The sequence below is a fragment of the Streptomyces sp. NPDC086835 genome (genome assembly GCF_044745705.1).
Classification (GTDB): domain Bacteria; phylum Actinomycetota; class Actinomycetes; order Streptomycetales; family Streptomycetaceae; genus Streptomyces.
Genome location: NZ_JBIVAU010000001.1, coordinates 1,074,204 through 1,304,108 on the forward strand (window position 1 = coordinate 1,074,204; position 229,905 = coordinate 1,304,108).

Annotated in this window: 192 protein-coding genes, 1 tRNA gene and 6 pseudogenes (1 of these 199 cut by a window edge); 133 read left to right on the forward strand and 66 right to left on the reverse strand. The window is 71.0% G+C overall.

What is annotated here, in order from left to right:
- From ACIPJI_RS04985 to ACIPJI_RS04995, 3 genes are all read right to left on the reverse strand, one after another.
- Positions 1-1,313, reverse strand: partial view of a DUF58 domain-containing protein gene (locus ACIPJI_RS04985; RefSeq protein WP_307705905.1) — the 5' portion only. The gene continues 46 nt to the left of window position 1, outside the view; 1,313 of the gene's 1,359 nt are visible here — the first part of the coding sequence; its start codon is at positions 1,311-1,313; its stop codon lies off the left edge, out of view.
- Positions 1,313-2,359, reverse strand: a complete 1,047-nt coding sequence (locus tag ACIPJI_RS04990) for a MoxR family ATPase (protein WP_307705904.1) — start codon at positions 2,357-2,359, stop codon at positions 1,313-1,315. Before ACIPJI_RS04990 ends, ACIPJI_RS04985 begins: the two co-directional genes overlap by 1 nt.
- Positions 2,360-2,559: 200 nt before the next feature.
- A complete protein-coding gene (locus ACIPJI_RS04995; protein WP_307705903.1) occupies positions 2,560-3,105 on the reverse strand; it encodes a carbonic anhydrase in 546 nt (181 codons plus the stop codon).
- A gap of 271 nt (positions 3,106-3,376) precedes the next feature.
- Between ACIPJI_RS04995 and rsmH the strand changes: the two genes are divergently transcribed.
- The 16 genes from rsmH (at position 3,377) to ACIPJI_RS05075 (ending at position 21,367) form a co-directional block, all read left to right on the forward strand.
- Positions 3,377-4,333, forward strand: coding sequence for a 16S rRNA (cytosine(1402)-N(4))-methyltransferase RsmH (gene rsmH, locus ACIPJI_RS05000; RefSeq protein ID WP_356623204.1), 957 nt, complete (start codon positions 3,377-3,379; stop codon positions 4,331-4,333).
- A gap of 55 nt (positions 4,334-4,388) precedes the next feature.
- Positions 4,389-4,973, forward strand: coding sequence for a septum formation initiator family protein (locus tag ACIPJI_RS05005; protein WP_402244508.1), 585 nt, complete (start codon positions 4,389-4,391; stop codon positions 4,971-4,973).
- A 4-nt stretch (positions 4,974-4,977) separates the two neighbouring features.
- Positions 4,978-6,957 (forward strand): penicillin-binding protein 2, encoded by a 1,980-nt coding sequence (locus ACIPJI_RS05010; protein ID WP_356623207.1) that lies wholly within the window; start codon positions 4,978-4,980, stop codon positions 6,955-6,957.
- A 13-nt stretch (positions 6,958-6,970) separates the two neighbouring features.
- Entirely contained in the window at positions 6,971-8,653 is a 1,683-nt protein-coding gene (locus ACIPJI_RS05015; RefSeq protein ID WP_402244510.1) for a UDP-N-acetylmuramoyl-L-alanyl-D-glutamate--2,6-diaminopimelate ligase, read from the forward strand.
- Positions 8,654-8,657: 4 nt separating this feature from the next.
- Positions 8,658-10,061 carry a UDP-N-acetylmuramoyl-tripeptide--D-alanyl-D-alanine ligase gene (gene murF / locus ACIPJI_RS05020; protein ID WP_356623209.1) on the forward strand — a complete coding sequence of 468 codons (1,404 nt, stop codon included), beginning with the start codon at positions 8,658-8,660 and terminating at the stop codon, positions 10,059-10,061.
- Positions 10,058-11,128 carry a phospho-N-acetylmuramoyl-pentapeptide-transferase gene (gene mraY / locus ACIPJI_RS05025; RefSeq protein ID WP_159692889.1) on the forward strand — a complete coding sequence of 357 codons (1,071 nt, stop codon included), beginning with the start codon at positions 10,058-10,060 and terminating at the stop codon, positions 11,126-11,128. The genes murF and mraY overlap by 4 nt, the downstream gene beginning before the upstream one ends.
- Positions 11,110-12,537 carry a UDP-N-acetylmuramoyl-L-alanine--D-glutamate ligase gene (gene murD / locus ACIPJI_RS05030; protein WP_402244513.1) on the forward strand — a complete coding sequence of 476 codons (1,428 nt, stop codon included), beginning with the start codon at positions 11,110-11,112 and terminating at the stop codon, positions 12,535-12,537. The genes mraY and murD overlap by 19 nt, the downstream gene beginning before the upstream one ends.
- A gap of 275 nt (positions 12,538-12,812) precedes the next feature.
- Complete coding sequence (gene ftsW / locus ACIPJI_RS05035; RefSeq protein WP_402244754.1) at positions 12,813-14,234, forward strand: putative lipid II flippase FtsW; 1,422 nt, start codon at positions 12,813-12,815, stop codon at positions 14,232-14,234.
- A 6-nt stretch (positions 14,235-14,240) separates the two neighbouring features.
- A complete protein-coding gene (gene murG / locus ACIPJI_RS05040; RefSeq protein ID WP_005318701.1) occupies positions 14,241-15,335 on the forward strand; it encodes an undecaprenyldiphospho-muramoylpentapeptide beta-N-acetylglucosaminyltransferase in 1,095 nt (364 codons plus the stop codon).
- Between the two features lie 13 nt (positions 15,336-15,348).
- Positions 15,349-16,164 (forward strand): cell division protein FtsQ/DivIB, encoded by an 816-nt coding sequence (locus tag ACIPJI_RS05045; RefSeq protein WP_402244515.1) that lies wholly within the window; start codon positions 15,349-15,351, stop codon positions 16,162-16,164.
- Positions 16,165-16,449: 285 nt separating this feature from the next.
- A complete protein-coding gene (ftsZ, locus tag ACIPJI_RS05050; protein WP_307705895.1) occupies positions 16,450-17,658 on the forward strand; it encodes a cell division protein FtsZ in 1,209 nt (402 codons plus the stop codon).
- The gene (gene pgeF / locus ACIPJI_RS05055) at positions 17,655-18,404 is read left to right on the forward strand and encodes a peptidoglycan editing factor PgeF (protein WP_356623214.1); all 750 of its coding nucleotides are present in this window, start codon (positions 17,655-17,657) and stop codon (positions 18,402-18,404) included. The genes ftsZ and pgeF overlap by 4 nt, the downstream gene beginning before the upstream one ends.
- Positions 18,401-19,120 (forward strand): YggS family pyridoxal phosphate-dependent enzyme, encoded by a 720-nt coding sequence (locus ACIPJI_RS05060; protein WP_364600414.1) that lies wholly within the window; start codon positions 18,401-18,403, stop codon positions 19,118-19,120. The genes pgeF and ACIPJI_RS05060 overlap by 4 nt, the downstream gene beginning before the upstream one ends.
- 124 nt (positions 19,121-19,244) lie before the next feature.
- Positions 19,245-19,850: a cell division protein SepF gene (locus ACIPJI_RS05065; RefSeq protein ID WP_159692903.1), complete on the forward strand. Its 606-nt coding sequence runs from the start codon at positions 19,245-19,247 to the stop codon at positions 19,848-19,850.
- Positions 19,851-19,920: 70 nt separating this feature from the next.
- Positions 19,921-20,217, forward strand: a complete 297-nt coding sequence (locus tag ACIPJI_RS05070; protein WP_005318710.1) for a YggT family protein — start codon at positions 19,921-19,923, stop codon at positions 20,215-20,217.
- 49 nt (positions 20,218-20,266) lie between these two features.
- Positions 20,267-21,367 carry a DivIVA domain-containing protein gene (locus ACIPJI_RS05075; RefSeq protein ID WP_307705892.1) on the forward strand — a complete coding sequence of 367 codons (1,101 nt, stop codon included), beginning with the start codon at positions 20,267-20,269 and terminating at the stop codon, positions 21,365-21,367.
- A 1,073-nt stretch (positions 21,368-22,440) separates the two neighbouring features.
- On the opposite strand, the gene ileS is transcribed toward ACIPJI_RS05075, so the two are convergent.
- A complete protein-coding gene (ileS, locus tag ACIPJI_RS05080; RefSeq protein ID WP_402244519.1) occupies positions 22,441-25,581 on the reverse strand; it encodes an isoleucine--tRNA ligase in 3,141 nt (1,046 codons plus the stop codon).
- A gap of 561 nt (positions 25,582-26,142) precedes the next feature.
- Here ileS and ACIPJI_RS05085 point away from each other — a divergent pair.
- From ACIPJI_RS05085 to ACIPJI_RS05100, 4 genes are read left to right on the forward strand one after another with little or no spacing between them, the layout of a single operon-like run.
- Positions 26,143-27,630, forward strand: a complete 1,488-nt coding sequence (locus tag ACIPJI_RS05085; protein WP_402244521.1) for a TraR/DksA family transcriptional regulator — start codon at positions 26,143-26,145, stop codon at positions 27,628-27,630.
- 60 nt (positions 27,631-27,690) lie between these two features.
- Complete coding sequence (lspA, locus tag ACIPJI_RS05090; protein WP_307705890.1) at positions 27,691-28,251, forward strand: signal peptidase II; 561 nt, start codon at positions 27,691-27,693, stop codon at positions 28,249-28,251.
- Between the two features lie 17 nt (positions 28,252-28,268).
- Positions 28,269-29,210, forward strand: coding sequence for an RluA family pseudouridine synthase (locus ACIPJI_RS05095; protein ID WP_159692909.1), 942 nt, complete (start codon positions 28,269-28,271; stop codon positions 29,208-29,210).
- Complete coding sequence (locus ACIPJI_RS05100) at positions 29,207-29,680, forward strand: GNAT family N-acetyltransferase (RefSeq protein ID WP_402244523.1); 474 nt, start codon at positions 29,207-29,209, stop codon at positions 29,678-29,680. Before ACIPJI_RS05095 ends, ACIPJI_RS05100 begins: the two co-directional genes overlap by 4 nt.
- A gap of 50 nt (positions 29,681-29,730) precedes the next feature.
- On the opposite strand, the gene ACIPJI_RS05105 is transcribed toward ACIPJI_RS05100, so the two are convergent.
- Entirely contained in the window at positions 29,731-30,885 is a 1,155-nt protein-coding gene (locus tag ACIPJI_RS05105) for a mechanosensitive ion channel family protein (protein WP_402244525.1), read from the reverse strand.
- 46 nt (positions 30,886-30,931) lie between these two features.
- Here ACIPJI_RS05105 and ACIPJI_RS05110 point away from each other — a divergent pair, with 46 nt between their 5' ends.
- Positions 30,932-31,501: a dienelactone hydrolase family protein gene (locus ACIPJI_RS05110; RefSeq protein WP_005318723.1), complete on the forward strand. Its 570-nt coding sequence runs from the start codon at positions 30,932-30,934 to the stop codon at positions 31,499-31,501.
- A gap of 74 nt (positions 31,502-31,575) precedes the next feature.
- On the opposite strand, the gene ACIPJI_RS05115 is transcribed toward ACIPJI_RS05110, so the two are convergent.
- From ACIPJI_RS05115 to ACIPJI_RS05135, 5 genes are all read right to left on the reverse strand, one after another.
- On the reverse strand, positions 31,576-32,574 hold the full coding sequence (locus ACIPJI_RS05115) for a zinc metalloprotease (protein ID WP_402244526.1): 999 nt from the start codon (positions 32,572-32,574) through the stop codon (positions 31,576-31,578).
- Between the two features lie 285 nt (positions 32,575-32,859).
- Positions 32,860-34,506, reverse strand: coding sequence for an alkaline phosphatase D family protein (locus ACIPJI_RS05120; RefSeq protein ID WP_402244528.1), 1,647 nt, complete (start codon positions 34,504-34,506; stop codon positions 32,860-32,862).
- Positions 34,507-34,632: 126 nt separating this feature from the next.
- The gene (locus ACIPJI_RS05125) at positions 34,633-35,448 is read right to left on the reverse strand and encodes a DsbA family protein (RefSeq protein WP_356624737.1); all 816 of its coding nucleotides are present in this window, start codon (positions 35,446-35,448) and stop codon (positions 34,633-34,635) included.
- 57 nt (positions 35,449-35,505) lie between these two features.
- Complete coding sequence (locus tag ACIPJI_RS05130) at positions 35,506-36,213, reverse strand: hypothetical protein (protein ID WP_356624735.1); 708 nt, start codon at positions 36,211-36,213, stop codon at positions 35,506-35,508.
- Between the two features lie 62 nt (positions 36,214-36,275).
- Entirely contained in the window at positions 36,276-37,601 is a 1,326-nt protein-coding gene (locus ACIPJI_RS05135) for a DUF2252 domain-containing protein (protein ID WP_402244530.1), read from the reverse strand.
- Between the two features lie 233 nt (positions 37,602-37,834).
- On the opposite strand from ACIPJI_RS05135, the gene dnaE reads away from it, so the two are divergent.
- Entirely contained in the window at positions 37,835-41,374 is a 3,540-nt protein-coding gene (gene dnaE, locus ACIPJI_RS05140; RefSeq protein WP_307705883.1) for a DNA polymerase III subunit alpha, read from the forward strand.
- 79 nt (positions 41,375-41,453) lie between these two features.
- On the opposite strand, the gene ACIPJI_RS05145 is transcribed toward dnaE, so the two are convergent.
- A complete protein-coding gene (locus ACIPJI_RS05145) occupies positions 41,454-41,627 on the reverse strand; it encodes a hypothetical protein (protein WP_182327616.1) in 174 nt (57 codons plus the stop codon).
- Positions 41,628-41,862: 235 nt separating this feature from the next.
- On the opposite strand from ACIPJI_RS05145, the gene ACIPJI_RS05150 reads away from it, so the two are divergent.
- Genes ACIPJI_RS05150 through ACIPJI_RS05165 form a run of 4 tightly spaced genes read left to right on the forward strand, consistent with a single transcriptional unit; the run spans position 41,863 to position 45,683 of the window.
- Positions 41,863-43,155, forward strand: coding sequence for an NYN domain-containing protein (locus ACIPJI_RS05150; protein WP_307705882.1), 1,293 nt, complete (start codon positions 41,863-41,865; stop codon positions 43,153-43,155).
- 29 nt (positions 43,156-43,184) lie between these two features.
- On the forward strand, positions 43,185-44,150 hold the full coding sequence (locus ACIPJI_RS05155) for an ABC transporter ATP-binding protein (RefSeq protein ID WP_356624748.1): 966 nt from the start codon (positions 43,185-43,187) through the stop codon (positions 44,148-44,150).
- Entirely contained in the window at positions 44,147-44,971 is an 825-nt protein-coding gene (locus tag ACIPJI_RS05160) for an ABC transporter permease (protein ID WP_356624732.1), read from the forward strand. Before ACIPJI_RS05155 ends, ACIPJI_RS05160 begins: the two co-directional genes overlap by 4 nt.
- A gap of 34 nt (positions 44,972-45,005) precedes the next feature.
- A complete protein-coding gene (locus ACIPJI_RS05165) occupies positions 45,006-45,683 on the forward strand; it encodes an ABC transporter permease (RefSeq protein WP_402244533.1) in 678 nt (225 codons plus the stop codon).
- Between the two features lie 276 nt (positions 45,684-45,959).
- Here ACIPJI_RS05165 and ybaK read toward each other — a convergent pair whose 3' ends face one another.
- The 4 genes from ybaK to ACIPJI_RS05185 form a co-directional block, all read right to left on the reverse strand.
- Positions 45,960-46,472, reverse strand: coding sequence for a Cys-tRNA(Pro) deacylase (ybaK, locus tag ACIPJI_RS05170; RefSeq protein WP_356624728.1), 513 nt, complete (start codon positions 46,470-46,472; stop codon positions 45,960-45,962).
- 16 nt (positions 46,473-46,488) lie between these two features.
- Positions 46,489-47,229 (reverse strand): LON peptidase substrate-binding domain-containing protein, encoded by a 741-nt coding sequence (locus ACIPJI_RS05175; protein ID WP_307705878.1) that lies wholly within the window; start codon positions 47,227-47,229, stop codon positions 46,489-46,491.
- A gap of 5 nt (positions 47,230-47,234) precedes the next feature.
- Positions 47,235-48,266, reverse strand: a complete 1,032-nt coding sequence (locus ACIPJI_RS05180) for a hypothetical protein (protein ID WP_402244535.1) — start codon at positions 48,264-48,266, stop codon at positions 47,235-47,237.
- Between the two features lie 103 nt (positions 48,267-48,369).
- A complete protein-coding gene (locus tag ACIPJI_RS05185) occupies positions 48,370-49,971 on the reverse strand; it encodes an oxidoreductase (RefSeq protein ID WP_356624725.1) in 1,602 nt (533 codons plus the stop codon).
- Between the two features lie 148 nt (positions 49,972-50,119).
- Between ACIPJI_RS05185 and hisD the strand changes: the two genes are divergently transcribed.
- From hisD to ACIPJI_RS05245, 12 genes are all read left to right on the forward strand, one after another.
- Complete coding sequence (gene hisD, locus ACIPJI_RS05190; RefSeq protein WP_402244537.1) at positions 50,120-51,442, forward strand: histidinol dehydrogenase; 1,323 nt, start codon at positions 50,120-50,122, stop codon at positions 51,440-51,442.
- Entirely contained in the window at positions 51,439-52,557 is a 1,119-nt protein-coding gene (locus ACIPJI_RS05195; protein WP_356624723.1) for a histidinol-phosphate transaminase, read from the forward strand. The genes hisD and ACIPJI_RS05195 overlap by 4 nt, the downstream gene beginning before the upstream one ends.
- Complete coding sequence (gene hisB / locus ACIPJI_RS05200) at positions 52,557-53,153, forward strand: imidazoleglycerol-phosphate dehydratase HisB (protein WP_005318751.1); 597 nt, start codon at positions 52,557-52,559, stop codon at positions 53,151-53,153. The genes ACIPJI_RS05195 and hisB overlap by 1 nt, the downstream gene beginning before the upstream one ends.
- Positions 53,150-53,317: a hypothetical protein gene (locus ACIPJI_RS05205; RefSeq protein WP_167306871.1), complete on the forward strand. Its 168-nt coding sequence runs from the start codon at positions 53,150-53,152 to the stop codon at positions 53,315-53,317. Before hisB ends, ACIPJI_RS05205 begins: the two co-directional genes overlap by 4 nt.
- Positions 53,314-53,964, forward strand: coding sequence for an imidazole glycerol phosphate synthase subunit HisH (hisH, locus tag ACIPJI_RS05210; protein WP_307705873.1), 651 nt, complete (start codon positions 53,314-53,316; stop codon positions 53,962-53,964). Before ACIPJI_RS05205 ends, hisH begins: the two co-directional genes overlap by 4 nt.
- Positions 53,964-54,689: a bifunctional 1-(5-phosphoribosyl)-5-((5-phosphoribosylamino)methylideneamino)imidazole-4-carboxamide isomerase/phosphoribosylanthranilate isomerase PriA gene (priA, locus tag ACIPJI_RS05215; RefSeq protein ID WP_005318757.1), complete on the forward strand. Its 726-nt coding sequence runs from the start codon at positions 53,964-53,966 to the stop codon at positions 54,687-54,689. Before hisH ends, priA begins: the two co-directional genes overlap by 1 nt.
- Complete coding sequence (locus tag ACIPJI_RS05220; RefSeq protein ID WP_356624722.1) at positions 54,686-55,120, forward strand: RidA family protein; 435 nt, start codon at positions 54,686-54,688, stop codon at positions 55,118-55,120. The genes priA and ACIPJI_RS05220 overlap by 4 nt, the downstream gene beginning before the upstream one ends.
- Positions 55,117-55,872 carry an imidazole glycerol phosphate synthase subunit HisF gene (gene hisF / locus ACIPJI_RS05225; RefSeq protein WP_307705871.1) on the forward strand — a complete coding sequence of 252 codons (756 nt, stop codon included), beginning with the start codon at positions 55,117-55,119 and terminating at the stop codon, positions 55,870-55,872. Before ACIPJI_RS05220 ends, hisF begins: the two co-directional genes overlap by 4 nt.
- A gap of 261 nt (positions 55,873-56,133) precedes the next feature.
- Positions 56,134-57,033, forward strand: a complete 900-nt coding sequence (locus tag ACIPJI_RS05230) for an alpha/beta hydrolase family protein (RefSeq protein WP_402244541.1) — start codon at positions 56,134-56,136, stop codon at positions 57,031-57,033.
- A gap of 208 nt (positions 57,034-57,241) precedes the next feature.
- The gene (locus tag ACIPJI_RS05235; protein ID WP_402244543.1) at positions 57,242-60,034 is read left to right on the forward strand and encodes an AAA family ATPase; all 2,793 of its coding nucleotides are present in this window, start codon (positions 57,242-57,244) and stop codon (positions 60,032-60,034) included.
- 157 nt (positions 60,035-60,191) lie between these two features.
- Positions 60,192-61,535, forward strand: coding sequence for a PucR family transcriptional regulator (locus ACIPJI_RS05240; RefSeq protein ID WP_402244545.1), 1,344 nt, complete (start codon positions 60,192-60,194; stop codon positions 61,533-61,535).
- Between the two features lie 111 nt (positions 61,536-61,646).
- Positions 61,647-63,284: a cation acetate symporter gene (locus tag ACIPJI_RS05245; RefSeq protein WP_402244547.1), complete on the forward strand. Its 1,638-nt coding sequence runs from the start codon at positions 61,647-61,649 to the stop codon at positions 63,282-63,284.
- Between the two features lie 20 nt (positions 63,285-63,304).
- Here the strand turns inward: ACIPJI_RS05245 and ACIPJI_RS05250 are convergent, their stop codons facing one another.
- A complete protein-coding gene (locus ACIPJI_RS05250) occupies positions 63,305-63,937 on the reverse strand; it encodes a TIGR03085 family metal-binding protein (protein ID WP_402244549.1) in 633 nt (210 codons plus the stop codon).
- Positions 63,938-64,012: 75 nt separating this feature from the next.
- On the opposite strand from ACIPJI_RS05250, the gene hisI reads away from it, so the two are divergent.
- The 11 genes and pseudogenes from hisI to lgt all read left to right on the forward strand — a co-directional run bounded on the left by hisI (position 64,013) and on the right by lgt (position 73,334).
- Complete coding sequence (gene hisI / locus ACIPJI_RS05255) at positions 64,013-64,384, forward strand: phosphoribosyl-AMP cyclohydrolase (RefSeq protein WP_307705865.1); 372 nt, start codon at positions 64,013-64,015, stop codon at positions 64,382-64,384.
- Positions 64,385-64,395: 11 nt separating this feature from the next.
- Entirely contained in the window at positions 64,396-65,898 is a 1,503-nt protein-coding gene (locus tag ACIPJI_RS05260) for an anthranilate synthase component I (RefSeq protein WP_402244551.1), read from the forward strand.
- Positions 65,898-66,545: a TIGR02234 family membrane protein gene (locus ACIPJI_RS05265; RefSeq protein WP_402244553.1), complete on the forward strand. Its 648-nt coding sequence runs from the start codon at positions 65,898-65,900 to the stop codon at positions 66,543-66,545. The genes ACIPJI_RS05260 and ACIPJI_RS05265 overlap by 1 nt, the downstream gene beginning before the upstream one ends.
- 103 nt (positions 66,546-66,648) lie before the next feature.
- Positions 66,649-66,909, forward strand: a complete 261-nt coding sequence (locus ACIPJI_RS05270) for an HGxxPAAW family protein (protein ID WP_356624711.1) — start codon at positions 66,649-66,651, stop codon at positions 66,907-66,909.
- An 83-nt stretch (positions 66,910-66,992) separates the two neighbouring features.
- Complete coding sequence (locus ACIPJI_RS05275) at positions 66,993-67,604, forward strand: DUF2752 domain-containing protein (RefSeq protein ID WP_402244554.1); 612 nt, start codon at positions 66,993-66,995, stop codon at positions 67,602-67,604.
- Positions 67,605-67,719: 115 nt separating this feature from the next.
- A complete protein-coding gene (trpC, locus tag ACIPJI_RS05280; protein ID WP_189472629.1) occupies positions 67,720-68,529 on the forward strand; it encodes an indole-3-glycerol phosphate synthase TrpC in 810 nt (269 codons plus the stop codon).
- Between the two features lie 100 nt (positions 68,530-68,629).
- Positions 68,630-68,791 (forward strand): annotated as a pseudogene (trpM, locus tag ACIPJI_RS05285) (tryptophan biosynthesis modulator TrpM); the annotation flags it as partial.
- Between the two features lie 348 nt (positions 68,792-69,139).
- Positions 69,140-70,432 (forward strand): tryptophan synthase subunit beta, encoded by a 1,293-nt coding sequence (gene trpB / locus ACIPJI_RS05290; protein WP_307705860.1) that lies wholly within the window; start codon positions 69,140-69,142, stop codon positions 70,430-70,432.
- On the forward strand, positions 70,429-71,244 hold the full coding sequence (gene trpA / locus ACIPJI_RS05295) for a tryptophan synthase subunit alpha (protein WP_402244556.1): 816 nt from the start codon (positions 70,429-70,431) through the stop codon (positions 71,242-71,244). Before trpB ends, trpA begins: the two co-directional genes overlap by 4 nt.
- Before the next feature lie 63 nt (positions 71,245-71,307).
- Entirely contained in the window at positions 71,308-72,168 is an 861-nt protein-coding gene (locus tag ACIPJI_RS05300) for a thioredoxin domain-containing protein (RefSeq protein ID WP_356624708.1), read from the forward strand.
- Positions 72,169-72,359: 191 nt separating this feature from the next.
- A complete protein-coding gene (gene lgt / locus ACIPJI_RS05305) occupies positions 72,360-73,334 on the forward strand; it encodes a prolipoprotein diacylglyceryl transferase (RefSeq protein ID WP_356624706.1) in 975 nt (324 codons plus the stop codon).
- A gap of 301 nt (positions 73,335-73,635) precedes the next feature.
- Here the strand turns inward: lgt and ACIPJI_RS05310 are convergent, their stop codons facing one another.
- From ACIPJI_RS05310 to ACIPJI_RS05340, 7 genes are all read right to left on the reverse strand, one after another.
- Positions 73,636-74,436: a CoA ester lyase gene (locus ACIPJI_RS05310; protein WP_307705856.1), complete on the reverse strand. Its 801-nt coding sequence runs from the start codon at positions 74,434-74,436 to the stop codon at positions 73,636-73,638.
- Complete coding sequence (locus ACIPJI_RS05315) at positions 74,433-75,716, reverse strand: CoA transferase (protein WP_356624338.1); 1,284 nt, start codon at positions 75,714-75,716, stop codon at positions 74,433-74,435. The genes ACIPJI_RS05310 and ACIPJI_RS05315 overlap by 4 nt, the downstream gene beginning before the upstream one ends.
- Entirely contained in the window at positions 75,713-76,600 is an 888-nt protein-coding gene (gene rbsK / locus ACIPJI_RS05320; RefSeq protein WP_356624336.1) for a ribokinase, read from the reverse strand. Before rbsK ends, ACIPJI_RS05315 begins: the two co-directional genes overlap by 4 nt.
- The gene (locus ACIPJI_RS05325; RefSeq protein WP_402244559.1) at positions 76,597-78,150 is read right to left on the reverse strand and encodes an ADP-ribosylglycohydrolase family protein; all 1,554 of its coding nucleotides are present in this window, start codon (positions 78,148-78,150) and stop codon (positions 76,597-76,599) included. Before ACIPJI_RS05325 ends, rbsK begins: the two co-directional genes overlap by 4 nt.
- Positions 78,147-79,346, reverse strand: a complete 1,200-nt coding sequence (locus ACIPJI_RS05330) for an ADP-ribosylglycohydrolase family protein (RefSeq protein WP_307705852.1) — start codon at positions 79,344-79,346, stop codon at positions 78,147-78,149. The genes ACIPJI_RS05325 and ACIPJI_RS05330 overlap by 4 nt, the downstream gene beginning before the upstream one ends.
- 57 nt (positions 79,347-79,403) lie before the next feature.
- Complete coding sequence (locus tag ACIPJI_RS05335; RefSeq protein WP_402244756.1) at positions 79,404-80,777, reverse strand: ADP-ribosylglycohydrolase family protein; 1,374 nt, start codon at positions 80,775-80,777, stop codon at positions 79,404-79,406.
- Positions 80,778-81,175: 398 nt separating this feature from the next.
- Positions 81,176-82,198 carry an ADP-ribosylglycohydrolase family protein gene (locus tag ACIPJI_RS05340; RefSeq protein ID WP_307705851.1) on the reverse strand — a complete coding sequence of 341 codons (1,023 nt, stop codon included), beginning with the start codon at positions 82,196-82,198 and terminating at the stop codon, positions 81,176-81,178.
- Between the two features lie 216 nt (positions 82,199-82,414).
- Here ACIPJI_RS05340 and ACIPJI_RS05345 point away from each other — a divergent pair, with 216 nt between their 5' ends.
- From ACIPJI_RS05345 to ACIPJI_RS05365, 5 genes are all read left to right on the forward strand, one after another.
- Positions 82,415-83,143: a VIT1/CCC1 transporter family protein gene (locus tag ACIPJI_RS05345; RefSeq protein ID WP_402244561.1), complete on the forward strand. Its 729-nt coding sequence runs from the start codon at positions 82,415-82,417 to the stop codon at positions 83,141-83,143.
- A gap of 408 nt (positions 83,144-83,551) precedes the next feature.
- Positions 83,552-88,138 carry a glutamate synthase large subunit gene (gltB, locus tag ACIPJI_RS05350; protein WP_356624331.1) on the forward strand — a complete coding sequence of 1,529 codons (4,587 nt, stop codon included), beginning with the start codon at positions 83,552-83,554 and terminating at the stop codon, positions 88,136-88,138.
- Entirely contained in the window at positions 88,131-89,591 is a 1,461-nt protein-coding gene (locus ACIPJI_RS05355) for a glutamate synthase subunit beta (protein WP_307705848.1), read from the forward strand. The genes gltB and ACIPJI_RS05355 overlap by 8 nt, the downstream gene beginning before the upstream one ends.
- Before the next feature lie 419 nt (positions 89,592-90,010).
- Positions 90,011-90,727: a VWA domain-containing protein gene (locus ACIPJI_RS05360; RefSeq protein WP_307705847.1), complete on the forward strand. Its 717-nt coding sequence runs from the start codon at positions 90,011-90,013 to the stop codon at positions 90,725-90,727.
- A 78-nt stretch (positions 90,728-90,805) separates the two neighbouring features.
- Complete coding sequence (locus ACIPJI_RS05365; RefSeq protein ID WP_356624327.1) at positions 90,806-91,279, forward strand: pyridoxamine 5'-phosphate oxidase family protein; 474 nt, start codon at positions 90,806-90,808, stop codon at positions 91,277-91,279.
- Positions 91,280-91,347: 68 nt separating this feature from the next.
- Here ACIPJI_RS05365 and ACIPJI_RS05370 read toward each other — a convergent pair.
- Positions 91,348-91,422: pseudogene (locus ACIPJI_RS05370) on the reverse strand (TetR family transcriptional regulator); the annotation flags it as partial.
- Position 91,423: 1 nt separating this feature from the next.
- On the opposite strand from ACIPJI_RS05370, the pseudogene ACIPJI_RS05375 reads away from it, so the two are divergent.
- The 3 genes and pseudogenes from ACIPJI_RS05375 to ACIPJI_RS05385 all read left to right on the forward strand — a co-directional run.
- Positions 91,424-91,810, forward strand: a pseudogene (locus ACIPJI_RS05375) (TetR family transcriptional regulator); the annotation flags it as partial.
- A gap of 463 nt (positions 91,811-92,273) precedes the next feature.
- Positions 92,274-92,477 carry a cold-shock protein gene (locus tag ACIPJI_RS05380; protein ID WP_005318814.1) on the forward strand — a complete coding sequence of 68 codons (204 nt, stop codon included), beginning with the start codon at positions 92,274-92,276 and terminating at the stop codon, positions 92,475-92,477.
- 102 nt (positions 92,478-92,579) lie between these two features.
- The gene (locus ACIPJI_RS05385) at positions 92,580-94,226 is read left to right on the forward strand and encodes a DEAD/DEAH box helicase (RefSeq protein WP_402244566.1); all 1,647 of its coding nucleotides are present in this window, start codon (positions 92,580-92,582) and stop codon (positions 94,224-94,226) included.
- A 92-nt stretch (positions 94,227-94,318) separates the two neighbouring features.
- On the opposite strand, the gene ACIPJI_RS05390 is transcribed toward ACIPJI_RS05385, so the two are convergent.
- Together ACIPJI_RS05390 and ACIPJI_RS05395 are read right to left on the reverse strand one after the other, a co-directional pair.
- Positions 94,319-95,464, reverse strand: coding sequence for an RNA polymerase sigma factor (locus ACIPJI_RS05390; protein ID WP_402244758.1), 1,146 nt, complete (start codon positions 95,462-95,464; stop codon positions 94,319-94,321).
- A gap of 8 nt (positions 95,465-95,472) precedes the next feature.
- Complete coding sequence (locus tag ACIPJI_RS05395) at positions 95,473-95,880, reverse strand: YciI family protein (RefSeq protein WP_307705844.1); 408 nt, start codon at positions 95,878-95,880, stop codon at positions 95,473-95,475.
- A 317-nt stretch (positions 95,881-96,197) separates the two neighbouring features.
- On the opposite strand from ACIPJI_RS05395, the gene ACIPJI_RS05400 reads away from it, so the two are divergent.
- Positions 96,198-96,590, forward strand: coding sequence for a ribonuclease (locus ACIPJI_RS05400; protein WP_356624323.1), 393 nt, complete (start codon positions 96,198-96,200; stop codon positions 96,588-96,590).
- A gap of 40 nt (positions 96,591-96,630) precedes the next feature.
- A complete protein-coding gene (locus ACIPJI_RS05405) occupies positions 96,631-97,017 on the forward strand; it encodes a barstar family protein (protein ID WP_402244568.1) in 387 nt (128 codons plus the stop codon).
- A 61-nt stretch (positions 97,018-97,078) separates the two neighbouring features.
- On the opposite strand, the gene ACIPJI_RS05410 is transcribed toward ACIPJI_RS05405, so the two are convergent.
- Together ACIPJI_RS05410 and ACIPJI_RS05415 are read right to left on the reverse strand one after the other, a co-directional pair.
- Positions 97,079-98,617: an ankyrin repeat domain-containing protein gene (locus tag ACIPJI_RS05410; protein WP_402244570.1), complete on the reverse strand. Its 1,539-nt coding sequence runs from the start codon at positions 98,615-98,617 to the stop codon at positions 97,079-97,081.
- Between the two features lie 23 nt (positions 98,618-98,640).
- Positions 98,641-99,534 (reverse strand): hypothetical protein, encoded by an 894-nt coding sequence (locus tag ACIPJI_RS05415; protein ID WP_307705840.1) that lies wholly within the window; start codon positions 99,532-99,534, stop codon positions 98,641-98,643.
- Between the two features lie 302 nt (positions 99,535-99,836).
- On the opposite strand from ACIPJI_RS05415, the gene ACIPJI_RS05420 reads away from it, so the two are divergent.
- Positions 99,837-100,604 carry a serine protease gene (locus ACIPJI_RS05420; RefSeq protein ID WP_356624316.1) on the forward strand — a complete coding sequence of 256 codons (768 nt, stop codon included), beginning with the start codon at positions 99,837-99,839 and terminating at the stop codon, positions 100,602-100,604.
- Positions 100,605-100,669: 65 nt separating this feature from the next.
- Here ACIPJI_RS05420 and ACIPJI_RS05425 read toward each other — a convergent pair whose 3' ends face one another.
- Positions 100,670-102,451, reverse strand: a complete 1,782-nt coding sequence (locus ACIPJI_RS05425) for a beta-galactosidase family protein (RefSeq protein ID WP_402244572.1) — start codon at positions 102,449-102,451, stop codon at positions 100,670-100,672.
- 114 nt (positions 102,452-102,565) lie between these two features.
- Between ACIPJI_RS05425 and ACIPJI_RS05430 the strand changes: the two genes are divergently transcribed.
- From ACIPJI_RS05430 to ACIPJI_RS05450, 5 genes are all read left to right on the forward strand, one after another.
- Positions 102,566-103,453 (forward strand): AraC family transcriptional regulator, encoded by an 888-nt coding sequence (locus ACIPJI_RS05430; RefSeq protein ID WP_356624312.1) that lies wholly within the window; start codon positions 102,566-102,568, stop codon positions 103,451-103,453.
- An 11-nt stretch (positions 103,454-103,464) separates the two neighbouring features.
- Positions 103,465-103,791, forward strand: coding sequence for a chorismate mutase (locus tag ACIPJI_RS05435; RefSeq protein WP_159693009.1), 327 nt, complete (start codon positions 103,465-103,467; stop codon positions 103,789-103,791).
- 127 nt (positions 103,792-103,918) lie between these two features.
- Positions 103,919-106,411, forward strand: a complete 2,493-nt coding sequence (gene pepN / locus ACIPJI_RS05440; protein WP_356624310.1) for an aminopeptidase N — start codon at positions 103,919-103,921, stop codon at positions 106,409-106,411.
- A 741-nt stretch (positions 106,412-107,152) separates the two neighbouring features.
- Positions 107,153-108,517, forward strand: coding sequence for a pyridoxal phosphate-dependent decarboxylase family protein (locus ACIPJI_RS05445; protein WP_402244574.1), 1,365 nt, complete (start codon positions 107,153-107,155; stop codon positions 108,515-108,517).
- Positions 108,514-109,929: a lysine N(6)-hydroxylase/L-ornithine N(5)-oxygenase family protein gene (locus ACIPJI_RS05450; protein ID WP_402244576.1), complete on the forward strand. Its 1,416-nt coding sequence runs from the start codon at positions 108,514-108,516 to the stop codon at positions 109,927-109,929. Before ACIPJI_RS05445 ends, ACIPJI_RS05450 begins: the two co-directional genes overlap by 4 nt.
- Before the next feature lie 19 nt (positions 109,930-109,948).
- Here ACIPJI_RS05450 and ACIPJI_RS05455 read toward each other — a convergent pair whose 3' ends face one another.
- The gene (locus ACIPJI_RS05455; RefSeq protein ID WP_356624305.1) at positions 109,949-111,760 is read right to left on the reverse strand and encodes a 5'-nucleotidase C-terminal domain-containing protein; all 1,812 of its coding nucleotides are present in this window, start codon (positions 111,758-111,760) and stop codon (positions 109,949-109,951) included.
- 178 nt (positions 111,761-111,938) lie between these two features.
- Between ACIPJI_RS05455 and ACIPJI_RS05460 the strand changes: the two genes are divergently transcribed.
- Both ACIPJI_RS05460 and pyk read left to right on the forward strand, forming a co-directional pair.
- Complete coding sequence (locus ACIPJI_RS05460) at positions 111,939-112,652, forward strand: SIMPL domain-containing protein (RefSeq protein WP_307705832.1); 714 nt, start codon at positions 111,939-111,941, stop codon at positions 112,650-112,652.
- A 134-nt stretch (positions 112,653-112,786) separates the two neighbouring features.
- Positions 112,787-114,211 carry a pyruvate kinase gene (pyk, locus tag ACIPJI_RS05465; RefSeq protein ID WP_402244578.1) on the forward strand — a complete coding sequence of 475 codons (1,425 nt, stop codon included), beginning with the start codon at positions 112,787-112,789 and terminating at the stop codon, positions 114,209-114,211.
- A 15-nt stretch (positions 114,212-114,226) separates the two neighbouring features.
- Here the strand turns inward: pyk and ACIPJI_RS05470 are convergent, their stop codons facing one another.
- A complete protein-coding gene (locus ACIPJI_RS05470; RefSeq protein ID WP_402244580.1) occupies positions 114,227-114,835 on the reverse strand; it encodes a helix-turn-helix domain-containing protein in 609 nt (202 codons plus the stop codon).
- Between the two features lie 87 nt (positions 114,836-114,922).
- Positions 114,923-115,005 (reverse strand) — tRNA-Leu (locus ACIPJI_RS05475).
- Between the two features lie 93 nt (positions 115,006-115,098).
- Between ACIPJI_RS05475 and ACIPJI_RS05480 the strand changes: the two genes are divergently transcribed.
- The 6 genes from ACIPJI_RS05480 to ACIPJI_RS05505 all read left to right on the forward strand — a co-directional run bounded on the left by ACIPJI_RS05480 (position 115,099) and on the right by ACIPJI_RS05505 (position 121,879).
- The gene (locus ACIPJI_RS05480; RefSeq protein ID WP_356624299.1) at positions 115,099-115,755 is read left to right on the forward strand and encodes a response regulator; all 657 of its coding nucleotides are present in this window, start codon (positions 115,099-115,101) and stop codon (positions 115,753-115,755) included.
- Positions 115,756-116,348: 593 nt separating this feature from the next.
- Positions 116,349-117,509: a branched-chain amino acid ABC transporter substrate-binding protein gene (locus ACIPJI_RS05485; RefSeq protein WP_307705828.1), complete on the forward strand. Its 1,161-nt coding sequence runs from the start codon at positions 116,349-116,351 to the stop codon at positions 117,507-117,509.
- Positions 117,510-117,700: 191 nt separating this feature from the next.
- Complete coding sequence (locus tag ACIPJI_RS05490; protein ID WP_307705827.1) at positions 117,701-118,624, forward strand: branched-chain amino acid ABC transporter permease; 924 nt, start codon at positions 117,701-117,703, stop codon at positions 118,622-118,624.
- On the forward strand, positions 118,621-120,006 hold the full coding sequence (locus ACIPJI_RS05495; RefSeq protein WP_402244583.1) for a branched-chain amino acid ABC transporter permease: 1,386 nt from the start codon (positions 118,621-118,623) through the stop codon (positions 120,004-120,006). Before ACIPJI_RS05490 ends, ACIPJI_RS05495 begins: the two co-directional genes overlap by 4 nt.
- Positions 120,006-121,115: an ATP-binding cassette domain-containing protein gene (locus ACIPJI_RS05500; RefSeq protein ID WP_402244585.1), complete on the forward strand. Its 1,110-nt coding sequence runs from the start codon at positions 120,006-120,008 to the stop codon at positions 121,113-121,115. The genes ACIPJI_RS05495 and ACIPJI_RS05500 overlap by 1 nt, the downstream gene beginning before the upstream one ends.
- A gap of 74 nt (positions 121,116-121,189) precedes the next feature.
- Positions 121,190-121,879 carry an ABC transporter ATP-binding protein gene (locus ACIPJI_RS05505; protein WP_307710323.1) on the forward strand — a complete coding sequence of 230 codons (690 nt, stop codon included), beginning with the start codon at positions 121,190-121,192 and terminating at the stop codon, positions 121,877-121,879.
- Positions 121,880-121,966: 87 nt separating this feature from the next.
- Here ACIPJI_RS05505 and ACIPJI_RS05510 read toward each other — a convergent pair whose 3' ends face one another.
- Positions 121,967-122,425, reverse strand: coding sequence for a hotdog fold thioesterase (locus tag ACIPJI_RS05510; protein WP_356624293.1), 459 nt, complete (start codon positions 122,423-122,425; stop codon positions 121,967-121,969).
- Between the two features lie 67 nt (positions 122,426-122,492).
- On the reverse strand, positions 122,493-124,772 hold the full coding sequence (locus ACIPJI_RS05515) for an FdhF/YdeP family oxidoreductase (protein ID WP_402244587.1): 2,280 nt from the start codon (positions 124,770-124,772) through the stop codon (positions 122,493-122,495).
- Positions 124,773-124,904: 132 nt separating this feature from the next.
- On the opposite strand from ACIPJI_RS05515, the gene polA reads away from it, so the two are divergent.
- Positions 124,905-127,613, forward strand: coding sequence for a DNA polymerase I (gene polA / locus ACIPJI_RS05520; RefSeq protein ID WP_402244588.1), 2,709 nt, complete (start codon positions 124,905-124,907; stop codon positions 127,611-127,613).
- 89 nt (positions 127,614-127,702) lie between these two features.
- Here the strand turns inward: polA and ACIPJI_RS05525 are convergent, their stop codons facing one another.
- Entirely contained in the window at positions 127,703-128,560 is an 858-nt protein-coding gene (locus ACIPJI_RS05525) for a DUF4184 family protein (RefSeq protein WP_402244590.1), read from the reverse strand.
- Positions 128,561-128,771: 211 nt separating this feature from the next.
- On the opposite strand from ACIPJI_RS05525, the gene ACIPJI_RS05530 reads away from it, so the two are divergent.
- The 3 genes from ACIPJI_RS05530 (at position 128,772) to ACIPJI_RS05540 (ending at position 131,741) form a co-directional block, all read left to right on the forward strand.
- Entirely contained in the window at positions 128,772-130,478 is a 1,707-nt protein-coding gene (locus tag ACIPJI_RS05530; protein ID WP_402244592.1) for a lytic transglycosylase, read from the forward strand.
- Between the two features lie 131 nt (positions 130,479-130,609).
- Positions 130,610-130,747 (forward strand): SPW_0924 family protein, encoded by a 138-nt coding sequence (locus ACIPJI_RS05535; RefSeq protein WP_159693035.1) that lies wholly within the window; start codon positions 130,610-130,612, stop codon positions 130,745-130,747.
- A gap of 7 nt (positions 130,748-130,754) precedes the next feature.
- Positions 130,755-131,741, forward strand: a complete 987-nt coding sequence (locus ACIPJI_RS05540) for a DUF3068 domain-containing protein (protein WP_356624284.1) — start codon at positions 130,755-130,757, stop codon at positions 131,739-131,741.
- 15 nt (positions 131,742-131,756) lie between these two features.
- Here the strand turns inward: ACIPJI_RS05540 and hrpB are convergent, their stop codons facing one another.
- Both hrpB and ACIPJI_RS05550 read right to left on the reverse strand, forming a co-directional pair.
- Positions 131,757-134,243, reverse strand: a complete 2,487-nt coding sequence (gene hrpB, locus ACIPJI_RS05545) for an ATP-dependent helicase HrpB (protein ID WP_402244594.1) — start codon at positions 134,241-134,243, stop codon at positions 131,757-131,759.
- Positions 134,244-134,418: 175 nt separating this feature from the next.
- Positions 134,419-135,222 carry a class I SAM-dependent methyltransferase gene (locus tag ACIPJI_RS05550; protein WP_402244596.1) on the reverse strand — a complete coding sequence of 268 codons (804 nt, stop codon included), beginning with the start codon at positions 135,220-135,222 and terminating at the stop codon, positions 134,419-134,421.
- A gap of 364 nt (positions 135,223-135,586) precedes the next feature.
- Between ACIPJI_RS05550 and rpsA the strand changes: the two genes are divergently transcribed.
- A complete protein-coding gene (gene rpsA, locus ACIPJI_RS05555) occupies positions 135,587-137,089 on the forward strand; it encodes a 30S ribosomal protein S1 (protein WP_005318902.1) in 1,503 nt (500 codons plus the stop codon).
- Between the two features lie 127 nt (positions 137,090-137,216).
- Here rpsA and ACIPJI_RS05560 read toward each other — a convergent pair whose 3' ends face one another.
- Positions 137,217-138,176 (reverse strand): right-handed parallel beta-helix repeat-containing protein, encoded by a 960-nt coding sequence (locus ACIPJI_RS05560; RefSeq protein WP_402244598.1) that lies wholly within the window; start codon positions 138,174-138,176, stop codon positions 137,217-137,219.
- A gap of 291 nt (positions 138,177-138,467) precedes the next feature.
- Here ACIPJI_RS05560 and ACIPJI_RS05565 point away from each other — a divergent pair, with 291 nt between their 5' ends.
- The 3 genes from ACIPJI_RS05565 (at position 138,468) to ACIPJI_RS05575 (ending at position 140,576) form a co-directional block, all read left to right on the forward strand.
- On the forward strand, positions 138,468-139,406 hold the full coding sequence (locus ACIPJI_RS05565; protein WP_307705816.1) for a PAC2 family protein: 939 nt from the start codon (positions 138,468-138,470) through the stop codon (positions 139,404-139,406).
- Between the two features lie 108 nt (positions 139,407-139,514).
- Positions 139,515-140,129, forward strand: coding sequence for a dephospho-CoA kinase (coaE, locus tag ACIPJI_RS05570; protein ID WP_402244600.1), 615 nt, complete (start codon positions 139,515-139,517; stop codon positions 140,127-140,129).
- An 81-nt stretch (positions 140,130-140,210) separates the two neighbouring features.
- A complete protein-coding gene (locus tag ACIPJI_RS05575) occupies positions 140,211-140,576 on the forward strand; it encodes a tetratricopeptide repeat protein (protein WP_159693049.1) in 366 nt (121 codons plus the stop codon).
- 37 nt (positions 140,577-140,613) lie between these two features.
- Here the strand turns inward: ACIPJI_RS05575 and ACIPJI_RS05580 are convergent, their stop codons facing one another.
- Positions 140,614-140,871, reverse strand: a complete 258-nt coding sequence (locus tag ACIPJI_RS05580) for a DUF6343 family protein (protein ID WP_307705813.1) — start codon at positions 140,869-140,871, stop codon at positions 140,614-140,616.
- Positions 140,872-141,052: 181 nt separating this feature from the next.
- Here ACIPJI_RS05580 and ACIPJI_RS05585 point away from each other — a divergent pair, with 181 nt between their 5' ends.
- The 4 genes from ACIPJI_RS05585 (at position 141,053) to ACIPJI_RS05600 (ending at position 147,251) form a co-directional block, all read left to right on the forward strand.
- Positions 141,053-141,523 carry a DoxX family protein gene (locus ACIPJI_RS05585; protein ID WP_402244602.1) on the forward strand — a complete coding sequence of 157 codons (471 nt, stop codon included), beginning with the start codon at positions 141,053-141,055 and terminating at the stop codon, positions 141,521-141,523.
- A 177-nt stretch (positions 141,524-141,700) separates the two neighbouring features.
- Positions 141,701-142,744: a slipin family protein gene (locus ACIPJI_RS05590; protein ID WP_402244604.1), complete on the forward strand. Its 1,044-nt coding sequence runs from the start codon at positions 141,701-141,703 to the stop codon at positions 142,742-142,744.
- A gap of 311 nt (positions 142,745-143,055) precedes the next feature.
- Complete coding sequence (locus tag ACIPJI_RS05595) at positions 143,056-145,971, forward strand: DEAD/DEAH box helicase (protein WP_402244760.1); 2,916 nt, start codon at positions 143,056-143,058, stop codon at positions 145,969-145,971.
- The gene (locus tag ACIPJI_RS05600; protein ID WP_402244606.1) at positions 145,968-147,251 is read left to right on the forward strand and encodes an SWIM zinc finger family protein; all 1,284 of its coding nucleotides are present in this window, start codon (positions 145,968-145,970) and stop codon (positions 147,249-147,251) included. The genes ACIPJI_RS05595 and ACIPJI_RS05600 overlap by 4 nt, the downstream gene beginning before the upstream one ends.
- A 95-nt stretch (positions 147,252-147,346) precedes the next feature.
- On the opposite strand, the pseudogene ACIPJI_RS05605 reads toward ACIPJI_RS05600, so the two are convergent.
- Positions 147,347-147,799, reverse strand: a pseudogene (locus ACIPJI_RS05605) (DUF3574 domain-containing protein).
- A gap of 347 nt (positions 147,800-148,146) precedes the next feature.
- Here ACIPJI_RS05605 and ACIPJI_RS05610 point away from each other — a divergent pair.
- A complete protein-coding gene (locus tag ACIPJI_RS05610; RefSeq protein ID WP_402244608.1) occupies positions 148,147-149,520 on the forward strand; it encodes an amidohydrolase in 1,374 nt (457 codons plus the stop codon).
- 97 nt (positions 149,521-149,617) lie between these two features.
- Here ACIPJI_RS05610 and ACIPJI_RS05615 read toward each other — a convergent pair whose 3' ends face one another.
- Positions 149,618-150,370 carry a DUF2293 domain-containing protein gene (locus ACIPJI_RS05615; RefSeq protein WP_402244610.1) on the reverse strand — a complete coding sequence of 251 codons (753 nt, stop codon included), beginning with the start codon at positions 150,368-150,370 and terminating at the stop codon, positions 149,618-149,620.
- 35 nt (positions 150,371-150,405) lie between these two features.
- Between ACIPJI_RS05615 and ACIPJI_RS05620 the strand changes: the two genes are divergently transcribed.
- On the forward strand, positions 150,406-151,374 hold the full coding sequence (locus ACIPJI_RS05620; RefSeq protein WP_402244611.1) for a D-2-hydroxyacid dehydrogenase family protein: 969 nt from the start codon (positions 150,406-150,408) through the stop codon (positions 151,372-151,374).
- Positions 151,375-151,413: 39 nt separating this feature from the next.
- Here ACIPJI_RS05620 and ACIPJI_RS05625 read toward each other — a convergent pair whose 3' ends face one another.
- On the reverse strand, positions 151,414-152,367 hold the full coding sequence (locus ACIPJI_RS05625; RefSeq protein WP_402244613.1) for an IS481 family transposase: 954 nt from the start codon (positions 152,365-152,367) through the stop codon (positions 151,414-151,416).
- Between the two features lie 121 nt (positions 152,368-152,488).
- Positions 152,489-152,947 carry a hypothetical protein gene (locus ACIPJI_RS05630; protein ID WP_356623971.1) on the reverse strand — a complete coding sequence of 153 codons (459 nt, stop codon included), beginning with the start codon at positions 152,945-152,947 and terminating at the stop codon, positions 152,489-152,491.
- Between the two features lie 189 nt (positions 152,948-153,136).
- Between ACIPJI_RS05630 and ACIPJI_RS05635 the strand changes: the two genes are divergently transcribed.
- Both ACIPJI_RS05635 and ACIPJI_RS05640 read left to right on the forward strand, forming a co-directional pair.
- The gene (locus ACIPJI_RS05635; RefSeq protein WP_307705805.1) at positions 153,137-153,619 is read left to right on the forward strand and encodes a cupin domain-containing protein; all 483 of its coding nucleotides are present in this window, start codon (positions 153,137-153,139) and stop codon (positions 153,617-153,619) included.
- A gap of 38 nt (positions 153,620-153,657) precedes the next feature.
- Complete coding sequence (locus ACIPJI_RS05640) at positions 153,658-154,296, forward strand: uridine kinase (RefSeq protein ID WP_402244616.1); 639 nt, start codon at positions 153,658-153,660, stop codon at positions 154,294-154,296.
- Between the two features lie 5 nt (positions 154,297-154,301).
- On the opposite strand, the gene ACIPJI_RS05645 is transcribed toward ACIPJI_RS05640, so the two are convergent.
- Together ACIPJI_RS05645 and ACIPJI_RS05650 are read right to left on the reverse strand one after the other, a co-directional pair.
- Entirely contained in the window at positions 154,302-155,183 is an 882-nt protein-coding gene (locus tag ACIPJI_RS05645) for a carbohydrate kinase family protein (protein WP_402244618.1), read from the reverse strand.
- The gene (locus ACIPJI_RS05650) at positions 155,180-156,091 is read right to left on the reverse strand and encodes a pseudouridine-5'-phosphate glycosidase (protein ID WP_402244620.1); all 912 of its coding nucleotides are present in this window, start codon (positions 156,089-156,091) and stop codon (positions 155,180-155,182) included. Before ACIPJI_RS05650 ends, ACIPJI_RS05645 begins: the two co-directional genes overlap by 4 nt.
- Before the next feature lie 263 nt (positions 156,092-156,354).
- Here ACIPJI_RS05650 and ACIPJI_RS05655 point away from each other — a divergent pair, with 263 nt between their 5' ends.
- Genes ACIPJI_RS05655 through ACIPJI_RS05665 form a run of 3 tightly spaced genes read left to right on the forward strand, consistent with a single transcriptional unit; the run spans position 156,355 to position 160,024 of the window.
- Complete coding sequence (locus ACIPJI_RS05655; RefSeq protein ID WP_356623974.1) at positions 156,355-157,704, forward strand: discoidin domain-containing protein; 1,350 nt, start codon at positions 156,355-156,357, stop codon at positions 157,702-157,704.
- 2 nt (positions 157,705-157,706) lie between these two features.
- The gene (locus tag ACIPJI_RS05660) at positions 157,707-158,987 is read left to right on the forward strand and encodes an MFS transporter (RefSeq protein WP_402244621.1); all 1,281 of its coding nucleotides are present in this window, start codon (positions 157,707-157,709) and stop codon (positions 158,985-158,987) included.
- Positions 158,984-160,024 carry a TolB family protein gene (locus ACIPJI_RS05665; protein WP_402244623.1) on the forward strand — a complete coding sequence of 347 codons (1,041 nt, stop codon included), beginning with the start codon at positions 158,984-158,986 and terminating at the stop codon, positions 160,022-160,024. Before ACIPJI_RS05660 ends, ACIPJI_RS05665 begins: the two co-directional genes overlap by 4 nt.
- A gap of 102 nt (positions 160,025-160,126) precedes the next feature.
- Here the strand turns inward: ACIPJI_RS05665 and ACIPJI_RS05670 are convergent, their stop codons facing one another.
- From ACIPJI_RS05670 to ACIPJI_RS05680, 3 genes are all read right to left on the reverse strand, one after another.
- Positions 160,127-161,401: an MFS transporter gene (locus tag ACIPJI_RS05670; protein ID WP_402244762.1), complete on the reverse strand. Its 1,275-nt coding sequence runs from the start codon at positions 161,399-161,401 to the stop codon at positions 160,127-160,129.
- A 108-nt stretch (positions 161,402-161,509) separates the two neighbouring features.
- Entirely contained in the window at positions 161,510-162,040 is a 531-nt protein-coding gene (locus ACIPJI_RS05675; RefSeq protein WP_356623979.1) for a methylated-DNA--[protein]-cysteine S-methyltransferase, read from the reverse strand.
- A gap of 81 nt (positions 162,041-162,121) precedes the next feature.
- Positions 162,122-163,003 carry a glycerophosphodiester phosphodiesterase gene (locus ACIPJI_RS05680; RefSeq protein ID WP_402244625.1) on the reverse strand — a complete coding sequence of 294 codons (882 nt, stop codon included), beginning with the start codon at positions 163,001-163,003 and terminating at the stop codon, positions 162,122-162,124.
- 292 nt (positions 163,004-163,295) lie between these two features.
- On the opposite strand from ACIPJI_RS05680, the gene ACIPJI_RS05685 reads away from it, so the two are divergent.
- The 6 genes from ACIPJI_RS05685 to ACIPJI_RS05710 all read left to right on the forward strand — a co-directional run bounded on the left by ACIPJI_RS05685 (position 163,296) and on the right by ACIPJI_RS05710 (position 171,155).
- Positions 163,296-164,162, forward strand: a complete 867-nt coding sequence (locus ACIPJI_RS05685; protein ID WP_307705797.1) for an MHYT domain-containing protein — start codon at positions 163,296-163,298, stop codon at positions 164,160-164,162.
- A gap of 60 nt (positions 164,163-164,222) precedes the next feature.
- Positions 164,223-166,343, forward strand: coding sequence for an excinuclease ABC subunit UvrB (uvrB, locus tag ACIPJI_RS05690; protein ID WP_402244627.1), 2,121 nt, complete (start codon positions 164,223-164,225; stop codon positions 166,341-166,343).
- Between the two features lie 154 nt (positions 166,344-166,497).
- A complete protein-coding gene (locus ACIPJI_RS05695; protein WP_005318943.1) occupies positions 166,498-167,076 on the forward strand; it encodes a TerD family protein in 579 nt (192 codons plus the stop codon).
- Positions 167,077-167,178: 102 nt separating this feature from the next.
- Positions 167,179-169,128, forward strand: coding sequence for a TerD family protein (locus ACIPJI_RS05700; protein WP_402244629.1), 1,950 nt, complete (start codon positions 167,179-167,181; stop codon positions 169,126-169,128).
- 245 nt (positions 169,129-169,373) lie between these two features.
- Complete coding sequence (locus ACIPJI_RS05705) at positions 169,374-170,363, forward strand: TerC/Alx family metal homeostasis membrane protein (RefSeq protein WP_307705794.1); 990 nt, start codon at positions 169,374-169,376, stop codon at positions 170,361-170,363.
- A 132-nt stretch (positions 170,364-170,495) separates the two neighbouring features.
- Positions 170,496-171,155, forward strand: a complete 660-nt coding sequence (locus ACIPJI_RS05710; RefSeq protein ID WP_402244631.1) for an alpha/beta hydrolase — start codon at positions 170,496-170,498, stop codon at positions 171,153-171,155.
- A gap of 76 nt (positions 171,156-171,231) precedes the next feature.
- On the opposite strand, the gene ACIPJI_RS05715 is transcribed toward ACIPJI_RS05710, so the two are convergent.
- Together ACIPJI_RS05715 and ACIPJI_RS05720 are read right to left on the reverse strand one after the other, a co-directional pair.
- Positions 171,232-171,888 carry an MBL fold metallo-hydrolase gene (locus tag ACIPJI_RS05715; protein WP_402244633.1) on the reverse strand — a complete coding sequence of 219 codons (657 nt, stop codon included), beginning with the start codon at positions 171,886-171,888 and terminating at the stop codon, positions 171,232-171,234.
- 10 nt (positions 171,889-171,898) lie between these two features.
- Positions 171,899-172,582, reverse strand: coding sequence for a maleylpyruvate isomerase family mycothiol-dependent enzyme (locus tag ACIPJI_RS05720; RefSeq protein WP_356623987.1), 684 nt, complete (start codon positions 172,580-172,582; stop codon positions 171,899-171,901).
- A gap of 195 nt (positions 172,583-172,777) precedes the next feature.
- Here ACIPJI_RS05720 and uvrA point away from each other — a divergent pair, with 195 nt between their 5' ends.
- Together uvrA and ACIPJI_RS05730 are read left to right on the forward strand one after the other, a co-directional pair.
- Complete coding sequence (uvrA, locus tag ACIPJI_RS05725; RefSeq protein WP_356623990.1) at positions 172,778-175,762, forward strand: excinuclease ABC subunit UvrA; 2,985 nt, start codon at positions 172,778-172,780, stop codon at positions 175,760-175,762.
- A gap of 340 nt (positions 175,763-176,102) precedes the next feature.
- Complete coding sequence (locus ACIPJI_RS05730) at positions 176,103-176,525, forward strand: Rieske (2Fe-2S) protein (RefSeq protein WP_356623992.1); 423 nt, start codon at positions 176,103-176,105, stop codon at positions 176,523-176,525.
- A 31-nt stretch (positions 176,526-176,556) separates the two neighbouring features.
- Here the strand turns inward: ACIPJI_RS05730 and ACIPJI_RS05735 are convergent, their stop codons facing one another.
- Complete coding sequence (locus tag ACIPJI_RS05735; protein ID WP_402244635.1) at positions 176,557-177,489, reverse strand: hypothetical protein; 933 nt, start codon at positions 177,487-177,489, stop codon at positions 176,557-176,559.
- Positions 177,490-177,707: 218 nt separating this feature from the next.
- Here ACIPJI_RS05735 and uvrC point away from each other — a divergent pair, with 218 nt between their 5' ends.
- The 13 genes from uvrC to ACIPJI_RS05800 all read left to right on the forward strand — a co-directional run bounded on the left by uvrC (position 177,708) and on the right by ACIPJI_RS05800 (position 193,802).
- Positions 177,708-179,693 (forward strand): excinuclease ABC subunit UvrC, encoded by a 1,986-nt coding sequence (uvrC, locus tag ACIPJI_RS05740; RefSeq protein ID WP_356623995.1) that lies wholly within the window; start codon positions 177,708-177,710, stop codon positions 179,691-179,693.
- Positions 179,690-180,631 (forward strand): RNase adapter RapZ, encoded by a 942-nt coding sequence (gene rapZ / locus ACIPJI_RS05745; protein WP_402244637.1) that lies wholly within the window; start codon positions 179,690-179,692, stop codon positions 180,629-180,631. Before uvrC ends, rapZ begins: the two co-directional genes overlap by 4 nt.
- Positions 180,628-181,662 carry a uridine diphosphate-N-acetylglucosamine-binding protein YvcK gene (yvcK, locus tag ACIPJI_RS05750; protein WP_307705787.1) on the forward strand — a complete coding sequence of 345 codons (1,035 nt, stop codon included), beginning with the start codon at positions 180,628-180,630 and terminating at the stop codon, positions 181,660-181,662. The genes rapZ and yvcK overlap by 4 nt, the downstream gene beginning before the upstream one ends.
- Positions 181,653-182,642, forward strand: coding sequence for a DNA-binding protein WhiA (whiA, locus tag ACIPJI_RS05755; protein WP_005318962.1), 990 nt, complete (start codon positions 181,653-181,655; stop codon positions 182,640-182,642). The genes yvcK and whiA overlap by 10 nt, the downstream gene beginning before the upstream one ends.
- A 187-nt stretch (positions 182,643-182,829) precedes the next feature.
- Positions 182,830-185,778: a M14 family zinc carboxypeptidase gene (locus tag ACIPJI_RS05760; RefSeq protein WP_402244639.1), complete on the forward strand. Its 2,949-nt coding sequence runs from the start codon at positions 182,830-182,832 to the stop codon at positions 185,776-185,778.
- A gap of 223 nt (positions 185,779-186,001) precedes the next feature.
- Positions 186,002-187,012 (forward strand): type I glyceraldehyde-3-phosphate dehydrogenase, encoded by a 1,011-nt coding sequence (gene gap / locus ACIPJI_RS05765; protein WP_307705785.1) that lies wholly within the window; start codon positions 186,002-186,004, stop codon positions 187,010-187,012.
- Positions 187,013-187,145: 133 nt separating this feature from the next.
- Positions 187,146-188,357, forward strand: a complete 1,212-nt coding sequence (locus ACIPJI_RS05770) for a phosphoglycerate kinase (protein WP_356624002.1) — start codon at positions 187,146-187,148, stop codon at positions 188,355-188,357.
- A 6-nt stretch (positions 188,358-188,363) separates the two neighbouring features.
- A complete protein-coding gene (gene tpiA, locus ACIPJI_RS05775) occupies positions 188,364-189,152 on the forward strand; it encodes a triose-phosphate isomerase (RefSeq protein ID WP_307705783.1) in 789 nt (262 codons plus the stop codon).
- 123 nt (positions 189,153-189,275) lie between these two features.
- Positions 189,276-189,506, forward strand: coding sequence for a preprotein translocase subunit SecG (secG, locus tag ACIPJI_RS05780; protein ID WP_005318972.1), 231 nt, complete (start codon positions 189,276-189,278; stop codon positions 189,504-189,506).
- A gap of 135 nt (positions 189,507-189,641) precedes the next feature.
- Positions 189,642-189,977: an RNA polymerase-binding protein RbpA gene (locus ACIPJI_RS05785; RefSeq protein WP_003957010.1), complete on the forward strand. Its 336-nt coding sequence runs from the start codon at positions 189,642-189,644 to the stop codon at positions 189,975-189,977.
- 168 nt (positions 189,978-190,145) lie between these two features.
- Positions 190,146-191,795, forward strand: coding sequence for a glucose-6-phosphate isomerase (gene pgi / locus ACIPJI_RS05790; protein ID WP_307710316.1), 1,650 nt, complete (start codon positions 190,146-190,148; stop codon positions 191,793-191,795).
- Positions 191,796-191,799: 4 nt separating this feature from the next.
- Positions 191,800-192,300 carry a PH domain-containing protein gene (locus ACIPJI_RS05795; protein ID WP_307705782.1) on the forward strand — a complete coding sequence of 167 codons (501 nt, stop codon included), beginning with the start codon at positions 191,800-191,802 and terminating at the stop codon, positions 192,298-192,300.
- Entirely contained in the window at positions 192,297-193,802 is a 1,506-nt protein-coding gene (locus tag ACIPJI_RS05800) for a PH domain-containing protein (RefSeq protein WP_356624004.1), read from the forward strand. The genes ACIPJI_RS05795 and ACIPJI_RS05800 overlap by 4 nt, the downstream gene beginning before the upstream one ends.
- A gap of 251 nt (positions 193,803-194,053) precedes the next feature.
- Here ACIPJI_RS05800 and pgl read toward each other — a convergent pair whose 3' ends face one another.
- The 5 genes from pgl to tkt are packed head-to-tail and all read right to left on the reverse strand — an operon-like array spanning position 194,054 to position 200,642.
- Positions 194,054-194,839: a 6-phosphogluconolactonase gene (gene pgl / locus ACIPJI_RS05805; RefSeq protein ID WP_356624006.1), complete on the reverse strand. Its 786-nt coding sequence runs from the start codon at positions 194,837-194,839 to the stop codon at positions 194,054-194,056.
- Entirely contained in the window at positions 194,836-195,867 is a 1,032-nt protein-coding gene (opcA, locus tag ACIPJI_RS05810) for a glucose-6-phosphate dehydrogenase assembly protein OpcA (RefSeq protein ID WP_356624008.1), read from the reverse strand. The genes pgl and opcA overlap by 4 nt, the downstream gene beginning before the upstream one ends.
- Positions 195,864-197,387, reverse strand: coding sequence for a glucose-6-phosphate dehydrogenase (zwf, locus tag ACIPJI_RS05815; protein WP_373465399.1), 1,524 nt, complete (start codon positions 197,385-197,387; stop codon positions 195,864-195,866). The genes opcA and zwf overlap by 4 nt, the downstream gene beginning before the upstream one ends.
- Positions 197,388-197,401: 14 nt before the next feature.
- Positions 197,402-198,520, reverse strand: a complete 1,119-nt coding sequence (tal, locus tag ACIPJI_RS05820) for a transaldolase (protein ID WP_005318992.1) — start codon at positions 198,518-198,520, stop codon at positions 197,402-197,404.
- 34 nt (positions 198,521-198,554) lie between these two features.
- A complete protein-coding gene (gene tkt, locus ACIPJI_RS05825; RefSeq protein ID WP_356624009.1) occupies positions 198,555-200,642 on the reverse strand; it encodes a transketolase in 2,088 nt (695 codons plus the stop codon).
- 340 nt (positions 200,643-200,982) lie between these two features.
- Between tkt and ACIPJI_RS05830 the strand changes: the two genes are divergently transcribed.
- The 3 genes from ACIPJI_RS05830 to ACIPJI_RS05840 all read left to right on the forward strand — a co-directional run bounded on the left by ACIPJI_RS05830 (position 200,983) and on the right by ACIPJI_RS05840 (position 203,530).
- Positions 200,983-201,936 carry a heme o synthase gene (locus tag ACIPJI_RS05830; protein ID WP_402244643.1) on the forward strand — a complete coding sequence of 318 codons (954 nt, stop codon included), beginning with the start codon at positions 200,983-200,985 and terminating at the stop codon, positions 201,934-201,936.
- Between the two features lie 82 nt (positions 201,937-202,018).
- Positions 202,019-202,375 carry a hypothetical protein gene (locus tag ACIPJI_RS05835; RefSeq protein WP_402244645.1) on the forward strand — a complete coding sequence of 119 codons (357 nt, stop codon included), beginning with the start codon at positions 202,019-202,021 and terminating at the stop codon, positions 202,373-202,375.
- A gap of 66 nt (positions 202,376-202,441) precedes the next feature.
- The gene (locus ACIPJI_RS05840) at positions 202,442-203,530 is read left to right on the forward strand and encodes an amidohydrolase family protein (RefSeq protein WP_402244648.1); all 1,089 of its coding nucleotides are present in this window, start codon (positions 202,442-202,444) and stop codon (positions 203,528-203,530) included.
- A 237-nt stretch (positions 203,531-203,767) separates the two neighbouring features.
- On the opposite strand, the gene ACIPJI_RS05845 is transcribed toward ACIPJI_RS05840, so the two are convergent.
- The 4 genes from ACIPJI_RS05845 to ACIPJI_RS05860 are packed head-to-tail and all read right to left on the reverse strand — an operon-like array spanning position 203,768 to position 207,692.
- Positions 203,768-204,760, reverse strand: coding sequence for a heme A synthase (locus ACIPJI_RS05845; protein WP_402244650.1), 993 nt, complete (start codon positions 204,758-204,760; stop codon positions 203,768-203,770).
- 4 nt (positions 204,761-204,764) lie between these two features.
- The gene (locus ACIPJI_RS05850; RefSeq protein ID WP_402244652.1) at positions 204,765-205,943 is read right to left on the reverse strand and encodes a hypothetical protein; all 1,179 of its coding nucleotides are present in this window, start codon (positions 205,941-205,943) and stop codon (positions 204,765-204,767) included.
- 58 nt (positions 205,944-206,001) lie between these two features.
- Positions 206,002-206,769, reverse strand: a complete 768-nt coding sequence (locus ACIPJI_RS05855) for an ABC transporter permease (protein WP_307705772.1) — start codon at positions 206,767-206,769, stop codon at positions 206,002-206,004.
- Positions 206,766-207,692 carry an ABC transporter ATP-binding protein gene (locus ACIPJI_RS05860; protein ID WP_356624015.1) on the reverse strand — a complete coding sequence of 309 codons (927 nt, stop codon included), beginning with the start codon at positions 207,690-207,692 and terminating at the stop codon, positions 206,766-206,768. Before ACIPJI_RS05860 ends, ACIPJI_RS05855 begins: the two co-directional genes overlap by 4 nt.
- Positions 207,693-207,908: 216 nt before the next feature.
- Between ACIPJI_RS05860 and ACIPJI_RS05865 the strand changes: the two genes are divergently transcribed.
- From ACIPJI_RS05865 to ACIPJI_RS05905, 9 genes are all read left to right on the forward strand, one after another.
- Positions 207,909-208,691 (forward strand): metalloregulator ArsR/SmtB family transcription factor, encoded by a 783-nt coding sequence (locus tag ACIPJI_RS05865; protein WP_356624016.1) that lies wholly within the window; start codon positions 207,909-207,911, stop codon positions 208,689-208,691.
- Positions 208,688-210,109, forward strand: coding sequence for a Fe-S cluster assembly protein SufB (gene sufB, locus ACIPJI_RS05870; protein ID WP_005319002.1), 1,422 nt, complete (start codon positions 208,688-208,690; stop codon positions 210,107-210,109). Before ACIPJI_RS05865 ends, sufB begins: the two co-directional genes overlap by 4 nt.
- Positions 210,110-210,171: 62 nt before the next feature.
- Positions 210,172-211,368 carry a Fe-S cluster assembly protein SufD gene (sufD, locus tag ACIPJI_RS05875; protein WP_307705769.1) on the forward strand — a complete coding sequence of 399 codons (1,197 nt, stop codon included), beginning with the start codon at positions 210,172-210,174 and terminating at the stop codon, positions 211,366-211,368.
- Positions 211,368-211,685 (forward strand): non-heme iron oxygenase ferredoxin subunit, encoded by a 318-nt coding sequence (locus ACIPJI_RS05880; protein ID WP_005319006.1) that lies wholly within the window; start codon positions 211,368-211,370, stop codon positions 211,683-211,685. Before sufD ends, ACIPJI_RS05880 begins: the two co-directional genes overlap by 1 nt.
- A 7-nt stretch (positions 211,686-211,692) precedes the next feature.
- A complete protein-coding gene (gene sufC, locus ACIPJI_RS05885; protein ID WP_159693145.1) occupies positions 211,693-212,460 on the forward strand; it encodes a Fe-S cluster assembly ATPase SufC in 768 nt (255 codons plus the stop codon).
- On the forward strand, positions 212,457-213,713 hold the full coding sequence (locus ACIPJI_RS05890; protein WP_307705768.1) for a cysteine desulfurase: 1,257 nt from the start codon (positions 212,457-212,459) through the stop codon (positions 213,711-213,713). The genes sufC and ACIPJI_RS05890 overlap by 4 nt, the downstream gene beginning before the upstream one ends.
- 12 nt (positions 213,714-213,725) lie before the next feature.
- The gene (gene sufU / locus ACIPJI_RS05895) at positions 213,726-214,193 is read left to right on the forward strand and encodes a Fe-S cluster assembly sulfur transfer protein SufU (protein ID WP_307705767.1); all 468 of its coding nucleotides are present in this window, start codon (positions 213,726-213,728) and stop codon (positions 214,191-214,193) included.
- Positions 214,190-214,528, forward strand: a complete 339-nt coding sequence (locus ACIPJI_RS05900; RefSeq protein ID WP_005319013.1) for a metal-sulfur cluster assembly factor — start codon at positions 214,190-214,192, stop codon at positions 214,526-214,528. Before sufU ends, ACIPJI_RS05900 begins: the two co-directional genes overlap by 4 nt.
- A gap of 52 nt (positions 214,529-214,580) precedes the next feature.
- Positions 214,581-214,946, forward strand: coding sequence for a VOC family protein (locus ACIPJI_RS05905; RefSeq protein ID WP_307705765.1), 366 nt, complete (start codon positions 214,581-214,583; stop codon positions 214,944-214,946).
- On the opposite strand, the gene ACIPJI_RS05910 is transcribed toward ACIPJI_RS05905, so the two are convergent.
- Positions 214,943-216,028, reverse strand: a complete 1,086-nt coding sequence (locus ACIPJI_RS05910; RefSeq protein ID WP_402244656.1) for a hypothetical protein — start codon at positions 216,026-216,028, stop codon at positions 214,943-214,945. The two genes, ACIPJI_RS05905 and ACIPJI_RS05910, sit on opposite strands and share 4 nt — an antisense overlap.
- A 142-nt stretch (positions 216,029-216,170) precedes the next feature.
- Between ACIPJI_RS05910 and dapD the strand changes: the two genes are divergently transcribed.
- Positions 216,171-217,163 carry a 2,3,4,5-tetrahydropyridine-2,6-dicarboxylate N-succinyltransferase gene (dapD, locus tag ACIPJI_RS05915; protein ID WP_356624024.1) on the forward strand — a complete coding sequence of 331 codons (993 nt, stop codon included), beginning with the start codon at positions 216,171-216,173 and terminating at the stop codon, positions 217,161-217,163.
- Positions 217,164-218,552: 1,389 nt separating this feature from the next.
- On the opposite strand, the gene ACIPJI_RS05920 is transcribed toward dapD, so the two are convergent.
- Entirely contained in the window at positions 218,553-219,008 is a 456-nt protein-coding gene (locus ACIPJI_RS05920) for a hypothetical protein (RefSeq protein WP_402244658.1), read from the reverse strand.
- Between the two features lie 473 nt (positions 219,009-219,481).
- A complete protein-coding gene (locus tag ACIPJI_RS05925) occupies positions 219,482-219,757 on the reverse strand; it encodes a hypothetical protein (protein ID WP_402244660.1) in 276 nt (91 codons plus the stop codon).
- 735 nt (positions 219,758-220,492) lie between these two features.
- Here ACIPJI_RS05925 and ACIPJI_RS05930 point away from each other — a divergent pair.
- Complete coding sequence (locus ACIPJI_RS05930; protein ID WP_402244662.1) at positions 220,493-221,134, forward strand: hypothetical protein; 642 nt, start codon at positions 220,493-220,495, stop codon at positions 221,132-221,134.
- Here ACIPJI_RS05930 and ACIPJI_RS05935 read toward each other — a convergent pair.
- Positions 221,131-222,234: an XRE family transcriptional regulator gene (locus ACIPJI_RS05935; protein WP_402244664.1), complete on the reverse strand. Its 1,104-nt coding sequence runs from the start codon at positions 222,232-222,234 to the stop codon at positions 221,131-221,133. The two genes, ACIPJI_RS05930 and ACIPJI_RS05935, sit on opposite strands and share 4 nt — an antisense overlap.
- 148 nt (positions 222,235-222,382) lie before the next feature.
- Between ACIPJI_RS05935 and ACIPJI_RS05940 the strand changes: the two genes are divergently transcribed.
- The 5 genes and pseudogenes from ACIPJI_RS05940 (at position 222,383) to ACIPJI_RS05960 (ending at position 226,114) form a co-directional block, all read left to right on the forward strand.
- Entirely contained in the window at positions 222,383-222,880 is a 498-nt protein-coding gene (locus tag ACIPJI_RS05940; RefSeq protein ID WP_402244666.1) for a hypothetical protein, read from the forward strand.
- Positions 222,877-224,303 (forward strand): annotated as a pseudogene (gene repSA, locus ACIPJI_RS05945) (replication initiator protein RepSA). The gene ACIPJI_RS05940 and the pseudogene repSA overlap by 4 nt, the downstream one beginning before the upstream one ends.
- The gene (locus tag ACIPJI_RS05950; protein ID WP_402244667.1) at positions 224,300-224,500 is read left to right on the forward strand and encodes a helix-turn-helix transcriptional regulator; all 201 of its coding nucleotides are present in this window, start codon (positions 224,300-224,302) and stop codon (positions 224,498-224,500) included. The pseudogene repSA and the gene ACIPJI_RS05950 overlap by 4 nt, the downstream one beginning before the upstream one ends.
- A pseudogene (locus ACIPJI_RS05955) lies at positions 224,500-225,746 on the forward strand (tyrosine-type recombinase/integrase). Before ACIPJI_RS05950 ends, ACIPJI_RS05955 begins: the two are co-directional and overlap by 1 nt.
- Before the next feature lie 164 nt (positions 225,747-225,910).
- Positions 225,911-226,114, forward strand: a complete 204-nt coding sequence (locus tag ACIPJI_RS05960; RefSeq protein WP_402244669.1) for a hypothetical protein — start codon at positions 225,911-225,913, stop codon at positions 226,112-226,114.
- Here ACIPJI_RS05960 and dapA read toward each other — a convergent pair.
- Positions 226,099-227,019 (reverse strand): 4-hydroxy-tetrahydrodipicolinate synthase, encoded by a 921-nt coding sequence (dapA, locus tag ACIPJI_RS05965; protein ID WP_402244671.1) that lies wholly within the window; start codon positions 227,017-227,019, stop codon positions 226,099-226,101. The two genes, ACIPJI_RS05960 and dapA, sit on opposite strands and share 16 nt — an antisense overlap.
- Before the next feature lie 132 nt (positions 227,020-227,151).
- Between dapA and ACIPJI_RS05970 the strand changes: the two genes are divergently transcribed.
- The gene (locus ACIPJI_RS05970; protein WP_402244673.1) at positions 227,152-227,784 is read left to right on the forward strand and encodes a DUF4232 domain-containing protein; all 633 of its coding nucleotides are present in this window, start codon (positions 227,152-227,154) and stop codon (positions 227,782-227,784) included.
- Between the two features lie 27 nt (positions 227,785-227,811).
- Here the strand turns inward: ACIPJI_RS05970 and ACIPJI_RS05975 are convergent, their stop codons facing one another.
- Entirely contained in the window at positions 227,812-229,683 is a 1,872-nt protein-coding gene (locus tag ACIPJI_RS05975; protein ID WP_402244674.1) for an endonuclease/exonuclease/phosphatase family protein, read from the reverse strand.
- Positions 229,684-229,905: the final 222 nt, after the last annotated feature.

Here is a 229,905-nt window from a genome sequence, read left to right on the forward strand (position 1 = left end):
TCGACGCGTTCCCGTGCCGCCTGCTGCCACAGATCCGTGAGCCGTGCTCCGGGCGTCACCGCGAGGGCGGTCCAGCCCGACTCCCGCAGTTGCCGGACCCGCTTCTCACGCGGTCCGGGGGCGGCGCCGCCGCCCACCCATGTGCCGCTGTCCAGCACGAACGCGACCGCTGAGCCGCTGCGCTGACGCATCCGGGCCGTCAGCGCGGCCTGTTCGTCGTCCAGATCGCCGAGGAAGGCGATCAGCAGACCCTCGCTCCCGCCGCGCAGCACGTCGAACGAACGGGACAGGCCCGCGCCGTCGGAGTGGTCCACGACGGCGAGCGTGTCCATCATCAGGCCCGCGGAGTCGGCGGACTCCTGCGAGGAACCGGCGAACCCGTCCGCGCCCTCACCGGGCACGGAGGTTCCGGTGTCGGTCAACAGCCGCACGGCGAAGCCGCGTTCCAGCAGGTGCATCAGCGCAGAGGCGGCGCCGGACACCGCCCACTCGAACGCCGAGTCGGGGCCCGCACCCTCATAGGCCACGCGCCGGGTGTCCAGCAGCACGGTGCACCGAGGCCGCTGGGGCTGCTCCTCACGCCGGACCATCAGCTCGCCGTAGCGGGCGGTCGAGCGCCAGTGGACCCGGCGCAGGTCGTCCCCGTAGCGGTAGGCACGGGGGATGATGTCGTCGTCGCCGGCCAGGGCGAGCGAGCGCTGGCGGCCGTCGCCGTAGCCGGAGGCCTCGCCGGCCAGCCGCACCGCGGGCAGCGACTCGGTGCGCGGAATGACCGTGAGGGTGTCGAACGCGCTGAACGAACGGGTGAGCTCGCACATGCCGAACGGATCGGTCAGCCGCAGCTGGAGCGGCCCCAGCGGATAGCGGCCCCGCAGGTCCGAGCGGACCCGGTACGAGACCTCGCGGCGGCCGCCCGCCTCGACCCGGTCCAGCACGAAGCGGGGCCGTGGCCCCAGCACGTACGGCACATGGTCCTGGAGCATCAGCAGGCCCGTCGGCATCCGCGAGACGTTGTCCATCCGCAGATGGACGCGCGCCTCGGAACCGGCGGGCACCCTGGCGGGCGACAGCCTGCGGCTCGCGGCCACCCGGTAGCGGGTGCGGTAGAGGACGGCCACACAGATCAGCGGCAGTCCGGCGAGCAGAAGCCCGACGCGCAGCAGGTCGCTCTGGCCGAGCACATAGGCGCAGACGGCCGCTGCCACGCCGGCCGCGAGGAAGGAGCGGCCGCGGGTGGTGAGCCCGCCGAGCGCCGCCCGCACCCCGCCGCCGCCCGTGGCCGCCGGGCCCGTCGAGGCGGCTCCGGCCGACATCACAGCCGCCGGACGCCGGGCTGCTGGCCGTAGAGCGGCGGGTGAGCCGAACGGCCGGCCGCGTACGAACCGTCGGAGGTGCCGCTCGTCGGGACCGCGGTGCGCTGGACGATGTCCAGGACGACCTGCTCGGCGGTGCGGCGGTTCAGCTGGGCCTGCGCCGTGGGCAACAGCCGGTGGGCGAGCACCTGCACGGCCAGTGCCTGCACGTCGTCCGGCAGGGCGTACTCGCGGCCGCTGAGCGCGGCGGACGCCTTCGCGGCGCGCAGCAGGTGCAGCGTGGCGCGGGGGGAGGCGCCCAGTCGCAGATCGGGGTGGCTACGGGTCGCCGACACCAGCTCCACCGCGTAACGCCGCACGGACTCGGCGACGTGCACCGCGCGCACGGCCTCGATCAGCTTCACGATGTCGTGGGCGTGCGCCACCGGCTGCAGATCGTCGAGCGGCGACACACCGCCGTGGACGTCGAGCATCTGGAGCTCGGCGGCGGCGCTGGGATAGCCGATGGAGACGCGCGCCATGAAGCGGTCGCGCTGCGCCTCCGGCAGCGGGTAGGTGCCCTCCATCTCCACCGGGTTCTGGGTGGCCACCACCATGAAGGGGTTGGGCAGTTCGTAGCTGTGCCCGTCGATGGTGACCTGGCGCTCCTCCATCGACTCCAGCAGCGCCGACTGCGTCTTGGGCGACGCGCGGTTGATCTCGTCGCCGATCACGATCTGGGCGAAGATCGCGCCCGGCTTGAACTCGAACTCGCGCCGCTGCTGATCGAAGATCGACACACCGGTGATGTCCGACGGCAGCAGGTCCGGCGTGAACTGGATGCGCCGCACGGAGCAGTCGATGGATCTCGCCAGCGCCTTGGCCAGCATCGTCTTGCCCACGCCGGGAACGTCCTCGATGAGGAGATGTCCCTCCGCGAGCAAAACGGTCAGCGAAAGCCGTACGACCTCTGGCTTGCCCTCGATCACGCTCTCGACCGACCTGCGGACAAGATCCGCTGTGGTGGTCAGATCCGTGAGGCTCGCTCGATCGTCATAGGTCGTCACCCGGCCCTCCTCGGCCCGTTCATAGGGCCGGCGCACTTCAGACGGCACGGCCCAACCCCGAAACATGGACGCCGCCTCCGGGAGGTCCGGAAGGGGGTCACACCCGCATTCTTGTTGGCGTTGCCGCGTTGTGTCACTCGCCTGTGGATAAGTGGGCGGGATATGTCGGGGTTGGGGTGCTATATCGCGTGCTCAGCTGCTCACTCAGCGGGGTCGATCTCGCGGAGCAGGCCCGTGGTGACGTCGAAGACGAAGCCGCGTACATCGTCGGTGTGGAGCAGGAACGGCGAGGTGCGCACCCGCTGCATCGACTGCCGGACGTCCTGGTCGACATCGCGGAACGCCTCGACCGCCCATGCCGGCCGCTGCCCGACCTCCTCCTCCAGCTCGATGCGGAAGTCCTCCGTGATCGACTCAAGACCGCAGCCGGTGTGGTGCACGAGGATCACGCTGCGGGTGCCGAGGGCGCGCTGACTGATGGTGAGGGAGCGGATCACGTCGTCGGTGACCACTCCGCCGGCGTTGCGGATCGTGTGGCAGTCGCCGAGCTCCAGTCCGAGCGCCGCGTGCAGGTCGAGACGGGCGTCCATGCAGGCGACCACGGCCACCTTGAGGACCGGACGCGCGTCCATCCCGGGGTCCCGGAATGCTGCGGCGTAGCGCTGGTTCGCTTCGACGAGGCGATCAGTGACGGTGCCACCGGTGCGCGCGGGCTCGGCGGCGGGCTGGTACGCAGAAGTCGACATGCATCGAAGGTAACGGTCACCGGCCGCGTCGGCTCGGTGTGAGAGCGGACAAAAGAACGTCAACGGCCCGTGCTGTGAGGTAACCCACAAGCCTGACACGGCAGGCCGCGCGACGCGCTGGCCGGTTGATTGACCGGCCGGACCAGTGGACTAAAGTGACGCGAAGTTCACGGAGGCCGACCACACATCCGCCGGCCCCCCGCACATTCCCCGCGTGCGCGGCGTACGCACGGCCCGGCCATGACCGCCCGCGCCGGATCTGAGAGGGCGCATGAGCCAGACCCGACACGTCCCGGTGATGCTCCAGCGGTGCCTGGACATGCTGGCCCCCGCCCTCCAGACGCCCGGCGGAGTCGTCGTCGACTGCACCCTCGGCCTCGGCGGCCACAGCGAGGCCCTGCTCGAGCAGTTCCCGCAGACCCGTCTCGTCGCACTCGACCGGGACACGGAGGCCCTGCGTCTGTCCGGCGAGCGGCTGGCCCGGTTCGGTGAGCGGGCGACCCTGGTGCACGCCGTCTACGACGAGCTCCCCGACGTCCTCGCCCGTCTCGGGATTCCCCGAGTCCAGGGCGTGCTGTTCGACCTCGGCGTCTCCTCCATGCAGCTCGACGAGGCCGACCGCGGCTTCGCCTACGCCCAGGACGCCCCGCTGGACATGCGGATGGACCAGACGACGGGCATGAGCGCCGCCGAGGTCCTCAACACCTATCCCCCCGGCGAGCTGGTGCGGATCCTGCGCGCCTACGGCGAGGAGAAGCAGGCCAAGCGGATCGTGTCCGCGATCGTGCGGGAGCGGGAGAAGGAGCCGTTCACCAACAGCGCCCGGCTCGTCGAGCTCATCCGCGACGCGCTGCCGCAGGCCGCCAAGCGCACCGGCGGCAACCCGGCCAAGCGCACTTTCCAGGCCCTGCGGATCGAGGTGAACGGAGAACTGGCGGTGCTCGAGCGCGCCGTTCCCGCCGCGGTCTCCGCGCTCGCCGTCGGCGGACGGATCGCCGTGCTGTCGTACCACTCCCTCGAGGACCGGCTGGTCAAGCAGGTCTTCGCGGCCGGCGCCGCGAACACCGCCCCGCCCGGCCTGCCCGTGGTGCCCGAGCAGTACCAGCCGCGGCTGAAGCTGCTGACCCGCGGGGCGGAGCTGCCCACAGACGAAGAGGTCGCCGAGAACCGCCGGGCGGCCCCGGCCCGTCTGAGGGGGGCGGAGCGCATCCGGGAGGACGTGGCGTGACCACAGCGCGCGGGCGACTGCGCACGGCCGACGGAGAGACGAACCGGAGGACACCTTGAGCACAGCGGCCAAGCAGCTGAAGGGAAGGGCCGTACGGCTCACGCGGCTGATGCCGTCGGGGCCGAGCACCGCGGCCCGTACCCCCTTCGTCCTGCTGGTCGTGCTCCTGCTGTCCGGCGGGCTGATCACACTCCTGCTGCTGAACTCCTCGCTGAGCCAGGGCTCCTTCGAGCTGAGCGAACTGAAGAAGAAGACCACCGAACTCACCGACGAGCAGCAGGCGCTCCAGCGGGACGTGGACCGTCACTCGGCCCCCGACGCCCTCGAGCGGCGCGCCCGCGAGCTCGGCATGGTCCCAGGCGGCGGCCCCGCCTTCCTCGGCCCGGACGGCAAGGTGCTCGGCGTACCGCGCAAGGCCACCGCGGAGCCCCTGCCGCCCCCGCCGCCGGCGCAGCCCTCCGGCACGGCGGCCGGCGGGCCCTCCGCAGCGCAGTCGCCGGCCGCGCCGACCGCCTCCGGACAGGCGCCGACGGCATCCACCGGGATGCAGGGGCTCTCCGGACCGCCCGCCGCTCCCGAGGCTCCCGGCCCGTCCGTCCGTACGTCCCCGCAGCCGAACCCGACGACCCCCGGCAGGTGACGCAGTGCCCTCCAAGGAACCACCGCGGCGCCGGGTGCCAGGCCCCGCCCGGCGGCCCTCCGCGCAAGCCCCCCAGCGCTCAGGACAGCGGCCCGGACAGCGGCCCGCCGCTCGCAGGCCGAGCCCCGGCCGGCGCCCGGCGCCCCGGCGCGTACGGCTCGGCAATCCGCGCCCCCGGCTGAGACTGGTCAGCCTGGGCCTGACGCTGGTGATGCTCGCTTTCGTGGTCCGGCTGCTCCAGGTGCAGGCCGTCGACGCGAGCGCCTACGCGGCCAAGGCCGAGAAGAACCGCTACCTCAGCCGCACACTCGCGGCCGAGCGGGGCGAGATCACCGACCGGGCCGGAGTCGCGCTCGCCACCAGCGTGGACGCCTACGACATCACGGCCGACCCGAAGATGTTCACGCCCGAGGACAGCAAGGCCCCCGACGCGCCGGAACAGGCGGCCCAGCTGCTCGCCCCCATCCTCGGCAAGGAGCCGGCCGAGCTCGCCGCGAAGCTCAAGAAGCCCGGTTCCCGCTACGCGGTGCTGGCCCGCCGCCAGACCCCGCAGGTGTGGAACCAGATCAAGGACCTCAAGAGCGTCTACGCGCAGAAGGCCGCCGCCGACAAGAGCAAGGGCGGCCCCGGGGCCAACGTGCTGGCGGGCGTCTTCCAGGAGCCCAGCAGCAAACGCGTCTACCCCAACGGCGATCTCGCCGCCGGAATACTGGGATTCGTCAACGCCTCGAACCGGGGCGGCGGGGGCATCGAGTCCATGCTCGACGAGACACTCGCGGGCAAGGACGGCACCGTCACCTACACCCAGTCCGGCGGCCGCCGAGTCCCCACCGCCACCTCTCGCGAGGTCCCCGCGGTCCCCGGGTCCGATGTGGAACTGACCATCGACCGCGACATCCAGTGGGCCGCCCAGAAGGCCATCGAGGACCAGGTCGCCAAGTCGAACGCCGACCGCGGCTACGTGGTCGTGCAGAACACCCGCACCGGCGAGATCCTCGCCATGGCCAACGCCCCCGGGTACGACCCCAACGACCTCGGCCAGGCCACCTCCGCCTCCCTCGGCAACGCCGCCCTGCAGGACGCGTACGAACCGGGCTCCACCGCCAAGGTGGTGTCCATGGCCGCCGTGCTCGAGGAGAAGAAGGCCACCCCCGCGACGCATGTCGTCGTCCCCAACCGGCTCCACCGCGGCGACCGGCTCTTCAAGGACGACATCGACCACCCCACCTGGTACCTGACGCTCAACGGCGTCCTCGCCAAGTCCAGCAACATCGGCACGATCCTCGCCACCGGGCAGCTCGGCAAGTCGCAACCGGAGGCCAACAAGGTGCTCCACTCCTACCTGCGCAAATTCGGCCTCGGCAGCCCCACCGGGCTCGGTTACCCGGGCGAGACCCCGGGCATCCTCGCCCCGCCGAAGGACTGGTCCACCTCGCAGCAGTACACGATCCCCTTCGGACAGGGGCTGTCCGTCAACGCCGTACAGGCGGCCTCCGTGTACTCCACCGTCGCCAACGGCGGCGTACGCATCGAACCGACACTGGTGCGCGGCACCAAGGGCCCCGACGGCCGCTTCACCCCCGCCGAGGAGCCGGAGAGGACCAGGGTCGTCAGCGAGAAGACCGCCGACACCCTGGCGACCATGCTCGAGTCCGTCGTCGACGACGAGGAGGGCACCGGGACCAAGGCCCGGATCCCCGGCTACCGCGTCGCCGGCAAGACCGGGACGGCGAACCGGGTCGATCCCGAACTCGGCGTCTACAAGGGCTACACCGCCTCGTTCGCCGGCTTCGCACCGGCGGACGACCCGCAGATCACCGTCTACTGCGCCATCCAGAACCCCACCAAGGGGAGCTACTTCGGCGGCCAGATCTGCGGTCCCATCTACCAAAAGGTCATGGAGTTCGCGCTGAAGACCCTGCAGGTCGCCCCGACCGGCAAGGGCCCCGCCCGGCTGCCCGTGACCTTCGAACCCGGCGAGTGACCGGAGGTACCCAGTGACGACGATCACCCCCGATCCCGGGAACCGGCCAGAGGAGCACCCCTCATTTTCGCCCGGGCCCGGTGCGCCCGGTACGCTCACCGCCGTGCCACAAGCTGATCAGTACCGAACCGCCCCGCAGGACGCCCCCGCGAAACAGACGGGAGCGCCCCGTCCGGAACGGCCCCGCCCGACGCAGCTCGCGGAGCTCGCGGCCCGGCTGGGGGTGCAGACGCCGGGGGCCGCGGAGATCACCGGCATCACCCATGACTCACGGGCGGTACGCCCGGGCGACCTCTACGCCGCCCTGCCCGGCGCCCGCCTCCACGGCGCCGACTTCGCGGCCCAGGCCGCCGACCTTGGCGCGGCCGCGATCCTCACCGACGAGAGCGGCGCCGAACGCGCCGCCGCCACCGGCCTCCCGGTCCTCGTCACGGACAATCCGCGCGGCCGGATGGGCGAACTCGCCACCGAGATCTACGGGCACCCCGGCGACGACCTGCTCCAGATCGGCATCACCGGCACGTCGGGCAAGACCACGACCGCCTACCTCGTCGAGGGCGGCCTCAAGGCGGCCGGGCGTTCCACGGGCCTGATCGGCACGGTCGAGATGCGCATCGGCGACGAGCGCATCAAGTCGGAGCGCACCACCCCGGAGGCCACCGACCTTCAGGCGCTGTTCGCGGTCATGCGCGAACGCGGCGCCGACGCGGTCGCCATGGAGGTCTCCAGCCACGCCCTGGTGCTCGGCCGGGTCGACGGCTGTGTCTTCGACATCGCCGTCTTCAACAACCTCAGCCCCGAGCACATGGAATTCCACTCCGACATGGAGGACTACTTCCAGGCGAAGGCGCAGCTGTTCACGCCGCGGCGCAGCCGGGAAGCGGTCGTCAACTTCGACGACGAGTACGGCCGCAGGCTCGTCGACGAGGCCACCGTGCCCGTCACCACCTTCTCCGCGGAGGGCCACCCGGACGCCGACTGGCGGGCCGAGGACGTCGAAGTCGGCACCCACGGCTCGACGTTCACCGCGGTGGGCCCCGCGGGCGAGCGGGTACGCGCCCAGGCGCCGCTGCCCGGCCCCTTCAACGTCGCCAACACACTGGCCGCCGTCGTCACGCTCGCCGTCGCCGGGCTCGACCCGCAGACCGCGGCCGACGGCATCGCCGCGGTACCCGGTGTGCCCGGCCGGCTCGAGCGCATCGACGCGGGCCAGCCGTACCTGGCGGTCGTGGACTACGCCCACAAGACCGACGCCGTCGAGTCGGTGCTGCGCTCCCTGCGCAAGGTCACCAAGGGCAAGGTGCACATCGTGCTCGGCTGCGGCGGCGACCGTGACAAGACCAAGCGCGGCCCCATGGGCGCGGCCGCCGCGAGGCTGGCCGACACCGCCGTGCTGACCTCCGACAACCCGCGCGGTGAGGATCCCCTCGCGATCCTCGCCACGATGCTGGCGGGTGCCGCGGAGGTGCCGGTCCACGAGCGCGGCGACGTGATGGTCTACGAGGACCGGGCAGAGGCGATCGCCGCGGCGGTCGCCCGTGCCGAGGCCGGCGACACCGTGCTCGTCGCGGGCAAGGGCCACGAGCAGGGCCAGGACATCGCCGGTGTGGTGCGCGCGTTCGACGACCGCCAGGTACTGCGCGCCGCCATCGAACGCGCCGTCGGCAGCGCAGCCGCCAAGAAGAATCAGGGATGACCCAGTGATCGCCCTCTCCCTCGCCGAGATCGCCGAAATCGTCGGCGGGCAGTCGCACGACATACCGGATCCGGCCACACTGGTCACCGGCCCCGTCGTCATCGATTCCCGGGCGGTCGAGCCCGGCAGCCTCTTCGCCGCCTTCCAGGGCGAGAGGGTCGACGGGCACGACTACGCGGAGCGGGCGGTGGCGGCAGGCGCGGCAGCCGTGCTGGCCACCCGCCCCCTCGGGGTGCCCGCGATCGTCGTCGACGACGTGCAGAGCGCCTTGGGGCGCCTGGCACGTCACGTCGTCGAGCGCCTCGGTACCAAGGTCGTCGCGCTGACCGGCTCGGCCGGAAAGACCAGTACCAAGGACCTGATCGCGCAGGTGCTCCAGCGCAAGGGACCCACCGTGTGGACACCCGGATCCCTCAACAACGAGATCGGGCTGCCCCTCACCGCGCTGCGCGCCACCAACGAGACCGAGCACCTGGTGCTCGAAATGGGAGCGCGCGGAATCGGCCACATCCGCTACCTCACCGAACTGACCCCGCCCCGGATCGGTCTCGTGCTGAACGTCGGCACCGCCCACATCGGGGAGTTCGGCGGCCGCGAGCAGATCGCGCAGGCCAAGGGCGAGATGGTCGAGTCGCTTCCTGAGGACGGAGTCGCCGTCCTCAACGCCGACGACCCGCTGGTCCGTGCCATGGCCTCCCGTACAAAAGCCCGCGTGCTGCTGTTCGGTGAGGCCGACGACGCCGCCGTACGCGCCGAGAATGTCCGTCTCACCGAACTCGGACAACCCACTTTCACGCTCCACACACCCACCGGGTGCAGCGATGTGACCATGCGGCTGTACGGTGAGCACCACGTGTCGAACGCGCTCGCCGCGGCCGCCGTCGCCCATGAGCTGGACATGTCCGCCAGTGAGATCGCCCTCGCGCTCTCGGAGGCGGGCACCCTCTCCCGCTGGCGTATGGAGGTCACCGAGCGTCCGGACGGCGTGACGGTCGTCAACGACGCCTACAACGCGAACCCCGAGTCCATGCGCGCCGCGCTGCGAGCGCTGGCCGCCATGGGCAAGGGACGTCGTACGTGGGCGGTGCTCGGGCAGATGGCCGAGCTCGGTGACGAGGCACTCGTCGAGCACGACGCGGTCGGGCGGCTTGCCGTCCGGCTCAACGTCGGCAAGCTCGTCGCGGTCGGGGGCAGGGAAGCGTCCTGGTTGCAGCTGGGCGCATACAACGAGGGTTCGTGGGGTGAGGAGTCGGTGCACGTGTCCGACGCGCAGGCGGCGGTCGACCTGTTGCGCAGAGAGCTGCGCCCGGGAGACGTCGTGCTGGTGAAGGCTTCCAGGTCGGTCGGTCTGGAGCGGATCGCACAAGCGCTGCTCGAGGGTCCCGAGGGTGAGGGTGCCGTCCGATGAGGCAGATCCTCTTCGCGGGAGCCATCGGTCTGTTCCTGACCCTGATCGGTACCCCGCTGCTGATCAAGCTCCTGGCCCGCAAGGGATACGGGCAGTTCATCCGCGACGACGGCCCGCGCGGCCACGCCGGGAAGAAGGGCACGCCCACCATGGGCGGTATCTCCTTCATCCTGGCCACGCTCATCGCGTACGCGCTCGCCAAGGTGATCACCGGTGAGGACCCGACCTTCTCGGGTGTCCTGGTGCTCTTCCTGATGGCCGGCATGGGCCTGGTCGGCTTCCTCGACGACTACATCAAGATCGTCAAGCAGCGTTCGCTGGGTCTGCGGGCCAAGGCGAAGATGGCCGGCCAGCTGATCGTCGGTATCGCCTTCGCCGTGCTGTCACTGCAGTTCGCCGACCAGCGCGGCAACACCCCGGCCTCGACCAAGCTGTCGTTCATCACCGACTTCGGCTGGTCCATCGGCCCGGTGCTGTTCGTCGTCTGGGCGCTGTTCATGATCCTCGCGATGTCGAACGGCGTGAACCTGACGGACGGTCTCGACGGCCTCGCCACGGGCGCCTCGGTGATGGTCTTCGGCGCGTACACGTTCATCGGGCTGTGGCAGTTCCAGGAGTCCTGCGCCAACGCGGTGACCCTGACGAACCCCAACGCCTGTTTCGAAGTGCGAGATCCGCTCGACCTCGCGGTCGTCGCCTCCGCGCTGATGGGTTCCTGCTTCGGCTTCCTGTGGTGGAACACCTCTCCGGCCAAGATCTTCATGGGCGACACCGGCTCGCTCGCACTCGGCGGCGCACTCGCGGGTCTGGCGATCTGCTCCCGTACCGAATTCCTGCTCGCCCTCCTCGGCGGCCTGTTCGTCCTCATCACGATGTCCGTGGTGATCCAGGTCGGTTCGTTCAAGATGACGGGCAAGCGGGTCTTCCGGATGGCGCCGCTCCAGCACCACTTCGAACTGAAGGGGTGGTCCGAAGTCCTTGTGGTGGTCCGGTTCTGGATCATCCAGGGCATGTGCGTCATCGTGGGCCTCGGTCTCTTCTACGCGGGATGGGCAGCCGACAAGTGAGCGACTGGCAGGGCATGAACGTCACCGTCGCCGGCCTCGGCGTGAGCGGCGTCAGCGCCGCCCGCGCCCTGGCCGGGCTCGGCGCGAGGGTCACCGTCGTGGACGGCGGCACCGGCGAGACGCACGAGGCGCGCGCGGCCGAACTGGCCAAAGCGGGCATCGTCGTGCGGCTCGGTGACGCGCAGACCCTGCCGGAGGGCACCGACCTGGTGGTCACCTCGCCCGGCTGGAAGCCCTCCAGTCCGCTGTTCGCCGCCGCGGCGGCCGCCGGAGTCGACGTCGTCGGTGACGTGGAGATCGCGTGGCGGCTGCGCGGCCCGGACGCGGCGCCGTGGCTGGCGATCACCGGCACCAACGGCAAGACGACCACGACCCGGATGCTCGCCTCGATCCTGACGGCGGCCGGCCTGCGGACCGCCGCGATCGGCAACATCGGCACACCGATCATCGACGTCGTCCTCGGCGAGGAGCACTACGACGTGCTCGCCGTGGAGCTCTCCAGCTACCAGCTGCACTGGGCTCCCTCGTTGCGCGCGCACTCCTCCGCGGTGCTCAACCTCGCGCCCGACCACCTCGACTGGCACGGCTCCATGGAGGCGTACGCCGCCGACAAGGGCCGCATCTACGAGGGCAACACGGTCGCCTGCGTCTACAACGCCGCCGACCCCGCGACTGAGGAACTGGTGCGCGCCGCGGACGTCGAAGAGGGCTGCCGGGCCATCGGCTTCACCCTTGGGACGCCGGGACCGTCCCAACTGGGCGTCGTGGAAGGCCTCCTGGTGGACCGCGCGTTCGTTGCCGACCGCCACAAGCAGGCGCAGGAACTGGCCGAGGTCGCGGACGTGAACCCGCCGGCGCCGCACAACATCGCCAACGCCCTCGCGGCGGCGGCGCTGGCCCGCGCGTTCGGCGTCGAGCCGGCGGCCGTACGGGACGGGCTGCGCGCCTTCCGGCCTGACGCGCACCGCATCGAGCACGTCGCCGAGGTGGCGGGGGTCGCGTACGTCGACGACTCCAAGGCGACCAACACCCATGCGGCGGAGGCCTCTTTGGCCGCCTACGAACCGATCGTGTGGATCGCCGGGGGACTTGCCAAGGGTGCCACCTTCGACGAACTGGTCACCGCGTCGGCGAAGCGGCTGCGGGGCGTCGTCCTGATCGGCGCCGACCGCGCGCTGATCCGCGAAGCCCTGGTGCGACACGCGCCCGAGGTCCCGGTCGTCGACCTCGAGCGGACCGACACTGGGGCGATGTCCGCGGCGGTACGGGAGGCGGCCTCGCTCGCCCGGCCCGGAGACACGGTCCTGTTGGCACCGGCCTGCGCCTCGATGGACATGTTCACCAACTACAACGAGCGGGGCGAGGCCTTCGCGGAAGCGGTCCGGGCCCTCGCCGACGAGCACGCCTGACAGCCGCGAGGTCCGGCTGCCGCCGGGCACGACTGGAGGGGACAGCGACCATGCCGGCCACCGAGGGGCCCTTCGGCCCCGCCCAGCCCGCCCCTGCGCCCCCCGCAGGCGGTGCCTGGTCCCCGCCGTCCTCCCCGCGCCCCTCCGCCGCTGCGGGCCGCCCCGGCCCGCTGTCCGCCAACCCCGCCGGGTCCCCGGACCCCACGGCGCCGCGCAGCGCCTCCGGCGGCGCGTTCCGGGCCGGCGACCGGGACGGTGATGCGGCCCAGGGCGTCATGGACGCCGTGCGCGCCCTACGGGACAGGCTCGCCGGGCTGGTGCCTGCCGGGCCCCTGCCCGCGCCGGCCGGCGCGGCCGGTGCCGGACTCGCGCTGAGGAGCCGCACCGGCGGGGATATCCGGCGGGCGCCCCGTGTGCGGGGCGGCGGGGCACGTGCCCCGCGTACCCCCCGCGTCGGCGGACCCCGCGGGCCCCGGCGGCTGTACGAGCAGGCCCGCAGGGCCTGGGACCGGCCGCTCACCGCCTACTACCTGATCCTCGGCAGCAGCCTGCTGATCACCGTTCTCGGGCTGGTGATGGTCTACTCCGCGTCGATGATCCAGGCGCTGGAGTACTCGCTGCCCGCCTCGTACTTCTTCCAGAAGCAGTTCGTCGCCGCGGTCATCGGCACCGTGCTGCTGCTGGTCGCCTCCCGGATGCCGGTCAAACTGCACCGGGCGCTGTCCTACCCCCTCCTGGTGATCACCGTCTTCCTGATGGTGCTGGTCCAGGTGCCCGGGATAGGGCACGCGGTCAACGGCAACCAGAACTGGATCTATCTCGGCGGCCCCTTCCAGCTGCAGCCCAGTGAGTTCGGCAAGCTCGCGCTGATCCTTTGGGGCGCGGACCTGCTGGCCCGCAAGCAGGACCGGCGGCTGCTGACCCAGTGGAAGCACCTGCTGGTGCCGCTGGTCCCGGTCGCCTTCCTCCTCCTCGGCCTGATCATGCTCGGCGGGGACATGGGCACGGCGATCATCCTCACCGCGATCCTGTTCGGCCTGCTGTGGCTGGCGGGGGCGCCGACCCGTCTCTTCGCGGGGGTGCTCGGCATCGCCGGTTTCGTCGGTCTGCTGCTGATCAGGACCAACGAGAACCGGATGTCCCGGCTGTCCTGCATCGGCGCGATCGACCTCGGACCGGAAGGCGAGTGCTGGCAGGCCGTCCACGGCATCTATGCTCTTGCGTCTGGCGGATGGTTCGGTTCCGGTCTCGGTGCAAGTGTGGAAAAATGGGGCCAACTACCCGAACCGCACACCGACTTCATCTTCGCCATCGCAGGGGAGGAACTGGGCCTGGCGGGGACGCTGTCGGTACTCGCCCTGTTCGCGGCTCTAGGCTATGCGGGTATCCGCGTCGCCGGACGCACGGAGGACCCCTTCGTGAGGTACGCGGCGGGAGGCGTCACCACGTGGATCACGGCCCAGGCCGTGGTCAACATCGGTGCGGTGCTCGGTCTGCTGCCGATCGCCGGCGTCCCGCTGCCGCTCTTCTCCTACGGAGGGTCCGCGCTGCTGCCGACGATGTTCGCCGTCGGGCTGCTGATCGCCTTCGCGCGAGAGGATCCCGCGGCAAAGGCGGCCCTGGCCGTGCGGAGGCCCGGGGTGAGATGGAAGACGATGAGACGGCGCGTCAAGAAGCGTCCGTCCGGAGAGCGGTGAATTTCGGTGCATGTCGTACTCGCCGGTGGGGGGACCGCCGGCCACATCGAGCCCGCGCTCGCCCTCGCGGACGCCCTGCGCAGGCAGGACCCGAGCGTGGGCATCACAGCCCTCGGCACGGAGCGCGGTCTCGAGACCAGGCTTGTGCCTGAGCGTGGCTACGAGCTGGCGCTCATCCCCGCCGTTCCGCTGCCGCGCAAACCCACACCTGAGCTGATCACCGTCCCGGGGCGGCTCCGGGGGACCATCAAGGCGGCGGAGCAGATCCTCGAGCGGACGAAGGCCGACTGCGTCGTCGGCTTCGGCGGTTACGTCGCGCTGCCCGGCTACCTCGCGGCCAAGCGTCTCGGGGTGCCGATCGTCATCCACGAGGCCAACGCCCGCCCCGGCCTCGCCAACAAGATCGGCTCGCGGTACGCCGCCGGCGTGGCCGTCGCCACGCCCGACAGCAAGCTCCGCAACGCCCGGTACATCGGCATCCCGCTGCGCCACACCATCGCGACGCTCGACCGCGCGAGGGTCCGCCCCGAGGCGCGCGCCGCCTTCGGCCTCGACCCCAACCTGCCGACGCTGCTGGTCTCCGGCGGCTCGCAGGGCGCCCGCCGCCTCAACGAGGTGATCCAGCAGATCGCTCCGGTGCTCCAGCGCTCCGGGATCCAGATCCTGCACGCGGTCGGCCCGAAGAACGAACTGCCGCGCGTGGACAACATGCCCGGGATGCCGCCCTATGTGCCGGTACCGTACGTGGACCGGATGGATCTCGCGTACGCCGCGGCCGACATGATGCTGTGCCGCGCGGGTGCGATGACCGTCGCCGAACTTTCCGCCGTGGGCCTGCCCGCCGCTTACGTACCGCTGCCGATCGGCAACGGCGAACAGCGGCTCAACGCCCAGCCGGTGGTCAAGGCGGGCGGCGGACTGCTGGTGGACGACGCCGAACTGACCCCCGAGTGGGTCCAGGGCAACGTCCTCCCGGTGCTCGCCGATCCGCACCGGCTGTACGAGATGTCGCGTGCGGCCGCCGAGTTCGGCCGCAGGGACGCCGACGATCTGCTCGTCGGCATGGTGTACGAGGCGATTGCTGCACGCCGGCAGGCGTGAGAAGGCAGGGAGCGTGGCCGGACCGACCACCGCGGAACGTGGTGCGCGCAAGCCCCCGGACGGACCGGAAGGACCGGACGGCAAGGCCCGCCCGCGCCGTGAGGACACCCCCGCCGGCCGTTTCCGGCGGCCCGGCCCCCGCTCCCTGCTGATCGCCCTCGGTGCGATCGCCCTCGTCGCCGGAACGGTCTGGCTGCTCTACGGCTCGTCCTGGCTGCGCGCCGAGCACGTGGCGACCAGGGGCACCGATGTCCTCACGCCCGGCGAGGTCCGGGCCGCGGCGGCGGTACCGATCGGCGCGCCGATCATCTCCGTCGACACCGACGCCATCGAGGCCAGACTGCGTCAGGAACTGCCGCGTATCGAATCCGTGGCGGTCGAACGGTCGTGGCCGGACGGTATCGAACTGGTCGTGACCGAACGAAAGCCGGTCCTGCTGCTCGAAAAGGGAACAAAGTTCGTCGAAGTGGACGCAACCGGAGTGCGGTTCGCCACGGTCGGCAAGGCGCCCGCGGGTGTTCCCTTGCTGCGGCTGGAAGTTGACGGCTCGCCAAGCCTGAACCGATTCGGAGCGGACCGGCTCGTCGCGGAAGCGGTCCGGGTCAGAAGTGAACTTCCCGCGAAAGTCGCAGCCGATCTGCAGGGCGTGAAAGTAGTCTCATACGACTACATCTCCCTGGAGTTGAGCGGCAATCGCACCGTGGTGTGGGGCAGCTCGGGGGAGGGCGGGGCGAAGGCGCGGGCGCTCGAAGCACTCATGAAAGCAGCCCCCGAGGCCGGGCACTTCGATGTGAGCGCGCCCAGCGCCCCTGCCTCGTCGGGGAGTTGACGCGCATCTGTGCTGGCCAGCACCCTGGTTGGTCATTGCTGTGCGTGATCACATAGGGTGAAAAGAAAAACGGGAGGTTCGGCGTGTTCGTTGAACGGGCGCCACTTGTCGACTTAGTGTCCTGTTCGGAAGAGTCCAGGGAACAGACACACTGGTAACCCTAAACTTCAGCGTTAGGGTTCGGGTCGGCAGCCGGCTGGTCGGGCCGTCCCAAATTCGACATCAGTCGTCGCAGCGCGGCCCCGCGAGGCGGCGACACGTAACTCGAGGCGAGAGGCCTTCGACGTGGCAGCACCGCAGAACTACCTCGCAGTCATCAAGGTCATCGGTGTCGGCGGCGGTGGTGTCAATGCCATCAACCGAATGATCGAGGTCGGTCTCAAGGGCGTCGAGTTCATCGCTATCAACACGGACGCTCAGGCGCTGTTGATGAGCGACGCCGACGTCAAACTCGACGTCGGCCGCGAACTCACGCGAGGCCTCGGCGCCGGAGCGAATCCGGCAGTCGGTCGCAAGGCGGCAGAGGATCACCGCGAGGAGATCGAGGAGGTCCTCAAGGGGGCCGACATGGTCTTCGTCACCGCCGGTGAAGGCGGCGGCACCGGCACCGGCGGCGCACCCGTCGTCGCCAACATCGCCCGTTCGCTGGGCGCCCTCACGATCGGTGTGGTCACCCGCCCGTTCACCTTCGAGGGCCGGCGGCGCGCGAACCAGGCGGAGGACGGCATCGCCGAACTCCGCGAAGAGGTCGACACCCTCATCGTCATCCCGAACGACCGGCTGCTGTCCATCTCGGACCGCCAGGTCAGCGTTCTGGACGCCTTCAAGTCGGCGGACCAGGTGCTGCTGTCCGGCGTTCAGGGCATCACCGACCTCATCACCACCCCGGGTCTGATCAACCTCGACTTCGCCGACGTCAAGTCCGTGATGTCCGAGGCCGGATCGGCCCTCATGGGCATCGGCTCGGCACGCGGCGACGACCGTGCGGTGGCCGCGGCGGAGATGGCGATCTCCTCGCCGCTCCTCGAGGCGTCCATCGACGGCGCACGCGGCGTGCTGCTCTCCATCTCCGGCGGCTCCGACCTCGGCCTGTTCGAGATCAATGAGGCGGCCCAGCTGGTCAGCGAGGCGGCCCACCCCGAGGCGAACATCATCTTCGGCGCCGTCATCGACGATGCGCTCGGCGACGAGGTCCGGGTCACGGTCATCGCGGCCGGCTTCGACGGCGGTCAGCCGCCGACCCGCCGGGAGAACGTGATCGGCTCCGCCTCCAGCAAGCGCGACGAGCCGGCCCCGACCCCGCCCCGCGCCACCGACGGCCCCCGCTCCACCGGGCTCGGCACCGTGCCCGTGCGCGAGGAGCCCGCGCCCGCGGAGCCGGCTCCGGTCGCGAGCGACCTGGGTTCGCCGGCCGGGCCGGCGCAGGTTCCGACGGCCCGTCCGTACCCGGACAGCCAGGCGGAAGAGCTGGATGTTCCGGACTTCCTGAAGTGACGGTGCAGCACGACGCGATACACGAGAGCGGCGCGCACTTCGCCTTCACCGACCGGTGGGGCGGGGTGAGCGCCGTTCCGTACGAGGAGCTCAACCTCGGCGGCGCCGTCGGCGACGACCCCGAGGCCGTGCTGGCCAACCGGGAGATCGCGGCCAGGTCCCTGGGGCTCGCCCCGGAGTCGGTGGTCTGGATGAACCAGGTGCACGGCAACGACGTCGCCCAGGTGGACGGACCGTGGCCGACCCCGGACGTGCCGGCGGTCGACGCGCTGGTCACCGCACGCCGCGGCCTCGCCCTCGCCGTGCTCACCGCCGACTGCACACCGGTCCTTCTCGCGGACCCGGTCGCCGGGGTGGTGGGGGCGGCGCACGCGGGACGTCCCGGGATGATCGCGGGCGTCGTGCCCGCCGCCGTCGAGGCGATGCGGAAGCTCGGCGCGGAACCGGAGCGCATCATCGCCCGTACCGGACCGGCCGTCTGCGGTCGCTGCTACGAAGTACCCGAGCAGATGCGGTCGGAAGTGGCCGCCGTCGAGCCGGCCGCCTGGTCGGAGACGAGCTGGGGAACGCCGGCCGTCGACGTCACGGCGGGGGTGCACGCACAGCTCGAGGCGCTCGGGGTGCGCGACCGCCGGCAGTCCGGGGTCTGCACACTGGAATCGAGCGACCACTATTCCTACCGGCGTGACCGCACGACCGGACGGCTTGCCGGATACGTCTGGCTGGAGGACCGGAAGACCCCATGACCGACCGCAGAACCGAACTCGCCAAGAATCTGGCGGCGGTGGAGGAACGTATCGCCTCCGCCTGCGCGGCAGTGGGCCGCGAGCGGGACGAGGTGACCCTCATCGTGGTCACCAAGACCTACCCGGCGAGCGATGTGCGACTTCTCCATGAACTCGGTGTGCGTCATGTGGCGGAGAACCGTGATCAGGACGCGGCCCCCAAGGCCGCCGCTTGCGCGGATCTGAACCTTCGCTGGCACTTCGTCGGTCAGTTGCAGACCAACAAGGTCCGTTCTGTCGCGAGTTATGCCGATGTGGTGCAGTCCGTCGACCGCCCGAAGCTCGTTTCCGCCCTCTCCGCCGCCGCGGTGCGGGCGGAACGCGAACTCGGCTGCCTGATCCAGGTCGCACTGGACGCCGAGTCGGGCCGGCAGGGGGAGCGCGGCGGCGTCGCGCCGGACGGGATCGAGGAGTTGGCGGCGGCGGTCGCCGGCTCGCCAGGGCTGCGGCTCGACGGCCTGATGACCGTCGCGCCGCTGGCCGGACCGTACGCGGGACGGCAACAGGCTGCGTTCGAGCGGCTGATGGAATTCTCATCAAGCCTGCGCGCAGCCCATCCGGCTGCGAACATGGTGTCAGCAGGGATGAGTGCGGACCTTGAACAGGCCGTCGCGGCCGGAGCGACACATGTGCGCGTCGGTACGGCGGTACTCGGAGTCCGACCCCGGCTCGGGTAACGTCGCGAAGCAAGTCGGACCACAGTAGAAAATATGGTCATTCCCGCCCAAAGCGGGCAGACCGAGTGGATCGCGGGCACTTGGTGACGAATGCCGATCCACCACAGAGCGGAGGACTCAGAGAATGGCCGGCGCGATGCGCAAGATGGCGGTCTACCTCGGCCTCGTGGAGGACGATGGGTACGACGGCCGGGGTTTCGACCCCGATGACGACTTCGAACCCGAGCCGGAGCCCGAGCGGGAGCACCGGCGGCACCAGCCTCCCCGCCAGATCGAGCGCGAGGAGCCGGTGCGGGTGGCGGCGCCGCCCGCACCGCGTGAGCCGGTTTCCCTCCCGGTCGACAGTGGACGCCCGGCGCGGATCGCCCCCGTGGCATCCATCACACCTGAACGCCCGAGCATGGAGAAGAGTGCACCGGTGATCATGCCCAAGGTCGTGTCCGAGCGGGAGCCCTACCGCATCACCACGCTGCATCCGCGGACCTACAACGAGGCCCGTACCATCGGGGAACACTTCCGCGAGGGCACCCCCGTGATCATGAATCTCACGGAGATGGACGACACGGATGCGAAGCGACTTGTCGACTTTGCCGCGGGACTCGTCTTCGGTCTGCATGGCAGCATTGAGCGGGTGACGCAGAAGGTGTTCCTGTTGTCGCCTGCTAACGTCGATGTCACGGCGGAAGACAAGGCCCGCATCGCAGAGGGCGGGTTCTTCAACCAGAGCTGAGAAAAGACACCGGGAACGACCCGGCCGAACGGCCGGCGAAGACGAGAGCCAGGGGAGAGGGAAGCGCGGGATGGGCGTCGCACTGGATGTGGTCTACATCGCGCTGATGTGCTTCCTTGTCGTGCTGATCTTTCGGCTCGTCATGGACTACGTCTTCCAGTTCGCCCGTTCATGGCAACCCGGCAAGGCGATGGTGGTCGTTCTGGAGGCCACCTACACTGTCACCGATCCACCGCTCAAGCTTCTGCGGCGATTCATCCCGCCGTTGCGTCTCGGGGGCGTGGCACTCGACCTGTCCTTCTTCGTTCTGATGATCATCGTCTACATCCTGATCTCCATCGTGCGCGGCTTGGGGAACTCGATGTGAGCGATACGGTCCTGCCGACTGCCGACGACTACGTAGAGGTGAAGAAGAGATGCCGCTGACTCCCGAGGACGTGCGGAACAAGCAGTTCACGACCGTCCGCCTCCGAGAGGGCTATGACGAGGACGAGGTCGATGCCTTCCTCGACGAGGTCGAGTCCGAGCTGACCCGTCTGCTCCGCGAGAACGAGGACCTGCGCGCGAAGCTGGCCGCGGCGACGCGTGCCGCCGCGCAGAACCAGCAGCAGCAGCAACAGGGCATGCGTAAACCGCCGGAGCCCCAGGACGGCCGCGGCCCGGGCGGTCCTGGTGCCCCCGTGCCCGCCGCCATATCAGGACCGCCGGTCCAGCAGCAGCCCCCGCAGATGGGTCCGCCCCAGCTGCCGGGCGGAGCACCGCAGTTGCCGGCCGGTCCCAGCCACGGCGGCCCCCAGGGTCCTGGCGGCCCGATGGGCCCCGGCCCGATGCAGGGCGGACCCATGGGTGGCCCGATGGGCGGCCCCATGGGCGGACACGGTGGCCCGCAGGGTCCCGGTCCGATGGGCCAGGGGCCTGGCGGAGACAGCGCCGCGCGCGTGCTCTCGCTGGCCCAGCAGACCGCTGACCAGGCGATCGCGGAGGCCCGTTCCGAGGCCAACAAGATCGTCGGCGAGGCGCGTTCGCGCGCCGAGGGCCTGGAGCGGGACGCCCGCGCCAAGGCCGACGCCCTCGAGCGGGACGCCCAGGAGAAGCACCGCGTCGCCATGGGCTCCCTCGAGTCCGCGCGCGCCACGCTGGAGCGCAAGGTCGAGGACCTGCGGGGCTTCGAGCGCGAGTACCGGACCCGGCTGAAGTCCTACCTGGAGAGCCAGCTGCGTCAGCTGGAGACCCAGTCGGACGACTCCCTGGCCCCGCCGCGCCAGCCCGCGGCCGCGTCGCTGCCGCCGTCCCCGGCGCCTTCCATGGCACCGGCCGGCGCGAGCGCCCCGTCCTACGGCAACCAGACGATGGGCGGCCACGGGCCGTCGCCGTCCGGCCCGTCGTACGGCGGCCAGCAGCAGATGTCGCCGGCGATGACTCAGCCGATGGCACCGGTGCGGCCGCAGGCGCCGCAGCCGATGCAGCAGGCGCCGTCGCCGATGCGCGGTTTCCTGATCGACGAGGACGACAACTGACGGGCTTGCGCGCGCAGCGCGCGTAGCCGTCGGCAGACTGCGGGGCCGGGCCCGGGGTGCGAATGCACTCCGGGCCCGGCCTTTTGCGCGTGGCGGGGGCATGGGTGTGGGCGGGGGGCGCCTGCGGCGGGCTGTTCCCCTCCCCGCCCCTTCCCGAACCGGGGCATGCCCCGGACCCCTACCGCGCTCCGCGCGGTGTTCCGGGGGCTCTGCCCCCGGACCCCCGCGCCTCGATCGCCGGCGGGGCTGGAAATGTCCCGCCGGCGCCGGCAGAGCCGCCGGCAGGGCTGGAGGTGCCTGGCGTCTGGCCCGTCCGGCGTTTGAGGACACCGCGCGAAGCGCGGTGCGGGTCCGGGCGGAGCCGGCTCGGGAAGGGGCGGGGCGGGGAAGGACCCCGCGCAGCGGCCTCCACGCCCCCGCCACCTGGCGGCCGACCCCACCCGGCACGCACCGGGGCCGGCGGGACCCGGCACGCGCGGGCCGGCGAAGACGTGGCCGGGAAACGCACGCGGGCCCGGCCCGCTTGGCACGCGCCGGGGTCTCGGGCCTGGCTTCCGCACAGCACGCACCGTGGCCGGCGGAGCCTGGCACGCGCGGGGCCGGCGAAGACGGGGCCGGGAAACGCCGGCGGGTGCGGCCCCGCCCAGGCACGCGCCGGGGGTCTCGGGCCTGGTCCCGCTTGGCACGCGCCGGCGCCGGCGGGGCCCGGCACGCGCGGAGCCGGCGAAATCCGGGGAAAGGTCGACGGGCATGGCCCCGCCCAGGCACGCGCCGGGTCCCGGGCCTGGTCCCGCTTGGCACGCGCCGGCGCCGGCGGGGCCCGGCACGCGCGGAGCCGGCGAAATCGGGGGAAAGGTCGACGGGCATGGCCCCGCCCAGGCACGCGCCGGGTCCCCGGCCTGGTCCCGCTTGGCACGCGCCGGGGTCTCGGGCCTGCTCCCAGCACGGCCGGGCCCGCAGGCGCCCGGCCCGCACGCGCGGGGCCGGCGTAGGCCGGGTCCGCCGGCGGGCCGAGCCGGAAACGCCGGCGGGCCCGGTCACGGGTGTGGCCGGGCCCGCAGTGCTCGCGCGTGCTACGCCTTGCGCAGGCGGAACGTCAGCGACAGACCCTCGTCCGTGAACGGCGTGCCGTACGTGTCGTCCGGCGCCTCGCCCTCCGCGAAGTCCGTCGCCAGCACCTCGTCCGCGATCAGCGACGCGTGGTCCGCCAGGGCCGAGGTGACCTCGGGGTCCTCGGAGGTCCAGCGGAGCGCGATACGGTCCGCGACGTCCAGGCCGCTGTTCTTGCGCGCCTCCTGGATGAGGCGGATCGCGTCACGGGCCAGGCCGGCCCGGCGCAGCTCGGGCGTGATCTCGAGGTCCAGCGCGACCGTCGCACCGGAGTCGGAGGCGACCGACCAGCCCTCCCGCGGGGTCTCCGTGATGATGACCTCCTCCGGGGACAGCGTGATCGTCTCGCCGTTGACGTCGAGCGTCGCCTCGCCGGACCGCAGCGCCAGGGACAGTGCCGCGGCGTCCGCGGCGGCGACCGCCTTGGCCACGTCCTGGACGCCCTTGCCGAAGCGCTTGCCCAGCGCACGGAAGTTGGCCTTGGCCGTGGTGTCCACGAGCGAGCCGCCGACCTCGGACAGGGACGCCAGCGAGGAGACGTTCAGCTCCTCCGTGATCTGGGCCTGGAGCTCGTCGGAGAGCGCCGAGAAGCCGGTCGCCGCCACCAGGGCCCGTGACAGGGGCTGGCGGGTCTTCACGCCCGACTCGGCACGCGTCGCGCGGCCCAGCTCCACCAGCCGGCGCACGAGTGCCATCTGGGTCGACAGCGTCGGGTCGATGGCGTCCAGGTCGGCCTCCGGCCAGGAGGACAGGTGGACGGACTCGGGGGCGTCCGGCGCCACCGGGACGATCAGGTCCTGCCAGACCCGCTCGGTGATGAACGGCGTCAGCGGCGCCATCAGCCGTGTGACGGTCTCCACCACGTCGTGCAGCGTCCGCAGCGCCGCCGCGTCACCCTGCCAGAAGCGGCGGCGCGAGCGCCGCACGTACCAGTTCGACAGGTCGTCGACGAACGCGGAGAGCAGCTTGCCGGCGCGCTGGGTGTCGTACGCCTCCATAGCCTGTGTGACCTGGTCCACCAGGGCGTGCAGCTCGGAGAGCAGCCACCGGTCGAGGACCGTGCGCTCGGCCGGTGCCGGGTCGGCGGCCGAGGGCGCCCAGCCCGAGGTGCGGGCGTACAGGGCCTGGAAGGCCACCGTGTTCCAGTAGGTGAGCAGGGTCTTGCGCACGACCTCCTGGATCGTGCCGTGGCCCACGCGCCGCGCCGCCCACGGCGATCCGCCGGCCGCCATGAACCAGCGGACGGCGTCCGCGCCGTGCTGGTCCATCAGCGGGATCGGCTGAAGGATGTTGCCGAGGTGCTTGGACATCTTGCGGCCGTCCTCGGCGAGGATGTGGCCGAGGCAGACCACGTTCTCGTACGACGACTTGTCGAACACCAGCGTGCCGACGGCCATCAGCGTGTAGAACCAGCCGCGCGTCTGGTCGATCGCCTCCGAGATGAACTGCGCCGGGTAGCGCTTCTCGAAGATCTCCTTGTTCTTGTACGGGTAGCCCCACTGCGCGAACGGCATCGAACCCGAGTCGTACCAGGCGTCGATCACCTCCGGCACGCGCGTCGCGGTCGCGGAGCACTGCGGGCAGTCGAAGGTGACCGCGTCGATGTACGGGCGGTGCGGGTCCAGTTCCGACTGGTCGGTCCCTGTCAGCTCGGACAGCTCCGCGAGCGAGCCGACGCAGGTGAGGTGGTCGTCCTCGCAGCGCCAGATCGGCAGGGGCGTGCCCCAGTAGCGGTTACGGGACAGGGCCCAGTCGATGTTGTTGTTGAGCCAGTCCCCGTACCGGCCCTGCTTCACCGAGTCGGGGAACCAGTTCGTGGCCTCGTTCTCCGCCAGCAGCCGGTCCTTGATGGCCGTCGTGCGGATGTACCAGGACGGCTGCGCGTAGTACAGCAGCGCGGTGTGGCAGCGCCAGCAGTGCGGGTAGCTGTGCTCGTACGGGATGTGCTTGAAGAGCAGACCGCGGGCCTGGAGGTCGGCGGTCAGCGCCTCGTCCGCCTTCTTGAAGAAGACGCCGCCGACCAGCGGCACGTCCTCCTCGAAGGTGCCGTCGGGGCGGACGGGGTTCACGACCGGCAGACCGTAGGCGCGGCAGACCTTGAGGTCGTCCTCACCGAACGCGGGGGACTGGTGGACCAGACCCGTACCGTCCTCGGTGGTCACGTAGTCGGCGTTGACGACGAAGTGCGCCTCCGCCGGGAACTCCACCAGCTCGAAGGGGCGCTGGTAGGTCCAGCGCTCCATCTCCGCGCCGGTGAACGTCTGCCCGGTGGCCTCCCAGCCCTCGCCGAGCGCCTTCTCCAGCAGCGGCTCGGCGACGACGAGCTTCTCCTCGCCGTTCGTCGCCACGACGTACGTGACGTCGGGGTGTGCGGCGACCGCCGTGTTGGACACCAGGGTCCACGGGGTCGTCGTCCACACCAGGAGCGCGGCATCGCCCGCGAGCGGGCCGCCCGTCAGCGGGAAGCGCACGAAGACGGAGGGGTCGACGACCGTCTCGTAGCCCTGCGCCAGCTCGTGGTCGGACAGGCCGGTGCCGCAGCGGGGGCACCAGGGCGCGACGCGGTGGTCCTGGACCAGCAGGCCCTTGTTGAAGATCTCCTTCAGCGACCACCACACGGACTGGACGTAGTCCGGGTCCATGGTGCGGTAGGCGTCGTCGAGGTCGACCCAGTAGCCCATGCGGGTCGTCAGCTCGGCGAAGGCGTCCGTGTGCCTGGTCACCGACTCGCGGCACTTGGCGTTGAACTCGGCGATGCCGTACGCCTCGATGTCCTTCTTGCCGGAGAAGCCGAGCTCCTTCTCGACGGCGAGCTCGACCGGCAGGCCGTGGCAGTCCCAGCCGGCCTTGCGGCCGACGTGGTAGCCGCGCATGGTGCGGAAGCGGGGGAAGACATCCTTGAAGACGCGGGCCTCGATGTGGTGCGCGCCGGGCATGCCGTTCGCCGTGGGCGGGCCCTCGTAGAACACCCACTCGGGGCGGCCCTCGGACTGCTCGAGGCTCTTGGTGAAGATCTTGCTCTCGCGCCAGAAGTCGAGCACGGCGTGCTCGAGCGCGGGCAGGTCGACCTGGGCCGGCACCTGACGGTACTGGGGGGGTGTCATCTACGAACTCCTCCGGCGGACAGTTTCTCTTCCGTCGGAGGGACGAGAGCGCCGATGCTGCGCGCCTCCCGCGGTACCACCCTCCTTGGCGGTGCACAGGTCACCGCCCCCTCATTGGGGTCGCGACGCCGGTTCTACCGGCCGCGGGATCCCCGCGGCTTTCTTCCGGCGGCTCCGGGGTGATGCTTCACGTCGCGCTCGCCCCCGGGCTCTCACCGTCCCCGGGTCGCTCATGGCTGCGTACGCCGCTACTCGTCCCCATCCACGCCTTTCGCTGCGCCCAGTGTACGGGCCTCCGCGTCGGGCGTCCGACCGGTTTTCGACCGCGGCGCGGTTGACCCGAATGGCCACACCGGTCACGTGGACGTCCTCCCGGGGTGCGGTGCGGCCCGCACGGCGGATTACCGGGCGGAGAGCTGGGCACAACCGATGCAGTCCCGGGTTCTCGCAGCGCGGGGCGGGCCGAACCGGCGGCGTGCCCCGTTGCCGCGGGGCTGGGGTCGATTTATCGTCCCAGCACGATTCGCGAGCAAGATCACAATATGTGAAGGGGCCGCGGCCATGGTGGCGAAGAAGACTGCCGGGGAGACGGCGTCCGCGCGTGCCGCCGCCGCGGGGGCGACGTCCGGGAGGCCCGCCTCCCGGGAGCCCTCCGGGAAGAAGGCCGCGCCCCGGAAGTCCACGTCCAGAGCCGCCGGCACCGCAGTGGAGCCGGCGGCCCGCAAGACGGCCGCCACGAGGGCGCCGGGCTCGGTGGCCCGCACCACCGGCAGGTCCGCGTCACGCAAGACGTCAGGCGGCGGGACTCCGAACAAGACGACGGCGAGCGGGTCGACAGCCAGGAAGGCCCCGGCGAAGAAGGCGGTGGCCGAGGAAGAGGCAGGGACCAAAGGCGCGGCCCCGGCCGCGGCGAAGAAGGCGACCGAGCAGGTAGCCGGCAGCACGACAGCCAAGGAGACCTCAGCGAAGAGGACCACGACCACGACGAACACGGCCCGGACCGGGGCCGCCGCAAAGAAGGCAGCGGCCGAAGAGGCTGCGGCCGAGATGCCGCCGGCCGGCAAGGCGGCGGCCAGAACCAAGAAGGCGGCCACCGCCGGCAAGGCCGGCACCAAGAAGGCAGCGGCCGAGGTGACGACCGCGGCCGGCGAGGCTGCGGCCGGGAAGCCGCCGGCCGAAGCGGCGCCGGCCGCGGAGCCTGCGGACGAGGTGAGGGCCGCGGCAGCCGAGAAGCCGGCAGCCGAGACGGCGCCGAGCGGGACAAAGAAGGCGGCCACCAAGAAGGCGGCCACCGCCCGCAAGGCGGCTGCCAGGACCAAGAAGACGAACCTGGCCAAGAAGGCGGTGGCCGAGGACGCCGCCGAGGCGGGGTCGGCCACCAAGGCCGCCGCCGCGGCGGACGGCGCCGAGAAGGCGGCGCCGGTGAAGAGGACCACGGCCCGCAGGGCCGCGAAGAAGGCCGGTACGGACGCCGATCCGGCGCCCGTACCGGTGACCACGGAGGTCGCCGACCAGGCGACCGCCGCGACACAGGCCGCGAAGCAGACAGGAGCCAGGACGGTGGCAGCGAAGAAGACCGCGGGTAGGGCATCAGGCGCAGGCGGGAGCGCGGTGGCGGTTCCCACGGTCCGCGCGGCGGCCGCGACACCGCCGGGCGAGCTGGCGGTGCGGCCCGGTGAGGATCCATGGACGCAGGAGGAGGTGGACGAGGCGCGGGCCGAACTCGAAGGCGAGGCGGCGCGGCTGAACGCGGAGATCACCTCCTCGGAGGCGGCGCTCGCAGGGCTGATGCGGGACTCCGGCGACGGCGCCGGCGACGACGAGGCCGACACCGGCGCGAAGAACATCACGCGCGAGCACGAGATGGCGCTCGCGGCCAACGGCCGCGAGATGCTCGAGCAGACGGAGCGTGCTCTGCAGCGGCTCGACACCGGCACGTACGGTCTGTGCGAAAGCTGCGGCAAGCCGATCGGCAAGGCCCGTATGCAGGCGTTCCCGCGGGCGACCCTGTGCGTCGAGTGCAAGCAGAAGCAGGAACGCAGAGGCTGACCGCGCGGAGGTGTGCCGTACCCTCGTCCTCAGTCAGGAACCTAGGGTTGAGGGACTCACGTGGCAGAGGCGGAGCGCATCATCGGTACGCCAGATGTTGACGACGAGGCTGCGGCGCCCGCCGAGCCGCCGAAGGGCAAGCGCAAGATCGCCGTGCTGTTCGCGGTGGCGCTCGTCGCCTATCTGCTCGACCTCGGCAGCAAGCTGCTCGTGGTGGCCAAGCTGGAGCACCACGAGCCGATCGAGATCATCGGCGACTGGCTGAAGTTCGAGGCGGTACGGAACCCGGGCGCCGCGTTCGGCATGGGTGAGGCCTTCACCATCATCTTCACCTTCATCGCGGCGACCGTGATCGTCGTGATCGTGCGGCTGGCGCGCAAGCTCTACAGCGGTCCGTGGGCGCTCGCCCTCGGTCTGCTGCTGGGCGGGGCGCTCGGCAACCTGACGGACCGGATCTTCCGTTCGCCCGGCGTCTTCGAGGGCGCGGTCGTGGACTTCATCGCGCCCGCGCACTTCGCCGTCTTCAACCTCGCGGACTCCGCGATCGTGTGCGGCGGTGTCCTCATCGTGCTGCTGTCGTTCAAGGGCCTGGACCCCGACGGGACAGTTCACAAGGACTGACAAGGCATACTCGACGGGTGAGTACGATTCCCGAGATCCGCACCCTGCCCGTACCCGACGGCCTGGAGGGTGAGCGTGTGGACGCCGCCATCTCCCGGATGTTCGGGTTCTCCCGTACGAAGGCTGCTGAGCTGGCCGCTGCCGGGAAGGTGCAGGTCGACGGCTCGGTCGTCGGAAAGTCCGAGCGTGTGCACGGCGGCGCCTGGCTCGAGGTGGAGATGCCGCAGGCCCCCGCACCCGTGCAGATCGTCGCAGAGCCCGTCGAGGGCATGGAGATCGTGCACGACGACGACGACATCGTCGTGATCGTCAAGCCGGTCGGTGTGGCCGCGCATCCCAGCCCCGGCTGGACCGGCACCACTGTCATCGGCGGTCTCGCGGCCGCCGGTTACCGCATCTCCACGTCGGGCGCCTCCGAGCGCCAGGGCATCGTGCACCGTCTCGACGTCGGCACGTCCGGGCTGATGGTCGTCGCCAAGTCGGAGCGCGCGTACACGCTGCTGAAGCAGCAGTTCCGGGAGCGGGTCGTCGACAAGCGCTACCACGCGCTGGTGCAGGGCCACCCGGACCCGCTGAGCGGCACCATCGACGCCCCCATCGGCCGGCACCCCACCCTGGACTACAAGTGGGCGGTCACGGCGGAGGGCAAGCCCTCGGTGACGCACTACGACCTGATCGAGGCCTTCCGCGCGGCCTCGCTGCTGGACATCAAGCTGGAGACCGGCCGCACGCACCAGATCCGGGTGCACATGGCCGCGCACCGCCACCCCTGTGTGGGTGACCTGACGTACGGCGCCGACCCCACGATGGCGAAGCGGCTCGGTCTGACCCGGCAGTGGCTGCACGCCGTGCGACTCGGCTTCGAGCACCCGTCGGACGGGCAGTGGGTGGAGTACGAGAGCACCTACCCGGCCGACCTCCAGCAGGCGCTGGACCGGATCGAGGCGGAGAGCGCGTGACGGTGTACAGCGTGCGGGTGGCAGTGGGCCAGGCCGACCGCGAGGCGTGCTTCGCCGTCCGCAAGGAGGTCTTCGTCACCGAGCAGCAGGTGCCGGAGGAGATCGAGTACGACGCGTTCGACGCCGAGGACGCGGACACCGTCCACGTCCTCGCCGTGGCCGAGGACGGCCGCCCGCTCGGTACCGGGCGGCTGCTGCACGGCGCCTCGGCGCTCAAGAAGACCGGCGGCGACCTCAGGGTCGGTTCGCTCGGCAGGCTCGCGGTCAGCAAGGCGGCGCGCGGCCTCGGCGTGGGCGTGGCGCTCGTGCGCGCCATAGAGGAGGCGGCCCGGACGCGTGGACTCGCGGCCGTGGACCTGCACGCGCAGACCCACGCGCTCGGTTTCTACGAGCGGCTCGGGTACGCGGCCTACGGCTCCGAGTTCCTGGACGCCGGCATCGCGCACCTGGCGATGCGGCGGGCCCTCTAGGGCCTGCCCGGGTCTGTCGACCGGACAGGCCCTTCGGTACGCCGGCGCCGTCAGCCGCGGCCCGTGCGGGGGGCCTCGTCGCTCGTGGGCGTGTAGTCCCCCGCGTTGTTGCTGTGGATCTCTTCCTCCCGCGGGGGAGCGGACTGCCGCGGCCACTGGCCGTCCGGCGGCAGGGAGGCCACGGCCGTGGCGATACGGGGCAGGGCGTACGGATGCTTCTCGTACAGCCAGGCGATCATCTGCTCCCGCACCGTGCAGCGGGCCGTCCAGATGTCGTCGGCGTCCTTCGCGGTCACGACCGCACGGACCTCGATCGTGCTGGGTGTGGTGTCCGTCACGGCCAGGCTCCAGTCCCTGCCGTCCCAGGCCTTGCAGCCGGCGAGGATCTCCTGGAGCTTCTCGCGCATCAGAGCGACCGGTGCCGAGTGGTCCAGCTGGAAGTAGACCGTCCCGGTCATCTGGGCCCCGCCGCGTGACCAGTTCTCGAACGGCTTGCTCGTGAAGTACGACACCGGCATGGTGATGCGGCGCTCGTCCCACGTCCTTACGGCGAGGAACGTGAGGGTGACCTCCTCCACGACGCCCCATTCGCCGTCCACCACCACCGTGTCGCCGATGCGGACCATGTCACCGAAGGCGATCTGGAAGCCGGCGAAGAGATTGCCCAGGGTGGACTGGGCCGCGACACCGGCGACGATGCCGAGGATGCCCGCGGACGCCAGCATCGAGGCGCCGAACTTCTCCATGGCGGGGAACGTCAGCAGCATCGCGGAGACGGCGACCACGGCGACGACGGCGGTGACGATCCGCCTGATCAGCGTGATCTGGGTCCGCACCCGGCGGACCCGGGCCGGATCGCGGGTGGAGGACGCGTAACGGGTGTACGAGGACTCCACGACGGCGGACACGATGCGGGTCACCAGCCAGGCGCTCGCGCCGATCAGGACCAGCGAGAGCACATGGCCGATGGCCGTCTCATGGCGCTCGACGAGCGACCAGCGGGTCTCCCGGTAAGCACCCCTCAGCAGTGCCCCGAGGACCACCACCTGGAGCGGCACCCGACAGCGGCGCAGCATGTCCCACAGGGGGGTCTCCGGGTGGCGGTCGTCGATCCTGCGCAGCACGCGGTCGGCGGCCCAGCCGAGCGCGAGGGTGAGCAGGACCGCTCCGCCGAGGACGGCCGCCGGGCGCAATATGTTCTCCATATCTCCGTAACTCCGTGCCGGTGAAGGTGGCTGGCAGGATGGCCGGATGAACGTCATCCTTTTCCATTCGACCTTCGGTCTGCGCCCCGCGGTGCACGCGGCCGCGGACCGGCTGCGTGCCGCAGGGCACGAGGTGCGCGTGCCCGACCTGTTCGAGGGGCAAACCGCCGGGACCGTCGAGGAAGGCAGAGACCTCAGGGAGAAGATCGGCACGGACGAGCTGCTGCGGCGGGCGATCCACGCCGCCGCGCCCTACTCCGACCAGGGGTTGGTCTATGCCGGGTTCTCGCTCGGCGGGGCGCTCGCGCAGAATCTGGCGCTCGGTGACGAGAAGGCGCGCGGGCTGCTGCTTCTCCATGGCACGTCCGACATCGCGGAGGGCGCGAGCGTGGACGGCCTGCCGGTGCAGCTGCACGTCGCGGACCCGGATCCGTTCGAACCGCACGACTGGCTGAACACCTGGTACCTGCGGATGCAACGGGCGGGTGCGGACGTGGAGGTGCACCGCTATCCGGGGGCCGGGCATCTGTTCACCGACCCCGATCTGCCCGACTACGACGAGACTTCGGCGGAGCAGACCTGGCGGACGGCCCTGGGGTTCCTGGAGACGCTCTGAGGAGCGGAGGGTGAGCACGGCGGTCCGCCCGGCGCGCACCGGGCGCGCCGGGCGGACCGGTCGGAGCGGTTCGATCAGGCGCGGTACGCCGTCCAGTGGTCCTTCATCCGCTGCACCTGGCCCGAGGTGAACTGGTACATGCAGGCGTCGTACGTGTAGTCCATGAAGTTGTGGATCGGGTCCACACCGGTCTTGCTGGCGCAGCTGTCACGGCCCGTCGGGCAGGCGTACGCCGGGCTCTTCTCGGCCGGGGTGTCGGTGACGTAGTCGCCGTTGCCGTTACAGCCGCCCTGGAAGGTGTGGTACAGCCCCATCCAGTGGCCGACCTCGTGGGTGGCGGTGTCGCCCTCGTCGTAGTTGGCGGCCGAGCCGCCGGGCAGCGAGGAGTCGAGCACGACCACGCCGTCCATGGACGGGTTGGAGTTGTACGAGGACGGGAAGGTCGCCCAGCCGAGCAGGCCGCCGCCGAGCTTGGCGGTGTAGAAGTTCAGCGCGCCGGCGCCGCCCTGGCGGAGGGTGGACTTCATCTGCTTCTCGGCGGTGGAGCCCGAAGTCAGGTTGTACCAGGAGGCGTTGTTCGTGTAGTCGGTGCCGGCCAGGGTGAACTGGAAGCCCGAGTCGACGTTGCCGGTGCCCTGGCCGGCGTAGGCCGCGTTCAGGACCGCGAGCTGACTGCTGATCTGCGCGGCGGTGAGCTTGCCCGTCTCGCCGTCGTGGATGACGTGGAAGTAGACCGGGATCGTCGTCGCGGCGGCGGCGGAGAGGTCACGGCCGGTGGTTCGGGCGGCGTCGAGCCGCTTCTTGAGGTCCGCGTCCATGGCCTTCGCCTTGGCCTCGGAGATCTCGTTGGGCTCGTGGGCGTGGCCGGCGCCGGGACGGGTCTCACGGGCGGCGGCGCCGGCGTGCGCGTCCTCGGCGCAGTCCTCGGCGGTGGCGGCGGCTGAAACGGCCGCCTTCGGCGCGGCGACGCTGCCCGGGGCGGAGAGCGGAGCGAAGGCCAGGGTTCCGGCCATGATCGCCGTACCGACTGCGCGGTGGCGCAGTCGGGGGGATATACGGGCAAGAGCGCGCATTACGTCTCCTCGCGGGGGGTTGTGAAGGGGGCCTTTCCTGGCCACCGCGGGGAGATTACGGGTGCATGTCAGATCTTGATGAGGATCCTTCAAGCCCAATCAATGCAAGGGTGATTACGGACATCGGGGAGAAACGTTTCGGCCGTGTCCGGGGTTTGAGATACGCACGTAACGAATGCAGTGACGACGACGGGTGGTGTGTCCGCATTGATGGTGCGGAACACGCCACCCGTCGTGATGATGTGATCTGCCGTTAACGTATCGCCGTGTGGCTGGAAATCGCCCCTAGCGCACGGGCTGGTTCACCCGCTCGACCTTCTGCGTTCCGCTGAGCGTCCGGTAGGAGCGGGACCACGAGGACGATGCGTCCTGCTTCGTCCGGTCGGAGATCGTGTAGTAGTCCATCTGCGAGCGCTCGGCCGTCACGTCGAGCACGCCGTAGCCGTGGGCGTCCATGTCGACCCACTTCACATGGCGGTTGGCGGCGCGCACCGCCGCGGACGCGACCAGCGAGACGGTCCCCGGTGCGACATGGAGGATGTCGTCCAGGTTGTCCGAGCTCACCGATGTCACGACGAACTCGGTCGCCGCGGACGCGGAGAGCGGATACGTCGCCGCCCTGACCGGGACGTCGTTCGCCCACGCCATGTGGATGTCGCCGGTGAGGAAGACGGTGTTCTCGATGCCGTGCCGCGTCAGGTGCGCCAGCAGCTCCTTGCGGTCGTCCGTGTAGCCGTCCCACTGGTCCACGTTGACGGCAAGCCCCTCCTTGGGCAGACCCATCAACTCGGCTATCGGCTCCAGCAGATGCGCCGGAAGCGAACCGAAGGCGACCGGCGAGATCATCACCGAGGTGCCGACCAGCTGCCACGACGCGTCGGAGGCGGCGAGTCCGGACTTCAGCCAGTCCAGCTGCGCCCGGCCGGTGAGCGTGCGGTCCGGGTCGTCCACATCGCCGTTGCCGATGCCCGACTGCTGCGAGCGGAACGAACGCAGGTCCAGCAGATGCAGATCCGCGAGCTTGCCGAAGCGCAGCCGCCGGTAGACGGTGCCCTCGGTGGAGGTGCGCACCGGCATCCACTCGAAGTACGCCTGCTTGGCCGCCGCGACCCGGGCCGCCCACTCGCCCTCGGCGCCGGGCGTGTGGTTCTCCGCGCCGCCCGACCAGGCGTCGTTGGCGAACTCGTGGTCGTCCCATATCGCTATCAGCGGGTGCGCGGCGTGCAGCGCCTGGAGGTCGGCGTCCGTCTTGTAGGTGGCGTGCCGAAGCCGGTAGTCGGCGAGCGTCACGATCTCGTGCAGCGGCGCGTGCTTCCGTACGCCGTACTCCTCGGCCGGGTAGCCGCCGGCGGCGTACTCGTAGATGTAGTCGCCGAGATGCAGGACCGCGTCGAGGTCGCCGCGGGCCGCCAGGTGCCGGTACGCGGAGAACCAGCCGGCCTCCCAGTTGGCGCACGACACCACGCCGAAACGCACGCCCGGCGTGGCCGCGTCGGTGGCGGGGGCGGTACGCGTGCGGCCCACGGGGGAGACGGCGCCGCCGGCGGTGAAGCGGTACCAATAGGAGGTCCCCGGACGCAGACCGCGCACATCCACCTTGACGGTGTGGTCGAAGGCCGCCTTCGAGACGGTGGTGCCGCGGGCCGTGACCCGGGTGAAGCCCCGGTCCTCGGCGACCTCCCAGGCCACCTCGGTGTCGGCGCCCTTGCCGGAGCCGGGCAGGGCGTCCGCGCTCGGAGTGACGCGGGTCCACAGCAGTACGCCGTCGGGCAGCGGGTCACCGGAGGCGATGCCGTGGAGGAATGCGGGAGCCTGGTCCGCCGCGCCGGCGGGGGAGGCGGTGGCCGCGAGAACGGGTGCGGCGACAGCGGTGGCGGCAGCGGCCTTGACGACCGTGCGGCGACTGGGAGTTGAGGAAAATCGACTGGTCACGGCCGATCAGACTACTGATCAGTACGTCGAATGGGCGGGCGAACGTAAAAAGTTCGCCCGCCCATCCGGAGCGGTAAACCAGCGTTTCGCCCTCCGGACCGCCGACGGCCTCCGGGAGGGCGGGGATCAGCCCGCCAGCGCCTTGTCGATCGCCGTGCTGAACTCCTGCACCGTCATGGGCGCGTTGTCGCTGCCTTCCGCGGTGACCTTCTTGCCGTCCATCTTCAGCGTCGGCGTGCCGTTGACGCCGCTCTTGTCGAACGTCTCCGACATCTTCATGGCCCAGGCGTCGAACGTCCCGTCCTCGACGTTCTTCTTGAACTCCGCGTTGCTCTTGAGCGCGGGCACCGAGTCGGCGACCTCGAGGAGGTAGGAGTCCTTGGCGAACTTGTCGTCGCTCTCCTCGGGGTGGAACTCGGCCGAGTACAGCGCCGACTTGTAGGCGAGGAAGGCGTCGGGGCTCACGTTCAGCGCGGCTCCGAGCGCGCTCAGCGCGTTCTTGGAGCCCTCGCCGTTGGTGGCGTCGTCGATGAAGGTGGCGCCGATGTACTTGATCTTGTACTTGCCGGCCTCGACGTCCTTGTCGACCGTCTCGCCGACCGCCTGCTCGAAGGTCGCGCAGACCGGGCAGCGCGAGTCCTCGTACAGCTCCAGCGTCTTCTTCGCGCTGTCCTTGCCGACGACGACAGTCGTCCCGTTCGTGCCGGAGGTGTTCTTCGGCGCGGTGACGTTCGACTCCTTGGCCACCGACTCCCAGTGGCCGGGCTTGTTCGCCTGCATGATGCCGAAGCCGATACCGCCGGCGACGGCGAGCACCGCGATGCCCGAGCCTATGACGACGAGCTGCCGGCGGACCTTGTCCTTCTTGGCCTGCCGCTCGCGCTCCTGGCGCAGCCGCTCGCGGGCCGCCGCCTTGTTGGCCTGGGTGTTGCGCTTGCTCATGATGATTCACTCCGTGTGGGGTCGTACGGGGACGTAAGAAAAAGGGGGGTCTCCGGTTCAGGCGCAGAGCGCGACAGGAACGGGTGGTCCCCTCCGTCCCACGGAGTGCACCAGCACGCGAGTGCGGGAAGAGCGTGGCAGGTACCGGCCAGGACGTGACGCCGGCCGCGCGGGGCCGGGGGCGTGCACCGCGGCCACCGCCAGCAGCAGCGGCCGGAAGGCGACGGCGCCGACCGCCCGCACCAGAGCGGCCAGCGCGGCCTCGCCGCGCCGCAGCCAGGCCGCGGCCAGCAGGCCGACACAGACGTGGGCGGCCAGCAGCAGCCAGGGCTGCGCCGGGTCGGGGCTGCTCAGCAGGGCAGCGAGTCCCTGCTCGTCCCCGGGCAGCGCCGTGCCCGGCAGCGCCGAGCCGACCTCGCCGCCGCACAGCACGTCGAAGCCGACGGCGCGCAGCGAACCGGCGACCGGTCCGCCCGCGGGGCCGTAGCAGACATGCTGGCCGGTGGTGAAGACCGTGTCCGCGGCCAGCTCCAGCGGGATCAGCAGCCCCGCTATGCGCCAGAACCCGCGCTCCCTGCCCGACAGCGCGAAGGCGGCGGCGAACACGGCTGCGGCGAGAGCGGCGACGGTGGACAGCGGAAGCGGGGCGCGGGACAGCAGCACATGGGAGGCGGCGGACAGCGTCACGACCAGTGCCGTGAAGATCGCTGCCCGCAGCCCTCTGAGCCGCATCCCGGACATGTCCATCGCCGCCGAGTGTGCCATGGGTTCCTTAAGAGCCTCTTAAAAGCGGAGCCTCGTGAAGATCTCCGGGCGAGCGCCCGCGCCTACAGGCCCGGGATCCGGCCGTTGCGGAACAGGTCGACGAAGATCTGGTGGTCGGCCCGCGCCGTCGCGCCGTAGCGGTGCGCGAAGTCCACGAGCAGGTCACCGAAACCTTCCTCGTCCGCGGCGATCGCCGCGTCGATGGCCCGCTCGGTGGAGAACGGCACCAGGGAGTGGCCGCTCTCGTCGTCGGCGGCGGCGTGCATGGTCGCCGTCGCCCGGCCGAGGTCGGCGACGACGGCGGCGATCTCCTCCAGGTCGTCGATGTCGGACCAGTCGAGATCCACCGCGTACGGCGAGACCTCCGCCACCAGCTGGCCGGAGCCGTCCAGCTCCGTCCATCCCAGCCACGGGTCGGCGTGGTCCTGGAGGGCGCGCTGCGAGATGACCGTGCGGTGCCCCTCGTGCTGGAAGTACTCGCGGACCTTTCGGTCGGTGATGTGCCGGGAGACCGCCGGGGTCTGGGCCTGCTTCATGTAGATCACGACGTCGTTCTCCAGGGCGTCGCTGTTGCCCTCCAGCAGGATGTTGTACGAGGGCAGGCCGGCCGAGCCGATACCGATGCCGCGCCGGCCCACGACGTCCTTGACGCGGTAGGAGTCGGGGCGGGTCAGGCTGGACTCCGGCAGTGTCTCCAGATAGCCGTCGAAGGCGGCCAGGACCTTGTACCGGGTGGCCGCGTCCAGCTCGATGGAGCCGCCGCCGGACGCGAACCGGCGCTCGAAGTCGCGGATCTCGGTCATCGAGTCCAGCAGCGAGAACCGGGTCAGCGAGCGCGCCATCCTCAGGGCGCCCAGCAGCGGCCCGTCCGCCGTGTCCAGCGTGAAGGGCGGCACGTCGTCGTCCTTCGCGCCGGTCGCCAGGGCGTGGATGCGCTCCCGGTAGGCGGCCGCGCAGATCCGCACCAGTTCCGTGATCCGCTCGTCGCTCAGCGCCTTGGTGTAGCCGATCAGGGCCAGCGAGGCGGCCAGCCGCTTCAGGTCCCAGGTGAAGGGGCCGACGTACGCCTCGTCGAAGTCGTTGACGTTGAAGATCAGCCGGCCGTTGGCGTCCATGTACGTGCCGAAGTTCTCCGCGTGGAGATCGCCGTGGATCCACACCCGGCTCGTCCGCTCGTCCAGGTACGGACCGGCGTGCTGTTCCCGCTCCATGTCGCTGTAGAAAAGACAGGCCGTGCCCCGGTAGAACGCGAACGCCGAGGCCGCCATCTTGCGGAACTTGACCCGGAAGGCGGCCGGGTCGGCGGCCAGGAGCTCGCCGAAGGCGGTGTCGAAGACGGCGAGGATCTCCTCGCCGCGCTGTTCGGCGGTGGTCTGCGGGACCGGCATCTCTGAGCGCCTCCTGGTACATGACAAATGGGACAGCATTTCCGCCCCGTCCAACGCATGAAGGTACGCGGGAGTGCCCGCCCGTCACTCAGCCACCGCCCCTCATCGAGGGGCTGCGCCCCGCGGCATTCCCCCCGTAGTGTCAGTGCGGCGACGTAGACTTCCACGCTGTCCCCCAAAGCGGGGGTCTGGGGGTCGCCCCCCAGGAGATTGCAGCCCGGAGGCCCGCCGCCGTGACCAAGCCGCCCTTCACGCACCTTCACGTCCACACCCAGTACTCGCTGCTGGACGGTGCTGCGCGGCTCAAGGACATGTTCGAGGCGTGCAACGAGATGGGCATGACCCATATCGCCATGTCCGACCACGGCAACCTGCACGGGGCGTACGACTTCTTCCACTCCGCGAAGAAGGCCGGCGTCACGCCGATCATCGGCATCGAGGCGTACGTCGCCCCCGAGTCCCGGCGGAACAAGCGCAAGATCCAGTGGGGCCAGCCGCACCAGAAGCGCGACGACGTCTCCGGTTCCGGTGGTTACACCCACAAGACGATCTGGGCGGCGAACGCCACCGGCCTGCACAACCTGTTCCGGCTCTCCTCCGACGCGTACGCGGAGGGCTGGCTGCAGAAGTGGCCGCGTATGGACAAGGAGACCATCGCCCAGTGGTCGGAGGGACTGATCGCCTCCACCGGCTGTCCCTCCGGAGAGCTGCAGACCCGGCTGCGCCTCGGCCAGTTCGACGAGGCCCTGAAGTCCGCCTCCGAGTACCAGGACATCTTCGGCAAGGACCGGTACTTCCTGGAGCTGATGGACCACGGCATCGAGATCGAGCGCCGCGTCCGCGACGGACTGCTGGAGATCGGCAAGAAGCTCGGCATCCCGCCCCTGGTCACGAACGACTCCCACTACACCTACGCGCACGAGGCCGCCGCCCACGACGCGCTGCTGTGCATCCAGACCGGCAAGAACCTCTCCGACCCCGACCGCTTCCGGTTCGACGGCACCGGCTACTACCTGAAGTCGACCGACGAGATGTACGCGATCGACTCCTCCGACGCCTGGCAGGAGGGCTGCCGCAACACCCTGCTGGTCGCGCAGCAGGTCGACACGGAGGGCATGTTCGAGGCCAAGAACCTCATGCCCAAGTTCGACATCCCCGAGGGCCACACCGAGGTGACGTGGTTCAAGGAGGAGGTCATGCGCGGCATGGAGCGCCGCTTCCCCGGCGGCATCCCGGAGGACCGCCAGAAGCAGGTCGAGTACGAGATGGACGTCATCATCCAGATGGGGTTCCCGGGGTACTTCCTCGTCGTCGCCGACTTCATCATGTGGGCCAAGAACCAGGGCATCGCGGTGGGCCCCGGCCGTGGTTCCGCGGCGGGCTCGATCGTCGCGTACGCGATGGGCATCACCGACCTCGACCCGATCCCGCACGGTCTGATCTTCGAGCGGTTCCTCAACCCCGAGCGCGTCTCCATGCCCGACGTCGACATCGACTTCGACGAGCGCAGGCGCGTCGAGGTGATCAGGTACGTCACGGAGAAGTACGGCGCCGACAAGGTCGCCATGATCGGCACGTACGGCAAGATCAAGGCGAAGAACGCCATCAAGGACTCCGCCCGCGTGCTGGGCTATCCGTACGCGATGGGCGACCGGCTCACCAAGGCCATGCCCGCCGACGTCCTCGGCAAGGGCATCGACCTCAACGGCATCACGGACCCCTCGCACCCGCGGTACAGCGAGGCCGGCGAGATCCGCGCGATGTACGAGAACGAGCCGGACGTGAAGAAGGTCATCGACACCGCCAAGGGCGTCGAGGGCCTGGTCCGGCAGATGGGCGTGCACGCCGCCGGCGTGATCATGTCGAGCGAGACCATCACCGAGCATGTCCCCGTGTGGGTCAGGCACACCGACGGCGTGACCATCACCCAGTGGGACTACCCGCAGTGCGAGTCGCTCGGCCTGCTGAAGATGGACTTCCTCGGCCTGCGCAACCTCACGATCATGGACGACGCCATCAAGATGGTGAAGTCCAACAAGGGCATCGATCTGGAGATGCTCTCCCTGCCGCTCGACGACCCCAAGACCTTCGAGCTGCTCCAGCGCGGTGACACCCTCGGCGTCTTCCAGTTCGACGGCGGGCCCATGCGCTCCCTGCTGCGGCTGATGAAGCCCGACAACTTCGAAGACATCTCCGCCGTGTCCGCGCTCTACCGCCCGGGCCCGATGGGCATGAACTCGCACACCAACTACGCCCTGCGCAAGAACAAGCAGCAGGAGATCACGCCGATCCACCCGGAGTTGGAGGAGCCCCTCCGGGAGGTCCTGGACGTCACGTACGGCCTGATCGTCTACCAGGAGCAGGTGCAGAAGGCCGCCCAGATCATCGCCGGGTACTCGCTCGGCGAGGCCGACATCCTCCGCCGCGTGATGGGCAAGAAGAAGCCCGACGAGCTCGCGAAGAACTTCGTCCTCTTCCAGAAGGGCGCCCGCGAGAAGGGCTACAGCGACGAGGCCATCCAGGCCCTGTGGGACGTGCTGGTCCCCTTCGCCGGATACGCCTTCAACAAGGCGCACTCCGCCGCGTACGGCCTGGTCTCCTACTGGACGGCGTACCTCAAGGCCAACCACCCCGCCGAATACATGGCGGCGCTGCTCACCTCGGTCAAGGACGACAAGGACAAGTCGGCCGTCTACCTGAACGAGTGCCGACGCATGGGCATCAAGGTGCTGCCGCCCAACGTCAACGAGTCCATGTCCAACTTCGCCGCGCAGGGCGACGACGTGATCCTCTTCGGCCTCACCGCCGTGCGCAACGTCGGCCAGAACGTCGTCGAGTCGATCATCAAGACCCGCAAGGCGAAGGGGAAGTACAGCTCCTTCCCGGACTTCCTCGACAAGGTCGAGGCCGTCGTCTGCAACAAGCGCACCATCGAGTCCCTGATCAAGGCCGGCGCGTTCGACGAGATGGGCCACACCCGCAAGGGCCTCGTCGCCCACCACGAACCGATGATCGACAACGTGGTCGCGGTCAAGCGCAAGGAGGCCGAGGGGCAGTTCGACCTCTTCGGCGGCATGGGCGAGGAAGTGAGCGACGAGCCGGGCTTCGGACTCGACGTCGAGTTCTCCGACGTCGAATGGGACAAGTCGTACCTGCTCGCGCAGGAGCGCGAGATGCTCGGCCTCTACGTCTCCGACCACCCGCTCTTCGGCATCGAGCACGTCCTGTCCGACAAGACGGACGCCGCCATCTCCCAGCTCACCGGCGGGGAGCACGCGGACGGCGCGGTCGTCACCATCGGCGGCATCATCTCCGGCCTGCAGCGCAAGATGACCAAGCAGGGCAACGCGTGGGCGATCGCGACCGTGGAGGACCTGGCCGGCTCCATCGAGTGCATGTTCTTCCCGGCGACCTACCAGCTCGTCTCCACCCAGCTCGTCGAGGACACCGTCGTGTTTGTCAAGGGCCGCCTCGACAAGCGTGAGGACGTCCCGCGACTGGTCGCGATGGAGCTGATGGTCCCCGACCTGTCCTCCGCCGGCACCAACGCGCCGGTGGTGGTGACGATTCCGACGGTCAAGGTCACGCCGCCCATGGTCAGCCGCCTCGGCGAGATCCTCAGCCACCACAAGGGCAACACCGAGGTACGTATCAAGCTCCAGGGCCCCCGCAAGACCACGGTCCTGCGGCTCGACCGGCACCGTGTCCAGCCCGATCCCGCCCTCTTCGGCGACCTCAAGGTGCTGCTCGGCCCGTCCTGTCTGGCCGGCTGACCGGTTCCGTACGCAGAAGGGGCGCTCCCGTCGTCACGGGAGCGCCCCTTCTGGCGTTGGGCGATCAGCCTCTGATCAGTCAGTTGTGACCGAAGCGCTTCTGCCGGCCCTTGTGAGCCACGTCGGAAGGTGTGACCGCCTGCGCCCGCTGCTCGGCCTGGGCCTCCATCGAGGAGCTGCGCGCCTGCTGGGCGCCGCGCTCCGCGGGAGAAGCCTTGCTCTGAGTGCGCTCCTGCTTCTTGTTCTTGGCCATGGGATGCCTCCTGTGGGGGTTTAGGGGCCAGGGCCGCGACCAGACTCACATACCCGTAAAACCGCCGCATTTTGGATCATTGCGGACCGTAGTCGGCCCCGGTGAGCAGGTGTGCGGTGCGATCCGCCACGCCGATGATCGAGTTCCGGCCGTCAACCCTCCCGTGGTCGGGCAGACTCGAAGGAAACCCGCAACAATCCCGGATCTCGAAGCACCGTTGAGCTCCCGAAAGAGGGTGGAACGCGTGGACCGCTGCGTCGTCCTGGTGGACGCCGGCTATCTGCTGGGCGCCGCTGCCAGCCTTCTCGCCGGGGAGCCCGCACGATCGCGGATCACCGTCGACCACGCGTCCCTCATCCAGGGCCTGCGCGAACTCGCGGAAGCCGACACCCGGCAACCCCTGTTGCGGATCTACTGGTTCGACGGCGCCCCCGACCGTGTCCCGCAGCCCGAGCACCGGCGGCTGCGGGTGATGCCCCGGGTGACCGTCCGGCTCGGCGCCCTGACCCGCAGCGACGGACGCTGGGCGCAGAAGGGCGTCGACGCGGCGATGCACGCGGAGCTCACCGAACTGGCCAGGAACCGCGCCTGCTCCGACGTGGTCCTGGTGACCGGTGACGGCGACCTGCTGCCCGGCCTGATGTCCGCGAAGGAACACGGGGTCGCCGTCCATCTCTGGGCCGTGCAGGCCGCGGACGGCGACTACAACCAGTCGGAGGACCTCGTCGCGGAGGCCGACGAGCGCCGGGTCCTCGACCGGGCCTGGATCACCCGGGCCGTACGGGCCAAGGAACTCACCGGCATCTGCGCGCCGCCGCCGGTTCCCCGGCCCGAGATCGCGGCCATCCTCTCCGCGCCGCTGCCCGAGTCCGCGCTCGCCGCCGCCGCGGAGCGCGCGGAGGACGCCGTGCGCAACGGCACCAGGACCGCGCCGGCCGAGGACGGCGGGCAGCCCGCACCCGCCCCGGCCGGCCCCAAGGGCGGCGTGCCCACCCCCAAGGACCTCGCCGGGCTGCGCGCCCCCGGCCAGCCGTCCTCCCACCCGGCACCCCACCCGCCGAACGCCACCCTGCGCTGGTCCTCCGACAAGGGCTGGATCGAACGGCCCGGCGGCGGAACACTGGGCGAACCCCCGGAGACCGCCTCACTGCCCACCCTCGCCCAGCTCACCAGCGCCGAACAGCGCTGGGCCGACCGCGAGGAGGACATCACCACCGTCGGCGGCGACCCCTTCGAGGTCGGCCAGGTCTTCGCGCGGCGCTGGATGGAGCGGCTGCCGGAGAACGGCCACGTACAGAAACTGTCCACGCTCTACCCCCGCATCCCGCACCGCATCGACGGCGAACTGCTGCGCTACGCAGCACGTTTCGGACTTCTCGCGCACAAGGACGACCAGATCGACGAGCACGACCGCTACGCGATCCGGGCCGGCTTCTGGCGGGAGATCGACGTACGGACGGCCGCAGATCACGGCCCGGCGGGTGAGCAGCCGGGGCCCGAGGGCATCCGGGGCGGACGGACCCCGTAGTCTCGTACCTCGTGAGTACGGTGTGCGTGGTGCGGGATCTGGTCAAGACGTACCCCGCCGCGCGCGGCAGACGGGGCACGCCGGGGACACCCGAGGTGCGTGCCAGCGACGGCATCAGCCTCGAGGTGCGGCGCGGCGAGATCTTCGGGCTGCTCGGACCCAACGGCGCGGGCAAGTCGACCTTGGTGCGACAGCTCACCGGCCTGATGCGCCCCGACGCCGGCACGGTCCACGTCCTCGGCCACGACCTCGTACGCCACCCCGAGCGCGCCGCCCGGCTCATCGGCTACCTCGGCCAGGAGTCCACCGCGCTCGACGAACTGACCGTCGCGCTCGCCGCGGAGACCACCGGGCGGCTGCGCGGACTGGCCGCACGCGAAGCGCGCGCGGAACGGGACGCCGTCCTCGAGGAACTGGGCCTCACCGGCCTCGCCGGCCGCCCCCTCAAGAAACTCTCCGGCGGACAGCGCAGGCTCGCCTGCTTCGCGGCGACCCTGGTGGGCGAGCGGCCGGTCCTGGTGCTGGACGAACCCACCACCGGGATGGACCCCGTCGCACGGCGCGCCGTTTGGGCCGCGGTCGACCGGCGCCGCGCGGAACACGGCGCGACGGTGCTCCTGGTCACCCACAACGTCATCGAGGCGGAGACCGTGCTCGACCGGGTCGCCGTCCTCGACCGCGGCCGGGTCATCGCCTGCGACAGCCCCTCCGGGCTGAAGGAACACGTCGCCGGCGAGGTACGGGTCGAGCTGGTGTGGCGCGAGCGCGCCCCGCTCGACGTGCCCGAGGTCGCCGCGCTGCGCGGCTCCGCGCAGGAATCGGGGCGGCGCTGGGTCCTGCGGCTCGCCCCGGAAGAGGCACGGGCGGCGGTCGCCGCGGTGACCGGCGGCGCGGCCTTCGCGGCGCTCGACGACTTCACCCTGGCCACCCCGAGCCTGGAGGACGTGTACTTGGCACTCGGGGGGAACGCGACGAAGGGGCTGGTCAAGGCGTGAGCATCGTGTCCGCCAAATCCGACGCGGTGGTGTCCGCGCGCCGGACGCCGGCGGAGGAGACGACCGCCGCGCCGCTCGCGCCGAGAGCGCGGCTGCTGCCGGCGCTGGCGGCCGTGTACCGGGCGCAGCTGTCCCGTGCGCGGGTCGCCCGCATCCCGCTGCTGTTCGTGGCGACGTTCCAGTCCGTGGGGATCATGGTCCTGATGCGGGGCGTCGTCGACGGCGGCGCGGAGGCGCGCGCGGTCGTGGCGGGCGCGAGTGTGCTCGTCGTCGCCTTCGTGGCGCTGAACCTGCTCGCACAGTACTTCGGCCAGCTACGCGCCGGAGGCGGCCTCGACCACTACGCCACCCTGCCGGTGCCGCCCGCGGCCGTGGTGCTCGGCGCTGCGGGCGCGTACGCCTCCTTCACCGTGCCGGGGACGGTGGTGACGGCCGTCGCGGGAAGTGTGCTGTTCGAGCTGCCGCTGACGCATCTGTGGGTGCTCGCAGCCGTCATCCCGCTGTCGGGCGCGGCCCTCGCCGGACTGGGCGCGGCCCTCGGCCTGCTGGCGCCCCGCCAGGAAATGGCCACGCTGCTCGGGCAGCTGGGCATGTCGGCGGCGCTGCTGCTCGGCGTGCTGCCGGCCGACCGGCTGCCGGAACCGGTCTCCTACGCGCGTGATCTGCTGCCGTCCACCTACGGGGTCGAGGCGATGGCCCGGACCTTCGACGCCCACCCTGACTGGCCCGCTGTCGCCCTCGACCTCGCGGTCTGCGCGGCCGTCGGCGTCGTCTCACTGGCGGTCGCGACGTGGGCCTACCGGCGGGCAGCGGTCCGGTGAGGCGTCACCCGGGCGGGCCTGGCACGATGGCGGTGTGACCGCACCTCTGACGCCGCCGCACCAGCCGCACGAGCCTTCCCGGGACGACAACGTCCGGCAGGCGCCGCCCGCCGGACCGGGGCCGTCCTCGATGTACGCGTACGACACGGCGAAGGACGAGGCCGAGTCGGCCGCGGAACTGCGGAAGGACCTGCGGGACTCCGCGCTGATCCTGGTGGCCGTCACGCTCCTGGGCATCGCCCTGGGCTTCCTCTGGCTGTGGCTGGCGCCGCGGGTACCGCTGGTCTCCAACGACGAGGCGGTCTTCCTCAAGGACACCGAAGGCGAGGAGGCGATCGGCGCGGACGGCACGTTCCTGCTGCTGGGCGTCGCTCTCGGTGTGCTGACCGCGGTGGCCGTCTTCCTCTTCCGCAGGCGCGGCGGCATCGCGCTGGTGCTCGCCCTGGCGGTCGGCGCCGTGCTCGGCTCCTTGCTGGGCTGGGGCATCGGTGTGTGGTTCGGCCCGTCGCGGGACGTGGTGGAGCAGGCGCGCCAGGTCGGCGAGGGGGTCACCTTCGACGCGTACCTGGATCTGCGGGCGAAGGGGGCGCTGCTGGCGTGGCCGGTGGCGGCGATGCTGGTGCATCTGGGGCTGACGGCGCTGTTCGGGCCGCGGGATCCGGAGCCGGAGTGGCCGACGGGGCCGACGGGGGCGCCTGCGCCCCGGCAGTGACGTTTCCCTTCGGGCGGCGGCGCGGTGTCCGCTGCGGCGGGCGTTTCCCCACCCCTCCCCCGACGGCCTGGCGGCCGTGGGGGGACCCCACTTCCCGAACCGGGGCAAGCCCCGGGCCCCGTACCGCGCTTCGCGCGGTGTTTCGGGGGCTCTGCCCCCGGGCCCCCGCGCCTCAATCGCCGGCGGGGCTGGAAATGCCTCCTGCAAGCGCGGTGCGGGGCCGGGCGGAGCCCGGCTCGGGAAAGGGGCGGGGAGGGGACAGGTACCCCGCGGGGGCTACGCGCGGGCGATCGGGGCCAGGGTTGCCGAGGTCAGGGACGTCAGGTCCGTCGGGGACAGTTCGACCTCCAGGCCGCGGCGCCCCGCCGACACGCAGATCGTCTCGTGCGCCGACGCCGACGTGTCCAGCACCGTGGGCAGCCGCTTGCGCTGCCCGAGCGGCGAGATGCCGCCGCGGACGTAGCCGGTGGTGCGTTCCGCCGCCGCCGGGTCCGCCATCGTCGCCCGCTTGCCGCCGACGGCCGATGCCAGCGCCTTCAGGTCGAGCTGGCCCGCGACCGGGACGACCGCCACCGTCAGCGCGCCGTCCACGTCCGCGACGAGTGTCTTGAAGACCCGCTCGGGGGAGACGCCCAGCGCTTCCGCGGCCTCCTCGCCGTACGAGGGCGACGACGGGTCGTGCTCGTAGGCGTGCAGGGTGAACGGGGTGCCCGCCGCCGTGAGGGCGACCGTCGCAGGCGTGCCGCCCGACTGCTGCTTCTTCGTCTTCTTCGTCGCGTTCTTCGCCACGGCAGGTGTCCTCGCGTCAGTTGGGGCTGGTGGGCCGCCACGTCAGATCGACGGCCGGCAGCGACGGCAGATGCCGCAGCATCGCCGTCTCCGCGCGCAGCAGTGTCAGTTCCTCGCGCAGCCGTGTCGCCGTGTCCGGCGCCTGGAGCAGTCGCTGCTTCGCGGGGGTGTCCAGCACCGCCGCCGCGGCGACGAGGTAGGAGACGACGGACGGCTCGTCCGGCAGTTCCGCTCCGGTGGACAGTGAGCGCTCGCGCGCGCCGGCCAGCCGCTTCTGGTAGCTGCGGAACGCACGCAGCACGCCTTCCGCGAGGGTGGCGGCGCCGTCGCCCGGCTCCTCCGGGATCTCTTCGAGCTCCGCGGTGAGGAAGGGCCCGCTCGCGTCGACCGACAGCAGTTTGACGCGGGTCGTGCCGGTGGCGAGCACTTCGAAGCTGCCGTCCCCACGTTCGCGGATGGTGGCCGCGTCGGCGATGCAGCCCACGCGATGGAAGGCCTGGATCGGGTCCGGGCCGAAGCCGGCGGCGGGGCCGCGTTCCACGACCGTGGTCGGGTCGGGCATCCCGGGGGCGGCGGGCGCGACCTCGCGGCCGTCGCGGATGGCGACCACGGCGAAGCGCCGGGGCTCCTCCTCGTCCGCCTTCAGCAGCTCGCGCATCATGGCGCGATAACGCTCCTCGAAAATGTTCAGTGGCAGCACAAGGCCCGGGAACAGAACCGAGTTCAGCGGGAAGAGCGGCAGGCGAGCGGTGGTCACAGCGGTCAAGAGTAATGGTCGAGCAGGCGGACCTGTCCTCCCCGTCCACGCAGCGGCGTCGCCGACGCGACCTCGATCCGTACGTCGTCCCTGGCCTGGAGGAACCGGCCGAGCGGGTCCTCCGTCACCGACGACCACGGGAACGAGGTCGCGTGCGGGCCGATCAGCCGGAACTGGTTCAGCGCCTCCTCCCAGCGCCCCCGTGCCACCAGCACGTAGGCGAGGAGGTTGCGGACCTCGGCCGGCCAGGGGTCGCCGGGCCCGTATCCGCGGGACAGCGTGATGGCGAGGTCCGCGGCCGCGTCGATCCGGTCGTCCTGCACCGATGTCCTGGCCTCACCGCCGAGCAGCTGGGCGAAGGCGGCCCGTACGGGCAGGGCCTGCACCAGCGAGCCGGGGAGCGCGTCGGCGGCGGCCTGTTCCGCGAAGTCGAAGCACTCGCGGTGCGAGCCGTACCACTGGGCGGAGAGGTATTTGAGCGCCGCGACATGACAGCCGTAGTGGTGCGAGGAGCGGCGGACGGCCTGTTCCCACAGCGTTTCGAAGGCGGTGTGCGTGGCGTGCGTGCCGCGCGCGTGGTCGAGCGCGATCCGCCAGGGCACGGGGTCGCCGGGACCGGCCTCCGCCGCGGCGTCGATCAGCGGGCCCACCTCGCGCAGCTGTTCCGTGCGGGCGGGCGACTCCCAGGCCCTGCGGACGGCGAGCTCGGCCTTGACCACGAGGGCGTCGGCGTCGCGCGGGGCCGCGCCCAGCCAGTCGCCGAGCCATTCGTCCCGGTTCCGGGCGAACGCCGCGAGCCTGACGACGTACCGGTCGCGGTTCTCCCATTCGGCTGATTCCCGTGTGGTCGCCAGCAGCTTGGCGGCCGGTTCGTACTCCCCGACCGCGGCCGCGACCAGCGCCGGACCGAGCCGGTCGTCGGGGGCGTCGAGCAGTACCGCCTCGTCAGGGGCGAGGCAGTCGGTGAGCCGTGGCGTATGACGGATCATGCGCGCGGTACGGATCAGGGCGCGGATCAGTGACATGGTGCGGACCATTGAAAACGCGCAGGTGAACGCCGCGCCAGAGGGCAGCTGTGAAGCTTTGGTGGCAACGGAATGGTTGTCCCGGCCGAAGTCAAGAGACGGTAAAGAAAGCGACTCAACCGCGACGGAGGAGCCGGGAGGCGCCCGCCGCGACCGTGGTCGCGAGGATCCATCCCAGCAGCACCAGAAAGGCGGCCGCCCATTGCCATCCGCCCTGTAGCCGCCAGTGGCCGTCCTGGCCGAGATTGATCACCGGGATGAGCAGATCGAGGGCGTACAGCGCCGGGTTCCACTCGGGATGTTCGTCGGGCTTGATGGGCGGTGGGGCGACCTGGGCGAAGGCGATCGTGCCGGCCGCCCAGAGCACCGCCATCCACAGGGCCGCCCGTCCGGGCCGGTAGCCGTACGCCACCGTCAGGTCCTGGAGGTATCCCCACAGCTTCCCGGCGAGCGGCAGCGTCTCCCGCCGGCGGCGGTTCTTGGCCAGCAGCACCTCGCGGGCGTCCGCGTCCTCGCCGCTGTTGCGCAGGACGGTCGCCAGCCGCTCGTACGGCTCCGGTGAGTACTCGGGGGTCGCCGACGCCACCCACTCCAGTCGCCGGGAGAGCGGGAACTCCTCGTACGGCACCAGGTTCTCGTAGACGAAGCCGCCCATCGCGAGCCCGCCCGGCCCCGGCCAGCTCGCCGCCAGGTCGATCAGCGTCACAACCTTCGCGCCGTTCAGCACGACCCGCCCCTCCTCGGGGCGCTCCGCGTTGAACCGCAGCTCGGGTGTGGCGATCCTGCGCAGCGACAGCTCCTCGCGCGGGCTCAGCACGAACCGCGCCCGCTGGAGGTCGACCGCGTCGCCGAACCGCCCGTCGTCGAGCCGGACGCCGCCGTGGCACTCGAAGGGCTGAAGCCGGGAGCCGCGCGCGGGGGTGCCGTAGGCGGCGATGCCGAACGGGGGAGTGGCGCCCTGGTTGCCCGTGGTCACGCTCACCCAGGCGCCCGTCATGTACAGCGTGCGTTCCACGCTGAGCTGGGGGGCGTTGAGCGCGCGGCGCTCCGCCGCCGCCCGCAGCCGGCTGCCGCGCAGACTGAGCGAGACGCCCACCTTCGCGCCCCGCAGACTGAACTCGCCGTAGGTCTCTATCAGTTCGGCCTGTAAGTCCTGGGCCACCGACATGCCGTCGGCGGTGATCGCCCGGCCCCGGCGGTCCGGTCGCACATGGATCTGGTTGATCAGCAGGTCCGTGCCGATCTGGGCGTCCGTGAGCCGGATGCCGTGCTCGACGCGGCAGCGGGGCAGATGCAGATCGCCCTCCGTGCGCAGCCTGGCCGCCTCGATCCGCGGGATCGCGCAGCTGACCATGCGCACGGTCGTGAAGTGCGCCTCCGGCATCAGCAGCTCGTTCTCGAAGCGGCAGCCGTGCAGCTCCACGTACGGGGAGATGCTGCCGCCGGCCAGCTTGAGCGTGCCGGTGATCAGGACGCCGCGCAGTTTGAGCGCGCAGACCCGGCCCGGTCTCGCGGCGGGTCCGCTCAGCAGCAGCCTGGCCACGATCGACGCCCGGACGCTGCGCTCGGGACCCCAGGGCAGGGGGGAGAAGGGATCGTTCAGCAGGGGATCGGTGTCGCTGAGGTCGTACGTGCTTCCGTTTCTGAAGGCGTTCCACATGTGGAGCTCGGTCGGGCTCAGCCCGTCCGGGGGCCCGTCGTCCAGCGGCTCGGTCACTGCCGCTCCTCCGCTTCGTTGGCTCGTACAGCTGTTCTTCCCGCTGAGTGACGGCCTGAACGCTAGTGGTGATGGTCAACTTGTGGGGCCTGTATCAGCCACTGATACGGGAAACAAGCGTTGGATCCGGTCTGAGAGAATTGGTTCCGTGATCTCTCGAATCGACCTGCGCGGCGACGCCCTCCCCGAGGGTGGCGCTCTGCGCGACCTGCTGCCCCGTGCCGACTTCGACGTTGCGGCCGCCCTGGAGAAGGTGCGGCCGATCTGCGAGGACGTGCATCATCGCGGCGACGCGGCGCTGATCGAGTTCGCGGAGAAGTTCGACGGTGTGCGGCTCGACCAGGTCCGGGTGCCGGCCGCCGCGCTGAAGCGCGCGCTGGAGGAACTCGACCCCGCCGTCAGGGCCGCCCTGGAGGAGTCCGTCCGCCGGGCCAGGATCGTCCACCGCGCCCAGCGCCGCAGCGAGCACACCACGCAGGTCGTCCCCGGCGGCACCGTCACCGAGAAGTGGGTGCCGGTCGACCGGGTCGGCCTGTACGCCCCCGGTGGCCGGTCCGTCTACCCCTCCTCCGTGATCATGAACGTGGTCCCGGCGCAGGAGGCGGGTGTCGCGTCCATCGCGCTGGCCTCCCCCGCACAGAAGGAGTTCGGCGGCCTTCCGCACCCCACGATCCTCGCGGCCTGCGCCCTCCTCGGCGTCGACGAGGTGTACGCGGCCGGCGGCGCCACCGCCGTCGCGATGTTCGCCTACGGCACCGAGTCGTGCGCGCCCGCGAACATGGTCACCGGCCCGGGCAACATCTGGGTCGCCGCGGCGAAGCGCTACTTCACCGGCCGGATCGGCATCGACTCGGAGGCCGGCCCGACCGAGATCGCCGTCCTCGCCGACGCGACCGCCGACCCCGTCCACGTCGCCGCCGACCTGATCAGCCAGGCCGAGCACGACCCGCTGGCCGCCGCCGTGCTCGTCACGGACTCGCCGGAGCTGGCGGCAGCGGTCGAGCGCGAGCTGGAGCCGCAGATCGCCGCGACCAAGCACGTCGAGGACCGGATCGTGCCCGCGCTCAGCGGCCGGCAGTCCGCGATCGTGCTCGTCTCCGACATCGAGGACGGCCTCGAGGTCGTCAACGCCTACGGCGCCGAACACCTGGAGATCCAGACCGCCGACGCCACCGCCCTGGCCGCCCGGGTCCGCAACGCGGGCGCCGTCTTCGTCGGCCCGTGGGCCCCGGTGTCCCTGGGCGACTACGCGGCGGGGTCCAACCACGTCCTGCCGACCGGCGGCTGCGCCTGCCACTCCTCCGGCCTGTCCGTGCAGTCCTTCCTGCGCGGCATCCACATCGTGGACTACACCCGGGACGCCCTCGCGGAGGTCACCCACCACGTGGTGACGCTCGCCGAGGCGGAGGACCTGCCGGCACACGGCGCCGCCCTCAAGGCGCGCTTCGACTGGAAGGTGCCGGGGCAGTGACCGACATCGGCATCGACGACCTTCCCATCCGGGACGAGCTGCGCGGCAAGTCCCCCTACGGCGCTCCCCAGCTCGACGTCCCTGTGCGGCTGAACACCAACGAGAACCCGTACCCGCTGCCCGAGCCGCTCGTCGAGCGCATCGCGGAGCGGGTGCGCGACGCGGCCCGGGAGCTCAACCGCTACCCCGACAGGGACGCGGTCGAACTGCGCACCGAGCTGGCCCGCTACCTCACCCGTACGACCGGCCACGAGGTCGCCCGGGAGAACGTGTGGGCGGCCAACGGCTCCAACGAGGTCATCCAGCAGCTGCTTCAGGCCTTCGCCGGCCCCGGCCGGATCGCCATCGGCTTCGAGCCGTCGTACTCGATGCACGGCCTGATCTCCCGCGGCACCGGCACCGGCTGGATCTCCGGCCCGCGCAGCGACGACTTCACCATCGACACCGCCGCCGCCACCGCGGCCGTCGCCGAACACCGCCCGGACGTCGTCTTCATCACCTCGCCCAACAACCCCACGGGCACCGCGGTCGACGCCGCGACGGTCCTCGAGCTGTACGAGGCGGCACAGGCGGCGAAGCCGTCGCTGGTCGTCGTCGACGAGGCGTACGTGGAATTCAGCCACCGGCCCTCGCTGCTGCCGCTCATCGAGGGCCGCCCGAACCTGGTGATCTCCCGCACGATGTCCAAGGCCTTCGGCGCCGCCGGACTGCGCCTCGGGTATCTGGCCGCCCACCCCGCCGTGGTCGACGCCGTCCAGCTGGTGCGCCTGCCGTACCACCTGTCCGCCGTCACCCAGGCCACCGCCCTGGCCGCGCTGGAGCACACCGATACGCTGCTCGGGTACGTCGAGCACCTGAAGACCGAGCGGGACCGGCTGGTCACGGAACTGCGCGCCATCGGCTACGAGGTCACCGACTCCGACGCCAACTTCGTGCAGTTCGGCCGGTTCGACGGCGAGGACGGCGCGCACAAGGCGTGGCAGCGGATCCTCGACCGGGGCGTACTGGTCCGCGACAACGGCGTACCGGGACGGCTGCGGGTCACCGCGGGCACGCCCGAAGAGAACGACGCGTTCCTCGATGCGGTTCGCGCACTGAAGAAGGAGCAGCACTGATGAGCGGCCGCGTAGGACGGGTCGAGCGCACCACCAAGGAGACCTCGGTCGTCGTCGAGATCAACCTCGACGGCACCGGCAAGGTCGACGTCGCCACCGGCGTCGGCTTCTACGACCACATGCTCGACCAGCTCGGCCGGCACGGTCTGTTCGACCTCACCGTCAAGACCGACGGCGACCTGCACATCGACACGCACCACACCATCGAGGACACCGCCCTCGCGCTGGGCGCCGCCTTCAAGCAGGCCCTCGGTGACAAGGTCGGCATCTACCGCTTCGGCAACTGCACCGTGCCGCTGGACGAGTCGCTCGCCCAGGTCACCGTCGACCTGTCGGGCCGCCCGTACCTGGTGCACACCGAGCCCGAGAACATGGCGCCGATGATCGGCACGTACGACACGACGATGACCCGGCACATCTTCGAGTCCTTCGTCGCGCAGGCGCAGATCGCGCTGCACATCCACGTCCCGTACGGGCGCAACGCCCACCACATCGTGGAGTGCCAGTTCAAGGCGCTCGCCCGCGCCCTGCGGTACGCCTCGGAGCGCGACCCCCGCGCGGCCGGCATCCTTCCGTCGACGAAGGGCGCCCTGTGACCGGCCTTTCGACCATTCTCATCGTCGTCGGGCTGTTCCTCGCCGGCGGTGCGTACTCGTTCTCCAAGCAGAAGATGCCCAAGGGCACCGTCGTGCTGCTCGCCGGAGCGTCCGCGATGTGCCTGATCGCGGGTGTCATGCGGATTCAGGGGATCTGGGAATGACCACAGCGACGCCACAGAAGAAGGTCGTCGTCTTCGACTACGGGTTCGGCAACGTCCGCTCCGCGGAGCGCGCGCTCGCCCGGGTCGGGGCCGACGTCGAAATCACCCGCGACTACGACAAGGCGATGAACGCCGACGGACTGCTCGTCCCCGGCGTCGGCGCCTTCTCCGCCTGCATGGACGGCCTCAAGCAGGCCCGCGGCGAATGGATCATCGACCGCCGGCTCTCCGGCGGACGCCCCGTCATGGGAATCTGCGTCGGTATGCAGATCCTGTTCGCCCGCGGGATCGAGCACGGCGTGGAGACCGAGGGCCTCGACGAGTGGCCCGGCACCGTCGGCCCGCTGAAGGCGCCGGTCGTGCCCCACATGGGCTGGAACACCGTCGAGGCGCCCGCCGACAGCAAGCTCTTCGCCGGCGTGGACGACGACGCCCGGTTCTACTTCGTGCACTCCTACGCGGTGCGCGAGTGGGAGCTGGAGGTCACCAACCCGGCCATCCGCGCGCCCCAGGTCACCTGGGCCACACACGGTGAGCCCTTCGTCGCCGCCGTCGAGAACGGCGCCCTGTGGGCCACCCAGTTCCACCCCGAGAAGTCCGGCGACGCCGGCGCCCAGCTGCTGACCAACTGGATCGAGACCCTCTGATGCCGAAGCTTGAACTCCTTCCCGCAGTCGACGTCCGCGACGGCCAGGCCGTCCGTCTCGTCCATGGCGAGTCCGGCACCGAGACGTCGTACGGCTCCCCCCTCGAGGCGGCCCTCACCTGGCAGCGCGCCGGCGCCGAGTGGCTCCACCTCGTCGACCTCGACGCCGCCTTCGGCACCGGCGACAACCGGGCGCTGATCGCCGAGGTCGCCGGAGCCATGGACATCAAGGTCGAGCTCTCCGGTGGCATCCGCGACGACGCCTCCCTCGAGGCCGCTCTCGCCACCGGCTGCCGCCGCGTCAACCTGGGCACCGCGGCGCTGGAGACCCCCGAGTGGGTCGCCAAGGTCATCGCCGAGCACGGCGACAAGATCGCCGTCGGTCTGGACGTCCGCGGCACGACGCTGCGCGGCCGTGGCTGGACCCGCGACGGCGGGGACCTCTACGAGACCCTCGCCCGCCTCGACTCCGAGGGCTGCGCCCGTTACGTCGTCACCGACATCGCCAAGGACGGCACCCTCCAGGGCCCCAACCTGGAGCTGCTGAAGAACGTCTGCGCTGCGACCGACAAGCCGGTCGTCGCCTCCGGCGGCGTCTCCTCGCTCGACGACCTGCGTGCCATCGCCTCGCTCGTCCCCGAGGGCGTCGAGGGCGCCATCGTCGGCAAAGCCCTGTACGCCAAGGCCTTCACCCTGGAAGAGGCCCTCGCGGCGGTGTCCGCATGACCGAAGGTTCCCCTTCCGGCTCCGGCCCGGTGCGCCGGGTCGCCTCCGGCGGCCCCTGGGAGGAGGCCTTCGGCTACTCCCGTGCCGTGGAGCTGCCGAACGGCCTGGTCCTGGTCTCCGGCTGCACGTCGGTCATCGGCGGCGAGATCGCCGCGGGCAGCCCGTACGAGCAGACGGTCACCGCGTTCGGCGTGGCGATCGACGCGCTCAAGCAGCTCGGGCTCGGCGCCGGTGACGTCGTACGCACCCGGATGTACATCACGCACGCCCGCGACGTGGAAGACATCGGGCGCGCCCACAAGGAGATCTTCGGCGAGGTCCGGCCGGCCGCGTCGATGCTCGTGGTCTCCGGCTTCGTCGACCCCTCGCTGGTCGTCGAGGTCGAGGTCGAGGCGTACCGGCCGACCGGAACCGATGGAGGTGCCGCATGACCCTCGCGGTACGGGTGATCCCCTGCCTGGACGTCGACAACGGCCGGGTGGTCAAGGGCGTCAACTTCCAGAACCTGCGCGACGCGGGCGACCCCGTCGAGATGGCGAAGCTGTACGACGCCGAGGGCGCCGACGAGCTGACCTTCCTCGACATCACCGCCTCTTCCGGCAACCGTGAGACCACCTACGACGTGGTGCGCCGCACCGCGGAGCAGGTGTTCATCCCGCTCACCGTCGGCGGCGGCGTGCGCAGCGCGGAGGACGTCGACAAGCTGCTGCGGGCAGGCGCCGACAAGGTCGGCGTCAACACCGCGGCGATCGCGCGGCCGGAGCTGATCCGCGAGATCGCCGAGCGGTTCGGCCGCCAGGTGCTGGTGCTCTCCGTCGACGCCCGGCGCACCGCGGACGGCACGTTCGAGGTGACGACGCACGGCGGCCGCAAGGGCACCGGCATGGACGCCGTCGAATGGGCGCACCGGGCCGCCGAGTTGGGGGCCGGGGAGATCCTGCTCAACTCCATGGACGCCGACGGCACCAAGGACGGCTACGACACCGAGATGATCGCCGCCGTACGGAGGCACGTCACGGTCCCGGTGATCGCCTCCGGCGGAGCGGGCCGGCTCGCCGACTTCCCGCCGGCGATCGACGCGGGCGCGGACGCGGTGCTCGCCGCGTCCGTGTTCCACTTCGGCGATCTGCGGATCTCGCAGGTGAAGGACTCGCTGCGCGAGGCGGGCCACCTGGTCCGCTGAGGCGCTGCCCGAAGGGGCCGGCAGGATATCGCGTCCTGCCGGCCCCTTCTGCTGTGTGCCGGGCCGGTGGTGGGCGGCCCCGCCGAGGCGGACGCCGGTCCGCGAGGAGACCGGTGAACTTGCCGATGCCGTACCGGGGTCGGGGCCCCGACGGTGGTACCGCCATCAACACGGCGGTACGCGACCGGCACGGCGGACTCCTGGTGACGACGGGTCAGGTCCTGCGGCGCGTAACCGCCTCGACCCGAGAGGACCCTCCTCGTGCACCTCACCCCCACGAGCCGCACCCGCCGCCGTTCCCTGCTGGGCGCGGCGGCCGCCGCGGCGGCCGCCCTGTGCGCCACCCTCCTGCCCGGCACGCAGGCCCAGGCCGCCGACAATGCGTACGAGCGCGGTCCCGCTCCGACCGTCGCCTCCATCGAGGCCTCGCGCGGTACGTACGCCGTCTCCGAGACGTCCGTCTCCTCGCTGGCCGTCACCGGCTTCGGCGGCGGCACCATCTACTACCCGACGTCCACCGCGGACGGCACGTTCGGGGCCGTCGCCATCTCGCCCGGCTTCACCGCCTACGAGTCGTCCATCGCGTGGCTCGGCCCCCGGCTCGCCTCCCAGGGCTTCGTGGTCTTCACCATCGACACCAACAGCATCTACGACCAGCCCGACAGCCGGGGCGACCAACTCCTCGCCGCGCTCGACTACCTGACCCAGCGCAGCACGGTCCGCGGCCGGATCGACAGCACCCGGCTCGGGGTCATGGGCCACTCCATGGGCGGCGGCGGCACGCTCGAGGCCGCCAAGACCCGTCCCTCGCTGCAGGCGGCGATCCCGCTGACCGGCTGGAACACGGACAAGACCTGGCCCGAACTGCGTACCCCCACCATGGTGATCGGCGCCGACGGTGACACCGTCGCCTCCGTCTCCTCGCACTCGGAGCCGTTCTACCAGTCGCTGCCGGCGTCGCTGGACAAGGCGTACCTGGAGCTCAACAACGCCAACCACTTCACCCCGAACAGCAGCAACACCACGATCGCGAAGTACAGCATTTCGTGGCTGAAGCGGTTCATCGACAACGACACCCGGTACGAGCAGTTCCTCTGCCCGCTGCCGCGGCCCAGCCTGACCATCGAGGAGTACCGGGGCAACTGCCCGCACACCTCCTGACCCGTCCGGAGCGGCTCCCGTCCGGGAGCGGCTCCACCCGGACGACATGACGTTGCCGGTGGCGGACGACCGCCACCGGCAACGTGCTGTGCGGGCGCACAGTCCGGAGCGGCTCAGGATGGGACCGTGCCCAGCACGGCGGGCCAGGGCCGCGAAGCGCGGACCGGACCCTTCCGGAAGGTAGTTACGCGGGAGTAAGTTGCCGGGCGTGAATCCATCGACGACCGTGCACAGTCCCCTTCGGCTGTACGGCCGAAGCGGTGAACTCGCCCTCCTCGACGAGCTGTCGGGCCGTCTGCGCGACGGCTGCGGCAGCACCCTCGTGATCACCGGGGCGCCCGGCCTCGGCCGCAGCGCACTCGCGCGGCACGCCGTCGGCAACCAGCGCGAGGGGACGGTGCTCCACACGCGCGCCGCCCCCGCCGAAGCCCTGCTGCCGTACAGCGGACTCCACGCCCTGCTCTGCTCGGCGCCCGGACCCCTGCCCGGACCGGCCGACGACGTGACCCGCGCGGGAACAGCGCCCACCGCGCTGCTGGAGCTGCTCAGGACCCTCGGCTCCCACGGCCCGCTGCTGCTCTGCGTCGACGACGCCCACGCCTGGGACCGTGACTCGCGCATCGCGCTCGGCTTCGCCGCCCGCCGCCTCACCCCGCGCGACCACGCCGCCGTCCTGCTCACCGCGACCGACGATCCCGGCGGCGGGGACGCCTTCACCGGACTGCCGCGCCTGCGGCTCGGACCGCTCGACGACACGGCCACCGGCGCGCTGATCGACCGGCTGACGGAAGGCCGGGCCGACCCGCTCGTACGCGACGAGCTCCGCCGGGAGGCAGCGGGCAACCCGGGGCTGCTGACCGCGCTCGCCGCGCGGCTCACGCCCGACCAGCTCGCCGGCCACGCCCCGCTGCCGCACCCCCTGCCCGGCGCGGAGCGCATCCTGGACGCGTACGCCGCCCGCGCCGAGGCGCTGCCCCCGGACACCCGGCTCCTGCTGCTCCTCGCCGCGGCGGCGGAGGAACACGAACCGGAAGGGGCCGGCGCCGACGCCGCCCTGCTGCTGCGCGCGGCCCGGCTGGCCGGCGTCGACCCCGACCGCCTGTTGCCCGCCGAGCGCGCGGGCGCGCTCCACAGTGACGGCACACGGGTCCGCTTCACCCATCCGCTGCTGCGCACCGCCGTACTGCGCCGCGCGCCGCTGCCACGCCGCCGGGCCGCGCACCGACTGCTGGCCGCCGCCCTCGACGGGCCGCACCTCACCCTGCCGCGACTGGTCCAACGGGCCTGCGCGGCAGGCGGATACGACCCGTTCCTCGCCGACGCGCTGGCGGGAGCGGCCACCGCCCCCCGGCCGCACACCGACCGCGCCACGGCCCTCGCGCGGGCCGCGGAACTCACGGCCGACGAAACCCTGCGGGGCGTACGGTTCTCGGCCGCGGCCGAGAACGCCTGGCTGGACGGCGAGCCCGGCCGGGCCCGCGCGCTGCTGGCCAGGGTCCGTGCCGTACCCGCCTCCGGCCGGGCCCACCACGTACGCGGGCTGATCGCCCTGTGCGACGGCCCGGTGGCCGACGCCCGCGAGTCCCTGCTCGCCGCGGCCGCGCTCCTGGCCGCCGACGACGCCGACCGCTCGACCGCCGCCCTGCTCGCCGCCGCGGACGCCGCCTGGGCCATGGGCGACCCGCACGGCTACGCGGACGCGCTCGCCCGGGTCCCGGCGGCCGTGGCCGACGCGCCGGACCCGGCCCGCTCCCCGTGTACCGCCACGGACCCGCGCGCCGAGCGGGACGGCCCGGACGGCCGCGAGGCGCTCGGCAGGTATGTCGCGGGCATGCGGGCCGTGTTCGCGGGACGGACCCGCGAAGGCCACGCGCTGCTGCGGGAATGCGCCGAGGCGTCCGGACGCGCCGAAGACCCGGCCGTACTGCTGCGGTCGGCCGCCGCCGCGCTCGTCGTCGGCGATGTGGACGCCGCGTGCCGGGCGGGCGCCAGGGCGCTGGCCGCCGTACGGGTCCACGGGCCCCGGGTGCTGCTGCCCCCGGCACTGGAGCACCTCGCGTACGGCGAACTGCGCGCGGGCCGGCACGCGCGGGCCAGGGTGCACGCGCTCGAGGGCCTGCGCGCCGCCCGCGAGCTCGGCCGGCGCAACAGCGCCGCCCATCTGCACGCCGTACTCGCCCTGACCGCGTCCCTGGAAGGCGACGCCGAGGCCTGCGCCGAGCACGCCGCCGCCGCAGGCTCGACCGCCGCGGCGCACGGACTGGCCCAGGCCGCGAGCCTCGCCGTGTGGGCGGTGGCCCGGACGGATCTGGCGGCGGGCCGGTGCGCGGAGGCCGCCGCGCGGCTGCGGCCCCTCGTCGTACCCGGCCCGCGGCGCGGCCACTTCGCCATCATGATGCTCGCCGTGCCGTGCTTCGTGGAGGCGGCCGTCCTCGCGGGCCGTACCGACGGAACGGCCGTCGCGGTGGAGGAGTTCGGGGCATGGGCGGCGAGCACCGCCGACCCGCTCGCGCCCGCACAGCTCGCCCGCTGCCGGGCGCTCGTCGCCCCGCCGGAGGAGGCCGCCGCCCGCTACGAGGAGGCGCTCGCCCACCACGAGCGGGCCGGCGGAGACTTCGAGCGGGCCCGCACCCTGCTGCTGTACGGGCAGTGGCTGCGCCGCAGACGCAGGACGCGGGAGGCCCGCGGCCCGCTGAGGGACGCGCTCGTCGCGTTCGAGCGCTGCGGAGCACGCGGCTGGGCCGAACGCGCGGGAGGTGAGCTGCGGGCCGCCGGCGAGGCGGTGGCCGGCGACTTTGGGAGCGGCCCGCTGGACCGGCTCACGCCGCAGCAGCGGCGCATCGCCCACCATGTCGCGGAAGGTGCGACCAACCGGGAGGTGGCGCTGCGGCTGTCGGTCAGCACGAGGACCGTCGATCACCATCTGCGGAACGTGTTCGCGCTGCTCGGAGTGCGCTCGAGGACCGAACTGGCACGTCTGCTGGAGCGCTCGGGCGCCTGAGGCCGGCCGCCCGCGTTGCTGGACCGTGATGAGAACTATGCCGCAAACCCCTGGGTACCGACTGGGCGGTATGCCATTCTGCGAGCGTCAGGTAGATCCGGTGCGGTGTGTCCCACGCCGCGCGCCGGAGCGAGCCGACTCCTGGTGGAGGCCGCCCATGTCGAATCTCGTACGTTCGCGCGTCAGGGCGGTGCCCGCCCCTCCTGCGGCCCCGCACCGCAGCCGCTCCCTGCTGGACGCCGAGGCGATCGCCGTACTGCACCGCGCCGCCCAGGTACTGCTGGACGACGTGGCCGGCCTGACCACCATCCTCGTCAGCGAGCTGCGCGAGCAGGAACCCGCCTACCGGGCGGCGATCGACGCCGACGCGTCCGAGGTGTGGCAGGAGGTGCACCAGTCGCTCCGGCACAACGTCGCCTCCCTGATCCGTCCCCGGGAGTGCCGGGACATCGCCCGGCGCACCTCGCGGGCCATCGGCGCCTACCGAGCCGAGCAGGGCATACCGCTCGACGCGGTGCTGCACGCGTTCCGGATCGGCGGTGCGATGGTCTGGCAGGGCCTGGTGGACGAGACCGCCAGGCGCCACCCGGAGGACGTTCGGCTGCTCGTCCATGTCGCGGCGGATGTCTGGAACTTCGTCGACGAGCACTGCGCCGTCGTCACCGACGCCTACCGGGAGACCGAACGCCGGATGGAGTGGCGCCGCGAGAACCGGCTGCGGCTGACGACCGCGGCGCTGCTCGACGGGACGGCACGCATCACCGACCTGCCCGACGCCTCGTCGCTGCTCGGTGTGCCGCAGGACGGCCGCTTCGTGGTGATCGCGGCCGTCGCCCCCCATCCGCACCCGGCGGGCCCGCCGGTCACGCTGCCGCCGGGCGTCCCCGTGGTGTGGCACTCCACCCCGGAGGCGGAACTGGGCATCGTGCACCTGGCGGACCCGGACCGTCCGCCGGCGGACGGCGCCCACAGCCTCGACGACCCGGCCGGCGCCCCGGGGGGCGAGGAGCTCGCGGCCGCACCCGCAGCACCCCTGGACCCCGCCGCGCTCGCGGCGGGGGTGGAGGCCGCGCCCGGCGTCCGGGTGGGCATCGGTTCGGTCGTCGTCGGGCTCGCCGCCATCGGGGAGGGCCGCAGACTCGCCGGCACCGCACTGCGGGCCTGCCCCCGCACCGGCGGTGTCGTCCTCCTGGACGACCACCTTCCCGCAGCCGTCGTCGTCTCCTCCCCGGACCTCGGCCGGGCGCTCGCCGAGCGCGTCCTGGGACCGCTGTACGGGATCGACCCCGCCGACCGTGACCTCCTTGTCGACACGCTCACCGTCTGGTTCGAGGCCGAGGGCTCCGCACAGCGCGCGGCCACGCGGCTGTACTGCCACCGCAACACGGTCCTCAACCGGCTCCGCCGCTTCGAGCAGCTCACCGGCCGCTCACTGTCCCGGCCGTCCGACGTCGTCGAGGTCTCCCTCGCGCTCACCGCCCGCCGACTGCTCGAGAGTTAGGGGCAGTTGGGGTGTGACGCCGCACACCCCGAGGTGCCCGTGCCTGTGCGCGGGCACCGATGCCGGACCGGCCGCTGTACGCGGTACCGGGTTCCTGGTGATGTACCCGGCATGTCATCTGATATCCACCTGGTCGGGCCCGTCGCGTCGGGTGCCGGGTTCGAGGGCCGTTCCCTCGCCCTCGTCGTCTTCCTCGCGTTCGTCACGGTCTCGCTTCTGCTGTGCGGCCTGGCAGCCGCCGACCAGGACGACCCGGAGCACTTCTACGCCGGCGGTGCCACGCTCGGCCCGGTCGGCGGAGGGCTCGCCGTCGCCGGGGACTACGTCTCCGCCGCCACCCTGCTCAGTACCACCGGCTCCGTCGCCCTCGTCGGGGCGGACGGCATCCTCTTCGCCATGGCGACCGTCGCCTCGCTGGTCCTGGTGATGCTGGTGCTGGCGAAGCCGCTGCGCGGCGGCGGGATCTACACGCTCGGCGACTTCCTCACCGAGCGGCTCGCCGACCGCTCCGTTCGCGTGCCCCTCGGGATCGCGGCGATCGTCGTCCTGTTCCCGCTGCTCGTGGTCCAGCTCGCCGTCGCCGGCAAGATCATGACGTCCATGTTCGACCTCCCGTCCGGTGCCCTCACCGGATGCACCGTCGCCAGCGGCGCCCTGATGATCTGTTACTCGGCCTTCGGCGGGATGCGCGGCACCGGTTACATCCAGATCCTCAAGACGGTCGTCGTCGTCGCCGTGGTCGTGCTGCTCGCCGGCATCGTCCTGGGCCGCTTCGGCTGGTCGCCCTTCGCGCTCTTCGACGCCGCCCGGGAGGGCAGCCGGGGCGGCTCGTACGCCCTGCCGGGCCTGCAGTTCGGGCGCGGCTTCGCCGGCTGGCTCGATCTCACCGGCTTCCTGCTCACGCTCGTCCTCGGCGCCGCCTGCATGCCACACATCACGATGCGCCTGCACCCCTTGCGCGGCACGCGCAGCGCCCGCCGCGCCGCCGGCTGGGCCGTCGGGCCCGTCGCCGTGCTGTGCACCGGCGTCATCGTGATCGGCCTCGGCGCTGCCGCCCTCGTCGGCCACAAGAACATCGTCGCCGCCGACCCGGGAGGCAACTCGGCACTGCTCATGCTCACCACCGCACTCGACCCCGAGTCCGGCGGTCCCCGCCACAGCCTGCTGTTCGCCGTGGTCGCCTGCGCCGTGTTCATCACCACCCTGTCCACGGTCGCCGGGATCACCCTCGCCGCCGCGTCGGCCTTCACACGTGACCTCGCCGGGCCGACGGGCGTGGGCGGCCGGGGGCGTCGCTCGATGGCCGGCGAGGTGCGCCTGGCGCGCTGGGCGGTCGCCGTCGTCGGAGCTCTCGCCGTGTTCGTCGCGACGCAGACGATCGGACGCAATCCGCAGGTGCTGCTCTCGTTCGGGTTCGCCGGGGCCGCGTCCGTACTGCCGCCCGTGCTGCTGTTCGCGATCTTCCGCCGGCACTTCACGGCGGGCGGGGTGCGCTGGGCGGTGTACGGGACGCTGCCGCTGGTCGCCGTGCTGATGGCCTGGTCACCGGCGGCCTCGGGCACACCGATCTCGCTCTTCCCCGACCGGGACTTCCACTGGTTCCCGCTCCACACACCGGGGCTGGTCACCATCCCGGTCGGCTTCCTGCTGGCGCTGGCCGGCTCGGGACTCCTCCGGCGGCGCCCCGCGGCCCCGGCCGTGGCCCCTGAACCGCAGGACGCGTACGCCGAGTGGGCCCGGGGCCGCTGACAGCACGGGAGCGGGCCGCACTAGAACCCGAGTGCGGCCCCGTTCAGCCGGGTGATCGCGTCCTTGTCCCCGTCCAGTTCCACCCGCGCCGCGTCCTGCCGGCCGTACGCGAACAGGGTCAGCTCACCCGCCTCGCCGGTCACCGTCACCACCGGAGTGCCCTTGTGGGCCACCACCGTCTGGCCGTTCGACCTGCGCAGTACCAGACCGACGGGGGACTTCCGGCCGAGCAGCCTGGCCGCCTTCTCCAGCCGCGACCACAGCGTGTTCTCGAAGACGCGGTCCAGTTCGCGCGGGGTCCACTCCGGCTGCGCCCGGCGCACGTCCTCCGCGTGCACGAAGAACTCCACCGTGTTCGCGGCCTCGTCGATCTGCTTGATCCCGTACAGGGACATCCGCGGCGGCCCCGTACGGATCAGGTGCACCAGCTCCTCGTACGGCTTGGCGGCGAACTCGGCCTGGATCCGGTCCGCCCGCTCCTTGAGGGCGCTGAGCAGTATCCCGCCCGCCGCGTCGGGCCTTCGCTCGCGCATCACCACATGGGCCGCGAGGTCCCTGGTGAGCCAGCCGTCGCACAGGGTCGGCGCGTCCGGGCCGGACGCCTCCAACAGGTCTGCGAACAGGAGTCGTTCACGCTTGGCATGGGTCGACATGCCCGTCAGCGTACGGCGGGGGCACATGGTCCGCCCAGTGGACTCACCGCCGGTTGTCGTGTTCGACACGGCACAATGGCCCGTATGACCAGCAGTGTCCCCGAAAGCAGCCTCGACCCGGCCGTCGCCGCCCGCCTCAAGCGGAGCCCGGACGGCCTGATTCCCGCCATCGCCCAGCAGTACGACACCGGTGAGGTGCTGATGCTCGGGTGGATGGACGACGAGGCCCTGCACCGCACCCTGACCACCGGCCGCTGCACCTACTGGTCCCGCAGCCGCCAGGAGTACTGGGTCAAGGGCGACACCTCCGGCCACTTCCAGCACGTCAGGTCGGTGGCCCTCGACTGCGACGCCGACACCGTCCTCGTCAAGGTCGACCAGGTCGGCGCCGCCTGTCACACCGGGGCCCGCACCTGTTTCGACGCCGACGTACTCCTGGACAAGTAGGGTCTGGCGCCATGGATCTCGAGACGTTCCGCAAGCTCGCCGCAGACCGCCGCGTCATCCCGGTGAGCCGCCGGCTGCTCGCGGACGGCGACACGCCCGTCGGGCTCTACCGCAAGCTCGCCGGGGAGCGCCCCGGGACCTTTCTGCTGGAGTCCGCGGAGAACGGACGTTCCTGGTCTCGCTACTCCTTCATCGGGGTGCGCTCCGACGCCACGCTGACCGTCCGCGACGACCAGGCGCACTGGCTGGGCAACGCGCCGGTCGGCGTCCCCACGGACGGGGACCCGCTGCACGCGCTGCGCGAGACCGTGGAGACCCTGCACACCCCGCGTGATCTCGCGTCCGGCATGCCGCCCTTCACCGGCGGCATGGTCGGCTACCTCGGGTACGACATCGTGCGCCGGCTGGAGAAGATCGGCCCCGGCGAGCGCGACGACCTGAAGCTCCCCGAGCTGACCATGCTCCTCACCTCCGACCTCGCGGTCCTCGACCACTGGGACGGCACGGTCCTGCTGATCGCCAACGCGATCAACCACAACGACCTCGACACCGGCGTCGACGAGGCCCACGCCGACGCCATCGCGCGCCTCGACGCCATGCAGGCCGACCTCGCCCGGCCGCTGGCCTCCCCGCCCACCGCGCTGCCCGCTTCCGAGCTGCCCGAGTTCTCCGCGCTGTGGGGCGGCCCCGACTACCAGGCCGCCGTCGAGGACGTCAAAGAACGCATCCGGGCCGGCGAGGCCTTCCAGGTGGTCCCCTCACAGCGGTTCGAGACACCGTGCACGGCCGGCGCGCTCGACGTCTACCGCGTCCTGCGGGCCACCAACCCCTCGCCGTACATGTACCTCTTCCGCTTCGAGGGGTTCGACGTCGTCGGCTCCAGCCCCGAAGCCCTCGTCAAGGTCGAGGACGGGCACGCCATGGTCCACCCGATCGCCGGCACCCGGCCCCGCGGCGCCACGCCGCAGGAGGACAACGACCTCGCGGACGAACTCCTCGCCGACCCCAAGGAGCGCGCCGAGCACCTGATGCTCGTCGACCTCGGCCGCAACGACCTGGGCCGCGTCTGTGAGCCGGGCAGCGTCGAGGTCGTCGACTTCATGTCGATCGAGCGGTACTCCCACGTCATGCACATCGTCTCCACCGTCACCGGCAAGGTGGCCGAGGGCCGCACGGCCTTCGACGTGCTCACCGCCTGCTTCCCCGCCGGCACCCTCTCCGGGGCGCCCAAGCCCCGGGCCATGCAGATCATCGACGAGCTCGAGCCGTCGCGCCGCGGCCTGTACGGCGGCTGCGTCGGCTACCTGGACTTCGCCGGCGACTCCGACACCGCCATCGCCATCCGTACCGCCCTGCTGCGCGACGGCACGGCGTACGTGCAGGCCGGCGCGGGTGTGGTGGCGGACTCCGACCCGGTCGCGGAGGACACGGAGTGCCGCAACAAGGCGGCCGCAGTGCTGCGGGCCGTGCACACGGCCAACCGCCTGAACGACCCCGTGAGCGGTAAGGGATAGTGGGGTACGTGAGTGCTGTACCCGTACCCCAGCCCCGAGCCGCAGCCGCGACGCCGGCCACAAGCAGCCGCCGCAGCCTGGCCGCCGCCCTCTTCCTCGGCGCCGCCGGCGCGACCGTCGTCCTGCTCGCCGCGGGCCGGATCTGGGCCGAGGGCAGCGCGTCCGTCGGCGGCGGCACCGTCTCCCTCGACGTCAAGGGCTCCGACGTCACCGGCGTCCCCACGGCACTCGCGATCGTCGGACTGGCCGCGCTGGTCGCGGTCTTCGCCGTGCGCCGCACCGGCCGGCTGCTCGTCGCCGCGCTGCTCGCCCTGAGCGGCGCCGGTGCCTCGACGGCCGCACTCCTCGGCGCGTCCGACACCGGAGCGCTCGACGAGAAGGCCGCCCGCACCACCGGCGACGCCGCCTCCACCGTCGAAGCCCTCTCCCACACGGTCTGGCCCTACGTCACCGCGGCGGGCGGTGCGCTGCTCCTGCTCGCCGGACTGCTCGCCCTCCGCTACGGCCGGCTGTGGCCGTCCATGTCCGGCCGCTACGAGCGCGACGGCAGCCCTCGTGCCCGCAAGGAACGCCCGGCCGACCCCGACCGTCCCGAGGACCTCTGGAAGGCCCTGGACCGGGGCGAGGACCCGACGCGCGAAGGGTGACCCCCGCGCCGCGCCCGCCCAGGCGTACGGGACAATGAAGGACGAGCGTCCGGCTCAGCACGAGCACCGGCGCACGAATCGCATCGGAAACGAGGAGCAACTCATGGCGGGCAGCAGCCACGGACACGGACACACCCCGGCCGCCTGGACCGGCGTCATCATCGCCTTCATCGGCTTCTGCGTCGCAGGCGTCTTCATGGTGGCGAACAGCCCGGTCGGCTTCTGGGCCGGTTCTGCGCTCATCCTGCTCGGCGCGGTCGTCGGCGGCGCGATGAAGATGGCCGGCCTCGGCACCCCCAAGGACCCGGACCACGTGGTGGCGGCCCGTGAGCGCGCGGCGGCGCGGGAGAACGTGACGGTCTGAGACCGCGCACGCAGATGTCGCACAGCGGCGCAGCCCGGCATGGCCGGGCTGCGCCGCTGCCGTCGAACGGGGAGAATCACCGCGTGGACCCGACCCCAGCTCCCACCCCGCCCGCCGTCCCGCCGCCGGCCGCGGTAGCCGCGCCCGGCCACCACGCCACGGACCCGGCCGCCGTCCCCGGCACGACGGGCCCCACGGCGCCGGGGCAGGCACCGGGCGAGCCCTGGCAGGCCGCCGGCCCCGCCCCTCGGACCTGGCCCGCCGGTGCCGTGCCGGCCGCTTTCGGCAGGCCCGCCCCGTCGACCGCGCGACGCGTGGCCGCGCCGCTCGCCGTCCTCGCCGGTGTCGCCGCCGCGTTCGCCTACGTCGGGACCGTCGACCCGAACGAACCGGGCCACTACCCGGTCTGTCCGCTGCTGCGCTTCACCGGCATCTACTGCCCCGGCTGTGGTGGACTGCGCAGCGCCCACGCCTTCGTCCACGGCGACATCGGCGCCGCCCTCGGTGCCAACGCCGTCGCCGTCGTGGGCTACGCGGTCTTCGCCGTCGTGTGGGTGGTGTGGCTGATTCGCGCCGTACAGGGCCGCCCTCTGAGGATCGGCCTCTCCGCCGGATGGTGGTGGGTCATGGGCGGTGCGCTGGTGATCTTCAGCGTGGTGCGGAACCTGCCGTTCGGCTCGGCGCTGGCTCCATGAAGTCCCAGGTAGTGGGACAGGCAGCGACCGGATGCGGGCCCAGGGCCCTCCTGCGGATACCATCGACATGGCTGATCCTGTTCCATCAACACCGTCCCGGAAGGGGGCCGCTCGCGTGAGTGTGCTCGACGAGATCATCGAAGGTGTGCGCGCCGACCTGGCAGAGCGGCAGGCGCGTGTCAGCCTCGACGAGCTCAAGGAGCGCGCCGCCAAGGCTCCTGCGGCCAAGGACGGCGTCGCCGCGCTGCGCGGTGAGGGCGTCAAGGTGATCTGCGAGGTCAAGCGCTCCAGCCCCTCCAAGGGCGCGCTCGCCGCGATCGCCGACCCCGCCGGACTCGCCGCCGACTACGAGGCGGGCGGCGCGGCCGTCATCTCCGTGCTCACCGAGGAGCGCCGTTTCGGCGGATCGCTCGCCGACCTCGAGGCCGTGCGCGCCAAGGTCGACATCCCGGTGCTGCGCAAGGACTTCATCGTCACCGCGTACCAGCTGTGGGAGGCGCGCGCCTACGGCGCCGACGTCGTGCTGCTGATCGTCGCCGCGCTGGACCAGGAGGCCCTGGTCTCGCTGATCGAGCGCGCTGAATCGATCGGCCTGACCCCGCTGGTCGAGGTCCACGACGAGGACGAGGCCGAGCGGGCCGTCGACGCCGGAGCGAAGATCATCGGCGTGAACGCGCGCGACCTCAAGACCCTCAAGGTCGACCGCTCCACCTTCGAGCGGGTCGCCCCCGAGATCCCGGCGCACATCGTCAAGATCGCCGAGTCGGGTGTGCGCGGTCCGCACGACCTGATCGCCTACGCCAACGCCGGAGCGGACGCCGTGCTCGTCGGCGAGTCGCTGGTGACGGGCCGCGACCCGAGGGCCGCGGTCGCCGATCTGGTGGCCGCGGGCGCGCACCCCGCGCTGCGGCACGGCAGGAGCTGACCCGGCCGTGACCCCCGCCGTCGCTCGCAGCCGGGCCCGCCGGGCCGCGGGGCACCGCCCCGTGCTCGTCGGCGTGCCCTCGGCGTGCGTCGGCCGGACGGTGGCCACCGCTGGGGGCGGCGCGCCCCGTGACCCCTACGCCCGTCTCGCCCGAGGCTGCCGTCCTCGCGGCTGCCGGGCGCCGGCACGGCGGGTGCACGGGCGTCGGGTGCGGTACGTGATCGGCGACGAGCCGGGCCAGGTCAACGGAATGCGATGGCGCGGGGCCGTGGCGCGGGACGGCCGCCAGGCCGTCCTCTCGGGCGGGTTTTCTTTCCTCTCCCCGCCTCTTCCCGAAACCGGGGGCTCTGTCCCCGGACTCCCGCTTCTCGAACTCCCCCTACGGCCTGGCGGCCATGGGAAGTGCTCCCAGCGAGGCTGATTTCGCGGAGTGAAATCCAGCCCGTCCAGCGCTTGAGGGCACGGCCGAAGGCCGTACAGGGCCGGGCGGAGCCGGTCACGGGAAGTGGGTCCCTTACGGCCGTCAGGCCGTAGGGGGAGGGATGGGGAACAGCCCGCAGGCGCCACCTACGTCGTCCACTTCTTCCGTCCCGACAAGGAGCGCGTCGCCATGTCCAGCGACTACTTCATCCCCGACCCGGAGGGTCAAGTCCCCAACACCGAGGGCTACTTCGGTGCCTTCGGGGGCAAGTTCATCCCGGAGGCGCTCGTCGCCGCCGTGGACGAGGTCGCCGTCGAGTACGACAAGGCCAAGTCCGACCCCGCCTTCGCGGCCGAGCTGAACGGCCTGATGGTCGACTACACGGGCCGCCCGAGCGCCCTCACCGAGGTGTCCCGGTTCGCCGAGCACGCCGGCGGCGCCCGGGTCTTCCTCAAGCGTGAGGACCTCAACCACACCGGCTCGCACAAGATCAACAACGTGCTGGGCCAGGCCCTGCTCACCAAGCGGATGGGCAAGACGCGCGTCATCGCGGAGACGGGCGCCGGCCAGCACGGCGTGGCGACCGCCACCGCCTGCGCGCTGTTCGGCCTCGAGTGCACCATCTACATGGGCGAGATCGACACCCAGCGCCAGGCGCTGAACGTCGCCCGGATGCGGATGCTCGGCGCCGAGGTCGTCGCCGTGAAGTCCGGCAGCCGTACCCTCAAGGACGCCATCAACGAGGCGTTCCGCGACTGGGTCGCCAACGTGGACCGTACGCACTACCTCTTCGGCACGGTCGCGGGCCCCCACCCCTTCCCCGCCATGGTGCGCGACTTCCACCGGGTCATCGGTGTGGAGGCCAGGAGGCAGATCCTGGAGAGGGCCGGGCGCCTCCCCGACGCCGCCGTCGCCTGCGTCGGCGGCGGGTCGAACGCCATCGGCCTGTTCCACGCCTTCATCCCGGACGCCGGCGTCCGGCTGATCGGCTGCGAGCCCGCCGGCCACGGCATCGAGACCGGGGAGCACGCGGCGACCCTGACCGCGGGCGAGCCCGGCATCCTGCACGGCTCCCGTTCCTACGTCCTCCAGGACGACGAGGGCCAGATCACCGAGCCGTACTCGATCTCGGCCGGCCTGGACTACCCGGGCATCGGTCCCGAGCACTCGTACCTGAAGGACTCGGGCCGGGGCGAGTACCGCGCGGTCACCGACGACGCGGCGATGCAGGCCCTGCGGCTGCTGTCCCGCACCGAAGGCATCATCCCGGCCATCGAGTCGGCGCACGCCCTCGCCGGCGCGCTGGAGGTCGGGCGCGAGCTCGGCAAGGACGGGCTGATCCTCGTCAACCTCTCCGGCCGCGGTGACAAGGACATGGACACCGCCGCCCGTTACTTCGGTCTGTACGACACCGACGCCCGGGTCGAGGCCGACGCCTCCGCCGACAACGGCGCCGCAGAGATCCAGGGGGACGCCAAGTGAGCGGGAACATCCAGCTGCTGAACGAGACGCTCGCCGCGGCGAAGACCGAGGACCGGGCCGCGCTCATCGCCTACCTGCCCGCCGGTTTCCCGACCGTCGACCTCGGCATCGAGGCGGTCAAGGCCGCGTTCGACGGCGGCGCCGACGTGGTGGAGGTCGGGCTGCCGCACAGCGACCCCGTCCTCGACGGCCCGGTCATCCAGACCGCCGACGACATCGCCCTGCGCGGCGGCGTCAGGATCGCCGATGTGATGCGTACGGTCCGTGAGGCCCACGCGGCCACCGGCAAGCCGGTCCTCGTGATGACCTACTGGAACCCGATCGACCGCTACGGCGTCGAGCGCTTCACCTCGGAGCTCGCCGAGGCGGGCGGCGCCGGGTGCATCCTGCCCGACCTGCCGGTCGAGGAGGCCGGGCTGTGGAGGGAACACGCCGAGAAGCACGGCCTCGCCACCGTCTTCGTCGTCGCGCCGAGCAGCAAGGACGCCCGGCTCGCGAAGATCACGGCAGCCGGATCAGGTTTCGTCTACGCGGCGTCATTGATGGGCGTCACCGGCACCCGCGAGTCGGTCGGCGAGCAGGCGCAGGACCTGGTGCACCGCACCCGCGCCACGACCGAGCTGCCGGTCTGCGTGGGCCTCGGGGTCTCCAACCCGGCGCAGGCCGCGGAAGTCGCGGCGTTCGCCGACGGTGTGATCGTCGGCTCGGCGTTCGTCAAGCGGATGCTCGACGCACCCGACGACGTCGCGGCCGTCGCGGCCGTACGGGAACTGGCGGGCGAACTGGCGCGGGGTGTGCGCGGAAAGTCGTAGTCCGTACGAGTGGATCAGGGACCGGGGAGGCGCGCACACGCCTCCCCGGTTCGTTTGCGGGGTGTGAGCGAGAACCAAGAGCGGAAGCGCGGAGCGCGCGAGCGGCTCCAGCAGGAACGGGCGCGGGAAAAGGCACGCGAGAAGCGCCGCAGGACCCTGATCGTGGCCTCGGCCGTGGTGGGCGTGCTCGGGCTGGCCGCGGTCGCCGGCCTGGTGGCCGCCAACAGCGGCAAGGACGACGGGGGCGACACGACGGATGCGGGGCCGCTCCTCGCGCCGAGCGGCGTGCAGGGCGAGGAGCAGCTCGCCATCCCGGTCGGCGCGGCCGACGCCCCGTCCACCCTCACGGTGTGGGAGGACTTCCGGTGCCCGGCATGCGCCCAGTTCGAGAACGCTCTGCGCGACACGATCCATGATCTGGAGCAGGCCGGCCAGATCAAGATCGACTATCACCTCGCCACCATCATCGACGGGAACATGGGCGGCAGCGGCTCCCTGCGCGCGGCGAACGCGGCGGCGTGCGCCCAGGACGCCGGGAAGTTCGTCCCGTACCACGACGTGCTGTACATGAACCAGCCGCCCGAGCCGGACGACGCCTTCGCCGACAACGGCAAGCTGATCGAGCTCGCGGGCAAGGTCGAGGGACTGGACACGCCCGCGTTCCGCAGCTGTGTGGAGGAGGGCAAGCACGACGGCTGGGTGAAGAAGTCCAACGAGGCTTTCCAGGCCGGCGGCTTCACCGGCACCCCGACCGTGCTGCTCAACGGAGAGTCGATCTTCCCGACGAAGGGGAAGGAGCAGATCTCCGTCGCGAACTTCAAGAAGTGGGTCAAGGAGGCCAACAAGGACAAGCCGCCGGGCACCGAGCGGCCGGCGGCGCCGACCGGGGGCGCGAGCGCGAGCCCGGGAGCGTCGGCGTCCTGAGCCGGGACGGGACGGGCCGGTGGCGGTTACGGGGCCGGCAGCGGTCTCGGACCGGGTGGCGCCCGTGCCGCCCGCGGACGGCAGCGGAAGCGTGCCCATGACCACGGCCGCGTCCGACCGTGTCCCGTTACCCAGAAGTTGCCGGGCGGGTTGCCGTACGTCCCGCCCGGCAAGGTAGCGTCGGTCCTGCCATGGACATCGCCTACATTCCCAGCCCGTCGACCGGAGTGATCCACCTCGGACCGCTTCCGCTGCGAGGCTATGCGTTCTGCATCATCATCGGCGTCTTCGTAGCCGTCTGGTACGGCAACCGGCGCTGGGTCGCCCGGGGCGGCAAGGCCGGAACGGTGGCCGACATCGCTGTCTGGGCCGTGCCGTTCGGCCTGGTCGGCGGTCGGCTCTACCACGTGATCACCGACTACCAGCTGTACTTCAGCGAGGGTGAGAACTGGGTCGACGCCTTCAAGATCTGGGAGGGCGGCCTCGGTATCTGGGGCGCGATCGCGCTGGGCGCGGTCGGCGCCTGGATCGGCTGCCGCCGCCGTGGGATCCCACTGCCTGCATGGGCCGACGCCCTCGCACCCGGTATCGCCTTCGCGCAGGCGATCGGCCGCTGGGGCAACTGGTTCAACCAGGAGCTGTACGGCAAGGAGACCGACGTCCCTTGGGCGCTCAGGATCACCGAGGGCGCGAACCGCGAGGCGGGCCTGTACCACCCGACGTTCCTGTACGAGTCCCTGTGGTGCATCGGCGTCGCGCTGCTGGTCATCTGGGCCGACCGCCGCTTCAAGCTGGGCCACGGGCGGGCGTTCGCGCTGTACGTCGCCGCGTACTGTGCCGGCCGCGGCTGGATCGAGTACATGCGCGTCGACGAGGCGCACGACATCCTCGGCCTGCGGCTGAACGTCTGGACCTCCATCGTGGTCTTCCTGCTGGCGGTCACGTACATCGTGATCTCGTCGCGGACGCGTCCGGGACGCGAGGAGGTCGTGGAGCCGGCGGCGGTGGACAAGTCGAAGCCCGACGCGGCCGCGGACGCCCCGTCCGCCGAGGACGGCGCCCTCGAGGACGGCGACGGCACGGCGAAGTCCGAGACGGAGTCGCAGTCGGCGTCGGACACGGCCCCGGAGCCCGCGGACGCGGCGGAGTCGCCCGGCAAGGCGTGACGCTGGGGCGGCTGCGGGTGCGTGTCGCCTGCGGGGGGGCTTTCCTCCATCCCGCCCCTCCCAACAACCGGGCTCCGCCCCCGGACCCCCGCGTCTCAATCGCCGGACGGGCTGAAGTTGCCAGGCAACTTCAGCCCGGCCGGCGATTGAGGACACCGCCGACGGCGGTACGGGTCCGGGGGCGGAGCCCGGTTCGGGAAGTGGGGTCCCCCCTACGGCCGCCAGGCCGTAGGGGGAGGGCAGGGGACAGCACCCGCAGGGGACACGCGCCCGCAGCGGCCCCCGGGCCCGCCCCCCGGGTTCAGAGCTCTTCGCGGCTCGCCAGCGCCAGCGTCCGGCGGGCCCCTGCCACCACCGCCGCGTCGACGAAGCGGCCGTCCGGCAGGGCCAGCGCGCCCGCGTCCGACGCGGCCGCCTTCACGATGTCCTCGGCCGCTTCGATCTCCTCCTTCGTCGGGCGGAAGGCGCGTTCGATGACGGGGAGCTGGCGTGGGTGGATGGCCGCCCGGCCCAGGAAGCCGAGGGACCTGCCGTGGGAGCAGGAGGCGTAGAGGCCGTCGAGGTCGAGGATGTCCGGGTAGACCGACTGCGGCGGCGGCGCGAGCCCCGCGGCCCTCGCGGCCATGACCGTACGGGTGCGGGGCCAGTCGAGACCGGCGTCGCCGCGCAGACCGAGGTCGGCGCGGAGGTCCGATTCGCCGAGCGCGATGCCGGCGACGGCGTCGTGCGCGGTGGCGATCGCGTAGGCGTGCTCCACGGCGAGCGCCGACTCGATGAGCGGGTACAGGGGGATGCCCGGTGCGCGGGCCGCGATCTGCTGGATGTCGGTGGCGTATGCGACCTTGGGGATACGCAGGGCACTCAGGCCCGGCAGCCCGGCGAGGGCCTCGACGTCATGGGGGGAGTTGATGCGGACATGGACGGGGAGCGGCTGGGGGGACGACAGCAGTTCGGCCGTCGCGTCGAGGGCGTACGGCTTGCGGCCCTGGGCCACGGCGTCCTCGAGGTCGACGATGACGATGTCGGCCTCGGAGGCGAGGGCCTTGCGTACCACCTCCGGGCGGTCGCCCGGGGCGTAGAGCCAGGTGAGGGGGATGGTCATAGTGCCCCTTGGGTGCGAAGTGCGGTGATGTCGGTGGGAGTCAGGCCGAGTTCGGCCAGGACCTCCTCGGTGTCCGCGCCGTGCGGCCGGCCGGCCCAGCGGATACGGCCGGGGGTCTCCGACAGGCGGAAGATGACGTTCTGCATACGCAGCGTGCCGAGTTCGGGGTCCGGCACCTCCGTGATGGTCCCGAGCGCCTGGTACTGCGGGTCGTCCATGACGTCGCTGATGTCGTAGACGGGGGCGACGGCGGCTTCCGCCTTCTCGAAAGCGTCGACCACTTCGTCGCGGGTGCGGTGGGCGATCCAGCCGCCGACGGCGTCGTCGAGTTCGCCGGCGTGTTCGGCACGGCCGGTTCCGGTGGCGAACCACGGCTCGTCGACGAGCTCCGGCCGGCCCACAAGGTGCATGACGCGTTCCGCGACGGACTGGGCGGAGGTGGAGACGGCGAGCCAACTGCCGTCCGCGGTGCGGTAGATGTTACGCGGCGCGTTGTTGCGGGAGCGGTTGCCCGTGCGGGGCTGGATGTAGCCGAGCTGGTCGTACCAGAGCGCCTGTGGGCCGAGCACGGCCAGGATCGGTTCGATGATCGCCATGTCGACGACCTGCCCGCGGCCGGTGGTGGCGCGGGCGGCGAGCGCGGTCATCACGGCGTACGCGGTGGCGAGGGCGGCGACGGAGTCGGCGAGGCCGAACGGGGGGAGTGTCGGCGGGCCTTCCGGTTCGCCGGTGGCGGCGGCGAAGCCGCTCATCGCCTCCGCGAGGGTGCCGAAGCCGGGGCGGTGGGAGTACGGGCCGAACTGCCCGAAGCCGGTGATGCGGGCGAGGACCAGCCGGGGGTTGGCCGCGCTCAGTTCGTCCCAGCCGAGCCCCCATCTCTCCAGCGTGCCGGGGCGGAAGTTCTCCACGACCACGTCGGCGGTCGCGGCGAGACGGAGCAGGGTCTCCCGGCCGCCGGGGGCGGACAGGTCGAGGGTGAGATTGCGCTTGTTGCGGCCGAGGACCTTCCACCACAGCCCGACCCCGTTCTTGGCGGGGCCGTGGCCGCGTGACGGGTCGGGGCGGGTGGGGTGCTCGACCTTGATGACCTCGGCGCCGAAGTCACCGAGCATCGTCGCGCACAGGGGACCGGCGAAGAGGGTCGCCAGGTCGAGGACACGCAGACCCTCCAGCGGAAGGCGACCCTCCGGCGGATGGTGGCCTTCCGGCGGAAGGGGATTCAGGGGAGGGGAGTTCGGGGGGAGGGGATTGAGGGGGAGGGGAGACGAGTCAGGGCTCATGAGGCGGCGTCGATCTCGGTGCGGTACGGCATGGACGAGGATGCTCCCGGGCGTTGGACGGACAGGGCGGCGGCCGCGCATGCCCAGGCCAGGCACTGTCTGATCGGCTTCTTCTCACCGAGTGCCACGGCCAGGGCCCCGACGAAGGTGTCGCCCGCCGCGGTGGTGTCCACGGCCTGCACGGCAGGTGCGGGGACGCTGATCGGCTCGGTGCCCCGGGCCGCGTACAGACAGCCCGCGGACCCCAGGGTGATCACCACCTCCGGGACCTGGCGCAGCAGTTCCTGTGCCGCGGAGCGGTGGTCGGCGATGCCTGTGAGCGTGGCGGCTTCGTGCTCGTTGGGCACCAGCAGATCGGTGGCGGCCAGGAGTTCGGGCGGCAACGGCTGGGCGGGGGAGGGGGTGAGGACGGTCCGCACCCCGTGGCGGCGGGCTGCCTCGGCGCCGTCGAGGACGGCGCTGAGGGGGAGTTCGAGTTGAAGGAGCAGGGTGTCCGCGGTGGCGATGAGGGCTTCCTCGCCGGGGGCGAGGGCGGTGACGGTGCCGTTGGCGCCCGGGATGACGACGATGGCGTTGCCGCCCTCGTCGTCGACGACGATATGGGCCGTGCCGGAGGGGCACTCGGCGGTCCTGAGCAGGTCGATGTCGACACCGCAGGATTCGAGGGTGTGCCGCAGCTGAGGGCCGAACGAGTCGGAGCCGACCGCACCGATCATCGCGACCTCGCCGCCGGCGCGTGCCGCGGCGACGGCCTGGTTGGCGCCCTTGCCGCCGGGGACCGTGCGGAACTCGCGTCCCGTGACGGTCTCCCCGCGTTTCGGCGCGTGCGCCACGAAGGCGACGAGGTCCATGTTGGTGCTGCCGAGCACCACGATGCCTGTCATGGGCGGAGTGCCTCCTTGAGCGTGAGGTGGGCGAGCGTGTCGAAGCCGACGCCGTCGAAACCGGTGACGGAGGTGGCGAGCCGGTTCTTGAGCGGGGCGGTCCACCGGTCGGGCAGGGCGTCCGGCCGCCCGGCCAGCAGGCCCGCGAGCGATCCGGCCGTCGCACCGTTCGAGTCGGTGTCGAGCCCCCCGGACACGGCGCGGCAGATGGAGCCGGTGAAATCCCCATCGGCGTGGGTGAGGGCGGCGACGAGCAGCGCGGCGTTGGGCAGCACGTGCACCCAGTGGTAGGACCCGTACTCGGCGTGGACGCTGTCGACGACGTGGGCGAAGTCGGCGTGCTCCCCGGCCGCCCGGACGCCGAAGCTCACGGCGGCGGCGAAGCGTGAGCGGGGCGGGACGACGCTGAGGCCGGCGGCGATCGCCGCGTGCACATCGGCGGTGCCGGTGGCCGCGGCGGCGATGGCGGCGGCGGTGAACATGGCGCCGTACACACCGTTCGCGGTGTGCGTGAGGCAGGCGTCCCGGTACGCCTGCGCGGCGGCGGCCGCGGGCGCGCCGGGGTTGGTCCAGCCGTGGATGTCGGCGCGGATCGCGGCGCCGATCCATTCGCGGAACGGGTTCCGGTGGGAGGCGGTCAGCGGGGGCTCGATGCCGCAGAGGAGGTTGCGGTAGGCGATGCGCTCCGCCGTGAACGTGCGCCCGGCCGGGAGCTCGTCCAGCCACAGCCGGGCGACATCAACGGTGGTGAAGTCCCTGCCGTGGCGCTGGAGGAGAAGAAGGCCGAGGAGCGGGTAGTTGAGGTCGTCGTCCTCCGGCATGCCGTCGATGTTCTCGGCGAGGGAGGTGGGGGCGCTGCGCCGGTTCCAGGGATGGGCGGCGGCGAGCTCCGGCGGCAGACCCTTGGCGGTGAACCAGGTGATGAGGGGCCAGTTGCCGGTCGCGCGGGCGATGTCGCGGATGGCGTGGAGCGGCAGCTTCTCGACGGGTTTGCCGAGCAGACACCCGGCGGCACGCCCGAGCCAGGCGGCGTGCAGCGCGTCGCCGAGCTGGTGCGCCGGCCGGGCCCGGGGTGTGGGGGCCGGGCCGGAGGCGCGGGTCGTTCCCGTACCGCTGCCGACGACATCGGACGGCGGCTCGGACGGCTCCGGCGTCTCGGGTGGCTCTGGCGGCCCGGACGCCGGGACGCCGGCGCCTGGCCCAGCCATGGGGGACTGCCGCGCTCTCCCGCCGCCTGCCGTGCCGAGGTCCGGGGGAGCCGGGGGAAGGCGGCAGGCTGCCGCGATTTCGGCGAGCGACGTGGGCTCGTCGGCGGCCGACGGGCAGGGCAGGGCGGCCAGTTCGTCGAGGAGTTCCTCGGCCAGTGCCCGCAGCGCGCCCGGCGCGGGCGACTGGGACGCCCCCGCGCGCTCCGGGGAGAGCGCGCCGCCCGCCGCCAGCCAGCGGTCCCGGACCGGCGATCCGTCCCTGCCGTCCTCTTCCGCCTGCCTCAGTTCATGGCCGATCAGGTCCTCCGGCTGGACCCAGGTCAGGCGCAGCGTCCCCGTCATCGTGCCGTGTCCGTGAGGGTGGCGAACGCCGTCTCGTGGTCCCGGCGGCGCTGCGTGTCCCGCTCGTAGATCTCGCGTGCGACCGCGGCCAGTTCTGCCGCCGGCGCGTGCAGATCGACACGGCTGGCCTCCGCGACCTGCTCCGCCCACTCCTGCGGCACGGCCGCCTCGCCGCTCAGGGCGCCGGCGATCGCGCCGGCCATCGTCGCGATCGAGTCGCAGTCCCGCCCGTAGTTGACGGCCGACAGGACCGTACGGCGGTAGTCGCCGTCGTTGACGAGCAGCATGCCGAGCGCGATCGGGAGTTCTTCGATGGAGTGGAGCCGGGAGGGGCGGCGTGCGCCCAGCGACGGTGCGCGGTAGTCGGGGCCGACCGTGTCGAACGGGGCGACCGCCGCCCGCAGCGGCACCAGCGCCGACTCGAAGTCCGTGTGCCGCGCGGCCGCTTCGGCCACCGACTCGATCGCCGCCTGGGTGCCGTCCTTCGCCAGGGCCGTCGCCGCCTCGACGACCGAGGCGGGGGTGGCGCCCGGCAGGCACGCGGCGGCGACGGCGGCCGCGAAGACTCCGGCCGCCTCCCGCCCGTAGGAGGACTGGTGGGCGCCCGCGATGTCGACCGCCTCCGCGTAGGCGGCCGCCGGGTTGGCCGCGTTGACCAGTCCCACCGGCGCCATGTACATCGCCGCACCACAGTTGACGATGTTTCCGCTGCCCGCCTCCCGCGGATCGTGGTGCCCGTAGTGCAGCCGGGCGACGAGCCACTTCTCGGCGAGGAAGAGCCGCTGGAGGGGAATGGCCTCGGCCTCGAGCTCCGGGATCCAGCGGGGGTTGGTGATGAGGTCGGGGACGAGGTGGTCGGCGACGGCGTACGCGTCGAGGTGGTCGCGGACCGTGGCGTACACCCCGATCAGCGCGTGCGTCATCAGGGTGTCGTCGGTGATGTGGCCGTCACCCTTGTGGTACGGGGCGATGGGGCGTGCGGTGCGCCAGTCGTCGCCGTGCCAGGGGCCGACGATGCCGGTGACGCGCCCGCCGTGGCGTTCCACGATCTGGTCGGGGGTGTATCCCTCGACGGGGCCGCCCAGCGCGTCGCCTACCGCTGCTCCGACGAGGCTGCCGGTGATCCGGTCTTCGAGTGAGAGGGGGTTCGTCGCCGCTGCTGCGGCCGTCTTCGTCGCCGCCGTGGTCGTCGTCATGTCGGAATTGTCCCCCTGGGGTGGCCGGCAACGGCGGACCTCGCGCCGGGGTTTCGGCTACCCGGTGGGCGGGGCGGCACCCAGCGGCAGCCCTCCGGGCGGGCGGAGGGCCGTTTCCAGCAGAGCGGCGAGCTCGACGAGATCCGTCCCCGCGAGACGGGGCAGCGCGCAGCCGGCCAGTGTGCGGCATGCGTCCCGCCAGGTGGCGGGCACGGAAGTACCGCCGCCGAGCGCCCCGGTCAGCGCGCCCGCGAGGGCCGGCGCCGAGTCGGCGACGCGCGAGAGACAGACGGCCGCGGGCACGGCCTCCGCGACCTTGCCGCGTGCGGCGACGGCGACGGCGAGCGCGACCGGCACGGTCTCCGCGGCGGCGATGCCGTAGCTGTAGACATGGTCGACGATCTGGTGCTCGAGCAGTGGTACCAGCTCGAAGGCGCCCGACGCGTCGCGGGCGAGCCCGACCGCGTGGTGCGCGTTGCGGCCGATCTCCGTCGCCTCCGGGAGTTGCGCGAGCGCCGCGTCGACGGCCGCGTCCACGTCCGCGCCGCCGAGCGCGGCGGCGACGGCGGCGGCCATGGCGCGGGCGCCGTGGACCCCGTCGCCGTCCTGTGTGTACCGGGCGTCGAACTCGGCCAGAACGGCGGCGGCGGCCGGGTCGCCCGGGTGGACGACGGCGAGCACGGCGGCCCGCACACAGGCGGCGTCGTCGAAGTAGTGCGGGTTGTCGTGGCCGGTGGCGGGAGGGCGCAGACCGGTGGCGAGGTTGCCGAGCCCCGCACGCACGGAGATACGTGCGCGCAGCGGCAGCACGGCGGACTCGACCTCGGGAGCGCGCTCGGCGGCCGCGGCGACCTGGCCCGCGAGGGAGTTCCAGGCGACGTCGATCGCGGCCCGCATGCGGCGCTCCGGGGCGAGTCCGCGGAAGAGCTGCCCTGCGGCGGTGAGCACCGTCCCGGCGGCGAACGCCGCCCACTCGGCGTCGTCGGAGGGGCCGAGCCGGAGGGGCTCAGGTGGCTGGTTGAGCGCGATGGGGACGGGCAGGGTGGTCGTGGCGTTCTGCTCGGCGAAGGTGTCGAGCTCGCGGGTCAGACGCCGCGTCCACTCGGGCATCCGGGCAGCGCGGTGCCGTGCGGCCGGCCATCCGGCGGCGTCCCCGGCGGCGAGTCCCAGTAGGAGGCCCTCGATCCGTCGTGGCCCGTCCGGCGTGGGGTGCTCCGGCTTGCGGACCCGGCGCCGGCCGGGCCGTGTGTGCTTCGGTGCCGGCGTGCCGAGGGAGGTGCCGCGTGTGTGGCCCGTCTCGCCCGAGGGCCGGATGCCGAGGGCGGCTGCCGGAGCGTGAGGGGCGGGTGCCGTCGCGAAGACGTGGGCCGCCGCGGCCGGCGGGCGGCCGGTCGCGGTGTCGTGGACGAGAACCACGTCGGTGCTGCGCATCCGGCTCGCGCTTTCGGCGGCGTCCCGGTGCCCGGCCTTCACGGCGCCGTGGACGTGGACCAGGTCGGTGGTGCGCCCCGTCCGGCCGGCGACTTCGGCTGCGGGCGACGTACCGGCCTTCGCGGTGTCGTGGATGCGGGCCAGGTCGGTGGTGTCCCACGTCGGGCTTGTGGCTTCGGTGGCGGGCGACGTACCGGTTTTCGCGGTCCCGTGGACGTGGACCAGGTCGGTGGTGCCCCCCGTCCGGCCGGCAGCTTCGGCTGCGGGCGACGTACCGGCCTTCGCGGTGTCGTGGATGCGGACCAGGTCGGTGGCGCTCCACGGCGGGCTCGTGGCTTCGGCGGCTGCGGACGAAGGACCGGCCGTCGCGGGGTCGGGGACGGGGTCCGGGCCGGGTGTCATGCCGGGTCGTCCCCGTCGTCCGGGGTCAGCAGATCGGCGATGTCCAGGACGTGATAGCCCCGCATGGAGGGGAGGCAGCTGCCGCGGACCGGGCCGATGGCCGACGCCCATTCCTCCGGGATCGCCGCGCAACCGGACACCGAGCCCGCCAGCGCGCCGGCGACCGCCGCTGTGGTGTCGGCGTCGCGGCCCATGTTGACCGCTGTCAGCACCGACGTACGGAAGTCGCCCCGTGCCGCGGCGAACGCGCCGAAGGCGAGGCCGACCGCCTCGGGAGCCAGGTCCGTCCACGGGTAGCCGCCGATGACGACCGCCGAGCGGACCGCCCGTTCCATGGAGAGGGCGTCGGGGTACGTCCGTCCGGCGGCGACGACCGCGCGCCGCATGGAGCGGGCCGTCCAGGAGTCCATGGGGACGACGGACAGCGCCGCGCCGATCACCCCCGCCGGGCCCGCGCCGCCCATGGCCGCCGCGACACCCGCCGCCACCGCCCGGCCGCCGTAGATGCCCTCGCCGTCGTGGCTGACGCTCCCGTCGACGGCCACCAGCCGTGCCGCTTCCGAGGGGCGGCCGGCGGCGAAGACGCCGAAGGGGGCGGCCCGCATTGCGAGACCGTCGCTCCACGCGTGCCGGTGCTGGGCGGAGATAGGGGCCGCGAGGCCCCTGCGAAGGTTCTCCAGGGTGCCGCGCTCGCTGAACCCCGCCCCGCGGAACGGCCCTTCGTCCAGGTCCGCGATCCACTCGTGCCACGCCGACTCGACATGGGCGACGGTCAGCGCGGAGCCGTGGCGGGCGAGCAGCAGACCGGAGAAGATGGCGTACTCGGTGTCGTCGGTGCCCGCCGGGTCGTCGCTCACGAAACCCTCGATGCGGCCCCAGCGGCGGCGGATCTCGGAGGGCCGCAGGTTCTCGGCCGGGGCGCCGAGCGCGTCGCCGACCGCGAGGCCGAGGAGTGCTCCGCGGGCCCGGTCGAGCAGGGCGGCGGTGGAACCGGAGCCGGATGCTTCCAGCACTTCCATGAAGGTCCCCTTCGCGCGCGCGAGCCTTGTTCCTCGATCTGTGCCACGAGCCGCCCGCAATGAGTCGAAGGAACGTTTCTGTCACCCGCTTCGCCCAGTCTCCCGGCCAGGTAAGTAAAGCCTGCCTTGCTGGTACGCCCCTTACATCGGGCGTATCTTCGAGGACGTCGAGGGGGGCGGGGCCGACCGGGCCGCTGCCGGAGAAAGGGGAGAGCTGTGTCCATCATCGAGACCGAAGCCACGCTGCACGAGGCGCACCGTGACAACCACACGCACCGCGATGTGAACGGTGGTTGGCTGCGTCCGGCGGTGTTCGGTGCGATGGACGGACTGGTCTCCAACCTCGCGCTGATGACCGGTGTCGCCGGTGGCGCGGTCTCCCAGCAGACCGTCGTCATCGCGGGACTTGCCGGACTCGCCGCGGGCGCCTTCTCCATGGCGGCCGGCGAGTACACCTCCGTCGCGTCCCAGCGCGAGCTGGTCGAGGCCGAACTGGACGTGGAACGGCGGGAGTTGCGCAAGCATCCCGTCGACGAGATGGAAGAGCTGGCCGCCCTGTACGTGGCCCGCGGCGTGCAGCCCGCTCTCGCCCGCGAAGTGGCGATGCAGCTGTCCAAGGACCCCGAGCAGGCCCTCGAGATCCACGCCCGCGAGGAGCTGGGCATCGACCCGGACGACCTGCCCTCGCCGCTCGTCGCCGCCGTGTCCTCGTTCGGTTCGTTCGCGCTGGGAGCGATGCTGCCGGTGTTGCCCTACCTCCTCGGCGCGAGCACGCTCTGGCCCGCGGTGCTGCTGGCGCTCGTCGGCCTGTTCGCGTGCGGCGCGCTGGTGGCGAAGGTCACGGCCCGCAGCTGGTGGTTCAGCGGCATGCGCCAGCTCGCCCTCGGTGGCGCGGCCGCCGCGCTCACGTACGGCCTCGGCACGCTCATCGGGGCCGCCGTCTGACGCAACCGGCTCGGCCTCGTCACCGCACCGGCTCCCATGGAGAGCCGGTGCGTTCGCGTTTCCGGCCCGCGTCCCGCACCCTGTGACGTACGTCCTGCCGCGAAGGCGCCCAGGGGTGAGACACTATGCATGGCACGACATAAGTAGCCGTTACTCGGTGGTTTCGAATCCGCAATCCCCGGGCATTAGCCGAAAACGCTGTGGGCAATGAGGCCTGCTCTGCGAGAGTCCTCCGGATGCCGATCTGTCCGTTGTGACCCACCTTCACCGCCAGGCGCGGTGTCCGCATGCTGGAATGAGCTATCCGCTTCTCGAGAAGCCCTCCATCATGTAACCTGCACGAAATTTCGCGGAGGGCCAACGTCGTCCCTCGGCACTGCACATGCCACGACGACGACGGGAGAGCCGATGCGTTCCGACGCCTGGTCGCCCATGGACGGTCGCCCCGCCCCCCAGGGGATGTACGACCCCCGTAACGAACACGACGCCTGCGGTGTCGGGTTCGTGGCCACCCTCACCGGTGTTGCCAGCCATGAGCTGGTCGAGCAGGCGCTGACCGTTCTGCGGAACCTCGAGCACCGCGGCGCCACCGGCTCCGAGCCCGACTCCGGCGACGGCGCGGGCATCCTGCTCCAGGTCCCGGACGCCTTCCTGCGCGAGGTCACCGCGTTCGAGCTGCCTCAGGCCGGCTCGTACGCCGTCGGAATCGCCTTCCTCCCGGCCGACGCGGAGGACAACGAGGCCGCCGTCTCGAAGATCGAGACGATCGCCGGCGAAGAGGGCCTCACCGTCCTCGGCTGGCGCGAGGTCCCCGTCACCCCCGACCTGCTCGGCAACGGCGCCCGCGCCACCATGCCCGCCTTCCGTCAGCTCTTCGTGGGCGACGGCAGCAGCGAGGGCATCGCGCTGGACCGCAAGGCGTTCGTGCTGCGCAAGCGCGCCGAGCGCGAGGCCGGCGTCTACTTCCCGTCGCTGTCCGCGCGCACGATCGTCTACAAGGGCATGCTGACCACCGGCCAGCTGGAGCCCTTCTTCCCGGACCTGTCCGACCGGCGCTTCGCCACGGCCGTCGCGCTCGTCCACTCGCGGTTCTCCACGAACACGTTCCCGAGCTGGCCGCTGGCCCACCCGTACCGCTTCGTCGCGCACAACGGCGAGATCAACACGGTCAAGGGCAACCGCAACTGGATGCGCGCCCGTGAGTCGCAGCTCGCGTCCCAGCTGTTCAACTCCGGCGCCGGCAAGATCGACCGGATCTTCCCCGTCTGCACGCCGGACGCCTCCGACTCCGCCTCCTTCGACGAGGTCCTGGAGCTGCTCCACCTCGGCGGCCGTTCGCTGCCGCACTCGGTGCTGATGATGGTCCCCGAGGCGTGGGAGAACCACGACTCCATGGACCCCGCCCGGCGCGCCTTCTACCAGTACCACTCCACGATGATGGAGCCCTGGGACGGTCCCGCCTGCGTGACCTTCACCGACGGCGTCCAGGTCGGCGCGGTCCTCGACCGCAACGGTCTGCGCCCGGGCCGCTACTGGGTCACCGACGACGGCCTCGTCGTCCTCTCCTCCGAGGTCGGCGTCCTCGACATCGACCCGGCCAAGGTCGTCCGCAAGGGCCGCCTGCAGCCCGGCAAGATGTTCCTCGTCGACACCGCCGAGCACCGCATCATCGAGGACGACGAGATCAAGTCCGCCCTCGCCGCAGAGCACCCCTACCAGGAGTGGCTGGAGGCCGGTGAGATCCAGCTCGAGGACCTCCCCGAGCGCGAGCACATCGTCCACACCCACGCCTCCGTCACCCGCCGCCAGCAGACCTTCGGCTACACCGAGGAAGAGCTGCGCGTCATCCTCGCGCCGATGGCCCGCACCGGCGGCGAGCCGCTCGGCTCCATGGGCACGGACTCGCCGATCGCGGCCCTCTCGGAGCGTCCGCGGCTGCTCTTCGACTACTTCACCCAGCTGTTCGCGCAGGTCACCAACCCGCCGCTGGACGCCATCCGCGAGGAACTCGTCACCTCGCTGCACTCCTCGCTCGGCCCCCAGGGCAACCTGCTGGAGCCGACCGCGGCGTCCTGCCGCAGCGTCACGCTGCCCTTCCCGGTGATCGACAACGACGAGCTGGCCAAGCTCATCCACATCAACGCCGACGGCGACATGCCCGGCATGAAGGCGGCCACCCTGGCCGGCCTCTACCGGGTCTCCGGCGGCGGCGACGCGCTCGCCGCCCGTATCGAGGCGATCTGCGGCGAGGTCGACGCGGCCATAGAGGACGGCGCCCGCCTGGTCGTCCTCTCCGACCGGCACTCGGACGCCGAGCACGCGCCCATCCCGTCGCTGCTGCTCACCTCCGCCGTCCACCACCACCTCATCCGCACCAAGCAGCGCACCCAGGTGGGCCTGCTGGTCGAGGCCGGGGACGTCCGCGAGGTCCACCACGTCGCCCTGCTCATCGGCTACGGCGCCGCCGCGGTCAACCCGTACCTCGCGATGGAGTCCGTCGAGGACCTCGTCCGCGCAGGCACCTTCATCGAGGGCCTCGAGCCCGAGCAGGCCATCCGGAACCTGATCTACGCCCTTGGCAAGGGTGTCCTCAAGGTCATGTCCAAGATGGGCATCTCAACGGTCGCCTCCTACCGCGGTGCGCAGGTCTTCGAGGCCGTCGGTCTCGACGAGGCCTTCGTCGACAAGTACTTCAACGGCACCGCCACCAAGATCGGCGGCGCCGGACTCGACATCGTCGCCAAGGAGGTCGCCGCCCGGCACGCCAAGGCCTACCCGGCCTCCGGCATCGCCGCCACGCACCGTGCCCTGGACATCGGCGGCGAGTACCAGTGGCGCCGCGAGGGCGAGCCGCACCTCTTCGACCCGGAGACGGTCTTCCGCCTGCAGCACGCCACGCGCAACAAGCGCTACGACATCTTCAAGAAGTACACGGACCGCGTGAACGAGCAGTCCGAGCGGCTGATGACGCTGCGCGGCCTGTTCGCCCTGAAGACCGCCGACGGTTCCTCGGGACGTGAGCCGGTCTCCATCGACGAGGTCGAGCCCGTCTCCGAGATCGTCAAGCGCTTCTCCACCGGCGCCATGTCGTACGGCTCCATCTCCAAGGAGGCGCACGAGACCCTCGCCATCGCCATGAACCAGCTGGGCGGCAAGTCCAACACCGGTGAGGGCGGCGAGGACCCGGAGCGCCTGTACGACCCGGAGCGGCGTTCTTCGATCAAGCAGGTCGCCTCCGGCCGCTTCGGCGTGACGAGCGAGTACCTGGTCAACGCCGACGACATCCAGATCAAGATGGCCCAGGGTGCCAAGCCCGGCGAAGGCGGCCAGCTGCCCGGCCACAAGGTCTACCCGTGGGTGGCCAAGACCCGGCACTCCACCCCCGGCGTGGGTCTGATCTCCCCGCCGCCGCACCACGACATCTACTCCATCGAGGACCTGGCTCAGCTGATCCACGACCTCAAGAACGCCAACCCGGCCGCCCGCATCCATGTGAAGCTGGTCTCCGAGGTCGGCGTCGGCACGGTCGCCGCCGGTGTCTCCAAGGCCCACGCGGACGTCGTCCTGATCTCCGGCCACGACGGCGGCACGGGCGCCTCCCCGCTGACCTCCCTGAAGCACGCGGGCGGCCCCTGGGAGCTCGGTCTCGCCGAGACCCAGCAGACCCTGCTGCTCAACGGCCTGCGCGACCGGATCGTCGTCCAGACCGACGGCCAGCTCAAGACCGGTCGCGACGTCGTCATCGCCGCGCTGCTCGGCGCCGAGGAGTTCGGTTTCGCGACCGCGCCGCTCGTCGTCTCCGGCTGCGTCATGATGCGCGTCTGCCACCTGGACACCTGCCCGGTCGGCATCGCCACCCAGAACCCGGTCCTGCGCGAGCGGTTCTCCGGCAAGGCCGAATTCGTCGTCAACTTCTTCGAGTTCATCGCACAAGAGGTCCGCGAGATCCTCGCCGAGCTGGGCTTCCGCAGCATCGAGGAGGCCGTCGGCCACGCCGAACTGCTCGACACCGACCGGGCCGTCGACCACTGGAAGGCACAGGGCCTCGACCTCGCGCCGCTGTTCCACGTGCCCGAACTGCCCGACGGCGCGGTGCGCCACCAGGTCACCGAGCAGGACCACGGACTGGAGAAGGCCCTCGACAACGAGCTCATCGAGCTCGCCGCGGAGGCGCTGAACGCCGCCACCGCCGAGGACGCCCAGCCGGTCCGCGGCCAGGTCGCCATCCGGAACATCAACCGGACCGTGGGCACCATGCTCGGCCACGAGGTGACGAAGAAGTTCGGCGGCGCGGGCCTGCCCGACGACACCATCGACATCACCTTCACCGGCTCCGCCGGCCAGTCCTTCGGCGCGTTCGTGCCGCGAGGCATCACGCTCCGTCTCGAGGGCGACGCCAACGACTACGTCGGCAAGGGCCTCTCCGGCGGCCGTGTGATCGTCCGCCCCGACCGGGGCGCCGACCACCTGGCCGAGTACTCGACCATCGCCGGCAACACCATCGCCTACGGCGCCACCGGCGGCGAGCTGTTCCTGCGCGGCCGGACCGGCGAGCGCTTCTGCGTCCGCAACTCCGGTGCGCTGGTGGTCTCCGAAGGCGTGGGCGACCACGGCTGCGAGTACATGACCGGCGGACACGCGGTCGTCCTCGGCGAGACGGGCCGCAACTTCGCGGCCGGCATGTCCGGTGGCATCGCCTACGTGATCGACCTCGACAGGGACAACGTCAACTCCGGCAACCTCGGCGCGATCGAAGCCCTGGACGAGACCGACAAGCAGTGGCTGCACGATGTCGTGCGCCGCCACTTCGAGGAGACCGGCTCGACCGTCGCCGAGAAGCTTCTCGCCGACTGGTCCGTGAACGTGGACCGCTTCAGCAAGATCATCCCGACCACGTACAAGGCAGTGCTCGCCGCCAAGGACGCCGCTGAGCTCGCCGGTCTCTCCGAGCAGGAGACCACCGAGAAGATGATGGAGGCGGCGACCAATGGCTGACCCCAAGGGCTTCCTGACCACCGGGCGCGAGGTCGCCAAGACCCGTCCCGTCGAGGAACGCGTCAAGGACTGGAACGAGGTCTACGTCCCCGGTTCCCTGCTGCCGATCATCAGCAAGCAGGCCGGCCGCTGCATGGACTGCGGCATCCCGTTCTGTCACAACGGCTGCCCGCTCGGGAACCTCATCCCCGAGTGGAACGACTACGCCTACCGCGAGGACTGGGGCGCCGCCTCCGAGCGGCTGCACGCCACCAACAACTTCCCGGAGTTCACCGGCCGTCTGTGCCCGGCGCCCTGCGAAGCGGCGTGCGTGCTCGGCATCAACCAGCCCGCAGTCACCATCAAGAACGTCGAAGTCTCCATCATCGACAAGGCATGGGACTCCGGCGACGTCACCCCGCAGCCGCCGGAGCGCCTCTCCGGCAAGACCGTCGCCGTCATCGGCTCCGGCCCGGCCGGTCTCGCCGCCGCGCAGCAGCTGACCCGGGCGGGCCACACGGTCGTCGTGTACGAGCGCGCCGACCGCATCGGCGGACTCCTGCGCTACGGCATCCCCGAGTTCAAGATGGAGAAGGTGCACATCAACCGCCGCATCGAGCAGATGCGCGCGGAAGGCACCAAGTTCCGCACCGAGGTCGAGATCGGCAAGGACATGCCGGCCGACGCCCTGCGCCGCCGCTACGACGCGGTCGTCGTCGCTGCCGGCGCCACCGTCTCGCGCGACCTGCCCGTCCCGGGCCGGGAGCTGAACGGCATCCACTTCGCCATGGAGTACCTGCCGCTCGCCAACAAGGTGCAGGAGGGCGACTTCGTGGCGCCCCCCATCACCGCGGAGGGCAAGCACGTCGTCGTCATCGGCGGCGGCGACACCGGCGCGGACTGCGTGGGCACCGCCCACCGGCAGGGCGCGGCGTCCGTCACCCAGCTGGAGATCATGCCCCGCCCGGGCGAGGAGCGGAACGCCAACCAGCCGTGGCCGACCTTCCCGATGCTCTACAAGGTCACCTCCGCGCACGAGGAGGGCGGCGAGCGGGTCTACTCCGTCTCCACCACCCACTTCGAGGGCGACGAGGACGGCAACGTCCAGGCACTGCACCTCGTGGAGGTGGAGTTCAAGGACGGCAAGCTGGAGCAGAAGCCCGGCACCGAGCGCCGTATCCCGGCGCAGCTGGTCACCCTGGCGATGGGCTTCACCGGCATCGACCGGTCCAACGGCATGGTCGAGCAGTTCGGCCTCGACCTCGACGAGCGCGGCAACGTGGCGCGTGACGCGGACTTCGCGACGAACGTCGACGGCGTCTTCGTCGCGGGCGACGCCGGCCGCGGCCAGTCGCTGATCGTGTGGGCGATCGCCGAGGGCCGCTCGGCGGCGCGCGGCGTGGACCGCTACCTGACGGGTGCGAGTGCGCTGCCGGCGCCGATCCGGCCGACGGACCGTGCGCTGACGGTCTGACGGTCCGACCGGGCTGCCGGCCCGGCCGGTCCGGCCCGCGGACCGTGCGCTGACGGTCCGCCCCCACAGAAACGTCCCGTACAACGGCGTACGGAACTGAACACGGCGCCTGCCTGTCCCCGACCGGACCATGGCAGGCGCCGTGGTGTGTGCGGGGGCGGTCGCGCCTGCGGCGGGCCGTTCCCCTCCCCGCCCCTTCCCGAAACCGGGGGCTCCGCCCCCGGATCCCCGCGCCTCAAACGCCGGCGAGGCTGGAAATGCCGCTGCGCGGCATCCAGCCCGCCCGGCGCTTGAGGGCACGGCCGAAGGCCGTACGAGGGCCGGGGGACTGCCCCGGTTACGGGAAGGGGCGGGTAGGGGAACTGGCCCCGTAGGGGCGGATATTGTCAGGGCGTCCGCAGTCGACGAACGGAGCCCGCATGCCCGTCAGCCTCCAGAAGCTCGAGCAGCGCGCCCCCGCGCTCGTCAGTCTCTACAAGACCGCGGGTGTCTCCCTCCAGAAGCACGGCATGCATGGGCAACGCGCCGCCGTCTATCTCGTCGTCGACTATTCGGGGTCGATGAAGGACTACTACAAGGACGGCAGCGTCCAGGCCCTCGCGGACCGGGTTCTCGGGCTGTCGGCGCATCTCGACGACGACGGCACCGTGCCCGTCGTGTTCTTCTCCACTGACGTCGACGCGGTCACCGACATCGCCCTGGAGAACCACCACGGCCGGATAGACGAGATCGTCGCCGGTCTCGGGCACATGGGGAAGACCAGCTATCACCTGGCCATGGACGCCGTCATCGACCACTACATGGACAGCGGCTCGACCGACCCGGCGCTCGTCGTCTTCCAGACGGACGGCGGGCCCATCAACAAGCTCGCCGCGGAGCGCTATCTCTGCAAGGCCGCGAAGCTCCCGCTGTTCTGGCAGTTCGTCGGCTTCGGCAACAAGCGAAGCTCGCAGTTCGACTTCCTGCGCAAGCTCGACGAGCTCGCGGTCCCCGCCAAGCGCCCTGTCGACAACGCGGGTTTCTTCCACGCGGGGCTCGATCCGCGGCAGGTCCCGGACGCGGAGCTGTACGACCGGCTGGTGGCCGAGTTCCCGCAGTGGCTGGCAGCCGCCCGCGCCCAGGGCATCGTCCGGTGAGGGCCCGCGCCGGCCACTCTGAGCGGACACCCGGAAAATCAGACAGAAGATGACTGCTTTCCGGTGTTCGATGAGGTCATGACGCAATCCAGCTGGACCGCCTTCGTGACGGCGGAGCCCGAGTTCGCCGAATCCGTACAGCACCGCTTCGAGAAGTACCGGCATCACGTGCTGGCGACCCTCCGCAAGGACGGTTCGCCGCGGCTGACGGGTCTGGAGGTCACGTTCCGCTTCGGTGAGCTGTGGCTCGGCATGATGCACGGCTCCCGCAAGGCGCAGGACCTGCTCCGCGATCCGCGGTTCGCGCTGCACTCGAACCCGGGCGTGGACGACTCGATGGACGGTGGCGACGTGAGGATCTCGGGGCGCGCGCTCGAGGTCACCGAGCCGGCGGAGAAGGCCCGTTTCACCGAGGACGTGAAGCCGCCGGAGCCGTACCACCTGTTCAGGGCCGAGCTGACCGAGGTGGTGCGGACGTCCGTCGAGGGTGACGAGTTGGTCGTACGGCACTGGGGCCCGGGCGGGCCGGTCCGCACCCGGCGGCGCCGCTGAGGCCCGCCAGCCCTTAAGGCGCCAGTACCCCGTACCTGACCGGTGGAAGTGGGCTCCGTCAGCAGCAGGCTCAGCATCCCGGCGGCGTCGGCGATCTTGCGGACGGTGGTGGCGTTGTAGCCCTGGGCGGCGAAGACCTCGGCCGGCTACGACTCCGTCCTCGCCGCGGGGCTAGGCCCGCGCGAGACGAGCGAGGCGCTCGTCACCGAGTCGTTCAGGGAGATCGACCGGCACCACGACGCCGTCGCCATCCACCAGAAGGAGTCCCGGCACCTCGCCGTCCAGCCGCGCTTCCGGTACCTCGCCGACTCGCAGGTCACGTTCGAGAAGGCCTGGCTCGGCACGCTCGAGCGCGGCGTCGCGGAACAGGCCTTCCGCGCCGACCTCGACGTCCGGCTCACCTACCGTTTCGTCCGCGACACGGTATGGGTCGCCGCCTCCTGGTACCGGCCCGGCTGCCTGCACAGCCCCGAGGAGATCGCCCGCCAGTACCTGTCGATGGTCCTGGACGGGATCGCGCTGCGAACGTAACGCGACGCGACCGGGGAGGAGTTGGTGTCATGGCCGAGGCATGCCTCGGCGAAGCGGGCGTACGCCGGCGCGCCCGGTGCGGGGGACCGGCCGGGGTGAGCGTCGACGGAGGAGCCGTCGCGCCGGGTGACCCGCTCGGCGCAACCGGGGCGGAGATCATGATCAAGCCGCGCCGCGATGCCGGACCGGACCGGCGCCCGCTGCGGCCTGCGGACCGGGCACGAAGGCAGTGGTCAGGGGCACGTGACGATCATCCGGCGTGTCTGATCCACGACTTTCGGGCCTTGGCGTGCTACGGTGGCGTAGTTGCAGTTTTGGTACCCATGAACTTTGTGTGCGCCTGACGGGAATGCTTCCTCAGGCGCACATTATTGTTTCCGGCTTTTCCGGATGGGGGTCAATGCAGCGACGGGAAATTCACGAGGTGTGGATTTTCGGCTTGCCCCTGTTTTAGGAGAATGACATGGCTACTGGAACCGTGAAGTGGTTCAACTCGGAAAAGGGCTTCGGCTTTATTGAGCAGGACGGCGGCGGCGCCGACGTCTTCGCCCACTACTCCAACATCGCCACCTCGGGCTTCCGCGAGCTCCAGGAAGGCCAGAAGGTGACGTTCGACGTCACGCAGGGCCAGAAGGGCCCGCAGGCGGAGAACATCCTCCCGGCCTGATTGCCGAGCGCGTATCTCGCAGCTCCTGCAGCCGGGGCCCGCACCTTCGTCGGTGCGGGCCCCGGCTCTTGCTGTCCACAGGCCCAGGAAGGCACACTCCGCATGAACCGCTCCGAACGACCGGACCGCTCCGCCGCCAGGTCCGCCCGGCCGGCCCGCAGGCGCCCGGCCGAATCCGGCGCCGGAAACCGCCCCGGCTCCGCGGTCCGTCCCGGCAAGGGGACCGGCACCGGCAGGGGATCCGGCTCCGGTAAGGCGAGCGCCCGCAGCGCGGCGCCCCCGCAGGAATTCACCCTGCCGGAATCCGTCACCCCCGCGCTGCCCGCCGTCACGGCGTTCGACGAGCTGGACATGCCCGCCGCCCTGCTGAAGACCCTTGCGGCCCAGGGCGTCACCGAGCCCTTCCCGATCCAGGGCGCCACCCTCCCGAACTCCCTCGCGGGCCGGGACATCCTCGGCCGTGGCCGCACCGGCTCCGGCAAGACCCTCGCCTTCGGCCTCGCGCTGCTCGCCCGTACGGCCGGCCGCCGGGCCGAGGCACGGGCGCCCCTCGCGCTCGTCCTCGTGCCGACCCGCGAGCTCGCGCAGCAGGTCACCGACGCCCTCGCCCCGTACGCCACCTCGACCCAGCTGCGGATCGCCACCGTCGTCGGCGGCATGTCCATCACCAAGCAGGCCGGGGCGCTGCGCCGCGGCGCAGAGGTGCTCGTGGCCACGCCCGGACGCCTCAAGGACCTCATAGAGCGCGGTGACTGCTCCCTCGGCGACGTCGCGATCACGGTCCTCGACGAGGCCGACCAGATGGCCGACATGGGCTTCATGCCGCAGGTCACCGCGCTGCTGAAGCAGGTCGAGCCGGACGGGCAGCGGATGCTCTTCTCCGCGACGCTCGACAAGAACATCGACCGGCTCGTGCGGATGTTCCTCACCGATCCGGTGGTGCACTCCGTCGACCCGTCTGCCGGTGCAGTCACCACGATGGAGCACCACGTCCTGCACGTGCTGGACGAGACCGACAAGAAGGCCGTCGCCACGCGCATCGCCGCCCGCGACGGCCGGGTGATCCTCTTCGTGGACACCAAGCGGACCGCCGACCGGTTCGCGAAGCGGCTGCTGGCCAGCGGTGTGCGGGCAGCCGCCCTGCACGGCGGGCGCTCGCAGCCGCAGCGTAACCGCACCCTGGACCAGTTCAAGAACGGCCAGGTCACCGCGCTCGTCGCGACGAACGTCGCGGCCCGCGGCATCCACGTCGACGACCTGGACCTGGTCGTGAACGTCGACCCGCCCGTCGACCACAAGGACTATCTGCACCGCGGCGGCCGCACCGCGCGGGCCGGCGAGTCCGGCAGCGTCGTGACGCTCGTCCTGCCGGAGCAGCGCCGCGAGATGACCCGCCTGATGGCGAACGCGGGCATCAGCCCGCGCACGGCACGGGTGAAGTCGAGCGACGAGGAACTCAGCCGGCTCACGGGAGCCCGCGAGCCGTCCGGCGTGGCCGTGACCATCGAGGTCCCGCAGCCGGTCGTGACCGCCCCCTCCTCCACCGGACGGCGACGTCCTGCGCGCCGGCGCGGTGAGGGAACGGGTGCGGCGGAGGCACCGCGGGCGGCTCGCGCCGGATCCCGTGGCTCTCGTGGGGGCGCCCAGGCGTCCCGTGCGTCGGGTGCGTCCGGCGCGGTCGAGGCGTCGCGGAACTCGGCCGCGGGGCGTGGACGTGCGAGGCGTGGCGGCAGGGGCGCCGCGGGCTGACGCGGCACCCCGGCGCACAGGGCCCCGTTTGAGGGGGCCGCTGTCGCCACGGGGCCGCGCCACGTGCCGCGGGCAGATCCCAGCGCGGCCCGTCAGCGACTCCGGCGGGCGTTGAGCCGGGCGGCCCGGCGCGTCAGGTGGTCGCGCTCGGCGAGGTTGGGTGCCTTCCGGGCCGCCTCGGCGTAGAGCCGCGCCGCCGTCTCCAGGTCCCCGTCGCGCTCGTGGAGGTACGCCGCCACCGCCGCGTGACGGGGCAGGGAGCCGTCCAGCGCCGCGAGCGCCGCCAGGCCGGCGCGCGGTCCGTCGGCCTCGCCGACGGCCACCGCGCGGTTGAGCCGGACGACCGGGCTGTCGGTCAGGCGCGCGAGCTCGTCGTACCACTCGACGATCTGCACCCAGTCGGTCTCCTCGGCGGTCGGCGCGTCGGCGTGGAGTGCCGCGATGGCGGCCTGGGCCTGGAACTCGCCCAGCCGGTCGCGGGCGAGGGCCGCCTGAAGGATCCCGACGCCCTCGGCGATCACTTTCGTGTCCCACCGGCCGCGGTCCTGCTCCGCGAGCGGCACCAGGCTGCCGTCGGGCGCGGTCCGGGCGGCCCGCCGGGCGTGGTGGAGCATCATGAGGGCGAGCAGCCCCGCCACCTCGGGGTGGTCGACCTGGGCCGCGAGCTGCCGGGTGAGCCGGATGGCCTCGGCGGCGAGGTCGACGTCGCCGGAGTAGCCCTCGTTGAAGACCAGGTAGAGGACGCGCAGCACGGTGGCGACGTCGCCGGGCCGGTCGAACCGCACGCCGGAGACGGTGCGCTTGGCCCGGCTGATGCGCTGCGCCATGGTCGCCTCGGGCACCAGATAGGCCTGGGCGATCTGGCGGGTGGTCAGCCCGCCCACGGCGCGCAGTGTGAGCGCGACCGCGGACGACGGCGTCAGCGACGGGTGGGCGCACAGGAAGTAGAGCTGGAGCGTGTCGTCCACCGCGGGCGCGGACCCGGGGGCGGGCTCCTCGTCGAGGAGGTCCTCACGCCGGCGGCGGGCGGTGTCCGCCCGGGTCGCGTCGAGGAACTTGCGCCAGGCCACGGTGACCAGCCAGCCCTTCGCATCCCGCGGCGGGTCGGCCGGCCAGACGCGGACCGCCTCGACCAGCGCGTCCTGAACGGCGTCCTCGGCCGCCGCGAAGTCGGCTCCGCGGCGGACGAGGATCCCGAGCACGCTCGGCGTGAGGCTCCGGAGCAGGACCTCGTTCATGTCGGAGGTCACTCCGTGATGGTGGGCGACACGCCGTAGAACGGGCGCAGCTCGAGCCACTCGTGGATCGGCTTCCCGCCCGCCCCAGGGGCGGCCGACAGCTCCCCGGCCAGCTCGACGGCGCGCTCGTAGCTGTCGACGTCGATCACCATCCAGCCGGCGATGAGGTCCTTGGTCTCGGCGAACGGGCCGTCGGTGACCGGCGGGCGGCCCTCGCCGTCGTACCGGACCCACGTCCCCTCGGGGGCGAGCGCCTGACCGTCGACGAACTCGCCGGTCTTCTCGAGCCGGTCCGCGAAGTCCTGCATGTACTGCATGTGGGCCGAGATCTCCTCCGGCGTCCACCGGTCCATGGGCACGTCGTTGACCGCCGCCGGGGCGCCGCGGTAGTGCTTGAGAAGCAGGTACTTGGCCATCGTGTTCTCCTCGGTGCTGTGCGGCCCATTGTGGTCGCGTTCACTGCGGGGACGGAGCCGGTCACGGGTTCTCGACATCGCCGTCCAGATTTTTTCCGGCTCTCCTGGATGATCCCGGCTGAGCCCTCTCGCGGTGGACCGGTCCGCGGCGTGGCGCGAGGGCGGGACGGAGGCCGTACGGTGCCCGGCAGGAGAACCGAGGGGCGGGCGGAGAGCGTGTGAAGATCGGCGGTCACAGTTCCCGACTTCGGTGAACGTCCGGAGAATTCAGGGGAGTTGACGTTGACCCGTCAAGGTCTACGCGCATCAATCGACGTATGCGAATCCCCCCACGAATCGCCACCCTCGGTGGCATCGCCGCCCTTGTCCCGGCTCTCCTGATCGGTGGGCATACCGCCACGGCCGCCCCCGCCGGGGCGCTCGCTGTCGGTGACATCTGCTACTCCGCGCTGCCGAGCCAGGCCCACGACACGCTCGACCTGATCGAGCAGGGCGGACCGTTCCCCTACGAGCAGGACGGCACCGTCTTCCAGAACCGCGAGGGCATCCTGCCGTCGCACTCGACGGGCTACTACCACGAGTACACGGTCGTCACCCCGGGCTCACCGACCCGTGGCGCGCGCCGCATCGTCACCGGTGACGCGCACCAGGAGGACTACTACACCGCCGACCACTACGAGTCGTTCGACCTCGTCGACCACGGCTGCTGAATCCGGCCCGCCGTCCGGCCCTGCCGGTAGCCTCCGCCCCATGACGACGACCTATGTGATCGAAGGGGCGGAGGTCACCGGCCTGGACAGCTTCTTCAAAGCGGTCGGCGAAGCCGTCAACGGTCCGGGCGGCTACTTCGGCCGCAACCTCGACGCCCTCGCCGACTGTCTGAGCGGCGGCTTCGGCACCCCGGCCGACGGTGACTTCGTCTTCGAATGGCACGATCACGAACTCTCCCGGCGGGCACTCGGCCGGGAGGAGACCGTGCGGCAGCTGGGGCTGCGGGCCCAGCGCGTCCCTCCCGCCGACCGGGCAGAGGTGCTGGAACACCTGGCGCGGGTACGGGCGGGGCAGGGGCCGACCGTCTTCGACTGGATCGTGCAGGTCTTCGAGGAGCGTGCGCCCGGCAGGCTCCTACTCCGCTGATGTGCGCACCGGGCAGACCCTCGACGCCCTGCCGCCCGGCGCACCGGCAGGCAGGGAGTTGTCAGGGGCGGCGCGGCAGGGTCCCCTCGAGACGGCGCCTGAGCCGTTCGTCCCGCAGGTGGCGTACCGCGTTCGCCGCCGTGTCGTGGGCATAGCCGTCGGGGTCCTCGTCCGCGAGCAGCCGCACCAGTACGTCCTCGGCCCGCGGGTCCTGGCGCATCGCCAGGCCCCTGGCGGCCTCGGCCACCGTCTCCGGGTCGGGGTCCTCGGCCCGGGCGGCGAGCGCGTCGCGGATCTCGGGCGTGTCGGCGTCGACGCCCGCCAGTGCCGTCGTCGCCCAGTCCCGTACCGGCGCCTGCTCGTCCTTCGTGAGCGTGATCAGCGTCCGTACCGCCTCCGCGTGGTCCCCGGGCACCAGCCCGACGAGCGCCAGCGCCACCCGAAGGCGCACCGCGGCGTTCGGGTTGTCCGCGTGACGCAGCATCTCGGGGAGGGCGGCCGGATCGCCGTGGTGGCCGAGCCCGAGGAGCACCGCCTGGAGCAGCTCGGGATCCGTCGCCTCCCGGGACAGTTCGCGCAGCATCGGCAGGGCCCGCGCGGCGAACGGCCGCACGACCTGCCCGTCCGGCCCCGCGGTGAAGCCGAGCCGGCCCAGCACGTCGGCGGCGAACGTCTGCCGCAGGACGTCGTCGCCCGCGCACCAGGCGGCGGCCTCCAGAAAGGTCTCCTCGTCGCCGCGTCGCCACAGCGCCGTCACCGCCTCGATCCACTCGTCCCGCTCCGGGCTGCCGTGGAGCAGGGCGCGTTCCGCCAGGGCGGCGTACGGGGTGCGCAGGCCGAGCCGCTCCTCGAGGAGCGTGGCGATCGCCCCGTGGCCGGTCTGCTGCTCGTTGCCCGCCGTCGGCTTTCCGTCGTGCAGCACCTCGACCACGACCGTCGCCCCGCCGTCCTCCTCGACGCGCCGTGACACCGTCTCGGCCCCGGGCTCGTACGCGAGCAGCCCCCGGCGCAGTTCCTCCTCCACGTCGAGCGTCATCCACCGGCGGGCCTCCTCCAAGGCCTCCTCCAGCGTCTCGGCCCGCGCGCCGGCGCCGTGCCGCAGCAGGGCCCGCACCGTCGAGGGTGAGCCGCGGCGGGCGGCGAGCACCAGCGGCGCCTCGCCGGCCGGGCCGGGCAGGTCGGGGTCGGCGCCGTACTCCAGCAGCGCCTCCACCGTCTCGGTGCGTCCCTGACCGACCGCCCAGATCATCGGGGTGAAGCCCAGCAGCTCACGGCGGTCCGGGGCGGCGCCGGCGGCGAGCAGCGCCCGCACGGCCTCGGTGTGCCCCCAGACCGCGGCCCCGCACAGCGGCAGGTCGCCGTCCTCCGGGCCGCAGGCGCGGTCGGGATCGGCGCCGGCGGCGAGCAGCAGCCGTACGATGCCCGCCTCGTTGCTCGTCGCCGCCAGATACAGGGCGGTCCTGCCGTCCTCGTCGGTGCTCTGAGGGTCCGTGCCCGCCCGCAGCAACCGCACCACGGCGTCGTCGTCGCTGTTGTAGAACGCCTCGAACAGTTCCCGCGCCGCTGCGGCCGGTTCCTGAGCCGCCGGTTGGTTCGTCATGGTCCGACCCTACGGAAGCAGGGTCAGGTGTCGCATTCGAGAACGGTCCGGCACAGGCCGCAGCGGGCCCGCACCCGCCCGCGCACCGGCACCCGGATGCGCTGGTGGCAGGTGGTGCACGGGAAGGACACCCGGAGCCCTTCCGGCCCGTGCTCGAAGGCGTACGCGAACGGTCCGGACGCCGCAGCGCCCGGATGGTCCCTGGCGTGCCGGCGGTCCTTCGCGTAGCGGAGCCTGCCCAGCCGGCCGGCCGTGGTCAGCGGGGGCTGCTGCGCCTCGAGCAGCGCCTGCGCGCGGCCACGGGTGTACGCGTGGTACGCCTGCGGGCTGGTGAACCAGGTCCGCGGGTCCTCGTCGAAGGCCATCGCCCGCCCGGCGAGGACGTAGCCGAACTCCTCAGGGGTGAGGTAGCCGAGCTTCTGGCTGGAGACGGCGTCCTCGCGGAAGGCGTCCAGCAGCAGCCAGCCGGCGCCCAGGTACGTGGTCACGGTGTCGGTGAGGATCTCGTTGTCGCGGGTGCCCGGGAACGACAGATCCAGCCGGTGCAGCAGAACATGGGTGATCTCGTGCGCGAGGGCGGCGCCGATGTCCCGGCGATGGGTACGGAACCGGTCGTTCAGTTCGATGAAGTACTCGGGTCCGGCGGTCAGTTCGACGCTCGCAGCGTGCTCCATCTCCCGGAAGCCGACGATCACCCGGGCGTCCGGCAGCCGCAGATGGTGCACGAGGGCACGTGCGACGCGCTGCGCCCCCAGATGCAGGTCGTCACTGTCGCCGAAGGCCACGTCGGCGGGCAGCACGCTGGGCGCATAGGAGAGGACGCTCTCGGGGGAGAGTCGCCGGTACAGCGCGGTGATCGCCGACCGCACGGTGTCCAGGTGCGGGAAGCCGTGCACGACCTCGCTGCCGTTGCCCACTCCCGTACCCCCATGCCTCCTGTACGGCTTCCGCGTCCCGCGCGGCTCCGGGTCCGCTGCGCCCGGCCGCCCGCCCGAGCAGGCTTCAACTCTACGGCGCCAAGGGGGCGGGGCGGGGCTCGCGGCCGGCGGGGACTGGCTGAAAGGCGCTTCTTGTGGTGTCCGCTACCCGGGTCTCATACTCCGGACAGCGTCTTGTCGAGCACATGTCACCAATGGGCCACCCAGATGTATCACCCAGCGGTGCCGAACAGCTGTGCCCGGCCGGGCTATCCCCTCAACCCCCCACGAGAGGCACTCAGTTGAAGCTTCTTAGCGCGCTCAAGAGATGTGTCGCCGCCGGTGCCGTCATCCTCGCCGCCGTCAGCCTCCAGCCCACCTCCGCCTCCGCCGCCGCCCCGCCCGTGGTCGGCGGCACCCGCGCGGCACAAGGTGAGTTCCCGTTCATGGTCCGGCTCTCCATGGGCTGCGGAGGCGCCCTCTACGCCAAGGACATCGTGCTCACCGCGGCCCACTGCGTCAGCGGCTCCGGCAACAACACCAGCATCACGGCCACCGCCGGCGTCGTGGACCTCCGGAGCTCGAGCGCCATCAAGGTCCGCTCCACCAAGGTCCTGCAGGCCCCCGGCTACAACGGCACGGGCAAGGACTGGGCCCTGATCAAGCTCGCCCAGCCCATCGACCTGCCCACGCTGAAGATCGCCGAGACCACCGCGTACAACAGCGGCACCTTCACCGTCGCCGGATGGGGCGCGGCCCGTGAGGGCGGCGCACAGCAGCGCTACCTGCTCAAGGCCCAGGTCCCGTTCGTCTCCGACGCGGCCTGCGGGCAGGCGTACGACGAACTCGTCGCGAACGAGGAGATCTGCGCCGGCTACAACGAGGGCGGCGTCGACACCTGCCAGGGCGACTCCGGCGGACCCATGTTCCGCAAGGACAACGCCGGCGCCTGGACCCAGGTCGGCATCGTCAGCTGGGGCTACGGCTGCGCCCGGGCCGGCTACCCCGGCGTCTACACCGAGGTGTCCACCTTCGCGTCCGCCATCAAGTCGGCGGCCGCCACCCTGTAGAGAACCCCGCACAGAACCGGACACGGCGAAGGGGCAGGCCCGACGGCCTGCCCCTCCGTCACGGCTCACCCCGGCCGTACGGCGGCGTCCGCCGCCACGCACTCCAGCCGTACGTCGGCCTCCGCCGCGGCGCACTCCAGCTCCAGCACCCACACCTCGTTGGCGCCGGCGCGCAGCACCGGCCCCGGCACATACAGCGGCCTGACCGGCCCCGCCGACCAGTAGCGCCCCAGGTTGAACCCGTTCACCCACACGAAACCCCTGGTCCAGCCCGGCAGTTCCAGCCCCGCGTCACCCGGCTCCGCCACCTCGAACGTCCCCCGGTACAGGCCGGCCGCCCCCGCCGGAGGGACACACCACGGCATTTTGGCCAGCGCCGCCGGCTCCTCGAACGCCTCCAGCCGCAGTGCGCACGCCCGCACACCGTGCAGGAACTGCCGCTCGTGCAGCACCCCGCCGGTGATGCCCTTCGGCTCGCCCGTCAGGGGCCCGTAGTTGACCCGGCCCAGCGAATCCACCCACAGCTCCACCGACGCCGGACCCGCCACCGGCACCCCCAGCGCCGGCGTCCCGCCGTCCAGCACCCCCACCCGCACACCGTCGACGAACATCACCGCGCGGTCGCGCAGCCCCGCCACCCGCAGCGGATACGGCTCCCGCGGCCCCGGGACCTCGACCCGGTAGCGCACCAGGCCCCGCCCGACACCCAGCTCCTCGAACGTCAGCGGCATCGGGGCCTCGCACTCGTCGTCGCCGAGCAGCCGCAGCACCGTCTCCGGCGGAGCCCACTCGGCGAGCTCCACCCGCACCGGCGCCGACAGGACCGCCGGAGCCGGCGGAGGCTCCGGCAGCGGTCCTTCCTGATACTCGGCGAGGATCTCCCGGAACCGCCAGAACTTCTCCGTCGGCCGGCCCGCCTCGTCGACGGGCGCGTCGTAGTCGTAGGACGTCACCGTCGGCTCGAACCCGCCGTCGTGCAGCTCACCCGACCGGTTCGCGCCCGCCCAGCCGCCGAAACTCGTCCCGCCGTGAGCCATGTACACATTCACCGAGGCGCCGGCCTCGAGGATCTCCCGCAGCGCCCGCGCCGCGTCCTCGGCGTCCCGGCGCGCCGGCTCGGCCCCCCAGTGCTCGAACCAGCCGCACCAGAACTCCATGCACATCAGCGGCCCCTCCGGACGGTGCCGGCGCAGCGCCGCGAACGCCTCCGCGGCGCCCGACCCGAAGTTCACCGTGGCCAGCACACCGGGCACCGAACCGCCCGACAGCATGTGGTCCTCCGGACCGTCGGACGTGAACAGCGGCACGCTCACCCCGCACGACCGCAACAGCTCCACCAACTGCCGCAGATATCCGCCGTCCGAGCCGTAACTGCCGTACTCGTTCTCCACCTGCACCATCACCACGGGCCCGCCGCGCGTGATCTCGCGCTCCACCACCTGCGGCAGCAGCCTGGTGAACCAGCGCTCCACATGCCCCAGATACTCCGCATCCTCCGTACGCGCCCGCCGCCCGACCCGGCCGGTCAGCCAGAACGGAAGGCCGCCGTTCTCCCACTCGGCGCAGATGTACGGACCCGGCCGCACGATCGCCCACATCCCCGCCGCGTGCACCGCGTCCAGGAACCGCCCCAGCGCCCCGTCGTCCGCGTACCTGCCCGGCTCCGGCTCGTGCAGATTCCACGGGACGTACGTCTCCACACAGTTGAGGCCCATCGCCCGCAGCATCGACAACCGGTGGCCCCACTGGCCCTCGTGCACCCGGAAATAGTGCAGCGCCCCCGACAGCAGCCGCACCGGCCGCCCGTCCAGCAGGAAATCCGTGTCACCCACGGTGAAGTCAGCCACCGGCCCGTCCCTCTCTCGCAAACCGCCGCCCCCACGATCACCCCTGGCGCGCAGCCGGTCCATGGACAAAGATCGGCTCTCCTTGGACTGGCCGGGAAGGAGCGACGAATCGGCATGTACCACACCTGGATGCGCTATTTCACCCCGAGCCCCCTGCACCACCGGCTCGGACTGGTGTGCCTCGGCGTCGGCCTCCAGCACGGCAGCCTCCCCACCGTCGGCCCCCGCACCCTCGACCACCACGTCGCCGTCGTCATCAGCGCGGGCAGCGGCTGGTACCGCGCCGCCGACGGGCGGCGCACCACCGTCACCGGGCCCGCCCTCATCTGGCTCACCCCCGGCGTCCCCCACCACTACGGCCCCGACCCCGCTGCCGGCTGGGACGAAGCGTTCGTCGACTTCACCGGCCCCGCCGCCACCACCTACACCGAACTCGGCTACATCGAGCCCGACCGGCCCGTCGTACCCCTGTCCGACGCCGCCGGCGCACGGGCCGCCGTCGGCAAGATCGCCCGCGCCGCCCGCCGCGGCAACCCCCTCCTCGAGGTCGAGACCGGCGCCGCCGTCCACGAACTGCTCGTCGCCCTGCGCCGCGCCCGCGCCGACCTCGGCCCCGACGGCGACCCCGTCCTCACCGCACTCGCCCGCGACGCCTTCCGGCCGATGTCCGTCGCCGAACACGCCGCCCGCCACGGCATGACCCCCGCCGAACTGCGCACCGCCGTACGCCGCGGCGCCGGCTGCAGCCCCAAGGACTACCTCCTCGGCATCCGCCTCGGCCGCGCCAAGGAACTCCTCGCCGCCACCGACCTGCCCGTCGCCGCCGTCGCCCGCCGCGTCGGATACGAGGACCCGGCGTACTTCTCCCGCCTGTTCACCCGCCGCGTCGGACTCGCCCCCGTCCGCTTCAGGGACCAGCAGGGCAGGGCCGTACCCGGCGGCTGGAGCACCCGCGTCCCGGACCCTGAACACCCTCCGACCATCGGTGTCCGGCCGACGTAAGCTCCCTGACCATGACCACGAGTGACATCGACGAATCCGTGCGCGCCGAGCTCGACCGCCTGCGCGCGAGCATCGACAACATCGACGCCGCCGTCGTCCACATGCTCGCCGAGCGATTCAAGTGCACCCAGCAGGTCGGCCACCTCAAGGCCCAGCACCACCTGCCGCCCGCCGACCCCGCCCGCGAGGCCCGACAGATCGCACGGCTGCGCCAGCTCGCGGAGAGCGCGAAACTCGACCCGGCGTTCGCGGAGAAACTGCTGAACTTCATCATCGCCGAGGTGATCCGCCACCACGAGCAGATCGCCGACCAGCCCGGCGAGCGCCCACAGCACTGAATCACCGGACCCGCGCGCCGCGCCCGCCCCACCCCGCCCGAACGCCCGCGCGCGGGACGGGGGTGTGCGCTGACAGCGCAACCACCACCCCGTGTGCCGACCCGGGCCCATCAGGCAGCATGGGCCCATGTCCGTACTGACGCGCGACGAAGCGCAGACCCGAGCCCGGCAACTCGACGTACACCGGTACACGATCGACCTCGATCTCACCACCGGCGACGAGACCTTCGACTCCCGAACCGTCATCCACTTCACCGCGAAAGCGGCCGGTGACACCTTCGTCGAGATCAAGCCCGCCGAGCTCCGCTCCCTCACGCTCGACGGACAACCCCTCGACCCCGCCGCACTCACCGAGAACCGGATCCCCCTGACCGGTCTCGGCGCCGGCGAGCACGAACTGCGCGTCGACGCGCGGATGAGCTACTCCCGCACCGGCGAAGGCATGCACCGCTTCACCGACCCCAGCGACGGCGAGACGTACGTCTACACCCAGCTGTTCATGGACGACGTCCAGCGCGTCTTCGCCGCCTTCGACCAGCCCGACCTCAAGGCCGTCTTCGAACTCTCCGTCACCGCGCCCGAAGCGTGGACCGTCCTCGGCAACGGCGTCGCCACCCACCACGGCGAGGGCCGCTGGACCTGCGCGCCCACCCCGCTGCTCTCCACCTACCTGGTCGCCGTCGCCGCCGGACCCTGGCACTCCGTACGCACCGAGCACGCCGGACTGCCCTTCGGCATCCACTGCCGCCGGTCGCTGGCCCCCTACCTCGACGCCGACGCCGACGAACTCCTCGACATCACCCGGCAGTGCTACGACCGCTACCACGAGAAGTTCGAGGAGCCCTACCCCTTCGACTCCTACGACCAGGCCTTCGTCCCCGAGTTCAACGCCGGCGCCATGGAGAACCCTGGCCTCGTCACCTTCCGCGACGAATTCGTCTACCGCTCCGCCGTCACCGACACCCAGCGCCAGACCCGTGCCATGGTCATCGCCCACGAGATGGCCCACATGTGGTTCGGTGACCTCGTCACCCTCAAGTGGTGGGACGACATCTGGCTGAACGAGTCCTTCGCCGAATACATGGGCTACCAGACCCTCACCGAAGCCACCCGCTTCACCGACACCTGGACCGACTTCGCCATCGCCCGCAAGTCCTGGGGCTACGACGCCGACCAGCGGCCCTCCACCCACCCCGTCGCCCCCGACCCCGACGCCGTCCCCGACACCGCGTCCGCGATGCTCAACTTCGACGGCATCTCCTACGCCAAGGGCGCCTCCGCCCTGCGCCAGCTCGTCACCTGGCTCGGCGAGAAGGACTTCCTCGCCGGCATCAACACCCACTTCGCCCGGCACAAGTTCGCCAACGCCACCCTCGCCGACTTCATCGACTCCCTCGCCGGAGCCACCGACCGCGACGTGCACGCCTGGGCCGAGTCATGGCTGCGCACCACCGGCGTCGACACCCTCACCCCCGCCGTCGCGGACACCGCGGGCGGCTGGTCACTCACCGTCGAACGCGACGGCAGCCGCCCCCACCGCATCGCCGTCGGCGCCTACGACGCCGACCCCATCGACCCCGGCCACCTCGTCCTGCGCGACCGCCTCGAGATCGACGTCCCCGAGACCGGCAGCACAGCACCCCGCCCCGGGCGCCGCCCGGCCCTCCTCGTCCTCAACGACGGCGACAGCACCTACGCCAAGGTCCGCCTCGACGCCGCCTCCTGGGCCGTCGTCGTCGACTCCCTGTCCGGCATCCCCGACGCCCTCACCCGGGCCGTCGTCTGGAACGCCGCACGCGACATGGTCCGCGACGGCGAACTCGCTCCCACCGCCTACCTCGAGACGGCCGGCACCCACCTGCCCCACGAGAACGACCTCGCCATCGTCCAGGGCGTCCTCACCTTCGCCGCCGGCCAGATCACCGACTGCTATCTCACCCCCGACCAGCGCCCCGCCGCGCTCGCCACCCTCACCCGCATCAGCCGCGCCCTGCTGCGCCGCACCGAGGACGGCAGCGACCCCGGCCTGCGCCTGACCGCCGTACGGCACTACATCGACGCCGCCACCCAGCCGGAGCCCATCCAGGAATGGCTCACCGAAGGCAGCGTCCCCGGCGGCCCCGAGCTCGACCCCGAACTGCGCTGGCGCGTCCTGACGCGTCTCGCCGTCCTCGGCGCCACCGACGACGCGGCCATCACCGCCGAACTGGAACGCGACCCGAGCGCCACCGGCCAGGAAGGCGCGGCCCGCTGCCGCGCCGCCCTCCCCACACCCGAGGCCAAGGCCGCGGCCTGGGCCCGGCTCTTCACCGGCGACGACCTGTCCAACTACCTGTTCGCGGCCACCGCGCAGGGCTTCTGGCAGCCCGAGCAGGCCGACCTGGTACGCGAGTACGTCCCGCGCTTCTACCCCGACGCCGTCGCCCTCGCCGCCCGCCGCGGCCCGGCCATCGCAGAAGCCTGCGGCCGATACGCCTTCCCCGTCCACGCCGTCGACGCCGAGGCGCTGAGCGCGGGGGAGGCCTGCCTGGCCGGGACGGACATGCTCCCGGCCCTGCGCCGCAAGCTGGCCGACCAGATCGACGACCTGCGCAGGGCCCTGCGGGTCCGGGGAGCGTGACCTTTCCCCAACCGTCCCCCTACGGTCTGGCGGCCGTGGGGGGAGCCCCACTTCCCGAAACCGGGGCAAGCCCCGGACCCACGTACCGCGCTTCGCGCGGTGCCCTGAATCTCCCCTACGGCCTGGCGGCCGTGGGAGGTGCCCCAGGCGGGCTGATTTTCGCTCCGCGAAATCAGCCGTGCCGGCGGCGCCTGCCGTGCCGCGGTGCCGGCGGTGCCGGCGGTGCCCCGTGCCGGCGGCGCCTGCCGTGCCCGCGGTGCCTGCGGTGCCCGCGGTGCCGGCGGTGCCCGCGGTGCCCGCCGTGCCTGCGGTGTCCGCGGTGCCGGCGGTGCCTGCCGTGCCCGCCGTGCCGCGGTGCCGGCGGCGCCTGCGGTGCCCGCCGTGCCGCCGTGCCCGCCGTGCCGCCGTGCCGGCGGCGCCTGCCTCGGACTCCCCGGCGGGGGCATTTCCAGCCTCGCCGGCGTTTGAGGCGCGGGGGTGCGGGGGCGGAGCCCCCGTAAGCACCGCGCGGAGCGCGGTGGCGGGTCCGGGCAGAGCCCGGTTCGGGAAGGGGCGGGTGGGGGACAGGCCCGCCGCAGGCGCCCCATACCAGCCGCCGAGCCCCCACCCCCTCCCTCCCGCAATGCGATACCACTTTCGGGTTCCGATCGTTGAGATCTGCGGGCGCCCCGCCGGGCCCCTCGCCACCGTGGGGTGACACCCGTCGTGTGACACCCGCGCCTCGCCGAAGGACCCCGCCTCATGAACACCCCGCCCCTCGCGGGAGGAATCACCGGCCCCGACGCCCTGCGCCCCCTGCTCGCGCTCGTGCTCGACGCACTCGGCGAAGGCGCGATCGCTCGCGGCGGCCCCGTACCCGCCGGCGGGCCGGACGCCGTCGCCGCACGGATGCGCCAGAGCCTCGGGGACGTCCTCCCGGAGCACGGCGCCGGCGCCGCCCCCGCCCTGCGCACCCTCGTCCGCGCCCTCGCCCACGGCGCCGCCGACCCCGCCGACCCCCTGTGCGCGGCCCACCTCCACACGCCGCCCCTCGCGCTGGCCGTCGCCGCCGACCTCGCCGCCTCCGCGCTCAACCCGTCCATGGACTCCTGGGACCAGGCACCCGCGGCCTCCGAACTGGAGGCACAGGTCACCCACGTACTCGCGGCGGAGGTGTACCCCGGGCACACCGCCCCCGACGCGATCGTCACCACCGGCGGCACCGAGTCCAACCAGCTCGCCCTCCTCCTCGCACGCGAGCGCGTCGGTACACCGGTCCAGGTCGTCTGCGACGACAGCGCCCACCACTCGGTCGGCCGCGCCGCCTGGCTCCTGGGACTGCCCCGGCCGCTCACCGTCCCCCTGAACGACCCCGCCGCACTGGACGACACACTGACCCGCCTCCACGGCCCGGTCCTCGTCGTCGCCACCGCGGGCACCACCGACACGGGCCGCATCGACCCCCTCGGCCGGATCGCCGACCTCGCCGACCGCCACCGCGCCGAACTGCACATCGACGCCTCCTACGGCGGCCCGCTCCTCTTCAGCAACGAACGCCGCCACCTCCTCACCGGCCTGGAACGCGCCCACTCCGTCACGCTCGACCTGCACAAACTCGGCTGGCAGCCCGTCGCCGCCGGACTCCTCGCCGTACCCGACACCACTCGTCTCGCCCCGCTCGGCCACACCGCCGAATACCTCAACGCGGAGGACGACACCGACGCCGGCCTGCCCGACCTCCTCGGCCGCTCCCTGCGCACCACCCGCCGGCCCGACATCCTCAAGATCGCCGTCACCCTCAAAGCACTCGGCCGCACCGGCCTCGCCGCCCTCGTCGACCGCACCTGCGCCGCCGCCCACGACCTCGCGGACCTGGTCGACAAGAACCCGCGCCTGGAGCTCTACGAACGGCCCACCCTCTCCACCGTCCTGTTCCGGCCCACCGGCGCGAGCGACGAACAGACGGCGGAGATCCGGCGCGCCCTGCTCGTGCAGGGGCGCGCCGTCCTCGGCCGGGCCCGCGCCGACGGCCGGCTCTGGCTCAAGGCCACCCTGCTCAACCCCCACATCACCAGCGGCGCCCTGCAGACCCTCACCGACCTCGTGGAAGGCAGCACCCCCCGATGACCGCCACACCACCGGCCCAGCAGCCCGATCGCCCCTACGACCTCGTCGGCATCGGCATCGGCCCGTTCAACCTCTCCCTCGCCGCGCTCGCCCACGGCGTCCCCGGCGGACTCGCCACCACCTTCTTCGAGCAGCGGTCCACCTTCCGGTGGCACCCCGGACTCCTCATCGAGGGCGCCACCCTCCAGGTCCCGTTCCTCGCCGACCTCGTCACCCTGGCGGACCCCGCGAGCCCCTGGTCGTTCCTCAACTACCTGCGCGCCCGCGACCGGCTCTTCCCCTTCTACTTCGCGGAGCGCTTCCGCATCCAGCGCGCCGAATACGACGCCTACTGCCGCTGGGTCGGCGACAACCTCCCCGGCCTGCACTTCGGCCACCAGGTCGACGCCGTCCGCTGGAACACCGAACGCGACCTGTTCGAGGTCGACTTCACCCAGCTCGACACCGACGGCGAGGCCGAGGCGCTGGGCCGCGCCTATACCCGCAACGTCGCACTCGGCGTCGGCACCGAGCCGTACGTACCCGAACCGCTGCGCCCGCTCGCCGACGCGCCCAGCGTGCCCGTCCTCCACTCCGCCGACTACCTGGAGCACCGCGAACGGCTCCTCACCGCGGAGCACGTCACCGTCATCGGCTCGGGCCAGTCCGGCGCCGAAGTCTTCCTGGACCTGCTCCGTGCCCGCCCCGCCGGGGCCGAGAAGCTCCACTGGCTCACCCGCACCGAAGCCTTCGCACCCATGGAGTACTCCAAGCTCGGCCTCGAACACTTCACCCCCGACTACACCCGCTACTTCCACGCCCTGCCGGAAAAGGTCCGCAGCGAGCTGCTGCCCCGCCAATGGCAGCTCCACAAAGGCATCGACGCCGACACCATCGCCGCCATCCACGAGGAGCTCTACCGCCGCAGCCTGCACGGCGGCTGGCCCGACGCCGTCCTCACACCCGGCGTCACCGTCCGCACCGCCGGCCGGGTCGCAACCACCCGCGTCGAGCTCCACCTCGAACACATCCAGCAGGGCACCCGCTCCCGCCTCACCACCGACGCCGTCGTCCTCGCCACCGGCTACCGCGAACGCCCGCTCACCCGGCTCCTCGCCGGCATCGACCCCTACATCCGCCGCGACCGCGCCGGACGCCCCCTCGTCGACAGCGAATTCCGCCTCGACCTCGACCCCACCGTCAGCGGATCCCTCTACGTACAGAACGCCGAACGCCACACCCACGGCGTCGGCGCCCCCGACCTCGGGCTCGCCGCCTGGCGCAGCGCGAGCATCCTCAACTCCCTCACCGGCAAGGAGCCCTACCCGCTGCCCCGCCGCACCGCCTTCACCCGCTTCGGCCTCCAGCAGCAGGAGGCATCCGGCATTCCCGGCCAGACGCCCCCGCTCACGCCACTGGAATCACAGCGCTAGACAGTGCACCTGGGGAGGTCTAGAACACCGGCACGCCGTCCCGGGTCAGCTTCCAGCCCACCGAAGCGAACTCCGCCGGATCCACCGAACCCTTCGCCTGCACCCACGCGATGATCGTGTTCCGGATCTCCTCCGAATTCGCCCACAGCTGCTGCGCCGCGGCGATGTGCGGGAAATTGCCGCCCCCGCTCGCCCGGTAGTTGTTCACGGCGAGCACGAACCGCGCAGCCGGGTCGACCGGCGCGCCCTCGAAGGACAGCTTCACGATCCTGGAACCCGCCGGCTTCGCGATGTCGACCTCGTACGTCAGACCCGACACCGCGTCGTAGTTGTAGTCCGGCGTCCCGTTCGCGTTCGTCAGCTTCGACGTGTCCACCGGCGCCCCCGCCGGAGTCTGCACGTAGTACCGGGCCGAGAACTCCAGGTACTCCTTCAGCTGCGCACCCGTCATCAGCCGTGCCTCGAGGGTGTTCTCGAACGGGTACAGCCCCGCCGCGTCCTTGATCGTCACCTCGCCCGCCGGGATCGCCGCCGTCCGGGAGAAGCACGACGCCTGGGACAGCACCGGCAGCGCCGCGTACTCGCCGCCCGCCAGCGCCGCCTTCACCGTCTCGGCCTGGACATGGTTGATCAGGTCGATGATCGGTTCGTCCTTCCACGGCGCGGCGGCCGTGGACATCGCCGCCGTCGACGTACCGATGACCTGGTTGACGTACGCCACGACCTTCTTGTGCTCGTCACCCAGCAGACCCGTGATCTCCGGGTCCTCCGCGACCGTGTTCGAGTTCAGGACCTTCGCCCCGACCCGCTCCACCACCCAGCGGCCCTTCTGCCACACCAGGTCGAAGTCGAACAGCGTCAGCCGCTGCCCCCACTTCAGCGGCTCGGACAGAACCACCTGCTGACCGGTCTCCTTGTTGGTGACGAAGTACTCCGGTATCTCGGTGTGCGCGTGCCCCACCAGGATCGCGTCGATACCGGGCACCTGCTCGGCCACCAGACCCGCCGCGTTCTCGACGTACGGCAGCTGGTCGCCGTACGAGGAGGTGCCGCTGGAACCCGAATGCGCCGAGACGACCACCACGTCCGCGCCCATCGAGCGCAGCTTCGGCACCCACTTCGCCGCCTGCTCCTCCAGGCCGGGGAAGACCATCTTCCCGCTCACGTTCTGCTTGTCCCAGATCGCGATGCCCGGATTCGTCAGACCGAGAACGGCCACCCGCACATCACGCCCGTGCGGCGTGCGCAGCCGGTGCATGCTGTACGGCGGGAACGCGGGCCGCAGCGTCTTCGCGTCCAGCGCGTTCGCCCCGAGCAGCGGGAAGTCGCACTGCTCCTCGAATTTGCGCAGCACCGGGATGCCGTAGTTGAACTCGTGGTTGCCGAGCGCCGCGGCGTCGTAGCCGATGGCGTTCATCGCCTGCGCCATCGGGTGCACCGGACCGCGCTCGGCCGTGATCGGGTCGACCTTGGCGTAGTAGTACGACAGCTGGGTGCCCTGGATCGTGTCACCGGCGTCGATCAGCAGCGTGTTGCGCCGGCCCTTCTCCTCACGGATCTGGTTCACCAGCGTCGAGATCTTCGCCAGGCCCACATCGTTGTGCGCCTTGTCGTCGAACTCCTTGTCCGTGAAATAGTCCCAGTTGAAGACATTCCCGTGCAGATCGGTCGTCCCCAGCACGGTGAACGAGTACCGCTTCTGCGGACGCCCGCGCCCATGGTCCTTGCCCCGCTCCTCGGCCACCGCGGGCGCGGCAGCGGCACCCGCGACAGCGACACCCGCCCCGGCGGCGGCCGTCCGCTCCAGGAACGTCCTACGGTTCAGCGGCATTTCGTCTCCCTCGATCACATGCACAACGCGCGTAGATTCTGACCTAAGCGCCACCCCCGCAACACCCCTGTCAGGTTTCGATCCGATGTCCGGCCGGGGCTCGGACCGGCTGCCGGACCCGACTGTCCGACCCGGATGCGAAAGTGGGACGACCGGCCACCGCGCGAGGGAGACACCCATGGACGACGCCACACCCCCCACGCCCACCGCCCCCTACGCCACCCCCGAACAACCACGGGTCGCCGTACGCGGCGAGGCACGCATCGAATTCGACCCCGAGATCGCCCGCATCGGCATCACCATCAGCGCCCGCGGCAAGGACCGGCGCACCGCCCTCGAAGACCTCACCCGCCGCAACGCCGCCGCACTCGACCTCGTCAAGTCGTACGGCCAGGCGGTCGAAAAGCTCGAGACCGGCGCATTCTCCGTCACACCCCAGCTCACCCAGCACGGCCGGGGCGAACGCATCCACGCCTACCACGGCCGCGTCCACATCACCGCCGTACTGAGCGACTTCACCGCCCTCGGCGAGCTCACCACCCGCCTCGCCGACCTCGAACTCACCCATGTCAACGGCCCCTGGTGGTCACTGCGCCCCGACTCGCCCGCCCACGGCGAAGCCCGGCGCCAAGCCGTACGCGAAGCCGTCCAGCGCGCCCGTGAATACGCCGAAGCCATCGGCGGGCGACTCTCCGCCCTCGTCGAACTAGCCGACATCGGAGCCGAAGCCGCCCCGCCCCGCTACGCGATGCCCGCCCCTCCCGGCAGCGCACGCGGCTTCGCCGGAGCCGCCGGCGCGGAGGCCGCACCCGCCCTCGACCTCGAACCACAGCGCCAGACGGTCTACGCCCAGGTGAACGCGCGCTTCACCATGACGCCGCCGCAATTGTGAACGGACGGCGTCCTCTGCTCATCCGAGCGCCCCTGCGCGCAATTCAACACTTGTCAATAGCCTTTCATGTAAAGGTTGTTGAGTAGTCACGCACGCCCAATTCTCTACCGGCCGGTAAGCCATAGGCTCGAAACATGCGCCGAGCAAAAATCGTCTGCACCCTGGGCCCCGCAACCGACACGTACGAGCAGATCAAGGCACTCGTCGACGCCGGGATGGACATCGCCCGCTTCAACCTCAGCCACGGCACCTACGCCGACCACGAGGAGCGCTACCACCACGTACGAAAGGCCTCCGACGAAACCGGCCGTAGCGTCGGCATCCTCGCGGACCTTCAAGGTCCGAAGATCCGCCTCGGCCGCTTCCGCGAGGGACCCGTACTGCTTGAACGCGGCGACACGTTCACCATCACCACCGAGGACATCGAGGGCGACCGCCACGTCTGCGGCACCACCTACGAGGGACTCGCCGCCGACGTCAGCCGCGGCGAACGCATCCTCGTCGACGACGGCAAGGTCGCCCTCGAGGTCACCGCCATCGACGGCCCCCGCGTCACGACCACCGTCGTCGAAGGCGGCATGGTCTCCGACCACAAGGGCCTCAACCTCCCCGGCGTGGCCGTCTCCGTCCCCGCCCTCTCGGAAAAGGACATCGAAGACCTCCGCTGGGCCCTCGGCATCGGCGCCGACATCATCGCCCTCTCCTTCGTCCGCAACGGCAGCGACATCGACGACGTCCACCGCGTCATGGACGAGGAAGGCCGCCGCCTCCCCGTCATCGCCAAGGTCGAAAAGCCGCAGGCGGTCGAGAACATCGACGACATCGTCGCCGCGTTCGACGGAATCATGGTCGCCCGCGGCGACCTCGGCGTCGAAATGCCCCTGGAGCAGGTACCGATCGTGCAGAAGAGGGCGATCAAGCTCGCCAAGCGCAACGCCAAGCCGGTCATCGTCGCCACCCAAATGCTCGACTCGATGATCGACAACTCCCGCCCCACCCGCGCCGAAGCCTCCGACGTCGCCAACGCCGTCATCGACGGCACGGACGCGGTGATGCTCTCCGGCGAGACGAGCGTCGGTAAATACCCGGTCGAAACGGTCCGCACCATGGCCCGCATCGTCATCGCGGCGGAAGAGGACGTCCTCGCCAAGGGCCTCCCCCCGCTGACCGACCGGAACAAGCCCCGCACCCAGGGCGGCGCCGTGGCCCGCGCGGCGGCCGAGATCGGCGACTTCCTCGGCGCCAAGTTCCTCGTCGCCTTCACCCAGTCGGGCGACACCGTCAAGCGCCTCTCCCGCTACCGCTCCCCGATCCCCCTCCTCGCCTTCACCCCCGACCCCGCCACCCGGTCCCAACTCAACCTCACCTGGGGCGTCGAGACCTTCCTCGGCCCGCACGTCGAGTCCACCGACGCGATGGTCGCCCAGGTCGACGAGGAACTGCTGCGCATCGGCCGCTGCGAGCGGGGCGACATCGTGGTCATCACGGCCGGCTCCCCGCCGGGCGTCGCGGGCTCGACGAACCTGGTCCGTGTGCACCGCATCGGCGAGAGCCTGTAAGCAGGCGGAAACGTGTCAGCACTTCGGCCCGACGTGCGCGTCCATGAGGACGACGGAGGCGCGTCGGGCCACGGAGATGCTGTACGGCCTGCCGTTGCGAGTGCAGTGCTTCCACTCGACGCCGAGCTTGTCGAGCGTGTCGGTGCAGAGCTGCCTGATGTCGTCCGAGACATTGGTGAAGAAGTACCGCGGATACTCGTAGCGCTTGCGCTCGCCGTTGACGATTCGGGTGGTCCAGTTCATGTTGCGGCAGCCGTCGGAATGGATCAGGCCGCGAACGAACTGCCACGGGTACCTGTCGACGACTTCTTGTTGCCAGGCGGACAGGGTGATCTTGCGCTCGTGCTTCTTGCCGAGCCCGTGCTGCGGGAACAAGCACGCGAGGTGCTTCGAGTACACCTTCAGGTTGCTGCAGCCCGCCCGCCGGACCCGGCACACCGAGTTGTCCGGGAAGACGGCGCGCATTGCCGCGTCGCATTCGCCGCGCCCGGCGCGGTCCATGTGCTTCCAATAGCTGATCGTGCCCGCGGGGATGTTCAACCTGCGGCCGACTTCGGCGTTCGTGGTCCCTGCCCGGAGGAGGGACAGTGCTCTGTGTCGGAGCTCCGGCGCGTGATGGGGCATATGGCTACGTTGAGTCAGCGAGTGACGCCGTGGGTAGCAGAAAGCGGATGTTCACGAGAAGGTGAACATCCGCCTGGAAGGGCGAAGTGCCGGGTGCGGGATTCGAACCCGCACGCCCTTTCGGGCAGATGTGTTTGAGACATCAGCGTCTGCCATTCCGCCAACCCGGCGTGGTTGCTTGTCGGAGTGTACCGGGTGCAGGTCGGAACCTTCATCTAGGTAGTCTCGGGGCAGCAGTATTTGTCCGGCCCCGAGGAGCCCCAGTGACCGCCCCCGAGTCGCCCCAGCCCACCGCCGATGACGACGACAAGTCGCACGTCCCGCCCCTGACGACACGTGTCGTCATCGCCGAGGACGAGGCGCTCATCCGGCTCGATCTCAAAGAGATGCTCGAGGAGGAGGGGTACACGGTCGTCGGCGAGGCCGGGGACGGGCAGCGGGCCGTGGAGCTGGCGCGGGAGCACCGGCCGGATCTGGTGATTCTCGACGTGAAGATGCCCGTGCTCGACGGGATCTCCGCGGCGGAGAAGATCGCGGAGGAGTCCATCGCGCCGGTCCTGATGCTCACCGCGTTCTCGCAGCGCGACCTCGTGGAGCGGGCGCGTGACGCCGGTGCCATGGCGTATCTGGTGAAGCCGTTCAGCAAGAGCGACGTCGTGCCGGCGATCGAGATGGCGGTGTCGCGGTTCACGGAGCTCAAGGCGCTCGAGCAGGAGGTCGCGGATCTTTCGCAGCGGCTGGAGACGCGCAAGCTGGTGGATCGGGCGAAGAGCATTCTGCAGACGCAGTACGGGCTGACGGAGCCGGCGGCGTTCCGGTGGATCCAGAAGACGTCGATGGACCGCCGGTTGTCGATGCAGCAGGTGGCGGAGGCGGTCATCGAGGACGCCGAGGAGAAGAAGGCCGCGAAGGAACAGTAGTCGGCGGCAGGGCGCTCAGCGGTCCGGAGGACGGGCGGAGGGGCAGCGTCTCGAAGCGGACAAATGGGTGGAATTGCGGCGGGTCCCCGGTCACTTGGTGACCGGGGGCCCGGTGCTGTTGTGGGGGAAGTTGTGAAGGTCGTTTTCGATTCTGCCGCGCGGCGGGCCGTCGCGCGCTACGGTGACGCGACCCGGCCGGAGGGGCGCTGTCCGGTGAGACGGAGGTGCTCTGTGCGGCGTGTGGGAGGGGCCCGGCGGGGGCATGTTCCGGCCAGGTCGTGTGACCGGGGTCAGGGAGAACGTCGCAGTTCAGAGCGTTGTCGGGGTCTGCGGAAATGTGGCCGTGAAGATCATGTGCGAGTTTGTCGGGAACTTGTGGATCACTGCTGACATGTCCGGTCGCCGGTAAGGAGTGTTCTGTTTCCGGCGCATGACTCAGGTCACAGGGCGATCACACATCTTCCGGTCACCTATCCGTGTGCCCGAACGCGCGATTACATTCCCCGCACACCGCACGGACAAGCGGTGTCCTGTGAGGGGATGCCAACTTCCCCCGCTGACAAGATCGTTCGCGCGGCTCCGAGGGGTTCGTAGTGCTGAACAAGACCATCGTCAAACTGGCTATACCGCTGGCCGTGGGTGCTCTGGCCCTGACCGGGTGCAACAGTGCCTCCGGTAGCAGCGACGGCGCCGTGAAGATCGCTTTCCAGGGTCCGCTCTCCGGCGACAACGTCGCGCTGGGCGAGAACATGCAGAACGGCGTGAAGCTGGCCATCGACCAGGCCAACGCCAAGGGTGACCTCGACTTCAAGCTCGAGTACGTCGCCGGTGACGACCAGGGCCTGCCGGACAAGGCCACGGCCGCCGCGCAGAAGATCATCGATGACGAGAGCGTCGTCGCCGTGGTGGGTCCCGCCTTCTCCGGGCCGACCAACACCTCTTCGCCGCTGTACGCGGAGTCCGGTCTGGTGACGGTTTCGCCGTCCGCGACCAACCCGCTGCTGACGGACAAGGAGAACGGCTTCACCAGCTTCCTGCGCGGTGTCCCCAACGACAACATGCAGGGCGCCGGCATGGCGACCTACTACGCCAAGAAGCTGAAGGCGAAGAAGGTCTACCTGATCGACGACAAGACCGACTACGGCGTGGGCCTGGCGACTGTCGCCGAGAAGGGTCTGAAGGACGCCGGTATCGAGGTCGTCAAGAAGTCCGTCCCGCAGAAGACGCCGGACTACTCCGCGACCGCGAAGGACGTCGTCAACTCCAAGGCCGACGCGCTGATCTACGCCGGTTACTACCAGGACCTGGCTCCCTTCGCGAAGAAGCTCAAGGACGCCGGCTACAAGGGCGCGGGCATCTCGGGTGACGGCTCGAACGACATGAAGTTCGTCGAGCTCGCGGGTGACGCCTCCGAGAACTGGTTCCTCACCTGCCCCTGCACCGACGCCACCGTCGAGGCGGGCACGAAGAAGTTCGCCGAGGACTACCAGAAGGAGTTCGGCCGCGCGCCGGGTACGTACTCCGCCGAGGCGTACGACATCACCAACATGATCATCGCCGAGGTCAAGAAGTCGGGTGCGGACACCGAGCGTGAGGCTCTGCGTGACGCGCTGGCGAAGGCCTCCTACAAGGGCCTGACGAAGACCTTCTCCTTCGGCGAGAACGGTGAGTTCAAGGGCACCGACGTCTACCTGTACCAGGTCAAGGGCGGCAAGATCGGGTACCAGGGCAACATCAACGAGCTGGCCGGCTGACGCTGGGGCTTAGTGGCTGATGCCATGCGACCGGGGGCCGGGAGGCGGTAGTTCTCCCGGCCCCCGTCCGCGAAGTGGGGCGGTCGGTTCCCTGACCGGTGCCCCCCACTGTTTCGAATGATTCGCCCGCGGGCCGCCCTCGTCGCCACGAGCGCCGCCGCCCGCTCAGCTCCCACAAGGAAGTCTGCTCCATGTCCCTTCAGGAATTCTGGGACTACCTCGTCCTAGGGGTGATGCTCGGCTCGCTGTACGCCGTCATCGCCATCGGCTACACCCTTGTCTACGGCGTGCTGCAGCTGATCAACTTCGCGCACAGCGAGGTCTTCATGCTCGGCGCCTACGGCAGCCTCATCGTCCTTCAGCTGGTCAGTCCGGGGGACAACCCGTCCGCTCTGGCATCCATCGGCTTTGTCGCTCTCGCCATGGCGGGGTCGGCGCTGTTCGGCGGCGTCACGGCGTACGGCCTGGAGAAGGTCGCGTACCGACCACTACGCAGACGTGGTGCGCCGCGGCTGATCTTCCTGATCACCGCGATCGGCGCCTCGTTCTTCCTGTACAACCTGGCCGGCAAGCTGTTCGGGCGTGACCCGCTGCCGCTGCCGGACATGTACGACAACCACACCGTGTTCTCGCTGTTCGGCGCGGGTGTGAACATCACTCAGATGCTCCAGTTCGCGACGGCCGTGGTCATGATGGTCGCGCTGGACCTGCTGGTGACCCGCACGAAGCTCGGCAAGGGCATCCGCGCGGTCGCCCAGGACGCCGAGGTCGCCGGCCTGATGGGCGTCGACATCGACAAGGTCATCTCCCGCACCTTCATCATCGGCGGTGTGCTGGGCGGTGTGGCGGGCTTCCTGTTCGCCAACCTGAACCAGGTGTCCTACACGATGGGCTTCATACCCGGTATCACCGCGTTCGCCGCGGCCGTCGTCGGCGGTATCGGCAACATCCGCGGTGCGATGTTCGGCGGCATTCTGATCGGCATCGTGGAGACGATGACGGTGCCGCTGCTCGGTGACGAGTGGCGCAGCGTCTCGGCCATGGTCGTGCTGATCCTTGTGCTGATGTTCCGCCCGATGGGCATCCTCGGTGAGCGAGTGGGGAGGGCGGCATGAGTACGGTCGACACCTCGAAGAACCTGACGCCGTCTGCGGCGTCGAAGCTGCGCCGTACGGCGTGGTACCAGTCGGAGCGCTTCTCCCGTCTGTGGGCGATGATCGCCCTGGGTGTGCTGCTGGCCCTGGTGACGGGCGAGCAGGGCAACACGCGTGACATCTTCTTCTCGATCGAGGACACGTTCACGGGTCCCAACCTGTGGGTGTGCCTGGGTCTTACGGTCGGTGTGTGGGCGCTGCGGGAGTTCGCGGCGGCGCCGATCAAGGGTGCGGTCACGAAGGCCAAGGAGTCGGCCGGTTCGGCTGTCTCCGGTGGCCCGGTGGGCACGCTGCGGGAGCGGCTGCGGACCGACAAGCGGGTGAAGCTGGGTGGCATCGCCATCCTGCTGATCCTGGTCCTGGTCATTCCGTCGGGTCTTGAGCGGACCTGGCAGACGGTGCTGGTGGACCAGATCGCGATCTTCGCGCTGCTGGCGATCGGCCTCAACGTGGTGATCGGCTGGGCGGGTCTGCTGGACCTGGGCTTCTTCGCCTTCTTCGCCGTGGGTGCCTATTCGACGGCGTACTGGACGGGCCGGCTCCCGATCGAGCCTCCGGTGGTGCTGAACAACTTCTGGGTCATCCCCGTCGCGGTGATCACGTGTCTGATCTGTGGTCTGCTGCTGGGTGCTCCGACGCTTCGGCTCCGGGGTGACTATCTGGCGATCGTGACGCTCGGTTTCCACGAGATCATCTATCTGGTGGCGAAGAACGCGGACGGCCTGACGGGCGGTCCGCAGGGTGCCCGGCTGATCCCGGACTTCTCGATCGACTTCGCGGGCTTCGAGTACAAGTGGTCGATCAAGCCGCTGCCTTACTGGTACCTGCTGGTCTTCTTCATCGTCCTGGTGATCATTCTGTTCTCGCGTCTCGAGCACTCGAGGGTGGGACGTGCGTGGACGGCGATCCGTGAGGACGAGATCGCGGCCGCGGCGAACGGCGTCAACACGGTGCAGTTCAAGCTGATGGCGTTCGCGATCGGCGCGTCGACCTCGGGTGTCGCGGGTGTGATCTTCACCAGTAAGTACGGGTACATCAACCCGGAGGTCTTCCCGCTTCTGCAGTCGATCCTGATCCTGGCGTACGTCATCTTCGGCGGTATGGGTTCGATCCCGGGTGTGCTGATCGGTACGGCGATCCTGGTGTGGCTGCCGGAGGCGCTGAAGGACTGGGTGGACCCGTCCGACCGGTACATGTATCTGGGCGCGCTGCTGGTGATCATGATGATCTACCGGCCTCAGGGTGTCTGGCCGTCCCGGCGAAGGCAGCGTGAGCTGAAGATGGCTGAGGAAGGCATCGGCGACGCGGACGCGATGTCCGAGCCGGCGGGAGGCAAGGTCTGATGAGCACGGACGTGAAGAGCGACGCGACGGCCGGTGCGCAGCCTTCGGCCGGTGGTACCGATCTGGTGCTGCAGGCGTCGGATGTGACGCTGCGGTTCGGCGGGTTGACCTGTCTGGACCACGTGGACGTCAACATGTGCCGGGGCGAGGTCCTGGCGGTGATCGGGCCGAACGGTGCGGGTAAGACCTCGCTGTTCAACTCGCTCACCGGGGCGTACACCCCGCAGGAGGGAAAGATCGTCTTCCGTTCGAAGGACGGCGACGAGAAGTCCCTGCTGGGCAGCAAGCCGCACATCGTCAACCGTGTGGGTGTGGCGCGTACGTTCCAGAACATCCGGTTGTTCGGTGCGCTGACGGCGCTGGAGAACGTCAAGATCGCGGCGGAGACCCGGCTGAAGGCCGGCCCTGTCTCGATCATGCTGGGTCTGCCGAACGCGCGTAAGGCGGAGCGGCTCAGTGACGAGCGTGCGCACCGGCTGCTGAAGTTCGTGGGCCTGGAGGACAAGCTCAACGAGATCGCGGGCAGCCTGTCGTACGGTGACCAGCGCAGTCTGGAGATCGCGCGGGCGCTGGCCACGGATCCCCAGGTGTTGCTGCTGGACGAGCCGGCCGCCGGTACGAACCCGACGGAGAAGCTGGAGCTGGAGCAGCTGATCCGCCGTATCAACACGGAGCTGGGCATCAGCGTGCTGCTCATCGAGCACGACATGCGTCTGGTGATGTCGGTGGCGGACCGGGTGATGGTTCTCAACTTCGGCAAGAAGATCGCCGAGGGGACGCCGAGCGAGGTGCAGCAGCACCCGGCGGTGATCGAGGCCTATCTGGGCGCGTCGGCGGAGGACGCGGAGGTGGTTCAGGCCGCCATCGCGGAGCAGCATGCGGCGACGGACGGTCCGCGGGAGCCGGTGCCGGCCGGGTCGGCGTCCGAGGAGCCGGGTTCGGACGAGCCCGCTTCCGAGGACCCGGGTTCAAACGAGCCGGGTTCTGACGAGCCTGCTTCGGACGGGTCCGTGGCGGACGATGCCTCTGACGAGGTGTCGGCCGATGCGGGGTCGTCGGACGGAACGGCGCCGGGCGAGACCGCGGCGGACGAGGAGAGCGGCAAGTGAGCACCACGACTGAGCTGCAGAAGGACGCCGGTACGGCGGGCACTTCGGAAGAGACGCTGCTCGAACTGAAGAGCATGCGTGTGTTCTACGGCGCCATCGAGGCCATCAAGGGCATCGACCTGACCGTGCGCAAGGGCGAGATCGTGGCCCTGCTCGGCGGTAACGGCGCGGGCAAGACGACGACGCTGCGTACCGTCTCGGGCATGCTCCAGCCGCGCCACGGTGAGGTGCTGCTGCGCGGTGAGCGCATCGACGGCATCAAGTCGCACGAGCTCGTGCGGTTCGGTATCGGTCATGTGCCGGAGGGCCGGCGGGTCTTCTCGACGATGACCGTGCGGGAGAACCTGGAGATGGGCGCGTACCGCTTCAGCTCGGTCGACATGGCCGAGATGGACCGGGTGTTCACGCTCTTCCCGCGTCTGGCCGAGCGGCGCTCGCAGCAGGCGGGCACGCTGTCGGGCGGTGAGCAGCAGATGCTGGCGATCGGCCGTGCCCTGATGGGCAAGCCGGAGCTGCTGCTGCTGGACGAGCCGTCGATGGGTCTCGCGCCGCTGATCGTGCAGCAGATCTTCGAGATCATCGAGGAGATCAACAAGCAGGGCACGACGGTGCTGCTGGTGGAGCAGAACGCCACGCAGGCGCTGGGTCTGGCGAACCGCGGCTACGTCCTGGAGACGGGTGAGGTCGCGATGTCGGGGCCGGCGGCGGATCTGCTGGCGGACAACCGGATCCGGGCGGCGTACCTCGGTGAGGGCGCGGCCTGACGGTCCGTGGAGCGATGAGGGAGGGGCCGGGAAGCATCAGCTTCCCGGCCCCTTTCCGTGTCCTGCGGGTCTTTCGCGGGGGCTGGTTCAGCCCTGGGCGTCGCGGAGCAGGCAGGTGAGCCGTGCGGTGCAGACGCGCTTGTCCTGCTCGTCGGTGATCACGATCTCGTAGGTGGCGGTGGAGCGGCCGCGGTGGACGGGGGTGGCGACCCCGGTGACCATCCCGGAGCGGGCGCCGCGGTGGTGGGTGCAGTTGAGGTCCACGCCGACGGCGATCTTGGAGGGGCCGCCGTGCAGCATGGAGCCGACGGAGCCGAGGGTCTCGGCGAGGACGGCGGACGCGCCGCCGTGCAGCAGGCCGTACGGCTGGGTGTTGCCCTCGACGGGCATCGTGCCGACGACCCGGTCCGCTGCGGCCTCGATGATCTGTACGCCCATGCGCTCGCCCAGGTGTCCGGCGGAGAAGAGCGCGGGCAGGTCCACCCCGAGCTCGGCGTACTCGTCGATGACCTCTTGCGGGAACTTCACGGTGGTCTGCTCGCCCATGCCGGCTCCGATCGTATGACTGTCTGGTCCTGTGGCCGTCTGTTCGTCCTGCTGCCTGAGCGAACGCTTAGACGGTCGGTGATTGTTCCAGACGTACGATCACGGACTTGCTGGCGGGGGTGTTGCTGGTGTCGGCGGTGGAGTCCAGCGGGACCAGCACATTGGTCTCCGGGTAGTACGCGGCGGCGCAGCCGCGGGCGGTGGGGTAGTGGACGACGCGGAAGCCGGGGGCCCGCCGCTCCACGCCGTCCTTCCATTCGCCGACCAGATCGGCGTACGAGCCGTCGGCCAGGCCGAGCTCGCGGGCGTCCTCGGGGTGGACCAGGACGACCCTGCGGCCGCCCTTGATGCCGCGGTAGCGGTCGTCGAGACCGTAGATCGTGGTGTTGTACTGGTCGTGCGAGCGCAGGGTCTGCAGCAGCAGCCGGCCCTCGGGGATCTCGGGGTACTCGACGGGTGCGGCGGTGAAGTTGGCCTTGCCGGTGGCGGTGGGGAAGCGGCGCTCGTCGCGCGGGCCGTGCGGCAGGGTGAAGCCGCCGGGGCGGGCGATCTTCGCGTTGAAGTCCTCGAAGCCGGGCACCACGCGGGCGATCCGGTCGCGGATCGTGCTGTAGTCCTGTTCGAAGTCTTCCCACGGTGTGCTGGAGGAGGGGCCGAGCACGGCGCGCGCCATCCGGGCGACGATCGCGGGCTCGGACAGCAGGTGGGGGCTCGCGGGGGTGAGGTTGCCGCGGGAGGCGTGGACCATGCCCATCGAGTCCTCGACGGTCACCACCTGCCTGCCGCCCGCCTGGATGTCCTTGTCGGTACGGCCGAGGGTGGGCAGGATGAGCGCCCTGCGGCCCGTCACCGCGTGCGAGCGGTTGAGCTTGGTCGACACGTGCACCGTCAGCCGCGCACGGCGCATCGCGGCCTCTGTGACCTCCGTGTCGGGGCTCGCCGCCACGAAGTTGCCGCCCATGGCGAAGAACACCTTCGCCTTCCCGTCACGCAGCGCCTCGATGGACCGCACGACGTCGAGGCCGTGGTGACGCGGCGGGGCGAAGCCGAACTCCTTCTCCAGGGCGTCCAGGAAGGCGGGCGCGGGCCGCTCGAAGATGCCCATGGTGCGGTCGCCCTGGACGTTGGAGTGCCCTCGGACGGGGCAGACGCCGGCCCCCCGGCGGCCGATGTTGCCGCGCAGCAGAAGGAAGTTGACGACCTCGCGGATGGTGGCGACGGAATGCTTGTGCTGCGTGAGGCCCATCGCCCAGCAGACGATGGTCCGGCGGGAGTCGAGCACCATCCGCAGGGCCTGCTCGATCTCGTCACGGCCGAGGCCCGTAGCGGCGAGCGTGGCATCCCAGTCGGCGGCCCGCGCCGCGGCCGCGAAGTCCTCGAAGCCTTCGGTGTGCTCGCGTACGAACTCCTCGTCGACCGCGCCCCCGGTCTCCAGGATCAGCTTGTTGAGGAGACGGAACAGGGCCTGGTCGCCGCCGATGCGGATCTGGAGGAAGAGGTCGTTCAGTGCGGTGCCCTTGAGCATGCCGCGCGGGGTCTGCGGGTTCTTGAACCGCTCGAGACCGGCCTCGGGCAACGGGTTCACCGAGATGATCTTCGCGCCGGAGGCCTTCGCCTGCTCCAGCGCGCTGAGCATCCGGGGGTGGTTGGTGCCCGGATTCTGCCCGGCGACGATGATCAGGTCCGCCTGATGCAGGTCCTCCAGCGAGACACTGCCCTTGCCGACGCCGATGGTCTCCGTGAGCGCCGAGCCGGAGGACTCGTGGCACATGTTGGAGCAGTCGGGCAGATTGTTCGTACCGAACTCGCGGGCGAACAGCTGCAGCAGGAACGCCGCCTCGTTGCTGGTGCGGCCGGAGGTGTAGAACAGCGCCTCGTCCGGGGATTCGAGCGCGCGCAGTTCCTCGGCGATGATCGCGAAGGCCCGCTCCCAGGTCACCGCCTCGTACCTCTCGGCGCCCTCGGGGAGATACATCGGCTGTGTGATCCGGCCCTGCTGGCCCAGCCAGTAGCCGCTGCGGTTCGCGAGATCGGGGAGCGGGTGCGCGGCGAAGAAGTCGGGCGTCACCCGGCGCAAGGTCGCCTCCTCCGCGACCGCCTTCGCGCCGTTCTCGCAGAACTCGGCGACATGGCGCTTGTCGCCCTCCGGCCAGGCGCAGCCGGGACAGTCGAAGCCGTCCTTCTGGTTGACCTTCATCAGGGTGCGGGCGGTGCGGCCCACTCCCATCTGCTGCTGCGCGACGCGCAAGGTGTGGCCGATGGCGGGCAGGCCGGCCGCCGCATGCTGCGGCGCCGCGATCTGCGGGGCGTCCTGGACCGGGTCCCCTGCGGGCGGCTTGCTGGCCATCACGCTCTCCTTCGAGCCGTGCCTGTGCGATACGTCTGCCGTACGTCTCCGATCCTGTCACGGGCCTCCGACAATCGGTGAGCCAAGGTCGGGCGGTCGGGAATGTCAGTGGTGCATGGCAGGATCGGGGTCGTGGCTGAGACGGCATCGAAGAAGACGGCAGACAACCGACCGCGCCTGCTCCTCATGGACGGGCACTCCCTGGCGTACCGGGCGTTCTTCGCATTGCCCGCGGAGAATTTCACGACCGCGAGCGGCCAGACGACCAACGCGATCTACGGCTTCGCCTCGATGCTGGCGAACACCCTGCGTGACGAGGCGCCCACACATTTCGCGGTGGCCTTCGACGTCTCCCGCAAAACCTGGCGGTCGGCCGACTTCCCGGAGTACAAGGCGAACCGCTCCAAGACGCCCGACGAGTTCAAAGGCCAGGTCGAGCTGATCGGCGAGCTCCTCGACACGATGAACGCCGAGCGGTTCGCGATCGACGGCTTCGAGGCGGACGACGTGATCGCCACCCTCGCCACCCAGGCGGAGGCCGCGGGCTTCGAGGTGCTCATCGTCACCGGCGACCGGGACTCGTTCCAGCTGGTCAGCGAGCACACCACCGTGCTGTACCCGACCAAGGGCGTCTCCGAGCTGACCCGCTTCACCCCGGCGAAGGTCGAGGAGAAGTACGGTCTCACCCCGCAGCAGTACCCGGACTTCGCCGCACTGCGCGGCGACCCGTCCGACAACCTGCCCGGCATCCCCGGAGTCGGTGAGAAGACCGCCACGAAGTGGATCAACCAGTTCGGTTCGTTCGCGGCGCTCGTCGAGCGCGCGGACGAGGTCAAGGGCAAGGTCGGCCAGGCGCTCCGCGACCACCTGGAGGCCGTCAAGCTCAACCGCCACCTGACGGAGCTCGTGCGCGACGTGGAGCTGCCGAAGGCCGTCACCGACCTGGAGCGCGCACCCTACGACCGGACCGCGCTGAAGGGCTTCCTCGAGGTCCTGGAGATCCGTAACCCGAGCCTGCGGGAGCGGCTGCTGGCGGTCGACCCCGGAGCCGCGGAGGAGGAGCCGCCGGCCCCCGAGGCCGGTGTGGAGCTCGACGGCACCGTGCTCGGCGCCGGCGAGCTGGCGTACTGGCTGGAGCAGCACGGCAGGCAGCCGCTCGGCGTGGCCACCGTCTCCGCATGGGCGCTGGGCGTCGGCAGCGTCAGCGAGGTCGCGCTGGCGGCCGCCGACGGCAAGGCCGCCTGGTTCGACACCACGCAGCTCGACGAGTCCGACGAGCGGGCGTTCGCCTCGTGGGTCTCCGACCCTTCCCGGCCGAAGGTCATGCACAACGCCAAGGACGCGCTGCGGGTCTTCCCCGAGCACGGCTGGGAGATCGCCGGCGTGACGATGGACACGGCGCTCGCCGCCTACCTGGTCAAGCCCGGCCGCCGTTCGTTCGCCCTGGACGCGCTCTCCATCGAGTACCTGCACCGTGAGCTGGCGCCCGCCGCGGCGGACGGGCAGCTGGCGTTCGGCAGCGACGAGCAGGCCGAGGCCGACGCCCTGATGTCCCAGGCCCGTGCGGTCCTGGACCTCGGCGAGGCCCTCGGCGGGAAGCTGAAGGAGGTCGGCGCCGTCGAGCTCCTGCACGACGTCGAGCTGCCCACCTCCCTGCTGCTGGCCCGGATGGAGCGGCACGGCATCGCCGCCGACCGCGCCCACCTCGAGGCCATGGAGCAGCAGTTCGCGGGCGCCGTGCAGCAGGCCGTGAAGGAGGCGCACGCGGCGGTGGGCCACGAGTTCAATCTCGGGTCCCCCAAGCAGCTACAGGAGGTCTTCTTCGGCGAGCTGAACCTGCCGAAGACGAAGAAGACCAAGACCGGCTACACCACGGACGCCGACGCGCTCGCGTGGCTCGCCGCGCAGACGGAGCACGAGCTGCCCGTCATCATGCTGCGCCACCGTGAGCAGGCCAGGCTCCGCTCGACGGTCGAGGGCCTGATCAAGACCGTCGCCGCCGACGGCCGCATCCACACCACGTTCAGTCAGACCGTCGCCGCGACGGGACGCCTCTCCTCCACCGACCCGAACCTGCAGAACGTGCCGGTGAGGACGGACGAGGGCCGTGCGATCCGGCGCGGATTCGTCGTCGGCGAGGGCTACGAGTCCCTGATGACGGCCGACTACAGCCAGATCGAGCTGCGCGTCATGGCCCACCTGTCGGAGGACGCGGGCCTGATCGAGGCGTTCACCTCCGGCGAGGACCTGCACACGACCGTCGCCTCCCAGGTGTTCTCGGTCGAGCGGTCCGCCGTCGACGCGGAGATGCGCCGCAAGATCAAGGCGATGTCGTACGGGCTGGCCTACGGGCTCTCGGCGTTCGGCCTCTCCCAGCAGCTGGGCATCGAGCCCGCCGAGGCTCGGGTCCTGATGGACACCTACTTCGAGCGGTTCGGCGGCGTGCGGGACTACCTGCGGCGCGTCGTCGACGAGGCGCGGGCCACCGGCTACACGGCGACGATGCTCGGCCGTCGCCGGTATCTCCCCGACCTCAACAGCGACAACCGGCAGCGGCGCGAGTCCGCCGAGCGGATGGCGCTCAACGCACCGATCCAGGGCACGGCGGCGGACATCGTCAAGGTCGCCATGCTCAACGTGGACCGGGCACTGAGGGACGCGAAGCTGTCGTCCAGGCTGCTGCTCCAGGTCCACGACGAAATCGTCCTGGAGATCGCCCCGGGCGAGCGCGAGCAGGTCGAGACACTGGTGCGCCACGAGATGTCCTCGGCCGTGTCGCTCCGCGCCCCGCTGGACGTCTCGGTCGGCTCGGGCACGGACTGGGAGTCGGCAGCCCACTGACGCCCGCGGCACGCCCCCGGTGGGGGCGTGCCGCCGCTCGCTCCGATGACCCGGCCCGTCGACTCCGCGCCCCGGGCCTCGGGGACCCGTCACCCCTGACGCACGCCTCGCTCCGGCAGCGGCGGTGCCTCGGAGGCCTCAGGAACCGGTCCCCGTCCGCGCCCACGCACCCGCACCACCGCGGCGTACAGCACCAGCCCCACGGCCAGCCCCGCCCCCGCCCCGAAGCATGCCGTCGGGATGATGTCGAGCGGCGTCTCGGTCCGGCCCCAGTACTGGTACCAGCGCACACAGCGGTGCACGACGCCCGCCAGCACGCACACCGCGATGAGCGCTGCCGCCAGCAGTCGGGCCCGGCGGCCGAGCAGCATCACGGGCGCCTCCGGTGACGCCGGCGCACGCCGCAGCGCCGTTCCCGTGAACCACACCAGTGCGACGAGAGCGACCGCCGAACTGCCGTACTGCGTGTACGTGTAGAGCGGGAAGCCCGCGACGACCTCCCCGAGGACCGGCATCATCCGCACGCCCCACCGGTCGAAATGGGTGAACGCGTCCCACACGACATGCGTACTGGCCCCGATCACCGCCGAGACGTAGAACCACAGCGCCGCGGTGACCGGCGGCCGGTGCCTCGGCCGCCCGCGCAGCAGTGTGTACACCCGGCCCTGCTGTGCCGCCGGCAGCAGCGCGACGAGCGGGTCCCGCATCAGCAGCCAGAGGCAGACGAGTACCGCGGTGATGGCGACGTCGACGGTCAGCACGCCCAAGACCCCGTGTGTCACCGCCCCGTAGCCCATCACCTCGGGAAGGAGACTCGCCGCGAAGTACGTCGTGTCCGGTGCGAACGACCCGAGGACGAGGGCCGAGGCGTACAGGGGACCGCGCGCGGTCCCGTTCCTCCGCAGGCCCGGCAGCACCGCCGCGGCGTGGCTGATGGTGAACGGCATGGCGACGCCCCCTGTGACCGATGTTGATCAGTGGGCCCAGTATGCGTGACGCCCTGCGGCGAAGGGCGTCCGGAATCCGGCAATGAGCAGTAGGTGGCGAAGTAGTGAAAACCGGTCAGTGCACGGTGTCCCGATGTCTCAAGGTGCACTAGGGTCACGTGAGTCCGCGCTGGGGAGCGCGGACAGCAGCTGATGGGGAGGGAACAGACGTATGGCAGCGCAATTCGGCCGCCGGCTGCGCAGGGGAGCGACGACGACGGCGGTTGCCGCCGCTGCCGTGGCCGCACTCTCCGCGTCACAGGCGCCCGGCGTCACGCACGCCACCTCGGGCACCGGGCAGGAGGCGTCGGACGCTGCCCCGCCGCCCGGCACTCCGGTGACCGGAAACTCCCCGTACTACACGGACCTCCCGCCGCTGAACACACCCGACAAGCCCGGCACTTCGGGCGATCTGCCGGAACTCGGCGTGGGTGAGGCCGGTATACCCGCCTCCGTCCTCGCCGCCTACAAGCAGGCCGAGCAGACCATCGCCGCGTCCGACCCGGCCTGCCGGCTGCCCTGGCAGCTGCTCGCCGCCATCGGCAAGGTCGAGTCGGGTCAGGCCAGGGGCGGCAGGGTCGACGCGAACGGCACGACGCTCACCCCGATCCTCGGCCCCGTCCTCAACGGTGTCGGCTTCGCGAACATCTCGGACTCCGACAACGGCGCCTACGACGGCGACAAGGTGCACGACCGTGCCGTCGGACCGATGCAGTTCATCCCGCAGACGTGGGAGACCTGGGGCCAGGACGCCAACGCCGACGGCCGCAAGGATCCCAACAACATCTACGACGCGGCGCTCGCCGCGGGTCGCTATCTGTGTGCCAACGGCCGCGACCTCGGCAACAAGGACGACCTCGACCAGGCGATCCTCGGCTACAACCACTCGCGGGAATACCTGCGCACGGTGCTGTCCTGGTTCGAGTACTACAAGCGCGGCGCCCACCAGGTCCCCGACGGGGCGGGCGTTCTGCCGGTGGGTGACGGTCCCGACAGCTCGGGCCCGCTGCCGACACCGAGCCCCACCCCTACGCCGAGCCCGTCGACGCCCGCCCCGAAGCCGAGCCCCACGCCGAGCCCGTCGAAGCCCACCCCCACCCCCACCCCTACGCCGACGCCCACGCCGACCCCGCCCCCGACGTCCACTCCGGCCCCCGCGCCCGTGAGCCGTATCGAGGACGCGGGCACCGGGCCGCTGACGGCCGTGGCCGGGCGGCAGTTCACCGAGCGGGTCACCGTCCGCGCGGAGAACGCGAAGGGGCAGCCCGTCGCCAAGGTGGCCGTCCGGTTCATGATCGTCGGTGACACCGACACCCGCTTCGCCGACGACCGCACAGAGGCCGTCGTGGCCACGGGCGCGGACGGCACGGTCAGCGCCCCGGCGCTGGTCGCGGGGGAGCGGACCGGTGCCTTCACGGTGCGGGCCACCGTCGTCGAGCGTGCCCTGCCCGGTGTCGAGTTCAAGGCCACTGTCACCGAGCGGGAAGCGGACAGCATCGTCCGGACCGACACCAAGGCCCTGGCCGCCACCGCCGGCGGCGAGTTCACGGACGTCATCCGCGTCAGGGCCGCATGCGACGGAGTCGCCGCCTCCGGTGTCGCGGTCTCCGCCACGATGATCGTCTCCAAGGAGACCGGCGCGGAGAACGACAAGGGGCCGTACTTCAAGAAGGCCGACGGCACGGTCGTCCGCACCCTGACCGGGCTCCGCACCGGCGCCGACGGTGTGCTCGAGCTTCCGAAGGTCTTCGCCGACGACAACCAGGGCACCTTCGTCCTCCGGCTCACCGCTCCCGGCGGCGGCATCCTGGACATCGAACTGCAGGTGACGGCACCGGCGAGCGCCACCCCGTCGCCCTCCCCGTCCACGACCCCCTGACCGAGCGCTCTGCCCGCACCGCCCCTGCCCGCCCCCGGGACAGGGGCGGTGCTGTGTGTTCTCTTCTTCCGGTCGCGTTGCTACGGTGCCCAGACCTGATGCCCTGTCAGATCCGTTCCGGGAGGCCGAGCATGCGCGCCCTCGTCGCCGCCGCCGTCGGACTCGCCGCCGCCCTCGCCCTCGTGCTCACCGTCACGGCGATCGGCGCGCCGGCCGGCGAGACCTCGCCGGAGCCGCTGCTGACCACCGTCCCCGGCCCCAAGGACTGAGGGCCCCATGCGCAGCAGAGCCGGTCTCGTACTCGTCGCCCTCGCCGTCTTCCTGGCCGCCCTGTCCCCGCTGCTGCGCTGGTACGCCTTCCCTCGGCTCGCCAAGATCCCCGCCGGCCAGTACCAGGAGATGGTGCTCGAGGCGAGGCCCGCGACGCTCCTCGACTACGGCACCCTCGAGGCGAAGAAGGTCGAGAAGGTCACCATCGTGCAGACCCTCAAGGGCAACGTGGAGGAGTCCGAGCGGATCGAGCGCACCGCAGGCCGCGACATCGTCGTCTGGGACTCCCTCTCCTACATCCAGGGGCCCGACGGCGCGATGGTGTCGCAGATCCCCGAGCGCTACATCTTCGACGCGCACACCCAGGAGCCGGTGCACGCCACCGGTGAGTCCGTCGACGGCGACCCGGTGCGGCGCGAGGGCATCGAGTTCAAGTGGCCGTTCCTCACCGAGAAGCGGGACTACGTGTACTTCGACGCCCAGGCCCGGACATCCTCCCCCATCCACTACAAGGGCACCCGGGAGTTCCGTGGTCTGGAGGTGTACTACTTCGAGCAGACCATCCCCTGGACCAAGGTGCCCTACCCGAAGAGGATGCCCATCCCCGGAATCGACGCGACCACGCTCGAGAAGCAGACCGGCACCACCCGCTGGTACACCACCAAGCGCATGTTCTGGGTGGAGCCCGTCACCGGAGCGCCCGTCAACGGCGAGGAGATCCACCGGGAGGAACTGCGCGGCGGCTCCCTGCTCGGCGGGCGCGACAAGGTCACCGCCTTCGCCGGGCATGTGAAGATGCGCCCCGACTACGTCGACTCCACGGTCGAGATGGTCACCTCCCAGCGCCGCACGGTCCTGCTCATGACCTCCTACCTCCCCTGGGGGTTCCTCGTCGCCGGCGCCGGACTGCTGGCGCTGGCCCTGTGGCTGGAGGCACGCCGCCGCCCTGACCCTGCGGGTGTTGCGCCCGCCCCGGAGCCGCTCAGGGCATGAGTGGGACCGGACCGCTCAGGGCCTGAGCCGTGCCTTCGTGTGCCGCGTCGGTTCCGCCGTCGCCGGATCCTCGGGCCAGGGGTGCTTCGGATACCGGCCGCGCAGCTCCGCCCGCACCGCCCGGTAGCCCTCACGCCAGAACGAGGCCAGATCCGCGGTGACCGCCGCCGGCCGGCCGGCGGGGGAGAGGAGATGCACCACCACAGGTACGCCGGCGACCTCCGGCGTCTCGCGCAGCCCGAACAGTTCCTGGAGCTTCACGGCGAGCACCGGCTGCTCCCCGCCGTACTCGACCCGTATCCGGGACCCGCTCGGCACCTCGATCCGCTCCGGCGCGAGCTCGTCCAGCCTGGCCGCTTCGCCGGTCGCCCACGGCAGCAGCCGCTGCAATGCCTGACCGGCCTGGATGCGGCCGAGGTCCGTCCGCCGCCGGGCGCGGGACAGTTCCGGCTCCAGCCACTCGTCGGCCCGATCGAGCAGCTCGGCGTCCGACACGTCCGGCCACGGCGGGCCCAGCACCCTGTGGAGGAAGGCGAGCCGCTCGCGCAACCCGTGCGTCTCGCGCGTCCAGTGCAGCAGCCCGACTCCTTCCCGTCGCAGACCCTCCAGCAGCGCCTGCCGCACCAGCCCGGGGTCAGGCGTGCTCAGGGGGCGTACGGACAGCTCGACCGCGCCCAGCCGCTCCACGCGCCGGGCCACGACGTCACCGTCCTCCCAGTGGACGTCCTCGCTGCGGGACAGAAGGTGCGAGGCGGCGTGGCGGGCGCCGTCCTCGTCGAGCACGGCGGCGAGCCTGATCCGCGCGGACACGGCGGTGGCGGGGCGGTCGGCGACGGCGACCGCCAGCCAGGGCGCGTCGCGCAGTGCCGACCCCGCGTCCAGCCGGCCTCCGGTGCCGGAGGCCATCAGATACGCCCCGTCCCCCCGCTGCCGCGCGACACGCTCCGGGAACGCGAGCGCGGCGACGAGCCCCGCGACGGCGTCGTCGCCGGACGGTCCTGCCGGGTGCCCCGTGCCGCCGCCCAGTGACGACTCCAGCCGACGGGTCTCCGCACGCCACCGCGCCCCGTACGCGTCGTTGCCACGCCGGGCCGCGCGCCAGGCGCTCGCCAGGTCGTCCCCGTACTCCCGCGGCGGTTCGTCGCTCAGCAGCGCCACCACCTCGGCCGCGCGCCGGGCGCCCACCTGCGCGGAGCCGTCGAGGAGCGCCCGGGCCAGCCGCGGATGCACGCCCAGCCGCGACATCCGGGTGCCACGGCCGGTGGCCCTGCCCGAGGCGTCGACCGCGCCGATCGCGGCCAGCACCGAGCGCGCGGCGGCCATCGCACCGGGCGGAGGAGCGTCCAGCAATGCCAGACCTGCGGCGGCCGGGTCGCCCCAGCACGCCACGTGCAGGGCGAACGCCGTCAGATCCGCGACCTTGATCTCCGGGGCGGGGAAACGGGGGAGCCGGATGTCCTCCGCCTCCGTCCAGCAGCGGTACACCGTGCCGGGCCCCTCACGGCCGGCCCTGCCTGCCCGCTGACGGCCGGAAGCCTGCGAAGCCCGCACGGTCGTGAGGGCACTCAGGCCCCGCGCATGGTCGGTGCGCGGCTCACGCGCCAGCCCGGAGTCGACGACGACGCGCACTCCAGGCACGGTCAGTGACGATTCGGCGACCGACGTCGCGAGGATCACCCGGCGGGTGTCGCCGCCGGAGAGCACCGCGTCCTGGACGGCCGTCGGTGCCCGGCCGTGCACCTGGAGGACTTCCGCGCCCACCCCCGCGAGCTGCCCGGCCACCCGGCCGATCTCACCCACGCCCGGCAGGAAGCAGAGCACGTCCCCGGCACGTTCTTCGAGCGCCCTGCGCACCACCGCAGCCACGTGCGTCAGCAGCGCGGGATCGACCCGCATCCCGTGGGGCGGTCGAACCGGCCGGGGCGGAGGGGCCCAGACGACCTCGACCGGGTGCGCGACGCCCTCGGCCCGCACCACCGGCGCGTCACCGAGGAGGCGCGCCCACCCTTCCGCGTCCGTCGTCGCAGAGGCCGCAAGGAGCCGCAGCTCCGGGCGCAGGGTGCCTCGTACATCCAGCAGGAAGGCGGCGACCGTGTCGGCGTCGAGATGGCGCTCGTGGCACTCGTCGAGCATCACCGCGTCCACACCGGCCAGCTCCTGGTCGCGCTGCAACCGTTGCAGCAGCACGCCGGTGGTGACCACCTCCACGACGGTCTCCGGGCCGACCACGCGCTCGCCGCGGACGGTGAAGCCCACCCGGCCGCCCACCTTCTCGCCGAGGAGCCAGGCCATCCGCCGCGCCGCCGCGCGCGCCGCTATCCGGCGTGGCTCCGCGACCACGACCCTGGCGCCGGCCTCGGCGAGGACCAGCGGCACCAGCGTGGTCTTGCCTGTGCCCGGCGGAGCGCACAGCACGGCCGTGCCGTGCTCGTCGAGCGCGCCGAGCAGCTCGTCGACGGCATGGCGGACGGGAAGGCGGTCGATTGCGTCGTTTCGGATCACGGGCTCAGTCTCGTACGTCCCGGCGAACCGCGGACGCGACCGTCCACAGCCCCGGTGGGCTTGTATGACATTCCCGCGCCGCGGGGTCGCTCCGCGATGCGCAGCGTCCCGGGCCGCACAGCCCTCCCCGCGCCGCGGGTCGCCCGGCGCCGTGATCCTCGCGTGCGCCGCTCGGTCAGTCCCGCTCGCAGACGAAGATCGCCGTCCCCGGGATCAGGTTGCCGCGCAGCGGGGACCAGCCACCCCATTCCTGGCTGTTCCAGGCGGGCCACTCGGGCTCGACCAGGTCGACCAGCCGGAAGCCGCCTGCCACCACGTCCCGTATCCGGTCGCCGAGCGTCCTGTGGTGTTCCACGTAGACCGCTCGGCCCTCCTCGTCCTCCTCCACGTAAGGCGTGCGGTCGAAGTACGACGCGGCCACGGACAGACCCTCCGGCCCCGGCTCGTCCGGGAACGCCCAGCGGATCGGGTGGGTGACGGAGAAGACCCAGCGCCCGCCGGGTCGCAGCACCCGCCTGACCTCCCGGAACACCCGCACCGGGTCGGCGACGAACGGAACCGCCCCGTAGGCGGAGCACGCCAGGTCGAAGGAGGCGTCCCGGAACGGCAGCACGCCCGCGTCCGCCTCGACCAGCGGCACCTCTCCGCCGATGCGCAGCGCGTGCTGCAACTGGCGGTGGGAGAGGTCGAGGGCCACCGGCCGGGCGCCCTGCGCGGCGAGCCAGCGTGAGCACTGGGCGGCGCCGGCGCCGATCTCCAGGACGTCCAGCCCCTTCAGTGAACCGGCCGGACCGAGCAGTGCCGCATCCGCCTCGTCGAGCCCTTCGGGTCCCCATACGAACCGGTCGTCGCCCAGGAACGTGCCGTGTTCGCTCTGGTACTCGTCGGCGTTCCGGTCCCACCAGCCCCGGCTCGCCCGGCTGCTCTCCGCATCCCCGGTGCTACGGCGGGTCGCTTCCGGTTCAAAATCTTGGCTCATCGTCACCGTCGTTGTAGTTTGCGTTCCAGCGCGCCGAGAACCGGGCTTCGAAAGACGCCATCGTGGCCTCGGCGAACAAGAGTTGTGCCGGAATTGTGGTCTTCCACCCCGGGTGTGCGCCTTCGCGCATTGACCGTGTCCGGCTGCCCCCGTATGCTACAAGTTGCGCTGCGAGCCTGCGCGCCTCAGACCGAGCAGGCCGCGCTCGCATCTGTATGTATCCCTCGGTTCACGAGGCGCCACCAGAGATCCTTCGGATCGCTCGGCGGGCGCTTCGAAGGCTGTCCGGTTATGCAGCTGCGACACCGGCTCTCGGCGTAGCAGTACCTACGACTTCAATGTCCGTACCGGAGCCCTTTCCCACATGACGAGCAGCACCGAGACCACCGCCACCACCCCGCAGGTTGCGGTCAACGACATCGGTAACGAGGAAGCCTTCCTCGCCGCGATCGACGAGACGATCAAGTACTTCAACGACGGCGACATCGTCGACGGCGTCATCGTGAAGGTCGACCGGGACGAGGTCCTGCTCGACATCGGTTACAAGACCGAAGGTGTCATCCCGAGCCGCGAGCTCTCGATCAAGCACGACGTCGACCCGAACGAGGTCGTCAAGGTCGGCGACGAGATCGAGGCCCTTGTCCTTCAGAAGGAGGACAAGGAAGGCCGCCTGATCCTCTCGAAGAAGCGCGCCCAGTACGAGCGTGCCTGGGGCACCATCGAGAAGATCAAGGAAGAGGACGGCATCGTCACCGGCACCGTCATCGAGGTTGTCAAGGGTGGTCTCATCCTCGACATCGGCCTCCGTGGCTTCCTGCCGGCCTCCCTCGTCGAGATGCGCCGTGTCCGCGACCTCCAGCCCTACGTGGGCAAGGAGCTCGAGGCGAAGATCATCGAGCTGGACAAGAACCGCAACAACGTGGTCCTGTCCCGCCGCGCCTGGCTCGAGCAGACCCAGTCCGAGGTGCGCCAGACGTTCCTCACCACCCTGCAGAAGGGCCAGGTCCGCTCCGGCGTCGTCTCCTCGATCGTCAACTTCGGTGCGTTCGTGGACCTGGGTGGCGTCGACGGTCTCGTCCACGTCTCCGAGCTGTCCTGGAAGCACATCGACCACCCGTCCGAGGTTGTCGAGGTCGGCCAGGAAGTCACCGTCGAGGTTCTCGACGTCGACATGGACCGCGAGCGTGTCTCCCTGTCGCTGAAGGCGACGCAGGAGGACCCGTGGCAGCAGTTCGCCCGGACCCACCAGATCGGCCAGGTCGTCCCGGGTAAGGTCACCAAGCTCGTTCCGTTCGGTGCGTTCGTCCGCGTCGACGAGGGCATCGAGGGTCTGGTCCACATCTCCGAGCTGGCCGAGCGCCACGTGGAGATCCCGGAGCAGGTCGTCCAGGTCAACGACGAGATCTTCGTCAAGGTCATCGACATCGACCTCGAGCGCCGCCGCATCAGCCTCTCGCTGAAGCAGGCCAACGAGTCCTTCGGTGCCGACCCGGCCTCGGTCGAGTTCGACCCGACCCTGTACGGCATGGCCGCGTCGTACGACGACCAGGGCAACTACATCTACCCCGAGGGCTTCGACCCGGAGACCAACGACTGGCTGCCGGGCTTCGAGTCCCAGCGCGAGGCGTGGGAGACGCAGTACGCCGAGGCGCAGCAGCGCTTCGAGCAGCACCAGGCCCAGGTCATCAAGTCCCGCGAGGCCGACGAGGCCGCTGCTGCCGAGGGTGGCACCGCTGCCCCGGCCGGCGCCCCCGCGGGTGCCTCCGGCGGTTCGTACTCCTCGGAGTCGGACGACAACTCCGGCGCCCTGGCGTCGGACGAGGCGCTTGCCGCCCTGCGCGAGAAGCTGGCCGGCGGCCAGAGCTGACGCTCTGCCCCGACAGCTGACCAGCTGAAGTAAGGCCCGCTCCCCTTGGGGGAGCGGGCCTTACCGCTGTTCCGGTCGGACCACCATGTGTGTCATGGCGGCTGCGGTGTGACCGCGATGATGGCGGTTACGGTGTGACCGCGATGTTGGTCAGACCCTTGCCTCCGGTCACGGTGTTACCGGCGTAGACGGTCGTGCGGCAGCTCGAGCTCTGGTTGGTGACATTGATGGCGAGCTGCTTGGAGCCGGTCGCGCCGCGCAGGTCGGAGTTGTTGCCGCGGAACACGGTGCCGCAGCCCCAGCCGCTCTGCTGGGTGTGGGTCTCGTAGCCGTTGTTCGTGGTGTTCCTGCCGGTGTTGTTCTCCACGAGGACGTTGTTGCCCTTCACGTCGACCCAGGAGTCGTCGTAGTTCGCGCCGGTCAGACCGCGACCGTCGAAGGTGTTTCCGACGATCTTCGCGCCGGTCGTGCCCTCCTTGATGTCGACGGCTTCGCCGCCGACGTCCGGCCCGATGGTGTTGTTCAGGATCTGCGCGTTGTCGCTCCGGTCGGAGGTGCCGCCGGCCGAACCGACGTACACGCCCTCGCCCATGCCCCTGCCGTCGTTCCCGGTGTCGTAGATGCGCGAGTTCTTGATGACGCCGTTGCGGCTGGAGTTGCGGAAGTGGACGCCTTCCATGTCGAGGCCGTGGACGGTGACCGAGTCGATGACGACACCGTCGGCGGTGTCCGTCATGATGCCCTTCTGCCCGCCGGTGACCGTGATGCCCTTGACGGTCCAGTAGGAAGCGCCGTTGAGGTGGAGCCCGTAGCCGCCGCCCGCCTTGAGCACGGCTCGAGGCGAGCCTGTCAGCGTGATGCGGGAGCTCGACGTGCCGTCCACGGTGGTCTTGAAGTTGCCGGTGTACGTGCCGTCGGCGAGCTGGATCGTGTCGCCGGGGCGGGCCGCCGAGAGGGCGGCCTTCAGCTCGGTGGCGGTGTCCACGTCGATGACCGATGCGGCATCGGCCGGGGTGGCCAGCAGGGAAAGCCCGCCGGCCGCGAGCAGGGAGGCGAGCAAGGAGGGGAGCAGTTTTCTGGTGCGCATGGGGGGTGCCTTCCCGTCGGTCCGAGGTGGGACAGTCCTCGTACAGTTCTTGTACGTGAACATCGGGTGGGTTTCTGAACGCGCGCGTTGACCCGTGACGGTAGGGACGGGGCAATGGGGTGTCAAGGTCCGTACCAAACCCCGCTCCTTGGGCACTCATCCGAACTGCCCGACGGTACTGGGACGTTCGGGACCGGAGGTCACGGGAAGACGCCGTGACAGGAGGGGGACCGGGAATGCAGATGTGCCGGCGCGCGTTCTTGTCTTCGAACACGAGGAGGAGCGGTAATCGTGCTTGATCCGCAGGGTTTGTACGAGTGGGAGCCGAAGGGTCTCGCGGTCGTCGACATGGCGCTCGCGCAGGAGTCGGCCGGCCTGGTCATGCTGTACCACTTCGACGGCTACATCGACGCGGGAGAGACCGGCGAGCAGATCGTCGACAACCTGCTGGAGACGCTTCCCCACCAAGTGGTGGCACGGTTCGACCACGACAGGCTCGTGGACTATCGGGCACGGCGACCGCTGCTGACCTTCCGCCGCGACCGCTGGGCCGGCTACGACACGCCCTCTCTCGAGCTCAGGCTCGTCCAGGACGCCACCGGCGCACCGTTCCTGCTGCTCTCCGGCCCTGAGCCGGACGTCGAGTGGGAGCGCTTCGCGGCCGCGGTCGGCCAGATCGTCGAGCGGCTCGGTGTGCGTCTCGCGGTCAACTTCCACGGCATCCCGATGGGTGTCCCGCACACCCGTCCCGTGGGCATCACCCCTCACGGCAACCGCACCGACCTGATGCCCGGCCACCGCAGCCCCTTCGACGAGGCGCAGGTACCGGGCAGTGCCGAGGCGCTCGTGGAGTACCGCCTGATGCAGGCAGGTCACGATGTACTCGGCGTGGCCGCCCACGTGCCGCACTACGTGGCCCGGTCCTCCTACCCGGACGCGGCCCTGACCGTGCTGGAGGCCATCACGGCCGCCACAGGGCTGGTGCTGCCCGGAATCGCGCACTCGTTGCGGACCGAGGCGCACCGCACCCAGACCGAGATCGAGCGGCAGATCGGGGAAGGCGACGAAGAGCTCGTCGCCCTCGTGCAGGGACTTGAGCACCAGTACGACGCGATGGCGGGTGCTGAGACTCGCGGCAGCCTTGTCGCGGAGGCCGTGGAACTGCCGTCGGCGGACGAGATCGGCCGGGAGTTCGAGCGCTTCCTCGCCGAGCGTGAGGGCGACGCCTAGCGAGTCCGTTGCCGACGGCCGTGGAGATCCGGGAGGCCACCCGGGCCGGACCTGGGAACCCCGGCCGGGCCGAAGCCCGTGGCAGGGCGCTCGCGTAGGCTGCGGCCCATGCTGACAGTGGGTCTGACCGGCGGTATCGGCGCCGGCAAGAGCGAAGTGTCCCGGCTGCTGGCCTCCTACGGGGCGGTCGTGGTCGATGCCGACAAGATCGCCCGCGAGGTCGTCGAGCCCGGTACCCCCGGGCTCGCCGCCGTCGTGGACGCCTTCGGCCCGGAGGTGCTGGCCGCCGACGGAAGCCTGGACCGTCCGAAGCTCGGCTCGATCGTCTTCGCCGACCCCGAGCGTCTCGCCACCCTGAACGGCATCGTGCACCCCTTGGTCGGCGCCCGCTCCCGCGAACTGGAGCAGGCGGCCGGCCCGGACGACGTGGTCGTCCACGACGTGCCACTGCTCACGGAGAACAAGCTCCACTCCCTGTACGACCTGGTCGTCGTGGTGGACGCGTCGCAGAAGACCCAGCTGGACCGGCTCGTACGGCTGCGCGGCATGACGGAGAGCGAGGCGCGCTCGAGGATGGCGGCGCAGGCCACGCGCGAGGATCGGCTGGCCATCGCCGATCTTGTCATCGACAACGACGGGCCGTTGGAGAAGCTGGAGCCCCAGGTGCGCGAGGTGTGGAACGAGCTGACCCGCCGCGCAGCTTCGGGCCGGCCGGGGAGCTGACCGCCGCGCGACGCGCCGGGCGGCCGGAATAGCGCCGAACCGCCCTGTGTTGGAACGGATCGGTCAGGGAAGGATGCGAGCGTGTCGAACAGCAACCCGGAAACGCACGTCATCGACTTTCGCGCTGCCGAGCAGCTGCTGGCCGCGCGGGACCCGCGCGGGGCCGTCAAGCTGCTCGACTCGGTGATCGCGGCCCACCCCGAGAACACGGCGGCCCGTCTGCTGCGCGCACGAGCGTTCTTCCTGTCGGCCCAATTGCGTCCGGCGGAGCTCGAATTCGAGCTCGTTCTCGAGCGTGAGCCGGACAACGCGTTCGCCCATTTCGCCCTCGCGCGGACCTTCGAGCGGGCGGGCAAGCCCGAGCAGGCCAAGCGGCACTTCCGGCTGGCGGCGGCCCTGGACCCGAACCCTGAGTATCTGAAGGCCGCCCGGTTCGACACCGAGTGACATCCGCGGGAACGGGGCGGACGAGGATCCCGGCCGCTCAGCCGCGGTCGGGGTCGTACGGTGGGACGTCACGGCCCGGCTGGTAGTGAGGGCCCTGCCGGATGTGCCGCACGACCAGGAACAGGTCGACGGCGACGACGGCGAAGAGCACCCCGCACGCGACGGCCCAGCCTGCCCGGCCCACCATGGCGAAGGCGATCGTGCCGCCCGCCGTCCAGAGGAGACCCCACACGCCGAGCCAGAAGCGCATCCGCAAAGGACTGCGCGCGGTGACGGGTTCACTCCCAGTGCGCATCGGCATCACGTCTCCCTCTCCCAGGATGCACCTGTCGTCGCCTGCCCGTTCCTCGCGGACATCCGCTCTTCTCTGTCAGCGGCGATGACTTTTCGTGCCCACGGCGGTCTGACTGTGTGAAAGCGCTACGGAAACCGAAGCGCCCACGCGTCCCCATCACCTTTCGCACGAGGAGACAGTCATGTCCGCCAGCACTCCCACCACGCCCGCCGCCTCCCTCACGTCCGCTCCCACCGCTTCCGCCGGCACGGTGGCCGCCGCAGGGCCGGGGCGACGCACCCACCTCGCCGTACGCACGCTGCAGATCGTGCTCGCGTTGTTCTTCGCGGTCGCGAGCGCCGGCCCCAAGCTCGTGGGGCACTCGTCCGCGGCGGAGGGATTCGACTCGATCGGCTACGGCGACTGGTACATGTATCTGGTGGGCGGTCTGGAACTGGCCGGCGCGGTGGCCCTGGTGATCCCGATCCTGTCGGGGATCTCGGCCCTTGCCCTGATGGGACTGATGATCGGCGCGTTCGTGACACAGCTGACCGCGTTCGACGGGGAGAACGCCCTCACTCCGGTCATCTTCTTCATGCTGCTCGCCGTCGTCGCCGTTGTCCGCCGCCGCCACAACGCCGAACTCGTCGCCTTTGTGCGCGATCGCTTCTGAGGGGGGCACCGGCCGACGCGGCCACGCCAGGCATCCCGCAGTGGGGCACCTGGTGTGGCCGCGTCCGGCCGGTGCGGCGCCGGCCCCATGCGCGGGAGGGATGGATATCGCCCTATAGGGCATAACGGTCATACCGTGGAATTCCATGACTGCCCCGGACGACGAGGGGGTGCCCCGATGATCGAGGAGCTGGCGGTGGCCGGCGTGGCGGTGGCGACGGGGCTCGTGGCCTATGCGATGGCCGCAGCGCGCATCGTCAAGCAGTACGAGCGCGGTGTGGTCTTCCGTCTGGGACGTCTGCACGGCGAGGTACGACGCCCGGGATTCACCATGATCGTTCCGGCCGTCGACCGGATACGCAAGGTCAACATGCAGATAGTGACCATGCCCGTACCGGCCCAGGAAGGCATCACCCGGGACAACGTCACGGTCCGCGTCGACGCGGTCGTCTACTTCCGCGTGATCGACGCGGCCAACGCGGTCATCGAGGTCGAGGACTACCGCTTCGCCGTCTCTCAGATGGCGCAGACCTCGCTGCGTTCCATCATCGGCAAGAGCGATCTGGACGACCTGCTCTCCAACCGGGAAAAGCTCAACCAGGGCCTAGAGCTGATGATCGACAGCCCGGCGGTCGGCTGGGGCGTCCAGATCGACCGCGTCGAGATCAAGGACGTGTCGCTGCCGGAGACCATGAAGCGTTCGATGGCACGCCAGGCGGAGGCGGATCGCGAGCGGAGGGCGCGCGTCATCAACGCGGACGCCGAACTCCAGGCGTCCAAGAAGCTGGCGCAGGCGGCGGGCGAGATGTCCAAGCAGCCCGCGGCGCTCCAACTGCGACTGCTGCAGACGGTGGTGGCGGTGGCGGCGGAGAAGAACTCCACGCTGGTGCTGCCGTTCCCCGTGGAGCTGCTGCGGTTCCTGGAACGGGCCGCGCCGCAGCCGGGCGAACCGGTCGAGGCAGGCAGGCAGGGCCGGCAGGGCGAGGTGGCCGATGCGGGCGCTGCGCCTTCGCCCGAGGTGGGGGCCGGGACCGAAGCGGGTCTCCCCATGGCGGCGGTAAGCGGTGAGGACTCTGCGGCGGCCGGTTCGCTGCCGGCCGACGAAATGCCGCCGATGGCGACGGGAGGCGGCGAGGACGCCGCGGAGGATGCTTCCCGGACCGGCTCCTCGCGGGTCGGCGACGTGCCGCCGATGGTGCCGGGACCGGGCGCGGTCTCCTGACCCGCACCGGCCGGGCACCGCCGTGCAACGGCTCCTCCGCGCTGTGCCGTCCTGGCCTGATCGGAGCTGACGGGTCTGCGGCTGCCTCGCCGCCGACCGGTCGGGCGGGCCGACGACGGTCGACGTGCCGGAGGCGGCCGTAGCTCCGGGCACTGCCGGATCCCGCCGGCTCCCCGAGACCGGGGCAGCCGACGGTAGGAAGTCCAGGTCACAGCCGTGTCGCCTCGAGTGTCAGACCCCGCCCGTAAGGTCGTTCATGCGAAGTCGGCAGTCGGCACTCACGGGAGAGGAGGGACGCGGTGATCTCGGTCATGGGTTCAGGCACGGAGGCGTTGACGGGCACGGGCACGGCAGCCCTCCAGGCCGTTGCCGCCGTCTTCCTGCCGGCCGCGCTGCCCCGTGAGGGCCGCGTCGCGTTCTGGGACCCGGACGGTCGTGTGCTCCCCGGTGCGGACGGCGAGATCACGGTCGTGCGTCCGGACGGCACGGACGGCCCCGATGGCCCCGATGTCCGCAGCGCCACCGTTCCCGCCGTCGTCATGACTGTCGCGGACGCCGCCCCGCTGCTGATCGCCGCCCGGCGGGACCCGGCCGCACACCCCGCCGCCGCCTGCTGGGGCGCGGCCGTGCTGCATGCCCTGCATCTCGTCGCCCGCGGCAGGCTGCTGCCGGGACTGACACCCTCCGACCACGACGCCTGGCGCGCCGGGCCGCTGGACGCCGATGACATCGCCCAGCTGAGGGCCATCGCCGCCGCCATGCCGTACGAGGCACACGCCGTCCCCGTCGACGGCTCCCCGCCTCTGCGGCTGCCCGAGCCCGAGGCCCTGGTGCGGGCCTTCTTCGATGCCGTGGCCGACAGCCTGCCGCGCACGCCGGCCGCCGAGTTCGCGGCGGGCGCGCCGTTCGCGGCCGCCGCGCCGCAGCATCTGCCCGGGGCGCGCGAATGGGCCGCCGAGGCAGCGGCAGGGATGGACGCGGGCGTCCGGGTCTCCCTGCGTCTCGACCTGTCCGCCTACGAGTTCTTCGACACCGCCCCGGACGGCGGCGCCGAGCGCAACGCGGCAGCCGCTCTCGTTCAGGTGCACAGCCTCGCCGACCCCACTCTCGTCATGGACGCGGCAAGGCTCTGGGCGGGAGCCGGCGACGAGCACTTCGGGCCGCGTGCCCGGATCGACACCGTGCTGGCGCTGCGCCGCGCGGCCCGTGCCTGGCAGCCGCTCGCCCGGCTGCTCGAGGGGGACGTGCCGGACGTGCTGCCGATGACGGAGGACGAGCTGTACGAGCTGCTCGGACCCGGCGCCGCGCGCCTCGACGCGGCGGGCGTGGCCGTGCACTGGCCGAAAGAGCTCGCGCGCACGCTCACGGCCGCCGCCGTCGTGCGCTCCGTGCCCGGCTCCGCCACCGACGGCACCCCCTTCTTCGACAGCGAGCAACTGCTCTCCTTCGACTGGCAGCTGGCGCTCGAGGGGGATCCGCTGACAGAGCGCGAGATGGACGCGCTCGCCGAGGCGCACCGCCCCATCGTGCGGCTGCGTGATCGGTGGGTCGTCGTCGATCCCGATCTCGTGCGCAAGGCACGCAAGAGGGAGCTCGGCCTGCTGGAGCCCGTCGACGCGCTGGCGGTGGCGCTGACCGGTACGGCGGAGGTCGACGGGGAGACGGTGGAGGCCGTGCCCACGGGCGCGCTGGCCGCCCTCCGTGACCGCCTCACCGCCCCGACAGCCGCCGTCGAAGCACCTGAGGGCCTGCGCGCGACCTTGCGGGACTATCAGCTCCGGGGCCTGGCCTGGCTGGACCTCATGACCTCGCTCGGCCTCGGCGGCTGCCTCGCCGACGACATGGGACTCGGCAAGACCGTCACCGTGATCGCCCTGCATCTGCGCCGGGCACGCACCGCGCCGACGCTCGTCGTCTGCCCGGCTTCGCTGCTCGGCAACTGGCAGCGGGAGATCGCCCGCTTCGCCCCTGACGTGCCCGTACGGCGTTTCCACGGCGCCGGCCGCACCCTCGACATGCCGGACGGCGGCTTCGTCCTGACCACGTACGGCACGATGCGCAGCAGCGCGGAGCAACTGGCCTCGCACAGCTGGGGGATGGTCGTGGCCGACGAGGCCCAGCATGTGAAGAACCCCTTCTCCGCGACCGCCAAGGCGCTGCGTACGATCCCCACCTCCGCACGTGTGGCCCTCACCGGCACCCCCGTGGAGAACAACCTCTCCGAGCTGTGGGCGCTGCTGGACTGGACGACCCCGGGGCTCCTCGGCCCGCTCAAGGCCTTCCGCTCCCGCCACGCCCGCCTCGTGGAGAACGGTGAGGACGACGAAGCCGTGGAGCGGCTCGCCCGGCTCGTCCGCCCGTTCCTGCTGCGCCGTAAGAAGTCCGACCCGGGCATCGTGCCCGAGCTGCCCCCGAAGACGGAGTCGGACCATCCGGTGCCGCTCACCCGTGAGCAGGCGTCCCTCTACGAAGCCGTGGTGCGGGAGACGATGGCGGCGATCGAGGCCGCGGAGGGCATCGCGCGCCGTGGCCTGGTGATGAAGCTGCTCACGGCCCTCAAGCAGATCTGCAACCACCCCGCCCAGTTCCTCAAGGAGTCCGGCGTGGACCGGGGCACCGGGGCCGGATCGCTGAGTGGGGGAGGCCCCCGGGGCGGTGCCCGGTCCGGGAGCGGGGGCGTCTTCGTTCGGCTGGCCGGCCGCTCGGGGAAGCTGGCGCTCCTCGACGAACTCCTCGAGACGATCCTGTCGGAGGACGGCTCCGTGCTCGTCTTCACGCAGTACGTCTCCATGGCCCGCCTGCTCTCCGCGCACCTGACCTCCCGCGCGATCCCCAGCCAGCTGCTCCACGGTGGGACGCCCGTCGCCGAGCGCGAGCGCATGGTCGACCGCTTCCAGTCGGGCGAGGTGCCGGTGTTCATCCTGTCGCTCAAGGCGGCGGGCACCGGGCTGAACCTCACCAGGGCCGGCCATGTGATCCACTACGACCGCTGGTGGAACCCGGCCGTCGAGGAGCAGGCGACCGACCGCGCCTACCGCATCGGCCAGACGCAGCCCGTGCAGGTCCACCGGCTCGTCACCGAGGGCACGGTCGAGGACCGCATCGCGGAGATGCTCGCCTCCAAGCGCGCCTTGGCGGACGCGGTGCTGGGATCCGGAGAGGCGGCCCTGACCGAGCTCACCGACCGTGAACTGGCCGACCTCGTCTCCCTGCGGAGGCCCTCATGACCCCCCGCGCGCACGGTGGCCCCCGCTCCCGGCCGGGAGCGCCGGCCGGTCCCCACCACGACGACCATCGCCGGACGTTCCCCCCGATCGAGCCGCTCGCCGGCGAGGAGGCGGCCACGACATGGTGGGGCAACGCCTGGGTGGAGGCGCTCGAAGACACCGCCCTCGACCCCGCCCGTCTGGTGCGCGGCCGTGCCTACGCCGCCCGGGGCAACGTCGCCGCGATCACGGTGACGCCCGGCAAGGTCATGGCGTACGTACAGGGCAGCCGTGCCCGTCCGTACCGCACGGAGATCCGCCTGCGTACGCTCACCGACGACGACTGGGACGACTTCCTGGCCGCGGCGGCGGCACGGCCCGACCACATGGCGGCGCTCCTCGACAAGGACGTCCCCCAGACGCTGGCGGCCGTCGAGCTGCTGCCGACGCCCGGGGACCTGATCCCCGACTGCTCCTGTCCGGACGACGGCTACCCCTGCAAGCACGCTGCCGCGCTCTGCTACCAGACCGCCAGACTGCTGGACGAGGACCCGTTCGTGCTGTTCCTGATGCGCGGCCGGGGCGAACGGGAGATCCTCGCGGCGCTCTCCCGCCGCAACGCGGCGCGTTCAGCGGCCGAGCACACCGCTGCCGCAGCCGCGGCCCCGCAGGCCACCGTGCCCGCGAGCGAGGCCGTCACCCCCGGCACCGTACGGCCGCCCCTGCCGCCGCCGTTCCCGGCACCGCGGCGTGCGGGCCGCCCTCCGGCCTACCCGCACGCGCCCGGCGCCCCCGACCCGCTCGCCCTGGACCTGCTGGCCTGTGAGGCGGCTGCCCGCGCCCACATCCTCCTCACCACGGGCCGCGACCCCGTCGCATCGCTCACCCGGTGGCAGGACGCCGTCCGGCTGGCAGCCGCCCACCCCGGCTCCGGACTGACAGCCTCCACCCGTGCCCTCTACCGTGACCTCGCCGCCGCGGCCGACCGCACGCCCACCGACCTGGCACGCGCCGTCGCCGCGTGGCGTCAGGGTGGTCCGGCGGCCCTCTCCGTCCTGGAGGAGCCGTGGGACCCGCCCGCCGGCCCCTTCGACCGGGCCCGCCCTGCCCTGGCCGCCGCGGACTTCCCCGGCTTCAGGCCTTGGCGCAACCAGCTCTCAACCCGTTCGCTCCAACTGAGGCTCGGTCGTGACGGCCTCTGGTACGGGTACGAGTCGGACCCCGACCGGGAGGACTGGTGGCCGCGCGGAACCCCCGACACCGACCCGGTCGGAGCGCTCGCCGCGCTCCTCGGCAGGTGACGGCGTAACGGCCGAGGTGACGCCGAAACGGCCGCCAGGTGACGGCGTATCGGCCGTCACGTGACGGCGTGGCGGCCGGCCGTCAGAGGGCCGCGTCAGAAGTCCGCCAGCGTCGGTTCGTCGAGCCTGGCGACCGAGTCCTGGCCGTACGCGGCGACGTACGCGTCACGGATCCTTTCGATCTGCGGGTCGCGGGTACGGGCCTAGGCCGCCGGATACAGCAGGATGAGTTCGTACGACCGCTCCCGCTCGACCACGCCGTTGGAGTCCCGCCACTGGCCGCGGCCCTCCTGGATCGTCAGCCCTTCGGGGAACTGGGGCGTGAGTCTGCGGTCGACGAACGTCATGAACTGCGCGTCCGTCACGTCAGGCCCGCCGTCCGGCCGTTTTGTGCCGAAGAACAGCCGGGTCTCGAGGTACGCCTCACCACGCGCCGCCACCGCTGCCGTCGCGCGGGGCTTCGCGGCCGCTCCCTCGTCCAGCGTCGCCTGCGCGGCCGGTGCGCCGACGGTCAGCACGGCGACTGCCGCGCCGGCGACGGCGAGCAGCGTGCGCCGCGTCCGGTTCTGCTTCTGGTTCTCCCTCTGGCCCCGGCTCTGGCTCTGGCTCTCCACGAAGGTCGGCACGGTTCGGAACCCTTTCGTGGAAACGTGGCCCGGCACTCGCCGGTGCAGATCACTGTGGCCACCGGCAGGTCCGTTCGCCCGCAGGACACGGGCTTCGACCGGATTCCACCCGCACGAGGACCGCGGCGCGAACGGCCGGAGCAGGCAGACACAGGCCGGAGCAGGCAGACACAGAGGCTAGGCCGGCCGGTGGTGCCGGGGGAGCCGGGCGGAGAACCCGGGTAGGACGGGGACGGACCGCCCCTGGACATCGACAAAGGAGCACCGGGATGACTTCAGCGGAGCGTGCGGATCGTCCACCGGCAGCGGACCTCGTGATCGCCGGATGCACCGTGCTGGTGCACGACGAGGGCGGCGGCCGGATCGACTTCGTCGACGACGCGGCGGTCGTGGTCCGCGACGGCGTCATCGACGCCGTGACCACGGCCGCGGCCGTCGCGGACCTCCCCGCCGCCGAACATATCGACGGTCGGGGCCAGTTGGCCATGCCGGGCCTGATCAACTGCCATACCCACACGCCGATGGTCGCGCTGCGCGGCATCGCGGAGGATCTGCCGGTGGAGGAGTGGTTCAACGACTGGATCTGGCCCATCGAGTCCAACCTCACGGAGACGGTCGTCGAACTGGGCGCCCTGCTGGCCTGCGCGGAGATGATCAGGGGCGGCGTCACCACCTTCGCGGACCACTACTTCGCCATGGACCGGGTCGCCGCGGCGGTCACCCGTAGCGGCATGCGGGCGAACCTGGGCTGGGGCTACTTCTCCAGCCAGGGCGCGGAAGGACGCGAGCGTTCCCTCGACTTCGCCCTTCGCGTGGCCGGTGCGGCGGACGGCCGGATCACCACGTCCCTCGCGCCGCACGCCCCGTACACCGTGGATGACGAGGACCTCGCCGCCACCGCACGGCTCGCCCACGAGCACGGGCTCATGGTCCATCTGCACGCGGCCGAGAACAGGGCGCAGACCGACCACAGTGTCGAACGGCACGGGCTCACACCCGTCGAGGTGCTCGAGCGGACCGGGCTGCTGGAGACCGATCTGCTCATCGCGCACGGCACCGGGATCACGGACGGGGACCTGTCGGTGCTGCGGCGCGCCACGGGCCGGATCGCGGTCGCCACCGCGCCGCGCGGCTACCTCAAATTCGGCTGGGACACGACCCCGATCCGGTCGCTCGCCTCGATCGGCCTGCCCGTGGGGCTGGCGACCGACGGCGCCGCCTCCAACAACACCCTCGACGTGTGGGAGTCCATGACGCTCACCGCGCTCGTACAGAAGTCGACGGAGCGTGACCCGGCCTGGCTGACCGCACGGCAGGCCCTCGACCATGCCACCGCACAGAGCGCCCGGGCGCTGGGACTCGACGACCGTATCGGGGCGCTGGCACCGGGCAGACGGGCGGACCTGATCCTGGTGGACCTCAGCGGACCGCACACCCAGCCCCTGCACGACCACGCCGCGACCCTGGTGCACAGCGCGCGCTCCTCGGACGTGCGCACGACGATCGTGGACGGCAGGGTGCTGATGCGCGACCGCCGTCTGCTCACCCTCGACGTGCCCGCCATCACCGCCGAACTGGCCCGTGAACTGCCCGCGTTGACTCGACGTCGACAGGGCAGGCGCATCCAGGAGTACGACGGTTAGGACAGCCGGAAGGTGTGGAGCCCTTCGAAAGCTCGCACACCCGACGGGGTGAATACCTCTTTCAGCTGTACCGCCGGTTTGCCGCTCCCATGGGTTCCTAGGGCCTGCCCGGAGCGGCCCGGCCCAGCGTCCCTGGGTCCGGCTCCTGGGACACGGTGCCAAGAGGCTCCCCGCCGTCCTGGGCCGTCCCGGCCTCGTCCGGGTGCCGTTTCCAGGACGCCAGCACGGCATCGATCTCCCCGGCCAACCGGGCGCGTGCCTCTTTGCGGGGCACACCCGTCATCAGCAGGGCGTCGTAAGCCGTGTCGAGGTGCCGCACGGACGCGCGTACCGCGGCCGTGACGGCTCCCTCCTCCAGGGAGCGGCCGGCCGCCGTGCGGCCCACACGCCCGCTGCCCCGGGCGGAGGTGTGGGCCGCGATCCCGGCGGCGCGCTCCTCGGGGCAGCCGGGGAACAGCTGCCGTATCCGCGCGGCCAGTTCGGCGGCGAAGCGGACGTCCGCGGCGGCCCGGCGGGCCGCTTCCCGCTCACGGCGGCGCCGCCGGACCTCGGCGTCGGCGAGGCACGCCGACTCGGCGCGGGCGAGTGCGCGCTCCTCGACGAGCAGGCCTTGGCGCTCGTAGCGGCCCCGGCGGCGGTTGCGCCGGACCACCACCGCCCACAGGGCACTCGCCTCCCTCGCCCGCCGGGTGAGCGCGGCGTCGCCACGGGGCAGATACACGAGGTGGCCGAGATCGGCGCAGTCGAGACAGACCGGCACGCCGGACTCGAGAAGATGCATCGGCAGCGGGCCCCTGCGGCACTCGGCGCAGTGCCTGCCCTTGAGCGGCTGGATCACCACCAGGTCCATGTCCCCTTGGTACCCAGCGGATACGCTCCGATCCCATGACGCTCAACTGTGCCGTACTCGACGACTATCAGGATGTCGCGCTGTCCATGGCCGACTGGTCATCACTCGAGGGCAGCGTCGAAGTGCGTTCGCTCCGGGAGCACTTCGGCTCGGAGGAAGAGGTGGCCGCGGCGGTCGGCGACTGCGAGATCCTGGTCGTGATGCGCGAGCGGACGCCTTTCCCCGCGTCCCTTCTCGACCGGCTGCCACGTCTGCGGCTGCTGATCACCTCGGGCATGCGCAACGCGTCGATCGACCTCGAAGCCGCGGCCCGTAACGGTGTGACCGTGTGCGGCACCGCCAGCAATTCGGAGCCGCCCGCCGAACTGACATGGGCGCTCATCCTCGGACTGGCGCGCCATGTGGTCACGGAGAACGGCGCCCTGCGCGACGGAGGCCCGTGGCAGTCCACGGTCGGAGCGGACCTGCACGGTCGTACGCTCGCGCTTGCCGGCCTCGGGAAGATCGGTGCGAAGGTCGCCGCGGTCGGCCGGGCGTTCGGCATGGACGTTCTGGCCTGGAGCCGGAACCTCACCGAGGAGCGAGCCGCCGAACACGGCGTCCGGCGTGCCGGGTCGCTCGGGGAACTGCTCGAGGTCGGCGACTTCGTCTCCGTGCACCTGCAACTCGGTGAGCGCACACGGGGACTGATCGGGGCCGGGGAACTGAAGCGGATGCGGCGGACCGCCTACCTCGTCAACACCTCACGGGCCGCGATCGTCGATCAGGAGGCGCTCGCGATGGCCCTGCGCGAGGGCTGGATCGCCGGGGCGGGCGCCGACGTCTTCGAGGAGGAGCCGCTGCCCGCCGGCCATCCGCTGCGCACGGCCCCGAACTTCCTCGGCCTGCCCCACCTCGGCTACGTCACCCGCCGCAACTACGAGGGGTACTTCGGGGAGGCGGTCGAGGACATCACCGCCTATCTCGCGGGCAGTCCCGTCCGTACTCTGGCGCTGCCCTCCTGACGGCTTCCGTCCGGATCGGGCCGGATCCGGACGAGGGCCCTAGCTGTATTGCCCTGTGAGGTTGGGGACGCGGCTGGCGGGTGGGTTGCCTGCGAGTCCGGTGTGTCCGCGGTGGTGATTGTAGGTGTGCAGCCACTGGGGGAATGCTTCGCGTCGTTCCTGCTCTGAGCGGTAGGGGCGGGCGTAGGCCCACTCGTCGAGCAGGGTGCGGTGGAGGCGTTCGACCTTGCCGTTGGTCTGCGGCCGGTAGGGACGGGTTCGCTTGTGCGTGATCCCGGCTGCGGCGAGGGCGTCGCGCCAGAGGCGGGACTTGTAGCAGGAACCGTTGTCGGTCAGCACGCGTTCGACGGTGATTCCGACACTCGCGAAGAAGCTCTGGGCGCGGGTCCAGAAGGCGGTCGCGGTCTCCTTGCGCTCGTCGCTGAGGATCTCGCTGTAGGCGAGGCGGGAGTGGTCGTCGACGGCAGTGTGGATGTAGCTGTAGCCGGCGCCGGAACGGGTCTTGCGGCCGGCGTGTCGGCCAAGGGTCTTGTGGCCACCGCCGACGGGGATGTTGCCGAGCTTCTTGATGTCCACGTGCACCAGCTCGCCGGGCCGGTCGCGTTCGTAGCGGCGTATGACCCGGCCGGTCGCGCGGTCCAGGTGGGCGAGTCGGGCCAGGCCGAAGCGGGCAAGGACGCGGTGGACGGTCGAGGGCACCAGTCCGAGCAGATGCGCAATGCGGGCCGGGCCCCACCGGCGCGTGAGCCTGACCTTGATGATGCGACGCTCGGTGCGGGACGGGGTGCGGCGCGGGCTGGTGAGCGGGCGGCTGGAACGGTCGGCCATACCGGCCTCGCCGAGCCGGCGGTAGCGGTCGGCCCACCGCTGAGCCGTGGTCGGCGAAACCTGGAAGCGTTCGGCAGCCCGGCGAAGAGGCCAGCCGTCCTCGACCACGCAACGGGCCAGGCGCAGACGGCCGGTCTCGGTCAGCGGTGCATTACGGTGGGGCACGAGGGCCTTTCTGGTTGGTGTAGACGTCGCAATCCACACCGAACCCGGAAGGCCCTCATCTGTTCAAGATCCCTCACCCGAGACCTGGCTCACCCGTCCACAACCTCCCCGGACAGAACACCTAGCGCACGCTCGGCGCCGCGGCGCCGATGAACTCCGACAGCGTCTCCCGCGCCTGCTCGGACCGGAGCGAGCGGTCCGCTTCGTCGGGCGCCTCGTGCAGACAGTTGGTGAGCTCGAACGCTGACGCCGCCAGCGCCAGGGCCTGCGGGTCTTCACACACCAACTGGACCCGGATCAAGGCCTGATGGGCGCTCGAACGCAGCCGGTACGAATCGATGCGGGCCTCTTCGGCGACGGTGCTGCCCGGCGACTCCAGCGCCCGGTGCCAGCGGTCGTTCTGGCCACGGCGGTAGTCGACGAGCGCGCCCGCGAAGGCGCTGTACGCGGAGATCCGCTCCTGGCGCAGTTGCTCCGCCCGTGCGAGGACCGCGGTGCGTTCCGCGGTCTGGCGCTGGAAGAAGTGGGTCGCCACCGACCCGAGCAGGGTGCCGATGACCGCGATGAGCGCTGTCCACATGTGGTGCTCCCGGACTTGACATGTCGTTCGAGGGTGCGGCTCAGCGCCGGTCTCTTCTCCGGCTCCGGGCACGAGCGAATCAGATCACCGCGGTGGAGAGATGCGTCAAGTCCCCAGTGCCGCACTACTCCCGGTAACGGCTGATAGCTTGAGGCGTTTGCCGGAGCGAGGACTCGGAGGGGACCAGCCATGCGTGGCTTCACGGTGATGGGCAAGCGGTTCGACATACGTACGGCGCTGGTGCTGACGGGCTGCCTGGCGGCGCTGGCGGTCGTTCCGTCCGCCGCGAACGCGACCCCCGGCAGCGGGGTCACGGGAACGGTCCTGGCCCAGGGCACGTCCGACGACTCGCTGAGGATCACGGCCAAGGGGCGCACGGACGTGGTCGTCCGCACCCTCACCATCGCCCCCGGCGGCACGACGGGGTGGCACCATCACCCCGGCCAGGTCCTCGCCGTCGTCCGGTCGGGCACGCTGACCCGCACCCTGGACGACTGCTCCCTCGAGGTCACCGGTCCCGGCGGCGCGATCCTGGAACCGGCGGGCGCCCGCCACCGCCACCTCGGACGCAACCTCGGCACGGAGCCGGTCGTGCTGTACGTGACGTACTTCCTGCCCGCCGGCAGCCCGCTGTCGGTGGACGAGGACGCGCCGGACTGCGCGGCCGGATAGCCGGCCGCCGTGCCGGGCCGGTCGGTGAGGATGGGTGTGTGCGACTCGAACCGATCACCTGGGAGCGGCTGGCCGAGAATTTGGCCGAGCGTGTCCTGAGAACGACCGCCTCCGACGGCAGCCCCTGGTTGCGCGTCGGTGTGGACGGCGCCCCGGCGTCACGGCCCGGCGAGCTCGCGGGGCTCGTCGGCGAAGCGCTGCGGGTGCGGGGGCGGGGCGTCGTCGTGGTCGGCACGGGCGGGTTCCTGCGGCCCGCGTCGCTCCGTTACGAGTACGGGCGCGAGGACCCCGACAGTTACTACAGCGGCTGGTTCGACACGGGCGCGCTGTGGCGCGAGGTCTTCGGGCCGCTGGAAGCCGGCGGCAACGGACGGGTCCTGCCCGATCTGTGGGACCCGCTGACGGACCGGGCCACCCGCAGTCCGCACGTCGAACTGACGCCCGGCGGGGTGCTGTTGCTGCACGGGCCGTTCCTCCTCGGCCACTGGTTCCCGTTCGACCTGACCGTGCATCTGAGGCTGTCTCCGCCCGCTCTGGAACGCCGGACGGACGAAGGCGAACGCTGGACGCTCCCGGCGTACGCCCGGTACGAGGAAGAGGTCGGACCCGGTGACACGGCGGACATCCTCGTACGGGCGGACGATCCACGGCATCCGGCCTGGTCGGCCGCCGCCTGACCGGTTCAGGGGCGGCCGCCGATCAGCGCCACGGCCTCCGCACCGGCCCGGCAGCCCTCCTCCGCGGCCGTACGGGCATCCGCGCCCGCCAGTCGCGCGGCGAGAAACGCACCCGTGAAGGCGTCACCCGCGCCAGTGCTGTCCAGGACCTGGGCGGCAAGGGACGGGAGGCGGGCGGTGACCGTGCCGGCCTCGGCGACCAGCGCGCCCCCGGCGCCGAGCGTCACCACGGTCAGCGGGACCGACCGGCTGAGTTTCACGGCGGCGTCGGCGGGGTCGGGCAGACCGGTCAGCAGCCGTGCCTCGTCCGTGTTCGGCAGCAGGACGTCCACGCCTTCGAGGTCCGACAGCAGCCGCTCGACGCCGCGTTCGCGGATGAAGCCGGCGGATGCCGGATCGACGCTCACCGTGACACCTGCCTTCCGTGCCGCGTTCATCGCCGCGAGCGCGGTCGCACGGCTGGTGCCGGAGAACAGCAGATAGCCGGAGAGATGCAGATGGCCGACCCCTTCGAGCAGCTCGGGGGACCAGTCGGCCGGGCACAGCCGCGGTACGGCGCCGCTGTCCGTGAGGAACGTCCGCTCCGCGGTGCGGTCGACGAGCGCGACGACCGTCGCGGTCGGCACCTCGTCGTCGGGCACGAGCAGCGGCCGCACGCCGGCCGTCCGCAGCCGTGCCGCGTGCCATTCCAGGTCGGCGACGCCCGCACGGGCGAGCAGCCGTACATCGCGGCAGCCCCGGTACGCCGCCCAGCACGCCACGTTCGAGCCGGCGCCGCCGGGCAGGATGCGGATGGTGGCGGGGGTGTCCGTGCCGTGCGCGAGCGGGTCGCTGTGCCGGGCCACGACGTCGGTGACGACATCCCCCACGACGAGAAGTCCGGTCATGCGTATGCCGCTGCGATCCGTGCCGCGAGCCGGACATTGCCGCGCACGGCCGCCAGGTTGGCCTCGAGGGACGCGCCGTCGGTGTACCGCATCAGCCGCTCGAGGAGGAACGGTGTGACGGCCTGACCGGTGACGCCCTCTTCGCGCGCCTCGTCGAGCGCCCGCGCCAGCACCCGGTCGTGCAGGGCCGGGTCCAACTGCTCCTCCACCGGGACGGGGTTGGCGACGATCAGCGAGGAGTACGGCTCGGCGAGGGCGTCCTTGGCGCGCATCACGGCGGCGACCTCCTCAGGGGAGTCGACGCTCCAGTCGACCGGTTCTCCGGAGGAGGCCAGATAGAAGCCGGGGAAGTGACCGGTCCCGTAGCCGATCACGGTCACCCCCAGGGTCTCCAGCCGTTGCAAGGTGGCCGGGACGTCCAGGATCGACTTCACGCCCGCGCAGACCACTGTGATGCCCACCTGGGCGAGCAGCCGCAGGTCCGCCGACTCGTCCTGGGTCTCGGTCCAGCCCCGGTGCACGCCGCCCAGGCCACCGGTCGCGAAGACCCTGACGCCGGCCAGGCCGGCGAGGAACGCCGTGGCGGAGACGGTCGTCGCGCCGCTCGCGCCCGTGGCGACGGCGGGAGCGAGATCGCGGTGGCCGAGCTTGCGCATTCCGGGATCGCCCGCGACCCGTTCCAACTCGGCCTTGGTGAGCCCGACATGGGGCCTGCCGTCGAGCACGGCGATGGTCGCGGGGACCGCGCCGCCCGCACGGACGAGGGCCTCCAGCTCCGTCGCGACGGCCAGATTGCGGGGACGCGGCAGTCCGTGCGCGATGATCGTCGACTCCAGGGCCACGACGGGCACTCCGGTATCGAGGGCTTCCCTTACCTCTTCGGACACCATGGCTGCGGTCTTCGGCATGTCCCATCCCTGGCGCGAGGGAGCGGGGCGCAAACCTCGGGTGGACGGGGAACGCGATGATTGGAAGGAAAGTTTACTGACAACCATTGACAGGGGCATGGCCGCTTGCCACCATCCCGGCAGCGGCTTGGCGCGGCGCCCGACCTCATGGGCGTGACGCGCTCAGCGAGAGCTCTGACCCGGCCGCTGTACGCCGAGCCCTGCCCGGGCGCGGCGCGTCGCAAGGAGTCCAGCTCTCGCCGTCCCCGTCCAGGGAGCCAGGTATGCGCCTGACCGCCTCCACCCCACCACGCCGGACCGCGGTACTCGCCCTCTCCGCCGTACTGCTGCTGATCGCCGCCGTTCTCATCGCCCGTCCCGGCCAGGCCGATGCCGCCGGTACCGGCACCGTCGCCGCGGACCCCCTCATCTCGCGCGGCAGGACCGCCACCGCCTCGTCCCTCGAAGGCTCCGGCTTCGCCGCGTCCAACGCCTTCGACGGGAACACAGGCACCCGCTGGGCCTCCGCCGAGGGCCAGGACCCCCAGTGGATCAGCGTCGACCTCGGTGGCGCCGCCACCGTCTCCCGGGTCACGCTCAACTGGGAGGTCGCCCACGCCCGGCAGTACCGCATCGAGATGTCCGCCGACGGCGCCGCCTGGACGCCCATCGCCACCGAGACCGCGGGTGACGGCGGTACGGACGAGTTCACCGGCCTCGCCGGCAAGGGCCGCTACCTGCGCGTCCACGGCACCGCACGCGGCACCCAGTACGGCTACTCGCTCTGGGAGATCGACGTCTACGGCACGGTCGGCGGCGGCGAACCGCCGACCGGCGCGTTCACCGTCGTCGCGGCGGGCGACATCGCCGCCCAGTGCACCGCGTCCTCGAGCTCCTGCGCCCACCCGAAGACCGCCGCCAGGGCCCAGCAGATCAACCCGAAGTTCTATCTGACGATGGGCGACAACCAGTACGACGACGCCCGTCTGTCCGACTTCCGCAACTACTACGACAAGACCTGGGGCGCCTTCAAGTCGAAGACCCGGCCGGTGCCCGGCAACCACGAGTCGTACGACCCGGCGGGCGAATTCGTGGGCTACAAGCAGTACTTCGGCGCCATCGCCTACCCGCAGGGCAAGCCCTACTACAGCTACGACGAGGGCAATTGGCACTTCATCGCCCTCGACTCCAACACCTTCGACGACTCGTCCCAGATCAGCTGGCTCAAGGACGACCTCGCCCGCAACAGCAAGAAGTGCATCGCCGCCTACTGGCACCATCCGCTCTTCAGCTCCGGCGGACACGGCAACGACCCCGTCGGCAAGCCTGTCTGGGACATCCTGTACCGGGCCAAGGCGGATCTCGTCCTCGGCGGCCACGACCACCACTACGAGCGCTTCGCGCCGCAGGACCCGGCCGGCCGGGCCACCGCCGACGGCATCGTCCAGATCGTCGGCGGCATGGGAGGTGCCGAGCCCTACGCGATCGAGGAGATCCAGCCCAACAGCCAGAAGCGCATCAGCGGCCCGTACGGCGTGCTGAAGCTGGACTTCACCGACACGACGTACCGCTGGAGCTATGTGGGCACCGACGGTTCCGTCAAGGACACCAGCCCCACCTACACCTGCCACTGACGATGTATCTGGCCACCACCGGCCGGCCTGACACGCCGCCCGCTCCGGGATCAGCACCCGGGGCGGCGCGGCGGGTCCCCGGCACCGTGATCGCGCTCGGAGCGGTCAGCCTCGTCACCGACATCTCCTCCGAGATGGTCACCGCCGTGCTGCCGCTCTACTTCGTCCTCGGACTGGGCCTGACGCCCCTCCAGTTCGGCTTCCTCGACGGCCTGTTCAACGGCGTGACCGCCCTGGTACGGCTCGCCGGCGGCCACGCCGCCGACCGGGGCGGCCGGCACAAGCGCGTCGCCGGGGCCGGCTACGCGCTCTCCGCCCTATCCCGGCTCGGGCTGCTGCTCGCGGGCGGCGCGACCGGAGGCATCGCCGCCGCGCTGGCCGCCGACCGGATCGGCAAGGGCATCAGAACGGCCCCCCGCGACGCGATGATCACACTCAGCAGTCCGCCGGAGACACTGGGCCGGGCCTTCGGCGTCCACCGCGCCATGGACACGACCGGAGCGCTGCTCGGCCCGCTCGCCGCGTTCGGGCTGCTGTGGGCGACCGCGGACGCCTACGACGCGGTGTTCGTCGTCAGCTTCTGCACAGGGCTGCTGGGCGTGGTGCTGCTGGCCGTGCTGGTACCGGGGCACGTCACCCTGCCCGCCTCCAGCCCCGCGCCCACCCTGGCCCCGAGCCTTCCCCGCGCCCGCCGTTCGGTGTTCGAGCCGCTCCGAAGTCCCGCCTTCTGCCGCATACTCGCCGCCGCCGCGCTGCTCGGCGCGGCGACCATCGGCGACGCGTTCGTCTACCTGCTGCTGCAGCGCCGGCTGGACGTGGGGGTGGTCTGGTTCCCACTGCTGCCGCTCGGCGCCGCGGCCGTCTACCTGCTGCTCGCCGTCCCGGCCGGCCGTCTCGCCGACCGCGTGGGCCGCCGGGTCCCGTTCCTGTGCGGGCACGGGTCCCTGCTCGCCGCCTACCTGCTGCTGCTCACGCCGATCAACGGCACGGTCCTCCTCGCCCTCGTACTGGTTCTTGTCGGCGCCTTCTACGCGACCACCGACGGCGTGCTGATGGCGCTCGCCGGACCCCTGCTGCCCGCAGCCCGGCGGGCGAGCGGCCTGGCGCTGCTCCAGACGGGCCAGGCGGTGGCCCGGCTGATCGCCGCCGCCGGATTCGGCGCCGCGTGGACGTTGTGGGGCCCGAGGCCCGCGCTCGCCGTCGCCGCGGCCGCGATGCTCACCGCCCTGGTGCTCGCCCGGGCCGTTCTGCCCCGTAGGGAACAGGAAAGGCAGTCGTCATGAAGCCGCCCCCGCCCCGGTCCACGCGTCGGTCCCCGTCCACGCCCGGCACCCGCAGACGGATCGGCGCGCTCGTGCTCGCCACGGTGGTGCTGGCGGGCGTCGCCGTCGGATACACGGTGAACGCGTCGGGCCGCGGCGAGCGTCCGGCCGCGGCGGAGGAATCGTTCGAACTGGCCGGCCCCCGGCTGTACTTCCGCAGCACCCAGGAAGGGAACGGCCGCATAGCGCACCGGCCCGCGGCGGAGCAGGCACCGGACGCGCCCCGCACGACCGGCGGCCCCTCCTGCGACCGCTTCCACGCGGCGGGCGGCACCGCGCTGTGTCTCCAGCGCCGTCCCGGCGTGCCGCCCCGCGCCTACGCGGTCGTCCTCGACCGCCGGCTGCGCGAGACCCGTCGCATCGCGCTGCCCGGAATCCCCGACCGGGCCCGGGTGTCGGCGTCCGGACGCATGCTGTCGTGGACGATGTTCGCCGTGGGGGACTCGTACGCCGGCTCCTCCTTCTCCACGCGCACCTCCATCCTCGATCTGCGCACCGGTTACCTGGTCAAGAACATGGAACAGATCCCTCTCACCGTCGACGGCCGCCGCTACCACGCGCCGGACGTCAACTACTGGGGCGTCACCTTCGCCCGCGACGACAACCGCTTCTACGCGACCGTCTCGTCCAAGGGACGCACCCGTCTCGTGGAGGGCGACATGCGTACCTGGTCCGCGCGGGCGCTGCGCGAGAACGTCGAATGCCCCTCACTGTCACCGGACAACCGGCTGATCGCCTTCAAGAAGAAGACCGGCGGTGGCGACCGAGGCCGGCCGTGGCGACTCCACGTCCTCGACCTCAAGACCATGCGCGAGCATCCCTTGGCGGAGACGCGCGGCGTGGACGACCAGGCGGCGTGGCTCGACGACGACACGATCGCGTATGCGCTGCCCCGGGAGGACGGGCGGGGCACCGACGTCTGGACGGTCCCCGCGGACGGCACGGGCCGACCCCGTCTGCATGTGGCACGGGCGTCGTCACCGACGCCGGTGCGGTGATCGGCGTGGGGGAGGCAACTCAAGCCCCTCCGGGGCCGTCTCCCACGGCCCGCCAAGGACAGGGGGAGGCAGGGAAAGCGCCTCGCCCAGCCGCCACGCCCCCTACGCCGGGGCCACCGCCCTGCGCACCGCCAGCCCCGCCATCGGCAGCAACAGCACCACGCCCACCGCGTTCAGCCATCCGTACCCCGCCTGCGCCACCACCAGGCCCGCCGCCGCGCCGCCCACGCCCGCCGCCGTGTTCATCGCCAGGTCGGACAGGCCCTGGACCGCCGCCCGCGTGGGCTGCGGGACGGACTCGGTGAGCAGCGTGGAACCGGAGACGAGTCCCGCCGACCAGCCGAGGCCGAGCAGGAACAGCCCCGCCGCGGTCTGTCCATGGTTGCCGCCGGCGGTTCCGGCCAGTACCGCGGCCGCGCAGAGCAGGCCCGCCGCCAGCCCGATGACCGCGAGCCGTCCGACGCGGTCGGCGAGCCGTCCCATCACCGGAGAAAAGGCGTACATGCCCGCGATGTGACCGCTGATGACCAGGCCGATCAGCTCGATGCCGGCCCCGTGGTGGCCGAGCGCGACCGGCGTCATCGACATGATCGACACCATGGCGGTGTGCGACACGGCCACGGTCACCAGCGCCAGCCGCGCCATGGGGGACTCGCGCACGGCGAGCAGCCCGGCCTTCAACGACCGGCCTTCGGGGGAGCGGTCGGCCGGGGACATCGCCCGCGCCGTGAGCAGCGGGTCGGGCCGCAGCAGGACGAGTACGAGGACGGCGGAGACGAGGAACACCCCGGCCGCCCAGAGGAACGGCCCCGCGGCCGGCGGGATGCCGAGGCCCGCCACGCTCCGGCCGGCCGGGGAGGCGATGTTGGGCCCGAGTACCGCGCCGATGGTCGTCGCCCACACCACGGTGGAGATGGCCCGGCCCCGCCGCTCGGGCTCCGCGAGGTCGGCGGCCGCGAAGCGGGCCTGGAGATTGGCGGACGACGCGGCTCCGAAACCCGCCATCCCGACCAACAGGAGCGGGAAGTGGTCGAGGACGGCGGCGACCACGACCACTCCCGCGCCGAGCGCGCCGATGAGGTAGGCCAGCACCAGGCCGGGCCGGCGGCCGCGCGCGGTCATCAGGGCGGCCAGCGGCACGGAAAGGAGCGCGGTGCCGGCGACGGTGGCGGTCGGGGCGAGACCGGCCAGGGCCTCCGTGCCGCTGACCTCGTGGGCGAGCACCGTGGCCAGTGCGATGCCGGTGGCGACCCCGAGCCCGCCGAGGATCTGGCTGGCGATCAGCACGGCGTTGATACGCCTGCGTATCGCCGGCAGTTCGTCCACCGCCACGGCGGTCTTGGATACTTCGGGTATGTCAGGAGCGTCGGACGGCATGGTCACCGACGCAGTGTCTCAGAACGGAACGCGGGGCGGACCTGCCGGGCAGATCCGGGAAGCAGCCTTGTCACAGTGCTCCGCACCCTCGGACAGGCCTGCGCACCCTCAGAACAGAGGCTGCGGCAGCACACCCTCGAGCGCCAGCAGCTGCCGCTTTGTCTCCAGCCCTCCGCCGAAGCCCCCGAGCCCGCCGTCCGTCTCGACCACCCGGTGGCACGGCACGACGACCGGCAGCGGATTGGAGCCCATCGCCGCTCCCACCGCCTGTGCCGCGCCCGGCTGGCCGACGCGGGCCGCGAGCTCCCCGTATCCCACGACCGTCCCGTAACCCACGCCGGCCAGCAGCTCCCGCAACACCTGCCGGTTGAAGCCGGCCGAGAGCGACCAGTCCAGCGGCAGGTCGAACGTGCGCAGCGTGCCCGCGAAGTAGGCATGGAGCTGGCGTATCGGCTCGGCGAGCCGGCCCGCCGGGTCCTCGACGGGCTCGGCCCCCAGCCGGTCCGCGAGCCGCGCGAGCATCCGGTCCCGAACGGCCGGCCCGGCGTGGAAGGCCACGCTCACCAGGCCCTCGTCGGTCGCGGCGAGGAGCAGCGGGCCGATGTCCGTGCCGGTCACGGCCCACTCGAAGGTCTTCATGCCGACCACCGTACGGCGGGCCACTGACAGCCGGGCCCCGCACGGCCGGCCGTACGGCGACGGTCGGTCGGTCGGCGTCGGTCAGCCGACGGCGTCCCGCACGATGTCGGGGTTGTTGGTGATGATCCCGTCCACACCGAAGCCGGCCACGCGCGTGGCGGCCGCCGCGTCGTTCACGGTCCAGGTGCTGACCCGCAGCCGCTTGCCGTGCGCGCCCTTGAGGGCGTGCACCGCGGCGACGTACTCGGCGCTGAGGGACGTGTGCGTGGGGTTGATCTGGTCGGCGAAGGCCGCGTACGAGGGCAGGTCGGCGACCGCGGGGGTGCCGAGGAAGCCGGTCGTGATGTCGGGGCGCTGCTGGTGCACCGCCCTGACGCTGTCCGCGCCGAAGCTCTGGATGACGAGCCTGCTGCGCACATGACTCCGGTCGAGCCAGCCCTCCTGGCCCAACACGCGCAGGGTGTCCTTCTCGATGCCCGGGTAGAGCTCCGGCTTCTTGATCTCCAGGAGCAGCTTCTGGTTGTTCTCGTCCACGCGCTCGAGGTACTGCTTCAGCGTCGGCACCCGGGCGCCCGCCCACTCGGCGCCGCGCCAGCTGCCCGCGTCCAGGGTGGCGATCTCCGCGGCGGTGAAGTCCTTCACCTTCCACGGCGCGCGGTCGGGGAAGCGCTGCTCCACGTCGGTGGTCCTCGCGAGCGAGTCGTCGTGCATGACGACGAGCTCACCGTCCTTGGTGCGCTGGACGTCGTTCTCCACCCAGGCGAAGCCCATCTCGTCGGCGAGGTCGACCGCTGCGAGGGTGTTCTCCGGTGCGTAGGCGGACGCGCCGCGGTGAGCGATCACCTGAGGCGCGTCGTCACGGCCGGCGGCGGACTGCTCGGTTCCTGCCGCGGAGCCGGGCAGCACCAGCGCGGTGAGTCCCACAGTCGTGGCGGCCAGTACAGCGACGGGGCGTGCGTACACGGGTTCTTCCTCACGTCGTCGGATCACGGACGGGCCGAGAGTGGCAGTTCCCGGCCAACGAGGCACAGGCGAAGTATGGCCACAAGGTGAACGGGTTCGCCCCTGGGCGGTCTTGGGTGTGGTTCCGAGTGGGCGGACGCGGTGACCGGGTCGACAAATCTCTGTGAAGACGTCTGCCCGCACTTCCGTGTGCGGTTGCGAGAGCCGTACGCTCGCCCAGAACCAGACGTTCCATCCAAGATCGCGGGGATCGTAGGGCGCCGGGGATCGCACGGGACGAAGGGTGCACGGGATGCAGGGCACGGTGGACGGTTTCGGCTACGGCCTCGTCACCCCGGTGGCGGCCTATCTGATGGCATGCCTCGGAGGAGCGCTGGGACTGCGCTGCACCACGAGGTCCGTACGCGGGGAGGGCTCGTTCCGGCCGGGCTGGCTGGCGCTCGGCGCGACGGCGATCGGCTCGGGCGTCTGGAGCATGCATTTCATCGCGATGATGGGCTTCACCGTCGAAGAGGTCCCCATCGGCTACGACAAGGCGACGACTTTTGCCAGCCTGGCCGTGGGCATCGTGATGGCGGGCATCGGGATCTTCATCGTCGGCCACCGCGGCGCGACCCGGATGTCCCTCGTCACCGGCGGGACGATCACCGGACTCGGGGTGGCGTCCATGCACTACCTGGGCATGGACGGTATGCGACTGGCCGGACGCATCGAGTACGACACCGTCACGGTCGCCCTGTCCGTCGTGGTCGCCGTCGTCGCGGCCACCGCGGCGCTCTGGGCAGCGGTGTCCGTCCACGGCTTCATGGTCAGCCTGGGGGCCAGCCTGCTCATGGGCCTCGCCGTGAGCGGAATGCACTACACCGGGATGGCCGCAGTGAGCGTCCATGTCCACGAAGCGGTGGACGCCGCTGTCGTCGGCGACCCGCCGGCCGAGCTCCTCGCCCCGGTGCTCGTCGGCCCCGCCGTGTTCCTGCTGATCGCCGCCATCGCGGTCCTGTTCGACCCGCTGCTGGTGACCGGCGGGCCGGACCGGCCCGGGCGCGGTGACGGCAGGGCGCTGCGCCCCGACCTGTCCGCGCCCAGGGTCCGGCGGCCCGCCGCCCGGGCCTCGGTACGGGGGGCCGGGCGGGATCCCTGGGGAGCGGACCGCCGCTGAGGCGGCCGGTCCGCCACCGTTCACGCCCCGACTGTCAGTGGGTGGTCGTACGGTTGTTGCATGCGGCCCGTTTCCAAGATCGAACGTACGGTGGCGCCTTTCGAGGTCGTCAGCCACTTCCAGCCCAGCGGTGACCAGCCGACGGCCATCGCCGAGCTGGAGCGACGCATCCGTGCCGGTGAGAAGGATGTCGTCCTGCTCGGAGCGACGGGCACGGGCAAGTCGGCGACCACGGCCTGGATGATCGAGAAGCTCCAGCGCCCCACCCTGGTCATGGCACCCAACAAGACCCTGGCCGCCCAGCTGGCGAACGAGTTCCGCGAGCTCCTGCCGAACAACGCGGTGGAGTACTTCGTCTCGTACTACGACTACTACCAGCCCGAGGCGTACGTCCCGCAGTCGGACACCTACATCGAGAAGGACTCCTCGGTCAACGAGGAGGTCGAGCGGCTGCGGCACTCCGCGACCAATTCCCTCCTCACCCGGCGCGACGTCGTCGTGGTCGCCTCCGTCTCCTGCATCTACGGCCTCGGCACCCCGCAGGAGTACGTGGACCGGATGGTGCAGCTCAAGGTCGGCGACGAGATCGACCGCGACCAGCTGCTGCGCCGCTTCGTCGACATCCAGTACACGCGCAACGACCTGGCCTTCCAGCGCGGCACCTTCCGGGTGCGCGGCGACACCATCGAGATCTTCCCGGTCTACGAGGAGCTCGCCGTCCGGATCGAGATGTTCGGTGACGAGATCGAGGCGCTGTCCACGCTGCACCCGCTCACCGGCGAGATCCTCAGTGAGGACCGATCGCTGTACGTGTTCCCCGCCAGCCACTACGTCGCGGGTCCCGAGCGTATGGAGAAGGCGGTCAACGGCATCGAGGCCGAACTGGAGCAGCGCCTCGCCGAGCTCGACAAGCAGGGCAAGCTGCTGGAGTCCCAGCGGCTGCGCATGCGGACCACGTACGACATCGAGATGATGCGCCAGATCGGTTCCTGCTCCGGCATCGAGAACTACTCGATGCACTTCGACGACCGCGAGCCCGGGTCCCCGCCGAACACCCTTCTCGACTACTTCCCCGAGGACTTCCTGCTCGTCATCGACGAGTCGCACGTCACGGTTCCGCAGATCGGCGCGATGTACGAGGGCGACGCGTCCCGCAAGCGCACTCTCGTCGACCACGGCTTCCGACTGCCGTCCGCCCTCGACAACCGCCCGCTGAAGTGGGAGGAGTTCAAGGAGCGCATCGGCCAGACCGTCTATCTGTCGGCGACACCGGGCACCTACGAACTGTCCCGCGGCGACGGGTTCGTGGAGCAGATCATCCGTCCCACCGGGCTCATCGACCCGCAGGTCGTCGTCAAGCCCACCGAGGGCCAGATCGACGACCTCGTGCACGAGATCCGTGAGCGCACGGAGAAGGACGAGCGGGTCCTGGTCACCACACTCACCAAGAAGATGGCCGAGGACCTCACCGACTACTTCCTCGAGCTCGGCATCCAGGTCCGCTATCTGCACAGCGACGTCGACACGCTGCGCCGTGTCGAGCTGCTGCGCGAGCTGCGCTCCGGCGAGTACGACGTCCTGGTCGGCATCAACCTCCTGCGCGAGGGTCTCGACCTGCCGGAGGTGTCGCTGGTCGCGATCCTCGACGCCGACAAGGAGGGCTTCCTGCGCTCCGGCACCTCCCTGATCCAGACCATCGGCCGCGCGGCGCGCAACGTCTCCGGCCAGGTCCATATGTACGCGGACAAGATCACGCCGGCGATGGAGAAGGCCATCGAGGAGACCAACCGCCGCCGCGAGAAGCAGATCGCGTACAACACGGAGAACGGCATCGACCCGCAGCCGCTCCGCAAGAAGATCAACGACATCGTCGCGACCATCGCGCGCGAGGAGATCGACACCGAGGAGCTGCTGGGCACCGGCTACCGCCAGGCGAAGGCCGACAAGCCGGGCAAGGGCGCCAAGGCGCCGGTCCCGTCGCTCGGCGCCGGAGCAGGCCGCAAGGGCGACATCCTCACGGACCGCCCCGCGGCCGAACTCGCCGGGATCATCGAGGAGATGACGGACCGGATGCGCGCGGCCGCCGCGGAGCTGCAGTTCGAGGTCGCCGCCCGACTGCGTGACGAGGTGGGCGAGTTGAAGAAGGAGCTGCGCCAGATGAAGGAGGCCGGGCTCGCCTGAGCCCGGTGGGCGGGGCGTGACGGATGCACACACCTGGTGTGTTGCAAGACCGACACAAAATCGGGCGACCGCGCCGCGCTGTCGGTGCGACTGCGTAGGGTGCTTGAACAACCGCACACATGGGCGGTGGCAATTCGCGAGAAGGGGACAGCGCGTGACGGTCAACATGACCAAGGGCCAGGCCATCAGCCTGCAGAAGAGTGACGGGGGCACCCTCACGGCGGTGCGGATGGGCCTCGGCTGGCAGGCAGCGCCTCGCCGCGGTCTGTTCGGCTCGCGCACCCGGGAGGTCGACCTGGACGCCTCCGCGGTGCTGTTCGCCGACAAGCAGCCGGTGGACGTGGTCTTCTTCCGCCACCTCGTCAGCGACGACGGCTCCGTCAAGCACACCGGTGACAACCTGGTCGGCGGCGCCGGTTCCGGTGGTGACGACGAGGCGATCCTCGTCGACCTGCAGCGGGTCCCGGTCCACATCGACCAGATCGTCTTCACGGTGAACTCGTTCACCGGCCAGACGTTCCAGGAGGTGCAGAACGCCTTCTGCCGCATCGTCGACGAGACCAACGGCCAGGAGCTGGCCCGGTACACCCTCGACGGCGGTGGCCAGTACACCGCGCAGATCATGGCGAAGGTGCACCGCGCCGGCGCCGGCTGGCAGATGACGGCCCTCGGCAACCCGGCCAACGGCCGTACGTTCCAGGACCTGATGCCCGCGATCCTGCCGCACCTGTAGGAACCGGCGGCATTCACAGTCGGACCGCAGCTCCCGGAGGCCCAGCCGCCGGGAGCTGCCCGCGTACCAACCGCAACAGCAGCGCACCGAGGGGACAGAGCGATGACGGCCGAGCTGGTCCGGGGGCAGAACCACCCCTTGCCCGACAGCCGACTTGAGATCCGCGTGTCGGCCGGCCATCCGGTCGTCGCCTGCGCCACCTGCTCCGACGAGCGGGGAGTCGCGCGCGAGGAGTGGGTGGCCCACCCCGGCGCCACCGGTCTGCCCGGCGTCGAGGTGCCGGAGCGCGCCGAGCGGTCCCCCCGGTTCGCCGTCGACCTGGACGCGGTGCCCGCGGAGGTGCACCAGGTCAACGTGCTGCTCGCGCTCCCCGTCGGCACCGGCGGCCCCGACCGCTTCGGCGTCACCGCCGCGCCTTTCGTCGCGGTCATGGCCAAGGACGGCTCCGAGCTGGCCAGTTTCACCATCACCGGCCTGGAGACCGAGACCGCGCTCGTCGCCGTCGAGCTGTACCGCCGCCAGGGTGCGTGGAAGGTCCGCGCGGTGGGCCAGGGATACGCGGGCGGGCTCGCACAGCTGCTGGCCGACCAAGGCATGGCCCAGGCCGACCGGACGGCGGCGGCCATCCAGGAGACCGTCGCGCCGCGCGCGCACCGCGCGGAGCCGGCCCGGCTGCACACGGCCGCCGACGCCGTGGGAGCGGCGTCCGGCCCGGACCAGCCGTCCCCCGCGGACGCCACGCTCACCGGCGGCCTGGCCGCCCCCCAGACCACCGGCGCCGACCCCGCTCCACCGCAGACGCCCACACCCGACGCCCCGCAGATGCCCGGCGGCCCCATCAACTACGCCCATCCGCGCAGGCAGTCGGCGCCGCCCCCGCCGGCCCCCGCGGCGCAGCCCGGTGAGCCCGGCCGGCCGCCCGCCCCGGTGGCGGGCGACGCGAGCGGCTGGTCCATGGAGGAGCGGCTCTACAACCAGGTCTGGGGCATGTTCGAGGACCTTGCCCGGGCCGTCGCGGCGTACCGCAGTGCCGTCGAGTTCGCCGAGTCCCGGATGGACAAGGAGCTCGACAGCGTCCTGTCCGACCCCCGCAGCCGCATCGGCAGCACCGGGGACGCCGCGAGGGCCGCGGCACGTGCCAAGTGCGAGCAGCTGACCGACCAGGCCCGCCAGGTCCTCGACCGCGACCTCGCCCAGCTGGCGGCGGAGTCCGAGGTCGTCGAGCCGGCGCTGCCGCCCGCGTTCGCCCGCTGGGACAACCCCTGCTGGCACGCCTACCGCGTCCCCATGGAGATCCCGATGGCGCTGCGCCTCGGCGATCTCCATCTGCCGGAGAGCCCCGAGCTGCGGATCCCGTGCCTGGTGCGGCTGCCGCTGGAGCGCGGCCTGTGGGTGGACAGCGGCCGCTCGAGCTCGGACGCCGCGATGGCGCTGGACGAGGCGCAGCTGCGCCGGCTCGCCGTCGACTCGGCGGTCGCGCTCGCCGCCCGGCTGCTCGCCGTGTACCCGCCCGGCGAGTTCACCGTCCACGCCATCGACCCGGCCGGCTCCGCCGCCGCCTCACTGGCGCCGCTGGTCGACTCAGGGGCCCTCGCCGGTCCGCCGGCCGCGGGCGCCCAGGGCGTGAGCGCAGTCCTCGCCAAGCTCACCGAGCGGGTCGACCTGGTGACGATGGCGGTGCGCGGCGGGGCAGCCGACTCGCTCCCCCCTGACCTCGACACCGGCGAGCAGCTGCTGATCGTCAACGACTTCCCGCACGGCTTCGACGACCGCGCCGTCACCCAGCTGCGTTATCTGGCCGACGAGGGCCCGGCCGTGGGCGTCCATCTGATGATGGTCGCGGACCGGGAGGACGCCACGGCCTACGGCCCGGTCCTTGATCCGCTGTGGCGCTCGCTGCTGCGCGTCACACCGGTCCCCGACGACCACCTGGCCGACCCGTGGGTGCGGCACGCGTGGACGTACGAGCCGCTGGCCGTACCGGAGGGCAGTGACGTGCTGCGGCAGGTGCTGACCCGCGTGACGGAGGCCCGGAGGTCCTGGAACCGCTGACCGCGCTGCGGCGGCCCGCGCCGCCGACCTGGTGACTTGACCTCTGCTTTACCTCCCCCTTTACCTTTCCTTGGTCTTTCATGTACGGTTCTTTACGCGGAGGGGAGTACTCCCGACTTGCGGCGTGCCCGTCAATACGGACCGACAGAGAGGTCCCGGGGCGTCGGCCTGTGGCGCTCGGCCCGGGTGGAGGAGACCTCCGGCAGCGACGACGCTGATAGTTGCCGTACGACGCCGGAGGCGCAGTGGACGTTTCAATGACTCTCTGGGTGCTGACCATTCTCGGTCTGAGCGCCCTCATCGCAGTCGACTTCTTCATCGGGCGCAAGCCCCACGACGTGTCGATCAAGGAAGCCGGCATCTGGACCGTGGTCTGGATCGTGCTGGCTGCGCTCTTCGGCCTCGGCCTGCTGTTCGCCGGTGAGAGCCAGGCGTCGGGCGAGTTCTTCGCGGGCTTCATCACCGAGAAGTCGCTGAGTGTCGACAACCTCTTCGTCTTCGTCCTGATCATGGCGAAGTTCGCGGTGCCGTCGCATCTGCAGCAGCGGGTGTTGCTGATCGGTGTGCTCATCGCCCTGGTGCTGCGCGCCATCTTCATCGCGGCCGGTGCGGCGATCATCGCCAGCTTCTCCTGGGTCTTCTACATCTTCGGCGCGTTCCTGATCTACACCGCCTGGAAGCTCATCCAGGAGGCGCGGTCGGACGAGGAAGAGGAGGAGTTCGAGGAGAACAGGCTCCTCAAGTCGATCGAGCACCGCTTCGGCGTCGCCGACAAGTACCACGGCACCAAGCTCTTCATCCGTAACAACGGGAAGCGCATCCTGACGCCGCTGATGGTGGTCATGCTCGCCATCGGAACCACCGATGTGCTCTTCGCGCTGGACTCCATCCCCGCGATCTTCGGTCTGACCCAGGACCCGTACATCGTGTTCACGGCCAACGCCTTCGCCCTGATGGGTCTGCGGCAGCTGTACTTCCTCATCGGCGGACTGCTCAAGAAGCTGGTCCACCTCAGCTACGGCCTGTCGGTGATCCTCGGATTCATCGGTGTGAAGCTGGTGCTGCACGCCCTGCACGAGAGCGGTGTGCACGTCCCGGAGATCTCCATCCCGGTCTCGCTGGCGGTCATCTGTGGCGTGCTCGTCATCACGACCATCACCAGCCTGATCGCCTCCAAGAAGCAGGCGGAGCGGGAGGCGGCCGAGGGCGCGAAGAAGGACAGCGTCGAGGCCTGATTGACCGCGCGGCACCGCGGCACGCGGAGCACGCACCGGCGGGTGCGGACGGAAGCACCGTCCGCACCCGCCGTCGTCCGTTCCGGCACCTCGTACCGTGACCCACGACAACACCCGGCCGAGACCTAGGACGTGACCGCCATCGCCGTACGTACAGGCGCGAAGGAGCCGCTGCCCGCGCTGCGGCTGTACCGGGCCGCCGAGGAGCCGCGAGCCGCCGTTCTGTTGCTGCACGGAGGCCGCGCCGACGCACTGGAGCCACCGCCCGCCCTGAACCTCCCGCTCGCGCGGATGAGGCCGTTCGCGCGTGCCATAGGCCGCGCCACGGCCGGACACCGTGTGGCAATCGGCCGGGTCCGCTACGGCCATCGCGGCTGGAACGGCGAGCGCGCGGACGCGGCCCGTGACGCCCGCCTGGCCATGGAAGAACTGGGCGCACTGACCGGCCCCGTGCCGACGGTCCTGGTGGGCCACTCCATGGGCGCGCGGGCCGCCCTGCACGCGGCCGGCCACCCGCAGGTGAAGGCGGTCGTCGGTCTCGCCCCCTGGTGCCCGCCGAAGGACCCGGTCGACCACCTCGAAGGCAGGACCGTGGTGCTGCTGCACGGCGACCGCGACCGGATCACCGACCCCGCGGAGACCTGGGCCTTCGCCGCACGGGCCCGAGCGGCGGGCGCCGACGTCCGCGAACTGCCGATGCCCGGTGGCGACCACGCGATGCTCCGCGGCGCGGCCGACTGGCACGCGCGCACCACACGCCTGGTGCTCGAACTGCTCGGCATCGCGCGCTGACGACCGGTCACCGAGACCGACCCCGTGGCGGACGGGCTCCGCGCCGGCCGAGGGGCCGGCGCGGAGCCCGTCCGTCTCACCAGCCGCGTGCGCGCCACTCGGCCAGGTGCGGCCGCTCCTCGCCCAGGCTGGTGTCCTTGCCGTGCCCCGGATACACCCATGTCTCGTCGGGGAGGCGGCCGAACAGCTTCTCCTCCACCCCGTCGAGCAGGCTCGTGAACGCCTTCGGGTCGTCGTGGGTGTTGCCCACACCGCCAGGGAACAGGCAGTCACCGGTGAAGACGTGCGGGTGGCCGTGCGGGTCGTCGTAGACGAGCACGATCGATCCCGGAGTGTGGCCCACCAGGTGACGGGCGGTCAGCTCCACGCGCCCCACCCGGATCGTGTCGCCGTCGTCGACGAGTACGTCGGTGGGGACGGGGATGCCGTCCGCGTCATGACGCCCGGCGTAGGTACGCGCGCCGGTCGCCCGGACCACGTCCTCCAGAGCCTGCCAATGGTCGCCGTGCCGGTGCGTGGTCACGACGGAGGCGATGGAGTCGTCGCCGATCAGCTGCAGCAGCGTGTCGGGATCGGCAGCGGCGTCGATCAGCAACTGCTCGCCGGTGGCCCGGCAGCGCAACAGATAGGCGTTGTTGTCCATCGGTCCGACCGCGACCTTGGAGATCATCAGGTCGGCGAGTTCGTGCACGTCCGCCGGGCCGCCGACCTTCACCGCTCCGCTGTATGTCATGCGTCTCAGCCTATAGCGGGGGCAGTACGGGCAGCGGGCCTCCGGCGCACTCCAGGGCCGAGCCGTCGCGGCGGCCTGACAGCCAGCCCAGGACGTCGGCGGGGGAGCCGGAGACCGTGACCGGAGCGCCCTCGGAACCGCCCGTCCGCCACTCGCCGCCGGCGGCGAGGATCCTGGTCGGCGGCACGTCGGAGCGGCCGCTCCAGCGCTCGGCGAGGAATTCGGTCTCCCGCTCGGTGAACTCCTTCGGCAGGTCCTCCAGCTCGTAACCCGCTCCCAGGTCGACATGGTGCAGCTCGACCTCGACGAGGCGGCGGAACGGGACCCGGGCGGCACGGTCGGTCACGCCGTTGCGCAGCTCCACCGTGCGCTCCCAGTCGCCGGAGGCGCGGCCCGCATCCTGGAAGCGTTCGGCAGAGGCCCGCAGGTCGTCGAGCTGCTCGGGGAGCGGGCGGGGCGCGTCGCGCTCGATGTCGGCGTCGCGCGCCTCACCTGTGACATACATCGGCCGGCCCTCGAGAACATTTACGAGCGCGTCGGCGTTACGGGAGATGTGGGCCAGTACATGACCGCGGGTCCAGCCCGGCAGCCGTGACGGTCCGGCCACGGCTGCGTTGTCCAGTCCGGCGGCTGCGGTGAGGAGCCGGTCCGTCGCTTCACGTACAGAGCGCAGGTCGCTCACAGGATCGATCATGAGGTCGACCCTAGCCCCGCCCACTCGATCGGGTGAAGGTCTCTGCGGACGTCCTGAAATCGAATGCGCGTGCTATACGCTCGGTGGAGGCATCCTTGAAAGTCAGGCATTCATCTTCTGGCGGCCCCCTAGGCTGAGAATCAGCCTCGGACGGGGGCTGTGCCTCCGCTTCTACTCAGAAAGGTGCGGACCGGCGTGGCCGACCGTCTCATCGTTCGTGGCGCTCGCGAGCACAACCTGAAAAACGTCTCGCTCGACCTCCCGCGTGACTCCCTCATCGTGTTCACCGGGCTCTCGGGGTCTGGCAAGTCGTCCCTCGCGTTCGACACGATCTTCGCCGAGGGGCAGCGCCGGTACGTCGAATCGCTCTCCTCCTACGCCCGGCAGTTCCTCGGACAGATGGACAAGCCGGACGTCGACTTCATCGAGGGCCTCTCCCCGGCCGTCTCGATCGACCAGAAGTCGACCTCGCGCAACCCGCGCTCCACGGTCGGCACCATCACCGAGGTCTACGACTACCTGCGTCTGCTGTTCGCGCGCATCGGCAAGCCGCACTGTCCCGAGTGCCGCAGGCCCATCTCGCGCCAGTCGCCGCAGGCGATCGTCGACAAGGTGCTCGAGCTGCCCGAGGGCAGCCGCTTCCAGGTGCTCTCGCCGCTGGTGCGCGAGCGCAAGGGCGAGTTCGTGGACCTCTTCTCCGACCTGCAGACCAAGGGCTACAGCCGGGCGCGGGTCGACGGGAAGACCATCCAGCTCGCCGAGCCGCCCACGCTGAAGAAGCAGGAGAAGCACACCATCGAGGTGGTCGTCGACCGCCTCACCGTGAAGGACTCCGCCAAGCGCCGGCTCACCGACTCCGTCGAGACCGCGCTCGGGCTCTCCGGCGGCATGGTCGTGCTCGACTTCGTCGACCTCCCAGAGGACGACCCCGAGCGCGAGCGGATGTACTCGGAGCACCTGTACTGCCCGTACGACGACCTGTCCTTCGAGGAGCTCGAGCCCCGCTCCTTCTCCTTCAACTCGCCCTTCGGCGCCTGCCCCGACTGCACCGGCATCGGCACGCGCATGGAGGTCGACCCCGAGCTGATCGTCCCCGACGAGGAGAAGTCCCTCGACGAGGGCGCGATCCACCCGTGGTCGCACGGCCACACCAAGGAGTACTTCGGCCGCCTGATCGACGGGCTCGCCCAGGCACTCGGCTTCTCCACGGACATGCCCTGGGCCGGGCTGCCCGCCCGCGCCAAGAAGGCCCTGCTCCACGGCCACAAGACCCGGCTCGAGGTCCGCTACCGCAACCGCTACGGCCGCGAGCGCGCCTGGACGACCCCGGCCTTCGAAGGGGCCGTGCAGTTCGTCAAGCGGCGGCACTCCGAGGCCGAGAGCGACTCCAGCAGGGAGCGCTTCGAGGGGTACATGCGCGAGGTGCCGTGCCCCACCTGTGAGGGCACCCGGCTCAAGCCGATCGTCCTCGCGGTCACCGTGATGGAGAAGTCCATCGCGGAGGTCTCCGCGATGTCGATCAGCGAATGCGCCGAGTTCCTCGGCCGCCTCAAGCTCAACGCCCGCGACAAGAAGATCGCCGAGCGGGTCCTCAAGGAGGTCAACGAGCGGCTGCGCTTCCTCGTCGACGTCGGCCTGGACTATCTGTCGCTCAACCGGGCCGCCGGCACCCTGTCCGGCGGCGAGGCCCAGCGGATCCGGCTCGCCACCCAGATCGGATCCGGCCTCGTCGGCGTGCTCTACGTCCTCGACGAGCCGTCCATCGGTCTCCACCAGCGGGACAACCACCGGCTGATCGAGACCCTCGTCCGCCTGCGCGACATGGGCAACACCCTCATCGTCGTGGAACACGACGAGGACACGATCAAGGTCGCGGACTGGGTGGTCGACATCGGCCCCGGCGCGGGCGAGCACGGCGGCAAGGTCGTGCACTCCGGGTCGCTGAAGCAGCTGCTGGCCAACAAGGAGTCGATCACCGGGCAGTACCTCTCCGGGAAGCGGTCCATCCCGACCCCGGAGCTGCGCCGCCCGGTCGACCCGTCGCGCAGGCTGACCGTGCACGGCGCCCGCGAGAACAACCTCCGGGACATCGACGTCGCGTTCCCGCTCGGCGTCCTCACGGCCGTCACCGGAGTCTCCGGCTCCGGAAAGTCGACCCTGGTCAACGACATCCTCTACACCCACCTCGCCCGCGAGCTGAACGGCGCGAAGTCGGTGCCGGGCCGGCACACCCGGGTCGACGGCGACGACCTCGTCGACAAGGTCGTCCACGTCGACCAGTCGCCCATCGGCCGCACTCCGCGGTCCAACCCGGCGACGTACACGGGCGTCTTCGACCACGTCCGCAGGCTCTTCGCGGAGACGATGGAGGCCAAGGTCCGCGGCTATCTGCCCGGCCGGTTCTCCTTCAACGTCAAGGGCGGCCGCTGCGAGAACTGCTCCGGCGACGGCACCATCAAGATCGAGATGAACTTCCTGCCGGACGTCTACGTCCCGTGCGAGGTCTGCCACGGAGCGCGGTACAACCGCGAGACGCTGGAGGTCCACTACAAGGGCAAGTCCATCGCCGAGGTCCTGGACATGCCGATCGAGGAGGCGCTGCACTTCTTCGAGGCCGTCCCGACGATCTCCCGCCATCTGCGCACCCTCAACGAGGTGGGACTCGGTTACGTCAGGCTCGGTCAGTCCGCGCCGACGTTGTCGGGCGGTGAGGCGCAGCGTGTGAAGCTGGCGTCCGAACTGCAGAAGCGGTCCACCGGCCGCACGGTCTACGTCCTGGACGAGCCGACCACCGGCCTGCACTTCGAGGACATCAGCAAGCTGATCAACGTGCTGTCCGACCTCGTCGACAAGGGGAACTCGGTGATCGTCATCGAGCACAACCTCGATGTCATCAAGACGGCGGACTGGGTCGTGGACATGGGCCCGGAGGGCGGCAGCGGCGGTGGCCTGGTGATCGCCGAGGGGACACCCGAGCAGGTCGCGGGCGTCCCGGCGAGCCACACCGGCAAGTTCCTGCGCGACATCCTCGACGCGGACCGGATCAGCGACGCTGCGGCGGCGGTACCGGCGGCGCGTAAGCCGGTGAAGTCGGCGAGGGCGGGGGCGTCGGTGAAGGCGGCGGCGACGGTGGCGAAGCCTGCGAAGAAGACGGCGGCGCGGGCGGCGCGGAAGGGGTGACGACGTGGGGTGGGGGCGGGTCCGCTGCCGTTTCCCCACCCCGTCCCTTCCCGGAACCGGGGGCTCTGCCTCCGGACCTCCCGCGCCTCAAACGCCGGCGAGGATGAGGTTGCCCCCGCCGGCGAGGCTGATGTCGCGGAGCGGAATCCAGCCCGCCGGGGCGTACCTCCCACGGCCGCCGGGCCGCAGGGGAGGGCAGGGAGACAGGCCCGCGCAGCGGACCGCCCCCCACCCGCCCGACGCCGCGGCGATCTCCGCCGGTATCGTCGGGTCTGTCGGGGCAGCGAAGCCCCCCGGCCCAACCGGACCACACCCGATTCGACCCACCCATGGAGTCCCCATGTCCCCGACAGCCCGCCGTACCGTCCTGAAGGGCGCCGCCGTCGCGGGGGCCGCCGGGCTGGGGGTCGTCGGATGTTCCACCGACTCCAAGCTGGGGCACGCGGAGGTGCCCACCCCCACCGCACCCGTGGACCTGGGCTCGGCGGACGCCGTGCCCGTCGGCGGGGCCAAGCTGTACCGGGAGCAGCGTCTGATCGTGCACTGCCCCGCAGAGGGCCAGTACAAGGCCTTCAGCGCCCAGTGCACCCACGCCGGCTGCGTGCTCGACAAGGTGGAGGGCACCGAGGGCAACTGCCCCTGCCACGGCAGCCGTTTCGATGTGACGACCGGCAAGGCGCTGAAGGGCCCGGCCACCGTGCCGCTGCCCGAGGTCCCGGTCAGGGCCGAGGGCGGCAAGCTCGTCGCGGGCCCCGGCGCGTAACCCCGCAAGACCCGCCCGTGGGAGACGGGGCTCAGCCCCAGTCCCAGGCGATGCCCAGGATCCCGGGGCGGACCCCCTGCTCCACGAGGTGCACCGTGCGGTGCCGCGCACCGGGCGTGAGTTCCGTGCGGGCGCCTCGCGGCGCCCCTGTCGTGGCCCGGGAGAAGCGGTGGCACCGCTCGGGCAGGGCGCCGTGCTCGAAGCGCACCTGGAGCATGTAGTGCCCGCCCGCGGAGCTGAAGCCGCGTACGTACTCGGTGCTCGGGCCGCCGGTCCCGTCCTCGAAGCCGTAGCCGAAGACGTATGTCTCGCCCTCCCGCAGCGGGGCGTCGAAGAGCAGCTCGGCGACCACGACGCCGCTCGCCCGGTCCCACCGCACCTGACCCGGGCGGCAGTTCTCCAGGGCGCTCACCTCCACGGCCGCCGGATCGCAGCCCGTCCCGCCGCGGTGGACGGCGAGACAGCGGTCGACGCCGTCGCGGTGGGCACGTACGACCTGCTGCGAGTCACGTCCGAGCAGTTGCCGCCCCGCGCCGATCCGCACCCGTTCCTGATGCCCGATGGTGTGCAGGCCCCGGCCCTCGGGGGAGCGGAGACCCTCGAGGAGCCGTTCCGCCGCGTCCAGGGAGTCCACGAGCGCGTGGTGGGAGCGGCCGGCGGGCCGCTCGGCCTCCGCGGGCCCGTCCTCCCCGCCGCTCCCGAGCAGCCGCACCAGGGATCGGGTGGGGAGACCGAGAACCTCCTCCAGGGCTCGCACCGCCCGCAGCGACTCGGGGCGCTGCGGGCGCCGGGCGCCCTGCTGCCAGTAACTGAGGCTCGTCACGCCGACCTTGATCCCGCGGTGGGCGAGGTGGTGCTGGACGCGCTGGAGCGGCAGGCCCCGTACGGCGAGGGCGGCGCGGAGCGCGAGATGGAAGGGGCCGGTGTTCAGCACCTGCGCCAGGTCGGCCTCGGTGTGGCCCATGGATCCTCCGGGGACGTGGAGCGCCGGACGGAAGTGTTCACATCCGGGTCGGGCCGTTCACAGCGGCGCGTAACCCCGCATTGAAGCGTGTTGACCTGCCCGCGACAAGGGCCGTCGCCCATCGGCGTCCGGCACCCGCCGTGGCGGGAGAAGAAGGGGTGATCAGGTCCCTGACGGTAGTGGCCGGGCTGTCACTGTCCGCCAGTAGGGTGGACGGCATGGCCGACCCCTCCAGCTACCGCCCCAAGCCGGGACAGATCCCCGACTCGCCGGGGGTCTACCGCTTCCGTGACGAGCACCGCCGGGTGATCTACGTCGGCAAGGCCAAGAGTCTGCGCCAGCGCCTCGCCAGCTATTTCCAGGACCTGGCGAATCTGCACCCGCGTACCCGCACCATGGTCACCACCGCGGCCTCCGTCGAGTGGACGGTCGTCTCCACCGAGGTGGAGGCGCTTCAGCTGGAGTACTCCTGGATCAAGGAGTACGACCCCCGGTTCAACGTCAAGTACCGCGACGACAAGAGCTACCCGTATCTGGCGGTCACCCTCAACGAGGAGTTCCCGAGGGTGCAGGTCATGCGGGGCGCCAAGCGCAAGGGCGTGCGGTACTTCGGTCCTTACGGGCAAGCCTGGGCCATCCGCGAGACCGTCGACCTGATGCTGCGCGTCTTCCCCGTGCGCACCTGCTCCGCGGGCGTCTTCCGCAACCACGTCCAAAAGGGCCGCCCCTGTCTGCTCGGTTACATCGGCAAGTGCTCCGCGCCCTGCGTGGGCCGCGTCACGCCCGAGGAGCACCGCGAACTGGCCGAGGAGTTCTGCGACTTCATGGCCGGCCGCACCGGCACGTACATCCGCCGCCTCGAGAAGCAGATGATGGCCGCCGCCGAGGAGATGGAGTACGAGAAGGCCGCCCGGCTGCGCGACGACATAGAGGCCCTCAAGCGCGCCCTCGAGAAGAACGCGGTGGTGCTGGCCGACGCGACCGACGCCGACCTCATCGCGCTCGCGGAGGACGAGCTGGAGGCCGCGGTGCAGATCTTCCACGTCCGCGGCGGCCGCGTCCGCGGCCAGCGCGGCTGGGTCACCGACAAGGTCGAGAACGTGGACACGGCAGGCCTGGTCGAGCACGCGCTCCAGCAGCTGTACGGCGAGGAGAGTGGCGACGCCGTCCCCAAGGAGGTCCTGGTCCCCGCTCTGCCGGAGGACACGGACGCCGTCACCGAGTGGCTGACCGGCCGGCGCGGCGCGGCCGTCTCCCTGCGCGTCCCGCAGCGCGGCGACAAGAAGGCCCTGATGGAGACCGTCGAGCGCAACGCGCTCCAGGCCCTCGGGCTGCACAAGACCAAGCGCGCCAGTGATCTGACCACCCGCTCCCGCGCCCTGGAGGAGATCGCCGAGGCGCTCGGCCTGGACTCGGCCCCGCTGCGTATCGAGTGTTTCGACATCTCGCACCTCCAGGGTGAGGACGTGGTGGCGTCCATGGTCGTCTTCGAGGACGGCCTCGCCCGCAAGAGCGAGTACCGCCGCTTCCAGATCAAGGGCTTCGAGGGGCAGGACGACGTCCGGTCCATGCACGAGGTGATCACCCGGCGTTTCAAGCGGTATCTCGCGGAGAAGGACCGCACCGGCGAGTGGATCGGCGGCGACGACCCGGCGCACGAGGCGCTGGAGGAGGACGGCCGGCCCAAGAAGTTCGCGTACCCGCCGCAGCTGGTCGTCGTCGACGGCGGGCAGCCGCAGGTCGCCGCGGCCAAGCGCGCCCTGGACGAGCTCGGGATCGACGACGTCGCGGTCTGCGGTCTCGCCAAGCGGCTCGAGGAGGTCTGGCTGCCGCAGGAGGACGATCCCGTGGTCCTGCCGCGTTCGAGCGAGGGCCTGTATCTCCTCCAGCGGGTGCGTGACACGGCTCACGACTTCGCCATCCGCTATCAGCGCTCCAAGCGGTCCAAGCGCATCAGGACCAGCCCCCTGGACGCGGTCCCCGGTCTGGGGGAGACCAGGAAGCAGGCCCTGATCAAGCATTTCGGCTCGGTCAAGCGTCTGCGGCAGGCGACAATCGAGCAGATCTGCGAGGTTCCCGGCATGGGCCGCAAGACCGCCGAGTCGGTCGTGGTGGCGCTGGCGCAGGCGGCTGCGCCCGCGCCGGCCGTGAACACCGCGACAGGAGAGATCATTGAAGAGAGCGACGGGGGCAGCACGACATGACTGAGCACGACGGAGACGGAGCAGCAGACGTGAGTACGGGCAACGGCACCGAGCCCCGTGAGACCACGGCGGACGTGGCCATCCCGGAGCTGGTGATCATCTCCGGTATGTCGGGCGCGGGCCGCAGTACGGCCGCCAAGTGCCTGGAGGACCTCGGCTGGTTCGTCGTCGACAACCTGCCGCCCGCGCTGATCCCCACGATGGTGGAGCTCGGCGCCCGCTCCCAGGGCAACGTGGCCCGGATCGCGGTCGTCGTCGACGTACGCGGCCGGCGCTTCTTCGACAACCTCCGCGAGTCCCTGGCCGACCTGGACGCCAAGCAGGTCACCCGCCGGATCGTCTTCCTCGAGTCCTCGGACGACGCCCTGGTGCGCCGTTTCGAGTCGGTCCGGCGCCCGCACCCGCTGCAGGGCGACGGCCGGATCGTCGACGGCATCGCGGCCGAGCGCGACCTGCTGCGGGAGCTGCGCGGCGACGCCGACCTGGTGATCGACACCTCCGGCCTGAACGTCCACGAGCTGCGCGCCAAGATGGACGCCCAGTTCGCGGGCGACGAGAAGCCCGAGCTGCGGGCCACGGTGATGTCGTTCGGCTTCAAGTACGGCCTGCCCGTCGACGCGGACCTCGTCGTCGACATGCGCTTCCTGCCGAACCCGCACTGGGTGCCGGAGCTGCGTCCCTTCACCGGACTGAACGAAGAGGTGTCGAACTACGTCTTCAACCAGCCCGGCGCCAAGGAGTTCCTCGACCGCTACACCGAGCTGCTCCAGCTGATCGCCGCCGGGTACCGCCGCGAGGGCAAGCGCTATGTGACCGTCGCCGTCGGCTGCACCGGCGGCAAGCACCGCTCTGTCGCCACCTCGGAGAAGCTCGCCGCCCGTCTGTCCGCCGCCGGTGTCGAGACCGTCGTCGTCCACCGGGACCTGGGGCGCGAGTGACCGGACGCAACCTCCGGCTGCGGCGGCTGCGCAGAACCACGCGCACGCCGTCGGCCCGGAAGCGCGGAGCCCAGCCCAAGGTCGTCGCCCTCGGCGGCGGGATGGGGCTGTCCGCCTCCCTCACGGCCCTGCGCCGTATCACCGGCGACCTCACGGCGGTCGTCACCGTCGCCGACGACGGCGGTTCCAGCGGCCGGCTCCGTGAGGAGCTCGGTGTGCTGCCGCCCGGCGACCTGCGTAAAGCCCTGGCGGCGCTGTGCGGCGACGACGACTGGGGGCAGACCTGGGCGCGGGTCATCCAGCACCGTTTCCAGTCCCAGGGCGAGCTGCACGAGCACGCGGTCGGCAATCTGCTGATCGTGGCGCTGTGGGAGCAGTTCGGCGACCATGTCCAGGCGCTGGACCTGGTCGGCAAGCTGCTCGGCGCGCACGGGCGGGTGCTGCCCATGTCGGCCGTGCCGCTCGAGCTCCAGGCGCTGGTGCGCGGGCACGACCCGAGCCGCCCGGACGACCTGGACACCGTGCGCGGCCAGGCGACCGTGGCGCTCACGCCCGGTGAGGTGCAGTCCGTGCATCTCGTGCCGAACGACCCGCCGGCCGTTCCGGAGGCCGTGGCGGCCGTGCTGGACGCCGACTGGGTCGTCCTCGGTCCCGGCTCCTGGTTCTCCTCGGTCATTCCGCACCTTCTCGTGCCCGAGCTGCTCGACGCGCTCGTTCAGACCAAGGCCCGCCGGGTGCTCTCGCTCAATCTCGCCCCCCAGCCCGGAGAAACTGAGGGCTTCTCCCCGCAGCGTCATTTGGAGGTTTTGGGACGACACGCGCCTAAACTCGCCCTGGACGTGGTGCTGGCCGACGAGGCCGCAGTGCCCGACCGCGAGTCCCTCGCCGACGCCGCCAAGCGGCTGGGCGCCGCGGTCGAGCTGGCTCCGGTGGCCTCTCCCGACGGACTTCCGAAGCACGACCCGGAGCTGTTGGCCGCCGCGTACGACCGTATTTTTCGGATGCATGGAAGGATCGGCCCATGGCGATGACGGCAGCGGTGAAGGACGAGATCTCCCGGCTCCCCGTCACCCGGACCTGCTGCAGAAAAGCGGAGGTCTCGGCCATCCTGCGGTTCGCAGGCGGTCTGCACCTGGTGAGCGGCCGCATCGTGATCGAGGCGGAGCTGGACACCGGCATCGCCGCGCGCCGGCTCAAACGGGACATCCTGGAGATCTTCGGTCACAGCTCGGAGCTGATGGTCATGGCTCCCGGCGGTCTGCGCCGCGGCTCCCGATTCGTCGTACGGGTGGTGGCGGGCGGTGACCAGCTGGCCCGCCAGACGGGTCTGGTCGACGGCCGGGGGCGCCCGATCAGGGGTCTGCCGCCCCAGGTGGTCTCGGGTGCGACGTGTGACGCGGAGGCCGCCTGGCGGGGCGCCTTCCTGGCGCACGGTTCGCTGACCGAGCCCGGCCGGTCTTCCTCCCTGGAGGTCACCTGCCCGGGGCCGGAGGCGGCCCTCGCGCTGGTGGGCGCCGCCCGTCGGCTCTCGATCGCCGCGAAGGCGCGCGAGGTGCGGGGCGTGGACCGGGTGGTCGTCCGTGACGGTGATGCGATCGGCGCGCTGTTGACGCGGCTCGGGGCGCACGAGTCGGTGCTGGCCTGGGAGGAGCGGCGGATGCGGCGCGAGGTGCGCGCCACCGCCAACCGCCTGGCCAATTTCGACGACGCCAATCTGCGCCGCTCCGCCCGTGCCGCCGTGGCGGCGGGTGCCCGGGTGCAGCGTGCTCTGGAGATCCTCGGCGAGGAGGTGCCCGAGCATCTCGCGGCGGCGGGCCGGCTGCGCATGGAGCACAAGCAGGCCTCGCTGGAGGAGTTGGGGGCGCTCGCCGACCCGCCGCTGACGAAGGACGCGGTCGCGGGCCGGATCCGCCGCCTGCTGGCGATGGCGGACAAGCGCGCCCAGGACCTGGGTATCCCGGGTACGGAGTCGAATCTGACGGAGGAGATGGCCGACGGTCTGGTCGGCTGACGCTCCTGGCATGTAGCTCGACAGCTTTACTGCCGACGCCTCTTGAGGCGTCGGCAGTGTCGTTTCCAAGCCCGCGTGGGCCGGTGTGGCCCTATTGACATGATCATGGGGAGTCATGAGCCTGTCGCATGCCCGTCATCACGGCGGACACGAGCACTTTCCTGGCAGACAACAGCAAGGGGGGCTTATGAGACGCAGAGCGAGATCGATCCTCGCCGCTGCCGCACTCCTGGTCGCAGGAGTGTCGGCAGCGCCGATCGCGCAGGCCGACTCCGGGGGCGGGAACGGCGAGGAACTCGCCGTATGGCATGCGGAAGTGAGCAAGGATCAGGTGCCGCTGATCCTCGCGGCGGGCACCGACGGCCATGAGCTGGGCGAGCAGATCCCGGACAAGGGCTCCGCCACCATCGAGCTCCACCTCACCCAGCGGCAGGCCGGCGAACTGCGTGAGCAGGGCGTCGACATCACCGAGCACACCCTGTCCGCCAAGGCGCAGAGGCGCCTCGCCGCCGCAGGCGACGGTGTCTTCCGCCCGTACGGCGGCGAAGGCGGCCTCAAGGAGGAGATCCTCGACACCGCCAGGGCCCATCCGGCCCTCACCAAGGTCGTGAGCATCGGCCGGACCGTCAAGGGTCAGGACATCCTCGCCCTCAAGGTCTCCAAGGGCGCGGACAGGTACCGCGACGGCTCCAGGCCCGCCACGCTCTACATGTCCAACCAGCACGCCCGAGAGTGGATCACCCCGGAGATGACCCGGCGGCTGATGCACCACTACCTCGACGGCTACGGCAAGGACCCGAAGATCACGAAGATCGTCGACTCCACCGAGCTGTGGTTCGTCCTGTCGGCCAACCCCGACGGTTACGACCACACGTTCACCGGGACCGAAGAGCGTCAGTGGCGCAAGAACCTCCGCGACAACAACGGCGACGGGCGGATCACCGCGGGCGACGGCGTCGACCTCAACCGCAACTTCGCCTACAAGTGGGGCTACGACAACGAGGGGTCCTCACCCGACCCGTTCGACGAGACCTACCGCGGCACCGGCCCCGGATCCGAGCCCGAGACCAAGGCCATCGACCGCTTCCAGAAGCGCATCGGCTTCCAGTACGGCATCAACTACCACTCCGCCGCCCAACTGCTGCTGTACGGAGTCGGCTGGCAGGTCGCCACGCCGACCCCCGACGACGTCCTCTACGAGGCCCTCGCGGGCACGCCGGGCAACTCCGCGATCCCCGGCTACCGGCCCCAGCTCTCCTCCGAGCTCTACACCACCAACGGCGAGGCCGACGGCCATGCGGCCAACGTCAACGGGATGATGATGTACACCCCCGAGATGTCGACCTGCGCCACCGCCTCGCGCGTCGACCCCGACGACGAGTGGAACGCCGCGGACTGCGCGTCCATCTTCACCTTCCCCGACGACGAGGAACTGATCCAGCAGGAGTTCGCCAAGAACGTCCCCTTCGCGCTCTCCGTCGCGGAGACGGCGGCCCACCCCGACCAGCCGTCGTCCGTGCTGGGCCTCCGCGCCGCGGACTTCACGCCCGACACCTTCGCCACCTCCTACGCGCGGGGCGAGGACCAGGAGGTCTCCGTCACCGCCCGCAGGTCGCTGCGCGACAAGGAGCTCAACTACCGCATCAACGGCGGCCGCACGCACGACGAGGAGCTGCGCCCCTGGAAGGGCGGCGAGCGGTTCGGAGGCGAGGACAACCTCCACTTCGACGAGTACCGTGCGAAGGTCGAGGGCGCCGAGCCGGGCGACCGGGTCGAGGTGTGGTTCACCGGCAGGACCAGGAGCGGTGAACGCACCGCCAGCGAGCACTTCACGTACACCGTCGCCCAACGGCCGCGCGGTGACACGCTGGTGATCGCGGAAGAGGGCGGCACGACCGCCGCCGCGCACACCGCCGCCTACACCCGCGCCCTCGCCGCCAACGGCCACCGCAGTGCCGTCTGGGACGTCGCCACGCAGGGCGCCCCGCACCCGCTCGCGGTCCTCGGCCACTTCAGGACCGTCCTGTGGTACTCGGGCGCGGCCGAGCCGTCCTGGGCCACCACGCAGGCCGTGCGCGCCTACCTCAACGAGGGCGGAAAGCTCGTCTCCATGGGCGAACGCGCCGGCGGTGACGCCGACCTCGGCGGGGCGCTGAGCGACGACTTCTCGCAGTACTACCTCGGGGCCTCCGGACGGGCCTCGCTCGCCGGGGTGACCGGCTTCCTCGGCGCGGGACGCCTCACCGGCGCCTCCGGCACCCTCACAGGCGCGCCGGGCAACCCGCTGGACGCGGCCGGGGCCTACACGATCACCTCGGACACTCTGCCGCCGGACGAGTTCCCGCAGTTCGACAGCGCCGCCGCGGGTGACTACCCGGGCGCCAGGATGCCGTTCTCGCCGTACGGCGGTGAGTGGTACGCGGCGGTCACCCACCGCAACTCCTCGTGGGCGCGGCTGTCCCGCACGATCGACCTGACCGGCACGGCGGCCGCCGACCGGCCCACCCTGGACATGCGGCTGAGCTTCGACACGGAGCCCGGCTACGACAACGCCGTCGTCGAGGTCCACACCGTCGGCCAGGACGACTGGACGACGCTTCCCGACGCCGGCGGCGGCACCTCCACCGAGGTCCCGGCCCAGTGCGACGGCGGCTTCTACATCGATCAGCACCCCTTCCTGCGGCACTACCTCACTCTCGGCGAGGACGCGTGCACGGCGAGCGGCGCCACCGGCACGTGGAACTCCTTCACCGGGGCGTCCGACGGCTGGCGGGCGGCCTCCTTCGACCTGAGCGCATACGCGGGCAAGCGGATCGAGGTCTCCGTCTCCTATGTCACCGACCCGAGCGAAGGCGGCCGCGGTGTCTTCGTCGACGACACCCGGCTCGTCACCGGCGGCGTGGAGCAGCCCGTCGAGGGGTTCGAGGCCTCGCTGGAGCCGTGGTCGGCCGCCGGTCCGCCCGAGGGCAGCCCCGCCCTGAGGGGGAACTGGGAGCGCAGCCAGGACCTGTATCCGTCCGCGTCGGCGGTGAGCACGCGCGACAGTGTGCTGATCGGTTTCGGCCTCGAGCATGTGCGAACGGCGTCCGACCGTGAGCGGATCGTCGCCACGGCACTCAGGGCGCTGCGGCGCTGAGAAGAGCCGCGACCGGGCGCGGGGCGAGGCTGTGAACGCCCCGCGATCCGGTGCGGGACACGGTGGCCGAAATTCCTACTGGCGGGTACGGGCCACCGTGTCCCAGACACTGCATCTCGATGTCACTACGGGGCCTTCAGGGGGGTAGGGTCGTAGGCGGTCGGGGACATCCCATACAACTCGCCGGCGTCGAAAACCGGCGTACCAACGAGGAGATCGGTTCGTGACGATCCGCGTAGGCATCAACGGCTTTGGCCGCATCGGTCGTAACTACTTCCGCGCGCTGCTGGAGCAGGGTGCGGAGATCGAGATCGTGGCTGTCAACGACCTGGGTGACACTGCGACCACGGCCCACCTGCTGAAGTACGACACCATCCTCGGTCGTCTCAAGGCCGAGGTGAGCCACACCGCCGACACCATCACGGTCGACGGCCACACCATCAAGGTGCTCTCCGAGCGCAACCCCGCCGACATTCCGTGGGGCGAGCTGGGCGTCGACATCGTCATCGAGTCGACGGGCATCTTCACCAAGAAGGCCGACGCCGAGAAGCACATCGCCGGCGGCGCCAAGAAGGTCCTCATCTCGGCTCCGGCCAAGGACGAGGACATCACCATCGTGATGGGCGTCAACCAGGACAAGTACGACGCCGCCAACCACCACGTCATCTCCAACGCCTCCTGCACCACCAACTGTGTGGCGCCGATGGCCAAGGTTCTGGACGAGAACTTCGGCATCGTCAAGGGTCTGATGACCACGGTCCACGCCTACACCAACGACCAGCGGATCCTGGACTTCCCGCACTCCGACCTGCGTCGCGCCCGCGCCGCCGCGGAGAACATCATCCCGACGACCACCGGTGCCGCCAAGGCCACCGCCCTGGTCCTGCCGAAGCTGAAGGGCAAGCTGGACGGCATCGCGATGCGCGTCCCGGTCCCCACCGGTTCGGCCACCGACCTGGTTGTCGAGCTCGAGCGTGAGGTCACCAAGGACGAGGTCAACGCCGCGTTCAAGAAGGCCTCCGAGGACGGCGACCTGAAGGGTGTCCTCTTCTACACGGAGGACCCGATCGTGTCCTCGGACATCGTCGGCGACGCCGCGTCCTGCACCTTCGACTCCTCGCTGACCATGGTCCAGGAGGGCAAGTCGGTGAAGATCCTCGGCTGGTACGACAACGAGTGGGGCTACTCCAACCGCCTCGTGGACCTTACGGTCTTCGTGGGCAACCAGCTCTGATCAGCAGCGTCTGATCTGATCTGCACCTGATCTGCAACGAGAGCACAAAGATGTGAGCAACAGGGCTCGGGCAGCGCAAAGTGGCGCCGTTCGAGCCCTGTCGCGCGTGCAGCCCTCCGAGGAGCCGTAAAACATGAAGACCATCGACCAGTTGCTGGCCGACGGGGTCGCGGGCAAGCGGGTATTCGTCCGCGCCGACCTCAACGTGCCGCTCGACGGCACGACCATCACCGACGACGGCCGCATCCGGGCCGTGCAGCCGACCATCGCGAAGCTCGCGGAGGCCGGGGCCCGGGTCGTCGTCGCCTCGCACCTGGGGCGCCCCAAGGGCGCTCCGGACCCCGCCTTCTCGCTGGCCCCCGCCGCCGCCCGGCTCGGAGAGCTGCTCGGCACGCACGTGGAGTTCGCGACCGACACCGTCGGTGAGTCCGCCACGGTCGCCGTCGCCAACCTCGAGGACGGCCAGGTCGCCGTCCTGGAGAACCTCCGCTTCAACGCCGGCGAGACCTCCAAGGACGACGCCGAGCGCGGCGTCTTCGCGGACCAGCTCGCCGCCCTCGTCGATGTGTACGTCGGCGACGGCTTCGGCGCCGTGCACCGCAAGCACGCCTCCGTGTTCGATCTCCCGGCCCGGCTGCCGCACGCCGCCGGCTTCCTGATCGACACCGAGGTCGGCGTCCTCAAGAAGCTCACGGAGGACGTCAGCCGGCCCTACGTCGTCGTGCTCGGCGGCGCCAAGGTCTCCGACAAGCTCGGGGTCATCGACCACCTGCTGGAGAAGGCCGACCGCATCCTCATCGGCGGCGGCATGGCGTACACCTTCCTCAAGGCCCAGGGCCACGAGGTCGGCATCTCCCTGCTCCAGGAGGACCAGGTCCCGGCCGTGCTCGAGTACCTGGAGCGCGCCAAGGCCAAGGGTGTGGAGTTCGTGCTCCCCGTCGACGTGCTGGTCTCGTCCGAGTTCCCGGACCTGAAGACCAAGGCGCCGGCCAACCCGACCGTCGTCGCCGCGGACGCCATTCCCGCCGACCAGGAGGGTCTGGACATCGGTCCGAAGACCCGCCAGCTGTACGCCTCGAAGCTCGCCGACGCGGCCACCGTCTTCTGGAACGGCCCCATGGGCGTCTTCGAGCACCCCGACTACGCCGAGGGCACCAAGGCCGTTGCCCAGGCGCTCGTCGACTCCCCGGCCTTCTCCGTGGTCGGCGGCGGCGACTCCGCCGCGGCCGTGCGGATCCTGGGCTTCGACGAGAAGGCGTTCGGCCACATCTCGACCGGCGGCGGAGCGAGCCTCGAATATCTCGAGGGCAAGACGCTTCCCGGCCTTGCCGCACTGGAGGACTGACCCCGTATGACTGCTACTGACCAGGGCCGCATCCCGCTGATGGCGGGCAACTGGAAGATGAACCTCAACCACCTCGAGGCCATCGCCCACGTCCAGAAGCTCGCTTTCGCGCTGGCCGACAAGGACTACGACGCCGTAGAGGTCGCCGTCCTGCCGCCCTTCACCGACCTGCGGTCCGTCCAGACCCTGGTCGACGGCGACAAGCTGAAGATCAAGTACGGCGCCCAGGACATCTCGGCGCACGACTCCGGCGCCTACACCGGCGAGATCTCCGGCCCGATGCTGGCCAAGCTGAAGTGCACCTTCGTCGCCGTGGGCCACTCCGAGCGCCGCCAGTACCACGCGGAGACCGACGAGATCTGCAACGCCAAGGTGAAGGCGGCCTTCAAGCACGGCCTGACCCCGATCCTGTGCGTCGGCGAGGGTCTGGACATCCGCAAGGCCGGCAACCAGGTCGAGTACACGCTCGCCCAGCTCGACGGCGGCCTGAAGGACATCCCGGCCGAGCAGGCCGAGTCCCTCGTGATCGCCTACGAGCCGGTGTGGGCCATCGGCACCGGCGAGGTCGCCACCCCCGAGGACGCGCAGGAGGTCTGTGGTGCGATCCGCGGCCGTCTCGCGGAGCTGTACTCCCAGGAGCTGGCCGACAAGGTCAGGATCCAGTACGGCGGCTCGGTGAAGGCGGGCAACGTCGCCGCGATCATGGCCCAGCCCGACGTGGACGGCGCCCTGGTCGGCGGGGCCGCCCTGGACGCGGACGAGTTCGTCAAGATCGTCCGGTTCCGCGACCAGTGAGTATGCGGTAGCGCCGATCCGGCGTACCCTTGCGGGGGCCTGCGGCTCACACAACGAGCCCGGGCCCCCGTCGTCCGTATTGAGTCCAAGAGAATTGCCAGGAAGTAGGGTCCAGCCGTGGTTATGGGATTCTCGATCGCCCTGATCATTTTCAGCGGGCTGCTGATGTTGCTCGTGCTGATGCACAAGGGGAAGGGCGGCGGTCTTTCCGACATGTTCGGTGGCGGAATGCAGTCCTCTGTCGGCGGCTCCTCCGTGGCCGAGCGGAACCTCGACCGCATCACCGTCGTGGTCGGTCTGCTGTGGTTCGCGTGCATTGTCGTACTTGGTCTGCTGATGAAGCTGGACAGCTGACCCACCGGTTCCGCGTCCCGAGCTGGGGTGTAACTCCAATCACTGGACGAGCGTTGGGCCTTACGTAGACTGGGGCACTCGCGGCGCAGCCGCTGTGAGACGCTGTGCAGCACCATCACGCAGGGAGTTACGACCGTGGCAAGTGGCAACGCGATCCGGGGAAGCCGGGTCGGAGCGGGGCCGATGGGCGAGGCAGAGCGAGGCGAGTCCGCGCCGCGCCTCCGCATCTCCTTCTGGTGCTCGAACGGGCACGAGACGCAGCCGAGCTTCGCCAGTGACGCACAGGTCCCCGACACGTGGGACTGCCCGCGGTGCGGGTTCCCGGCCGGCCAGGACCGGGACAATCCGCCGGACCCGCCGCGCACCGAGCCGTACAAGACGCACCTCGCGTACGTACGCGAGCGGCGCAGCGACGCGGACGGCGAGGCGATTCTCGCGGAAGCGCTCGCCAAACTGCGGGGCGAGATCTAGTTCTTGAGTCCGGCCGCCACCCGAAAAGGGTGACGGCCGGACTTGTCTTTACCGGGCCGCTTCTCGTGCGCCGCCCCGCCGACGCCTCACCGACCGGCCTGATCAATTAGGTTGGAACCGCAGCGGGGCATGCAGGCAGGTACGAGAAGAAGTGGGCTGATGTCCGAGATGAACGCAGGCAAGACCAGGCTCAACCGGATGCCCGAGTGGACCGCTCTCGGCAAGCACCGCGAGCAGTTGGGCGGGACGCATCTGCGGGAGCTGTTCGCGGCGGACGCGGAGCGCGGCAGCAGGTACACCCTCCAGGTGGGCGATCTGTACCTGGACTACTCCAAGCACCTGGTCACCGACGAGACGCTGGCACTGCTGCGCGAACTGGCCGCCGCCACCGACGTCGCCGGGCTGCGGGACGCCATGTTCCGCGGCGAGAAGATCAACACCACCGAGGACCGCGCGGTCCTGCACACGGCCCTGCGTGCCCCGCGGGACGCCGTCATCGAGGTCGACGGCGAGAACGTCGTGCCGGACGTCCACGCGGTGCTGGACAAGATGGCCGCCTTCTCGGAGCGGATCCGCTCCGGCGAGTGGACCGGCCACACCGGCAAGCGCATCAGGAACATCGTCAACATCGGTATCGGCGGCTCCGACCTCGGGCCGGCGATGGCGTACGAGGTGCTTCGCTCCTACACCGAGCGGGACCTGACGTTCCGTTTCGTCTCGAACGTCGACGGGGCCGATCTTCACGAGGCCGTGAGGGACCTGGACCCGGCGGAGACCCTCTTCATCATCGCCTCCAAGACCTTCACCACCATCGAGACGATCACCAACGCGACCTCCGCCCGCGAGTGGCTGCTCACCAACCTCCGGGTCGGCCCCGACGCGGTCGCCAAGCACTTCGTGGCCCTGTCGACCAACGCCGAGAAGGTCTCCGACTTCGGCATCGACACGGCCAACATGTTCGAGTTCTGGGACTGGGTCGGCGGCCGGTACTCGTACGACTCCGCGATCGGCCTGTCCCTGATGATCGCGATCGGCCCCGACCGGTTCCGGGAGATGCTCGACGGCTTCCACCTCGTCGACGAACACTTCCGCACCGCGCCCCCCGAGGCCAACGCCCCGCTCCTGCTGGGCCTTCTCGGCGTCTGGTACGGGGGGTTCTTCGACGCCCAGTCGCACGCGGTGCTGCCCTACTCGCACTACCTGTCCAAGTTCACCGCGTACCTCCAGCAGCTCGACATGGAGTCCAACGGCAAGTCGGTCGACCGTGAGGGCAATCCGGTCGACTGGCAGACCGGCCCCGTCGTGTGGGGCACCCCCGGCACCAACGGCCAGCACGCGTACTACCAGCTGATCCACCAGGGCACGAAGGTCATCCCCGCGGACTTCATCGGCTTCGCCAAGCCGGTCCCCGGCCTGCTCGCCGGACTCGTCCCGCAGCACGACCTGCTGATGGCCAACTTCTTCGCCCAGACGCAGGCCCTCGCCTTCGGCAAGACGCCCGAGGAGGTCAGGGCCGAAGGCGTCGCGGAGGAACTGGTGCCGCACAAGACGTTCAAGGGGAACCACCCGACGACGACGATCCTCGCGGAGGACCTCACGCCCTCCGTACTGGGCCAGTTGATCGCCCTCTACGAGCACAAGGTCTTCGTGCAGGGCGCGATCTGGAACATCGACTCCTTCGACCAGTGGGGAGTCGAGCTCGGCAAGGTCCTCGCGAAGAAGATCGAGCCGGTGCTGACCGAGGGCGAGGGCGGCGAGCAGCTCGACAGCTCCACCGCGACACTGGCCGGCAAGTACCGGACACTGCGCGGCCGGTGACCTGATGGCGGGGGAGAACACGGTGCGGCTGCGGCCGCCGAACAACCGGCTGAACGAACGGGCCGTCAACTGGTGGCGCACGCAGGTCCTGCTGACCGCCGCCGTACCGGCCCTCGTGCTGTGCGTGCTGGGCGCCTTCATCGAGCCTGCCCGCACCTGGCTGCTGGTACCGGCAGGCGCGATCGCCGTCGTCGGTCTCGCCTGCACCGCGTTCTTCCCCCTCTGGTGGTACCGCGTGCACCGCTGGGAGGTCACCGACGAGGCGGTGTACGTGCGCACCGGGGCGCTGTGGCAGGAGTGGCGGATCGCGCCGATGTCCCGCATCCAGACCGTGGACACGGTCAGAGGACCGCTCGAGCAGGCGTTCAGGCTCGCCACCGTCACGGTGACCACCGCCTCCGCCAAGGGCGCCGTGAGGATCGAGGGACTCGACCACGAGGTCGCCGCCGAACTCGCGGAGAGCCTGACCCGGATCACCCGGGCCACGCCCGGGGACGCGACATGAGCGCACCGGAAGAGGAGTGGCGGCGGCTCGACGGGCGTACGGTCCTGGTGACCGCCATGGTCCTGGCCGGCTTCGCGGCCGGTGCCGGGCTCCCCGCACTCCTCGGTCTCGCGGGTGGCATGCCGCTGGGGAAGGCCCTCGGCTGGGTACTGGCCGGGGCGGCCCTGGTCCTCGGCGCCGGCACCGGCGCCGACCTGGTGCGCTGGCGGCGCACCCGCTACCGCATCGGACCGGAGCGGGCCGAACTCCACACCGGGCTGGTCCTGGTCAAACGCCGCTCGCTGGCCCGCGAACGCATCCGGAGCGTCGACCTCACCGCCAATGTGCTGCTGCGCGTCCTCGGACTCGTCAAGGTCCGCATCGGCACGGGCGAACACGCCGTCGGCGGCGAATCCACCCTCGAACTCGACGCCGTCAGCCGGGCGGAGGGCGAACGGCTACGGCTCGAACTGCTGGCCAGGACCACCCCGCGCGAGGCGGCCACCCACCCCGACGGTGCGCTCGCCGTCCTCGATCCGGCCTGGATCCGCTACGCGCCGGTCTCCTTCGTCGCCCCCCTGCTCGGCGGCGCGGCCGCGGGCGCGGTGATGCAGGTCAGCGAGTGGTTCGGGGCCCAGGCCGAAGTCATCGACTGGGTGGGGGACCGCTTCAGGGACACGCCCCTCGTATGGGTGATCGTCACCTTGGCCGCCGCCGCGCTCGTCGCCGGTGTCGTCGGCGCGCTCGGGCTCTGGATCGAGATGTGGTGGAACTACCGGCTCGAACGGGAGCCCGGCGGCACACTGCGGGTGCGGCGGGGCCTGTTCACGTCGCGCTCGATATCCATAGAGGAACGCCGGCTGCGCGGCGTCGACCTGGTCGAGCCGCTGGGCGTCAGACTCTTCGGCGCCGCGAGGCTGGACGCGGTCGCCACCGGGCTCGTCAAGGACCAGCGGGACAAGCACGCCGACATCAACGTCCTGTTGCCCGCGGTGCCGCGGGCGCTGGCCGACGAGGTCGCCGCGCAGGTGCTCCGCGAATCCGTCTCCCCGACGAGGGAAGCCCTCCTGACACCCCACCCACGGGCCGCCCGCGGCAGGCGGCTGCGCTGGGCACTGAGCGCTGCGCTGCTGCCCGCGGCGGTCCTCGCGCTCCTCGGCGCGCTCCTCACGCCCGTGCTCCTGTGGATCGCCGCCGCCTGGGCGGCGGTCGCCGTTCCCGTCGCGGTGCTCCTCGCGCTCGACGCGTACCGGGCGCTCGGCCACGGGATGACCGGCGACTACCTCGTCACCCGTTCCGGCACCGTCCGCCGCAGCACGGTCGCACTGCAGCGGACGGGCGTGATCGGCTGGACGGCCCGCCGCTCGGTCTTCCAGCGCCGCGCCGGCCTGATCACGCTGACGGCCACGACGGCGGCGGGCGCGGGCGCGTACGGCGTCTACGACGCCGCGGAGGGGGAGGGCCTGACGTTCGCGTCGGAGGCGGTGCCGGGGCTGCTGGAGCCGTTCCTGCAACGCGACTGACGGCTCCGCTGCGGGGGCCGTTTCCCCTACCCGCCCCTTCCCGCTGTACCGATGTGCGGCTCCGCCGCGTGGCGGGGCAAGCCCCGGACCCCGTACGGCCTTCGGCCGCGCCCTCAATCTCCCCCTACGGCCTGGCGGCCGTGGGAGGTCAGCCCCGCCGGCGTTTGAGGCGCGGGGGTCCGGGGGCAGAGCCCCGGACACACCGCGCGGAGCGCGGTGGCGGGCGGATCGGAAACGGCCCGCCGCAGGCGTTACGCGGAAGCCGGGCGGTACAGCTCGCGCGGCAGTTCCGACGCCGCCGCCGCGTCCAGCAGCCACAGCGTCCGCGCCCGCCCGTACGCCCCCGCGGCGGGCGCCTGGATCTCGCCCGCTCCCGAGAGTGCGATCTCCGCCGCCCTCGCCTTGTCCTCGCCCGCCGCGAGCAGCCACACCTCACGTGCCGCGCGGATCGCCGGCAGCGTGAGCGAGATGCGGGTGGGCGGCGGCTTGGGCGCGCCGTGGACCCCGACGACCGTGCGTTCCGTCTCGCGGACCGCCGGGAGTTCGGGGAACAGGGACGCCACATGCGTGTCGGGCCCGACGCCCAGCATCAGGACGTCGAACGTCGGTACCGGACCGTGGTCCTCGGGGCGCGACGCCGCGGCCAGTTCTGCCGCGTAGGCGGCGGCAGCCGCCTCCACGTCGGAGCCGTACGGACCGTCGGACGCGGGCATGGCGTGCACGCGCGACGGGTCCAGCGGTACGGAGTCGAGCAGCGCCTCACGCGCCTGCGTGACATTGCGCTCCGGGTCGCTCGACGGCAGGAACCGCTCGTCGCCCCACCAAAGATCGAGCCGCGACCAGTCGATCGCGTCCCTGGCCGGGGACGAACTGAGCGCGGCCAGCAGCCCGTTGCCGTTGCGGCCGCCGGTGAGGACCACGGAGGCCGAGCCGCGCGCGGCCTGTGCGTCCACGATCTTCGTGATCAGCCGGGCCGCGGCCGCCTGTGCCATCAGCTCCTTGTCGCGGTGGACGACGAGCTGCGGAGCGGCGGTCACTGGGCTGCCGCCTTCTTGGCGGGAGTGGCCTTCTTGGCCGTCGGCGCGGCCTTCTTCCCGGCCGCGGCCGGGGCCGAAGCTGACTCCGCCGCGGCCGGCGTGGCCGCACCGAGGCGCTCCACCCCGTACCGCAGCGCCGACGAGTAGGTGTCGTCCGGGTCGAGCCGGCGCAGTTCCTCCGCGATCAGCTCGGCCGTCTCGCGCCGCTTGAGCGCGACCGCACGGTCCGGCTGGCCCTCGATGGACAGCGTGGCGAGCGATCCGTCCGGCCGGTCCAGCACGATCGGTCCGCAGTCGGACTCCAGCCGCACGGAGGTGAGGCCGGGCCCGGCCGACGAGGACCGCTTCACCGGTACATGCAGCCGGTCCGCGAGCCACATCGCGAGCAGCTCGCAGCTCGGGTTGAACTCCTCGCCCTCCACCTCGACGGAGGTGACCTTGCAGGTGACCTGGTCCAGCGCCGCCGCGAGCATCGAGCGCCACGGCGTGATCCGGGTCCAGGACAGGTCGGTGTCGCCGGGGGTGTACGCCTGCGCGCGGGCCGCGAGCTCACGCACCGGCTGCTCGGCGGCGTAGGTGTCGGTCACCCGGCGCTGGGCGAGCGAGCCCAGCGGGTCGTTGGCCGGGTCGGTCGGCGCGTTGACCGGCCACCAGACGACCACGGGGGCGTCCGGCAGCAGCAGCGGCAGCACCACCGACTGGGCGTGGTCGACGACCTCGCCGTACAGGCGCAGCACGACCGTCTCGCCGGTGCCCGCGTCCGCGCCCACCCGCACCTCGGCGTCGAGCCTGGCCTTTGCCCGGTCACGCGGGGAGCGTGAGACGCGCTTGATGACCACGAGGGTGCGCGAAGGGTGCTCGCGGGACGCCTCGTTGGCGGCCTTCAGTGCGTCGTAGGCGTTCTCCTCATCGGTCACGATGACCAGGGTGAGGACCATGCCGACGGCCGGGGTGCCGATCGCTCGGCGGCCCTGCACCAGCGCCTTGTTGATCTTGCTGGCCGTGGTGTCCGTAAGGTCGATCTTCATGGCCGACGCCAGCTCCGTCCGTCTCGTGCGAGCATTTCGTCCGCCTCGTCCGGCCCCCAGGTGCCGGCCGTGTACTGGGCCGGCTTGCCGTTCGCGTCCCAGAACTGCTCGATCGGGTCGAGGATCTTCCAGGACAGCTCGACCTCCTCCACCCGCGGGAAGAGGTTGGAGTCGCCGAGCAGCACGTCGAGGATGAGGCGCTCGTAGGCCTCGGGGCTGGACTCGGTGAACGACTCGCCGTACGCGAAGTCCATCGAGACGTCCCGGACCTCCATCGAGGTGCCCGGCACCTTGGAGCCGAACCGCATGGTCACGCCCTCGTCCGGCTGGACGCGGATGACCAGGGCGTTGTGTCCGAGTTCCTCGGTCGCGGTGGAGTCGAACGGGGAGTGCGGGGCGCGCTGGAAGACGACCGCGATCTCGGTGACTCGACGACCGAGCCGCTTGCCGGTGCGCAGGTAGAAGGGGACGCCCGCCCACCTGCGGTTGTCGATCTCCAGCTTGATCGCGGCGTAGGTGTCGGTCTTCGACCGGGGGTCGATGCCGTCTTCCTGGAGGTAACCGACGGCCTTCTCGCCGCCCTGCCAGCCCGCGGTGTACTGCGCGCGGACCGTGTTCTTCGCCAGGTCCTTGGGAATCTTCACCGCGCCGAGGACCTTGGTCTTCTCGGCCGCGAGGGCATCCGCGTCGAAGGAGGCGGGCTCCTCCATCGCGGTCAGCGCCAGCAGCTGGAGGAGGTGGTTCTGGATCACGTCACGGGCGGCGCCGATGCCGTCGTAGTAGCCGGCCCGGCCGCCGATGCCGATGTCCTCGGCCATCGTGATCTGTACATGGTCGACGTACGACCGGTTCCAGATGGGCTCGAAGAGCGTGTTGGCGAACCGCAGCGCCAGGATGTTCTGGACGGTCTCCTTGCCCAGGTAGTGGTCGATGCGGAAGACCTCGTTCGGCGGAAAGACCTCGTGCACCACCTGGTTGAGCTCCTTGGCGGAGACCAGGTCGTGGCCGAACGGCTTCTCGATGACCGCGCGCCGCCAGGAACCTTCCTTCTGGTCCGCCAGCCCGTGCTTCTTCAGCTGCTGGACGACCTTGGGGAAGAACTTCGGCGGCACGGAGAGGTAGAACGCGAAGTTGCCACCGGTGCCCTGCACCTTGTCGAGGTCCTCGATGGTGGACTTGAGCTGCTCGAACGCGTCGTCGTCGTCGAAGGTGCCCTGGACGAACCGCATCCCCTGGATGAGCTGCTGCCAGACCTCCTCACGGAACGGTGTGCGCGCGTGCTCCTCGACCGCGTCGTGGACCTCCTGCGCGAAGTCCTCGTGGGCCCACTCGCGCCGGGCGAAGCCGATGAGCGAGAAGCCCGGCGGCAGGAGCCCCCGGTTCGCGAGGTCGTAGACGGCTGGCATCAGCTTCTTGCGCGAAAGGTCGCCCGTGACGCCGAAGATGACCAGGCCCGACGGCCCCGCGATACGCGGGAGCCGTCGGTCTGCAGCATCACGGAGCGGGTTGGCTCCGCCAATACCGGACAAGTCGCTCAGCCCTCCGAGGGTGCGAGGCGCTTGAGCTCGGCCTCGGTCGACTTGAGCAGGTCGGTCCAGGCCGCCTCGAACTTCTCGACGCCCTCGTCCTCGAGCTGCTGGACGACCTCGTCGTAGGAGATCCCGAGCTTCTCCACGGCCTCGAGCTCCGCGCGGGCCTGCTCGTAGGTGCCGCGGACGGTGTCGCCGGTGATCTGCCCGTGGTCGCCGGTCGCGTTCAACGTGGCTTCCGGCATGGTGTTCACGGTGCCGGGGGCGACCAGCTCGTCCACGTACAGGGTGTCCTTGTACGCCTTGTCCTTGACGCCGGTCGAGGCCCACAGCGGGCGCTGCTTGTTGGCCTGCGCCTTGTCGAGCGCGGCCCAGCGGTCGGAGGAGAAGACCTCCTCGTACGCCTCGTAGGCGAGCCGGGCGTTGGCCAGGGCGGCCTTGCCGCGGGCCTCCTTGGCCTCCGGGGTGCCCAGCGCGTCCAGCCGCTTGTCGATCTCGGTGTCCACGCGGGACACGAAGAACGAGGCCACCGAGCGGATCTTGGACAGGTCCAGGCCCGCGGCCTTCGCCTTCTCCAGACCGGCCAGGTAGGCGTCCATGACCTCGCGGTAGCGCTCCAGCGAGAAGATCAGCGTGACGTTGACGCTGATGCCGAGGCCGATGACCTCGGTGATCGCCGGCAGGCCCGCCTTGGTGGCCGGGATCTTGATGAAGGTGTTCGGACGGTCCACCAGCCAGGCGAGCTGCTTGGCCTCCGCGATGGTCGCCTTGGTGCTGTGCGCGAGACGCGGGTCGACCTCGATGGAGACCCGGCCGTCCTGGCCGCCGGTCGAGTCGAACACCGGGCGCAGCACGTCGGCGGCGTCACGGACGTCCGCCGTCGTGATCATGCGGATGGCTTCCTCGACGGTCACCTTGCGGGCCGCGAGGTCCTCCAGCTGCTGGTCGTAGCCGTGGCCGTCCGAGATCGCCTTCTGGAAGATCGACGGGTTGGTCGTGACACCCACGACGTGCTGCTGGTCGATCAGCTCGGCGAGGTTGCCGGAGGTGATCCGGGTGCGGGACAGGTCGTCCAGCCAGATCGCGACGCCTTCGTCGGAGAGGCGCTTGAGTGCGTCTGTCATGAGAAATGCATCTCCTACTTGTCGTATACCGGCGTCAGCGCGCGGCGGCTTCGATCGATTCCCGCGCTGCGGCGGCCACGGCCTCGGCGGTGAAACCGAACTCGCGGAAGAGGACCTTGCCGTCGGCGGAAGCGCCGAAGTGCTCCAGCGAGACGATGCGTCCGGCGTCACCGACGTAACGGTGCCAGGTCAGACCGATGCCGGCCTCGACCGCGACTCGCGCCTTGAGCGACGGGGGAAGCACCGAGTCCCGGTACCCCTGGTCCTGCTCCTCGAACCACTCGACCGAGGGCATCGAGACCACGCGGGTCGGGATGCCGGCAGCCTGGAGCTGCTCGCGGGCACCGACGGCCAGCTGGACCTCGGAGCCGGTGCCGATCAGCACCACCTGGGCGTCGCCGCCCTCGGCCTCGAAGAGCACGTAGCCGCCCTTGGCCGCGTCCTCGTTGCACTCGTAGGTCGGCACGCCCTGGCGGGTCAGCGCGAGGCCGTGCGGGGCGCCCTTGCCGAACTCCTTGGTGTACCGCTTGAGGATCTCGCGCCAGGCGATCGCGGTCTCGTTGGCGTCGGCCGGGCGCACGATGTTCAGGCCCGGGATGGCGCGCAGCGAGGCCAGGTGCTCCACCGGCTGGTGGGTCGGGCCGTCCTCGCCGAGGCCGATCGAGTCGTGCGTCCACACGTAGGTGACCGGCAGGTGCATCAGGGCGGAGAGCCGTACGGCGTTGCGCATGTAGTCGGAGAACACCAGGAAGGTGCCGCCGTACACGCGGGTGTTGCCGTGCAGCGCGATGCCGTTCATGACCGCGGCCATCGCGTGCTCGCGGATGCCGAAGTGGATCGTCCGGCCGTACGGGTCGGCCTCCGGCAGCGGGTTGCCCGCGGGGAGGAACGACGACGTCTTGTCGATCGTCGTGTTGTTCGAGCCGGCCAGGTCGGCGGAGCCGCCCCACAGCTCGGGCACGACCGCGCCGAGCGCCTGGAGGACCTTGCCCGACGCGGCACGGGTGGCGACACCCTTGCCGGTCTCGAACTCCGGCAGCGCGTCCTCCCAGCCCTCGGGAAGCTCGCCCGAGCGGATCCGGTCGAACTCGGCGGCGCGCTCCGGGTTGGCCGTACGCCACGCGGCGAACGTCTTCTCCCACTCGCCGCGGGCCTCACGGCCGCGGTCGAGAGCGCCACGGGTGTGGCCGAGGACCTCGTCGGAGACCTCGAAGCTCTGCTCCGGGTCGAAGCCCATGACGCGCTTGGTGGCCGCGACCTCTTCGTCGCCCAGCGCCGAGCCGTGCGCGGCCTCCGTGTTCTGGGCGTGCGGGGCGGGCCAGGCGATGATCGAGCGGGCCGCGATGAAGGACGGGCGCTCGGTCTCGGCCTGCGCGGCCTTCAGGGCGTTGTAGAGGCCGACCGGGTCGAGGTCGCCGTTCTCCAGCTGCTGGACGCGCTGGACGTGCCAGCCGTACGCCTCGTAGCGCTGGAGGGTGTCCTCGGAGACGGCCGTCTCCGTGTCGCCCTCGATCGAGATGTGGTTGTCGTCCCACAGCAGGACCAGATTGCCGAGCTTCTGGTGGCCTGCCAGCGAGGAGGCCTCGGCCGAGATGCCCTCCTGGAGGCAGCCGTCACCGGCGATGCACCAGACCGTGTGGTCGAAGGGGGACGTGCCGGGCTCGGCGTCCGGGTCGAACAGGCCGCGCTCGTAGCGGGCGGCCATGGCCATGCCCACGGCGTTGGCGACACCCTGGCCGAGCGGCCCCGTCGTCGTCTCGACGCCCGTGGTGTGCCCGTACTCCGGGTGGCCGGGGGTCTTCGAGCCCCAGGTGCGGAACGCCTTCAGATCGTCCAGCTCCAGGCCGTAGCCCGCCAGGTACAGCTGGATGTAGAGCGTCAGCGACGAGTGGCCGGCGGACAGGACGAACCGGTCACGGCCGGTCCAGTCGGCGTCCGCGGGGTCGTGCCGCATCAGCTTCTGGAAGAGCACATACGCGGCGGGGGCCAGGCTCATGGCCGTACCCGGATGGCCGTTGCCGACCTTCTGTACGGAATCCATGGCCAGGACGCGGACGGTGTCGACTGCCCGCTGGTCCAACGCGGTCCACTCGAGGTCTGTGGTGGTCGGCTTGGTGCTCACCCTGAGTCAGGGCTCCTCTCCACATGTCGAATCCCGGTGACTGAGGCGTGTACCGGGCGCTGTCGAGCCTACCCTCGCAGCAACGCGCACCTTTTCGGTCTCGCGTCTTTCCCATTGGACACTGCCAGAGTGCGGGCACCGGGTGTTCCCCGCCTGTCGGCGATGTATACGCCCGGCGTCGCGCCGGCGCTCAACACGAGTCGACCCCCGCGAAGATCGGCGTACGGGCAGCGTCTAGAGTGGCGTGGTACGCGCAAGTCTTACCGGGTCTTCACTCCACCCATGGCCCTTCTGGCATGGGAGGCACTCCCAGAGACTTGCTGGGATTTCTCTGTCAGGGGTGTGCGTGACGGCCGTCGAGTCCCGACCCGCGGGGGTCGTCTTGGCTACCGGCCCGGGGGGCCATCGGCCGTTCGGGGCCCGCGCCAAGGCGTTCGTGGCACTGACCAAGCCGCGGATCATCGAGCTGCTGCTGATCACCACCGTTCCGGTGATGTTCCTTGCCGAGCAGGGCGTTCCCGACCTGTGGCTCGTGCTCGCCACGTGCCTCGGCGGATACCTGTCCGCCGGCGGCGCCAACGCGCTCAACATGTACATCGACCGCGACATCGACGCCTTGATGGACCGCACCTCGCAGCGGCCGCTCGTCACCGGCATGGTGTCCCCGCGCGAAGGCCTCGTCTTCGGACTGACCCTCGCCGTGGTCTCCACGCTCTGGTTCGGGCTGCTGGTCAACTGGCTGTCGGCCGCGCTGTCGCTCGGCGCACTCCTCTTCTACGTCGTCGTCTACACGATGATCCTCAAGCGCCGCACCGCGCAGAACATCGTCTGGGGCGGCATCGCCGGCTGCATGCCGGTCCTGATCGGCTGGTCCTCGGTCACCAACTCGATGTCGTGGGCCGCCGTCGTCCTCTTCCTCGTCATCTTCTTCTGGACGCCGCCGCACTACTGGCCGCTGTCGATGAAGGTGAGGGACGACTACGCGAGGGTCGGCGTGCCGATGCTCCCGGTCGTCGCGGGCAACAGGGTCGTCGCCCGGCAGATCGTCCTCTACAGCTGGGTCATGGTCGCCGTCTCGCTGCTGCTGACCCCCCTCGGCTACACCGGCTGGTTCTACACGGCGGTCGCGCTGGTCTCCGGCGGCTGGTGGCTGTGGGAGGCGCACGCGCTGCAGAGCAGGGCCAAGGCCGGCGAGACGGGCGGCAAGCTCAAGGAGATGCGCCTCTTCCACTGGTCCATCACCTATGTGTCGCTGCTGTTCGTGGCCGTCGCGGTGGACCCCTTCCTGCGCTGACGGCAGCCGCCGCCCGCAAGGTGGCCGAGGCCACTCGGTTCTGCCGTCGCCAGTCGATCTACCCGCGAGTAGCATGCGGTTCATGGCAGAAACCAAGGTTGAAGAGACCACGTCCTCGCCGGCCGCCGACGCCCGCGCCGAGCGCAAGGCCGCGAAGCTCGCCAAGCAGATCAAGGCCTTCGCCGGCGCACACGGCGGCGCCGAGGGCCAGCTCGCCTACATCGGCCAGATGGGCACCCGGATCGTGCTCGTCGGCGAGGACGGCGCCTGGGGGGACCTCGTGGCGCCGAACCACGCCGTCGCCGTCAACGCCGCGGAGAAGTCCGGGATCACGCTGCACGAGTCCTTCGACGGCGACTTCGCCGCGAAGGTCCGCACCGGCCCGTACGAGTGGAGCCGCATGGCAGGCATCCAGGTCGGCGGCCCCTCCAACGCCTGACCAACACCTCACGCGGTGCTCACCCGTTAGGACTGTGGAAGCACGGTCCTAGACAGGGAGCTCCCGATGATCGACGCCGCGTCCTCTGTGCGTCTGGTCGACCAGTACTGCCACGGGGTGCTCCGCACGGAACTGGGCCTCGGCACCTTCGAGACGTACCTGGGCCCCGCCGCCGGGGCCCCGCCGGCCTCCGGCACCACCTTCTTCGACACCCAGACCGGTTTCGCGGTCCGGCGCTGGTGCCCGCCGCTTCTGGGGCTCGAACCGCACTGCCCGCCCGCCCACTACCTGGCCCGCCGCCGCGAGCTCGGAGTGGTCGAGGCGGGCAGACGCCTTCTGCGGGGCACCGGGATCGCCACCTACCTCGTGGACACCGGCCTGCCCGGGGACCTCGCGGGCCCCGCGGAACTCGCCGCGGCCGGGGCGGCCCAGGCGCGCGAGATCGTCCGCCTCGAGCTGCTCGCGGAGCAGGTCGCGGACACCTCGGGCACCGTCGAGTCCTTCCTCGCGAACCTCGCCGAAGCCGTCCACGGGGCGGCCGGCTCGGCCGTCGCCTTCACCACCGTCGCCGCCGGACGACTGGCGGACCGGCCGGAGCCACCAGGACCCGGCGAGGTACGAGGAGCGGCCGGCCGCTGGCTCACCGGCCGCCGGATGGGCGACCCGCTCACCGATCCGGTCCTGCTGAGGCACCTGCTGTGGGCCGCTCTCGCCACCGGCCTGCCGCTGCAACTGCACATCGGCGTACAGGACCCGATGCCGCTCGCGAGGTTCGCCGCGGCGACCGCCGGCCTCGGCACGGACCTGGTCCTGCTGCACGGCTATCCGCACCACCGCAGCGTCGCGCAACTCGCCGGCGCGTACCCGCACGTCTACGCCGACCTCGGCCCCGCCCTCGGGCAGACCGGAGCGAGGGCGGCGGCGGTCCTGGCGGAGATCCTCGAACTCGCGCCCTTCGGCAAGCTCCTGTTCTCCAGCGGCGCGCGGGGCCTGCCGGAGCTGCATGTCGTCGGAGCGCGGTCCTTCCGCGACGCGCTCGGCCGGGTGCTCGGCGGCTGGGTCGCGGACGGCGCGTGGTCGCGGGGCGACGCGGAGCGGGTGGCGACGATGCTGGCGGCGGGGAACGCGGAGCGGGTGTACGGGCTGACGGGCTGACGCCGCGCTGCGCCTGCGGCGGGCTTGTCCCCCTACCCGCCCCTTCCCGAGAACCGGGGCAAGCCCCGGTCCCCGTACCGCGCTCCGCGCGGTGCCCTCGATCGCCGGACGGGCTGGACATGCCCGCTGCGCGGCATCCAGCCACGCCGGCGATCGAGGCGCGGGGGCCCGGGGGCAGAGCCCCCGATCACAAGAAGGGGCGGGTAGGGGACAGACCCCGCGCAGCGGAGGCGCGTGTCAGGCCGAGGTCAGCGCGTCCGCGTCCCGTGGCGTCGTGGTCGGCAGTGGCAGCGCCTCCCGCTCACGCAGGCTCAGCGCCAGCCTCAGCACCGCGATCCACATCAGGGAGGAACCGAGCATGTGCGCGCCGACCAGCAGCTCCGGAACCCCGGTGAAGTACTGGACGTAGCCGAGCACGCCCTGAAGCAGCACCACCAGCAGCAGGTCACGCGCGCGGGCGCGGGTGTCGTCGGGGGCGTCGACCACGCGCAGGACGAGCCACATCGCGACGGCCAGCGCACACACCACCCACGCGGCGATCGCGTGGATGTGCGCGGCGGCGGCCCAGTCCCACGGCATGCGCGGGACGTCACTGCTGTCGCCCGCGTGCTTGCCGGAGCCGGTCACCGTGGTGCCGAGGGTGATCAGCACCGCGGAGACCGCGACGATCGCCCAGGACAGCTTTCGGACCGGCCGCGGGACCCGCGGCCGCGGTGCGCCGTCGCCTTCGTGGGTGCGCACCCACGTCACGGTCGCGACCGTGAGCAGCGCGTTGGCCAGCAGGAAGTGGCCGGCCACGGACCACGGGTTGAGGCCCGCCCACACCGTGACGCCGCCGATGACGGCGTTCCCCATGACGATCCAGAACTGCGCCCAGGCCAGCCTGGTCAGAGCGCGCCGCCGCGGCTTCACCGAACGCACCGCGATGATCGCCCAGCCGACGGCCGCCGACAGGACGTACGTCAGCATCCGGTTGCCGAACTCGATAGCGCCGTGGAGGCCCTGCTCGGGTGTGGCGAAGAGGCTGTCGTCCGTGCACTTGGGCCAGGTGTCGCAGCCGAGGCCGGAGCCGGTGAGCCGTACGGCGCCGCCGGTGACGATGATGACGACGGTCATCACGATGGCTGAGAGCGCGGCACGCCGCAGGATTTTGGGCGACGGTGTCCAGCGCTGGGCGATATAGGCGAGGGGGGTCTGCACGGCCCCTATCGTAAGCGGGCCCTTGTGCACGGTTTCACGAGGGGTCCGCGGAGGGCACGGGGGAGGGGGACGGCGGGGGCGTCGACGCCTTCGTCGACGGCTCCCCGGACGCCGGCGCGGACGTCATGCGGAAGCGGGAGCCGTCGAGGTGGTCCTCCTCGTCCCACCACAGTGCGAAACGCCAGCGAGTGGGCTCGGGCGGCACGTCGGGCGAGTGGAGGAAGGCGTCCGTCAGTTCCGCGGCCACCGCCTCCGCCGTGCAGTCGGTGACCGCGTCCATGCCGCGCCAGGGGTGCGCCAGCGGCTCCCAGGAGCCGTCGGCCCGGCATACGTCGAACCGCCACACCGCCCGCCAGGAGTTGGCGCGCAGGATCCGGTCCACCTCGGCGCGGTCCAGTCCGAGGCCCTGCGCGACCGCTTCGGGCGCCACGCCGTCGATCCGTGCGGACAGGACCGCGAGCGGCAGCAGGCGCCGCGGGAGCAGTTCGCGTTTGTGCAGCTGAGTGAGTCCGCCTTCGAACGGGCAGCGGCGCAGGCGGCGTTCCAGCTGGTCACCGAGGTGCTCGAGCATCGCGGCGTGGGCGCGCTCCGCCGGGTCGGGCGGCTGCCAGAGCGCGTGGAACTCCCGTTCTGCCCGTACGGCCCATTCCGCCGCGTCCACCGGCCTGCCGAGTTCCTCCAGGCGGTCGCCGAGGAAGACGTGCGCCTGGGCGAGGCCTTCGCGGTTGACCGGGTCGCAGAGGTCGAGCCGCTCCCACACGGCGATCGCCCGGTGGGTGGCCTCCACCGCGGCGAGTCCGGCCAGGCGGTCCTCGGCGCACGGCTGTTCGCCGTGCGGCCGGAAGGCGTAGCGGGGCAGGCCCAGTTCGTCGCTGAGCGGCTCGGCGAGGTACACCGACTGGCTGATCAGCGCCCGCGCGTACCAGCGGGCGTGCTCGTCGTCGTGCCGGGCGGGCTCGGCGCAGTGCCGGACGGCCTTCTCGACGGCGCTCAGCGCGTCGGCGCGCCGGCCGGTGTCGAAGTGGTGCCGGGCCAGGTCCCCGTACCGCAGGCTCAGCCGTGCGGAGAGGGCGAGGTCGCCCTCTGCGTGCTGGGCGAGGGCGGAGATCAGCTCGGTGAGCATCCGCATCCGCGTCCCGGACGAGGACGCGGGCCTGCCGGTCCTGACCTTCGCCCACTCCGCGTCCAGCCGCAGCGCGGCAGCTCGCTCCATCCAGGCCTCCCACCGTGCGCTCCGTGCGGGTCTCGGCAGGGTCGTCCCGGCGCGCGTGTCACTCCCAGCGGAAGGTCCGGGCGGCCGCGCCCAGTCCGAGCACCGCCCAGAGGGCGAGGATGCCCAGATTGCCCCACGGCATGCCCGCTCCGTGCCCGAGGACGTCACGAAGTCCGTCGGAGAGCGCGGAGATGGGCAGCAGTCCCAGCACGGACGCGACGCCGTCGGGGAACCTGTCCAGCGGCACGATCACCCCGCCGCCGACGAGCAGCAGCAGGAAGACGAGGTTGGCCGCCGCGAGGGTGACCTCGGCCTTGAGCGTGCCGGCCATGAGCAGGCCGAGGCCGGAGAAGGCGGCGGTGCCGAGGACGAGCAGCAGCAGTACGGCGAGCGGATTGCCCTGCGGCGACCAGCCGAGCGCGAACGCGATGACGGTCAGCAGGACCACCTGGAGGATCTCCGTCACCAGGACGGAGAGCGTCTTGGCGGTCATCAGGGCCCAGCGGGGGATGGGTGAGGCCCCGAGCCGCTTGAGCACCCCGTAGCGGCGCTCGAACCCGGTGGCGATGGCCTGGCCGGTGAAGGCGGTGGACATCACGGCCAGCGCGAGGACACCGGGGGCGAGGAAGTCGACAGCCCGTCCCTCCCCGGTGTCGACGATGTCGACGGTGGAGAACAGCACGAGCAGCAGCGACGGGATGACGACGGTGAGCAGCAGCTGCTCGCCGTTGCGCAGCAGCATCTTCGTCTCGAAGGCGGCCTGCGAGACGATCATGCGGCCCAGCGGTGCGGCGCCCGGCGCCGGTGTGTACGTGCCGGCGCTCATCCGCGCAGCTCCTTGCCCGTCAGTTCGAGGAACACGTCCTCGAGGGTGTGCCGCTCCACCGAGATGCCGTGCGGCATTACGCCGTGCTGGGCGCACCATGAGGTGACCGTCGCCAGGAGCTGCGGATCGACCTCGCCGGTGATCCGGTACTCGCCCGGTGTGAGCTCCGCCGCCGCCGAGCCGTCGGGGAGCGCCTTCAGCAGGGAGCCGACGTCGAGGCCGGGGCGTCCGGTGAAGCGCAGGGTGTTCTCCGCGCCGCCGCGGCACAGTTCCTCCGCGCTGCCCTGGGCGACCACGCGGCCGGCGTCGATGATCGCGATGTGGTCGGCGAGTTCCTCGGCCTCGTCCATGAAGTGCGTGGTCAGCACGGTGGTGACACCGTCTGCGCGCAGTTCGCGGACGAGCTCCCAGGTGGCGCGGCGGGCCTGCGGGTCGAGACCGGCGGTGGGCTCGTCGAGGAAGACCAGCTCGGGGCGGCCGACCACGGCCATGGCCAGCGCGAGGCGCTGCTGCTGGCCGCCGGAGAGCCGCCGGTACGTCGTGCGGCCGCAGCTGCCGAGGCCGAGGCGTTCGATCAGGGCGTCCACGTCCAGGGGGCGGGCGTGCAGGGAGGCCATGTGGCGGAGCATCTCGTCGGCGCGGGCGCCGGAGTAGACGCCGCCCGACTGGAGCATCACGCCGATGCGGGGCCGCAGCCGCGCGGCGTCGGCGACCGGGTCGAGGCCGAGGACCCGCACGGTGCCGGCGTCGGCGCGGCGGTAGCCCTCGCAGGTCTCGATCGTGGTGGTCTTGCCGGCCCCGTTGGGCCCGAGGACGGCGGTCACGGAGCCGGGTGCGACATCGAGGTCCAGGCCGTCCACGGCGGCCTTGGGTCCGTACCGCTTGACCAGGCCCCGGATCCGGACGGCAGGCTCGCTCAGCATGCCGGGAAGTCTAGGCGGGCGCCGGCGGTGACCGGCCCGCGGGTCCCGGGGCGCCCGCCTGGACGGGTGCGCGGCCCAGGGGGCCTCACCAGGGCTTCAGCCCTCCGATTGATCATTTCCGCAGGTCAGCTTAGGTATGCCTAAGTGACGTACGGCACCGGGCGGTGATCGGGACGCCGCTTGTCACTCTCTGAGGAATTACGCAACAATGGCGTTGTGAAAAACGTCGGCGAGGCTCCCCAGGAGGAACTCGCGACCGGTGAGCGCTCGACGCGCAACCGTGTCGCGCGCTCCATCCTGGACCACGGCCCGTCCACCGTGGCCGATCTCGCAGGGCGTCTGGGGCTGACCCAGGCGGCCGTCCGCCGGCACCTCGACTCCCTCGTCTCCGAGAACGTCGTGGAGGCGCGCGAGCAGCGTGTCTACGGGGCCCGCACCCGCGGCAGGCCCGCCAAGGTGTTCGCCCTGACCGACTGCGGCCGGGACGCCTTCGACCAGTCGTACGACACGCTGGCCGTGGACGCCCTGAGGTGGATCGAGGAGAACGCCGGAGGAGAGGCCGCCGTCGCCGCCTTCGCCCGGGACCGGATCGAGGCGCAGGCCGTGGCCTACCGCGCGGCCGTCGAGGCCGCGGCGCCCGAGGAGCGTACGGAAGCGCTGGCGAAGGCCCTGAGCGCCGACGGGTACGCTGCTACGGCCCGTAGCGCGCCGGTCGGCGAGCAGCTCTGCCAGCACCACTGCCCGGTCGCCCACGCGGCCGAGAAGTACCCGCAGCTGTGCGAGGCGGAGACCGAGGTCTTCTCGCGCCTCCTCGGGACGCACGTGCAGCGGCTCGCCACCATCGCCCACGGCGACGGCGTCTGCACCACGTTCATCCCGCGCGGTGCGCCCCAGGGCGGCACCTCGCCGCCACCGGGCGACCCGCCTGGCGACAGCACCACACAGACCCGCACCACACCATCAGCTTCTGCAAGCACGGCCGGGAGGAACCCCGCATGACTCTCCCCACGGAGACTGCCCACCCCGAACTCGAGGGCCTGGGTAAGTACGAATTCGGCTGGGCCGACTCCGACGCGGCGGGTGCCGCGGCCAAGCGCGGTCTCTCCGAGGACGTCGTCCGCGACATCTCCGCGAAGAAGAACGAGCCGGAGTGGATGCTGAAGCTGCGGCTGAAGGGTCTGCGCCTCTTCGACAAGAAGCCCATGCCCAGCTGGGGCTCCGACCTCTCGGGCATCGACTTCGACAACATCAAGTACTTCGTGCGCTCCACCGAGGCCCAGGCCGCCTCGTGGGAGGAGCTGCCCGAGGACATCAAGAACACCTACGACAAGCTCGGCATCCCGGAGGCGGAGAAGCAGCGCCTGGTCGCCGGTGTCGCCGCGCAGTACGAGTCCGAGGTCGTCTACCACCAGATCCGTGAGGACCTGGAGGAGCAGGGCGTCATCTTCCTCGACACGGACACCGCGCTGAAGGAGCACCCGGAGCTCTTCCAGGAGTACTTCGGCACCGTCATCCCGGTCGGCGACAACAAGTTCGCGTCGCTGAACACGGCCGTGTGGTCCGGCGGGTCGTTCATCTACGTCCCCAAGGGCGTCCACGTGGACATCCCGCTGCAGGCCTACTTCCGTATCAACACGGAGAACATGGGCCAGTTCGAGCGGACGCTGATCATCGTCGACGAGGACGCCTACGTCCACTACGTCGAGGGCTGCACCGCCCCGATCTACTCCTCGGACTCGCTGCACAGCGCCGTGGTCGAGATCATCGTCAAGAAGGGCGGCCGCTGCCGCTACACGACCATCCAGAACTGGTCGAACAACGTCTACAACCTGGTCACCAAGCGTGCCGTGGCGTACGAGGGCGCGACCATGGAGTGGGTCGACGGCAACATCGGCTCCAAGGTGACCATGAAGTACCCGGCCGTCTACCTGATGGGCGAGCACGCCAAGGGCGAGACCCTGTCCATCGCCTTCGCGGGCGAGGGCCAGCACCAGGACGCCGGCGCCAAGATGGTCCACATGGCCCCGAACACCTCGTCCAACATCGTCTCCAAGTCGGTGGCGCGAGGCGGCGGCCGTACGTCCTACCGCGGTCTGATCGAGATCGGCGAGGGCGCGCCGGGCGCGAAGTCCAACGTGCTCTGCGACGCGCTGCTGGTCGACACGATCTCCCGCTCGGACACCTACCCGTACGTCGACGTCCGCGAGGACGACGTCTCCATGGGTCACGAGGCGACCGTCTCCAAGGTCTCCGAGGACCAGCTCTTCTACCTGATGAGCCGCGGCATGACCGAGTTCGAGGCGATGGCGATGATCGTGCGCGGCTTCGTCGAGCCGATCGCCAAGGAACTCCCCATGGAGTACGCGCTGGAGCTCAACCGGCTGATCGAGCTGCAGATGGAGGGCTCGGTGGGCTGACGCCTCCCGGGACCGCAAGCAGCGACTGACTTCTGACGTAGGAAGAGAGCAAGACGACAGCCATGGCTGAGGCTCAGAACATCCCGGTGGGCTCCACCACCGCCGGCTCGATCGCGGTGGCCGCCGAGTCGACCGTCGCCACCCGTATGAGTGCGCCCCCGTCCTTCGACGTGGCGGACTTCCCGGTCCCGCACGGCCGCGAGGAGGAATGGCGGTTCACGCCGCTGGAGCGCCTCGCCGGTCTGCACGACGGCACCGCCGTCGCGACCGGCACCGGGATCAAGGTCGACATCGACGCCCCCGAGGGCGTCACCGTCGAGACCGTAGGCCGCGACGACGCGCGGCTCGGCAAGGCCGGCACCCCGGTGGACCGGGTCGCCGCCCAGGCGTACTCCTCCTTCGAGCAGGCCACGGTCGTGACCGTGCCGAAGGAGACGCAGCTCGCAGAGCCGATCCGCATCGCGGTGCACGGAGAGGGCGGCACGGCCTTCGGCCACCAGGTCGTCGAGCTCGGGGCCTTCGCGGAGGCGGTCGTGGTCATCGACCACACCGGAGACGCCGTGCTCGCGGCGAACGTCGACTACATCCTGGGCGACGGCGCCAAGCTGACCGTCGTCCTGGTCCAGGACTGGGACGACAAGGCCGTCCACATCGCCCAGCACAACGCGCTGGTCGGCCGGGACGCCTCCTTCAAGTCGGTCGTGGTCACCTTCGGCGGCGACGTCGTGCGGCTCCACCCGCGGGTCTCCTACGCCGGCACCGGCGGTGAGGCCGAGCTCTTCGGTCTGTACTTCACCGACAAGGGCCAGCACCAGGAGCACCGCCTCCTCGTGGACCACAACATGCCGCACTGCAAGTCCAACGCCGTCTACAAGGGCGCGCTGCAGGGCGACGACGCGCACGCGGTGTGGATCGGTGACGTGCTCATCCGCGCCGTGGCCGAGGGCACCGACACCTACGAGATGAACCGCAACCTGGTCCTCACGGACGGCGCGCGGGTCGACTCGGTGCCTAACCTCGAGATCGAGACCGGCGAGATCGCCGGCGCCGGTCACGCGTCGGCCACCGGCCGCTTCGACGACGAGCAGCTGTTCTACCTGATGGCCCGCGGCATCCCGGCGGCCGAGGCCCGGCGCCTCGTCGTCCGCGGCTTCTTCGCCGAGCTGGTCCAGCAGATCGGTCTGCCGGACGTCGAGGAGCGCCTGCTCGCCAAGATCGACGCCGAGCTGGAGGCGTCGGTACTGGAGGCGTCCGCCTGATGGCCTTCGTCAAAGCCTGTGCGCTGAGCGAGCTGGAGGAGGACACCCCGAAGCGGGTGGAACTCGACGGCACGCCGGTGTCCGTGGTGCGCACGGAGGGCGAGGTGTTCGCCATCCACGACATCTGCTCGCACGCCAACGTCTCCCTCTCGGAGGGCGAGGTGGAGGACTGCCAGATCGAGTGCTGGCTGCACGGCAGCGCCTTCGACCTCCGTACCGGCAAGCCGTCGGGCCTTCCCGCGACGCGCCCCGTCCCCGTATACCCCGTCAAGATCGAAGGGGACGATGTGCTCGTCTCCGTCACCCAGGAGTCCTGAGTCACCCATGGCAACGCTTGAAATCCGCGACCTGCACGTTTCCGTCGAGGCCGACAACGCCACGAAGGAGATCCTCAAGGGCGTCGACCTGACCGTGAAGCAGGGCGAGACCCACGCCATCATGGGCCCCAACGGCTCCGGCAAGTCGACCCTCGCCTACTCGTTGGCCGGCCACCCCAAGTACACGATCACCAGCGGCACCGTCACCCTGGACGGCGAGGACGTCCTGGAGATGAGCGTCGACGAGCGCGCCCGCGCCGGCGTCTTCCTCGCCATGCAGTACCCGGTGGAGATCCCCGGCGTCTCCGTCTCCAACTTCCTGCGCACCTCCGCCACCGCCATCCGCGGCGAGGCCCCCAAGCTGCGTACCTGGGTGAAGGAGGTCAAGGAGGCCATGGAGCGCCTCAACATGGACCCCGCCTTCGCCGAGCGCAACGTCAACGAGGGCTTCTCCGGCGGTGAGAAGAAGCGCCACGAGATCCTCCAGCTCGAGCTGCTCAAGCCGAAGATCGCGGTCCTCGACGAGACCGACTCCGGCCTGGACGTCGACGCGCTGCGGATCGTCTCCGAGGGCGTCAACCGCGTCCGCGAGAGCGGCGAGGTCGGCACCCTGCTGATCACGCACTACACGCGCATCCTGCGCTACATCAAGCCCGACCACGTGCACGTCTTCGCGAACGGCCGCATCGTGGAGTCGGGCGGCCCCGAGCTCGCCGACAAGCTGGAGAACGAGGGCTACGAGGCATACACCACCAAGGGAGGCGTCACCGCGTGATCACACTGCCGGGCCTCCTGGACACAGAGGCGATCCGTAAGGACTTCCCGATCCTCGATCGGGTGCTCCATGACGGCAAGAAGCTCGTCTACCTGGACAACGCGGCGACCTCCCAGACGCCGCGCCAGGTGATCGACGTACTCAGCGAGTACTACGAGCAGCACAACGCCAACGTCCACCGCGGCGTGCACGTGCTCGCCGAGGAGGCCACGGCGCTGTACGAGGGCGCCCGCGACAAGGTCGCCGCCTTCATCAACGCGCCGAGCCGTGACGAGGTGATCTTCACCAAGAACGCCTCGGAGTCGCTCAACCTCGTCGCCAACATGCTGGGCTGGGCCGATGAGCCCTACCGCGTGGACAGCGACACCGAGGTCGTCATCACGGAGATGGAGCACCACTCCAACATCGTCCCGTGGCAGCTGCTGTCGCAGCGCACCGGCGCGAAGCTGAAGTGGTTCGGCCTCACCGACGACGGCAGGCTCGACCTGTCGAACATCGAAGAGGTCATCACCGAGAAGACGAAGATCGTCTCCTTCACGCTGGTCTCCAACATCATGGGCACGGTCAACCCGGTCGAGGCGATCGTCCGCCGGGCGCAGGACGTCGGCGCGCTGGTGCTGATCGACGCCTCGCAGGCCGCGCCGCACATGGTGCTGGACGTGCAGGCGCTGCAGGCCGACTTCGTGGCCTTCACCGGCCACAAGATGTGCGGCCCGACCGGCATCGGTGTGCTGTGGGGCCGGCAGGAGCTCCTGGAGGACCTGCCGCCGTTCCTGGGCGGCGGCGAGATGATCGAGACCGTCTCGATGCACTCGTCCACCTACGCTCCCGCGCCGCACAAGTTCGAGGCGGGCACGCCCCCGATCGCCCAGGCCGTCGGCCTCGGCGCGGCCGTGGACTACCTGAGCTCGATCGGCATGGACAAGATCGCCCAGCATGAGCACGTGCTCACCGAGTACGCGGTGAAGCGGCTGCTGGAGGTCCCCGACCTGCGGATCATCGGCCCCGCCACGGCCGAGGACCGCGGCGCGGCGATCTCCTTCACGCTCGGCGACATCCACCCGCACGACGTGGGCCAGGTACTCGACGAGCAGGGCATCGCGGTGCGCGTGGGTCACCACTGCGCGCGCCCCGTCTGCCTGCGGTACGGAATTCCTGCGACCACGCGGGCGTCGTTCTATCTGTACTCCACGCCGGCAGAGGTCGATGCTCTGGTCGACGGCCTGGAGCACGTCCGTAACTTCTTCGGGTAGAGGCGGCGACTTGTGAAGCTGGATTCGATGTACCAGGACGTCATCCTGGACCACTACAAGCACCCCCACGGGCGGGGCTTGCGGGACGGCGACGCCGAGGTGCACCACGTCAACCCGACGTGCGGCGACGAGATCACCCTCCGTGTGAAGTACGACGGATCGCGTATCGAGGACGTGTCCTACGAGGGCCAGGGCTGTTCCATCAGTCAGGCCAGCGCCTCCGTCCTGAACGAACTTCTGGTCGGCAAGGAGCTCGCGGAGGCGCAGAAGATCCAGGGCACCTTCCTGGAGCTGATGCAGTCCAAGGGGCAGATCGAGCCGGACGACGCGATGGAGGAGGTGCTGGAGGACGCGGTGGCGTTCGCCGGCGTCTCCAAGTACCCCGCCCGTGTGAAATGCGCGCTGCTGAGCTGGATGGCGTGGAAGGACGCGACGGCCCAGGCGATGGGCGAAGACAAGGCTGCGAGGAAGACCGCATGAGCGAGAACGAGACGACTCTCACGAAGCCGGCGTCCGAGGAGGAGGTCCGCGAGGCGCTGTACGACGTCGTCGACCCCGAGCTGGGCATCGACGTCGTCAACCTCGGCCTCATCTACGGCATCCACATCGACGACTCGAACGTCGCGACGCTGGACATGACGCTGACGTCGGCGGCCTGTCCGCTGACCGACGTGATCGAGGACCAGGCGAAGGCCGCGACCGACGGCATCGTCAACGAGCTGAAGATCAACTGGGTCTGGATGCCGCCGTGGGGTCCCGACAAGATCACGGACGACGGCCGGGAGCAGCTCCGAGCGCTCGGTTTCAACGTCTGACGCTTCCGGAAACGGACTGCGACGGCCATGCCCGCCAGGCACACTGGCGGGCATGGCCGTTTCTCTGTATCAGATCGCGATCGACTGCCACGACGCTGCGAAGCTCGCCCGGTTCTGGGCCGAGGTGCTCGACTGGCACATCATCTACGAGGACCCGGAAGAGATCATCATCGGTGCCGGGGCGAGCGCGCTGCCCGGCATCGTGTTCCTCACCGTGCCGGAGCACAAGGCCGTCAAGAACCGGCTCCACCTCGACCTGAGCCCCGACGACCGGGACGCCGAGGTGGAGCGGATCATCGGTCTGGGAGCCCGCAAGGTCGACGTCGGGCAGGGCGAGGACGCCACCTGGGTCGTCCTCGCCGATCCCGAGGGCAACGAGTTCTGTGTGCTGAGGCCGAAGAAGACGCTGCTCGACTAGAGCGCGGCCGGGCCGTGGTACGCGGCAGGGGGCGCTGCGGCCGCCTCCGCCAGGGACGGGGCGAGGTTCTCGGTGCGGATGCGCCGGTCGACGTAGAGAAGGCTCACCACCAGCTGCGGGAAAGCGGCCGTGAGGGCCTGCCCGATCAGCACGGTGACGAGGAAGAAGACCATCGAGGTGATGACGACGGTCAGAGCGGCACCGCTCGTCGACACGTCCTCCGTGAGGCCCGGGCCGAGGAGATTGAGGAACGAGAACGGCAGCTGGATGACATAGCTCGCCACCGCCGCCATGACGTAGGCCAGCAGCGATATCCCGAATATCCGCCACCAGTCGCCGCGGACCAGCCGGGACGAGCGGGTCAACGCCGCGACGGCTCCCTGCCCCTCGAAGACGGCGGCGGCCGGCGCGAGGGAGAACTTCACCCAGAGCCAGACCGCCAGCGGACCTGTGACCAGCGCACCGAGGAAGCCGATCAGGATCAGCCAGCCGAAACCACCGGCATCCGACGACATCGTGATGAGGGTGATGACGGCGGCCACGAAGGCCGTCCCGATCAGCACCAGGGGGACCGCAACGATCAGCGAGGTGAGCAGGACCGCGCCGAGCACCGACCACACCCGTCGCATGCTGCGGCGCCACACCCGGCCGAACGTCGAGGGGTGGCCCAGCACCGCGTCCTGGAGGACGGCGGGGCAGCTCGCGTAGACGAGGGCGTTGGCGGCGAGCACCACGAAGAGACCGAAGACGTAGACGGCTCCGAAGGTGAGGACGACGGGCGCGACGTCGTCCCAGCCAGGCGCGGCATCGGCGTCCAGCACACGCTCGAGCCGTTCGGCGTGGGCCGCGTAGGCGATGCCGATCGCCCCGGCGATCGCCACGAGCGCCATACCGTAGGCGGCGAACGCCACGCCGAGCAGTTGCTTCCAGTGCCGGCCGATCGTCGCGAACGCCCCGCCCAGGATGTCGCCCAGGCGGAGCGGGGCGAGCGGTACGACGCCCGGCTTGGGCGGCGGCATCCAGCCGCCCCAGCCGGGCGGGCCGGCCGGTCCTGGGTACGGCGGCGTGCTTCCGTGTGACATCGGTCGTCCCCCCGAATGTTCTGCGTCGATCTGTACGTGCGCTGCTGCCCGGGGCGTCGCCGCGGCCCGGTCGGCACACCGTAGCGCCCGGCAACTGAGACCGGTTAGCCCGGGTGCCACCAGGGCGGTTAGGTTTTCTGTCATGACCGACACGTCTTCCGCACCCCGTACCACCGGCGCCGTCGCCGCCGGCCTCGCCACCGTCACCGACGACGGCGTTGTTCTCGACACCTGGTTCCCCGCCCCCGAGCTCGTCGCCGAGCCCGGTCCGGCCGGTACCGAGCGGCTGACCGCCGAGCGGGCCGTGGAGCTCCTCGGCGCCGCCGCCGCGAAGGCCGTCGGCCCCGACGCGCGACGCGGTGTCGAGGTCGTCGCCGTGCGCACCGTCATCGCCTCGCTCGACGACAAGCCGCTGGACGCCCACGACGCCTATCTGCGTCTGCACCTTCTCTCCCACCGGCTCGTGAAGCCGCACGGGCAGAGCCTGGAGGGCCTCTTCGGCCTCCTCGCCAACGTCGCGTGGACCAGCCTCGGGCCCGTCGCCGTCGACCAGGTCGAGACCGTGCGGCTGAACGCCCGCGCCGAGGGTCTGCACCTCCAGGTCACCTCGATCGACAAGTTCCCGCGGATGACGGACTACGTCGCGCCCAAGGGCGTGCGCATCGCCGACGCCGACCGGGTCCGTCTCGGCGCGCACCTCGCCGAGGGCACCACCGTGATGCACGAGGGCTTCGTCAACTTCAACGCGGGCACCCTCGGCACGTCGATGGTCGAGGGCCGCATCTCCGCCGGCGTCGTCGTCGGCGACGGCTCCGACATCGGCGGCGGCGCCTCCACCATGGGCACCCTGTCCGGCGGCGGCAACGTGATCATCGCCATCGGCGAGCGCTGCCTCATCGGTGCCGAGGCGGGCGTCGGCATCGCGCTCGGCGACGAGTGCGTCGTCGAGGCCGGCCTGTACGTCACGGCCGGCACCCGCGTCACGATGCCCGACGGGCAGATCGTCAAGGCCCGTGAGCTGTCCGGCGCGAGCAACATCCTCTTCCGCCGCAACTCGGTCACCGGCACCGTCGAGGCCCGCCCGAACAACGCGGTCTGGGGCGGCCTCAACGACGTGCTGCACAGCCACAACTGATCACGGGCGGCCGTGACCTGCGGCCACCTCATCGATCAACGTCCCGACCTGCTGCTGAGCTGTCGGTAGCTGTCGACGTTGGTCACCATTGCGCCCTTCCACGGCCCGAGGACGGCCCGGGAGGGCGCTCGTGTGTGAGCACCGCTTTAGGAGTTCGATCTGCACCGGGCCCAGGTGGGATCTGCCTCGTGCATCCGTGCCACACGTGGCTGCTGTGTGTCGCCGCCGTCCAGGGGTGTTGAGTCAGAGTTGGATGTCAGTGGGACAGCTCAGGCACCGGGCAGGACTCCAAGCGCAAGCACACGTCTAGCGTCTCAGGCGTGTCATCCCTGCCGGGAGATGCCACGAGTTGGCGCGGCTGCCCTTCACCCACCGTCCGGTGCCGAGAAGGACTGCGGCCCGGCAGGTCAGAGGCTCACCGGGACGGGAGGCGCGTATGGCGTCGATGATCTCCCACATGGGCAAGAGCCACGTCTTCGCCTCGCCGGGCTCCAGACGGCAGACGCTGCCCTGCATCGTGAAGTCGACCGCTCTGACGCGAGAAGGTGCTCCGCCCCAGTAGGAGCGACGTCTGTCGGATATACACGGCACGCGCACACTCACAGGTCCACGGCCAGTGTTGCGTACGACCACACCGAATGCGTCATGCACGTACGATTCGAAATCTGCGCCTTGGACGCGTTGAAGGTCCGTTGTAGTGCGATCGACAACCTCCGAAACGATGGACGGGACAGGATCCCCATCGTCATGGATCGCGATCGACAGTTCGCAGCGCACCCGGGCGCCGCTCAAGAAGTGGCTAGCGACTTGCCAACTGAGTGACACCGTAGACACAGCCAAGCTGAGAGCGGCGACAGCGAAAGCTCCGGATGTGTCGGTCACTTGAGGATGATATGGGCGTCGGCGCCGAGACGGGTGACGTTTCCCCGTTCGGGTCACCTCGCTGGGAAGGCGGTAGCGCCAACCACCACAGGTGCAGAACGCCTAAGCGCTGGGCCGCAGCGGTCTGGGGCGAGAGCCCTGAGCTTGGGAATCACCGTGCTGCCGACGGCTGTTGGCAGCCTGAACAGCGGCAACGGGTGCCAGAGCGAAGCCATGTGCTCTTCCTGGCACCCGCTGTTGACCGTGGGTTACCGACCTGTCGGGCACGGATCGGGCACGATGCTGAGCACCACTTTAGGAGCGAGGTGGGCGTTGCGGCCTGACGTGAAGCATGCCCATGCCCACTTCGGCGAACGCACGCTGACCGCGCTGTCGGGGGCCGCAGTTCCTCGTGACTCCCCGCCCGATCTGGCGCGGTTGTGGCACGGGGAACTTTTGATCCGTAGCTCTAGGCCGTGCCCACAGAGTCGATGAGCCATAGCCGGAGGCAGGCGAGGGCCAGGGTCCTTACGGGTTGCCCAGTACCGATTCCCGCATCACGCTCCGAAGCTGACGGACTGCGGCGTCGTACGGATCATGAACCGCGTGCCACTCCGCGGAGACTCCAGCTGCGAGGCCAGTCGTGGCGATGGCGTCTCGGATAGCTCTCAGCCTCCGGTAGGCAGCCCGTGCGGCATCACAGACCTCAGGGGGCGCGGCGATGAGGAGCTCGTAGTACGCCGGCAGTATCTGATGTGCTCGGTAGGCCGACACGGCATCGGCGTCGCTGACGGGCTGGCTGAGAGTCAGAAGTGACGTTTCCGTCTCAGTGAGGGCTGTCAGAAACCTCAAATATGCGTCACGTTGCACCTGTTCAAGTCGTGTTCCTCGTTCGCGTCTCGCTCGCGCTGCTTCTACCAGCAGCGTCGAGCCCACGCCCAGCACGCCGCCACTCAAGGTGCCGACCAGGGTCAACCATTCCATGCAGCCCAATGTAGGAACGGATCACCACCGACGAACAGTCCGAACTTCGCCGCTCGGTGGAGTCCGAAAGGCCGAGTACACGCTTTGAACCTGCGGCCTCATCCTTGTCAGGTCGGTCCTTGGGCATCGCGCACCACGGCTAATCCGGGCCGGTGCTGGGCTCACCTGCCGCGTGAGTCCGGCGGGATTCGCCGGTGATCGATCGTGTTGGTGTCAGCCGCTGATGTCATCGCCAGACGGCTCTCTTGACACGCGCTCGGTCGCCTCTACTTCCTCGTCCTCGTCGCCACCCATGGCGTCGAGCAAACGCTGCCGCGCCTGCTCCAGACGACCGCCAGTTTGGAAGACGCCGTATGCGGATGATTGCTGACCTGCGGGTGTCTGAACTGCGCGGCCTCTGATCGCTCACCGGTCTTCCCCGCGATTCCCCGTTGATTGCTGTTCGATCGGGCACGCAAGGGGCACGGGTGAGGCTACTGGCGGCTGTTCCGCCTCTGTGTCGCGGCGCGGCGGACTTTCTCGCCAGCTCCGAACAGGGCCAACGCTACGCCGAGATAGACAGCCGCCATGGGGCCGTCCTCCTGGGTGATCTCCTTCAGCAAGGCGACAGATGCCAAGATCCCCGCCAGGTACAGTGCGGCGGCCCCCGTATACCACAAACGGTCGAGGGTTTGGTCGTAGCGCGCCAATCTCGCTCGCTCAGTTGCCGAGAGATGCCCGGAGGCGGCGTTCGGCGTACGGTCGTTCATGAGAGCTCCAATGGTCTCGTCTGCAGAGGGGCTGACAGGCCCAGGGAGCTGAACTGCTGGCGTGGGACAGCTTCCTGGGCTCTCGCCGCGAGAACAGAGGCTTGGCTCAGTGCCCAGTCCTCTTCGCACTCCCCACGCTGCCCGTTGTCTCCGTTTGACGCCCCGGGCGTTCACCCGTTCGGATGGCATATTCGGTTTGGGTCTAGCGTCGACTGATCGACTTCGGCTAAGCTTTCATGCCCTTTGCGCGACCTAAGGGGAATGGTTGCGCATTGTCCGACTCGAGTTTTCCTTGTCGGAGATCTGTGGACAGCATCAGCCAGCACTCCGAGGTCGGTGGAGGGGCTTTGGGCTGGAGCTGCCATGGGGCGAGAGATCGGGGCCCGTACGCTGGTCAGCGAAATCGGGCAGTCTGTGGACCTGCCCGTTAAGGCCCGATATGGGCCCCGATCTTCGAGGCTCGCCCCATGGTGGCTGCCTAAAGCCGTGGAGCCGACCGGGCCCAGCCACAGCGGGCTACCGTCCACCGCATCAGGTGTGCTCGCTTCAGCCGCGCGGCCGGCGGAGCCGGGGCCCGGAGCGGGGCGGAGACAGGAGCGTCGGGGCCCGGCGCTGGAGCCGGGGCCGCGCGCGGCGAGCGGAGCGAGCCGCCTTGATCGAGGTAGAGAAACCTGTAACAGGCCCTGATGCCCTGGCCTGCTTATGGAGCGTTGCTGGACTTCATAGGCTCACCGCATGATGCGTGATCTGATCGCCGCCTTCGATGCAGCGGCCCTCGAGCGGATGCCTGGCGGCTGGCGTCGGCACAGGGGCGGTGGCCTGTTCACCCTCAACCTCGGTGATGGGTTCGCCGCGTGGCTTGGGCTGAACAGTGCAACGCAGCACCATCCACTTCAGATCAACCCCGTGGTTGGCCTGCGGTACGACCCGTTGGAGCGACTTGTCGCCGACCTCACGGCCCGCAAGTCCGACCCGAGCATCACTACTCTGAGCAGCCCCATCGGCTACCTAACCCCTCAGAACGCTTTCCTTCAGCTGGAGGTCACAGCCGCAGAGGACGTCCTACCAGCCGTCGATCGTCTCGTGGGTCTCATGGAGCTATACGGCCTTCCGTATGCGCGCAGACACACAAGCCTCGACATGCTGCTTGCGGCACTCCAGGAGGGCGGCAACGTGGCCAACCCGGACCGGACGAAGCTACTGATTCCCGCCCTGCTCTTCCTGACAGGCGCACACGAGCAAGCCGAGTACACGCTGCAACAAGGATGTGACCACTACGGCGACGACCTGGCGATACTCGTCGTACGGCAGTATCGCGAATTCGCGCACGCCCTGAAACGGCGCATGGACGACGACATGAACGGCAGCTGCGCCTAGCTGGCGCGACTGAGCGTGGTCAGGTGATCCAGGTACTCCCGGCCTGTCGCCTCGTTGGCGAAGTCCCGGTTGACGATGGCTGCCAGTTCGCGGCTGACCATGAGCAGGGACGGCAGAGACTGCCGGTCGCCCTTCAGTGCCCACTCGCCGTAGTTCACGGCCTGGTCCAAGTCGCCCTGCCTGGCTGCGACCACTCCGAGCGTGATCCGTGCCTCCGCCATGCGCATCGGTGATCGCTCGGACCCGTCGAAGTCGGTGCCTGCCCGGATCACCTCGTGGGCGAGGTTCTCGGCGAAGCGGTCCTCTCCGAGCAGCCGGTAACAGTCCATCGCGTAGAAGTCGAACTTCGCCGGGTCCACCACAAAGTGGTGATCCAGGTTCTCGGGGTACGGCATCCCCTCGAGGAGCTTGCGCCCCCGGTCCAACGCCACCTCGGTCTGTCGCCGGTCACCCAGCCTCGCCCAGCCCTTCGCCTCCTGGGCGGCGAGCTGCACGGCCACGCCATGCGAGGGAGCCGACTCCGTCCCGGCCTGGGAGGCCGCGAGGATTCCGCGGTAGTCACCGGTGGTCAGGGCGAACCAGGCGCGCATCTCGTGGGCCCAACCGGAGATCTCGGCGTTGCCGGACTCGCGAGCTAAAGACAGGGCTGCCTTGCGCGTGCTCTCGGCTGCGGCCCGGTCACCCATGTCGTACTCGACGCATCCGATCAGGAGAGCCAGCCAGCCGGACAGGCTGAGCACTTCGCGGTGCTGCGCGAGCGTGAGCCGCTGGGACTGGAGGGCCGCAATCCGCTTGAGCCACTGCCTGCCCCCGGCGGCGAGCTGCCCACTCGGCAGATACGGGTACTCGGAGCACAGCCGGTCGGTGGTGATCCGGAGCGCGTCGAGCGTGGCGTTGTCGACGTCGGACGCCTGAAGCCTGCTGATGATGTCCAGCGTTTCCATGCCGCTGGCGGCGACGATCTCGGCGTTCCCGTCCCGCTGTCCGGCTACCGGGAAGATCGCGTGAGTGACGGTGCCGAAGGTGGCCGCGATGATCGGTTGGTAGAAGTCGCTCGGCATGATCTCGCCGGACTCCCACCGCTTCCACTGGCGGACCATGCTGGATCCCTCGGGCAGCGGCTTCGGAGCGTGGGCGCGCAGGGCGGCAACCACTTCGGCTTGTGACCACTGTCGGGCTTCCCGCTCTGAGGCGATCCGTCGCGCCCATGCCGGCCGTTGGCCTGCACTCGGGGAGCGTCACCGGTCGGTGCCGACGCCTCGGGATGAGCTGATCACCTGCTACCCGACCCGTAGCGTCGTCCCGTTCGACCTGTGGTGCTCGACCCTCGCGAACGCGGTCGGCTCGATTGACCTGGCGGTCGCGCACCCGCTGTTCCTGGCGGACGCCGCGTGGGACCTGGCCGCGCTGGTCGCCGACAAGGCCGCCGCCGGTGTCCGGGTGAGGATCGTCGGCCCCGCCGGCACTTCCCTCGTGACGCTGGGAGACGTCTTCCCCTCGCTCCTGGCGGTGCCGGGCGTCCGGTTGGCTGAGCACTGCGGGCTGCACGCGGATGTGGTGCGGGCGGATGACGATCTCCTGGTGACCACTCCGGTCGACGGCCTGGTCCCGGTGCTCTCGCCGGTCCTGCACCTGCGCCGCCTCGGTCCGGCCCCGCTCACCTCCGGATATCTGACCGCGCTCGATCACCTCTTCGCCACCGCCACACCGGTCCACGCTCCTCGACTGCGGGCGGTGGCCGCATGACCCACTTCCCCGTTCCCTCGGCCGCCGTTGCTGACGTGGCGGCGGCCGTGGGCCAGGACCCGATCACCGTGGCCGACCTGCTGCGCGTCGCCAACGCCCCCGGATTCGACCGCTGGCGCGAGCAGATCCGGCGCACGGGCGGCTGCTCGGACCCGATCCACCTCCAGGGCTGGACGATCACCAAGGACAAGGCCACCGCCGAGACGCTGTACTCGTACTCGACGCAGGCCGATCCCGGTGGGCGGCTCCGGGTCGCCTGCGCAACCGCCGTGCCTCGCGCTGCCCGTCCTGCGCCTGGACCTACGCGGGGGACACCTACCACCTGATCCGTGCCGGGATCACCGGCGACGAACGCAAGGACGTCCCCGCCACCGTGCGGGACCACCCCCGCGTCTTCGCCACCCTCACGGCACCCTCGTTCGGCCCGGTCCACAACCGCCCCGCCTCCGGGCGCTGCCGCTGCGGCAAGCTCCACCAGGACGACGACCCCGCCCTGGGCACCGCGCTGAACCCGGACCGCTACGACTATGCCGCCGCCGTGCTGTGGAACAACCACGCGGGGCAGCTGTGGCAGCGGTTCACCATCTACCTGCGTCGGGAGATCGCCGCCCGCGCGGGCCTCTCGCAGCGGGCGCTGGCGGATGCCTGCCGGGTCTCGTTCGGCAAGGTCGCCGAGTTCCAAAAGCGCGGTGCCGTGCACTTCCACGCTGTGGTCCGCCTCGACGGCCCGGACGGTCCCGACTCGCCGCCCCCGGCCTGGGCCACCGTCCCGCTCGTGGACGACGCGATCCGGGCCGCCGCCGCCCGCGTCGTGGTCGTGGTGCCGCCCGCCGGCACTTCTCCGGAAAGGGAACTGCGCTGGGGAACCCAGGTCGACGTCCAGCCCATCGGCGCGCTCGGACACGAGGACCTGACCGAACAGGCCGTTGCCGCCTACGTCGCCAAGTACGCCACCAAGGCCGCCGAGACGACCGGCACGATCGACCGCCGGATTGGCGAGCTGGGCGAGCTGGACCGCCTCGGCCTGCCCGCCCACACCCGGCGGCTCATCGAAGCCTGCTGGGAGCTGGACGGCGACTATCCGGAACGGCTGCTGGCGCGCTGGTCGCACATGCTCGGCTTCCGCGGCCACTTCTCCACCACGTCCCGCCGCTACTCCACCACCCTCGGCGCACTCCGCCAGGTCCGCGCCGACTACCGCGCCCGCCAGGAACGCCAAGCCCGCGGGCTCCCCGAAGACCTCGACGACACGGAGGGCTCCACACTCGTGCTCGCCCACTGGACCTACGCCGGGCACGGCCACACACCCGGCGAATCCTGGCTCGCCCAATCCATCGCCAACGACATCCGGCAGAACCGCCAGCTCGGCCGTGAAGAACTGGCCTCCCGGCCCGGTCTGGACGACTCGGAGGTGTGGGCATGAGGCGACAACTGCCTGACCGCTTCCTCACCCCGGTCGACCTGGCCGACCTCCTCGGCGTGCCTGTCGAGACGGTCTATCAGTGGCGCCGCAAGGACACCGGGCCCCGCGGCTTCCGCGTCGGCCGGCACCTCCGCTTCGACCCCGAAGACGTCCGCGCCTGGGTGCAGTCCCGCATGGAAGAAGGAGCCGCCGCGTAATGGCCGGACACGTCCAAGACCGCTGGTACAAGAGCGTTCCCGGCCCCGACGGCAAGACCGTTCGGGTCAGACCGACCGATACGGCGTCGGCCACCGTTACCGCGCCCGGTACATCGCGCCGGACGGCTCCGAGAAGTCCAAGAGCTTCCCGGACAAGCAGAAGCGCAAGGCGGACCAGTGGCTCGCCAACATCGAAGCGGACATGTCGCAGGGGCGGTACATCGATCCGGCTGCGGGCTCGGTGACCTTCGGTGAGTACGCCAAGACGTGGATGGCTGCGCTCACCATCGACCCGGTGACCCGTGAGAGTGTCGAGATCCGTCTCCGGGTCCACGCGCTTCCGTACCTCGGTGATCGATCGATGGCCTCCTTCCGCCCTTCTCACCTGCGCGCATGGATGCGGGAGCTGGAAGCCACGGGACGCGCGGCGTCCTACCGGCGGTCGATCTTCGCCAACGTGTCCGCCGTGTTCACGGCCGCCGTGGAAGACCGGGTCATCGCCGAGAATCCCTGCCGCGCTCGCTCCGTCCGGGCGCCGTCTCTCGATGGGCGCAAGGTCAAGCCCTGGTCCATCGAGCGCGTGACAGCGGTACACGACGCCCTACCGGACGCCTACCAGGAGATGGTGACCTTGGGGGCCGGGTGCGGTCTTCGACAAGGCGAGATCTTCGGCCTGGCCCTCGAAGACGTCGACTTCCTCGGCGGCACGGTCCACGTCGTCCGGCAGGTCAAGATCCTTCGAGGCACACAGGCGGTCTTCGGCCCGCCCAAGGGAGGCAAGGAACGGCACGTGCCCCTGCCGGAGACGGTCGCCTTCGCGCTGGCCGACCACATCACGAGGCACGATCCAGTGGAGGTCACGCTGCCCTGGAAGACGCTGGACGGTCCGCCTGTGACGGCCTCGCTGCTGTTCGTCAACGTTCGGAACAAGGCTCGGGCTCTTCACCGAACACGCTTCAACGAGTACGTGTGGCGACCGGCCCTCACGGCCGCCGGCGTTCCGCTCGGACGCGAGAACGGCATGCACGCCCTCCGGCACTTCTACGCCTCGGTGCTCCTGGACGCGGGGGAGAGCATCAAGGCCCTGAGCGAGTACCTGGGCCACCACGATCCGAGTTTCACCCTGCGCACGTACACGCACCTGATGCCGAACAGCGAGGCGCGCACCCGGGCCGCCGTGGATCGCGTCTTCCGCGACCCTGACAGTGCCGAGGACGGCCCCGAGACGGCCCCTGGGGCAAGCTGACCCCTTGACCAGCATCGCAATCAGAACAGCTACAACTGAGCAGCGGTTCCTCGGACTCGATCGTGTGACTCTGCGTAACTTCGGCCCCCGGCAGACCGATAAGCAGGCCGGATACGCGGAGTCACCCGACCGATCTCCCTGAACGGGCAAGGCGAGGAACCCACATGAAGACCAAGCTGACCACTCTCGGCCTGTGCGCCCTGTTCGCGGCACTGTCCGCGCACGGGACCGCACACGCTGACGAGACGCACACCCACGCGCACAACGGCCACCGGGTCTCCCTGATCTCGACAGGGCAGATCGACGACCCTTTCGAGGACGTGCTGGAGCACGCCGCGATTCTCGGCAGCACCTACGTCCGCGACTGAGGAACCCCCTCGAGCTGCCGGCGGGTCAGCTCCTCGTACGCCGCCAGCAGCCCGTCGACCGCCTCGCGTGCGGCGGGCTGCAGTGGTTCGCGCACCGGCCCGCCGGGCAGGCCGAGCGCGCCGAGCAGCGCCTTCGCGGTCACCGTGCCCGGCAGGCCGGACGCCATCATCGACTCGGTGAGCGGCAGCGTGGCCTGGTGCAGCGCCGTGGCGGCCGGGTTGTCGCCGGCGTCGTGGGCGTCCAGTACGGCCCGCAGCTGCGGGGCCGCGACATTGGCCACCGTGGAGACGAAACCCGCGCCGCCCACCGCGTACAGCGGCAGATTCAGCTCCTCGCACCCCGAGTAGTACGCCAGGCCGCTGCCCGCGATGACCTTCGAGCTACCGAGCAGGTCGTAGGCACAGTCCTTGACGGCCACGATCCGCGGATGTTCCGCGAGGCTCAGCATCGTCTCCGGCTCGACGCGGGTGCCCGTGCGGCCGGGGATGTCGTACAGCATCAGCGGGATGCCCACGGCGTCGGCCACCCGCCGGAAGTGCGCGGCCACGGCCGCCTGCGGGGGGCGGCTGTAGTACGGAGTCACCACGAGCAGCCCGGCCGCGCCCGCCGCCTCCGCGGCCCGCGCGAGTTCGACGGTGTGCCGGGTGTCGGGGGTGCCGACGCCCGCGACGACGACGGCCCGGTCGCCGACCGCCTGCACGACCGCCCGCACGAGCGCGGCCTTCTCGTCGTCGGAGGTGGTCGGTGACTCACCGGTCGTGCCGGACAGCACCAGGCCGTCGCAGCCGGCGTCGACCAGACCGGCGGCCAGCCTCTGCGCCCCGTCGAGATCGAGGGCACCGTCGGCGGTGAAAGGCGTGACCATGGCGCACAGGGCGCGGCCGAAGGGAGGAGAGGAGGTCATGCCAGCAGTCTGCGGCGGCCCGGGGCCCGGCTCCAGCGAAATCTGCTTCCGGTAATCGTGAAGCAGCGCTACAGGGTCGGAAGGGCCTGGCATGATCGGCGGGGGGACGGGGCTGCCCATGGGAGGGGACGGATGCCGAGGACGATCAGGCGGGCGGCGGGGGTGGTGGCCGCTGTGACGGCCGCCGGAGCGCTGACCGGCTGCGGCATGGTGAGCGACGCCGGTGCGTCCGGGGACCGGGACTACAGGGTGAAGGCGGACCGGCTGGACCCCTCCACGTTCCCGCGGTACGGCCCCCCTTCTCCGGCGGTGACCCCGACGGCGGCGCCCACCCCGGCCACTTGCCCCCGCTCGGGGGCCGTCGTGACCACGGGCGTCGTCGACACGGCCATGGGCCGGCGGGCCACCGTCCTCGAGCTGAGGAACTGCGGCACCCGGCCCTACGACGTCGACGGCTATCCCCGGATCGGCGCCCTCGACGCGAACCGTGAGGCGCTGGATCTGACCATCACCCACGACCACCCGTACACCGACGCCGGCCGGGACCAGGGGCCGAACCCGCTGACGCTCATGCCGGGGCAGAGCGTGAAGTCGGTCCTCAACTGGAACAACCGGGTGACCTCCTTCGACCCGGTCACCGAAGGCGCCTACCTGGTGGTCACCCCGAAGGAGGGCGAGACGCCGCAGACGCTGCCGTTCCGCCTGGACATCGGTACATCCGGGGAACTGGACGTCACCGCGTGGGCGCGGGACCTGCTCGGCTGAGCCGCAGGTCCCGCGCGTCGCACGCGCCTACGGGCGGAAGCGCAGCACCTGCGGGTCGTGGTCGCTGTTCTGGTCCGAGAACTCCGCGTTGATGTGCACGCTGTCGTAGCTGAAGTCGCGGATCGACGGGCTCGTGAGGATCTGGTCCAGCACCTGGCTGTTGCCCTGGTACACGTACGAGTAACGCTCCGACCGGGGAAGGGACTTGATCGCCGGGTGGAGGGCGCCGCCGTCCGTCAGCGCCTTGGTCGTCTGCGAGAACTCGAAGTCGTTGATGTCGCCCAGAACGACGACGTCCGCCTTGTGGTCGGCGTCGAGGACGTCCTTGACGAAGGCGTTCACGGCCTGAGCCTGCTTCAGCCGCTGGACCTCGGAGGAACGGTTCGGCGGCTGGTGGTGCGAGACCAGCGACTCGTCGCCGCCCTTCGAACCGAAGTGGTTGGCGACCACGAAGACCGTACGGCCCCGGAAGGTGAACTCGCCCGCCAGCGGCTTACGGCTGTCTTCCCAGGCCTCGTTCGCCGGGTCGATGCGGCCCGGGGACAGGGTGAGCGCGGCCCGGCCCCGCTCCCGTACGACCCCGGTCGCCGTCGTCGCGTCGCCGCCCGCGCGGTCGGTGAAGGAGACACGCTCCGGGTTGAAGAGGAACACCTGGCGGATGTTGCCGCCCGGCTGGCCGCCGTCCTCGTTGTTCACCGGGTCGACGGAACGCCACTCGTACGCCGGACCGCCGGCCGCGACGATCGCGTCCGTGAACTTCTTGACCGTCTGGGTGGCCGACACGGTGCCGTCGTTGTCGGCGCCGGTGTCGTCCTGGATCTCCTCCAGGGCGAGGATGTCGGGCGAGGCCAGGTTCTCCACGACGGCCTGCGCCAGCGCGTCGAACTTCTCCTGGGGGTCGGACGGGTCCAGGTTCTCCACGTTGTACGTGGCCACGGCCAGTTCGCCGTTGCGCTGCGGACGGGTCCGCTCGCGCGTCAGACCGCGGTCCTCGACCGTGCCGAGCGTGCGGGCCGTCAGCGTGTAGCCGCCGTACTGGTTGAAGTCCAGCGGGCCCTCCGTGGTGCCCGCGAGCACGTCACCCACGTTCGCCTTCGGGAAGGGCTGCTGCGCCAGCGGGATCAGCGACTGGATCTGGAGACGGCCGGTGTTCTGCGACTCGTAGGAGCCGTAGACCGTGCCGCCGCGCCGGTTGTCGTTCTCCCACGGCTTCACCGTCACCCACAGCTCCGCGTGCGGATCGGTCGCGCCGACCACACGCGAGGTGCCGACGCGGATGTTCGTGCCCTCCAGCGACTCGTAGTAGTCCAAGGCGTACGTACGCGGGGCGAGGGGCAGGCCGTTGATGCTGCCGCCCGCCGCCGGGTCGCCCTCAGGGGCGTACTCGGAAGGCACCGACCAGGCGGAGACCGTCACGGGAGCGGGCACCTCGTTCCCGGAGGACACCACGGTGACGGTCGGCTTCGTTATCTCGGTCAGCGACTGGTTGCCGGACGACGCGCCCCCGGGGACGTACTCCGTGACCGTGCCGGAGACGGTGACCCGGTCGCCCACCGCCACCTTCGGCGTCGAGCTTGTGAAGACGAAGACGCCCTCACTGGTCGCCGCGTCACCGTCGGCCTCAGGATCCTGGAACCAGAAACCCCGGGAGCCGTAGGTCCGTACACCTGTGACGATGCCCGGCACATCGGCGACCTGCTTCCCCGCCAGCGGGGAAATGCGGGTGCTGCCCTGGATGTCGTGGATACGCACCTGTGCGGCACCGGCCGTGGTGTCGTCGGCGGCGTTCGCGGAACCGGCGAGCAGACCGGCGGCCAGCGCGGCGGCCACGACGGTCGTCACGGCGGTCGTCACGGCGGTCGTCACGGCGGTAGTTCTCGGTACGACGGAGGAAGGCATCAAGGTTCTCCGGAGGTGAGGGATGAGGGGTGCACGGGGCCCTTGGGGGCCCGGGCAGGTTCTACGCGCGTCAATCTCTTGGCTGGACAGGCCACTTGTCAAGGGTCGACCGGTGTACTGAGCCTCAAGTCCACATGAACCCGCGCCCCGGCGAAGGCAGCGTCGGCGGACCGGCCTACCGGATCCGGCGGGCGCGGCGAAACCGCACGAAATACGTCTACG

What these genes read in the sequence shown, in the direction of transcription:
- ACIPJI_RS04995 (WP_307705903.1), bottom strand. Translation starts at nt 3,105, where the DNA reads ATGTCGACTTCTGCGTACCAGCCCGCCGCCGAGCCCGCGCGCACCGGT.
- rsmH (WP_356623204.1), top strand. Translation starts at nt 3,377, where the DNA reads ATGAGCCAGACCCGACACGTCCCGGTGATGCTCCAGCGGTGCCTGGAC.
- mraY (WP_159692889.1), top strand. Translation starts at nt 10,058, where the DNA reads ATGAGGCAGATCCTCTTCGCGGGAGCCATCGGTCTGTTCCTGACCCTG.
- murD (WP_402244513.1), top strand. Translation starts at nt 11,110, where the DNA reads ATGGGCAGCCGACAAGTGAGCGACTGGCAGGGCATGAACGTCACCGTC.
- ftsW (WP_402244754.1), top strand. Translation starts at nt 12,813, where the DNA reads ATGGACGCCGTGCGCGCCCTACGGGACAGGCTCGCCGGGCTGGTGCCT.
- ACIPJI_RS05060 (WP_364600414.1), top strand. Translation starts at nt 18,401, where the DNA reads ATGACCGACCGCAGAACCGAACTCGCCAAGAATCTGGCGGCGGTGGAG.
- ACIPJI_RS05065 (WP_159692903.1), top strand. Translation starts at nt 19,245, where the DNA reads ATGGCCGGCGCGATGCGCAAGATGGCGGTCTACCTCGGCCTCGTGGAG.
- ACIPJI_RS05070 (WP_005318710.1), top strand. Translation starts at nt 19,921, where the DNA reads ATGGGCGTCGCACTGGATGTGGTCTACATCGCGCTGATGTGCTTCCTT.
- ACIPJI_RS05075 (WP_307705892.1), top strand. Translation starts at nt 20,267, where the DNA reads ATGCCGCTGACTCCCGAGGACGTGCGGAACAAGCAGTTCACGACCGTC.
- ileS (WP_402244519.1), bottom strand. Translation starts at nt 25,581, where the DNA reads ATGACACCCCCCCAGTACCGTCAGGTGCCGGCCCAGGTCGACCTGCCC.
- ACIPJI_RS05085 (WP_402244521.1), top strand. Translation starts at nt 26,143, where the DNA reads ATGGTGGCGAAGAAGACTGCCGGGGAGACGGCGTCCGCGCGTGCCGCC.
- ACIPJI_RS05105 (WP_402244525.1), bottom strand. Translation starts at nt 30,885, where the DNA reads ATGGAGAACATATTGCGCCCGGCGGCCGTCCTCGGCGGAGCGGTCCTG.
- ACIPJI_RS05110 (WP_005318723.1), top strand. Translation starts at nt 30,932, where the DNA reads ATGAACGTCATCCTTTTCCATTCGACCTTCGGTCTGCGCCCCGCGGTG.
- ACIPJI_RS05115 (WP_402244526.1), bottom strand. Translation starts at nt 32,574, where the DNA reads ATGCGCGCTCTTGCCCGTATATCCCCCCGACTGCGCCACCGCGCAGTC.
- ACIPJI_RS05125 (WP_356624737.1), bottom strand. Translation starts at nt 35,448, where the DNA reads ATGAGCAAGCGCAACACCCAGGCCAACAAGGCGGCGGCCCGCGAGCGG.
- ACIPJI_RS05130 (WP_356624735.1), bottom strand. Translation starts at nt 36,213, where the DNA reads ATGGCACACTCGGCGGCGATGGACATGTCCGGGATGCGGCTCAGAGGG.
- ACIPJI_RS05135 (WP_402244530.1), bottom strand. Translation starts at nt 37,601, where the DNA reads ATGCCGGTCCCGCAGACCACCGCCGAACAGCGCGGCGAGGAGATCCTC.
- ACIPJI_RS05145 (WP_182327616.1), bottom strand. Translation starts at nt 41,627, where the DNA reads ATGGCCAAGAACAAGAAGCAGGAGCGCACTCAGAGCAAGGCTTCTCCC.
- ACIPJI_RS05180 (WP_402244535.1), bottom strand. Translation starts at nt 48,266, where the DNA reads ATGGTCCGCACCATGTCACTGATCCGCGCCCTGATCCGTACCGCGCGC.
- hisB (WP_005318751.1), top strand. Translation starts at nt 52,557, where the DNA reads ATGAGCGGCCGCGTAGGACGGGTCGAGCGCACCACCAAGGAGACCTCG.
- hisH (WP_307705873.1), top strand. Translation starts at nt 53,314, where the DNA reads ATGACCACAGCGACGCCACAGAAGAAGGTCGTCGTCTTCGACTACGGG.
- priA (WP_005318757.1), top strand. Translation starts at nt 53,964, where the DNA reads ATGCCGAAGCTTGAACTCCTTCCCGCAGTCGACGTCCGCGACGGCCAG.
- ACIPJI_RS05220 (WP_356624722.1), top strand. Translation starts at nt 54,686, where the DNA reads ATGACCGAAGGTTCCCCTTCCGGCTCCGGCCCGGTGCGCCGGGTCGCC.
- hisF (WP_307705871.1), top strand. Translation starts at nt 55,117, where the DNA reads ATGACCCTCGCGGTACGGGTGATCCCCTGCCTGGACGTCGACAACGGC.
- ACIPJI_RS05240 (WP_402244545.1), top strand. Translation starts at nt 60,192, where the DNA reads ATGTCGAATCTCGTACGTTCGCGCGTCAGGGCGGTGCCCGCCCCTCCT.
- ACIPJI_RS05245 (WP_402244547.1), top strand. Translation starts at nt 61,647, where the DNA reads ATGTCATCTGATATCCACCTGGTCGGGCCCGTCGCGTCGGGTGCCGGG.
- ACIPJI_RS05250 (WP_402244549.1), bottom strand. Translation starts at nt 63,937, where the DNA reads ATGTCGACCCATGCCAAGCGTGAACGACTCCTGTTCGCAGACCTGTTG.
- hisI (WP_307705865.1), top strand. Translation starts at nt 64,013, where the DNA reads ATGGCCCGTATGACCAGCAGTGTCCCCGAAAGCAGCCTCGACCCGGCC.
- ACIPJI_RS05260 (WP_402244551.1), top strand. Translation starts at nt 64,396, where the DNA reads ATGGATCTCGAGACGTTCCGCAAGCTCGCCGCAGACCGCCGCGTCATC.
- ACIPJI_RS05270 (WP_356624711.1), top strand. Translation starts at nt 66,649, where the DNA reads ATGGCGGGCAGCAGCCACGGACACGGACACACCCCGGCCGCCTGGACC.
- trpB (WP_307705860.1), top strand. Translation starts at nt 69,140, where the DNA reads ATGTCCAGCGACTACTTCATCCCCGACCCGGAGGGTCAAGTCCCCAAC.
- lgt (WP_356624706.1), top strand. Translation starts at nt 72,360, where the DNA reads ATGGACATCGCCTACATTCCCAGCCCGTCGACCGGAGTGATCCACCTC.
- ACIPJI_RS05310 (WP_307705856.1), bottom strand. Translation starts at nt 74,436, where the DNA reads ATGACCATCCCCCTCACCTGGCTCTACGCCCCGGGCGACCGCCCGGAG.
- ACIPJI_RS05315 (WP_356624338.1), bottom strand. Translation starts at nt 75,716, where the DNA reads ATGAGCCCTGACTCGTCTCCCCTCCCCCTCAATCCCCTCCCCCCGAAC.
- rbsK (WP_356624336.1), bottom strand. Translation starts at nt 76,600, where the DNA reads ATGACAGGCATCGTGGTGCTCGGCAGCACCAACATGGACCTCGTCGCC.
- ACIPJI_RS05325 (WP_402244559.1), bottom strand. Translation starts at nt 78,150, where the DNA reads ATGACGGGGACGCTGCGCCTGACCTGGGTCCAGCCGGAGGACCTGATC.
- ACIPJI_RS05330 (WP_307705852.1), bottom strand. Translation starts at nt 79,346, where the DNA reads ATGACGACGACCACGGCGGCGACGAAGACGGCCGCAGCAGCGGCGACG.
- ACIPJI_RS05335 (WP_402244756.1), bottom strand. Translation starts at nt 80,777, where the DNA reads ATGCGCAGCACCGACGTGGTTCTCGTCCACGACACCGCGACCGGCCGC.
- ACIPJI_RS05340 (WP_307705851.1), bottom strand. Translation starts at nt 82,198, where the DNA reads ATGGAAGTGCTGGAAGCATCCGGCTCCGGTTCCACCGCCGCCCTGCTC.
- gltB (WP_356624331.1), top strand. Translation starts at nt 83,552, where the DNA reads ATGCGTTCCGACGCCTGGTCGCCCATGGACGGTCGCCCCGCCCCCCAG.
- ACIPJI_RS05355 (WP_307705848.1), top strand. Translation starts at nt 88,131, where the DNA reads ATGGCTGACCCCAAGGGCTTCCTGACCACCGGGCGCGAGGTCGCCAAG.
- ACIPJI_RS05360 (WP_307705847.1), top strand. Translation starts at nt 90,011, where the DNA reads ATGCCCGTCAGCCTCCAGAAGCTCGAGCAGCGCGCCCCCGCGCTCGTC.
- ACIPJI_RS05365 (WP_356624327.1), top strand. Translation starts at nt 90,806, where the DNA reads ATGACGCAATCCAGCTGGACCGCCTTCGTGACGGCGGAGCCCGAGTTC.
- ACIPJI_RS05380 (WP_005318814.1), top strand. Translation starts at nt 92,274, where the DNA reads ATGGCTACTGGAACCGTGAAGTGGTTCAACTCGGAAAAGGGCTTCGGC.
- ACIPJI_RS05385 (WP_402244566.1), top strand. Translation starts at nt 92,580, where the DNA reads ATGAACCGCTCCGAACGACCGGACCGCTCCGCCGCCAGGTCCGCCCGG.
- ACIPJI_RS05390 (WP_402244758.1), bottom strand. Translation starts at nt 95,464, where the DNA reads ATGAACGAGGTCCTGCTCCGGAGCCTCACGCCGAGCGTGCTCGGGATC.
- ACIPJI_RS05395 (WP_307705844.1), bottom strand. Translation starts at nt 95,880, where the DNA reads ATGGCCAAGTACCTGCTTCTCAAGCACTACCGCGGCGCCCCGGCGGCG.
- ACIPJI_RS05400 (WP_356624323.1), top strand. Translation starts at nt 96,198, where the DNA reads ATGCGAATCCCCCCACGAATCGCCACCCTCGGTGGCATCGCCGCCCTT.
- ACIPJI_RS05405 (WP_402244568.1), top strand. Translation starts at nt 96,631, where the DNA reads ATGACGACGACCTATGTGATCGAAGGGGCGGAGGTCACCGGCCTGGAC.
- ACIPJI_RS05410 (WP_402244570.1), bottom strand. Translation starts at nt 98,617, where the DNA reads ATGACGAACCAACCGGCGGCTCAGGAACCGGCCGCAGCGGCGCGGGAA.
- ACIPJI_RS05430 (WP_356624312.1), top strand. Translation starts at nt 102,566, where the DNA reads ATGTACCACACCTGGATGCGCTATTTCACCCCGAGCCCCCTGCACCAC.
- ACIPJI_RS05435 (WP_159693009.1), top strand. Translation starts at nt 103,465, where the DNA reads ATGACCACGAGTGACATCGACGAATCCGTGCGCGCCGAGCTCGACCGC.
- pepN (WP_356624310.1), top strand. Translation starts at nt 103,919, where the DNA reads ATGTCCGTACTGACGCGCGACGAAGCGCAGACCCGAGCCCGGCAACTC.
- ACIPJI_RS05445 (WP_402244574.1), top strand. Translation starts at nt 107,153, where the DNA reads ATGAACACCCCGCCCCTCGCGGGAGGAATCACCGGCCCCGACGCCCTG.
- ACIPJI_RS05450 (WP_402244576.1), top strand. Translation starts at nt 108,514, where the DNA reads ATGACCGCCACACCACCGGCCCAGCAGCCCGATCGCCCCTACGACCTC.
- ACIPJI_RS05455 (WP_356624305.1), bottom strand. Translation starts at nt 111,760, where the DNA reads ATGCCGCTGAACCGTAGGACGTTCCTGGAGCGGACGGCCGCCGCCGGG.
- ACIPJI_RS05460 (WP_307705832.1), top strand. Translation starts at nt 111,939, where the DNA reads ATGGACGACGCCACACCCCCCACGCCCACCGCCCCCTACGCCACCCCC.
- pyk (WP_402244578.1), top strand. Translation starts at nt 112,787, where the DNA reads ATGCGCCGAGCAAAAATCGTCTGCACCCTGGGCCCCGCAACCGACACG.
- ACIPJI_RS05470 (WP_402244580.1), bottom strand. Translation starts at nt 114,835, where the DNA reads ATGCCCCATCACGCGCCGGAGCTCCGACACAGAGCACTGTCCCTCCTC.
- ACIPJI_RS05490 (WP_307705827.1), top strand. Translation starts at nt 117,701, where the DNA reads ATGTCCCTTCAGGAATTCTGGGACTACCTCGTCCTAGGGGTGATGCTC.
- ACIPJI_RS05495 (WP_402244583.1), top strand. Translation starts at nt 118,621, where the DNA reads ATGAGTACGGTCGACACCTCGAAGAACCTGACGCCGTCTGCGGCGTCG.
- ACIPJI_RS05500 (WP_402244585.1), top strand. Translation starts at nt 120,006, where the DNA reads ATGAGCACGGACGTGAAGAGCGACGCGACGGCCGGTGCGCAGCCTTCG.
- ACIPJI_RS05505 (WP_307710323.1), top strand. Translation starts at nt 121,190, where the DNA reads ATGCGTGTGTTCTACGGCGCCATCGAGGCCATCAAGGGCATCGACCTG.
- ACIPJI_RS05510 (WP_356624293.1), bottom strand. Translation starts at nt 122,425, where the DNA reads ATGGGCGAGCAGACCACCGTGAAGTTCCCGCAAGAGGTCATCGACGAG.
- ACIPJI_RS05515 (WP_402244587.1), bottom strand. Translation starts at nt 124,772, where the DNA reads ATGGCCAGCAAGCCGCCCGCAGGGGACCCGGTCCAGGACGCCCCGCAG.
- ACIPJI_RS05525 (WP_402244590.1), bottom strand. Translation starts at nt 128,560, where the DNA reads ATGCCGTTCACCATCAGCCACGCCGCGGCGGTGCTGCCGGGCCTGCGG.
- ACIPJI_RS05530 (WP_402244592.1), top strand. Translation starts at nt 128,772, where the DNA reads ATGGCAGCGCAATTCGGCCGCCGGCTGCGCAGGGGAGCGACGACGACG.
- ACIPJI_RS05535 (WP_159693035.1), top strand. Translation starts at nt 130,610, where the DNA reads ATGCGCGCCCTCGTCGCCGCCGCCGTCGGACTCGCCGCCGCCCTCGCC.
- ACIPJI_RS05540 (WP_356624284.1), top strand. Translation starts at nt 130,755, where the DNA reads ATGCGCAGCAGAGCCGGTCTCGTACTCGTCGCCCTCGCCGTCTTCCTG.
- ACIPJI_RS05550 (WP_402244596.1), bottom strand. Translation starts at nt 135,222, where the DNA reads ATGAGCCAAGATTTTGAACCGGAAGCGACCCGCCGTAGCACCGGGGAT.
- rpsA (WP_005318902.1), top strand. Translation starts at nt 135,587, where the DNA reads ATGACGAGCAGCACCGAGACCACCGCCACCACCCCGCAGGTTGCGGTC.
- ACIPJI_RS05560 (WP_402244598.1), bottom strand. Translation starts at nt 138,176, where the DNA reads ATGCGCACCAGAAAACTGCTCCCCTCCTTGCTCGCCTCCCTGCTCGCG.
- coaE (WP_402244600.1), top strand. Translation starts at nt 139,515, where the DNA reads ATGCTGACAGTGGGTCTGACCGGCGGTATCGGCGCCGGCAAGAGCGAA.
- ACIPJI_RS05580 (WP_307705813.1), bottom strand. Translation starts at nt 140,871, where the DNA reads ATGCGCACTGGGAGTGAACCCGTCACCGCGCGCAGTCCTTTGCGGATG.
- ACIPJI_RS05585 (WP_402244602.1), top strand. Translation starts at nt 141,053, where the DNA reads ATGTCCGCCAGCACTCCCACCACGCCCGCCGCCTCCCTCACGTCCGCT.
- ACIPJI_RS05590 (WP_402244604.1), top strand. Translation starts at nt 141,701, where the DNA reads ATGATCGAGGAGCTGGCGGTGGCCGGCGTGGCGGTGGCGACGGGGCTC.
- ACIPJI_RS05595 (WP_402244760.1), top strand. Translation starts at nt 143,056, where the DNA reads ATGGGTTCAGGCACGGAGGCGTTGACGGGCACGGGCACGGCAGCCCTC.
- ACIPJI_RS05600 (WP_402244606.1), top strand. Translation starts at nt 145,968, where the DNA reads ATGACCCCCCGCGCGCACGGTGGCCCCCGCTCCCGGCCGGGAGCGCCG.
- ACIPJI_RS05610 (WP_402244608.1), top strand. Translation starts at nt 148,147, where the DNA reads ATGACTTCAGCGGAGCGTGCGGATCGTCCACCGGCAGCGGACCTCGTG.
- ACIPJI_RS05615 (WP_402244610.1), bottom strand. Translation starts at nt 150,370, where the DNA reads ATGGACCTGGTGGTGATCCAGCCGCTCAAGGGCAGGCACTGCGCCGAG.
- ACIPJI_RS05620 (WP_402244611.1), top strand. Translation starts at nt 150,406, where the DNA reads ATGACGCTCAACTGTGCCGTACTCGACGACTATCAGGATGTCGCGCTG.
- ACIPJI_RS05630 (WP_356623971.1), bottom strand. Translation starts at nt 152,947, where the DNA reads ATGTGGACAGCGCTCATCGCGGTCATCGGCACCCTGCTCGGGTCGGTG.
- ACIPJI_RS05635 (WP_307705805.1), top strand. Translation starts at nt 153,137, where the DNA reads ATGCGTGGCTTCACGGTGATGGGCAAGCGGTTCGACATACGTACGGCG.
- ACIPJI_RS05645 (WP_402244618.1), bottom strand. Translation starts at nt 155,183, where the DNA reads ATGACCGGACTTCTCGTCGTGGGGGATGTCGTCACCGACGTCGTGGCC.
- ACIPJI_RS05650 (WP_402244620.1), bottom strand. Translation starts at nt 156,091, where the DNA reads ATGCCGAAGACCGCAGCCATGGTGTCCGAAGAGGTAAGGGAAGCCCTC.
- ACIPJI_RS05655 (WP_356623974.1), top strand. Translation starts at nt 156,355, where the DNA reads ATGCGCCTGACCGCCTCCACCCCACCACGCCGGACCGCGGTACTCGCC.
- ACIPJI_RS05660 (WP_402244621.1), top strand. Translation starts at nt 157,707, where the DNA reads ATGTATCTGGCCACCACCGGCCGGCCTGACACGCCGCCCGCTCCGGGA.
- ACIPJI_RS05665 (WP_402244623.1), top strand. Translation starts at nt 158,984, where the DNA reads ATGAAGCCGCCCCCGCCCCGGTCCACGCGTCGGTCCCCGTCCACGCCC.
- ACIPJI_RS05670 (WP_402244762.1), bottom strand. Translation starts at nt 161,401, where the DNA reads ATGCCGTCCGACGCTCCTGACATACCCGAAGTATCCAAGACCGCCGTG.
- ACIPJI_RS05675 (WP_356623979.1), bottom strand. Translation starts at nt 162,040, where the DNA reads ATGAAGACCTTCGAGTGGGCCGTGACCGGCACGGACATCGGCCCGCTG.
- ACIPJI_RS05685 (WP_307705797.1), top strand. Translation starts at nt 163,296, where the DNA reads ATGCAGGGCACGGTGGACGGTTTCGGCTACGGCCTCGTCACCCCGGTG.
- uvrB (WP_402244627.1), top strand. Translation starts at nt 164,223, where the DNA reads ATGCGGCCCGTTTCCAAGATCGAACGTACGGTGGCGCCTTTCGAGGTC.
- ACIPJI_RS05700 (WP_402244629.1), top strand. Translation starts at nt 167,179, where the DNA reads ATGACGGCCGAGCTGGTCCGGGGGCAGAACCACCCCTTGCCCGACAGC.
- ACIPJI_RS05715 (WP_402244633.1), bottom strand. Translation starts at nt 171,888, where the DNA reads ATGACATACAGCGGAGCGGTGAAGGTCGGCGGCCCGGCGGACGTGCAC.
- ACIPJI_RS05720 (WP_356623987.1), bottom strand. Translation starts at nt 172,582, where the DNA reads ATGATCGATCCTGTGAGCGACCTGCGCTCTGTACGTGAAGCGACGGAC.
- ACIPJI_RS05730 (WP_356623992.1), top strand. Translation starts at nt 176,103, where the DNA reads ATGTCCCCGACAGCCCGCCGTACCGTCCTGAAGGGCGCCGCCGTCGCG.
- ACIPJI_RS05735 (WP_402244635.1), bottom strand. Translation starts at nt 177,489, where the DNA reads ATGGGCCACACCGAGGCCGACCTGGCGCAGGTGCTGAACACCGGCCCC.
- uvrC (WP_356623995.1), top strand. Translation starts at nt 177,708, where the DNA reads ATGGCCGACCCCTCCAGCTACCGCCCCAAGCCGGGACAGATCCCCGAC.
- rapZ (WP_402244637.1), top strand. Translation starts at nt 179,690, where the DNA reads ATGACTGAGCACGACGGAGACGGAGCAGCAGACGTGAGTACGGGCAAC.
- whiA (WP_005318962.1), top strand. Translation starts at nt 181,653, where the DNA reads ATGGCGATGACGGCAGCGGTGAAGGACGAGATCTCCCGGCTCCCCGTC.
- ACIPJI_RS05760 (WP_402244639.1), top strand. Translation starts at nt 182,830, where the DNA reads ATGAGACGCAGAGCGAGATCGATCCTCGCCGCTGCCGCACTCCTGGTC.
- ACIPJI_RS05770 (WP_356624002.1), top strand. Translation starts at nt 187,146, where the DNA reads ATGAAGACCATCGACCAGTTGCTGGCCGACGGGGTCGCGGGCAAGCGG.
- tpiA (WP_307705783.1), top strand. Translation starts at nt 188,364, where the DNA reads ATGACTGCTACTGACCAGGGCCGCATCCCGCTGATGGCGGGCAACTGG.
- secG (WP_005318972.1), top strand. Translation starts at nt 189,276, where the DNA reads ATGGGATTCTCGATCGCCCTGATCATTTTCAGCGGGCTGCTGATGTTG.
- pgi (WP_307710316.1), top strand. Translation starts at nt 190,146, where the DNA reads ATGAACGCAGGCAAGACCAGGCTCAACCGGATGCCCGAGTGGACCGCT.
- ACIPJI_RS05795 (WP_307705782.1), top strand. Translation starts at nt 191,800, where the DNA reads ATGGCGGGGGAGAACACGGTGCGGCTGCGGCCGCCGAACAACCGGCTG.
- ACIPJI_RS05800 (WP_356624004.1), top strand. Translation starts at nt 192,297, where the DNA reads ATGAGCGCACCGGAAGAGGAGTGGCGGCGGCTCGACGGGCGTACGGTC.
- opcA (WP_356624008.1), bottom strand. Translation starts at nt 195,867, where the DNA reads ATGAAGATCGACCTTACGGACACCACGGCCAGCAAGATCAACAAGGCG.
- tal (WP_005318992.1), bottom strand. Translation starts at nt 198,520, where the DNA reads ATGACAGACGCACTCAAGCGCCTCTCCGACGAAGGCGTCGCGATCTGG.
- ACIPJI_RS05835 (WP_402244645.1), top strand. Translation starts at nt 202,019, where the DNA reads ATGGCAGAAACCAAGGTTGAAGAGACCACGTCCTCGCCGGCCGCCGAC.
- ACIPJI_RS05840 (WP_402244648.1), top strand. Translation starts at nt 202,442, where the DNA reads ATGATCGACGCCGCGTCCTCTGTGCGTCTGGTCGACCAGTACTGCCAC.
- ACIPJI_RS05850 (WP_402244652.1), bottom strand. Translation starts at nt 205,943, where the DNA reads ATGGAGCGAGCTGCCGCGCTGCGGCTGGACGCGGAGTGGGCGAAGGTC.
- ACIPJI_RS05855 (WP_307705772.1), bottom strand. Translation starts at nt 206,769, where the DNA reads ATGAGCGCCGGCACGTACACACCGGCGCCGGGCGCCGCACCGCTGGGC.
- ACIPJI_RS05860 (WP_356624015.1), bottom strand. Translation starts at nt 207,692, where the DNA reads ATGCTGAGCGAGCCTGCCGTCCGGATCCGGGGCCTGGTCAAGCGGTAC.
- sufB (WP_005319002.1), top strand. Translation starts at nt 208,688, where the DNA reads ATGACTCTCCCCACGGAGACTGCCCACCCCGAACTCGAGGGCCTGGGT.
- sufD (WP_307705769.1), top strand. Translation starts at nt 210,172, where the DNA reads ATGGCTGAGGCTCAGAACATCCCGGTGGGCTCCACCACCGCCGGCTCG.
- ACIPJI_RS05880 (WP_005319006.1), top strand. Translation starts at nt 211,368, where the DNA reads ATGGCCTTCGTCAAAGCCTGTGCGCTGAGCGAGCTGGAGGAGGACACC.
- sufC (WP_159693145.1), top strand. Translation starts at nt 211,693, where the DNA reads ATGGCAACGCTTGAAATCCGCGACCTGCACGTTTCCGTCGAGGCCGAC.
- ACIPJI_RS05900 (WP_005319013.1), top strand. Translation starts at nt 214,190, where the DNA reads ATGAGCGAGAACGAGACGACTCTCACGAAGCCGGCGTCCGAGGAGGAG.
- ACIPJI_RS05905 (WP_307705765.1), top strand. Translation starts at nt 214,581, where the DNA reads ATGGCCGTTTCTCTGTATCAGATCGCGATCGACTGCCACGACGCTGCG.
- ACIPJI_RS05910 (WP_402244656.1), bottom strand. Translation starts at nt 216,028, where the DNA reads ATGTCACACGGAAGCACGCCGCCGTACCCAGGACCGGCCGGCCCGCCC.
- dapD (WP_356624024.1), top strand. Translation starts at nt 216,171, where the DNA reads ATGACCGACACGTCTTCCGCACCCCGTACCACCGGCGCCGTCGCCGCC.
- ACIPJI_RS05920 (WP_402244658.1), bottom strand. Translation starts at nt 219,008, where the DNA reads ATGGAATGGTTGACCCTGGTCGGCACCTTGAGTGGCGGCGTGCTGGGC.
- ACIPJI_RS05925 (WP_402244660.1), bottom strand. Translation starts at nt 219,757, where the DNA reads ATGAACGACCGTACGCCGAACGCCGCCTCCGGGCATCTCTCGGCAACT.
- ACIPJI_RS05930 (WP_402244662.1), top strand. Translation starts at nt 220,493, where the DNA reads ATGATGCGTGATCTGATCGCCGCCTTCGATGCAGCGGCCCTCGAGCGG.
- ACIPJI_RS05935 (WP_402244664.1), bottom strand. Translation starts at nt 222,234, where the DNA reads ATGGTCCGCCAGTGGAAGCGGTGGGAGTCCGGCGAGATCATGCCGAGC.
- ACIPJI_RS05950 (WP_402244667.1), top strand. Translation starts at nt 224,300, where the DNA reads ATGAGGCGACAACTGCCTGACCGCTTCCTCACCCCGGTCGACCTGGCC.
- ACIPJI_RS05960 (WP_402244669.1), top strand. Translation starts at nt 225,911, where the DNA reads ATGAAGACCAAGCTGACCACTCTCGGCCTGTGCGCCCTGTTCGCGGCA.
- dapA (WP_402244671.1), bottom strand. Translation starts at nt 227,019, where the DNA reads ATGACCTCCTCTCCTCCCTTCGGCCGCGCCCTGTGCGCCATGGTCACG.
- ACIPJI_RS05970 (WP_402244673.1), top strand. Translation starts at nt 227,152, where the DNA reads ATGCCGAGGACGATCAGGCGGGCGGCGGGGGTGGTGGCCGCTGTGACG.
- ACIPJI_RS05975 (WP_402244674.1), bottom strand. Translation starts at nt 229,683, where the DNA reads ATGCCTTCCTCCGTCGTACCGAGAACTACCGCCGTGACGACCGCCGTG.